At 68.3% G+C, this 198,197-nt stretch carries 203 protein-coding genes, 4 tRNA genes and 2 pseudogenes; 136 read left to right on the forward strand and 73 right to left on the reverse strand.

All coding sequences use genetic code 11. From position 1 onward, the window contains the following. Nucleotides 1-104 precede the first annotated feature (104 nt). Genes uraD through NVU01S_RS32415 form a run of 4 tightly spaced genes read left to right on the forward strand, consistent with a single transcriptional unit; the run spans nt 105 to nt 3,181 of the window. The gene (gene uraD / locus NVU01S_RS32400; protein ID WP_043668398.1) at nt 105-608 is read left to right on the forward strand and encodes a 2-oxo-4-hydroxy-4-carboxy-5-ureidoimidazoline decarboxylase; all 504 of its coding nucleotides are present in this window, start codon (nt 105-107) and stop codon (nt 606-608) included. After that, nucleotides 605-922, forward strand: a complete 318-nt coding sequence (gene uraH / locus NVU01S_RS32405) for a hydroxyisourate hydrolase (RefSeq protein WP_043668402.1) — start codon at nt 605-607, stop codon at nt 920-922. The genes uraD and uraH overlap by 4 nt, the downstream gene beginning before the upstream one ends. Nucleotides 923-929: 7 nt before the next feature. Then, the gene (pucL, locus tag NVU01S_RS32410; RefSeq protein WP_043668403.1) at nt 930-1,832 is read left to right on the forward strand and encodes a factor-independent urate hydroxylase; all 903 of its coding nucleotides are present in this window, start codon (nt 930-932) and stop codon (nt 1,830-1,832) included. Then, nucleotides 1,820-3,181 carry an 8-oxoguanine deaminase gene (locus tag NVU01S_RS32415; RefSeq protein WP_043668406.1) on the forward strand — a complete coding sequence of 454 codons (1,362 nt, stop codon included), beginning with the start codon at nt 1,820-1,822 and terminating at the stop codon, nt 3,179-3,181. Before pucL ends, NVU01S_RS32415 begins: the two co-directional genes overlap by 13 nt. Nucleotides 3,182-3,277: 96 nt before the next feature. On the opposite strand, the gene NVU01S_RS32420 is transcribed toward NVU01S_RS32415, so the two are convergent. Together NVU01S_RS32420 and NVU01S_RS32425 are read right to left on the reverse strand one after the other, a co-directional pair. Then, complete coding sequence (locus NVU01S_RS32420; RefSeq protein ID WP_043668409.1) at nt 3,278-4,138, reverse strand: M20/M25/M40 family metallo-hydrolase; 861 nt, start codon at nt 4,136-4,138, stop codon at nt 3,278-3,280. Continuing rightward, on the reverse strand, nt 4,131-4,814 hold the full coding sequence (locus NVU01S_RS32425) for a 2OG-Fe dioxygenase family protein (protein ID WP_052280457.1): 684 nt from the start codon (nt 4,812-4,814) through the stop codon (nt 4,131-4,133). Before NVU01S_RS32425 ends, NVU01S_RS32420 begins: the two co-directional genes overlap by 8 nt. Nucleotides 4,815-5,332: 518 nt before the next feature. Between NVU01S_RS32425 and NVU01S_RS32430 the strand changes: the two genes are divergently transcribed. The 6 genes from NVU01S_RS32430 (at nt 5,333) to NVU01S_RS32455 (ending at nt 12,713) form a co-directional block, all read left to right on the forward strand. After that, nucleotides 5,333-6,187 (forward strand): FAD binding domain-containing protein, encoded by an 855-nt coding sequence (locus NVU01S_RS32430; protein ID WP_043668412.1) that lies wholly within the window; start codon nt 5,333-5,335, stop codon nt 6,185-6,187. Next, entirely contained in the window at nt 6,184-9,237 is a 3,054-nt protein-coding gene (locus NVU01S_RS32435; protein WP_043668415.1) for a molybdopterin-dependent oxidoreductase, read from the forward strand. The genes NVU01S_RS32430 and NVU01S_RS32435 overlap by 4 nt, the downstream gene beginning before the upstream one ends. A 113-nt stretch (nt 9,238-9,350) precedes the next feature. Beyond that, nucleotides 9,351-10,538, forward strand: a complete 1,188-nt coding sequence (locus tag NVU01S_RS32440) for a DUF6986 family protein (protein WP_052280458.1) — start codon at nt 9,351-9,353, stop codon at nt 10,536-10,538. Next, nucleotides 10,535-11,500: an allantoicase gene (gene alc / locus NVU01S_RS32445; RefSeq protein WP_042255812.1), complete on the forward strand. Its 966-nt coding sequence runs from the start codon at nt 10,535-10,537 to the stop codon at nt 11,498-11,500. Before NVU01S_RS32440 ends, alc begins: the two co-directional genes overlap by 4 nt. After that, a complete protein-coding gene (gene puuE, locus NVU01S_RS32450) occupies nt 11,497-12,399 on the forward strand; it encodes an allantoinase PuuE (RefSeq protein WP_043668418.1) in 903 nt (300 codons plus the stop codon). Before alc ends, puuE begins: the two co-directional genes overlap by 4 nt. 95 nt (nt 12,400-12,494) lie before the next feature. Continuing rightward, nucleotides 12,495-12,713, forward strand: coding sequence for a hypothetical protein (locus NVU01S_RS32455; RefSeq protein ID WP_043668420.1), 219 nt, complete (start codon nt 12,495-12,497; stop codon nt 12,711-12,713). Between the two features lie 43 nt (nt 12,714-12,756). Here NVU01S_RS32455 and NVU01S_RS32460 read toward each other — a convergent pair whose 3' ends face one another. Continuing rightward, complete coding sequence (locus NVU01S_RS32460; RefSeq protein ID WP_043668423.1) at nt 12,757-13,890, reverse strand: alpha/beta hydrolase family protein; 1,134 nt, start codon at nt 13,888-13,890, stop codon at nt 12,757-12,759. Nucleotides 13,891-14,368: 478 nt separating this feature from the next. On the opposite strand from NVU01S_RS32460, the gene aceA reads away from it, so the two are divergent. From aceA to metE, 3 genes are all read left to right on the forward strand, one after another. Further along, entirely contained in the window at nt 14,369-15,658 is a 1,290-nt protein-coding gene (aceA, locus tag NVU01S_RS32465) for an isocitrate lyase (protein WP_029899715.1), read from the forward strand. A gap of 442 nt (nt 15,659-16,100) precedes the next feature. After that, the gene (locus NVU01S_RS32470; RefSeq protein WP_014988627.1) at nt 16,101-16,973 is read left to right on the forward strand and encodes a 3-hydroxybutyryl-CoA dehydrogenase; all 873 of its coding nucleotides are present in this window, start codon (nt 16,101-16,103) and stop codon (nt 16,971-16,973) included. Nucleotides 16,974-17,065: 92 nt separating this feature from the next. Beyond that, nucleotides 17,066-19,369, forward strand: a complete 2,304-nt coding sequence (gene metE / locus NVU01S_RS32475) for a 5-methyltetrahydropteroyltriglutamate--homocysteine S-methyltransferase (RefSeq protein ID WP_043668427.1) — start codon at nt 17,066-17,068, stop codon at nt 19,367-19,369. A 90-nt stretch (nt 19,370-19,459) separates the two neighbouring features. Here metE and NVU01S_RS32480 read toward each other — a convergent pair whose 3' ends face one another. The 3 genes from NVU01S_RS32480 to NVU01S_RS32490 form a co-directional block, all read right to left on the reverse strand. Then, complete coding sequence (locus NVU01S_RS32480; protein ID WP_043668579.1) at nt 19,460-20,191, reverse strand: ZIP family metal transporter; 732 nt, start codon at nt 20,189-20,191, stop codon at nt 19,460-19,462. A 136-nt stretch (nt 20,192-20,327) separates the two neighbouring features. Beyond that, entirely contained in the window at nt 20,328-21,557 is a 1,230-nt protein-coding gene (locus tag NVU01S_RS32485) for an AI-2E family transporter (RefSeq protein WP_043668430.1), read from the reverse strand. 63 nt (nt 21,558-21,620) lie between these two features. After that, nucleotides 21,621-22,673 carry an NAD(P)-dependent alcohol dehydrogenase gene (locus NVU01S_RS32490; protein WP_043668433.1) on the reverse strand — a complete coding sequence of 351 codons (1,053 nt, stop codon included), beginning with the start codon at nt 22,671-22,673 and terminating at the stop codon, nt 21,621-21,623. 148 nt (nt 22,674-22,821) lie between these two features. On the opposite strand from NVU01S_RS32490, the gene NVU01S_RS32495 reads away from it, so the two are divergent. Beyond that, entirely contained in the window at nt 22,822-23,910 is a 1,089-nt protein-coding gene (locus tag NVU01S_RS32495; protein WP_043668436.1) for a S1C family serine protease, read from the forward strand. Here NVU01S_RS32495 and NVU01S_RS32500 read toward each other — a convergent pair. Continuing rightward, a complete protein-coding gene (locus NVU01S_RS32500; RefSeq protein WP_052280459.1) occupies nt 23,907-24,473 on the reverse strand; it encodes a vitamin K epoxide reductase family protein in 567 nt (188 codons plus the stop codon). The genes NVU01S_RS32495 and NVU01S_RS32500 overlap by 4 nt on opposite strands. Then, complete coding sequence (locus NVU01S_RS32505; protein ID WP_042265520.1) at nt 24,470-25,246, reverse strand: DsbA family protein; 777 nt, start codon at nt 25,244-25,246, stop codon at nt 24,470-24,472. Before NVU01S_RS32505 ends, NVU01S_RS32500 begins: the two co-directional genes overlap by 4 nt. A gap of 210 nt (nt 25,247-25,456) precedes the next feature. Here NVU01S_RS32505 and NVU01S_RS32510 point away from each other — a divergent pair, with 210 nt between their 5' ends. Continuing rightward, the gene (locus NVU01S_RS32510) at nt 25,457-26,299 is read left to right on the forward strand and encodes an LLM class flavin-dependent oxidoreductase (RefSeq protein WP_307684157.1); all 843 of its coding nucleotides are present in this window, start codon (nt 25,457-25,459) and stop codon (nt 26,297-26,299) included. Nucleotides 26,300-26,306: 7 nt separating this feature from the next. Here the strand turns inward: NVU01S_RS32510 and NVU01S_RS32515 are convergent, their stop codons facing one another. From NVU01S_RS32515 to NVU01S_RS32530, 4 genes are read right to left on the reverse strand one after another with little or no spacing between them, the layout of a single operon-like run. After that, entirely contained in the window at nt 26,307-27,155 is an 849-nt protein-coding gene (locus tag NVU01S_RS32515; RefSeq protein WP_043668442.1) for a polyphosphate kinase 2 family protein, read from the reverse strand. 54 nt (nt 27,156-27,209) lie between these two features. Then, on the reverse strand, nt 27,210-27,947 hold the full coding sequence (locus NVU01S_RS32520; RefSeq protein ID WP_043668445.1) for an ESX secretion-associated protein EspG: 738 nt from the start codon (nt 27,945-27,947) through the stop codon (nt 27,210-27,212). Then, nucleotides 27,944-28,582, reverse strand: a complete 639-nt coding sequence (locus NVU01S_RS32525) for a hypothetical protein (RefSeq protein WP_043668449.1) — start codon at nt 28,580-28,582, stop codon at nt 27,944-27,946. The genes NVU01S_RS32520 and NVU01S_RS32525 overlap by 4 nt, the downstream gene beginning before the upstream one ends. 21 nt (nt 28,583-28,603) lie before the next feature. Beyond that, nucleotides 28,604-28,993 carry a hypothetical protein gene (locus tag NVU01S_RS32530; RefSeq protein ID WP_043668453.1) on the reverse strand — a complete coding sequence of 130 codons (390 nt, stop codon included), beginning with the start codon at nt 28,991-28,993 and terminating at the stop codon, nt 28,604-28,606. A gap of 140 nt (nt 28,994-29,133) precedes the next feature. Here NVU01S_RS32530 and NVU01S_RS32535 point away from each other — a divergent pair, with 140 nt between their 5' ends. Both NVU01S_RS32535 and NVU01S_RS32540 read left to right on the forward strand, forming a co-directional pair. Next, nucleotides 29,134-30,363, forward strand: coding sequence for a serine hydrolase (locus NVU01S_RS32535; RefSeq protein ID WP_043668456.1), 1,230 nt, complete (start codon nt 29,134-29,136; stop codon nt 30,361-30,363). 152 nt (nt 30,364-30,515) lie between these two features. After that, nucleotides 30,516-31,130: a hypothetical protein gene (locus NVU01S_RS32540; RefSeq protein ID WP_063048202.1), complete on the forward strand. Its 615-nt coding sequence runs from the start codon at nt 30,516-30,518 to the stop codon at nt 31,128-31,130. 58 nt (nt 31,131-31,188) lie between these two features. Here the strand turns inward: NVU01S_RS32540 and NVU01S_RS32545 are convergent, their stop codons facing one another. The 4 genes from NVU01S_RS32545 to NVU01S_RS32560 all read right to left on the reverse strand — a co-directional run bounded on the left by NVU01S_RS32545 (nt 31,189) and on the right by NVU01S_RS32560 (nt 36,003). Next, nucleotides 31,189-32,322 (reverse strand): serine hydrolase domain-containing protein, encoded by a 1,134-nt coding sequence (locus tag NVU01S_RS32545; RefSeq protein ID WP_052280461.1) that lies wholly within the window; start codon nt 32,320-32,322, stop codon nt 31,189-31,191. Between the two features lie 93 nt (nt 32,323-32,415). Further along, on the reverse strand, nt 32,416-33,666 hold the full coding sequence (locus tag NVU01S_RS32550) for a saccharopine dehydrogenase family protein (RefSeq protein WP_043668462.1): 1,251 nt from the start codon (nt 33,664-33,666) through the stop codon (nt 32,416-32,418). 19 nt (nt 33,667-33,685) lie between these two features. After that, the gene (locus NVU01S_RS32555) at nt 33,686-35,125 is read right to left on the reverse strand and encodes an ABC1 kinase family protein (RefSeq protein ID WP_043668591.1); all 1,440 of its coding nucleotides are present in this window, start codon (nt 35,123-35,125) and stop codon (nt 33,686-33,688) included. Nucleotides 35,126-35,322: 197 nt separating this feature from the next. After that, nucleotides 35,323-36,003, reverse strand: coding sequence for a TetR/AcrR family transcriptional regulator (locus NVU01S_RS32560; RefSeq protein WP_014988606.1), 681 nt, complete (start codon nt 36,001-36,003; stop codon nt 35,323-35,325). Nucleotides 36,004-36,206: 203 nt separating this feature from the next. Between NVU01S_RS32560 and NVU01S_RS32565 the strand changes: the two genes are divergently transcribed. The 5 genes from NVU01S_RS32565 (at nt 36,207) to NVU01S_RS32585 (ending at nt 40,411) form a co-directional block, all read left to right on the forward strand. Further along, nucleotides 36,207-37,544 (forward strand): DUF445 domain-containing protein, encoded by a 1,338-nt coding sequence (locus tag NVU01S_RS32565; protein ID WP_156161523.1) that lies wholly within the window; start codon nt 36,207-36,209, stop codon nt 37,542-37,544. Between the two features lie 104 nt (nt 37,545-37,648). After that, nucleotides 37,649-38,152: a helix-turn-helix domain-containing protein gene (locus tag NVU01S_RS32570; protein ID WP_014988604.1), complete on the forward strand. Its 504-nt coding sequence runs from the start codon at nt 37,649-37,651 to the stop codon at nt 38,150-38,152. Further along, nucleotides 38,149-38,817, forward strand: a complete 669-nt coding sequence (locus NVU01S_RS32575; RefSeq protein WP_043668468.1) for a heparin-binding hemagglutinin — start codon at nt 38,149-38,151, stop codon at nt 38,815-38,817. Before NVU01S_RS32570 ends, NVU01S_RS32575 begins: the two co-directional genes overlap by 4 nt. A 129-nt stretch (nt 38,818-38,946) precedes the next feature. Continuing rightward, a complete protein-coding gene (locus NVU01S_RS32580) occupies nt 38,947-39,237 on the forward strand; it encodes a DUF2516 family protein (protein ID WP_029899737.1) in 291 nt (96 codons plus the stop codon). A 136-nt stretch (nt 39,238-39,373) separates the two neighbouring features. Continuing rightward, on the forward strand, nt 39,374-40,411 hold the full coding sequence (locus NVU01S_RS32585; protein ID WP_043668470.1) for an alpha/beta fold hydrolase: 1,038 nt from the start codon (nt 39,374-39,376) through the stop codon (nt 40,409-40,411). 13 nt (nt 40,412-40,424) lie between these two features. On the opposite strand, the gene purU is transcribed toward NVU01S_RS32585, so the two are convergent. Continuing rightward, nucleotides 40,425-41,315 carry a formyltetrahydrofolate deformylase gene (purU, locus tag NVU01S_RS32590; RefSeq protein ID WP_043668473.1) on the reverse strand — a complete coding sequence of 297 codons (891 nt, stop codon included), beginning with the start codon at nt 41,313-41,315 and terminating at the stop codon, nt 40,425-40,427. A 193-nt stretch (nt 41,316-41,508) separates the two neighbouring features. Continuing rightward, nucleotides 41,509-42,048 (reverse strand): GNAT family N-acetyltransferase, encoded by a 540-nt coding sequence (locus tag NVU01S_RS32595; protein ID WP_043668476.1) that lies wholly within the window; start codon nt 42,046-42,048, stop codon nt 41,509-41,511. Nucleotides 42,049-42,205: 157 nt separating this feature from the next. On the opposite strand from NVU01S_RS32595, the gene deoC reads away from it, so the two are divergent. Next, nucleotides 42,206-42,874: a deoxyribose-phosphate aldolase gene (gene deoC / locus NVU01S_RS32600; protein WP_029899741.1), complete on the forward strand. Its 669-nt coding sequence runs from the start codon at nt 42,206-42,208 to the stop codon at nt 42,872-42,874. An 81-nt stretch (nt 42,875-42,955) separates the two neighbouring features. Here the strand turns inward: deoC and NVU01S_RS32605 are convergent, their stop codons facing one another. Continuing rightward, the gene (locus NVU01S_RS32605) at nt 42,956-43,687 is read right to left on the reverse strand and encodes an LmeA family phospholipid-binding protein (RefSeq protein WP_043668478.1); all 732 of its coding nucleotides are present in this window, start codon (nt 43,685-43,687) and stop codon (nt 42,956-42,958) included. A 99-nt stretch (nt 43,688-43,786) separates the two neighbouring features. Between NVU01S_RS32605 and NVU01S_RS32610 the strand changes: the two genes are divergently transcribed. Beyond that, a complete protein-coding gene (locus tag NVU01S_RS32610; RefSeq protein ID WP_043668480.1) occupies nt 43,787-44,395 on the forward strand; it encodes a hypothetical protein in 609 nt (202 codons plus the stop codon). Nucleotides 44,396-44,419: 24 nt separating this feature from the next. Here the strand turns inward: NVU01S_RS32610 and NVU01S_RS32615 are convergent, their stop codons facing one another. The 3 genes from NVU01S_RS32615 to NVU01S_RS32625 form a co-directional block, all read right to left on the reverse strand. Next, on the reverse strand, nt 44,420-45,229 hold the full coding sequence (locus NVU01S_RS32615; RefSeq protein ID WP_244467203.1) for a class I SAM-dependent methyltransferase: 810 nt from the start codon (nt 45,227-45,229) through the stop codon (nt 44,420-44,422). After that, nucleotides 45,199-45,720, reverse strand: a complete 522-nt coding sequence (locus NVU01S_RS32620; RefSeq protein WP_043668483.1) for a DUF2505 domain-containing protein — start codon at nt 45,718-45,720, stop codon at nt 45,199-45,201. Before NVU01S_RS32620 ends, NVU01S_RS32615 begins: the two co-directional genes overlap by 31 nt. Before the next feature lie 378 nt (nt 45,721-46,098). After that, on the reverse strand, nt 46,099-46,584 hold the full coding sequence (locus tag NVU01S_RS32625; protein WP_043668486.1) for a DUF2505 domain-containing protein: 486 nt from the start codon (nt 46,582-46,584) through the stop codon (nt 46,099-46,101). A gap of 24 nt (nt 46,585-46,608) precedes the next feature. On the opposite strand from NVU01S_RS32625, the gene NVU01S_RS32630 reads away from it, so the two are divergent. Continuing rightward, complete coding sequence (locus NVU01S_RS32630) at nt 46,609-47,703, forward strand: UDP-N-acetylmuramate dehydrogenase (protein ID WP_373864229.1); 1,095 nt, start codon at nt 46,609-46,611, stop codon at nt 47,701-47,703. A 68-nt stretch (nt 47,704-47,771) separates the two neighbouring features. Beyond that, nucleotides 47,772-49,004 (forward strand): L,D-transpeptidase, encoded by a 1,233-nt coding sequence (locus NVU01S_RS32635; RefSeq protein ID WP_244467204.1) that lies wholly within the window; start codon nt 47,772-47,774, stop codon nt 49,002-49,004. Between the two features lie 10 nt (nt 49,005-49,014). Here NVU01S_RS32635 and mscL read toward each other — a convergent pair whose 3' ends face one another. Together mscL and NVU01S_RS32645 are read right to left on the reverse strand one after the other, a co-directional pair. Beyond that, on the reverse strand, nt 49,015-49,470 hold the full coding sequence (mscL, locus tag NVU01S_RS32640; RefSeq protein ID WP_043668490.1) for a large conductance mechanosensitive channel protein MscL: 456 nt from the start codon (nt 49,468-49,470) through the stop codon (nt 49,015-49,017). 135 nt (nt 49,471-49,605) lie between these two features. After that, nucleotides 49,606-50,340, reverse strand: a complete 735-nt coding sequence (locus NVU01S_RS32645) for an SDR family NAD(P)-dependent oxidoreductase (protein WP_043668493.1) — start codon at nt 50,338-50,340, stop codon at nt 49,606-49,608. 74 nt (nt 50,341-50,414) lie between these two features. Here NVU01S_RS32645 and NVU01S_RS32650 point away from each other — a divergent pair, with 74 nt between their 5' ends. The 7 genes from NVU01S_RS32650 to NVU01S_RS32680 all read left to right on the forward strand — a co-directional run bounded on the left by NVU01S_RS32650 (nt 50,415) and on the right by NVU01S_RS32680 (nt 59,917). Further along, nucleotides 50,415-51,236 carry an alpha/beta fold hydrolase gene (locus tag NVU01S_RS32650; RefSeq protein WP_043668496.1) on the forward strand — a complete coding sequence of 274 codons (822 nt, stop codon included), beginning with the start codon at nt 50,415-50,417 and terminating at the stop codon, nt 51,234-51,236. Nucleotides 51,237-51,402: 166 nt separating this feature from the next. Further along, entirely contained in the window at nt 51,403-52,809 is a 1,407-nt protein-coding gene (gene mshA / locus NVU01S_RS32655; protein WP_052280463.1) for a D-inositol-3-phosphate glycosyltransferase, read from the forward strand. 23 nt (nt 52,810-52,832) lie between these two features. Beyond that, nucleotides 52,833-53,327, forward strand: coding sequence for a type III secretion system chaperone family protein (locus tag NVU01S_RS32660; protein WP_043668603.1), 495 nt, complete (start codon nt 52,833-52,835; stop codon nt 53,325-53,327). Nucleotides 53,328-53,520: 193 nt separating this feature from the next. Then, a complete protein-coding gene (locus tag NVU01S_RS32665) occupies nt 53,521-54,426 on the forward strand; it encodes an ROK family protein (protein WP_043668499.1) in 906 nt (301 codons plus the stop codon). 69 nt (nt 54,427-54,495) lie between these two features. Then, a complete protein-coding gene (locus NVU01S_RS32670) occupies nt 54,496-55,233 on the forward strand; it encodes a phosphoglyceromutase (RefSeq protein WP_029899755.1) in 738 nt (245 codons plus the stop codon). Between the two features lie 387 nt (nt 55,234-55,620). Then, nucleotides 55,621-57,684 (forward strand): CocE/NonD family hydrolase, encoded by a 2,064-nt coding sequence (locus NVU01S_RS32675; protein WP_043668503.1) that lies wholly within the window; start codon nt 55,621-55,623, stop codon nt 57,682-57,684. 202 nt (nt 57,685-57,886) lie between these two features. Next, the gene (locus tag NVU01S_RS32680) at nt 57,887-59,917 is read left to right on the forward strand and encodes a CocE/NonD family hydrolase (RefSeq protein WP_043668506.1); all 2,031 of its coding nucleotides are present in this window, start codon (nt 57,887-57,889) and stop codon (nt 59,915-59,917) included. Nucleotides 59,918-60,012: 95 nt separating this feature from the next. Here NVU01S_RS32680 and NVU01S_RS32685 read toward each other — a convergent pair whose 3' ends face one another. Next, nucleotides 60,013-60,672 carry an NADPH-dependent F420 reductase gene (locus NVU01S_RS32685; protein ID WP_043668509.1) on the reverse strand — a complete coding sequence of 220 codons (660 nt, stop codon included), beginning with the start codon at nt 60,670-60,672 and terminating at the stop codon, nt 60,013-60,015. Between the two features lie 91 nt (nt 60,673-60,763). Between NVU01S_RS32685 and NVU01S_RS32690 the strand changes: the two genes are divergently transcribed. The 3 genes from NVU01S_RS32690 (at nt 60,764) to NVU01S_RS32700 (ending at nt 63,214) form a co-directional block, all read left to right on the forward strand. Next, nucleotides 60,764-61,162, forward strand: coding sequence for a winged helix-turn-helix transcriptional regulator (locus NVU01S_RS32690; protein WP_052280464.1), 399 nt, complete (start codon nt 60,764-60,766; stop codon nt 61,160-61,162). A 130-nt stretch (nt 61,163-61,292) separates the two neighbouring features. Next, a complete protein-coding gene (locus NVU01S_RS32695; RefSeq protein WP_029899760.1) occupies nt 61,293-62,528 on the forward strand; it encodes a sensor histidine kinase in 1,236 nt (411 codons plus the stop codon). Further along, a complete protein-coding gene (locus tag NVU01S_RS32700; RefSeq protein ID WP_014988578.1) occupies nt 62,525-63,214 on the forward strand; it encodes a winged helix-turn-helix domain-containing protein in 690 nt (229 codons plus the stop codon). Before NVU01S_RS32695 ends, NVU01S_RS32700 begins: the two co-directional genes overlap by 4 nt. 63 nt (nt 63,215-63,277) lie before the next feature. Here NVU01S_RS32700 and NVU01S_RS32705 read toward each other — a convergent pair whose 3' ends face one another. Both NVU01S_RS32705 and NVU01S_RS32710 read right to left on the reverse strand, forming a co-directional pair. After that, nucleotides 63,278-63,628 (reverse strand): hypothetical protein, encoded by a 351-nt coding sequence (locus NVU01S_RS32705; RefSeq protein WP_042265372.1) that lies wholly within the window; start codon nt 63,626-63,628, stop codon nt 63,278-63,280. Nucleotides 63,629-63,774: 146 nt separating this feature from the next. Next, complete coding sequence (locus tag NVU01S_RS32710; protein ID WP_063048203.1) at nt 63,775-64,641, reverse strand: DUF3109 family protein; 867 nt, start codon at nt 64,639-64,641, stop codon at nt 63,775-63,777. 66 nt (nt 64,642-64,707) lie between these two features. Between NVU01S_RS32710 and NVU01S_RS32715 the strand changes: the two genes are divergently transcribed. From NVU01S_RS32715 to NVU01S_RS32750, 9 genes are all read left to right on the forward strand, one after another. Further along, entirely contained in the window at nt 64,708-65,742 is a 1,035-nt protein-coding gene (locus NVU01S_RS32715) for a Ppx/GppA family phosphatase (RefSeq protein WP_029899763.1), read from the forward strand. Continuing rightward, complete coding sequence (locus NVU01S_RS44485) at nt 65,739-67,286, forward strand: Rv0497 family membrane protein (protein ID WP_052280465.1); 1,548 nt, start codon at nt 65,739-65,741, stop codon at nt 67,284-67,286. The genes NVU01S_RS32715 and NVU01S_RS44485 overlap by 4 nt, the downstream gene beginning before the upstream one ends. Nucleotides 67,287-67,301: 15 nt before the next feature. Next, the gene (locus NVU01S_RS32725) at nt 67,302-68,204 is read left to right on the forward strand and encodes a sugar phosphate isomerase/epimerase family protein (RefSeq protein ID WP_244467205.1); all 903 of its coding nucleotides are present in this window, start codon (nt 67,302-67,304) and stop codon (nt 68,202-68,204) included. A 270-nt stretch (nt 68,205-68,474) separates the two neighbouring features. Next, complete coding sequence (locus tag NVU01S_RS32730; RefSeq protein ID WP_082031982.1) at nt 68,475-69,359, forward strand: thioesterase family protein; 885 nt, start codon at nt 68,475-68,477, stop codon at nt 69,357-69,359. Nucleotides 69,360-69,386: 27 nt separating this feature from the next. Continuing rightward, a complete protein-coding gene (gene proC, locus NVU01S_RS32735; protein WP_043668514.1) occupies nt 69,387-70,262 on the forward strand; it encodes a pyrroline-5-carboxylate reductase in 876 nt (291 codons plus the stop codon). A 296-nt stretch (nt 70,263-70,558) separates the two neighbouring features. Next, entirely contained in the window at nt 70,559-70,843 is a 285-nt protein-coding gene (locus NVU01S_RS32740) for a helix-turn-helix domain-containing protein (RefSeq protein WP_370627833.1), read from the forward strand. Nucleotides 70,844-71,098: 255 nt separating this feature from the next. Then, nucleotides 71,099-71,200 (forward strand): 30S ribosomal protein bS22, encoded by a 102-nt coding sequence (locus tag NVU01S_RS42745; protein WP_003402602.1) that lies wholly within the window; start codon nt 71,099-71,101, stop codon nt 71,198-71,200. A gap of 210 nt (nt 71,201-71,410) precedes the next feature. Further along, a complete protein-coding gene (locus NVU01S_RS32745) occupies nt 71,411-72,490 on the forward strand; it encodes an NAD-dependent epimerase/dehydratase family protein (RefSeq protein ID WP_052280466.1) in 1,080 nt (359 codons plus the stop codon). Next, nucleotides 72,487-73,512, forward strand: a complete 1,026-nt coding sequence (locus NVU01S_RS32750; RefSeq protein WP_043668517.1) for a lysophospholipid acyltransferase family protein — start codon at nt 72,487-72,489, stop codon at nt 73,510-73,512. The genes NVU01S_RS32745 and NVU01S_RS32750 overlap by 4 nt, the downstream gene beginning before the upstream one ends. Before the next feature lie 124 nt (nt 73,513-73,636). On the opposite strand, the gene NVU01S_RS32755 is transcribed toward NVU01S_RS32750, so the two are convergent. After that, the gene (locus NVU01S_RS32755) at nt 73,637-74,590 is read right to left on the reverse strand and encodes an HAD family hydrolase (protein WP_042265541.1); all 954 of its coding nucleotides are present in this window, start codon (nt 74,588-74,590) and stop codon (nt 73,637-73,639) included. Nucleotides 74,591-74,776: 186 nt separating this feature from the next. On the opposite strand from NVU01S_RS32755, the gene NVU01S_RS32760 reads away from it, so the two are divergent. The 5 genes from NVU01S_RS32760 (at nt 74,777) to NVU01S_RS32780 (ending at nt 80,314) form a co-directional block, all read left to right on the forward strand. Then, nucleotides 74,777-75,037: a glutaredoxin family protein gene (locus NVU01S_RS32760; protein ID WP_029899445.1), complete on the forward strand. Its 261-nt coding sequence runs from the start codon at nt 74,777-74,779 to the stop codon at nt 75,035-75,037. Between the two features lie 251 nt (nt 75,038-75,288). Continuing rightward, nucleotides 75,289-76,146, forward strand: coding sequence for a redox-sensing transcriptional repressor Rex (locus tag NVU01S_RS32765; RefSeq protein ID WP_043668520.1), 858 nt, complete (start codon nt 75,289-75,291; stop codon nt 76,144-76,146). 73 nt (nt 76,147-76,219) lie between these two features. Continuing rightward, nucleotides 76,220-77,659: a glutamyl-tRNA reductase gene (locus NVU01S_RS32770; RefSeq protein ID WP_029899443.1), complete on the forward strand. Its 1,440-nt coding sequence runs from the start codon at nt 76,220-76,222 to the stop codon at nt 77,657-77,659. Between the two features lie 34 nt (nt 77,660-77,693). Further along, nucleotides 77,694-78,752 (forward strand): hydroxymethylbilane synthase, encoded by a 1,059-nt coding sequence (gene hemC / locus NVU01S_RS32775; protein ID WP_052280467.1) that lies wholly within the window; start codon nt 77,694-77,696, stop codon nt 78,750-78,752. Continuing rightward, nucleotides 78,749-80,314: a bifunctional uroporphyrinogen-III C-methyltransferase/uroporphyrinogen-III synthase gene (locus tag NVU01S_RS32780; protein WP_014988562.1), complete on the forward strand. Its 1,566-nt coding sequence runs from the start codon at nt 78,749-78,751 to the stop codon at nt 80,312-80,314. The genes hemC and NVU01S_RS32780 overlap by 4 nt, the downstream gene beginning before the upstream one ends. 413 nt (nt 80,315-80,727) lie before the next feature. On the opposite strand, the gene NVU01S_RS32785 is transcribed toward NVU01S_RS32780, so the two are convergent. From NVU01S_RS32785 to NVU01S_RS32795, 3 genes are all read right to left on the reverse strand, one after another. Then, complete coding sequence (locus NVU01S_RS32785) at nt 80,728-81,000, reverse strand: hypothetical protein (RefSeq protein ID WP_014988561.1); 273 nt, start codon at nt 80,998-81,000, stop codon at nt 80,728-80,730. Nucleotides 81,001-81,202: 202 nt separating this feature from the next. After that, nucleotides 81,203-82,306 carry a tetratricopeptide repeat protein gene (locus NVU01S_RS32790; protein ID WP_052280861.1) on the reverse strand — a complete coding sequence of 368 codons (1,104 nt, stop codon included), beginning with the start codon at nt 82,304-82,306 and terminating at the stop codon, nt 81,203-81,205. Nucleotides 82,307-82,316: 10 nt separating this feature from the next. Beyond that, nucleotides 82,317-83,102: a hypothetical protein gene (locus NVU01S_RS32795; RefSeq protein WP_043674619.1), complete on the reverse strand. Its 786-nt coding sequence runs from the start codon at nt 83,100-83,102 to the stop codon at nt 82,317-82,319. A 210-nt stretch (nt 83,103-83,312) separates the two neighbouring features. Here NVU01S_RS32795 and hemB point away from each other — a divergent pair, with 210 nt between their 5' ends. The 6 genes and pseudogenes from hemB (at nt 83,313) to NVU01S_RS32825 (ending at nt 86,788) form a co-directional block, all read left to right on the forward strand. Beyond that, nucleotides 83,313-84,290, forward strand: coding sequence for a porphobilinogen synthase (gene hemB / locus NVU01S_RS32800; RefSeq protein WP_043674616.1), 978 nt, complete (start codon nt 83,313-83,315; stop codon nt 84,288-84,290). Beyond that, nucleotides 84,287-84,826 carry a hypothetical protein gene (locus tag NVU01S_RS32805; protein ID WP_043674614.1) on the forward strand — a complete coding sequence of 180 codons (540 nt, stop codon included), beginning with the start codon at nt 84,287-84,289 and terminating at the stop codon, nt 84,824-84,826. The genes hemB and NVU01S_RS32805 overlap by 4 nt, the downstream gene beginning before the upstream one ends. Nucleotides 84,827-85,144: 318 nt before the next feature. Further along, a pseudogene (mce1N, locus tag NVU01S_RS32810) lies at nt 85,145-85,615 on the forward strand (transport-regulating membrane protein Mce1N); the annotation flags it as partial. Nucleotides 85,616-85,866: 251 nt separating this feature from the next. Continuing rightward, a complete protein-coding gene (locus NVU01S_RS32815; protein WP_052280860.1) occupies nt 85,867-86,115 on the forward strand; it encodes a hypothetical protein in 249 nt (82 codons plus the stop codon). 51 nt (nt 86,116-86,166) lie between these two features. Further along, entirely contained in the window at nt 86,167-86,406 is a 240-nt protein-coding gene (locus tag NVU01S_RS32820; protein ID WP_043674608.1) for a hypothetical protein, read from the forward strand. A gap of 148 nt (nt 86,407-86,554) precedes the next feature. After that, a complete protein-coding gene (locus NVU01S_RS32825) occupies nt 86,555-86,788 on the forward strand; it encodes a hypothetical protein (protein WP_014988553.1) in 234 nt (77 codons plus the stop codon). A gap of 21 nt (nt 86,789-86,809) precedes the next feature. Here NVU01S_RS32825 and NVU01S_RS32830 read toward each other — a convergent pair whose 3' ends face one another. Continuing rightward, nucleotides 86,810-87,166 (reverse strand): hypothetical protein, encoded by a 357-nt coding sequence (locus NVU01S_RS32830; protein ID WP_244467347.1) that lies wholly within the window; start codon nt 87,164-87,166, stop codon nt 86,810-86,812. A gap of 190 nt (nt 87,167-87,356) precedes the next feature. Here NVU01S_RS32830 and hemL point away from each other — a divergent pair, with 190 nt between their 5' ends. From hemL to ccsB, 7 genes are all read left to right on the forward strand, one after another. Continuing rightward, entirely contained in the window at nt 87,357-88,694 is a 1,338-nt protein-coding gene (gene hemL / locus NVU01S_RS32835; RefSeq protein ID WP_043674602.1) for a glutamate-1-semialdehyde 2,1-aminomutase, read from the forward strand. 248 nt (nt 88,695-88,942) lie between these two features. Continuing rightward, the gene (locus tag NVU01S_RS32840) at nt 88,943-89,602 is read left to right on the forward strand and encodes a histidine phosphatase family protein (RefSeq protein WP_373864230.1); all 660 of its coding nucleotides are present in this window, start codon (nt 88,943-88,945) and stop codon (nt 89,600-89,602) included. Beyond that, nucleotides 89,599-90,240, forward strand: coding sequence for a TlpA disulfide reductase family protein (locus tag NVU01S_RS32845; RefSeq protein ID WP_052280859.1), 642 nt, complete (start codon nt 89,599-89,601; stop codon nt 90,238-90,240). The genes NVU01S_RS32840 and NVU01S_RS32845 overlap by 4 nt, the downstream gene beginning before the upstream one ends. Continuing rightward, a complete protein-coding gene (locus tag NVU01S_RS43695) occupies nt 90,237-90,488 on the forward strand; it encodes a hypothetical protein (RefSeq protein WP_042265394.1) in 252 nt (83 codons plus the stop codon). Before NVU01S_RS32845 ends, NVU01S_RS43695 begins: the two co-directional genes overlap by 4 nt. A gap of 28 nt (nt 90,489-90,516) precedes the next feature. Further along, the gene (locus tag NVU01S_RS32850) at nt 90,517-91,350 is read left to right on the forward strand and encodes a cytochrome c biogenesis CcdA family protein (RefSeq protein WP_029899428.1); all 834 of its coding nucleotides are present in this window, start codon (nt 90,517-90,519) and stop codon (nt 91,348-91,350) included. A 20-nt stretch (nt 91,351-91,370) separates the two neighbouring features. Further along, nucleotides 91,371-93,029, forward strand: a complete 1,659-nt coding sequence (resB, locus tag NVU01S_RS32855; protein ID WP_043674674.1) for a cytochrome c biogenesis protein ResB — start codon at nt 91,371-91,373, stop codon at nt 93,027-93,029. Nucleotides 93,030-93,031: 2 nt separating this feature from the next. Beyond that, nucleotides 93,032-94,000, forward strand: coding sequence for a c-type cytochrome biogenesis protein CcsB (gene ccsB / locus NVU01S_RS32860; protein ID WP_043674598.1), 969 nt, complete (start codon nt 93,032-93,034; stop codon nt 93,998-94,000). A 230-nt stretch (nt 94,001-94,230) separates the two neighbouring features. Here the strand turns inward: ccsB and NVU01S_RS42750 are convergent, their stop codons facing one another. Further along, entirely contained in the window at nt 94,231-95,994 is a 1,764-nt protein-coding gene (locus NVU01S_RS42750) for an ATP-binding protein (RefSeq protein WP_082032164.1), read from the reverse strand. A 656-nt stretch (nt 95,995-96,650) separates the two neighbouring features. On the opposite strand from NVU01S_RS42750, the gene NVU01S_RS32870 reads away from it, so the two are divergent. Together NVU01S_RS32870 and NVU01S_RS32875 are read left to right on the forward strand one after the other, a co-directional pair. Then, on the forward strand, nt 96,651-97,454 hold the full coding sequence (locus NVU01S_RS32870; RefSeq protein ID WP_043674589.1) for an LLM class flavin-dependent oxidoreductase: 804 nt from the start codon (nt 96,651-96,653) through the stop codon (nt 97,452-97,454). Nucleotides 97,455-97,649: 195 nt separating this feature from the next. Next, nucleotides 97,650-98,078, forward strand: a complete 429-nt coding sequence (locus NVU01S_RS32875) for a hypothetical protein (RefSeq protein ID WP_156161701.1) — start codon at nt 97,650-97,652, stop codon at nt 98,076-98,078. A 5-nt stretch (nt 98,079-98,083) separates the two neighbouring features. On the opposite strand, the gene NVU01S_RS44350 is transcribed toward NVU01S_RS32875, so the two are convergent. Beyond that, on the reverse strand, nt 98,084-98,260 hold the full coding sequence (locus NVU01S_RS44350) for a hypothetical protein (protein ID WP_167829409.1): 177 nt from the start codon (nt 98,258-98,260) through the stop codon (nt 98,084-98,086). 100 nt (nt 98,261-98,360) lie between these two features. Between NVU01S_RS44350 and NVU01S_RS32880 the strand changes: the two genes are divergently transcribed. Beyond that, on the forward strand, nt 98,361-98,621 hold the full coding sequence (locus NVU01S_RS32880) for a hypothetical protein (RefSeq protein ID WP_156161700.1): 261 nt from the start codon (nt 98,361-98,363) through the stop codon (nt 98,619-98,621). A gap of 35 nt (nt 98,622-98,656) precedes the next feature. Here the strand turns inward: NVU01S_RS32880 and NVU01S_RS32885 are convergent, their stop codons facing one another. Further along, complete coding sequence (locus tag NVU01S_RS32885; RefSeq protein WP_042265553.1) at nt 98,657-98,866, reverse strand: hypothetical protein; 210 nt, start codon at nt 98,864-98,866, stop codon at nt 98,657-98,659. A gap of 118 nt (nt 98,867-98,984) precedes the next feature. After that, a complete protein-coding gene (locus tag NVU01S_RS32890) occupies nt 98,985-99,194 on the reverse strand; it encodes a BldC family transcriptional regulator (protein WP_014988539.1) in 210 nt (69 codons plus the stop codon). Nucleotides 99,195-99,377: 183 nt separating this feature from the next. Between NVU01S_RS32890 and NVU01S_RS32895 the strand changes: the two genes are divergently transcribed. From NVU01S_RS32895 to NVU01S_RS32915, 5 genes are all read left to right on the forward strand, one after another. Next, nucleotides 99,378-99,734 (forward strand): DUF4229 domain-containing protein, encoded by a 357-nt coding sequence (locus tag NVU01S_RS32895; RefSeq protein WP_043674580.1) that lies wholly within the window; start codon nt 99,378-99,380, stop codon nt 99,732-99,734. Next, nucleotides 99,731-100,816, forward strand: a complete 1,086-nt coding sequence (gene cds1 / locus NVU01S_RS32900) for an L-cysteine desulfhydrase Cds1 (RefSeq protein ID WP_043674576.1) — start codon at nt 99,731-99,733, stop codon at nt 100,814-100,816. Before NVU01S_RS32895 ends, cds1 begins: the two co-directional genes overlap by 4 nt. Nucleotides 100,817-100,963: 147 nt before the next feature. After that, entirely contained in the window at nt 100,964-101,185 is a 222-nt protein-coding gene (locus tag NVU01S_RS32905) for a hypothetical protein (protein ID WP_043674573.1), read from the forward strand. Continuing rightward, nucleotides 101,185-101,760, forward strand: a complete 576-nt coding sequence (locus NVU01S_RS32910) for a Clp protease N-terminal domain-containing protein (RefSeq protein WP_043674570.1) — start codon at nt 101,185-101,187, stop codon at nt 101,758-101,760. Before NVU01S_RS32905 ends, NVU01S_RS32910 begins: the two co-directional genes overlap by 1 nt. Nucleotides 101,761-101,908: 148 nt before the next feature. Continuing rightward, nucleotides 101,909-102,292 carry a phage holin family protein gene (locus NVU01S_RS32915; RefSeq protein WP_014988534.1) on the forward strand — a complete coding sequence of 128 codons (384 nt, stop codon included), beginning with the start codon at nt 101,909-101,911 and terminating at the stop codon, nt 102,290-102,292. A gap of 59 nt (nt 102,293-102,351) precedes the next feature. Here NVU01S_RS32915 and NVU01S_RS32920 read toward each other — a convergent pair whose 3' ends face one another. After that, on the reverse strand, nt 102,352-103,221 hold the full coding sequence (locus NVU01S_RS32920; protein ID WP_043674566.1) for a 1,4-dihydroxy-2-naphthoate polyprenyltransferase: 870 nt from the start codon (nt 103,219-103,221) through the stop codon (nt 102,352-102,354). A gap of 55 nt (nt 103,222-103,276) precedes the next feature. Then, nucleotides 103,277-103,744, reverse strand: a complete 468-nt coding sequence (locus NVU01S_RS32925; RefSeq protein WP_029899416.1) for an SRPBCC family protein — start codon at nt 103,742-103,744, stop codon at nt 103,277-103,279. A gap of 86 nt (nt 103,745-103,830) precedes the next feature. Here NVU01S_RS32925 and NVU01S_RS32930 point away from each other — a divergent pair, with 86 nt between their 5' ends. Continuing rightward, complete coding sequence (locus tag NVU01S_RS32930) at nt 103,831-107,172, forward strand: AfsR/SARP family transcriptional regulator (RefSeq protein WP_052280858.1); 3,342 nt, start codon at nt 103,831-103,833, stop codon at nt 107,170-107,172. Between the two features lie 82 nt (nt 107,173-107,254). Here the strand turns inward: NVU01S_RS32930 and NVU01S_RS32935 are convergent, their stop codons facing one another. The 5 genes from NVU01S_RS32935 to NVU01S_RS32955 form a co-directional block, all read right to left on the reverse strand. After that, nucleotides 107,255-108,091, reverse strand: a complete 837-nt coding sequence (locus tag NVU01S_RS32935; RefSeq protein WP_043674561.1) for an ABC transporter permease — start codon at nt 108,089-108,091, stop codon at nt 107,255-107,257. Further along, the gene (locus NVU01S_RS32940; protein WP_043674559.1) at nt 108,088-109,068 is read right to left on the reverse strand and encodes a daunorubicin resistance protein DrrA family ABC transporter ATP-binding protein; all 981 of its coding nucleotides are present in this window, start codon (nt 109,066-109,068) and stop codon (nt 108,088-108,090) included. Before NVU01S_RS32940 ends, NVU01S_RS32935 begins: the two co-directional genes overlap by 4 nt. 73 nt (nt 109,069-109,141) lie before the next feature. Continuing rightward, on the reverse strand, nt 109,142-110,275 hold the full coding sequence (gene menE, locus NVU01S_RS32945) for an o-succinylbenzoate--CoA ligase (RefSeq protein ID WP_043674556.1): 1,134 nt from the start codon (nt 110,273-110,275) through the stop codon (nt 109,142-109,144). Between the two features lie 385 nt (nt 110,276-110,660). Next, on the reverse strand, nt 110,661-111,053 hold the full coding sequence (locus tag NVU01S_RS32950) for a VOC family protein (RefSeq protein ID WP_043674553.1): 393 nt from the start codon (nt 111,051-111,053) through the stop codon (nt 110,661-110,663). A 1-nt stretch (nt 111,054) separates the two neighbouring features. Continuing rightward, nucleotides 111,055-111,948: a 1,4-dihydroxy-2-naphthoyl-CoA synthase gene (locus tag NVU01S_RS32955; RefSeq protein ID WP_014988526.1), complete on the reverse strand. Its 894-nt coding sequence runs from the start codon at nt 111,946-111,948 to the stop codon at nt 111,055-111,057. A gap of 84 nt (nt 111,949-112,032) precedes the next feature. Between NVU01S_RS32955 and NVU01S_RS32960 the strand changes: the two genes are divergently transcribed. The 3 genes from NVU01S_RS32960 (at nt 112,033) to menD (ending at nt 115,240) form a co-directional block, all read left to right on the forward strand. Beyond that, nucleotides 112,033-112,689 (forward strand): PaaI family thioesterase, encoded by a 657-nt coding sequence (locus NVU01S_RS32960; protein ID WP_052280857.1) that lies wholly within the window; start codon nt 112,033-112,035, stop codon nt 112,687-112,689. Between the two features lie 144 nt (nt 112,690-112,833). Next, nucleotides 112,834-113,280 (forward strand): DUF6918 family protein, encoded by a 447-nt coding sequence (locus tag NVU01S_RS32965; RefSeq protein ID WP_043674547.1) that lies wholly within the window; start codon nt 112,834-112,836, stop codon nt 113,278-113,280. A gap of 316 nt (nt 113,281-113,596) precedes the next feature. Next, nucleotides 113,597-115,240, forward strand: coding sequence for a 2-succinyl-5-enolpyruvyl-6-hydroxy-3-cyclohexene-1-carboxylic-acid synthase (menD, locus tag NVU01S_RS32970; protein ID WP_043674545.1), 1,644 nt, complete (start codon nt 113,597-113,599; stop codon nt 115,238-115,240). Nucleotides 115,241-115,300: 60 nt separating this feature from the next. Here menD and NVU01S_RS32975 read toward each other — a convergent pair whose 3' ends face one another. Both NVU01S_RS32975 and NVU01S_RS32980 read right to left on the reverse strand, forming a co-directional pair. Beyond that, a complete protein-coding gene (locus tag NVU01S_RS32975) occupies nt 115,301-115,540 on the reverse strand; it encodes an Rv3202a family protein (protein WP_043674541.1) in 240 nt (79 codons plus the stop codon). A 142-nt stretch (nt 115,541-115,682) separates the two neighbouring features. After that, on the reverse strand, nt 115,683-115,919 hold the full coding sequence (locus NVU01S_RS32980; RefSeq protein ID WP_014988520.1) for a DUF8836 family protein: 237 nt from the start codon (nt 115,917-115,919) through the stop codon (nt 115,683-115,685). A 172-nt stretch (nt 115,920-116,091) separates the two neighbouring features. Here NVU01S_RS32980 and NVU01S_RS32985 point away from each other — a divergent pair, with 172 nt between their 5' ends. Continuing rightward, the gene (locus tag NVU01S_RS32985) at nt 116,092-116,670 is read left to right on the forward strand and encodes a TIGR03086 family metal-binding protein (protein ID WP_043674538.1); all 579 of its coding nucleotides are present in this window, start codon (nt 116,092-116,094) and stop codon (nt 116,668-116,670) included. Nucleotides 116,671-116,729: 59 nt separating this feature from the next. Here NVU01S_RS32985 and NVU01S_RS32990 read toward each other — a convergent pair whose 3' ends face one another. Continuing rightward, nucleotides 116,730-117,350 carry a TetR-like C-terminal domain-containing protein gene (locus tag NVU01S_RS32990; RefSeq protein ID WP_043674535.1) on the reverse strand — a complete coding sequence of 207 codons (621 nt, stop codon included), beginning with the start codon at nt 117,348-117,350 and terminating at the stop codon, nt 116,730-116,732. Between the two features lie 113 nt (nt 117,351-117,463). Between NVU01S_RS32990 and NVU01S_RS32995 the strand changes: the two genes are divergently transcribed. Beyond that, nucleotides 117,464-118,498 (forward strand): aldo/keto reductase, encoded by a 1,035-nt coding sequence (locus NVU01S_RS32995; protein ID WP_043674528.1) that lies wholly within the window; start codon nt 117,464-117,466, stop codon nt 118,496-118,498. A gap of 15 nt (nt 118,499-118,513) precedes the next feature. Here NVU01S_RS32995 and NVU01S_RS33000 read toward each other — a convergent pair whose 3' ends face one another. From NVU01S_RS33000 to NVU01S_RS33015, 4 genes are all read right to left on the reverse strand, one after another. Beyond that, on the reverse strand, nt 118,514-122,677 hold the full coding sequence (locus NVU01S_RS33000) for a bifunctional nitrate reductase/sulfite reductase flavoprotein subunit alpha (RefSeq protein ID WP_043674667.1): 4,164 nt from the start codon (nt 122,675-122,677) through the stop codon (nt 118,514-118,516). A 113-nt stretch (nt 122,678-122,790) separates the two neighbouring features. After that, nucleotides 122,791-123,501, reverse strand: a complete 711-nt coding sequence (locus NVU01S_RS33005; RefSeq protein ID WP_014988514.1) for a demethylmenaquinone methyltransferase — start codon at nt 123,499-123,501, stop codon at nt 122,791-122,793. 167 nt (nt 123,502-123,668) lie between these two features. Continuing rightward, nucleotides 123,669-124,811 carry a glycosyltransferase family 4 protein gene (locus NVU01S_RS33010; protein WP_043674664.1) on the reverse strand — a complete coding sequence of 381 codons (1,143 nt, stop codon included), beginning with the start codon at nt 124,809-124,811 and terminating at the stop codon, nt 123,669-123,671. Between the two features lie 74 nt (nt 124,812-124,885). Further along, nucleotides 124,886-125,347, reverse strand: a complete 462-nt coding sequence (locus tag NVU01S_RS33015; RefSeq protein ID WP_043674525.1) for a DUF3592 domain-containing protein — start codon at nt 125,345-125,347, stop codon at nt 124,886-124,888. Between the two features lie 39 nt (nt 125,348-125,386). Here NVU01S_RS33015 and NVU01S_RS33020 point away from each other — a divergent pair, with 39 nt between their 5' ends. Then, a complete protein-coding gene (locus NVU01S_RS33020; RefSeq protein ID WP_014988511.1) occupies nt 125,387-125,893 on the forward strand; it encodes a DUF2505 domain-containing protein in 507 nt (168 codons plus the stop codon). Between the two features lie 63 nt (nt 125,894-125,956). Here the strand turns inward: NVU01S_RS33020 and NVU01S_RS33025 are convergent, their stop codons facing one another. Further along, nucleotides 125,957-126,394 (reverse strand): VOC family protein, encoded by a 438-nt coding sequence (locus NVU01S_RS33025; protein WP_043674523.1) that lies wholly within the window; start codon nt 126,392-126,394, stop codon nt 125,957-125,959. A gap of 100 nt (nt 126,395-126,494) precedes the next feature. Between NVU01S_RS33025 and NVU01S_RS33030 the strand changes: the two genes are divergently transcribed. Both NVU01S_RS33030 and NVU01S_RS33035 read left to right on the forward strand, forming a co-directional pair. Next, entirely contained in the window at nt 126,495-127,067 is a 573-nt protein-coding gene (locus tag NVU01S_RS33030; RefSeq protein WP_043674520.1) for a PadR family transcriptional regulator, read from the forward strand. 11 nt (nt 127,068-127,078) lie between these two features. After that, nucleotides 127,079-127,528 carry a hypothetical protein gene (locus tag NVU01S_RS33035; RefSeq protein ID WP_043674661.1) on the forward strand — a complete coding sequence of 150 codons (450 nt, stop codon included), beginning with the start codon at nt 127,079-127,081 and terminating at the stop codon, nt 127,526-127,528. On the opposite strand, the gene NVU01S_RS33040 is transcribed toward NVU01S_RS33035, so the two are convergent. Next, entirely contained in the window at nt 127,515-127,949 is a 435-nt protein-coding gene (locus tag NVU01S_RS33040) for a helix-turn-helix transcriptional regulator (RefSeq protein WP_052280856.1), read from the reverse strand. The two genes, NVU01S_RS33035 and NVU01S_RS33040, sit on opposite strands and share 14 nt — an antisense overlap. Before the next feature lie 25 nt (nt 127,950-127,974). Next, nucleotides 127,975-129,240, reverse strand: coding sequence for a geranylgeranyl reductase family protein (locus tag NVU01S_RS33045; RefSeq protein ID WP_043674516.1), 1,266 nt, complete (start codon nt 129,238-129,240; stop codon nt 127,975-127,977). A gap of 166 nt (nt 129,241-129,406) precedes the next feature. Between NVU01S_RS33045 and NVU01S_RS33050 the strand changes: the two genes are divergently transcribed. Together NVU01S_RS33050 and htpX are read left to right on the forward strand one after the other, a co-directional pair. Then, entirely contained in the window at nt 129,407-130,429 is a 1,023-nt protein-coding gene (locus NVU01S_RS33050; protein WP_029899394.1) for a polyprenyl synthetase family protein, read from the forward strand. A gap of 115 nt (nt 130,430-130,544) precedes the next feature. Continuing rightward, the gene (gene htpX / locus NVU01S_RS33055) at nt 130,545-131,426 is read left to right on the forward strand and encodes a zinc metalloprotease HtpX (protein WP_014988504.1); all 882 of its coding nucleotides are present in this window, start codon (nt 130,545-130,547) and stop codon (nt 131,424-131,426) included. Nucleotides 131,427-131,440: 14 nt separating this feature from the next. Here htpX and NVU01S_RS33060 read toward each other — a convergent pair whose 3' ends face one another. Both NVU01S_RS33060 and NVU01S_RS33065 read right to left on the reverse strand, forming a co-directional pair. Continuing rightward, complete coding sequence (locus tag NVU01S_RS33060) at nt 131,441-131,914, reverse strand: MarR family winged helix-turn-helix transcriptional regulator (RefSeq protein ID WP_244467346.1); 474 nt, start codon at nt 131,912-131,914, stop codon at nt 131,441-131,443. Between the two features lie 133 nt (nt 131,915-132,047). Next, nucleotides 132,048-132,130, reverse strand: a tRNA-Tyr gene (locus NVU01S_RS33065). Nucleotides 132,131-132,300: 170 nt separating this feature from the next. Here NVU01S_RS33065 and NVU01S_RS33070 point away from each other — a divergent pair. The 11 genes from NVU01S_RS33070 to NVU01S_RS33120 all read left to right on the forward strand — a co-directional run bounded on the left by NVU01S_RS33070 (nt 132,301) and on the right by NVU01S_RS33120 (nt 138,415). Continuing rightward, a complete protein-coding gene (locus tag NVU01S_RS33070) occupies nt 132,301-132,792 on the forward strand; it encodes a YajQ family cyclic di-GMP-binding protein (RefSeq protein WP_043674514.1) in 492 nt (163 codons plus the stop codon). A 141-nt stretch (nt 132,793-132,933) separates the two neighbouring features. Next, nucleotides 132,934-133,006, forward strand: a tRNA-Thr gene (locus NVU01S_RS33075). 71 nt (nt 133,007-133,077) lie between these two features. Beyond that, nucleotides 133,078-133,153, forward strand: a tRNA-Met gene (locus NVU01S_RS33080). A 43-nt stretch (nt 133,154-133,196) separates the two neighbouring features. Beyond that, nucleotides 133,197-133,367 carry a 50S ribosomal protein L33 gene (gene rpmG / locus NVU01S_RS33085; protein ID WP_014988500.1) on the forward strand — a complete coding sequence of 57 codons (171 nt, stop codon included), beginning with the start codon at nt 133,197-133,199 and terminating at the stop codon, nt 133,365-133,367. 262 nt (nt 133,368-133,629) lie between these two features. Continuing rightward, the gene (locus NVU01S_RS33090; protein WP_043674653.1) at nt 133,630-134,694 is read left to right on the forward strand and encodes a fused (3R)-hydroxyacyl-ACP dehydratase subunits HadA/HadB; all 1,065 of its coding nucleotides are present in this window, start codon (nt 133,630-133,632) and stop codon (nt 134,692-134,694) included. Between the two features lie 270 nt (nt 134,695-134,964). Next, nucleotides 134,965-135,037: transfer RNA gene (locus NVU01S_RS33095), tRNA-Trp, on the forward strand. Between the two features lie 21 nt (nt 135,038-135,058). Next, entirely contained in the window at nt 135,059-135,493 is a 435-nt protein-coding gene (secE, locus tag NVU01S_RS33100; protein WP_228833088.1) for a preprotein translocase subunit SecE, read from the forward strand. 118 nt (nt 135,494-135,611) lie between these two features. Next, entirely contained in the window at nt 135,612-136,391 is a 780-nt protein-coding gene (nusG, locus tag NVU01S_RS33105; RefSeq protein ID WP_043674511.1) for a transcription termination/antitermination protein NusG, read from the forward strand. A 96-nt stretch (nt 136,392-136,487) separates the two neighbouring features. Next, entirely contained in the window at nt 136,488-136,922 is a 435-nt protein-coding gene (gene rplK / locus NVU01S_RS33110; protein ID WP_014988496.1) for a 50S ribosomal protein L11, read from the forward strand. Between the two features lie 151 nt (nt 136,923-137,073). Next, nucleotides 137,074-137,787, forward strand: a complete 714-nt coding sequence (gene rplA, locus NVU01S_RS33115) for a 50S ribosomal protein L1 (RefSeq protein WP_014988495.1) — start codon at nt 137,074-137,076, stop codon at nt 137,785-137,787. Nucleotides 137,788-137,887: 100 nt separating this feature from the next. Next, complete coding sequence (locus tag NVU01S_RS33120) at nt 137,888-138,415, forward strand: NADPH-dependent FMN reductase (protein ID WP_043674508.1); 528 nt, start codon at nt 137,888-137,890, stop codon at nt 138,413-138,415. Nucleotides 138,416-138,466: 51 nt separating this feature from the next. Here the strand turns inward: NVU01S_RS33120 and NVU01S_RS33125 are convergent, their stop codons facing one another. Beyond that, complete coding sequence (locus NVU01S_RS33125; RefSeq protein WP_052280855.1) at nt 138,467-140,074, reverse strand: MFS transporter; 1,608 nt, start codon at nt 140,072-140,074, stop codon at nt 138,467-138,469. Between the two features lie 466 nt (nt 140,075-140,540). Between NVU01S_RS33125 and rplJ the strand changes: the two genes are divergently transcribed. From rplJ to NVU01S_RS33225, 21 genes are all read left to right on the forward strand, one after another. Beyond that, the gene (gene rplJ / locus NVU01S_RS33130; RefSeq protein ID WP_014988492.1) at nt 140,541-141,086 is read left to right on the forward strand and encodes a 50S ribosomal protein L10; all 546 of its coding nucleotides are present in this window, start codon (nt 140,541-140,543) and stop codon (nt 141,084-141,086) included. A 140-nt stretch (nt 141,087-141,226) separates the two neighbouring features. Next, a complete protein-coding gene (rplL, locus tag NVU01S_RS33135; RefSeq protein ID WP_014988491.1) occupies nt 141,227-141,607 on the forward strand; it encodes a 50S ribosomal protein L7/L12 in 381 nt (126 codons plus the stop codon). A gap of 242 nt (nt 141,608-141,849) precedes the next feature. Then, nucleotides 141,850-142,926 (forward strand): ABC transporter ATP-binding protein, encoded by a 1,077-nt coding sequence (locus NVU01S_RS33140; protein WP_014988490.1) that lies wholly within the window; start codon nt 141,850-141,852, stop codon nt 142,924-142,926. A gap of 11 nt (nt 142,927-142,937) precedes the next feature. Beyond that, nucleotides 142,938-143,732 carry an MlaE family ABC transporter permease gene (locus NVU01S_RS33145; protein WP_014988489.1) on the forward strand — a complete coding sequence of 265 codons (795 nt, stop codon included), beginning with the start codon at nt 142,938-142,940 and terminating at the stop codon, nt 143,730-143,732. 105 nt (nt 143,733-143,837) lie between these two features. Next, nucleotides 143,838-144,602 (forward strand): ABC transporter permease, encoded by a 765-nt coding sequence (locus NVU01S_RS33150; protein ID WP_226887528.1) that lies wholly within the window; start codon nt 143,838-143,840, stop codon nt 144,600-144,602. Beyond that, complete coding sequence (locus NVU01S_RS33155; protein ID WP_043674503.1) at nt 144,599-145,951, forward strand: MCE family protein; 1,353 nt, start codon at nt 144,599-144,601, stop codon at nt 145,949-145,951. Before NVU01S_RS33150 ends, NVU01S_RS33155 begins: the two co-directional genes overlap by 4 nt. A 17-nt stretch (nt 145,952-145,968) precedes the next feature. Next, nucleotides 145,969-147,033 (forward strand): MCE family protein, encoded by a 1,065-nt coding sequence (locus tag NVU01S_RS33160; RefSeq protein ID WP_043674650.1) that lies wholly within the window; start codon nt 145,969-145,971, stop codon nt 147,031-147,033. Continuing rightward, nucleotides 147,033-148,043 carry an MCE family protein gene (locus NVU01S_RS33165; protein WP_043674500.1) on the forward strand — a complete coding sequence of 337 codons (1,011 nt, stop codon included), beginning with the start codon at nt 147,033-147,035 and terminating at the stop codon, nt 148,041-148,043. Before NVU01S_RS33160 ends, NVU01S_RS33165 begins: the two co-directional genes overlap by 1 nt. Nucleotide 148,044: 1 nt before the next feature. Further along, a complete protein-coding gene (locus NVU01S_RS33170) occupies nt 148,045-149,298 on the forward strand; it encodes an MCE family protein (RefSeq protein WP_043674497.1) in 1,254 nt (417 codons plus the stop codon). Beyond that, a complete protein-coding gene (locus NVU01S_RS33175) occupies nt 149,295-150,533 on the forward strand; it encodes an MCE family protein (protein ID WP_082032163.1) in 1,239 nt (412 codons plus the stop codon). Before NVU01S_RS33170 ends, NVU01S_RS33175 begins: the two co-directional genes overlap by 4 nt. After that, nucleotides 150,530-151,771 carry an MCE family protein gene (locus NVU01S_RS33180; protein ID WP_014988482.1) on the forward strand — a complete coding sequence of 414 codons (1,242 nt, stop codon included), beginning with the start codon at nt 150,530-150,532 and terminating at the stop codon, nt 151,769-151,771. The genes NVU01S_RS33175 and NVU01S_RS33180 overlap by 4 nt, the downstream gene beginning before the upstream one ends. Nucleotides 151,772-151,833: 62 nt before the next feature. Continuing rightward, nucleotides 151,834-152,544 (forward strand): hypothetical protein, encoded by a 711-nt coding sequence (locus tag NVU01S_RS33185; RefSeq protein WP_082032162.1) that lies wholly within the window; start codon nt 151,834-151,836, stop codon nt 152,542-152,544. Between the two features lie 10 nt (nt 152,545-152,554). Further along, nucleotides 152,555-153,280, forward strand: coding sequence for a hypothetical protein (locus NVU01S_RS33190; protein ID WP_043674495.1), 726 nt, complete (start codon nt 152,555-152,557; stop codon nt 153,278-153,280). Nucleotides 153,281-153,638: 358 nt separating this feature from the next. Further along, complete coding sequence (rpoB, locus tag NVU01S_RS33195) at nt 153,639-157,145, forward strand: DNA-directed RNA polymerase subunit beta (RefSeq protein ID WP_014988479.1); 3,507 nt, start codon at nt 153,639-153,641, stop codon at nt 157,143-157,145. A gap of 107 nt (nt 157,146-157,252) precedes the next feature. Next, complete coding sequence (locus tag NVU01S_RS33200) at nt 157,253-161,206, forward strand: DNA-directed RNA polymerase subunit beta' (RefSeq protein WP_014988478.1); 3,954 nt, start codon at nt 157,253-157,255, stop codon at nt 161,204-161,206. 69 nt (nt 161,207-161,275) lie between these two features. Then, nucleotides 161,276-161,476 carry a hypothetical protein gene (locus NVU01S_RS33205; RefSeq protein WP_043674492.1) on the forward strand — a complete coding sequence of 67 codons (201 nt, stop codon included), beginning with the start codon at nt 161,276-161,278 and terminating at the stop codon, nt 161,474-161,476. Between the two features lie 208 nt (nt 161,477-161,684). Continuing rightward, entirely contained in the window at nt 161,685-162,209 is a 525-nt protein-coding gene (locus NVU01S_RS33210) for a hypothetical protein (RefSeq protein ID WP_156161698.1), read from the forward strand. A gap of 371 nt (nt 162,210-162,580) precedes the next feature. Continuing rightward, complete coding sequence (locus NVU01S_RS45295) at nt 162,581-162,712, forward strand: hypothetical protein (protein WP_280140789.1); 132 nt, start codon at nt 162,581-162,583, stop codon at nt 162,710-162,712. A 77-nt stretch (nt 162,713-162,789) separates the two neighbouring features. Next, the gene (locus NVU01S_RS33215) at nt 162,790-163,755 is read left to right on the forward strand and encodes a zinc-binding dehydrogenase (RefSeq protein WP_043674486.1); all 966 of its coding nucleotides are present in this window, start codon (nt 162,790-162,792) and stop codon (nt 163,753-163,755) included. 60 nt (nt 163,756-163,815) lie between these two features. Continuing rightward, complete coding sequence (locus tag NVU01S_RS33220) at nt 163,816-164,877, forward strand: glycerophosphodiester phosphodiesterase family protein (protein ID WP_043674483.1); 1,062 nt, start codon at nt 163,816-163,818, stop codon at nt 164,875-164,877. A gap of 115 nt (nt 164,878-164,992) precedes the next feature. After that, nucleotides 164,993-165,463 carry a PaaI family thioesterase gene (locus NVU01S_RS33225; protein WP_043674481.1) on the forward strand — a complete coding sequence of 157 codons (471 nt, stop codon included), beginning with the start codon at nt 164,993-164,995 and terminating at the stop codon, nt 165,461-165,463. 13 nt (nt 165,464-165,476) lie between these two features. On the opposite strand, the gene NVU01S_RS33230 is transcribed toward NVU01S_RS33225, so the two are convergent. Next, the gene (locus NVU01S_RS33230; protein WP_043674477.1) at nt 165,477-166,487 is read right to left on the reverse strand and encodes an aldo/keto reductase; all 1,011 of its coding nucleotides are present in this window, start codon (nt 166,485-166,487) and stop codon (nt 165,477-165,479) included. Nucleotides 166,488-166,587: 100 nt separating this feature from the next. On the opposite strand from NVU01S_RS33230, the gene NVU01S_RS33235 reads away from it, so the two are divergent. Further along, on the forward strand, nt 166,588-167,445 hold the full coding sequence (locus tag NVU01S_RS33235; RefSeq protein WP_043674475.1) for a helix-turn-helix transcriptional regulator: 858 nt from the start codon (nt 166,588-166,590) through the stop codon (nt 167,443-167,445). A gap of 16 nt (nt 167,446-167,461) precedes the next feature. Here the strand turns inward: NVU01S_RS33235 and NVU01S_RS33240 are convergent, their stop codons facing one another. Next, nucleotides 167,462-168,103: a DUF8020 domain-containing protein gene (locus NVU01S_RS33240; protein WP_043674471.1), complete on the reverse strand. Its 642-nt coding sequence runs from the start codon at nt 168,101-168,103 to the stop codon at nt 167,462-167,464. Between the two features lie 100 nt (nt 168,104-168,203). Beyond that, entirely contained in the window at nt 168,204-168,674 is a 471-nt protein-coding gene (locus tag NVU01S_RS33245) for a MarR family winged helix-turn-helix transcriptional regulator (RefSeq protein WP_052280854.1), read from the reverse strand. 84 nt (nt 168,675-168,758) lie between these two features. Between NVU01S_RS33245 and NVU01S_RS33250 the strand changes: the two genes are divergently transcribed. Beyond that, on the forward strand, nt 168,759-169,130 hold the full coding sequence (locus NVU01S_RS33250) for a VOC family protein (protein WP_043674640.1): 372 nt from the start codon (nt 168,759-168,761) through the stop codon (nt 169,128-169,130). Between the two features lie 18 nt (nt 169,131-169,148). Here NVU01S_RS33250 and NVU01S_RS33255 read toward each other — a convergent pair whose 3' ends face one another. The 3 genes and pseudogenes from NVU01S_RS33255 to NVU01S_RS45065 all read right to left on the reverse strand — a co-directional run. Further along, entirely contained in the window at nt 169,149-170,138 is a 990-nt protein-coding gene (locus NVU01S_RS33255) for a pirin family protein (RefSeq protein WP_043674468.1), read from the reverse strand. Between the two features lie 73 nt (nt 170,139-170,211). Next, nucleotides 170,212-170,523, reverse strand: coding sequence for a GNAT family N-acetyltransferase (locus NVU01S_RS45060; protein ID WP_244467348.1), 312 nt, complete (start codon nt 170,521-170,523; stop codon nt 170,212-170,214). 21 nt (nt 170,524-170,544) lie between these two features. Beyond that, a pseudogene (locus NVU01S_RS45065) lies at nt 170,545-171,012 on the reverse strand (carboxymuconolactone decarboxylase family protein); the annotation flags it as partial. Between the two features lie 167 nt (nt 171,013-171,179). Between NVU01S_RS45065 and NVU01S_RS44355 the strand changes: the two are divergent. Further along, entirely contained in the window at nt 171,180-171,350 is a 171-nt protein-coding gene (locus NVU01S_RS44355; RefSeq protein WP_167829408.1) for a hypothetical protein, read from the forward strand. Nucleotides 171,351-171,417: 67 nt separating this feature from the next. On the opposite strand, the gene NVU01S_RS44360 is transcribed toward NVU01S_RS44355, so the two are convergent. From NVU01S_RS44360 to NVU01S_RS33275, 3 genes are read right to left on the reverse strand one after another with little or no spacing between them, the layout of a single operon-like run. Further along, entirely contained in the window at nt 171,418-171,708 is a 291-nt protein-coding gene (locus NVU01S_RS44360) for a putative quinol monooxygenase (RefSeq protein WP_042265474.1), read from the reverse strand. Between the two features lie 29 nt (nt 171,709-171,737). Continuing rightward, nucleotides 171,738-172,754, reverse strand: a complete 1,017-nt coding sequence (locus NVU01S_RS33270; RefSeq protein WP_043674461.1) for an aldo/keto reductase — start codon at nt 172,752-172,754, stop codon at nt 171,738-171,740. Next, on the reverse strand, nt 172,751-173,197 hold the full coding sequence (locus NVU01S_RS33275; protein ID WP_042265571.1) for a MerR family transcriptional regulator: 447 nt from the start codon (nt 173,195-173,197) through the stop codon (nt 172,751-172,753). The genes NVU01S_RS33270 and NVU01S_RS33275 overlap by 4 nt, the downstream gene beginning before the upstream one ends. Nucleotides 173,198-173,363: 166 nt before the next feature. Here NVU01S_RS33275 and NVU01S_RS33280 point away from each other — a divergent pair, with 166 nt between their 5' ends. Then, a complete protein-coding gene (locus tag NVU01S_RS33280; RefSeq protein ID WP_043674455.1) occupies nt 173,364-173,939 on the forward strand; it encodes a Uma2 family endonuclease in 576 nt (191 codons plus the stop codon). A gap of 16 nt (nt 173,940-173,955) precedes the next feature. Here the strand turns inward: NVU01S_RS33280 and NVU01S_RS33285 are convergent, their stop codons facing one another. Continuing rightward, nucleotides 173,956-174,324: a glyoxalase superfamily protein gene (locus NVU01S_RS33285; RefSeq protein WP_014988456.1), complete on the reverse strand. Its 369-nt coding sequence runs from the start codon at nt 174,322-174,324 to the stop codon at nt 173,956-173,958. Nucleotides 174,325-174,382: 58 nt separating this feature from the next. On the opposite strand from NVU01S_RS33285, the gene NVU01S_RS33290 reads away from it, so the two are divergent. Beyond that, nucleotides 174,383-174,586, forward strand: a complete 204-nt coding sequence (locus tag NVU01S_RS33290) for a hypothetical protein (protein WP_014988455.1) — start codon at nt 174,383-174,385, stop codon at nt 174,584-174,586. Between the two features lie 11 nt (nt 174,587-174,597). Here the strand turns inward: NVU01S_RS33290 and NVU01S_RS33295 are convergent, their stop codons facing one another. Next, nucleotides 174,598-175,089: a SixA phosphatase family protein gene (locus NVU01S_RS33295; RefSeq protein ID WP_043674450.1), complete on the reverse strand. Its 492-nt coding sequence runs from the start codon at nt 175,087-175,089 to the stop codon at nt 174,598-174,600. Nucleotides 175,090-175,246: 157 nt separating this feature from the next. On the opposite strand from NVU01S_RS33295, the gene NVU01S_RS33300 reads away from it, so the two are divergent. Then, on the forward strand, nt 175,247-176,917 hold the full coding sequence (locus NVU01S_RS33300; RefSeq protein WP_043674447.1) for an FAD-dependent oxidoreductase: 1,671 nt from the start codon (nt 175,247-175,249) through the stop codon (nt 176,915-176,917). Nucleotides 176,918-176,974: 57 nt separating this feature from the next. On the opposite strand, the gene NVU01S_RS33305 is transcribed toward NVU01S_RS33300, so the two are convergent. Further along, nucleotides 176,975-177,751, reverse strand: coding sequence for an acyl-[acyl-carrier-protein] thioesterase (locus tag NVU01S_RS33305; RefSeq protein ID WP_043674446.1), 777 nt, complete (start codon nt 177,749-177,751; stop codon nt 176,975-176,977). 250 nt (nt 177,752-178,001) lie between these two features. On the opposite strand from NVU01S_RS33305, the gene NVU01S_RS33310 reads away from it, so the two are divergent. The 3 genes from NVU01S_RS33310 to NVU01S_RS33320 are packed head-to-tail and all read left to right on the forward strand — an operon-like array spanning nt 178,002 to nt 183,003. After that, complete coding sequence (locus NVU01S_RS33310) at nt 178,002-179,855, forward strand: serine/threonine-protein kinase (RefSeq protein WP_052280853.1); 1,854 nt, start codon at nt 178,002-178,004, stop codon at nt 179,853-179,855. Continuing rightward, nucleotides 179,855-181,798, forward strand: coding sequence for a serine/threonine-protein kinase (locus tag NVU01S_RS33315; RefSeq protein ID WP_052280852.1), 1,944 nt, complete (start codon nt 179,855-179,857; stop codon nt 181,796-181,798). Before NVU01S_RS33310 ends, NVU01S_RS33315 begins: the two co-directional genes overlap by 1 nt. Then, a complete protein-coding gene (locus NVU01S_RS33320) occupies nt 181,798-183,003 on the forward strand; it encodes a DUF7373 family lipoprotein (protein ID WP_043674443.1) in 1,206 nt (401 codons plus the stop codon). The genes NVU01S_RS33315 and NVU01S_RS33320 overlap by 1 nt, the downstream gene beginning before the upstream one ends. A 9-nt stretch (nt 183,004-183,012) precedes the next feature. On the opposite strand, the gene NVU01S_RS33325 is transcribed toward NVU01S_RS33320, so the two are convergent. Both NVU01S_RS33325 and NVU01S_RS33330 read right to left on the reverse strand, forming a co-directional pair. Continuing rightward, nucleotides 183,013-184,143 carry a transglycosylase SLT domain-containing protein gene (locus NVU01S_RS33325; RefSeq protein ID WP_043674440.1) on the reverse strand — a complete coding sequence of 377 codons (1,131 nt, stop codon included), beginning with the start codon at nt 184,141-184,143 and terminating at the stop codon, nt 183,013-183,015. Continuing rightward, entirely contained in the window at nt 184,140-184,463 is a 324-nt protein-coding gene (locus tag NVU01S_RS33330; protein WP_042265493.1) for a type VII secretion target, read from the reverse strand. The genes NVU01S_RS33325 and NVU01S_RS33330 overlap by 4 nt, the downstream gene beginning before the upstream one ends. Nucleotides 184,464-184,663: 200 nt before the next feature. Between NVU01S_RS33330 and NVU01S_RS33335 the strand changes: the two genes are divergently transcribed. Both NVU01S_RS33335 and NVU01S_RS33340 read left to right on the forward strand, forming a co-directional pair. Beyond that, a complete protein-coding gene (locus tag NVU01S_RS33335) occupies nt 184,664-185,638 on the forward strand; it encodes an NADPH:quinone oxidoreductase family protein (RefSeq protein WP_043674438.1) in 975 nt (324 codons plus the stop codon). 53 nt (nt 185,639-185,691) lie between these two features. Beyond that, nucleotides 185,692-186,801 carry a winged helix DNA-binding domain-containing protein gene (locus NVU01S_RS33340; protein WP_052280851.1) on the forward strand — a complete coding sequence of 370 codons (1,110 nt, stop codon included), beginning with the start codon at nt 185,692-185,694 and terminating at the stop codon, nt 186,799-186,801. A 10-nt stretch (nt 186,802-186,811) separates the two neighbouring features. Here the strand turns inward: NVU01S_RS33340 and NVU01S_RS33345 are convergent, their stop codons facing one another. Next, complete coding sequence (locus NVU01S_RS33345; RefSeq protein ID WP_043674435.1) at nt 186,812-187,336, reverse strand: Lrp/AsnC family transcriptional regulator; 525 nt, start codon at nt 187,334-187,336, stop codon at nt 186,812-186,814. A 171-nt stretch (nt 187,337-187,507) separates the two neighbouring features. Here NVU01S_RS33345 and hppD point away from each other — a divergent pair, with 171 nt between their 5' ends. The 11 genes from hppD (at nt 187,508) to NVU01S_RS33400 (ending at nt 196,086) form a co-directional block, all read left to right on the forward strand. After that, a complete protein-coding gene (gene hppD, locus NVU01S_RS33350; protein WP_244467345.1) occupies nt 187,508-188,734 on the forward strand; it encodes a 4-hydroxyphenylpyruvate dioxygenase in 1,227 nt (408 codons plus the stop codon). 67 nt (nt 188,735-188,801) lie between these two features. Beyond that, a complete protein-coding gene (locus NVU01S_RS33355; RefSeq protein WP_043674434.1) occupies nt 188,802-189,011 on the forward strand; it encodes a hypothetical protein in 210 nt (69 codons plus the stop codon). Nucleotides 189,012-189,061: 50 nt separating this feature from the next. Beyond that, nucleotides 189,062-189,589, forward strand: coding sequence for a DUF3558 domain-containing protein (locus NVU01S_RS33360; RefSeq protein WP_043674433.1), 528 nt, complete (start codon nt 189,062-189,064; stop codon nt 189,587-189,589). 29 nt (nt 189,590-189,618) lie between these two features. Continuing rightward, nucleotides 189,619-190,167 carry a DUF3558 domain-containing protein gene (locus tag NVU01S_RS33365; protein WP_043674625.1) on the forward strand — a complete coding sequence of 183 codons (549 nt, stop codon included), beginning with the start codon at nt 189,619-189,621 and terminating at the stop codon, nt 190,165-190,167. A 269-nt stretch (nt 190,168-190,436) separates the two neighbouring features. After that, nucleotides 190,437-190,811: a 30S ribosomal protein S12 gene (gene rpsL / locus NVU01S_RS33370; RefSeq protein ID WP_014353064.1), complete on the forward strand. Its 375-nt coding sequence runs from the start codon at nt 190,437-190,439 to the stop codon at nt 190,809-190,811. A 1-nt stretch (nt 190,812) separates the two neighbouring features. Beyond that, on the forward strand, nt 190,813-191,283 hold the full coding sequence (rpsG, locus tag NVU01S_RS33375; RefSeq protein WP_014988439.1) for a 30S ribosomal protein S7: 471 nt from the start codon (nt 190,813-190,815) through the stop codon (nt 191,281-191,283). A gap of 138 nt (nt 191,284-191,421) precedes the next feature. After that, on the forward strand, nt 191,422-193,524 hold the full coding sequence (fusA, locus tag NVU01S_RS33380; RefSeq protein ID WP_014988438.1) for an elongation factor G: 2,103 nt from the start codon (nt 191,422-191,424) through the stop codon (nt 193,522-193,524). A gap of 115 nt (nt 193,525-193,639) precedes the next feature. Continuing rightward, entirely contained in the window at nt 193,640-194,830 is a 1,191-nt protein-coding gene (tuf, locus tag NVU01S_RS33385) for an elongation factor Tu (protein WP_029901625.1), read from the forward strand. A gap of 130 nt (nt 194,831-194,960) precedes the next feature. Then, complete coding sequence (locus NVU01S_RS33390) at nt 194,961-195,179, forward strand: DUF433 domain-containing protein (RefSeq protein WP_043674430.1); 219 nt, start codon at nt 194,961-194,963, stop codon at nt 195,177-195,179. Between the two features lie 32 nt (nt 195,180-195,211). Continuing rightward, nucleotides 195,212-195,511, forward strand: a complete 300-nt coding sequence (locus NVU01S_RS33395; protein ID WP_052280849.1) for a DUF5615 family PIN-like protein — start codon at nt 195,212-195,214, stop codon at nt 195,509-195,511. A gap of 92 nt (nt 195,512-195,603) precedes the next feature. Continuing rightward, nucleotides 195,604-196,086 (forward strand): hypothetical protein, encoded by a 483-nt coding sequence (locus NVU01S_RS33400; protein ID WP_043674429.1) that lies wholly within the window; start codon nt 195,604-195,606, stop codon nt 196,084-196,086. Between the two features lie 657 nt (nt 196,087-196,743). On the opposite strand, the gene NVU01S_RS42765 is transcribed toward NVU01S_RS33400, so the two are convergent. Both NVU01S_RS42765 and NVU01S_RS33410 read right to left on the reverse strand, forming a co-directional pair. After that, nucleotides 196,744-197,334, reverse strand: a complete 591-nt coding sequence (locus tag NVU01S_RS42765; RefSeq protein ID WP_082032158.1) for a DUF4232 domain-containing protein — start codon at nt 197,332-197,334, stop codon at nt 196,744-196,746. Nucleotides 197,335-197,412: 78 nt separating this feature from the next. Then, nucleotides 197,413-198,197 (reverse strand): hypothetical protein (locus NVU01S_RS33410; protein WP_218023640.1); only part of this gene is annotated, 785 nt, incomplete at its 5' end.

Raw genomic sequence — 198,197 nt, forward strand, 5'->3', positions numbered from 1 at the left:
CGCTGCTCGGAGGCGGGAACGCCCGGTTTCCGCGCGGCGACACGCCGGTCGTCCGCTGGCGCTTTCCGGTGGCGCCCGGGCGGGTCGTATTCGATGCTGGTCCGATGACAGACGACGCGGACGGCCTCGCCCGATTCGACGCGCTGCCGCGGGACGCGGCCATCGAGGCGTTGCTTGCCTGTTGCTCGTCGCCGCAGTGGGCGCGCGCGTTGGCCGCCGGACGGCCATACTCGAGTATCGGTGCTGTGCTCGATACCGCCGACACTGTGCTCGCCGGACTGCCCGAAGCCGAGATCGATCGGGCGCTCGCCGGGCATCCGCGGATCGGTGCGCGGCCGCATTCGGCGGCTTCGGCGCGCGAGCAGGCCGGGGTGGCCGACGCACCGGAGGAGGTGCACGCGGCGCTCGCGGCGGGTAACCGGGCCTACGAGCAGCGGTTCGGTTACCGGTACCTGGTGTACGCGAGCGGTAGCACCGGCAGCGAGCTGCTCGCGCTGCTGCAAGACCGGCTGCACCACGATGCCGAAACCGAAAGGCGGGTCATGCGAACAGAATTGGCGAAGATCAATCGGCTCCGGTTGCGCGGGCTGCTCACGGCGGCGGCATGAGCACACTGAGTACCCACGTCCTGGACGCGGTGCGCGGCGCGCCCGCGACCGATATCGCGGTGACCCTGTACGACGATGTCCGGGAACTGGATTCGGGCAGCACCGATGCCGACGGCCGGATCGCCGGACTGGGTGGCGAGTTGGCGGCGGGGACCTATCGGCTGGTCTTCGACACCGGCGCCTACTTCGCCGCACAGCAGGTCGAAACGTTCTATCCCGAGGTCTGCGTGCGCTTCGCCGTCACCGTGCCGCGGCACTATCACGTCCCGTTGTTGTTGTCGCCGTTCGCCTTTTCCACCTATCGAGGGAGCTGAATCCAGCATGGAGTTGACCGGGCCGATCACGCTCACCGACCACCGATACGGCAAGGCCGAGAACCGCGTGGTGCGGATCCGGCGGGAGACGGCGCGGCACGAGATCCGCGATGTGAACGTGTCCACCGTGCTGCGCGGTGACTTCGCCGACGCCTACGCCGGTGACCAGCGCAAGGTGCTGCCCACCGACACGCAGAAGCAGACCGCGTTCGCCTACGCGAAACAGCCTGGGCTACAGACGATCGAGGACTACGGGCTGGCTCTGGCCGGGCACTTCGTCGACGATATCGAGCCGGTATCCAGCGCCCGGATCGAGATCGACGAGTACGCCTGGCAGCGGGTGACGGTCGACGGTCGTGAACACGAGCACACCTGGGTACGGCAGGGCCCGGAGGTGCGCACTGCGGCGATCACGGTGGCGGGCACTGGCGCCGACCGGCAGGCGTGGGTGATCGGCGGGGTGAAGGACCTGACCATCCTCAAGTCGACCGGGTCCGAGTTCGCCGATTTCCTCAGCGACGAATTCACCGTGCTGGCCCCGACCCACGATCGGATGCTGGCCACCACCCTCGTCGTCGCGTGGCGTTTCGCGGGGACCACCGGCATCGCCTGGGACGACGTGTACGCGGGCATTCGCGCGCGACTGGTCGAAACCTTCGCCACCCATCACTCGAAGGCGTTGCAGCAGACCCTGTTCGAGATGGGCAAGGCCGCGCTACAGGCCTATCCGGTGCTCGCCGAGATCCGCCTCGCCGCGCCGAACAAGCACCACTTCGACTATGACCTGGCGCGTTTCGGCATCGAGAACAACGGCGAGGTCTACTACGCGGCGGACCGGCCGTACGGCTTGATCCACGCGACCCTGCAGCGCGCCGACGCACCGGAGGCAGGTCCCGCATGGCTGCCGTGACCGTCATCGAGAACTGTGCCGTCGCCACCGTCGACTCGGCGGGCACCGAATACCGCCACGGTCATGTGGTGTTGCGCGGCAACCGGATCGCGGCGGTCGGGCCGGGAGCGGCGCCGCCGGTGGACGATTCGGCACACCGCATCGACGGCCGCGGCTGCCTGCTCACCCCCGGCCTGGTGAATACCCACCACCATCTCTATCAGTGGATCACCCGCGGTCTGGCCGCGGACAACACGCTGTTCGAATGGCTCACCACGCTTTACCCCATCTGGGCCGGCATCGACGAGGACGCGGTGCGGGTGGCGGCGACCGGCGGGCTGGCCGCGCTGGCGCGCACCGGATGCACCACCAGCACCGACCATCACTACGTCTTCCCGCGCGAGGGCGGCGATGTGCTCGGCGCGGAGATCGCGGCCGCCGCCGACGTCGGCCTGCGGTTCCACCCGTGCCGCGGGTCGATGGATCTGGGGCAGCGCGCGGGCGGGCTGCCGCCGGATCACGTGGTGCAGCCGCTCGACACCATCCTGACCGACAGCGCGGACGCTGTTGCCCGCCATCATGATCCGTCGTTCGACTCGATGCTGCGCATCGCGCTCGCTCCCTGCTCGCCGTTCTCGGTGAGCTCCGAGCTGCTCCGGGAATCGGCCGTGCTGGCACGCGAACTGGGTGTGCGGCTGCACACGCACGTCGCCGAGACGATCGACGAACAGGACTACTGCGCGCAGACCTTCGGCTGTACTCCCGCCGAGTACATGGCCCAGCTCGGCTGGGTCGGCTCGGACGTGTGGTGGGCGCACGCCATCCATCTGGACGACACCGCCATCGCCACCATGGCGAAAACCGGTACCGGCGTGGCCCATTGCCCGACCTCCAACGCGCGCATCGGTGCGGGCGTGGCGCGCACCGCCGATCTGGTGCGGGCGGGTGTGCCGGTCGGCCTCGGCGTGGACGGCGCGGCGAGCAACGAGGCGAGCTCGATGGTCGAGGAACCGCGCAACGCACTCTTCTACGCGCGCAACCGCGGCGGCCCCCGCGCCATGACGACCCGAACAGCGTTGGCACTGGCCACGATCGGCGGCGCCCGCGTGCTCGGCCGGGCCGCCGAGATCGGCTCGATCGAGCCCGGCAAACTCGCCGATCTCGCCCTGTGGCGGCTCGACACCCCCGCCCACGCGGGCATCGACGACCCGGTGACCGCCCTCGTGCTCGGCGCGGCGCCACCCCTCGCGGCGCTGCTGGTGAACGGCCGCGAGGTCGTGCGTGACGGCAGACTGGTCACGGTCGACGAAGACGCCGTCGGCTCGGCGGTCGCCGCCGCACAGGCCGCGCTGGTCGCGAAGGCGGGGTAGGCGGCGAACGAGGTGGCGCCGTGCGCCGGCGCCGAAGCGGAGCTGTGCCGATCGGCGAACGCGCGGTCCGAGTTGCGCACCGGCGGGCGGTGACCGTCAGCCGCAGCGGCGGGCCGCAAGCAACGCCAAAGTGTCGGCGCAGGCTCGCATTTCGCTGATCAGTACGTGGTGCTCGGGGTCCGGGGCCGCGCCGCGCGGTCCGAACAGACAGCATTCGATGCCCGCGCGACTGAGGTGGGTGGTGTCGTTGCCGCAGTAGGAGTAGGGCAGCGCGAGGCCACACTCCTCGACCCGGAAATCCGAGACCTGGGGGAGCAGTTCGGCGATATCGCGGACCACGGCGCAGTCGGCGGGCCGGTCCATCGGCGGCATATCGACGGCGAATTTGTGCACCCCGGCGGTCCGGGTGATCACCCGGCGCACCGAAGAGGGTTCGGGCACCACGGCGGCGTCGGCGGTGAGGCCGCTGCGCAGTGCGTGCCTGGTGCCGGTGCCGCCTTGTAACTCGCCCACGACGAACTCGAGCAGCAGCGGGCGGTACAGGGCAATGCCGCTGCGGCGCACCATGATCACGGCGCCGAGGATCGCGGCGAGGCCGCTCTTCATATGGTGCAGGCCCGCGCCGTACAGCCGGTCGCCGTCGCGGCGCGCGGTGAACGGTGTCCGCGGTTGGTCGTGACCGAGCGGATCCATGTCGAGGTGTCCGTTGAGCAGCAGCGCGGGTGTCCCGGTTTCCGGGCCGAGCCGGGCGATCGTCTGCAACCGACCGGGCTGCACTTCTTGATGGTAAGCGTGAATATCGTTTCGAAGCAGGGTGTTACGGACGTGCACCGCCAGCGGCGTTTCCTGCCCGGTGAACGAGGGAATGGCGGTGAGCTCGGCGGCCAGCCGCACGAGCTCGGCCTCGGGGAGCAGGCGGGACAGCTGGTCGGGGAAGGTCGTCGTCGAACTAGGCACGCTGCCGGAATCCGATCAGCAGGACGTCGCGTAATCCGGCGCCGGCGGCGGGATCGGTCACGGTGATCGGCGAGGTGTAGTGCAGCACCCGCTCATCGTCGAAAACGTAAGAGTCGAGCGGATCTTCGAGCACGAAGCTGCGCAACCCACGGTCCGGGTCGTAGCGGTCGTAGATGGCGGAGACGCCGCCGCTGATATTGGTGCGCTGGATCAGATGCGCGGAACCCGCGATCAGGCCGTCGCGGTGCTTGCCCTCCGGCGCCGGATCTCCCGGTGCGATCAGCCGCAGGTAGTGGGCGTCGACCAGGCAGTCCGGGGTGGCTGCGGCGGAAAGTACCCCGTGTGCGGTGAGCAGACGGGCCACCGCCGCCGCGATCTGCTTGGTCGGCTCGGTCGCCGGATGCTCCGGCGGAATCAGCTTGAAGCGGCGGGCTATGCCGCCCGCCACCGGATCGACCTGTTCGGATTGCACATCCGGCGGCGGCTGATCGATCGCGGTGAGGGCAGCGGGGCCGTCCGCGCCCAGCCGCGTCAGGTCGAGCCGGAAGCACTGGTAGGCGCGCCGCCCATACTGCTCGCCGGCGGGCAGCCAGTGGTCGAGTTCGGTGTAGTCCCGGAACGTGCGCCGCAGGACGTGCAGATCGGGGGCGGCAAGCGAGAAATCGGCCGCGGTCATCAGCCAGGAGGACGGCGGGTCCGCGTCGGGCGCGGGCGGCAGCTCACGGTCGGCAGACGCCGTCCGCTGATCGGTGTTTATCGGTGGCCCTTCCGCGTCAGGACATGGCGGGCCACAGCAGGGCCGCGGGCCGCGCATATCGGTGAGGGATGGCTCGCCGCCGGCGTGGGAAATATCACATCGAGCGAGCCGCGATGGACATTAATCACGCGGCTGCCCGGTGTCGAGTGTGCGCCGGGCACGAACTTGCGTGTCGAGGCCGCCGGTACCGTGGCGTACTGAGTAAGTCCTGTTCAGGGTGTATGCGGGATACTGGAACAGTACCGCCTCTGACTGGTCGGAGGCGGTCCGGGTGGCGGCCGGACGGTGTGGGGGCCGGTCGGGTGAGCGGTGGCCGGTCACCGGCCGCCGCGGATCGGCGGGGTAACGGCCGCGCAATCCGGCGCGGAGATTGCGCAACATCGTGGCAACTCCGCGCTTCTAGGGTTGGCGGCAGTGGCAGTGGAGCGAGGTGAGACGTGGACCTGGACACGATCCGGGAGGTGCTGATGGCGCGGAAGCGGGCGGATCTGGGGGCGCTGAGTGCTTCGTGCGCGGTGCTGGCGGGCGGGACGTTCCTGTTCGCCGAGCCACAGGACCGGCTGGACCGGCTGGTCGACATCACCGCCCTCGGCTGGCCGGCGGTGACCGTGGTGCCGGCGGGGCTGGAGATCGCGGCGACCTGCACGCTGGCGGAACTGGCCGGTGCGGGACCGGGGCGTGAGCTCGGCGCGCCGGTGTTTCGCGAGGACTGGCCGGGGACAAGGCTTTTCGCGCAAGGGTGCCGGGCTTTGCTGGCATCGCACAAGATCTGGCGGACCGCGACCGTCGGGGGAAATATCTGTTTGTCGCTGCCCGCCGGTGGCGTGCTCGCGGCCCTGACCGCGCTCGACGGCGTGGCATTGCTGTGGGGGCCGGACGGGGTGGACCGGCGGATTTCCTTGCGGGAGTTCGTGCTCGGCCCCGAGCGCAACGTGCTGTCGCCCGGTGAGGTATTGCGGTCGGTAACCGTTCCGATGGCAAGTTTGCGGGCGCACACCAGTTTCCGGAAGATCGCGCTCGCGCCGCTGGGGCGTTCCGGTGCGGTAGTGATGGGGCGGCGTGATCCGGACGGCCGGTGCGCGATCACCCTGAGCGCGGCCACCGTCCGGCCGATCGTGCTGGACTTCGGTGCTGTGCCCAGCACGGCCGAGGTCGGCGCACTCGTCGCGGGAATCGATCCGCAGCTCTGGTTCGACGACCCGCACGGTGCGCCTGATTGGCGAGCGCACGTCACCGGCCTGCTCGCCCGCGAGGTCGCCGCCGAGTTGCAACTCGCGCAGGACCCGCTATGAGACTCGAAATCGACGGCAGGGCGGTCGAAGTCGACCCACGCCCGGGTCAATGCCTGCGCACCCTGCTTCGCGAACAAGGCACCTTCGCTGTCAAAAAAGGATGCGACACAGGCGATTGCGGCGCCTGCACGGTTCAGCTCGACGGTCTGCCCGTGCACTCCTGCCTCATCCCGGCCCACCGCGCCGCCGACCGCACGGTCACCACCGCCGCCGGTCTCGGCACCGCGGCCGACCCCCACCCGGTCCAGCGCCGCTTCGTCGAGCACGCCGCCTTCCAATGCGGATTCTGCACCGCGGGCATGGTCGTGACAGCCGCGGGCCTCGGGCTCGCCGGAGCCGCACCGTGCGGCCGGACCGGCGCCGACGGGGGCCCCACTGCCCTTCCGAGTGCGCGGTCTGCCGCGGTCGATGCCGAGCCGGCCGGCAACGAGTGGCCGGAAGCGGGCTCCTCCACCACGACCGAACCCGCCGCCGACCCGGACCGTCCCGCACGCACCAGTGCCGAGATCGCCGAGCTGATGAAGGGAAACCTGTGCCGCTGCACGGGTTACCGCGCCATCGCAGACGCACTCGGTGGTGTCGCGACAGTCGAAGCCGACATCGCCGCCGCGCAACCGGGCATCGCTGATGGTGCAGACCAGGTGCGCACCGCCGGCGAGCAGCAGCCGGCGGAAGGGGGCCACGCCGGGGCGGCCGGCGAGCCGACGCGTGGTGCGTTGCCCGGAGGCGGGTGGGTGGGGCGTGGGGTCGGTGCGCCCGCCGGCCCGCGGATCGTGCGCGGGGGCGAGCCGTTCACGTTCGATATCGCGCCCGGTGCCGAGGGGCGCGCACCCGCCGGTTCGAGCACGAATTCGACTGGTGTGGAGGGGGCTTCGCCGCCGAGTGTGCCGTTGCACCTCGCGGTATTGCCGAGTCCGCATGCGCACGCGCGCATCCTGTCGATCGAGACGGCGGCTGCTGAGGCAGTGCCCGGGGTGCGGGCGGTGCTCACCTATGCGGACGCACCGGAGGTGGCGTTCTCCACGGCCCGGCACGAGTTGCGGGCCGACGATCCGGACGACACGTATGTGCTGGACCGGACGGTGCGGTTCGTGGGGCAGCGGGTGGCGGCGGTGGTCGCGGACAGTCTCGCGGCCGCACGCGCGGGCTGCCGGGCACTGGACGTGACGTACGAGGTGCTGCCCGCGGTGTTCGATCCGGCGGCGGCACTGCTGCCCGAGGCACCGAAACTGCATGCGGAGAAACCGGATTCGGCACGCATCGCGGACTCGCGACGCAATCTGATCGCCGAGGTGCACGGCGAGGTCGGCGATACCGCGGCGGGGCTCGCGGCGGCGGCGAAAGTGGTCAGCGGCGTATGGCAATCGCCGCGCGGGCAGCACGTGCACCTGGAAACCCACGGCGGCGTCGGCTGGCTCGACGCCGACGGCAGGCTGGTCGTCCGGTGTAGCACCCAGGTGCCGTTTCTGGTGCGCGACGAACTGTGCCAGATCTTCGGCCTGCGTAAGGATCGGGTACGGGTGTTCGCCACCCGGGTCGGCGGCGGCTTCGGCGCGAAGCAGGAGATGCTGGCCGAGGACCTCATCGCGTTGGCGGTGCTGCGCACCGGCCGCCCGGTGCAGTACGAGTTCACCCGTGGCGACGAGTTCACCGCCGCCACCTGCCGCCACCCGATGCGGGTCGCGGTCACCGCGGGCGCCGGCGCCGACGGCGTGCTCACCGCGCTGGTGGTGGACGTGCTCGCCGACGGCGGCGCGTACGGCAATCACAGTGCGGGCGTGATGTTCCACGGCGTCGGCGAATCGATCGGCGTCTACCGCTGCGCCAACAAGCGGGTGGACGCACAAGCCGTGTACACCAACAACATTCCGTCCGGCGCCTTCCGCGGCTACGGGCTCGGCCAGGTGATCTTCGGGATCGAGTCCGCGCTCGACGACCTGGCGCGTGCTCTCGGCATCGACCCGTTCGAGTTCCGCCGGCGCAACGTGGTGCGCCCGGGCGATGCGTTCGTCGGCGCCGAGGTGGACGAGAGCGACCTGACCTTCGGCAGTTACGGTCTCGATCAGTGCATCGAGCTGACCGAGCGAGCATTGTTGCGCGGCAACGGCGTTGCCGCGCCGGATCCGAGCTGGCGGGTCGGCACCGGCATGGCGGTGTCCATGATCGCGACCATTCCGCCGCGCGGCCACCGCTCCGACGCGACGGCCACCCTGCTGCCGGACGGCCGCTACGAGATCCGGGTCGGCACCGCGGAATTCGGTAACGGCACCAGCACGGTGCACGCACAGCTCGCGGCGACTGCGCTGGCCACCGCGATATCGCGCATCGTGCTCCGCCAATCCGACACCGACCTGATCGGCCACGACACCGGCGCGTTCGGCTCCACCGGCATCGTGGTCGCGGGCAAGGCGACCTACGCCGCGGCATCGGAGCTGCGCAGGCTGCTGCTCGGGCGGGCGGCGAAACTGGCCGGGCTGCCCGAACACGACTGCGTGCTGGAGTCCGCGGGTGTCCGGTGCGGCGACCAGTTCTTCGACGCGGCGGCACTGCTGGCCGACGGCCCGTTGACCGCGCACGGCGAGCACGCGGGCAGTCCCCGTTCGGTGAGTTTCAACGTGCACGCCTTCCGGGTCGCGGTGCGGCCGGACACGGGTGCGATCCGCATCCTGCAGTCCGTCCAGGCCGCCGACGCGGGGACCGTGCTCAATCCGGTGCAGTGCCGCGGTCAGGTGGAGGGCGGCGTCGCGCAGGCGCTCGGCACTGCGCTGTACGAGGACATGCGCAGCGCGCGGGGACTGGTCACCACGCAGTCGCTGCGGCACTATCACATCCCGCAGTTCGCGGACGTGCCGCGGACCGAGGTGTATTTCGCCGATACCGCCGATGCGCTGGGCCCGCTGGGCGCGAAGTCGATGAGCGAGTCCCCGTACAACCCGGTCGCCCCTGCGCTGGCGAACGCGATACGCGATGCTGTCGGGGTGCGGCCGGACCGGCTGCCGATGACCGCCGACCGTATCTGGCGGGCTATGCAGGAAGGAGGACCACGGTGACACGCGGCGCGAGTATCAGGCCCGGAGGCGGCAGCGAGCGTAACCACGGAGGGACAGCGAGGGCCGCAGGTCGAGCGCAGCTGCCGGAAAGTGTCCGAGCGCGGGTCGATGCGATGCTCGACACCGTCGATACCGAGTTGCGCACGCGCTATCCGGGACCGGACGGGCGGGCGCAGCCGATCCATGTCGCGTATGTCCCCGCGGACCGGATCGCCGAGGACACGCCTGTCGCGTGGGGCGCGGCGGCCGTCGAACTGCTGGACGAGCACGCCGCCCTGCTGACCGAGCTGGACGCGACCGGCTCGTTGCCCGACGTGCGCCTGCGGCTCGCGCAGGACCCGATCCAGGATCTGCGCATCGATTTCGAGGACGGCTACGGGTTCCGCGCCGACGACGAAGAGGACAAGGCGGCACACGAGGTGGGCTCGGTGCTGGCCGCCTGGGCGCAGCGGGCGGATCGCCCGCGCAGCTTCGGGATCCGGACGAAGGGCCTCGCCGCGGCGGAGCGCGGTCGCACGCTGCGCACGCTCGAGCTGGTGCTGGCCGGGATGGGCGAGGTGCCCCCGGGATTCGTGTTCACCGTGCCCAAGATCCGTGCGGCGGAACAGGTTCGGGCGCTGGTCGCGCTGTGCGAGGGCCTGGAGAGCGGTTACGGCCTCGCCCCGGGGGCGCTGCGGTTCGAATTGCAGATCGAGAGCCCGCAGGCGATCATCGCCGCCGACGGCACCGCGCCCATCGCCCGGATGCTCGGCCTGGCCGACGGACGGTGCAGCGCACTGCATTTCGGTACCTACGACTACACCGCCGCGTGCGGCGTCGCGGCCCCCGATCAGGCGCTCGACCACCCCGCCGCCGACTACGCGAAGGCCGTCATGCAGGTGGCCGCCGCGCAGACCGGGGTCTGGGTGTGCGACGGCTCCACCCAGATCGTGCCCGATGTCGCGCCGGAAGCCGCGCTGCGCAACCATCACCGCCTGGTCGGCCGGGCGCTGCAACGCGGCTACTACCAGGGCTGGGACATGCATCCGGGCCATCTGGTCACCCGCTGGCTGGCGACCTACGACTTCTTCCGGCAGGCGATAGCGGTGGCCGTGCCACGGTTGCAGGCCTACCTGGACCGGCGCTCGGGCGGCGTCATGGACGAACCGGCCACCGCGGAAGCTTTGGCCGCCACCGTGTTACGCGGACTCGACTGCGGGGCACGCACCCCGGCGGAACTGGCCACCCACGCACCCGAGCTGACCACGGCGGTGCTGCGCGCCCTGGTCACGCGCGCACCGCTGCCGGAGGGGGCCCGATGACCGACGCGGACTTCACCCTGCTGCCCGACCTGGCGGTGCGCCCGCTCGGCGGCTCGGTGATCTGGGCGAACGACGAATTCTTCGCGGAGAAGGAGAATTTGATCAATCCAGGCCCGCCCGACTATCAGACATCGACGTTCGGGCACAAGGGCCAGGTCTACGACGGTTGGGAAACCCGTAGGCACCGGGGCCGGCCCGGCGACGATTCGGCCATCGTGCGACTCGGCGTGCCCGGTGTGATCCGCGGCGTCGTGGTGGACACCGCCTGGTTCAAGGGCAACTACCCGCCCGCGGTGTCGGTGTCCGCGCTGGAGGTACAGGACTATCCGACCGCGGAAAGCATTGCCGCCCGCGAGGATTGGGTGACGCTGGTCGATCGCGCCCCCGTCGCGGGGGACAGTCGCAACCCGTTCGCCGTCGCGAGCGAACGACGGTGGACGCACGTGAAGCTCACCATGCACCCAGACGGCGGGGTGGCCCGGCTCCGGGTGCACGGCGAAGGCAGTCCCGATCCCCGCTTGCTCGGCCTCGGCCCGCTCGATCTGGCGGCACTGGAAAACGGTGCGCTGGTGCTGGATTGCTCCAACCGCTTCTACAGCTCGCCGAATCAGCTGCTGTATCCCGGCCTGGCCCGGCGGATGGGGGACGGCTGGGAGACCGCGCGGCGTCGCGACGACGGCAACGACTGGGTGCGGATCCGGCTGGCCGGTCCCGGACTGATCCGGTTGGCCGAGATCGACACCTCGTATTTCCTCGGCAACAGTCCGGGCGCGGCCCGGCTCACCGGGCGCACCAACGACGGCACCGAGCTCGAATTGCTGCCGCGCACCGACCTTTTGCCCGACACCAGGCATCAGTTCGCGATCGCGCCGATGGCGGCGTCGGTGGAGGAGGTCCGCCTCGACATCTACCCCGACGGCGGCCTGGCCCGGCTCCGCCTCTACGGGGAGCTGGGCGGGTGAGCCGGGAATTCGTCGGTTACGGCCGGACGCCGCCGGACCCGCAGTGGCCCGGCGGCGCGCGGCTGGCCGTCCAGTTCGTGCTGAACTACGAGGAGGGCGGGGAGAACAACGTCCTCGACGGCGACCCGCACTCGGAGACCTTTCTCTCGGAAATGACTCCGGCGCAGGCGTTTCCGAATCGGCACATGAGCATGGAGTCGCTCTACGAGTACGGGTCGCGGGCCGGGCTGTGGCGGGTGTTGCGCGCGTTCGAACGGCGTGGACTGCCGTTGACCATCTTCGCGGTCGCGCGGGCGATGCAGCGAAATCCGGAGGCGGTGGCCGCTTTTCGCGAACTCGGGCACGAGATCGCCGGGCACGGCCTGCGCTGGCAGTCCTATCAACTGGTCGACCGGGACACCGAGCGGGCGCATCTGGCCGAAGCGGTGCGCGTCCTCACCGAACTCACCGGGGCCGCCCCGCTCGGCTGGTACACCGGGCGTGATTCGCCGAACACCCGTGAGCTGGTGGTCGAGCACGGCGGTTTCGTCTACGACTCCGATTCCTACGCCGACGACCTGCCCTACTGGGTCACCGTGCAGGGGACGGACCAGTTGGTGGTGCCGTACACGCTGGACACCAACGACATGCGGTTTGCCTCACCCGCCGGGTTCCCCACCGGCGAGCAGTTCTTCGCGCACCTGCGCGATGCCTTCGACGTGCTGTATCGCGAAGGCGCGGAAGGCAACCCGAAGATGCTCTCGGTGGGCCTGCACTGCCGCATCGTCGGCCGTCCCGCGCGCATGGCCGCCCTGGAACGCTTCCTCGATCACGTGCAGTCCCACGACAAGGTCTGGATCGCCCGCCGCATCGAGATCGCTGAGCACTGGCGCCGGGTGCACCCCGCGCGGGTCCACTGAGCGCCGACTCGCTGCGAGGACGGCACAATTCGGGTCATGTGCGCCGCGGGCTCGCCGATTAATTTCGGTGGTCGACCAATGCACAAGGAGCTCGAATGATCGCAGTCCGTGGGTTCGCAGGCGCCGCCCTGATCGCCGCCGCCGCACTGGCCGGAACCGGTGCGGCCGGTGCGGCCCCCGTGCCGCTCGAACCGCATACGCCGGTGGCGACCGAGTCGGTCGCGGGCAGTTGCGGTGGGATCACCGAGCCGTTCGCGGCGCTGGTCTGCGCGCTCAGCAGCCTGTCCGGCAATCAGGGGCCCGGCTTTCCGTGATCGGGTGACCGCGGCCGCTCGACGGGCGGCCGCGGCACGCAGCTCAGCCGAACAGCCCGGCGACGAACGGCAGGGAATCCGGCAGTGAGGCGTTCACGGTGCCGCTGTGATCCTCGGGGTAGGTGTGCAACTGGACCGGCTGCCCGTTCGCCTGCAGGACGGCGGCGAAGCGCAGGGTCTCCGGCGTGATCACATCGGTGTCGCGCAGGCCCTGGCCGAGGAAGATCGGCTTGTCGTAACCGGATTCGGGCAGGCCGAGGTAGCGGCTCAGTAGCCCGTGCAGGTCGGGGATCTGCGCGAGCGGCTTGCTGAACAGATCGCCCACGATCACGCGATTCGCGCCCAATTCGTCGCCGAGCGGCAGCAGGCACTCGGTCCGGGCCGTAGCCAGCCACGCGCGGCCCGCATCGGTCAGGTAGGACTCGATGTCCAGCTCGGGGAACGTGGTGCGCAATCCGTTGAGGATGTAGAGCACGTACGCGGTGGTGTGCGGGCTGAGTTTCACCGGCGGCACATGCGGGCCGAGCGGCAGCAGAATGTCTTCGATATAGGCGGGCGTGCCGGTGCCCACCGCGCCGCGATAATCGAGGTCCGGCCCGCCGAATTCGGTGGCATAGCGCGCGGTGAAGATCGCGGCCCCCGCACCCTGGGATTGGCCGACCACCGCCCATTTCTTCGACAGCGACGAATAGTGTCCCGTGGCGGCTTTGACCGCGTCCACGACGTTGTGCGCCTCGACCACCCCATTGAGATACGGGTGTTCGCCCGGTGTGCCGAGCCCGGCGTAGTCGGCGGCAACTATCGCGTAACCCTGGTTCAGCCAGGTGCCCAGGTAGGCCCAGTCGCGTTCGACGGCGCTCGGCCCCGCGAGGCTGTACGCGCAGTCGTCGCCGATCCCGACGGTGCCGTGCGCCCAGGCGATGACCGGCCAGCCGCCCGCGGGCGGTGCGCCCGGCGGGAAGTAGACGGCCGCGCTCGCGGTGGTCGGCACGTCGTTCGCGGTGGTCGAGCTGTACAGGATGCGACTCGACTGAGCCGCGCCCGGCGGCGTCGCGGCCGGGGCCAGCGCGCCGGCCGATTCGACGGTGCCGACCGGCGTCGCCGCCGCGGTCGGCAGGTGTAGCAGGCTGAAGGCGCAGGCGAGGGTGACCGCCGCGGCGATGACCGGTTTCCGCATGGGGGCTCCTGGGTCCGAGGTGCGGGCTGCCTTCCGCGGGCAGCCGGACGTACGTCCAGGCCGAGTCTGCCCGACCGCACGCGCGCGGCGCAGGCTCGGGTGGCGTGGGCCACACCGGCGGCACCCGCCCCGCCTTGTGAACGTCCTCACAAACCGGAATGCGAGCGGGGGTCGATGACCGGCAACCGGGCGAGCCCAAACAGTACGGGCGTTACGCTGAAACCGCACGTCAGGGCTACCGGCGGGTAGGTTCCACCTTTGCAATTCACAGGCAAATTTTGCAAAGTTAGCAAACCAGTGTGGAAACCTAGCTGAGATTCACATTAGCAACAGGTAGACGGCCATTTCGCATTGTGCAATCGTGTGGAAGTACACCCCATGGGCCTAGCAAGCCTGCAAATTGCCGCTCCAGCAGTTCGAGTCGTTTATCCGCTCGGCCGTGGGGCACATCGACCTAAACGAGGAAGTGGAGTCAGAGATGTCGAACGCCGGCACCCCGAAGACCGCTGCGGAAATCCAGCAGGATTGGGACACCAACCCGCGCTGGAAGGGCGTCACCCGTAACTACACCGCGGAGCAGGTGTCGAAGCTCCAGGGCACCGTCGTCGAAGAGGCCACTCTCGCCCGCCGCGGTTCGGAGATCCTCTGGGATCTGGTGAACAACGAGGACTACATCAACTCGCTGGGTGCCCTCACCGGCAACCAGGCGGTCCAGCAGGTCCGCGCCGGCCTGAAGGCCATCTACCTGTCCGGTTGGCAGGTCGCCGGTGACGCGAACCTGTCCGGCCACACCTACCCGGACCAGTCGCTGTACCCGGCCAACTCGGTGCCGTCGGTGGTGCGTCGCATCAACAACGCGCTGCTGCGCGCCGACGAGATCGCCAAGGTCGAGGGTGACGACTCGGTCAAGAACTGGCTGGCCCCGATCGTCGCCGACGCCGAAGCCGGCTTCGGTGGCGCGCTGAACGCCTACGAGCTGCAGAAGGCCATGATCGCCGCCGGCGCCGCCGGTGTGCACTGGGAAGACCAGCTGGCCTCGGAGAAGAAGTGCGGCCACCTCGGTGGCAAGGTGCTGATCCCCACCCAGCAGCACATCCGCACCCTGACCTCCGCGCGCCTGGCCGCCGACGTCGCCGACGTCCCCTCGGTGATCATCGCCCGCACCGACGCCGAGGCCGCCACGCTGATCACCTCGGACGTGGACGAGCGCGACCGGGAGTTCCTGGACGGCACCCGCACCGCCGAGGGCTTCTTCGGCGTGAAGAACGGCATCGAGCCCTGCATCGCGCGGGCCAAGGCCTACGCCCCCTACGCCGACCTCATCTGGATGGAGACCGGTGTGCCGGACCTCGAGGTCGCGCGCAAGTTCGCCGAGGCCGTCCGTGGCGAGTTCCCGGACCAGCTGCTGGCCTACAACTGCTCGCCGTCCTTCAACTGGAAGGCGCACCTGGACGACGCGACCATCGCGAAGTTCCAGCGTGAGCTCGGCGCGATGGGCTTCAAGTTCCAGTTCATCACCCTGGCCGGCTTCCACTCGCTCAACTACGGCATGTTCGACCTGGCCTACGGCTACGCCCGCGAGGGCATGACCGCCTTCGTCGACCTGCAGGAGCGCGAGTTCAAGGCCGCTTCCGAGCGTGGCTTCACCGCCATCAAGCACCAGCGTGAGGTCGGTGCCGGCTACTTCGACACCATCGCCACCACCGTCGACCCGAACACCAGCACCGCTGCGCTGAAGGGCTCGACCGAAGAAGGTCAGTTCCACTGAGTTGTTCGGCGTCGCCTGCGGCGCCGCGTGTTCGCGGCCCCCAAGGTTCGCCGCCGAGCACTCGAGACTCGCGCCTGCGGCGCATGCGCTTCGAGCGCTCGGCAGCGAACCGGCCGCGAACGGGCTCGTCGGGCTCGCCCCGGACGGGGTTGCGTGAGCACCGACGTCCCGATCGAGGTTTTCGCCAAGGGAGGTTGCCCGACGTGAATACCGCCAGACCTCTACTCCAGTAGGGGTGTACCGCCCTCCCCGCCGAACAGCCCCGGCAGGGAGGGCATCCCTATAACTTGGACGATCGAGGGGCCGCTCGCACCAGAGCAAACCCCTTCCGCGGTGCGACCGTCAGGCCCGGAGGAGGAAGCTTGCGTAACCACGCAGGGCCCGGCCGCGCCGCACATCCAACACAGCCACCGACTAGCCAGACCAACAGCAGGAGCGGGACGTGAGCAGCGAGAAGATTCAGCGCGTCGGCATCATCGGCGCCGGACAGATGGGTGCCGGAATCGCGGAGGTGTGCGCCCGGGCGCACGTCGACGTGCTCGTCTACGAGCAGACCCGGGAGCTGGCCGCCGCCGGCCGCGCCCGCATTCTGCGCTCCCTCGACCGCGGCGTCAGCAGCGGCAAGATCACCGAGCGCGAACGCGAACAGGCCGCCTGGCGCCTGCGGTTCACCTCCGACCTCAACGACTTCGCCGACCGCCAGCTGGTGGTCGAGGCGGTGCTCGAGGACGAGAAGGTGAAGACCGCCATCTTCGCCGAGCTCGACAAGGTCGTCACCGACCCGTCGGCCGTGCTGGCCTCCAACACCTCCTCCATCCCGATCATGAAGATCGCGGTCGCCACCACCCAGCCCGAGCGGGTCGTCGGCATGCACTTCTTCAACCCGGTCCCGGTGCTGCCGCTGGTCGAGCTGGTCACCACGCTGAAGACCAGCGAGGCCGTGTCCAAGCGGGCCGAGGCGTTCGCCGGCGAGGTGCTGGACAAGCAGGTCGTGCGCTCCGCCGACCGCTCCGGCTTCGTGGTGAACGCGCTGCTGGTGCCGTACCTGCTCTCGGCCATCCGGATGGTCGAGTCCGGTTTCGCCACCAAGGACGACGTGGACAAGGCCATGGTGCTCGGTTGTGCGCACCCCATGGGTCCGCTCGCGCTGACCGACCTGGTCGGCCTGGACACCGTGAAGTCGATCGCCGACTCGATGTACGAAGAATTCAAGGAGCCGCTGTACTCCGCTCCGCCGCTGCTCATGCGTATGGTCGAAGCTGGGTTGCTCGGCAAGAAGACCGGCGCGGGCTTCTACCAGTACAACCGAGCCTGAGCTCTTTCGATCCAACCCCCCAGGCGCATTAGCGTGCGGCGTCCATGCCAGGCAATGGGCGCCGCGCAGCCATCGAAGGGAGCAGCGCGCTCATGGTGAACGTGACCGACGGCTACGGGTCGAGCATCCTCGGCTATCCGCGGATCGGGCCGCATCGAGAACTCAAGCGGGCACTCGAGGCCTATTGGCGCGGTGCGCTCGACCGCGACGGACTGCTCGCGGTCGGCCGCGACATCCAGGAACGGCAGTTCAACGAGCTGGCCGCGACCGGACTGACCCAGGTGCCGGGCAATACTTTCTCCTTCTACGACCACGTGCTGGACAACGCCCTGTTGTTCGGCGCGGTGCCCAAGCGGTTCGAACCGTTCCAGGACGAGATGGACCCGCTGGACTTCTATTTCCTGATGGCGCGCGGTCGTCCCGACCTGCCGCCGCTGGAACTGGTCCGGTTCTTCGGCACGAATTACCACTACCGGCAGCCGGAATTGGCGGCGGAGACCGAGTTCTCGCTGCATCCCGAGGCGCTGCTCGACGAGTTCGACCGGGCCAAGGCTCAGCACATCGAGCTGCGCCCGGTGGTGCTCGGCCCGCTGTCGCTGCTGCTGCTGTCCAAGGCGGGGCAGACCCCGGGCCAGGACGAATTCGACACGGTCAGCCTGCTGGACAAGCTGCTGCCGGTGTACGAGCAGCTCTTCGAGATCCTCGCCAAACGCGGCGCGACCTGCGTGCAGCTCGACGAGCCCGCGTTCACCAGTGAGCGCACCCCCGCCGAGCTGGCCGCGTTCGAGCGGGCCTACCAACGGCTGTCGAAGGCGCCGCTGCGCCCGCGGATGCTGGTGACCGGGCAGTACGGCGATTTCGGTGCGGCGCTGCGCATCCTGGCCGCCAGCAATGTGGAGGCGATCGGGCTCGACCTGGCCAGCTACCGCATCCGGCCCGACGATCTGGCGGCGATCCCGGGTATTCGCCGGAAGCGGTTGTACGCCGGTGTGATCAGCGGCCGCAACGTGTGGCGGGCCGATCGCTACGTGACGCTGGAGTACCTGAACCAGCTCGCGCAGGTGTGCCCCGACCTGGTGGTCTCGACCGGCACGACGCTGCTGCACGTGCCCTACGACCTGCTCATCGAATACGACATCCCGGGCAACGTGGCCGATCGGCTCGCCTTCGCGAAACAGAAAGTGGGCGAGGTGGTTTCGCTCGCCAAGGCGCTCACCGAGGGCCCGTCGGACAAATGGCGCAAGCGGCCTACCGAGGTGCACTTCAAGCAGAAGCACGCGGTGCGGCAACGGGTTTACGCGGTGACGCCGGAAATGCGTTCGCGGGAACCGTACGAGGTGCGCAAGCAAGCACAGCAGGCCAGGCTGAACCTGCCGCCGGTGCCCGCGACGACGCTGGGTTCCTTCCCGCAGACCACCGCGGTCCGGCAGGCGCGCCACGAACTCGGTCAGGGCCGGCTGTCCTACGACGACTACCGCAAGCGGATCGAAGCCGAGATCGAGTCGACCATCCGGTTGCAGGAAGACATCGGGCTCGATGTGCTGGTGCACGGCGAGCACGAGCGCAACGACATGATCCAGTACTTCGCCGAGCTGCTCGACGGCTTCGCCACCACCCACTACGGCTGGGTGCAGGTGTACGGATCCCGTTGTGTGCGACCGCCGATCATCTACGGTGACGTGTCGCGGCCCGCGCCGATGTCGGTGGAGTGGATCAGCTACGCGCAGTCGCTGACCGACAAGCCGGTCAAGGGCATGGTGACCGGACCGGTCACCATGATCGCGCGCTCGTTCGTCCGGCAGGATCAGCCGCTGCACGAGACCGCGGACCAGGTGGCGCTCGCCATCCGGGACGAGCTTGCGGACCTGGAGAAGGCGGGCATCGCGATCATCCAGGTCGACGAGCCCGCGATCCGGGAGATGCTGCCGCTGCGTCCGGAGGGTCGCGCGGAGTACCTGCGCTGGGCGGTCGGCGCGTTCCGGCTGGCCACCTCCGGGGTCAAGCCGGACACCCAGATCCACACGCACATCGGCTATTCCGGCCGGGCCGAGGTGGTCGACGCGATCGAGGAGCTCGACGCCGATGTCACCGCGATCGTCGCGACCCGGTCGATCGAATGGGTGGTCACCGCGCTCGAGGCGGACAGCGGCACCGACCACGGCCTGAGCCACGGTGTCGGTCCCGGTGTCTACGAGAGCCGTTCGGCCCGCATCCCGGACATCGACGAGCTCGACGAATTGCTCACCGCCGCAGCACAAGCCATCACGCCCGAACGACTATGGGCGAATCCGGACGGTGGTTTGAAGACCCGGCACTACTGGCAATTGGAGCCGTCGCTGCGCAACCTGGTCGCGGCGGCCCGTCGAGTCCGCCGCCGCGCACTCGCCGCCGAATAACCGAAACGTGGTGCCGCCCCCTGTTTCGACAGGGGGCGGCCTGCGTTCGCCGACCTCGGGTTCGACTCGGGACGCGCCGCGATCCGAACCTCAGTGGTTCAGGGCGGCGACGACGAACATCAGGGCGGCGCCGAGAACGGTGCAGGCCAGGGTGAGGCGGGAGGGGTGTTCGGCGTGGGCCTCGGGGAGGATGTCGGCGGTGGCGAGGTAGAGCAGGAAACCGCCGAAGTAGCCGAGATAGAGGCCGACCATGCCCTCGGGCACATGGATGAGCGTGCCGACCACGGCGCCGATCACCGGTGCGACGGCGTCCAGCCCGAGCAGGGTGAGGGCGCGTTTGCGGGCGTTGCCGTAGAGCGTCGAGATGGTGAAAGTGTTGAAACCGTCCGCGAAATCGTGCGAGATGACGGCGATGGCCACGGCCGCGCCGACGGTGGCGCCCGCCTGGAAGCCGAGCCCGATCCCGAGCCCGTCCAAGAAGCTGTGGAAGATCAGGCCGGCCGCGGCGAGCACGCCGACCGACTCGAAACCGTGTGTGTGCGTGCCGAATTCCTGTTCGTGGCCGGTATGGATGGCCACGGCGCGTTCGATGACGTGGATGGTGAGGAAGCCGCCGACGGCGGCGATCAGCACGGCGGGCACGCCGAGCACATCCTGCGCGGATTGTTCCAGGGCCTCGGGGATCAGATCGAAGAACACCACGCCGAGCATCACGCCCGCGGCGAGTCCGAGCACCAGGTGCCTGCGGTCGCCGATGCGGACCGCAACGAATCCGCCGACCAGCGTGGAGCACATGGACACCAGCGCCAGCAGAATCGCCATCGCACCAGCATGGGTGATCGGTCGCGGCGCGCCCGGCATCTCCGATCGGCGAGTTCGTCACCCGGACCGACCAGCACGTTCGGTGGCGGCGCGGACCGCCGACCCGCCTGCTCGGGCCCCCGGGTTCGGCGCGTGACTACGCGCCTTTCGCGCGATCGGTGCCGGTGAAACGGATGGTCAACTGCCGAGCCCACTTTCGGTGCGGCTTGGGCGGCGGCGGTGGCAGCGGCGCGTCCAGGTCGACATCGGTCTGCACTTCGTAGCGCCGGATGTAGGCCCCGGCGAAAGCCTGGACGGTGGCGGTGACCGGAATGGCGAGCAGCGCACCGGTCGCGCCGAGCAGGGCGGCGCCCGCCAGCACCGCGCCGAAGGCGACGGCCGGATGCATGTCCAGCGTGGTCGCGGTGATTCTCGGTTGCAGCACATAATTCTCGAACTGCTGATACAGGACGATGAAGCCGAGGATCCACAGCGCGTCCGACGGTCCGTGCACCAGCGCCACGATGACCGGTAACGCGCCCGCGAGGTAGGTGCCGACGGTCGGGATGAACTGCGACACCACGCCCACCCACAGCGCGAGCGCGAACGCCGAGGGCACGTCGAGCACCCGCAACGCCACGTAGTGCGCCAAAGTCGAAGCGAGCGCGAGCAATCCGCGCGAATAGATGTAGCCGCCGGTCTTCTGCACGGCGATATCCCAGGCGCGCAGCACATGCAGCTGCTTGCGCGGCGGCAGCAGTGAGCACACGGCATTGCGGAACCGGGGGCCGTCGGCGGCGAAGTAGTACGTGAACAGCAGCACCCCGAGCGACTGGAACACCACGCTGACCGCTTTCGTGCTGATGTCCCAGGCGTTTCCGGCCGCGCCCTCTAGGTACTTGCTCCAGTTGCTGGTGTACTTCTCGAGGTCGGTGCCGGATATGTGCGTGTTGAAGGTGCGGTTGACCCAGTCGATGCCTTGATCGGCGTATTCCGGCGCGTTGTTGACCAGGGTGGTGATCTGGTCGATCAGCAGCGAGCCGAGCGTCCAGAAGAACGCGACGACCACCGAGATCAGGACGAGAAAGACCACTCCGGTGGCGAGCCCGCGTTTCATGCCGCGGCGCGCGAGCCAGTTCACCGCGGGCTCGATGGCGAAGGCGAGGAACAGCGAGACCAGCACGATGGTGAGCAACCCTTGCAGCCGGGTCAGCGCCCAGAACCCCGCGAAGAGTCCGGCGACCGTGGCCGCGGCGAGCAGGAACGCGCGCAGCAGCCACGGCGGCGGCGCGGACGTCATCTCCGCGGTGACCACGGCCTCGCCGGGCGCTACCGGTACCGGCGCGTCCGTGGGCGCTGGCGCGTTGTCGTCTTCTTCCGAGGCCACATCGCAAACGTACCCATATCGGCCCGTCTCACCGCGTTATCGCCGGGGTGGATACCTGGCGGCTCACATGGTCGAGACGTCGATGACGAAGCGGTACCGGACGTCGCTGGCCACCACCCGGTCGTAGGCCCCGTCGATCTCGTCGGCGGAGATCACCTCGATCTCCGCGCCGATGCCGTGCGAGGCGCAGAAGTCCAGCATCTCCTGGGTCTGCGCGATACCGCCGATCATCGAGCCGGCCAGCGAACGGCGCAGTCCGGTGATGGTGAACGGCTTGATGCTCATCGGGTTTTCCGGCAGGCCGAGGATCACCAGCGTGCCGTCGAGCTTCAGCATCTTCAGGTAGGAGTCGATCGGCAGGTCCGCCGAGACGGTGTTGAGGATCAGGTCGAACTGGTTGCGCAGGTCGCGGAAGGTCTGCTTGTCGCTGGTGGCGTAGTAGTGGCTCGCGCCGAACAGCTTGCCGTCCTCCTGCTTGCTCAGCGAGTGGCTGAGCACAGTGACCTCGGCGCCGAGCGCCGCGGCGAGCTTCACCCCGACATGCCCGATCCCGCCCATGCCGATGATGGCCACCTTCTTGCCAGGCCCGGCGTTCCAGTGCCGCAGCGGCGCGAACAGGGTGACGCCCGCGCAGAGCAGCGGGGCCGCCGCGTCGAGCCCGATGCCCTCGGGAATGCGGACGACGAAGTTCTCGGTCACCACGATCTGAGTGGAGTAGCCCCCGAGGGTGTAACCGCCGGGCTGCACCGACTCCTCGACAGGCGTGTTGTAGGTCATGGTGGCGCCGCGGACGCAGTACTGCTCCTCGTCGGCCAGGCAGGGTCCGCAGACTCCGCACGAGTCGACCATGCAGCCGACCCCCACGCGATCGCCCACCTGGTATTTGTGCACCGCGGAGCCGACCGCGGCGACCAGGCCCGCGATCTCGTGGCCGGGCACGCAGGGATACTTCGCGCCGCCCCACTCGTCGCGCGCGGTGTGGATATCGGAGTGGCAGATGCCCGCGTATTTGATGTCGATCAGCACATCGTGCGGGCCCAGCTCCCGGCGTTCGATGGTCTTCTTCTCGAACGAGCCATCGGGTGCGGATATCGCGTATGCGGCTGCTGTCGTCATGCATACATGCCTACCGTCGCATGCGCCCGGTTGCCAACCATGACAGGTAAACAGTTCGGTACACGGCGGCTCGCAGAGTCGTCGATAGCCCCCGGACATGATCATCGCCAGCCACAATGGAATGCGCAGGTGGACCGAGCGGAGAGCGATGAGCGAACAACGGTATGGGGGCCGCGCGCTGGTGACGATCGTCGCCGCGCTGCTCGCCGTGGCCGGATTCCTCGGCTATCGAGGCGAACTGCCCGGCTGGCCGCCGGGAACGGCCGAGATCGCCGCGCCGGTCGAGCTACCACCGCCCCCACCGCTCGATCCGGTCGCGGTCGCCGCCGCCGTCGACCCGGCGCTGGTCGACATCAGCGCGTCGATGCGGCCGTTCGGGCTCGGCGCGGCCGGGTCGGGCATCGTGCTCACCGCCGACGGCCAGGTGCTGACCAGTCATCACGTGGTCAAGGGCGCCGACACGGTGACGGCGACCGTTGTCGGCAACGGCCGCACCTACGACGCGGTGGTGCTCGGTTACGACGCCGCCGCCGATATCGCGCTGCTCGCGCTGTCCGGCGCCGCCGACCTGGCGACGGCCCGCATCGGCAACTCGGCCGAATTGCACGTGCGCGACGAGGTATTGGCGATCGGCAACGCGGGCGGCATCGGTGGCACGCCGACCGCGATCCAGGGGTCGCTCACCGATCTGGACAGCACCATCGTCGCGCTCAACTCCGCCGACCTGTCCCGCAAGCCGCTCACCGGCATGCTCGAGGTGGCCGCCGCGGTGAGTTCCGGGCAATCCGGCGGCGCGCTGGCCGACCGTCAGGGTGCGGTGGTCGGGGTGATCGCGGCCGCCTCGGGTGATCCGGCGCGGGCCGGGGGCCGGCCGCCGAACGGGTACGCGGTGCCGATCGACACCGCGATGCAGGTGGTGCGGCAGATCCGGTCCGGCGTGCCCACCGACACCGTGCACATCGGGCCGACCGCGACCCTCGGCGTGCTGACCTCCGACGCGAAACCCGTTGGGGCACGGATCGATCTGGCCATCTACGGGCTGCCCGCCTACGCGGCCGGACTGACCCACGGCGAGGTGATCACCTCGGTGGACGGTCGCGCGATCACCTCGGCCCGCGCCCTGCACTCGGCGATCAACGTGCGCAAACCCGACGACGCGATCCAGCTCGACGTGACCGACACCGGCGGCAACCGCCGCACGGTGACCGTCGTGCTCGCCCGCGGCACGCCCAACTAGAACAGCGACAGCCAGTAGTCCTGGAAGCGCAGGAAGATCAGCAGCAGCACCACCGCGTAGAACAGCGCGACGATGGTCCACCGCCACTCCGCGAGCACCCGCAGCGGACCACGCGACCCGCCCCAGAGCTGATCGGTGACCACCGCGAGCAGCGGGGTGATGATCGCCCACACCACCATGCAGTACGGGCAGAGCGCGTTGATCCGGTACAGGCTCTGGAAGATCAGCCAGCAGATGAAGCCGACGCCGAGCAGCGTGCCCAGCCACAGCCCGCCCCAGATCCAGCGCGGCAACCCCACCCCGGCCACCGACAGCACCCCGAAGGTGACCACCACCGAGAAGGCCGCGATGCCGATGATCGGGTTGGGGAACCCGAACACCGCGGCCTGGTCGGTCACCATCACCGAGCCACAGGACAGGATCGGGTTGATGCTGCACGACGGGGTGTAACCCGGTTCGGTGAACAGCTTGAACCGTTCGATGGTCAGTGCCATCGAGGCCAGCCAGCCGGCCAGCCCGCCGAGCAGCAGTACCCAGGCGGCCCGGGGCGGGGCGGTGATCACTGCGCCGCGGCGGCGGCGATCACAGGACCGAGACCGCCGGGCCCGAAGATCTCCTGGCTCGACTCGACCTGCTTGCCGTTGACGAACACCGACGGCGTCGACTTGATGCCGCTCTTCAGCACGTCATCGGTGCGGGCCTGGATGTACTTGTCGTACTTCACATCCGTAATGCAGTTCGCCACCGCGTCGGGGTAGCCCGCGTCCTTGGCGATCTGGACCAGCTTGTCGTTGGGCAGGCCCGCGCCACCCTCCGGCGGCTGCTGGGCGAACATCGAGGACACCCAGGCCTGGTACTTGGTCGGGTCCGCCTCGGCCACGCAGTACGAGGCGTTCGCCGCGCGGGTCGAGTACCGGGTGGTCGACGCCTTGTCCAGGAACGCGATCACGTCGTATTCGACCGCGGCCGTGCCGTTGTTCACCGCGTCGGCGAGCACCTGGGCGTTCGCGCCCTCGAAGCCCTTGCACGCGGGGCACTGCAGGTCGGCGACGACCCGCACGGTGACCTTCGCGTTCGGCTTGCCGATGCGCACCGCCCCGTTGTCGGTGATGGTGCCGGTGACCCCGTCCGGGGAGGTGTTGGCGGCCGCCGGAATCGAGGGGGTGGGGCCGGGATCGTCCTTGCGGGCCTTCTTCACCGCGACACCGATGCCGATCGCGGCGATCAGGCCGATCAGCACGGCGGCCACGGCCACCTGGATGAAGATCTTGCGGTTGCGGTCGGCGCGATTCGCCGCCAGCAACGGATTCTTCTTCCCACCCGGGTTCTTGCTCACCGTGCGTTCACCACGCCTTTCGCTCGACTGCCGGTACCTGCCGCCACGATGGTAGAGCGCGAACTCGTCCCCGTGTGGTCGGGCCACGGCCCACATCATCGTGAACGAACCTGAGAGATTCCGAAATATCGGGCACTGGCGACGCCGAAAAATCCGTGTGGGTATTCCGGAGTTCCGGTCGAGAATGGTGGGATGACTGCTCTCGGTGCTGTGTTTCGACCGCAAAATCCGCCGGAACGGCTGCGTGCCGTCACCCGGGTCGCCGAGGAATCGGGGCTCGAACAACTGTGGCTGTGGGAGGACTGTTTCTTCGAGAGCGGTATCGCCAGTGCGGCGGCCGCCCTCGCGTGGACCGAGCGGCTGCACGTCGGCATCGGGCTGCTGCCGGTGCCGCTGCGCAATGTCGCGTTGACCGCGATGGAAGCCGCGACGCTGCACCGGCTGTTTCCCGATCGGGTGCTGCTCGGCGTCGGGCACGGCGTGCTGGACTGGATGGGGCAGGTGGGCGCGCGGGTCGAGTCGCCGGTGACGTTGCTGGCCGAGTACCTGGACGCGCTGCGCGCCCTGCTCGCGGGCAAGCGGGTCACCACCTCGGGACGTTATGTCCAGCTCGAGGATGTGGCCCTGGACTGGCCGCCCCTGGCACCGCCGCGCATCTACGCGGGGGCCAGGGGCCCGCGCTCGATCCGGCTGTGCGGGTCGCATGCCGATGGGACGCTGCTGGATTCGATCGCGGGCCCGGACAGCGTGCGGGCCGCGCGCGCGTTGATCGAGGAGGGCCGGGCCGCGGCGGGCCGCACCGACCGGCATGTGGTGGTGGCGAATCTGCTCGCGGTGACCGGCCCGGACGCGGCGGCCCGGCTCGCGCACGTCCACGCCACCACGACACCGCCGCTGGCCGGTGTCGCCGGTGACGCGCAGGCGGTCGCGGACGCGGTCCGCGCGCTGGCCGCGGCGGGCGCCGACACCGTGGTGATCCAGCCGACCGGGGACGAGCCGGATCCCGAAGGCTTCGTTCGCTTTGTCGCCGAACAGGTTCGGCCGCTCATCTAGCCGGCGGTCAGGCTTTGTCGAGTCGCCGCTTCTGCTCCTCGACGTCGAACTGCGCGGCAGGCCACTCGAGCTCGAGTCGCTCCAGGGCGTCGATGAGCAGTTCGGTGACGGCGAGCCGGGAGAACCATTTGCGATCGGCCGGCACCACGTGCCACGGCGCGTACTCGGTGGACGTGCGATCCAGCATGGCCTGGTACGCCTCCTGATAGGCGGGCCAGTAGCCGCGCTCATCGATATCGGAGGGGTTGAACTTCCAGTACTTGTCCGGCCGGTCCAGCCGTTCGCGCAGCCGCTTCTTCTGCTCGTCCAAGGAGACGAACATCGCCACCTTGACCACCGTGGTGCCTTCGTCGACGAGTTCCCGCTCGAAGGCGTTGATCTCGTCGTAGCGCGGTTCCCACTCCTTTTTCGGCACCAGGTTGTGCACGCGGACCACCAGCACGTCCTCGTAGTGCGAGCGGTCGAACACCCCGAGCTGGCCGCCGCGCGGCAGTGCGTTGCGGATCCGCCACAGGTAGTGGTGGCGCTTCTCCTCCTCGGTCGGGACGCCGAACGCGTGGTGGTCCACGCCCTGCGGATCGACCGAGCCGATCACGTGCCGGACGATGCCGCCCTTGCCCGCGGTGTCCATGCCCTGCAGCACCAGCAGCACACTGCGCAGGTCGCCGGAGCGCCCGTTGGCGTAGAGCCGCTCCTGCAGCGCGGACAGCACCGTGGTGCGTTCGGCCAGCAGGTCCAGGCCCGCGGCCTTGTCACCGGTGAAGCCCGGTGTCGCGGAGGTGTCCAGCTCGGTGATCTGCAACCCGTCGGCCTGCAGCGCTGCGGTAGCCGGGACGGACCAGCCCTTCTTAGCCATGCACTACAGCTAACCAGGTGCGCGCCGCGTGGGTCGGTGCGACGGCGCAGCGTGTCACCCCCGGATGTGGGCGAGCGCGACGAGTTGCGCGGCGAAATCCTCGTCCGAGACCGGGGTGAGGATGAGGTCCTGCGAGGTGGTCAGCAGGTAGCGGCCGTCGCCGGTGAAATCGAGCCAGGTGCGGTGGCGGGTGGGCGGCGACATCGGATTGTCGGGTTCGACGGTGACGGTCAGGAAGCCCCGCCCGTCGACGGGCTTGCGTAGCGTGTGCCGGAAGCGGGCGGCGCCGCGCTGGCCGTTGGTGCCGAACGGTTCGGTGCGCTCCGGGCCGAGCACCGCGTCCTGGGGTTCGCGCATGGTGCCGAGTTTTCCGGGGCGGGCCGGGCCGATGATCTGCACCAGGCGCTCGCCCACCGCACGCGCGTGGCACATCAGCACCGTGACCTTCTCCGGGGCGGCGACCAGGATGCCCGCATGATTGTGCACCACCGCGGCGTAGACCAGGATGCGTTCGGTGTCGGTGTCGGTGCCGGAACCGTTGCGCGGCAGCGTGTTCCGTTCCCCGGACAGGGTGATGGTGGTGGCGTCACCGCGGCCGCACAGCATGAGCGCGGCGGCCAGGTCCGGGTCGGCCTGCCGGGCGAAGCGTTGCGGCAAACGCAGTGCGGCGTATTCGGATTCGGTGCGCACGGTGGCCGCGGGCACCATGTTGACCGGGTACGGCCTGCGATCCAGGCCCGTCTCGTTTTCCCAGACATGTGAGAACTCGTCCGGGGTCAGCACCCATTTCACCGCGTGCCGCCCCCGTCGCCGGCCGGTCGCGCGCCGTCGGACGGGGCGAGGAATTGGGGCACGCAGTCGCCGGAGGCGGGCATGGTCGGCGCGTAGACGTAGGTCATCGTGTCCCGGACATCGGCCTCGACATCGGCGGCGGCGCTGTCGTGCGCCATCCGTCGCTTGCCGCCGTAGACCGCCTCGGCGGCCGGATCGTCCAGCGGCCGATACGGTTCGGGCGGCGGGATCGCACTCCGAATGGTTTGCGCGGCATCACCGTTCAGTTCCATCAGCCGCGCCACCGCACGGCAGACGTCCTGCGCCTCGATCCCGGTGCGGACGAACTCGCGGGTGGCGCGCAGTGCGGCGTCGGCGGTGTGGCCCGACCAGCGGGCGAATTCGCGGTTGGCGGCATCGGAAAAGGCCTGGAACGCCTCGGCCAGCGCGCCGGCGTGCGCCAGCCAGGCCGCGGCGACCTGGCCGAGCGCGGCCGGGTTCAGCGGCTCGCGGACCAGCTCCCAGATCTCCTGGTGGGTATAGGAACCGAACAGCTCCCGGTCGGCCGCGTAGGCGGGATCGGTTGCGCCGGTGCGTAACCCGGCGAGCTCCTGTCGGATGTGCTCGGCGGCGGCGCGGGCTGCGGAGTCTGCCATCGGTTCAGTTCCCTACTGCTCTCATCGCGACTCCAGATGCGCGGTGACCACCGCGAGCGCGGCCCGGTGTGCCGCCTCGGCGTCGGCGAAGCGTTTGCCCGCGGCCAGATACGCGGCCTTGAACAGCAGCGCCGTCTCCTGAAAGGCCGCGAGCGTGTCCAGGTACTGCCTGCCCTTGTCGCGGAAACCGCGGGTGAGGCCGTGGCCGGTGGGTAGGTTCGGGAAGCCCGTCACTTCGGTCACCAGATGGCCGGTGGTCATGGCGCGGCGTAGGTCCTCGACGAGCTTGTCGCATGCGGCAGCGAGGTTTTCGGCGACCTCGGCGTCCAATTCGAAGGGCTTGCCCGTGCTGCCGGTGGCCGCCGCGTACAGCTGCCGTGCCGTCCCCTGCCCGGTATCCGGTACCGCCATGTGGGAACCCCCTCTGTTCGGTCCACTGCCTGGCGCGGTATTGGATGGGCACTCTACCGGTCGGTAAGGCGCGACGGGCGTGGCTTCGGCGGCTGTGACCAGGGGCACGATTGCCCGCGACAGGTCCGTATGCTGGCTGGATGGGCGCGCTGGCGGGCACTTTGGTGACGATCGCCGAGGATCTGGACTCGGTGACGACGGTGGGTCACGAGGACGACCCGGCCGCGGCGGGCTCGACCCGCGCGGCGGTCGACGCGGTGTGGGAGTCCGTGCGCGACTGGTATCGGATGGGCACCACCCCGGCGATTCAGCTCTGTCTGCGGCGCGACGGCAAGATCGTGCTGAATCGCGCCATCGGGCACGGCTGGGGGAACGCGCCGGGCGATGCGCCCGACGCGGCGCGGGTGCTCGCCACGCCGGACAGCCCGTTCTGCGGGTTCTCGACCGCGAAGGGGGTCGCGGCGGCGGTGATGTGCATGCTGGCCGAACAGGGCGCGTTCGGCCTGGACGAGCCGGTGTGCGCCTACATTCCGGAGTTCGCGGCCCACGGCAAGGACCGGATCACCATCGGTGACGTGCTGTCGCATTCGGCGGGCGTGCCGTTCATCACCCCGCCCTACAAAGGTTTTCAGCTCATCGTCGACGAGGAACTGGCGGTGCGCGCGCTGGCCGATCTGGTGCCCAGCTGGCCGACCGGCCGCTTCCGGATCTATCACGCGATGACCGGCGGGCTCATCCAGCGGCTGCTGGTGCAGCGGGCGACCGGGAAACGGATGCGCGAGCACCTGGCCGAGCAGGTACTGGACCCGCTCGGGTTCCGGTGGACCAACTTCGGCGTCGACGCCGAAGAGGTCGACCAGGTCGTGCCGAGTGTGCAGACCGGTCCCGGACCCTCGCGGGTGTCGAAATTCCTGGCGCGCAAGGCTCTCGGCGGCGGCATGGGCAAGGCGGTCTCGGATGCGGGCACGCGGGCGCTGCTCACCGCGGAGCTGCCCTCCGGCAATCTGGTCACCACGGCGGCCGAGCTGTCGCGGTTCTACGAAATCCTCGCGCGCGGCGGCGAATTGGACGGGATCCGGATCATGCGACCCGAGACCGTGCGCGCCGCGGTGCAACCGGCGAAGTGGCTGCCCGGCCTCGCCGGGCGGGTGAGCCGGGCCGGGTACGAACTCGGCGGCCGCAGATCGAAATTCGGCCGTGACACCCGCGCCCACTTCGGCCGCAGCGGCCTCACCACCCAGTACGGCTGGGCCGACCCGGCGCGTGGACTCGCCGGAGCCGTGCTCACCAGCGGCAAGGCGACCACCGACACCGACCGCCCGTGGCGGCTGGTGGCCCAGATCTCCGATACCTTCCCGCCCGGGCGCTGAGGCCGGTCCCGCGGCGTTCGCCGCATCAGAGCGAAGGGGTATCGGCCGAGGCAACGGCGTGAAAGTAACTGGTGTGTATCGAATTTGGGTGTTCGGCCGATAGGAGAGCGGGGGTGCGGTATGCGCGCCTGTGCTCGAAATGGAGGTCGAACATGGTGAATCCGGGTAGAAGTAGCCGCACGTACCGGCGACTGGTCCTGCTGACAGCCGTCATCGGAGCCTCGGCACTCGCGCCGGTGGCGGCCTTCGCGGCCCCGGACCCGACCGCGCCCGCTGCGCCCACCACGGCCGCGCCGGTCACCCCGGCCCCGCCGGTGACACCCCCACCGACCAACCCGCCCGCGCCGACGACCCCGCCGGTGACCACCCCGCCGCCCACCACGGCGCCCAAGCCGCCGGCCGATCCGTACGGTCCCGACGGCTACGACTCCTCCGGTTACGACCGGTTCGGTTATGACCGATTCGGTTACGACCGCGACGGATACGACCGCTCCGGACTGGACCGCCGGGGTAACGACCGCTCCGGCTACGGCCGCGACGGTTACAACGACGAGGGTTTCGACCGTTCCGGCTTCGACCGCTCGGGTTATGACCGGTGGGGTTACGACCACTCCGGCTACAACCACAATGGTTTCGACCGTTGGGGTTATGACCGCTGGGGCTACACCGCGCAGGGTTGCGCCAGGTCCGGGGAAGACAAGCCGGACGCCGATCACGCCGCCTGCGAAGCGCGACGGCAGCGGCCGCCCACCGGCAGTGCTTCCTGAGTTTCGTTGACCCGGATGGCCTTTCGCAGCCGAGCCGAGTGCGGGAGATCGTCCGGGTTCAGTGCGCGCAGAGGGCCGCGTCGAGCACGCTGTTCATGGCCGCCTGATACATCACGGTGGTGAGCGGATCGGGCAGCAGGTTCATGCTGAGCGTGACGGCGCGGGTCGGCGTGGCGGCATTGACGACCAGGAAACCGTTCATCGCGCCGCCGTGGCTCCAGATCTCGATCCCGCAGGCGTTGATCCGGCGGAACAGTCCGAGGCCGAAATCGGCGTCGCGGAGCGGGTCGCCCGAGGGTACGGTGCGCTGCATCTCGGCCAGCTGGGCGGGCGGCAACAGCTCACCGGACAGCAGGGCCATGAAGAACCGGCCGAGGTCGGCGCCGGTGGCGACCATCGCGCCGTCGGCCAGCCCCCAGCCCGGATCGATATCGGTGATGTCCACCAGCGCGCCGTCGAAGGCGTGGTATCCGCGCGGATGCGGCGCGCGAATCACGTGCTCCAGCGGGAACAGTGGCCAGTAGGTGTCACGCAAACCGAGCGGGATGATGATCCGCCGGGTGACCTCGACCCCGACCGGCACCCCCGTGACGCGTTCGATCAACTCGCCCGCCAGCAGGAAATCCGTATTGGAGTAGCCGGAACTGGTGCGCGGTGCGAAGACCGCGGGCTGATCGAGACCCAGCCGGATCAGCTCCGCGGCCGGTCGCGGACGCTGCAATCGGTCGACCGAGGCCAGATCCAGGTAGGCCAGGTAGTCGGGGATTCCGCTGGTGTGCTGCAACAGATCTCGCACGGTGATCTGGTGCCCGTCGCCGCCGGGACCGTGGACCACGCCCGGCAGGTACTGCTCGATCGGCGCGTCCAGCTCGACCCGGTGCTCCGCGGCGAGCTGCAACACCACCGTCGCCACGAAGGTCTTGGTATTGCTGGCGATCCGCACCTGCGCGTTGTCCGGGAACGGCGCGCCGGTGGCGAGATCGCCTACACCGCTGTCGATCTGTGCGTTCGCGCCGGCACCGCGCACCACCAGTTGCGCGCCGGGCACACCGATGGACCGGATCAGCAGATCGAGGTCGGTCTGCAAGCCCACCGGGGCGGGGCCGGGTTCCGCAACCGCGACCCCCGCCCCGGCGAACGCCGAAATCGTCACCGCCGCAACCACGGCGGCCGTCAGCCAGGAATACCGCACCAGATCTCCACTTCGTCGCCCGTGATCCCTTACCGGTATCTCGTCCGACGGGGCAACCGTTTACGCCCCAGGAGATTTGGTGCGGCCTGCGGCTCAGGCGGTTTCGACCTCGATGGTCATGCCCGCGCCGCGCAGGCGCTCGGTGAGCGCGTCGCCCATGGCCGCGCCCGGGGTGAGGATGCCCGCGAGCTCCGGCTGGTTTGCGGTGTCGAAGGCCAGGCACAGCCCGCTCTCGCCGAGCAGCACCGCGGTCGCCTTGTAGCCGGGATCACCCTGGCCGGCGAAGGTCGCGACGTACTTCGCGCCGGAGGAGGTGCGGGTGAACGTCTTCATGGTGAACCAGCCGCTGTCCCTGGCCTTTTCGCTGGGGCCGGTGCCCGGCTTGGGCAGCACCCGGTCGAGCAGCTTGCGGCCCACCGACACCCGCGACAGCACCGCGCCCGCGGCCATACCCGCGACGATGCCGCCCGCCATGCCTGCCGCGACCAGCGGTGCCGCGGGCGACTTGCCCGCGCTCATCACCTCGCGGTAGCGGAAGTTCTTGCCGTATACCCAGCCGAGCAGGCCGTTGGTGCGCCGGACGATCTTGGTGTTGTGCGACGCCATGACGAAGGTGCTCACCCAGCCGTCCAGGCTCGGGTCGATGGCGCTGGCGCGCGAGAGCGCCTGGTCGCTCTGGCGGCCGACATCGGGATCCATCGACTTGTCGGGGCTGAGCGAATACGGGTGGCTCAGCACGGCCCCCTTCTTCGGGTCGGCGGCGACCGCCTCCATCATCGCCCGGCCGGAATCGATGGTGCCGCCGCTGACCCCGCCCTTGAGCCAGGCGACCAGCGTCGTCTCTTCCAGCTCGCCGGTGTTGTCCGCGACCGAGCGCCGGTACAGCTGGTAGACGCTCAGGTCCGACGGAATCGAGTCGTAGCCACAGGAATTCACGATCTTCGCGCCGGTCTGCGCGGCCTGCTCGTGGTACTGGTCGATCGCGTCGCGAATGAACAGCGGCTCGCCGGTGAGGTCGGCGTAGTGCGTGCCCGCCTTCGCGCAGGCGGCGACCAGCGGCAGGCCGTAGCGCAGGTACGGGCCGACCGTGGTGACGACGACCTTGGTCTGCGCGGCGAGTGTGTCGAGCGCGGCCTGATCGCCGGAATCGGCCACCACCAGACCCCAGCCCGCGGCGGGCGGGCCGAGTTCGTCGCGCACCTTGGTCAGCTTGTCCAGCGAGCGACCGGCGAGCGCGATCCGCGCGGATTCCGGTGCGGCGGTGAGCAGGTACTGCGCGGTGAGCTTGCCGACGAAGCCGGTCGCGCCGAACAGGACCAGGTCGAATTCTCGAGTGTCTGCCATTGTCTTCCGTTCTGCGGGTTCAGGCCTGGGGACGGGCGGCCTTGGTGGGCTTGGTGGCCTTGGTGCGCGACTTCTTCGGCGCGACCGGCGGATGATCGGCCAGCCAGACATGGTGTGCCTGACCGAGTTCGGTGACCGGCGGCTCGTTGTAGAGCCATTCCCGGGAAATGCGATGCCAATTCGCGGTGCAGCCGAGCTGGCCGAGCATGCCGAAGGTGAGGAAATCGGCCCGGCGGGAGAACAGGTGCTCCGGCGGCAGGTTCTGCTGCTTCATCCCGGCGAACTCGCTGGCCCGCGGGTCGACCGCGAGCAGGAAAGCGCCGCTGGCCAATTCGGGGGTGATCGTCAGATCCTCGTCGATCAAACACCATTCGGAGGCGGCCAGCACGTATTCCAGGCACTCCTCGGCGCCGATCTCGTCCGGCGAATCGATCACGCCGCGCTCGATCATCAACTGGCGCAGGTCTTCCGCGCGATCCTCGGCGGCCGCGCGCAGGCAGGTCAGCTCGAACTGCACGTGGTCGGCGTCCATCCGATTGAACAAGCCGAAGTCGAGGAAGCCCACCCGGCCGTCCGCGGCGAGCAGCACATTGCCCGGGTGCGGGTCGCCGCAGAACTCGTTGAAGGTGAACAGCGAACCGACGTAGAAGCGGTAGATGATCTCGCCGATCCGGTCGCGTTCGGCATCGGGCAGCTGGCGGATCTCCTCGAAGCCCTTGCCTGCCACGTATTCGCTGACGAGCACGCGGGTGGTGCTGAGCTCCGGCATCGAGCGGGGCACCACGATGAACGGGTGCCCGGCGTAGAGCTCGGCGATCTGCAACTGGGTGTTCGCCTCGGCCTGGTAGTCGAGCTCGCTTTCCATGTTGAGCCGCAGCTCGTCGAGCACGGCCGGGGTCACCCACGGCATCGCCGATTGCAGCACCCGGCGGAACATGGCCAGGTTCTTCAGGTCCGCGCGCACCGCGGCGTCGATCCCGGGGTACTGCACCTTCACCGCGACCTGGCGACCGTCGCGCAACCGGGCGCGATAGACCTGGCCGATCGAGGCGGCGGCGATCGGCTCGGCCTCGAACTCGGCGAAGATCGCGTCCAGCGGCTGACCGAAATCGTCCTCGATCACCTGGCGCATCGATTCGAAGGACACCGAGGGCGCCGCGTTGCGCAGCACGGCCAATCGCTTCTGGAAGCGCTCGCGATGGTCCTCCGGCACCAGATCGAGATCGAGCACCGACATCATCTGCCCGAGCTTCATCGCGACGCCCTTCATGGTGCCGAGCACCATGACCACCTGCTCGGTGGTGCGAATCATCGACTCCTCGGCCATCTTCGCGCGCACGGCCTCGGATCTGCCACGCATCGACAGCCGCGCGCGTTGCGTGCGGATCACCGAGCTGGCTGCGACGGCACCGAGCTTGGTGCCACGAGCAAGCCGCGAGGTCGGTACTTGCTTCGCCATCGAGGTACCTCCATTGGTGCCGGCGCGCGGGGCGGTGACGCAGCGCACTCGGCGCACCGCTCGGGTTCAGAGTAGCCAACCGCACGGCATTGTCGAGCCCTGTGTCACACTTTTGCTAGCACCCCAGCTAGCGCCGTGCCCAGGAACTTCCGCGCTCGTTCGGGCATGCCGCTAGCACCCGGAAGTCGGACGTGCGATCAGTTTTCCGAGTCGGCGCCCGGCGTGGGCAGCACATGCGGCTGCGCGTTGAAGATCTCCCGCGAACCGTTGGCGCGCGCCATCCCGTCGATGGCGCTCCAGGTCATCATGGTGAGGTAGTCGATCACTTCCTCGCGCGACATCGACTTGTTCGTGGTCCACCAGTGCGTGGCCAGCTGGATGCCGCCGACCAGCACGTAGGACCACAGCATCGCGCCGTCGGTCTGGATGCCCTTGGCCGACGCGCGGTCGAAGATGACCGCGGCGACCACCTCGGCGAACAGCTTCTCGAACTCGGCGAGCGAGGACGGATCCGAGCCGTTGCCCATGATGAAGCGGTAGACCTCGGGGTCCTCGTCGACCGTGCCGACGTACTCCGCCAGCGCCGAGCGCACCAGCTGGTACTCGTCCGCGTCGAGGCTGATCGCGCCGTACACCCGCGGCATCAGCGTGGTCTCGATGAACCGCTGCATGGTCGCGTGGACCAGGTCGTTCTTATCGGAGAAGTAGCGGTAGAGCACGGTTTTGGAGACGCCGATCTCGGCGGCGATCTCGTCCATCCCCGCATTGCTGCCACGGGCTCGCACAGCGGCCAGGGTGCCGTCGACGAGTTCCTCGCGGCGGTCGATCTTGTGCTGGCGCCATCGGCGTTTGCGGCCGTCCGTTCGGCCGGTGCGCACCGCCGCCGGTCGGTCGGCGATCTCGCCGACGTCGACAAGGTCATCGGTGGACAGCGTGGGCTCCCTTGTTAGTCGGATTCTCCGTGCGCCTCAAGCTTAGGTCCCGGCAGGCAGTGATATGCGCGTTTGGGTCCCAGTGCGACGGGTTGCACAACTTCGGTGCGTGCGGCGCTGTGTCGGGTATGCACAGCAGAATGGAGGACATGGAGAAAGCTCCCGGCAACATCGCGGTGGTGCAGACGGCCCCGGCGCCGCCCGCGGCCGCGCCGCTCGGCTTCGCCGCCGTCCTCGACGAGGCGGGGAAACGGCGGGATCTGTGGCGGATGAAAGCGCTCGCCACCGGACTGCTCGCGACGGCGACGGTGATCTATCTGTTCTGTCGCTGGCTCGAATCGCGCGGTTCGGGCGGGGACTGGGTCGGCTACCTGCGGGCCGCGTCGGAGGCGGGCATGGTCGGCGCCTTGGCCGACTGGTTCGCCGTCACCGCGCTGTTCCGGCATCCGCTCGGCCTGCCCATCCCGCACACCGCGATCATCCGGAAGAAGAAGGATCAGCTCGGCGAGAGCCTCGGGGCGTTCGTCGGCACCAACTTCCTCTCCCCGGAAGTGGTGTCGGCGAAGGTCAATTCGGCGCAGATCTCCTGGCGGGTGGGGCGCTGGATGGCCGATCCCGGGCACGCCGCCCGGGTCGCGCAGGAGAGTTCCACCCTGCTGCGCGCGGTGGTCGGCGTGCTGCGCGACGAGGACGTGGAACAGATCATCGACCAGACCATCGTGAAGCGGATCGCCGAACCGCTCTGGGGTCCGCCGATCGGCCGGGTGCTGGCCGAACTGCTGGCCGACAACCGGCAGCTCGCGCTGCTCGATCTGCTCGCCGAGCGCGCGCACCAGTGGGCGCTCGGCTCACAGGAGACGATCGACCGGATCGTGCTGCGCGACGCCCCGCAGTGGGCGCCGAAGTTCGTCAATATCTTGCTGTCCGAGCGGATCTACCGGGAACTGGTCGAGTTCACCTGGAAGGTGCGCTCCAATCCGGAGCACGAGGTGCGGCTGGCGGCGAATCGTTTTCTCGAGGAATTCGCCGACGATCTCCAGCACGACGACGCCATGATCAAAAAGGCGGAGCGGATCAAGGCGCAGATCATGGGCCGCGAGGAAATCACCGGAATGGCCGAGGCGACCTGGCGCGCGGCCAAGCGATTGATCTTGGAATCGGCCGACGATCCGAACAGCACACTGCGGCGTAAGGTCGGCGAGAATGTGCGGCAACTCGGCGAGCGGTTGCGCGACGACGCCGACATGCGTGCCAAAGTGGACGGGTGGATCGACCGCGGGGCAAGGTATCTCGTGGAGAACTACGCCGGGGAGATCTCGACGCTGGTCACCGATACGGTTGCCAGGTGGGATGCCGATGAGGCGAGTAAGAAGATCGAATTGCAGGTCGGGCGTGACCTGCAATTCATTCGGATCAACGGAACGGTCGTGGGTTCGCTTGCGGGCCTGGCGATCTACACGATCTCGCAGCTGATGTTCGGCGGCTGAGCGACAGCGCGCCGAATGTTTGCCGAGAGGGTGCTAACAGACTGCTTGCAATAGTTAGCACCCTGCCCTAGAATTGAACTCGTACAACCGCCAGAAGGTGAGTGATGGCAGACCAGCCCGAGGTTTCCGCCGAGTACCCCGAAGGTGCGGCCGAGCAATCGGCCGGCGTCGGAGAAAAAGCGGCGCGCGTCGTCCATGCGGCGCATGACATCGGAGGCTTCATCAGGGCACAGCGAGAGGCCGCGCAAGTCTCGCTGCGCCAGCTCGCCACCCTTGCGGGAGTGAGCAATCCGTACCTCAGCCAGATCGAGCGCGGATTGCGCAATCCGTCCGCCGAGGTACTCGCGCAGATCGCCAAGGCCCTGCGGGTGTCTTCGGAGGTGTTGTACGTCCGGGCCGGCTATCTCGAACAACGGGCACACAGCCCGGTTCGCGATGCCCTGCTTGCCGATACGTCGATCAGCGAACGGCAGAAGCAGGTGCTGCTCGAGATCTATGAATCGTTTCGCCGGGAAAACGGAGGGAACGAGCCAGGGGGGGAAGGGGACAGCGCCGTTCCACGCACGAATACCGAAACTCCGCCACGCCAGGAGCACGAAACACCATGACAGACAAGACCAATCCCACTGTGACCAAGCCGCTGCTCGCCACCGTCGGCGCGGGCGACGCGCTCTACACCGCCGTCACCGATGTCGTCACCCAGGTGCGTGAGCGCGCCGCGGCCACCGACGTCTCGGCCCGGGTCGAGGAGGCGCGCGAGCGCTTCGCCAACGTGCCCGCCGACGTGCAGGCCCAGTTCGAGACCCTGCGCGAGCGCCTGGCCGGACTGCCCTCGGAGCTGCCGGAGGACCTCGCCGAACTGCGCGAGAAGTTCACCCCGGAGGAGCTGCGCGCGCTGGCCGACAAGTACTACCACCAGGTGCTCGACCTCTACGCCGATCTCGCCGTGCGCGGTGAGGAGACGGTCGAGCGGCTGCGCACGAACCACCTGGTCGAGGAGCAGATCGAGCGCGTCAAGCCGCTCTACACCGACGCCGTGACCCGCGCGGAGGACGTGCTGGGCCGGGTCAACGGCCTGCTCGGCCGCCCGGCCAAGGTCGAGGACGAGGTCGTCGCGCCGGTCGTCGACGCCGAGGTCGTCACGGTCACCACCGAGACCACCCCGGCCGCCGCCGAGGAGCCCGTCGCGCCGGTCGCCAAGGCGCCCGCCGCCAAGAAGGCCCCGGCCAAGAAGGCCGCGCCCGCCAAGAAGGCGGCGCCGAAGAAGGCGTGACAACGCCCCGTCACCTGCCGCGCCGAAGGTCGATTCGGTAGGGCCGCAAGGTGATCGAAGATCGATAAGGCAACGCCCCCGCACACCCTGAGGTGCGGGGGCGTTGCTCGTATGATGGGAGAGGTGAATATGGTGCACGGATTGACCGGGATGATCCTGCTCGTGCTGTGGCTTGCGGCACTAGGCGCGACGATCTTTGCGCTGATTCATGCCGTACGGCAGCGGCCCGACGCGTTCACCGCGGTAGACAAGCTGACCAAGCCGATCTGGCTGGCCATTCTCGGCGTCGCGGTACTGCTGCTCCTGCTCTCGCCCGCGGGCCTGGGCCTGCTCTCGTTCGCCGCGATCATCGCGACCGGCGTCTACCTGGCCGATGTGCGGCCGAAGGTGGACGAGATCCAGCGCGGCCCGCGCTGGTGAACTCGCGCGGCAGCGCCGCGATTATCGCCGGTCGAGCAGTTCCGGCCGCGAATAATCGATAACTTTTGCGTGCTTGCACTAGCAAGCGGCACGAATCGGAGTTACTGTATCGAGCAGTAACACAAAGGAGTGTCCGATGCGTGCAATGCTGCCGTCTGCGTTGGCGAACTTCCCGGGACAGATTCGGGGGGCGCTCGACGCACACCGTGCGAGCCTGCGTTCGCGTACCTACGCGACCGCGGCGTTCAACCCGCCGACCGTCCCGCACGAGCAGATCCCCGTCGTCACCCGCGACGGCGCCCGCCTGCGGGTGCTCGCCTACGGCGCCGCCGATCGCCCGGTCGTCGTGCTGGTGCACGGGTGGACCTGCAGCATCGAATACTGGAACGCCCAGATCAACGCCTTCGCCGGCGAGTACCGGGTGATCGCCTTCGACCTGCGCAGCCACGGCGAGAGCGAACCGGGCTCCAGCCCGCTGACCATGGACCTGCTCGCCGACGACCTGGCCGACGTGCTCGACGCGGCCCTGCGGCCGGGCCAGCGGGCCGTGCTGGTCGGCCACAGCCTCGGCGGTATGACCCTGCAGGCGTGGGCCGGGCGCTACCCCGAGCGCGTCGCCAAGCAGGCCCTGGCGGTGCTGCTGAACAACAGCGCGCCCGACCGGCTGGTCCTCGAGACCACGGTGGTGCCGCTGCTGAACCGTCCCATGCGACTGCTGCAGCTGAAGGTGCCGCTGCCGTTCCTGCTCGGCAGCCTCGGCCTCGGCACGCCGATCGTCTTCCCGCCCATCGCGCCGGTGCGCTGGTTGTTCGCGCGTCAGGTGATGAGCACCGCGGCCAAGGGCGACGTGCTCGACTACGGCATGAACATCGTGCGCGGCTGCCGGGCCTCGGTGCGGGCCGAGTTCGGCAAACTGCTCGCGCACATGGACGTCGGGGAAGCCGCGCGCAACCTGGTGGTGCCGACCACCGTGATCGCGGGCGAATTCGACGACCTGACCCCGGTGGTGCATTCGGAGCGAATCGCCGAAATGGTCCGGGAGACCGGCACACTGGCGCGGTACGTGGTGCTGCCCACCGGCCATCTGGGCAACGTCGAGGCGCACGAGAAGTTCAACGACGAACTGCGCCACATCCTCGAATCCGCGCGCCAGCGCGTCGAACTCGCGGGCTGAGCGGCAATCCCCGTCAGCTGAAGACGACGGTGCGCTTGCCGTGCACCAGGACTCGGCCCTCCAGGTGCCAGCGCAGTCCACGGGCCAGCACGACGCGTTCGATATCGCGCCCCTGCCGGACCATGTCGCGCACGTCGTCGGCGTGATCGATGCGGCTGACGTCCTGCTCGATGATCGGGCCCGCGTCCAATTCCGCCGTGACGTAGTGGCAGGTGGCGCCGATCAGCTTCACCCCGCGCGCGAACGCCTGGTGATAGGGGCGGGCGCCGACGAAAGACGGCAGGAAGCTGTGGTGGATGTTGATCGCTCTGCCCGCCCAGTGCGCGCACAGCTGCGGCGGCAACACCTGCATGAACCGGGCCAGCACCACCGCGTCCGGATCGTGCGCGTCGACCAGCGCGCGGACTTCCGCGAACGCCGGTCCGCGTTCGGCCGGGTCCTTCGGGAACGGCACGTGATGGAACTTCACGCCGTGCGCTTCGGTCAGTCCGGCCAGATCGGGATGGTTGCCGATCACCGCCTCGATCGTCGCGGGCAACTCGCCGCTCACCGCGCGCCCGAGCAGATCGTGCAGGCAGTGCCCGTCCTTGCTGACCAGCAGCACGGCCCGGCGGCGGGCGCCCGAATCGAGCAACTGCCACTCGGTCTCCGGACCGAGCTCCGCCGCCACCCCGGCGAACCGGTCCCGCAACTCCGCGAGCCCGAACGGCACCGTCGCGGCCTTGATCGCCTGCCGGGTGAAGAACCAGCCGGTGTCGGTATCCGAGTGGTATCCCGCCTCCACGATCGACCCGCCGAACCCGGCGATGAACGAGGTGATCCCGGCGATGATGCCCGGGCGGTCCGGGCATCCGAGGGTCAGCACGAACCGGCGGTCATCGGAGGTGGCGAGGGTGGAACTCATCCGTCGATATTATTGGCCGCGTGGCCGCGGCGGTGTTCGCGGCCCTTTTTGTCTCGCGTCTCAGCTGTCGAGACTTGCGCCTGCGGCGCGTGCGCTTCGACAGCTGAGACGCGAGACGGCCGCGAACGGTCGCTCGTCGGGCTCGCTCCGTGGTGTGGCGTCAGATGGTGATCTCGCCCCGCCGAAGGTGCGCTCAGAGCTCGTAGAAGGGTTCCGGGTAGCGGAATTCGCCGGTGATCTGCGAGTCGTAGGCGCTGAGCGGGCGGACCTGGAAATGCGAGACCCAGGACGGGTCGTCGGGGGTGATGCCGAGCCGGGCGGCGGGGACGAAGCCGAAGCGCGGGTAGTAGTCCAGGTGGCCGAGCAGACAGACCAGTGGTTCGTCGAGCGCGTCGGCGGCGCCGAGGACGGCGTGCATCAGCGCCGCGCCCACCCCGCTGCCCTGGTGCTCGGCTAGCACGCCGATCGGGCCCAGCGCCAGCGCCGGGAACGGGCCGACCGCGGCCCGGGTCAGGCAGACGTGACCGACCACGGTGTCGTACTCCACCGCGACCATCGAGAGGGTGGGTATCCAGCCCGCATCGCTGCGCAGCCGGGCGACCAGGTCGACCTCGGGCGGTTCGGCGTCCGGCGGTGCCGCCGGGTCGCGGTCCGCGGCCTGCGGTCCGAACGCACTGCGATGGACGGCCGCAATCGCCGCGATGTCGTCGGCGCGTTCGCGACGGATCAGCACGGTGTTGTCTCCTCCCGAACCAAGTAGAGCCCCATCCGCACACGTTAACCAGTCGGCCGCCGCGTCACTACCGTCGATCCGGCACCAGTACGAGTGTGCGGGAAGTGTCGCCAGGCGCGCAACGGAATTCGCCACCGGTGTGCCAGACTCTCGGGCCATGGCTAGTTCCGCGTCACCGACCAGGGCCGAAGTGGCCGCCATGATCGATCACACGCTGCTGGCGCCGGGGGCGACCCCCGCCGACGTCGCCGCGCTGATCGACGAAGCCCGTGAACTGGGGGTGCTGGCGATCTGCGTGTCGCCGTCGATGCTGCCGGTGCGGGCGCCCGGGCTGGTGCTGGCCACCGTCGCCGGATTCCCTTCGGGCAAACACCATTCGCTGGTCAAGGGCGCGGAGGCGCGGCTGGCCGTGGATCAGGGCGCGGCCGAGGTGGACATGGTGATCGACGTCGGTGCCGCCCTGGCGGGCGAATACAACGCGGTGCTCGCCGATATCGTCACGGTGCGCGAGGCGATCGGCGACCGGGCGGTGCTGAAGGTGATCATCGAGGCGGCCGCGCTGCCGGACGCCGCGATCGTCGAGGTGTGCCGGGCCGCCGAACGTGCCGGCGCGGATTTCGTGAAGACCTCCACCGGCTTTCATCCCGCGGGCGGCGCCAGTGTACACGCCGTCGAGTTGATGGCGGCGACCGTGGGCGGGCGGCTCGGCGTCAAGGCCAGCGGCGGTATCCGCACCGCCGAGGCCGCGGCGGAACTGATCGCGGCGGGTGCGACGCGACTCGGACTGTCGAAATCGCGTGAAGTGCTGGCAGGCTTTTCGGCCTGAGCAGACCGCGGGCGGCCGAGCGCCAGGCGATTTCGGCCCGTAGCGGGTAGAAGTCGTTGGCGCTCGGCCGCTTTCGTCCGGTTATGCGCAGGTGGCGTTGCTGTCACCGGTCGCGGCCGGCAGCTCGGCGCGGGTACCGGCGAGCTTGACCGCGATGCCGTTGTCGGTGACCTTCACCTCGGTCGGCCGCATGTTGTACGGGTAGCTCTGCAGGCTCTGGGTGAACACCTCGACGATGCCCTGCACCAGGTCGGTCGGCAGGCCCATGCCGAGCAGCTGGGCCGACATCGTCTCCACCTCGATGACACCGTTCTTGATCACCGGCTGCACCTGCAGCTGGGCCAGCCCGCCGAGCACGTCCAGCGACAGCATGTCCGAACTCGGCGTCGACCGGACGCCGCTGACCAGGTTGCCCAGCGTCTGCCGGATGCCGTCGTTGCTCCAGGTGACCTCGGCCGACGAACTGCCGATGGCGCCGCCGCCGCGCCCGTTGTCCACGACCTCGACATCGTGGAATTCGGCGTGCACCACCATGCCGACCGCGGGACCGAACTTGGTGTCGTCACTGTCCACTGTCACAGTGGGCACCTTGCCGTCGATCCAGGTGATCAGCATCGGTTTGAAGCCGAAGCCGACATCGATCTTCGACCCCATCTCCTTCTCGAATTGTGTACTGATGCAGCGGGACACGGTGTGCCGGGCGTACGCTTCGCCGCCGACCAGCACCGTGGCCAGCAGGATCGCCACCACGGTCAGGGCGATCAGCAGGGTCCGCCGGTTGATCGTCGAGCTGGACGGAGACTTGGTATTCATGCGGCCGATTCTTCCGCACATTTCTGTGCCGTCTCTGAGGGGTCTTTGAGGGCTTCGATTGTGACATCTGACACAAGAATCGGGCGTAGCCTGATGCACATGGCTGGCGATGCGGTGGGCCGCGCTCTCGGATCCGCGGAACACGGCTGGCGTGTGCTGCGGCGATTGGCCGGTCGGCATGCCGGTTTCTTCACCACCCGGCAGGTGTTGCGCACCGGATGCGAGGCACAGGTCCGCGCCGGTCTCGGGGCGGGCACGGTGACCAGGGCCGGGGTCGGCATGCTGCGGCTGGCGGAATGGCCGACCGGCCCGCTGGACGAATACGCCATGTGGGCGGCCTGGTTCGACGGGGCCGCCGCGGTCTCCCACCACAGCGCCGCCGACCTGCACGGCATCGGCCGGCTGCGGCCGCGATTCCTGCACCTGTCGGTGGGGGCCGGCCGGCCGCCGGTGACGCCGCGGCTGGTGGTGCTGCGCCGCTCGCTGATCGGCGCGGAGATCGAGTCCGCGGGGCCCTTCCTGGTCACCACGCCGCTGCGCACGGTGCTCGACCTCGCCGAAAGTGATATCGGCCAGACCGCCCTGGACGAGGTGATCGGCGACGCCGTCGCCATCAGCCGCTGCACCGCTGACGAAATACGTTCGGCCAGTGCGCAGTTGACACCCCGCGCGGTGGAAAGGGTGCGCCGGGCGCTGTCCGGGGCGTAGCGGATCGCGGTGACCCGCTGCCGGTCAGGCGGTTCCGGGCTTCGGCGCGACCGTTTCCCACGGGACGGAGAGCACACAATCGCGCATCCGCCGCCGGTAGACCCGCACCGGAAAGCCTTCTCGGCGTAGCGATTCGGCGGCGGCGCGCCAGCGCACCCGTGGACCGTACGGTGCCAGGGGCGCGGCGTGCGCCCACGCGCGGTCGGCCGCGGTGAGCAGAGCGTGGATCGGCTCGCCCGGAATATTGCGGTGGATCAACGCTTTCGGCAGGCGTTCGGCGATATCGGACGGCTGCTCGACGGTGAACGGATCCCACGCCAAGGTGAGCGAGCGCGGCCCGGAACGGTCCAGCAACACCCAGGCGCAGCGGCGGCCCAGCTCGTCACAGGTGCCGTCGACGAGCAGGCCGTCCGGCGCCAGACCGGAGCGGATGGTCGCCCACGCCTCGGGCACCGCCGCCTCCGGATACTGCCGCAGCACATTGAACGCCCGCACCAGAACCGGTCGCAGCCCGGCCAATTCGAACCCGCCGCGGGCGAAGGTGACGCCGTCGCGCCCGGGCACCACCCGCTCCGGATCGATCTCCAGCCCGACCACCCGGACATCCGGGCGCACCGTCCGCAACCGTGTCGCCAGCTCCAGCGTGGTCCACGGGCTCGCCCCGTAGCCGAGATCGACCACCAGCGGATCAGGCGCCGCCAGCAGCCGGGTGGTGACCAGTTCGTCGTGCACCAGCCAGCGGTCGCTGCGGCGCAGCCGATTCACCCCGGTGGTGCCGCGGGTGATGGTGCCGAGCGGTTTGCTCAGCTGGTCGGGTGATTTTCGTCGAGCCACTGCACCGTGAATTCGGCCTCGGCGCGGAACAGATCCACCAGGTTCACCAGCATCAGCTGCTCCAGGCGCGGACCGACCATCGGAATGAACACCTTCGCCTCCGAGGAGAAGCGCATGGTGCAGCCGGTATCGGTGGGAAACAGCCGGATGGTGCCGCCCAGGCTACCCGGCCCCGCCGGGATGCTGGCCGAGAACTTGCCGGTGATCTCCTCGTCGCCGAACGGACCCCAGCTCTCCTTGCGGGTGATCACCATGTCCTTGCGCATCACGGCCTGCGCGATCTCCGGCAGCATCTCGCGCGGCAGAATGTGGTGCAGCACGATGTCGATCCCGCTGTCACCGGCCTCGAGCGAGGCGACCTCGTTACCCGGCGAATACTTCAGCATCTCCGCCATCCGCGCGTCCCAATAGTCGCGGTTCGACAGCGCCGCATACAGCTCTTTGGTCGTGTGCAGCGGGTAGCGAGCGGAGTAATCCAGTCGACGGGCCATGAGGGGACAGATTACTGGGTTGGATTTGCGGCGCCTGCGGCGCCGCGTGGTTCGCGGCCCCTTGGTCGCGTATCTCAGCTGTCGAGACTCGCGCCTTCGGCGCATGCGCTTCGACAGCTGAGATACGCGACGGCCGCGAACGGTCGCTCGTAAGGCTCGCTCCGTGGTGGTGCTGTCCGGCGGTGAGGGGGCGGTCGCTCGTAAGACTCGTTCCGTGGAGTGTTGTCTGGCGGTGAGGGGGCGGTCGCTCGGAAGGCTCGCTCCGTGGTGGGAGCGTTGGGGGGTCGAGGTTGCGCCGTCGATCCCACGCTCTTGTTCGGCCTCTTGTTCGGTGCGGACGGCCGCCAATGATCTTGCGGCCGTTGCGAACCGTGTCGATCAGTGCGACGCGAGCCAGGTGTTGGTGAACTCTTCTTCGTTCTTCAGGACCTCGGTGAGGTGTTCGGCGATCGCGTTCTCGATCTTGCCGCCGAACAGCGGGATCTTGACCTCGATGGTGCCGTTGGCGGCGGCGGTGGCGCCCGCGCCGTCATCGACGAGGGTGATGGTGCCGCGCACCTCGGCGGGCGCGCCCTCGACGGTGGCCTGGAAGGTGGCGTTGTCACCGGTCCAGGTCTCGACGCGGGGGATGATCAGGTCGCCGGGGCGCACCGCGGTGATCGCGGCGGGCAGCAGTTCGGCGGCGATGGCCTGCACCAGGTGGATGCGGATCTGGTCGCCGTCGACGGTCACCGAGTCGAGCCGGGCGTTCGGCCCGCCGACCTCGGCGACGCGGTCTTTCCAGTACTGGTCGTTCGCGAAGGCTGCGCGCACGGCGGCAGCGGGGTGCGAGTAGCGGGCCGTGTACGCCAGCGGTGTAGCCATGGTCGGACACGCTACCGTCTGCCTGTGCGAACTTCACGTGTGGTGCCGTCGGATGTGCTGGCTGCCACGGGCGCTCGGATCCGCGCCGGGGTGCCGTTGGCGGAGCTGACCACGTTACGGGTCGGTGGTCCCGCCACGGTCGCCGAATGCCGCAGCACCGACGTGCTGGTCGCGACGGTGCGCGCGCTCGACGCGGCGGGTGTGCCGGTGCTGCTGCTCGCGGGCGGCTCGAACCTGCTGATCAGCGACGCGGGCTTCGACGGCGTGGTGGTGCGGGTCGCGACCGACGGCGTCGAACTGGGTGCGGACGGCGTGGTCGCCGAGGCGGGCGCGAACTGGGACGCGGTGGTGGCGGCGACGGTCGCGGCCGGCCTCGGCGGGCTCGAATGTCTGTCCGGCATCCCGGGTTCGGCGGGGGCGACCCCGGTGCAGAATGTCGGCGCCTACGGGGCCGAGGTGGCGCAGCTGCTGCGCCGGGTCCAGCTGCTGGATCGGGCGAGCGGCGCGATCCGCTGGGCCGCGCCCGGCGAACTCGGCTTCGGCTACCGCACCAGCGTGCTCAAACACCGTGACGACGCCGTGGTGCTCGCGGTCGATTTCGCGCTCGACCCGAAGGGTATGAGCGCGCCGCTGCGTTACGGCGAGCTGGCGACCCGGCTGGGCGCGGCCGACGGCGAGTCCCGCCCGGCGGCCGAGGTCCGCGACGCGGTGCTGGGTCTGCGTGCGGGGAAGGGCATGGTGCTCGATCCCGCGGATCACGACACCTGGAGTGCCGGTTCCTTCTTCACCAATCCGGTGGTCGCCGCCGACCGGGTGCCCGCGGTGCGGGCCGCGATCGCGGCACATGTGGGTGAGGTCACGGTGCCGACTTATCCGGCGCCCGACGGCGTCAAGTTCTCCGCGGGCTGGCTCATCGAGCGAGCCGGGTTCGCGAAGGGGTTCCCGGGCTCCGGCGCACCGGCCCGGCTGTCCACGAAACACACGCTCGCGCTGACGAATCGGGGCGCGGCGACCGCTACGGATCTGGTGGAGCTGGCCCGGACCGTGCGCGACGGTGTGGCCGAACGGTTCGGCATCCGCCTGGAGCCGGAGCCGGTCACGGTGGGCCTCGCCCTGTGACGCGATGAAACGGACACCACACGCTTCGCTGGACAGTCGACCGAATCGGCCCGCGTAAATTCGAAGAAGTGAACAACCGTCCAGTGATCCGCAGACCGGTCGCCGCCGTGTCGGCCGTGCTGTTCGTCGTGGTCGCCCTGGTGGCCGGATGCACCGGCGACAACGGCGGCAGCAAGAACGCGGCGCGCGACCCCGGCCCGGTCGCCACAGTCGCCTTGGCGCCGGAGAACGACGCCAAGAGCGTCAACCCGACCGCGCCGGTCTCGGTCACCATCACCGACGGAACGATTGATCAGGTCGCGCTCACGAATGCGAGCGGCAAACAGGTCGCGGGCGAATTCTCGCCGGACAAGCGCAGCTACAAGATCACCGAGCCGCTCGGCTACGACGCGACCTACACCTGGTCGGGCACCGCGATCGGCACCGACCGCAAGCCGATCCCGATCGACGGCAAGTTCAGCACGCTCGCGCCGAAGAACACGGTCCCGGCGACCATCAACATCGCCGACAACCAGGAGGTCGGCATCGCCGCGCCGATCATCCTGCAGTTCAAGGCACCGGTGCAGAACAAGGCCGCGGTGGAGAAGGCGCTGAGCATCACCACCGATCCGCCCACCGAGGGCGCGTGGGCCTGGTTCCCCGACGACAACGGTTCGCGCGTGCACTGGCGGCCGAAGGACTATTGGACGCCGGGCACCACGGTGCAGGTCTCGGCGAAGCTGTACGGGCTCGACCTCGGCGGCGGCAACTACGGCTACACCGACCTGACCACGGACTTCCGGATCGGTCGCAGCCAGATCGTGAAAGCCAACGCGCCGAGCCACCGCATGCAGGTGGTCCGCGACGGCAAGACCGTGTTCGATTTCGCGGTCAGCTACGGCGAGGGCAACGAGCCGCGCAACGTGACCCGTTCGGGTTTGCACGTGGTCACCGAGAAGTACGAAGACTTCATGATGTCGAATCCGCCGTTCTACACCAACGTGCGCGAACGCTGGGCGGTGCGCATCTCCAACAATGGCGAATTCATCCACGCCAACCCGGAATCGCTGTCCGCGCAGGGGTCTTCGAACGTCACCAACGGCTGTATCAATCTCTCACCGGCCGACGCGCAGGCCTACTTCCCGACGGCGCTCTACGGCGACCCGGTCGAGGTCACGGGCACCTCGATCCAGCTCTCCGCCGCCGACGGCGACCTCTACGACTGGACCATCGACTGGGCGACCTGGAAAACCATGTCCGCCCTGGACGGCTCCACCTCGGTCGTTTCGGCCACCCCGGTCGCGCCCGGCCCGCCCCGCTGACCGAACGCGGTCAGCGCCGCCCCGCGGTCTCGCCGTCGATCTCGGCCTCGACGGCGCGATCGGCCGCGCGCTGTTTGCGGACCTCGTCGTGGCGTTCGGCGAGCAGGTCGCGGATCTCGATGAGCAGCTCGGTCTCGGTGGGCTCGGCGGCCTTGGTGGTGCCGAACCGGTTCTTGATCGTCTTCATCGGCACCATCAGCACGAAGTAGAGCACCGCGGCGACGACGACGAAGTTGATGAAGGCCGTGATGATCGGGCCGATCTGAATGAACGTCGCGGGTTTGCTGGAGATCAACTGGACGCCTAGTCCCAGCTCATTCGTGCTGCCGAAAACGGCGAGCAGGGGGTTGATGACGCCCTTGGTCACCGAGGTGACCACCGTGGTGAACGCGGTGCCCATCACCACGGCGACGGCAAGGTCGATGACGTTCCCGCGCATCAGGAACTCTTTGAACCCCTTGAGCATGAGGCGAACAACTCCGATCTGAGTGAGCTGGCAGTCGAAGTCCCGATGCTAACGGCAGCGCCCGACCGGCGTCGGCTGGGCAATTCCCCAGCGAACGCCGAACGCGCAGTGAGTTATTCGAATCGGCTATCGCGCTCAGTCGCGACGGGCGAAGCGCCCGGCGTCGGCCTGATCGCGCGGCTTGACGATGATCTGATCGAGGTTCACGTGCGACGGACGCGACGCGACGAAGCCGATGATCTCCGCGATGTCCTGCGCGACCAACGGGTCGATGCCCTGGTAGACCTTGGCCGCGCGGTCCGCGTCGCCGTCGAAGCGGACCAGGGAGAACTCGGTTTCCACTGCGCCGGGCGCGATTTCGGTGAGCCGCACCGGCCGGCCGAGCAGCTCACCGCGCAACGTGCGGTGCAGCACCGCCTGCGCGTGCTTGGCCGAGGTGTAACCCGAGCCGTTGTCGTAGGCGACGAACGCGGCCACCGAGGTGATGGTGACGATGAGGCCGTCGCCGGAGGCGATCAGCTTGGGCAGCAGCGCCTTGGTCAGGCGCAGGGTGCCGAGCACGTTGGTCTCCCACATCCAGCGCCAGTCGTCGAGATCGGCGTCGGCGACGGTGGCCAGCCCTTTGGCGCCGCCGGCGTTGTTGACCAGTACGTCGGCCCGCTCGATCGCATCGGTGAACGCCCGCACCGACTCGTCCGAGGTGACGTCGAGTTCCAGTGCGGTGCCGCCGATCTCGTCGGCGACCCGCTGCAGCCGGTCGAGCCTGCGGGCGCCGACCACCACGTGGTAGCCCTGTTTCGCCAGTTCCCGGGCGGTGGCCTCGCCGATGCCCGAGCTGGCTCCGGTGACGACGGCGGTGCGGTTGCTCATGGGATCCGATCCTAGGGGCCGGGCCGGAGACCGGCGCTGGGGCTGTAGTGGGGATCACCGTTAGCCTGAGCCGCATGGCATTACGGGACGTGGTGAGCGCGGATGGCACGAATATCGTCTATCGGGTCAGCGGCCCCGCGGGCGCGCGGCCGCTGCTGCTCCTGCACGGCTGGTCGGCCAATCTGCTCTGCTGGGGCCGGGTCGCGGACGAGCTCGCGACGCGCTACCGGGTGATCGCCGTCGACCTGCGCGGGCACGGTTACTCCGACGCGCCGGCGGCCGGCTACGACGACCCGAAGAACTGGGCCGCCGATATCGCGGCCGTGCTGGCGGCCGAACACATCGACGCCGGCGCGATCCTGCTCGGCTGGTCCTACGGCGGCATCGTGCTCAGCGACTACCTCACCGCGTACGGCACCGGCGCGCTCGCGGGCGCGATCTTCACCGGGTCCACGGCGAACCTCGGTCGTGGTGTGCCCGGCGCGGCGGTCGGTTCGGCCTTGCAAGCTGCGATGCCCGGCGTCTTCGAGGAGAGTGCGGGGCGCGCGGTGAAGGCGTTCGGCGCGTTCGGCAACGCGAACACCGGTCCGGGCGCGGACAAGGGCGCCGATGCCCAGCGGTTGTTCGGCGCGAGCCTGGCCACCGCGCCCGCGGTGCGCAAAGCGCTGTTCTATCGCACCGTCGACAACACCGAAACCCTACGGGCACTTGATATTCCGGTGTTGGTCCTGCACGGCACCGCGGACCCGGTGGTGCCGATCGAGAACGGCCGCTACATCGCCGATACGGTGCCCGACGCGTGCACCTCGTACTGGGAGGGAGCCCAGCACGGCTTGTTCATCGAGGACCGGGCGCGCTTCGTGGCCGAGGTGAGTGGGTTCGTCGACGGGCTCTGAATTCGTCGTGGGCCCGCCGTTTCCCCAGTTGGATCCGGTTTGTCCGGACCGTCCGGAGTCGTCGCAGGTAGGCGCGGCGCGGCAGTGTGAGCCGGTTCACCGGAGGCTTGTGATAGCTCTCACTTGGCGGGCTGAGGGCTCTGAGCGGGGGAATGCAACGTGCACTATGGATAGTGTGAGTCAACGCCGCCTGGACCTACGGCCGAACCGTGTCGCCGTCTTGTCGGTGCATACCTCGCCGCTGGCGCAACCCGGTACCGGCGACGCGGGCGGCATGAACGTCTACGTGCTGCAGACCGCGTTGCAGCTGGCCCGGCGCGGCACCGAGGTGGAGATCTTCACCCGGGCCACCAGCTCCAATCTGCCACCCGTGCAAGAGGCCGGCCCCGGCGTGCTGGTGCGCAACGTGGTGGCGGGCCCGTTCGAGGGCCTCGACAAACGCGATCTGCCCACCCAGCTGTGCCCGTTCACCGCGGAGGTACTGCGGCAGGAGGCCAGGCATCAGCCCGGCTACTACGACCTCGTGCACTCGCACTACTGGCTGTCCGGCCAAGTCGGCTGGCTGGCCAGGGACCGCTGGCGGGTGCCGCTGGTGCACACCGCGCACACCCTCGCGGCGGTGAAGAACGCCGCCCTCGCGGAGGGTGACTGTCCGGAGCCGCTGACCCGGGAGATCGGCGAGAAGCAGGTGATCGCCGAGGCGGATCGGCTGGTCGCCAACACCGACGACGAGGCGCGTCAGCTGGTCGAGCTGTACAGCGCCGAACCCGAGCGCATCGATGTCGTGCCCCCGGGCGCGGACCTGTCCCGGTATCGGCCCGGCGACAAGGCGGCCGCCCGGGCCGCGCTCGGCCTGGCCGCCGACGAGCAGATCGTCGCGTTCGTCGGGCGCATCCAACCGTTGAAGGCGCCCGACGTGCTGGTCCGCGCAGCCGCCGCGGTGTTGCGCGCCGGGCGGGCGCGCAACCTGCGGGTGCTCATCGTCGGCGGGCCCTCGGGCAGCGGTCTGGAGCGACCCGACGCGCTGATCGAACTCGCCGCGGCGCTCGGCATCGCCGATCGCGTCACCTTCCTGCCGCCGCAGCCGCCGGACCGGCTGGTGCTGGTCTATCGGGCCGCGGATCTGGTCGCGGTGCCCAGCTACAACGAATCCTTCGGTCTGGTCGCGATCGAGGCGCAGGCCAGCGGTACCCCGGTGCTGGCCGCCGACGTCGGCGGGCTCGGCACCGCCGTCCGCCACGGCGAGTCCGGGCTGCTCGTGTCCGGCCACCGCACCCCGGACTGGGCCGGCGCGCTCGGTTATCTGCTCGACGATCCCGAGCGGCTGCGCCGGATGAGCGCTCGCGCGGTCGAGCACGCCGCCAACTTCTCCTGGGAGCACACCGCCGCGGGCCTGCTGACCAGCTACTCCGCCGCGCTGCACGATTTCCGTGCGGAACGGGCCGCGCTGGGCGCGGGACGTCTCGTGCGTGACGACACCCGGGAACGGGTATCCGGTGAACGCATTAGCCTCGACTCCGGTCAGGCCAGATCGCGGGCGCTGTGGCGGCGCCGGACAGGAGCACGTCAGTGAGTGCAGGTGAGCGAGCGAGCGAGGTGCAGGCCACCGCGCAGGTGATCGAGGAGACCCTGCGCGATCGGGACATCGAATACAGCCGCTCCGGCGCGGAGACCTTCGTCGTGGTCCTGCCCGGCGAGCGCAAACTGAAGACCACGGTCATGCTCACCGTCGGCAAGCACGGCGTGCGGATCGAGTCCTTCGTCTGCCGCAAGCCGGACGAGAACTTCGAGGGCGTCTACAAGTTCCTGCTGCGCCGCAACCGCCGGCTCTACGGCGTGGCCTACACCCTGGACCGGGTCGGCGACATCTACCTGGTCGGCCGGATCGCCACGCACGCGGTCACCGCCGACGAACTGGACCGGGTCTTCGGCCAGACGCTCGAGGCGGTCGACGCCGATTTCAACGTGCTGCTCGAACTCGGTTTCGCCGAATCCATCCGCAAGGAATGGAAGTGGCGCGTCTCGCGCGGGGAGTCCCTGAAGAACCTGCGCGCTTTCGAGCATCTGGTGGACGCCGCCGACCAGCCCTGAGTGCCGTCGCTGCGCGATATACGCGGCGGCACAGTGCGTTTCGGGTGCGCGACGCGCCCGCCCAGCCGTTCGGGCCGAAGTCCGCACGATCGGCCGATTCCGGTCCACCGGCCGAATCGGTACGGATACGGTGCGACTGTGCCGAGCGCGGGTGACAATCGCTTGTGGTTCCGATCATGAAGGTGGCAGCCCGATGACAGTTCTCGCTCTCGATATCGGCGCGACGAAGTTCGCGGCGGGTATCGCGCAGGCCGACCGGACGGTGGGCGGGGTGCGGCAGGTCCAGGTGCCGCCCGAGGCGGTGTGGGAGGCGTGCCGCGCGCTGCTGCTCGAGGTCGCGGGGGAGACGACGATCACCGCCGTCGGTATCGGCTCGGCCGGGCCGGTGGACACGCGCACCGGCGTCACCAGCCCGCTGAACATCCCGGAATGGAAGGCGGGCTTCCCGATCGTCGCCTCGGTGCAGGAGCTGTTCCCCGACGCCGCGGTCCACTTCGCCATCGACGGCGCCTGTCTCGCGTTGGCCGAGCATCACGTCGGCGCGCTGCGCGGGGTGCCGAACGGGTTGGCGCTCACCGTGTCCTCGGGGATCGGCGGCGGGATCATCGCGGACGGACGGGTGCTGCTCGGCCGCACCGGCAACGCCGGTCACATCGGTCATATCGTGGTCCCCGGCTGGGACGTGCCCTGCCTGTGCGGCGGCGTCGGTTGCGTGGAAGCGGTCGCCAGCGGGATGTCGTCGGTGCGCTGGGCGGTCGAACAGGGCTGGCCGGGCCGCACCGGCGTGCAATTGGCCGAGGACGCGCGCCGGGGCGAGCGGATCGCGCTCGCGGCGCTGCAGCGCGCGGGCACCGCACTCGGTCAGGCGATCGCCTCGGCGTGCGCGCTGCTCGACGTCGATCGGGTGGTGATCGGCGGCGGTTTCGCGCAATCCGGTGCGCCGCTGTGGGATCCGTTGCGCGCGGCGCTGCGCAAGCACGCGCGCCTCGATTTCACCCGCGAGATCAGTGTCGTGCTCTCCGAGGTGACCAACGGCGCCACGCTGGTCGGCGCGGGCGTGCTCGCGGCGGGCCACGCCACCGCCGACGTCGCGGGCTGATCCGGGCCGGGCTCGGACCAGCGGGGGAACGCTGCGACCGGCGCCTCGGCCCATGGGAGGATGGGCCCCATGACGTACACCCTCGTGCTGCTGCGCCACGGCGAGAGCGAATGGAATGCCCTGAACCTGTTCACCGGCTGGGTGGACGTGCATCTGACGGACAAGGGCATCGCCGAGGGCAAACGCGCGGGAGAACTGCTCGCCGAGCACGGCATCCTGCCCGATATCGTCTACACCTCGCTGCTGCGCCGCGCGATCAACACCGCGAACATCGCGCTGGACGCCGCCGACCGGCACTGGATTCCGGTGGTGCGTGACTGGCGGCTCAACGAGCGCCACTACGGCGCGCTGCAGGGCAAGAACAAGGCACAGGTCCGGGACAAGTACGGCGACGAGCAGTTCATGCTGTGGCGGCGCAGCTACGACACCCCGCCGCCGCCGATCGACCCGGACGACGAGTACAGCCAGGACGGCGACGCGCGCTACGCGGGCATCGAGGTGCCGAAGACCGAATGCCTGCTCGACGTGGTCAAGCGGATGATCCCGTACTGGGAGTCGACCATTTCGCAGGATGTGCGCGCGGGCAAGACCGTCCTGGTCGCCGCGCACGGCAACTCGCTGCGCGCGCTGGTCAAGCACCTCGATCAGATCTCGGACGCCGATATCGCGGGTGTGAACATCCCCACCGGCATTCCGCTGCGCTATGAACTGGACGAGAACCTGCGGCCCACCGGTCCCGGTGTCTACCTCGACCCCGAGGCGGCCGCCGCGGGCGCCGCCGCCGTCGCGAATCAGGGCGGGAAATAGCCGCCAGCTCTTGCACTTGCCACGCGCTGCGTCCGAATCGGGCGCAGCGCGTTGCTGTTTCACGGCGGCGGCAGGTCGCTACGGGCTTGCCGGAGTGCCACGGGATGTGCAACAGTCCGTGTCGGCCGAAAGTGTCTTGCGACACAGCTGCCCGTTGGCTGCCAGTGCGGACTGGCGAGGTGCACCCACTGGTCAGTGAGTGAGCGTTCTGGCTCGCGTGTTTCGCGCGAGGCGGTACTGAGCAGGGCTTTGGGCGCGACTCACCCCGGGGGATAGCTATATGTGAACCATTATTCGGAATTGGTTACCTGTTACCCCTTGTCATTACCGACAAGTAGGTATGTACACTTTGGGCGTTCGACCAGTCCGAGAGGTGGATCACGTCCGATGAAGCACGCGTTGCGGGTCACAGTCGCGGCAGTTGCCGCGGCGATGCTCGTTCCCTTCCTCAGCAGCGGCGCCGCCGCCGCGCCGACGCCGACCGGTCCCGACGGCGGAGCCGCGGGCGCGGCCTGGGCCGCGGCCCAGGATGGTCCGCAGCAGTACCCGAACATCAACATCCAGTGGGATGTCCCGATCACGATGAGTGACGGAACGGTGTTGAAGGGCAACGTCTATCGCCCCGCCGACGCCGCGGGCCGGCCCATCGACACCCCGACGCCCACGGTCGTGAACCTCACGCCGTACACCAAGCTGGTGTCGAACCTGGCCGACCACGCACAGGCCATCCCGGGCCTGTCCGACGCGCTGTTCGGCCTGCTCCGTTCGATCGATCTCACCGGCACCCCGCTATCCGGGATCACCGACCTGACAAAGGGTTTCGCCGGCGGCGAGCTGCGCAACTTCACCGTCGACCGGCAGCTGATCCGCAGCGGCTACTCACAGGTGGTCGTCGACGTGCGCGGCACCGGCTTCTCGCAGGGCACCTGGGACATGCTCCGCCAGCGCGAACAGCAGGACACCGTCGAGGTGATCGACTGGGCCGCGCGCCAGCCCTGGTCCAACGGCCGCATCGGCATGAACGGCATCTCCTACTCCGGCATCAATCAGGTGCAAGCCGCCGAGAAGCATCCGGCGGCGCTGCAGGCGATCTTCCCGGTGGTGCCGGGCAGCGACCTGGTGAACGACGTGCTCGCGCCGGGCGGCGGCTTCGGCTTCAACTTCATCCCGCTGTGGCTCATCGCCATCAACGGCCTCAAGCTGGTGCCCGACCTGGCGTCGGTGCTCAACGGGCAGTTCGACACCCGGTGGCTGGCCGATCGGGTGCAAGATCCGTTGACGTTCATGGACGTGCTGCTCAACGTCTACACCACGGCGAAGATCGACGACCTCGATCCGCGCGCCAAGGAGCTGCTGACCTCCGGTTCCCGGCCGCGCGAAGGCTGGCTGGGCGATCCGAGCCGGGTCGACATCCCGACCTTCGTCACCGGTGGCTGGCACGACCTGTTCACCTATTCGGAATCGAAGATCTACAACGAGATTCCGCTGCCCGCGGGCCAGAAGCAGTTGCTGATGGGCAATACGTACCACGTCAATTCCGGCAACGAGTACGCCAAGCCCGGTCTGCCGCCCCGACTGGATGTGCTGCAGCGCGCGTGGTTCGACAAGTGGCTCAAGGACATCGACAACGGCATCGATCAGTACGGCCCGATCACGCTGCGCCAGCAGGGCGGCGGCTGGATCACCACCGACACCTTCGCCGCGCCGACCGAGGCGGCGAACCCGAGCGCGCAGGAGCCGGCGTATCGGCGGATGTACCTGTCCGCCAACCCCAGTGGCACCGCGAGCAGCGCCTACGACGGTTCGCTGACCGCGGAGGCCAACGGTGACACCGCGCGGCTCACCGTCGGCCCGGGCCTGACTACCCTGTGCTCCAACGACGCGGCGCAGGGCAGTGCGGGCATTCTGTCGATCATCGATGGCTGCGCGAAGGACTCGCGGGTCGCGGAGACGAACGGGCTCACCTTCACCAGTGCCCCGGTCGCCGAGCCGACCGCCATCTCCGGCCGGATCGCGGTGCGGCTCAACACCGTTCAGGACGCCGCGGACGGCTACTGGGTGACCACGATCAACGATGTCGCGCCCGACGGGCAGTCCACCGTGCTGTCCTCGGGGCAGCTCATGGCCTCGCTGCGCGAGGTCGACGAGGCCAACAGCAGCCGCTCCGCCAACGGCGACTACACCGATCCGCGGGCGTTCACCTCGCTGGACCGGCGGCAGCCGACGGTGCCCGGTGAGGCGACCACCCTGGATATCGCGTTGCCTGCCACCGAAGCGATCCTGCAACCCGGCCACCGGCTGCGGATCGACGTCTTCGCGGGCAACTTCCCGAAGGGCCTGCCGATCCTGCCGATGCTGCTCGACACCGGTTTCAAGCCGCAGCACGTGCAGCTCGATCCGAATCGGCCCAGCTTCGTGAATGTTCCGGTGCGCGGCAACCCGCGCTGGTAATCGCGACCGAAGATCCGAAAGAGCGCCTCCGCTTCGAAAATTTCGAGCGGGGGCGCTCTTTCGTCGGTCGACACTGTGTCTGGTAGCCGGGCGCGCCTTTGTGACCATGCACGAAGTTTCGTGATTTCGCTCCGCAGACCGGTCGGTACCTGCTTCCCTCCCCTAGTTAGAGAGCATTCGTTCCCCTAAGAGAGTGGATTCAATGAGGTATGCGCTCCGAACCGCGGCGGTGACCGTCGCGGCGGTGGCCTTGGCCCCCTTCCTTTCGCCCTCGGCCACCGCGAGCCCGGTCGGCCCGGACGGCGGAGCGACCGGTGCGGCGTGGGCCGCGACCGAGGACGGCCCGCAGCAGTACCCGAATGTGTTCATCGAATGGGACGTCCCGATCACCATGAGCGACGGCACGGTGCTCAAGGGGAACGTCTACCACCCGGCCGACGCTGCCGGACAACCGATTTCGACACCGACGCCGACCATCGTCAACCTGACGCCCTACACCAAGCTCGGCTCGATGATCGCCGACAGCATGATCTCGATCCCGTGGCTGTCGGACGCGGTGATGCAGGTGGCGCGCGACGTCGACCTCTCCGGCACACCGTTTTCCGGCGTCACCGATCTGACCAAGGCGCTCGGCGGCGGTCTGCTGCGCAACTTCACGGTAGACCGGCAGCTGATCAAGAGCGGCTACACCCAGGTCGTGGTCGACGTCCGGGGAACCGGCTTCTCCCAGGGCATCTGGGATCTGCTGCGCGAACGCGAGCAGCAGGACAGCGTCGAGGTGATCGACTGGGCGGCGCGGCAACCGTGGTCGACCGGTGACATCGGGATGAACGGCGTCTCCTACTCGGGGCTCAACCAACTGCAAGCGGGCGCCAAGAACCCGCCCGCGCTGAAGGCGCTCTTCCCGGTGGTGCCGAGCCGGAACCCGTTCCGCGACTTGGTCGCACCCGGCGGCGGCATCGGCATCACCTTCATGCCCGCCTGGCTGCTCGCGGTGAACGGCGGCAAGCTGGTGCCCGATCTGGCCGCGGCACTGCGCGGGCAGTTCGACAACAAGTGGCTGATGGACCGGCTCGCGGATCCGTTCACCTTCATCGATGCGCTGGTGAACATCCTGATCACGCCGGAGATCGATCAGCTCGATCCGAAGGTGCAGACCCTGCTGCACTCCGACAGCCAGTTCCGGCAGGCCTGGGAGAACGACCCGAGCCGAATCACCGTGCCCACCTTCGTGACCGGCGGCTGGCACGACGTGTTCGTCAACTCGCAGGCCGACGTGTACCGGCGGCTCGAGCTGCCGCCGGGCCGCAAGCAACTGCTCGTCGGCGACGGCTACCACATCAGCAACGGCAACGAGTCCGGCAGACCCGGTCTGCCGCCGCGGATGGACGTGCTGCAGCGCGCCTGGTTCGACAAGTGGCTCAAGGGAATCGACAACGGGATCGACGAATTCGGCCCGGTGACCCTGAAGCAGCAGGGCGGCGGGTGGATCACGGCGCCCTCCTTCCCGCAGCCCGGTGCCGAGCATCGGCGGATGTATCTGTCCGCCGCGGCGAGCGGCGCCGGGGCGGGCGTACACGACGGTTCGCTCTACACCCAGCCGAGCCCGAGCGTCGATCGGCTCACCGTCGCACCGGGTTTGACGGGTGTGTGCTCGCGGGACATGGCGCAGGAGAGCGCGGGCGTCACCTCGATCATCGACGGGTGCAGCAAGGACGCGCGGATCCAGGAGCTCAACGCGCTGACCTTCACCAGCGCTCCGGTCGCCGAGCCGACCAGCATCTCCGGCCCGATCGCGGTCCGGCTCAACACGGTGCACGACGCGACCGACGGCTACTGGAACGTCACGGTGAACGATGTCGGCCCCGACGGTTATTCGTCGGTGCTGTCCTCGGGCCAGCTGGTGTCCTCGCTGCGCGCCATCGACGACGCGCGCAGCACCCGTTCGGCCAACGGCGACTACACCGACCCGGTGCCCGACCTGTCGCTGGACAGCAGGCAGCCGCTGGTACCGGGCGAGCCGACGGCACTGGACATTTCGGTGCCCGGCATCGAGGCGGTGCTGCAACCCGGACACCGGCTGCGCGTCGACGTCTACGCGGGCAACTTCCCACGTGGCCTGGCCCCGATGCCGCTCGTCGTGGACAGCGAACTGCGGCCGCAGCACCTGTTGCTCGATCCGAATCAGCCGAGTTTCGTGAATATCCCGGTGCGCGGAAATCCGGGCTGGTAAACCGTAACCCGGTCTGAGCGTGCACCTATCGCGCATCGAAGCTCGAACTCGCGGGGTATGAGTGGACGGTGCATGCTCAGGCCAGGTTTTCTCGGTCAGTCCACGACCGCGAATGCGGCCGCCAGCGGCGGGAAAGCCGCGCGCGCATCATGTCCCGCGAACCACAGGCCGACGGTGAAGACCGCGACGGCTTCCAGATAGCGCGCACGATGCAGGCCGCCCGCCGGAATCGGTTGCAGGGACAGGTCTTCGGCCAGGCCGGACACCTGGGCGAGCGCCCCGGGATCGTCGCCGCACAGCGGCACCGCCAGCCTCCGCTCGTCGAACACGCACGCCTCGGCGGCCCACACCTCGGCCGCGCACAGGTTGAACGCCTTCACCACGTGCGCGCCCGGGGCCCTCGCCGCAATGCGTTCGGCGACAGCCGCTTCCGAGAGCACGAAGCCCGTCGCGCCGGCGGGCGCGGCGAGGTCCGGCGCGAAGGCGTTCGTGCAGTCGACGAGCGTGCGCCCGGCAAGCAGCCCGGCGAGCGGGCCCAGCACCTCGTCCAGCGCGTCGACCGGCAGCGCGAGCAGTACCACCTCGCCGAATTCTGCGGCGGCACCGACATTTCCGGCCCGCGCCCCGATCGCCGCCGCCGATTCCCCTGCGGCCGCGGCCGATCGCGCGCCGACGAGCACGTCATGGCCCGCCGCGACCCAGCCGCCACCGAGCGCGCGCGCCATGGCCCCGGCTCCGATGATTCCGATTCGCATCTCAACTCCTAGTCAGCGATGTCTTCGGCACCGACGGTAGGAATTCCGATAGGCACCCGCGGGTGTGCAATGGCGGTGGCAAGCTGAAGACATGACCGCCGTGCCCGCCGAGCCGATCACCGCCGACCGGGTGGAGTTCGCGTCCTACGGCGATTTCGAGTCCGACTGCCCGGCCCGGATGGGCGTCGACGTCTTCGGCAACTCCTGGCTACCGGTGGTCGTCTACATGTTGCGCGACGGCCCGATGCGTCCCGGCGACCTGCGCGCCGCCATCGGCGGGATCAGCCAGAAGATGCTCACCCAGACCCTGCGCCGGATGGAACGGATGACCCTCGTCGCACGTCACCGCTACGCCGAGGCGCCGCCGCGGGTGGAGTACGAGTTGACCGCGGCGGGCCGCGACCTCCTCACGCCGATCTACGCGCTCGGCGACTGGGTGGACAAGCACGGCCGCGCGGTGAGCACGGCCATGGCCGGGGACGCGGACTGACACACCGGGCGCGGGCCGGATGAGAACGGCGCGTAAACGGGGGGCGAACAGGGCCGGAAGGCGCTATGACCTGCGCGAAACATCGCGCACCCAGCGATAGTTGAACCTTCCGCGACCGTACGATTCAAAGGTGAGTGTTCCGCAGGCGGTGCTATTGGCAGTCCTGGCGGCTGTCGTAGGGCTGGCAGTCGGCGGGCTACTGATTCCCTATATGAACGCCCGGCAGGCCGCCCGCAGGCAGGCCGACTCGGGATTGACCATGTCGCAGGTGCTCGACCTGATCGTGCTCGCCTCCGAGAGCGGCATCGCCGTCGTCGACGAGTACCGCGACGTGGTGCTGGTGAATCCGCGCGCCGAGGAACTCGGCCTGGTCCGCAACCGGCTGCTCGACGAGCGCGCCTGGACCGCGGTAGAGAAGGTGCTCGCCACCGGCGAGTCCGCCGAATTCGATCTCACCGCGAAGAATCCGGTGCCCGGCCGCGGCCGGATCGCCGTGCGCGGCGTCGCGCGCCAGCTCTCGCGCGAGGACACCAATTTCACCGTGCTGTTCGCCGACGACGACTCCGAACAGGCGCGGATGGAGGCGACCCGGCGCGACTTCGTGGCCAACGTCAGCCACGAGCTCAAGACCCCGGTCGGCGCGATGAGCCTGCTGGCCGAGGCCATGCTCGAGTCGGCGGACGACCCCGAGGCGGTCCGGCACTTCGGGCAGCGGGTGTTGGGTGAGTCACGGCGTCTCGGGAAAATGGTGACCGAACTCATTGCGCTGTCGCGGCTGCAGGGCGCGGAGAAGCTGCCCGAGCTCGAGGTGGTCGACGTGGACACCGTCGTTATGCAGGCGGTGGACCGCTCCCGGACCGCCGCGGAGGCCGCGGGCATCACCGTCAGCACCGACCGTCCGAGCGGGCTCGAGGTGCTCGGCGACGAAACGTTGCTGGTCACAGCCCTGTCCAATCTGGTCGAGAACGCGATAGCGTACTCACCGGCCGGTTCGCACGTGTCGGTCAGCCGCTCGTTGCGCGGCGATCATGTCGCGATGGCCGTGACCGATCGCGGCATCGGGATCGCCAAAGAAGACCAGGAGCGCGTGTTCGAGCGCTTCTTCCGATCGGACAAGGCGCGCTCGCGCGCCACCGGCGGGACCGGGCTGGGCCTGGCTATCGTCAAGCACGTGGCAGCCAACCACAACGGTGAGATCACCCTGTGGAGCAAGCTGGGCACGGGCTCGACGTTCACGCTGCGAATACCTGCCCACCATGAGACCGACGGAGAAGAGGATTCCGCCGGACCGACGGTGAGCACGAGAGAAACAAGCCCGCGCCCCACGGGGCCGGGCCGACCCAATGGTGTGGAGGCACGCAGATGACGAGTGTGTTGATCGTCGAGGATGAGGAGTCGCTGGCCGATCCGCTCGCGTTCCTGCTGCGCAAGGAGGGCTTCGAGGTCACCGTGGTCGGTGACGGCCCGTCCGCGCTCGCCGAGTTCGATCGGTCCGGCGCCGATATCGTGCTGCTCGATCTCATGCTGCCCGGCATGAGCGGCACCGATGTCTGCAAGCAGCTGCGCACCCGCAGCGGCGTGCCGGTGATCATGGTGACGGCGCGCGACAGCGAGATCGACAAGGTGGTCGGGCTCGAGCTCGGCGCCGACGACTATGTGACCAAGCCGTACTCTGCGCGTGAGCTCATCGCGCGCATCCGGGCCGTGCTGCGCCGCGGCGCGGGCGACGAACTGGACGGCGGCAATGAGAGCGGCGTGCTGGAGGCGGGCCCCGTCCGGATGGACGTGGACCGCCACACCGTGCTGGTGAACGGCAAGCCGGTCACCTTGCCGCTGAAGGAATTCGACCTGCTCGAATACCTGCTGCGCAATTCCGGCCGCGTGCTGACCCGTGGCCAGCTGATCGACCGCGTCTGGGGCGCCGACTACGTCGGTGACACCAAAACCCTCGACGTGCACGTCAAGCGGCTGCGGTCGAAGATCGAGGCCGACCCGGCGAAGCCGGAACACCTGGTCACCGTGCGTGGCCTGGGCTACAAGCTCGAGGCCTAGGACCGGACGAAAAGAACGAACCCCTGTGCACGGGTGCACAGGGGTTCGTGTCGTACGTGTGGTTCAGGCACCCTCGGCAGGCTGGCCGAGGTAGGTCCAGGTGGGGCCGACGCCGGGCACGTCGACCTTGCTCAACGTGATCCACCCGAAATCGTCTTCCTGCAGGCAGTCGTAGATGTCCGCGGTGCTCGTGCCGCGGCACGCGATGGTGCGCGCGGTGCCGTAGGGGCTCATGATCACGCTCTTGCCCGCGGCCGCCGCGCCGAGCGCCTCGGGGGTGTTGGCCGGCACGAAATTGGCGGTGACATCGAAGTACTTGGCGGGGTCGCCGTTCGGCTCCGCGTGGGCCACACCGGTGAGGCACAGCGTTGCGCCTGCGGCAACGGCCGCCATGGTCAGAACTTTCTTGGACATGACCGCACATCAAACCCTAAAGACGTGACGAGCGCACTCCCTCCGAATGAACGTAATGCACACCTTGATTCGAGTGACTCGCTTTTCGCGGTGCCTGCACCCGCCGGTCGTTTCAGCGTGCTCGGTCGTCTGCGCGTGGTGCCCGTTCAGGCCGTCGCGGAGTCCTGCATCCGGCTCGCGTGCACGGTCGCGGGGTGAATCGCGATGAGCCCCAGTCCTTCTCGGCGCCGGCAATGCCTGGACAGTTCCTCGTAGGCGGGCGCGCCGAGCAATTCTTTCAGCTCCGGGCCGTAGGACTGCCAGACCGGTCGGCTGCCGACGTGCGCGTCCGGCGAGCCCGAGCAGTACCAGTCGAGGTCGGCGCCGCCCGGGCCCCAGCCGCGGCGATCGTATTCGGTGATCGTGGTGCGCAGGATCTGCACGCCGTCGGGGCGGTCCACCCAATCCTGGGTGCGCCGGATGGGCAGTTGCCAGCACACGTCCGGCTTGACCTCCAGCGGCTCGATGCCGCGGCGCAGCGCCATGGTGTGCAGCGAGCAGCCCACCCCACCCTCGAAGCCGGGCCGGTTGAGGAAGATGCAGGCGCCGTCGAAGCGCCGGGTGCGCAACGCGGGCTCGTCCTCGAGTTCGTCGAGCTCCAGATAGCCCTTCTTGGTGACCTTGCCCGCGGCGTCGCTCGCCTCGCCCATCAGCTGCCAATCCGCGGGTGTGAGCATTTTCACAGCGTTCTGCAGCCGCTTGCGATCGTCCTTGTCGGAGAGGAACGCGCCGTGCGAGCAGCAGCCGTCGTCGGGCCGATCGCCCAGGATGCCCTGACATGCCGGGGTGCCGAAGACGCACGTCCAGCGCGACAGTAGCCAGGTCAGATCGGCGACGATGAGATGCTCATCGTTTGCTGGATCGACGAACTCGATCCACTCGCGCGGGAAATCGAGATCTACCTCGGGGCTCGGATCGATCTTTCCCGCAGGTCGGGGCCGGGCCGAGTCATTGGCTGATGCGCCTACCGTCACACTGCCAGACGCTAACAGTTCACCGGCTTGGCCTGAAGGGGTGGCCGACTCCAGTACCGTGTTCTTGTGCGGCTAGGGGTACTCGACGTCGGAAGCAATACCGTCCACCTGCTCGTGGTGGACGCGCACCGGGGCGGTCACCCCATGCCCATGAGCTCCACGAAAGCGACGCTACGGCTGTCGGAAAACATGGACGACGAGGGCCGGATCACCGAATCCGGCGCGCAGCGGCTGATCGCGACCGTCGCCGAATTCGCCAGCATCGCCGAGACTTCCAGGTGTGTCGAGCTGATGCCGTTCGCCACCTCGGCGCTGCGCGAAGCCACCAATTCCGAAGCGGTGCTCGGGCGTGTCCGCGCCGAGACCGGCGTCGATCTGCAGGTGCTCACCGGTGTCGACGAGGCCAGGCTGACCTTCCTCGCGGTGCGGCGCTGGTTCGGCTGGAGCGCGGGCCGCATTCTCAACCTCGACATCGGCGGCGGTTCGCTGGAGATGACGAACGGCGGCGACGAGGAACCCGATGTCGCGCTCTCGCTGCAACTCGGGGCCGGACGGTTGACCAGGGAGTGGCTGCGCGAGGACCCGCCGGGTAAGCGCCGGGTCAACGTGCTGCGCGACTGGCTCGACGCGGAGCTCGCCCTGCCCGCGAAACAGCTGATCGACGCCGGAAAACCGGACCTGGCGGTGGGCACGTCGAAGACCTTCCGCTCGCTGGCCCGGCTGACCGGCGCCGCACCCTCTGCCGCGGGGCCGCGGGTGCGTCGTACACTCACCAGCTCAGGTCTGCGCCAACTGATTGCGTTCATCTCGCGAATGACGGCCGCCGACCGTGCAGAATTGGAAGGCGTAAGTTCCGATCGGTCACAGCAATTGGTGGCTGGCGCATTGATCGCGGAGGCGAGTATGCGGGCACTATCGCTGGAGTCCCTCGAGATTTGTCCGTGGGCGCTGCGGGAAGGGCTGATCCTGCGCAAACTGGATACCGACATGAACGGCGGACCCCGAGCGACAGCCATACCGGGCCCGGCGACCGACAGCGGCCGCCCGGCGCCCGGCGATGGGGTGGCGCTATCCGGGCCGATAGGAACGGTTTCGTCATGAGTGAGGACTCCAAACAGCTATCGGTCGCCGAGCTGCTGGCCCGGAACGGGCAGCAGGGCGCGTCGTCCGCGGGCGGTGGCAGGCGCCGCCGCGGTGGCCGGGGCATCTCGGTGGCCGAGCTGACCGGTGACATGCCCGCCATCGGCAGCGGCCAGTCGTCGCATGCCGCACCGGACGACGCGGCCGACGAGCCGGTCTACGAGACGCCGTCGTACGAACCGCCCGCGCCGGAACCTGTCTCGTATGCGCCATCGCCGGAACCGTATTCGCCGATGTCGGGCCCGATCTCGATGTACGACCCGCTCGCCGCGTACGCCCAGCCGCAACCGCAGGACGATCCGCCGCCCGGTCACTCGAACCGGGTGATGCCCGGGCGGGAGATGCCGTCGTCGCGGCACACGCCCGCGGCCGATCCGCTCTCGCCGAGCACGCCGGTCGGGGATCTGTACGCGCCTTCGCCCAATCCGTATGCGCCCTCGCCCAACCCGTACGCGGCCCCGCCCGCCGAGGACGCCTCGACGCGGTCCGGTCGCCGGCGCAGGCATGCCGAGCCGGCCGAAGAGACCACCGAGGTGCGCCCGCCGCTGCGGGATCTCGGCAGGCCGGAGCCGGGTGCCGCGAGCACCGCGCTGCCGGATCGGGCGGGCTCGAACGGCCGACCGCCCCGGAACGAGCGCAACGGCGCGGGCAGCGGCCGAGCCGCGCGCCGGCGTGCCGCCGAAGCCGACGAGCTCGAGGCCGGGCCGTCGACCGCCGCGTGGAACGGTTTCGCGGCCGAGGCGCCCCCCGAGCCCAGGACCGCGGCGCCGTGGGCGCCGACCCCCGAACCCAAGCCGGAGCTGGAACGAAGATCCAACCAGCGCAACGGCGAGCGCGCGTTACCCGCCTGGTCGGCCCGAAGACACAAACCCGCCGCGGCGGAACCCGAGGACGTCGGGCCGGAGTCCGGTGGCCTGCCGACCGCCGCATGGTCGCTGGCCAGCCAGGACCAGCAGTTGCTCTCCGGCCAGACCGTCGCGGGCGATCTGCTCCGGGACGGGGTCGAGCGAGCCGAACGCGCGAATGCCGGTCGAGGCAAACGCGGTTCGAAGCGCGATGTCGCGCCGCACGAGGACGAACTCGACATCTACGACGGCAAGACCGATTTCTACGAGCCGGTCGAGCTGGCCGACGAGGACGACGACGACCTCGACGAACACGAGGAGCGCGCGGAGCGCGAGCCGGGCCGGGCCGCCGCGCGCCGCCGCTCGTCGCGCGTCGCGCGCAAGGCCGAGTTCGACGCCAACCGCCGGCAGTGGTTGATCCTGGGCGGGCAGAGCACCGGCGCGGCCGTGGCGGGCATGCTGCTGTTCAAGGGTTTCGAGCGCATGTGGGAGATGCTGCCGTGGGTGGCGCTGGCCCTGGCGATGATCGTGATCCTCGGTCTGGTCGCCCTGGTCCGGATTCTGCGCCGGACCGATGACGTGCTGAGCACGGTGATCGCGGTGGTCGTCGGCGTCTTCGTCACGCTGGGACCGCTAGCCTTTCTGCTCAGTACGAACTGAGGCAGGGGAGCGGCTGTGGGCAAGATCGGGCAGGCGAACGAGACCACGGGACGGCAGATCCTGGTCGGGCTGTCGACCGCGTCGGTCTATCCGCAGAACACCGAGGCTGCCTTTCGCTACGCGGCCGAAATCGGTTACGACGGCGTCGAATTGATGGTCTGGGCCGAGCCCGCCAGTCAGAGCATCGCGACCGTGCAGTCCTATGCGCGCAAGTACGACGTGCCGGTCATCGCGATTCACGCGCCGTGCCTGTTGATCTCGCAGCGGGTGTGGGGCGCGGACCCGGCCGCCAAGCTCGAACGCAGCGTGCGCACGGCGGAGGCCTTGGGCGCGCGCACCGTGGTGGTGCACCCGCCGTTCCGCTGGCAGCGCAGATACGCGGAGAATTTCGCGGATCAGGTGGCCGAGCTCGAGGCCGACAGCGAGGTCGTCGTCGCGGTGGAGAACATGTTTCCGATGCGCGCCGACACCCTGTTCGGGCGCGGGGCGCGGTCGGTGAAGCGCTTGGAACGTCGTGGCGGCCCCGGCATCGGGCTCACCGCGTTCAGCCCGTCCTACGATCCGACCGATACCGGTTTCGCGCACTACACCCTGGATCTCTCGCACACCGCGACCGCGGGCGCGGACCCGTTGGCGCTGGCCGCCCGGATGGGCCCGGGTCTGGCGCATCTGCATCTCGCCGACGGTCGCGGGGCCGCCCACGACGAGCACCTGATCCCCGGCGAGGGCACCCAGCCGTGCGTCGAGCTGTGCGAGACGCTGGTCCGCACCGGTTTCACGGGGCAGGCGGTCGCGGAGATCAATACCCAGAACGCGCGCACCACGCAGGCTCGCGCGGCGATGTTGCATCGCACGCTCGCGTTCGCGCGCCTGCATCTCAACGGCGTGACCGCACCGACGCCCGCAATTCACCCCTGAATCCTCGCGCCGCGACAAAATAGTCTGCGCCGCGACTAAATAGTCTGCGCCGCTACGAAATAATCTGTACCCCAACGAAATAGGCGTCGTTATTTCGCGCATCCGAAACAGTCGGCAAACGGTGGGTGTGCCGATCGTGAAGTGTGCGGCAGTGTGATGTAGGCGACTGAGGGCGAACGGGAAGCCCGATCCGGTTCGTTCTACGCTGTATGAATGTCGCGGAACGGTAACCCTGCCCGCCGACGCGGTGAGTCGACGACAGGAGTGACGATGACGGCCGACCTGGATCTCACGCAGGCCACGGCGACCGACGCCCCGTTCAGCCGGGTGCTCGCGCTGACCGAACTGCTCTCGACGACCCCCGACACCGGTCGCTACCTCGGCATGATCGACAAGGTCTGGACGATCGGCAAGAAGGTGCACGGCGGCACCATGGTCGCGGCCAGCGCCGCGGCGGGCCTGAAGTGGCTGCGCGCGGCCGACCCGGCGCTGGCCGATATGGCCCCGGTCGCCGCCAGCTCGGACTTCCTCGGCGCGCCCGACCCGGGCGAGGTCGAATACGAGGTGCATATCCGCAAGATCGGCCGGCAGATCTGCCTGGCCGACGCCAACCTGGTGCAGCACGGGCGGACCCTGGTGCGCACCGCGCTGACCTTCAGCCGCTTGGACGACGCCGAACCGCGCTACGCCCGCGAGCACGACGACATGCCGGTCGAACCGCCCGCCGACGCCATCGGCTACGGGCCGGAATCGCCGATGAGCAGCGTCGTGCACGTCGGTCAAGGCGCTGAGCTGTACATCGATCGGGACTGGGCCCGCTTCCTCGAAGGACAGCAGGGCGAGCCGCGGCTGCGGCTGTGGCTGCGCCCGCGTCCGGGTGACGAGCAGAACACCGAGACCGCCATGTTCATGGCGATGATGGGCGCGGACATGAGCCCGCCGGTGCCGGTGAACCTCGGTCATTTCGGCTGGGCTCCCACCGTGCAGATGGCCACCTACCTGCGGCGCAAGCCGGCTGCGGGCTGGCTGCGCATCATCGCGACCACGCACGAGGTGGGCGAGCGCATGTTCGACGAGGACCAGTTGGTGCTCGACTCGACCGGTGCCGTCGTAGCGCAGAGCAGGCAGCTGGCGCTCATCCCGCAACAGCGCTGAGTTCGCCCTCGCATAGCCTTGACTCCCATGACGAGAATTGCGGTTATCGGTGGCGGACGCATCGGGGAGGCGCTGATCGCGGGCTTACTCGAGTCCGGACGGCTGGCGAAGGACCTGGTTGTCGTCGAGCCGGTGACCGAGCGGGCCGCGCAGATCGCCGAGCAGTTCTCGGTGCGGGTGACCGATTCCGTCGCCGACGCCGCGGTCGGCGCGGACCTGTTGGTCGTCGCGGTGAAACCCGCCGATGTGGACGCCGTGATGACCGCGCTCGGTAAGGCCGCGCTCAGCGACAACGCCAGTGTCGGCAACGATAGGGACCAGATTCTGGTGTCGCTGGCGGCCGGGGTGCCGACCGCGCGCCTGGAGGCGAAGCTGCCCGCCGGTTTCCCGGTGGTCCGGGTGATGCCGAATACGCCGATGCTGGTCGGTCAGGGCATGAGCGTCATCGCACCGGGCCGGTATGCCCGGGCCCAGCAGCTGGAACTGGTGACCGACGTGCTCGGCGCGGTCGGCAAGGTGGTGACCGTCGCGGAATCCCAGATGGACGCGGTCACCGCGGTCTCCGGGTCGGGCCCCGCCTACTTCTTCCTGATCGTCGAGGCGATGGTGGACGCGGGTGTCGGCCTCGGCCTGACCCGCGAGGTGGCCACCGAACTGGTGGTGCAGACCATGATCGGTTCGGCGGCGCTGCTGCAGGAGTCCGAGCAGAGTGCGGCCGAGTTGCGGGCCGCGGTCACGTCTCCGGCGGGCACCACCGCGGCCGCGGTCCGCGAGCTGGAGCGCGGCGGCGTCCGTTCGGCGTTCCTGGAGGCGTTGCACGCCGCCAAGCAGCGCTCCGCCGAGCAAGGCGGCGTGAGCGACGGTCCGGCCGGCGTCGGGACCGGAGTCGGCGCCGGCGCGTGAACCGCCGTGCCCGCGGCGCGCGACACGACGAAGAACCGGACTCGCCGTGAGTTTGCTCCCACCGGGATCCGGACCGACGGGGCAAATCGGGCCCAGACGGCGGCGAGGCGAACACCGCACATCCGCGGGATGACCGGTCGGATTCCGATCGGAAAAGCTTATTTCTCACTCCCGTCGCAGTAACACCACTGGTCCCGCTAAGCTTCAAGGAGCACGTGCGTGTCTGTTCCGCCGGTGGGGAAGCCGGCGGCGCGGACGTGCCGGAGGTCAATGGTGCAATGATGTCTTCGAACAAGATGTCTGCAAGTAGCTCAGGGAGTTCGAGTGGCTCCGGTCCCTCGGGCAGCCGGAGCGGTTCCCGGGCACCGAGTGGTCCGGGCGCGCAGGGTCAACCCATGCTCGGCGGCACTCAGTTCCTCACGGTCGCCGAGGTGGCGAGCCTGATGCGAGTGTCCAAGATGACGGTGTACCGGCTGGTGCATTCCGGCGAGCTGCCCGCGGTGCGGGTGGGTCGGTCGTTCCGGGTGCACGCCAAGGCGGTGCACGACTATCTGGAAACGTCTTACTTCGACGCGGGCTGAGACGGCTGCGGTCACCCCGACGCAGGCGGTCGCCGGACGCGTTCCGGCGGCGAGAGATCAGGCGGTTTCGAAGGTCGCTGGACGTGCCGGTACGATAGATCCTCGGTTCGTGTTCGCCCGCCGGTGGCACCGCTTCTGGGTGCCCCGAGGTATCCGGCGGCGCGGGCACTGGGCGTGAGGCTTGCCGAGCGACCGGTCAGTTGGCGCACGTGAGTAGCGTGCGCGCCGAGTAGAGAGAACGCGAGGAACAACCCTATGGGTTCTGTGATCAAGAAGCGCCGCAAGCGCATGTCGAAGAAGAAGCACCGCAAGCTGCTTCGCCGCACACGTGTGCAGCGGCGCAAACTCGGCAAGTAAAGCCCGGCGTAGCGACTGCTTGCAGGTCGCTCGAAACGATCTGCGCGTCAACTGCGAGGCCCGTCACCGAAGCGGTGGCGGGCCTTTCGGTGTATTTCGGTGATTGAAGTCATCGTTAGAACCTGGTAAATCCCATCGGAACGCATAGACGCAGCGGCTACCCTGGGAGCGGGGCAAAAATGAAGTGGGGGCTTGTCAAGGTGGGATGCGGTGCCGGTTGGTTCTGACGTTCGGGACGGACACACACCGAAGGTGGTGTTGGTAACCGGTGCGAGCCGCTTTTTCGGCGGCAACGTGGTCGCTCGTCTCGTGCAGGATCCCGGTATCGAACGCATTCTCGCCGTCGACACCATGACCCCCAGCCGGGAATTGCAGCGCCGCATGGGCCGCGCCGAGTTCGTCCGCGCGGATATCCGAAATCCCTTGATCCGCAAGGTGGTCGACGGCAGCGCGGTGGACACCGTGGTGCACACCGCGGTGCTGGCCAAGCCGCCCGCCGGCGCGTCGCGTGCGGTGATGAAGGACCTCAACGTGCTCGGCGCCATGCAGCTGCTCGCGGTGTGCCAGAAGGCGCCGACGGTGCGCCGGGTGGTGGTGCGTTCCTCGTCCGCGGTGTACGGCTGCAGCGCGAAGGACCCCGCGAAATTCGCGGAGGAAATGAGCGCGCGCACGCCGCCGAGCGGTGGCTTCGCCCGCGACATGATCGAAATCGAAGGGTATGTGCGCGGATTGGCCCGGCGCCGGCCCGATATCGCGACGACAATTCTGCGTTTCGCACCGATCGTCGGGCCGCGCCTGGCCGGGCGGGGTGCGCACTATCTGCGATCCCCGCTCACGCCGACCGTGTTCGGCCGCGACGCCAGAATGCAACTGGTGCACGAGCAGGACGCGGTCGCCGCGCTGGCGCATGCCGCGCTCGCCGGGCGCGGCGGCACCGTCAACGTGGCCGGTGACGGCGCGCTGGCGCTGTCACAGGCGGTGCGGCGGGCCGGGCGGATCGAATTCCCGGTGCCGTTCGCGCTGTTCCGCAGCGCGGGGCGGATTCTGATGGGGCCGGTGATGCGCGAATTCTCCGGCGAGCAGCTCGACTATTTCCATTTCGGTTGTGGCCTGGACACCACCCGGATGCGGGCCGAACTCGGTTTCGTGCCGCGCTGGACAACGGTGCAGGCCTTCGACGACTTCATCGGGGGCGCAGCGTCGCGACCCGTCATCGACCCCAAGTGGATCGATGCCGCAGAATCCAGACTGCTCGGCCTGCTCGGGGCCGGTACGGGAGCACAGCAATGAACGACGTAGCGAAAGTCATCCAACTCCACGACATACAGGTCGAGGCCCGGCCGCGCCCGCCCGCCCGGCGCTGGCCCGAACACCCGCAGGGCGAGGCGCCCGGCCAGGTGACGTCGCTGACCGAGCGGCTCGCCGCCGCCGAACCGCCTGCCCCGCAATCGCTCTCGGATCTGGTGCGGGGCGCGATCGGCAAGCAGATCGGCAAGACCGCGGAGTTCGCCCGGCGCCGGCTCACCGGCGACTACCAGGTGGACGAGTTCGGTTTCGACGAGCATCTGCTGGAGTCGGTGTTGCTGCCCGCGCTGCGGCCGATGTCGGAGCTGTGGTTCCGGGCCGAGGTGAGCGGCATGGCCAACATTCCGGAGGCGGGTGGCGCGCTGATCGTGGCCAACCACGCCGGCACCGTGCCGCTGGACGGGCTGATGCTGCAATTGGCGATCCACGATCGGCATCCGAAGCAGCGGGCGCTGCGGCTGCTGGCCGCCGACCTGATCTTCGAGACGCCGGTGCTCGGCTCGCTGGCCAGGAAGGCCGGGCACACGCTGGCCTGCCGGGAGGACGCCGAAAGGCTGCTCCGCGCAGGCGAATTGACCGGCGTCTTCCCCGAGGGCTTCAAGGGCGTCGGCAAGCAATACGCCGACCGCTACAAGCTGCAGCGGTTCGGCCGTGGCGGTTTCGTGGCCGCGGCGGTGCGCACCGGTGTGCCGATCATCCCGTGCTCCATCGTCGGCTCCGAGGAGATCTACCCGAAGCTGGCCGACATCAAGCCGCTGGCCCGGCTGCTCGGTTTGCCGTATTTCCCGGTGACGCCGCTGTTTCCGCACCTCGGCCCGCTCGGCGCGCTACCGCTGCCGTCGAAGTGGTACATCGAATTCGGCACACCCATCCCGACCACCGGCTACGAGCCGGAGGCGGCCGACGACCCGATGACCATGTTCGAGGTCACCGACCAGGTGCGCGAGACCATCCAGTCGACGCTGTACAAACTGCTCACCAAGCGCCGCAACCCGTTCACCGGGTAGCGACGGGCGCCGGGTGCGCCGCGCGCTACCCGTCGTCCCGGCGAACGCCGTGCACCAGTCGGTAAACCCCTCGGCCGCACTGGTTTCCGGCGTTCGCCGGACCGCCGGGTGCGCGGGTGCCGGCTCAGTGATCGCGTTTGCGGGTGACCGCCGCGGCCACCGCGCCACCGGCCGCGCCGAGCGCCAAAGCGGTGGGCACGCCGATCTTCGCGGCCTTGCGGCCGGTGCGGAAATCGCGGATCTCCCAGCCCCGGTTCTTTGCGACCTCGCGTAAGTCGGAGTCCGGGTTGATCGCGACCGCGGTGCCGACCAGCGAGAGCATCGGCACGTCGTTGTGGCTGTCGGAGTAGGCGCTACAGCGCTTGAGGTTCAACCCTTCCCGGATCGCCAGCGTGCGTACCGCGTGCGCCTTGCCGAGTCCGTGCAGGATGTCGCCGACCAGGCGGCCGGTGAACTTGCCGTCCACGCTCTCGGCCACCGTGCCCAGCGCGCCGGTCAGCCCGAGCCGCTTGGCGATCACCTGGGCCAGCTCGACCGGCGTGGCGGTGACCAGCCACACCTGCTGGCCGGCGTCCAGATGCATCTGCGCGAGAGCCCTTGTGCCCGGCCAGATCTTGTCGGCGATGATCTCGTCGTAGATCTCCTCGCCCAGCTCGGCCAGCTCGGCGGTGGGGCGCCCGGCGATGAACGCCAGCGCCTTCTCCTTGCCGCTGGCCATGTCGGAGCTGTTCTCCCGCCCGGTGACCCGGAACTTGACCTGCTTCCACGCCACGTCGACCAGGTCGGAGGTCTTGAAGTACTTGCGCGCGGCCAGCCCGCGGGCGAAGTGCACGATGGACGCGCCCTGCACCATCGTGTTGTCCACGTCGAAGAACGCCGCCGCGGTCAGGTCGCGCGGCACCTCGGGGCTGGTCGGATCCGGCTCCGCCGCCGCCAATTCCGCGTCGTGCAGCGAGAGCGCGGCATCGGCGCTCGCCTCACCGGCCAGGTTGGCGCGCAGCTCCTCCTCGCTCGGACCGAACGGACTGCGCGGAATACGGGCCAGTTGATCCTGCAGACCCTGGCCGATCTCGCCCAGGTTCCAGCGCGCCGGAAACTCGCCGAATCGTCCCGCGATGAATCCGGCCCTTGCCACCCTCGATCGTTCCGGCACCAGTACCTCCGCCCGTCGCGCGAACCACGTCCACAGTAACCGGGGGAGGCGACAGTCAGCGCAGGACCTGGCAGACCGATTCGGGTGTGGCGAGGGGATTTAATATCCGCCATGACCAATCCCACACATTCGGTGACCCTGTTGACCAGATCCGGCTGTGGCCTGTGCGTCACCGCGCTCGACCAGCTGCGCGTGATCTGCGCCGATTTCGGGATCGAGCCGGCGACCGTCGACGTGGACGAGGCGGTGGCCACCGATCCCGGCCTGCGCGCGGAGTTCGGTGACCGGTTGCCGGTGGTGCTGCTCGACGGTCGTGAGCACAGCTATTTCGACGTCGACGAGGGCCGATTGCGCGCCGACCTGAGCCGCTGAGGAATAGCGATGACGGTCCTTTTCGGCCGCAGCGCTGGTCGCGGCCGAAAATGAGGCCAATTTCACCGACTTTGTGAAGGGCTGCACAAGCGGTTACGGTGGTGGCACGCGGACCCGCTCGCCGAGGCTGCGGGCCCACCGCGTACAGACACCCAGCATTGCGACACTTCGACCATGGCACCGGACCGTCCCGGGCCAGAGGTCCAGCGACGAACCGGAACCCGATCGGGCCGGAACGAGGAGCCGACGACGTGACAGAGCAGCATGAGGCGCCCGGCGGCGTCTCCGGCAGGGCTCTGCAGCGAGGCATCCCGCAAGCGACCGTGGCGCGGCTGGCGACCTATCTCCGAGTCCTTGCCACATTGGCCGACGAGGGTGTTGCCATCGTATCGAGTGAGGAACTGGCTGTCGCGGCGGGTGTCAATTCCGCCAAGCTGCGCAAGGACCTTTCCTTCCTCGGGCCCAACGGGGTACGGGGTGTCGGCTATGACGTAGCCAAGCTACGGGCCAGGATCGAGGATGTGCTCGGCCTGTCGCAGGGACACCGCGTGGTGCTCGTCGGCGCCGGGAATCTCGGCCGGGCCCTGGTCGGCTACGGCGGGTTCCAGCGGCGTGGCTTCACCGTGGTCGGCATCTTCGACAACGACATCGAGGTGATCGGTCTCTCGGTGGCGGGCCTGGTGGTGCGTGATGTCGCCGGGCTGGCCGACGCGGTCGCCGCGCTGGAACCGACCATCGCGGTCATCACCGTGCCCGACGACGCCGCCCAGGACGCCTGCGACCGGCTGGTCGCGGCCGGGCTGCAGTCCATTCTGAGCTTCGCGCCCTGCGAGTTGCTCGCGCCCGCCGCGGTCGAGGTGCGCCGGGTCGATCTGGCGGTCGAATTGCAGATGCTCTCGTTCGAACGGGTGCGCAACGCCGACAGCGCGGCCGTCCCGGCCGTCGCCGAACCCGAGGTGGCGCGGGCCGTCTCCGGCCGGATCGCGCACCGCTCGCCCACCCACACCTCGGCCGCTCACCCGGCACTCAAGCATTCGGCAGCCGCGCACACGGCGACCTCGCATACGGCAACGGAGCCAAAGAGCAAGGGATCGGTGGTTACTCCATGAGCGAGCGAAGCGAGCGAATCGTGATACAGCGTGCCATGCGCATGCCGAAGCCGAGCATCAGCGAGGCGCGGGCATGAGCGTCTTGTTGGTCGGTATTTCGCACCGGAGCGCGCCCGTTTCGGTGCTGGAGAAGGTGGCGATCACCGACACCGACCGACCCAAGCTGATCGACCGCCTGCTGGCCTCCAGCCACGTGTCCGAGGCGATGATCGTCTCCACCTGTAACCGCGTGGAGGTGTACGCGGTCGTCGACGCCTTCCACGGTGGTCTCGCCGAGGTCGGCGATCTGCTCACCAAGCATTCCGGGCTGCCGCTGCCCGATCTGACCAAGCACGCGTACGTCCGCTACAGCGAGGCCGCCGCCGAGCATCTGTTCGCGGTGGCCAGCGGGCTGGATTCGATGGTGATCGGCGAGCAGCAGGTGCTCAGCCAGATCCGCGGCGCCTACGCCTCCGCCGACGCCCAGCAGGCGGTCGGGCGGACCCTGCACGAGCTGGCTCAGCACGCGCTGCGGGTGGGCAAGCGGGTGCACTCCGAGACCGGAATCGACCGGGCCGGTGCGTCGGTGGTGTCGGTGGCGCTCGATCGCGCGCAGCAGGTGCTCGGCCCGCTGGCCGGGCGCACCGCGGTGGTCGTCGGCGCGGGCGCGATGGGCGGCCTTGCGGTGGCGCATCTCTCGCGGGCCGGCATCGGCCGGATCATCGTGGTGAACCGCACCATGGCGCGGGCGAAGCGGCTCGCCGAGACCGCGGGCACGCACGGGGTCGAGGCCGAGGCGCGCGAGCTGTCCCGGCTCACCGAGGCGATGGCGGTGGCCGACGTGGTCGTCACCTGCACCGGTGCGGTCGGCAACGTGGTGACGCTGGCCGATACCCATCGGGCCCTGGCCGATCGGGAACGCGCGGGCGAATTCGCCACGGCGGAACGGCCGTTGGTGTTCTGCGACCTGGGCCTGCCCCGCGACGTCGAGCACGCGGTGGCCGGGCTGCCCGGCGTCACGGTGATCGATATCGAGACGCTGCAACGTGATCCGGCCGCGGGCGCGGCCGCCGACGACACCGCCGCGGCGCGCTCGATCGTCGCCGACGAACTCGCCAAGTACCTGACCGGCCAGCGGATGGCCGAGGTGACCCCGACCGTCGCCGCGCTGCGCCAGCGCGCCGCCGAGGTGGTGGAAGCCGAACTGCTGCGGCTGGATTCGCGGCTGCCCAGCCTGGCCGACCCGGAGCGCGACGAGGTGGCCCGCACCGTGCGCCGCGTGGTGGACAAGCTGCTGCATGCCCCGACGGTGCGGGTCAAACAGCTCGCCTCGACCCCGGGCGGTGACAGCTACGCCGAGGCGCTGCGCGAGCTGTTCGAGCTGAAACCGGGTGCGGCGCAAGCGGTTGCCGCGCCGATGGAGATCACCGCGATCGGCGAGCACGCCGGCCTGCTGCGCGCCGACGCCGATATCGCGCTGGCGGACGACTTCACCGCGAGTCACCGCGCCGACGAACAGGGGCAGACGGCATGAGCCCGCGGCCCCCGGGCACCGACGAGGTGCGCCCATGACACTCGTGCAGGAAGAGGACACCGTGACGGCAGCAAACCTGCGCTCGCCGTGGCGGATCGGCACGCGCGGCAGCCTGCTCGCGCTGACGCAGGCGGGCACGATCCGCGATGCGCTGGTCGCCGCGGGGCATCCGGCCGAGCTGGTGGTGATCAAGACCGCGGGCGATCTGTCCGCCGAGCCGGTGCAGCAGATCGGGGTCGGCGTCTTCACCTCCGCGCTGCGCGACGAACTCGTCGCCGGCACCATCGACATCGCGGTGCACTCGTACAAGGATCTGCCGACCGCACAGGACGAGCGGTTCACCATCGCCGCCATCCCGGCGCGCGAGGACCCGCGCGACGCGCTGGTGGCGCGCGACGGTCTCGTGCTCGGTGAGCTCCCGCCCGGAGCGAAGATCGGCACGTCCGCGCCGCGGCGCGCGTCGCAGTTGCGCGCGCTCGGGCTCGGCCTGGACATCGTGGCGCTGCGCGGCAACCTGGACACCCGGCTGCGCAAGGTCAGCGAGGGACACCTGGACGCGGTCGTGGTGGCCAAGGCCGGGCTCGCCCGGATCGGCCGGCTCGACGCGGTCACCGAGGCGCTGGAGCCGGTGCAGATGCTGCCCGCGCCCGGTCAGGGCGCGCTGGCGATCGAATGCCGCAGCGACGCCGGCGAACTCATCGAGGCGCTGGCGGTCTTCGACGATGCCGCCACCCGAGCGGCGATCACCGCGGAGCGGGCGTTGCTCGCCGAGCTGGAGGCCGGATGCTCCGCGCCGTTCGGCGCACTGGCCGAGGTGGTCGAGTCGATCGACGACGACGGGCGCATCTTCGACGAGCTCTCGCTGCGCGGCTGCGCCGCCGCCGTCGACGGTTCCGACGTGCTCAGAGCGTCGGTGGTCGGCGCGCCGGAGCACGCGGAGCAGCTCGGCCGCGCGCTGGCCCGCGAACTACTGGAACTGGGCGCGCGTGAGCTGCTCAGTGTGCCCGAACCGGATGCCGGTTCATCCACCGCGGCGGTGAGTGCGCCCGCCACAGACTTCACCCAACCCAGCCCAATGGAGAACAGCCAATGAGCGCGCGAGCAACTAAGAAGCACCCCGGTCGGATCCTTTTCGTCGGGTCGGGTCCCGGTGACCCGGCGTTGCTGACGGTGCGTGCCCGCGAGGTGATCGGGCGCGCCACCCTCGCGTTCACCGACCCCGATGTGGACAAGGGCGTGCTCGCCCTGATCGGCACCGCGGTCGAGCCAGGTCCCGACGGCGAACGTCCGGTCGACGTGCGGCCCGCGCTCGGTGAACCCGCCGAGGTGGCCAAGACGCTGATCGCGGAGGCCCGCAACGGCTTCGACGTGGTCCGGGTGGTCGCCGGCGATCCGCTCACCACCGATTCGGTGATCGCCGAGGTGAACGCGGTGACCCGCTCGCACATGGTGTTCGAGGTGCTGCCCGGGCTGCCCAACGGCTCGGCCGTGCCCAGCTACGCCGGCATCGCGCTCGGCTCCGGGCACACCGAGGCCGATGTGCGCGGCGAAGTGGACTGGGCCGCGCTCGCCGCCGCGCCGGGACCGCTGGTGCTGCACGCGACCTCGGGTCACCTGGCCGAAACCGCCAGTGCCCTGGTGGAACACGGCATGGCGCCGCAGACCCCGGTCGCGGTGACCGTGCGCGGCACCACGCGCCAGCAGCGCACCATCGAGGCGACCCTGGCCACGCTGAACAGCGCGGCCTCCGAACTGGTCGGCCCGCTGGTGGTGACCATCGGCAAGGTGGTCGCGTCCCGGTCGAAGATGTCCTGGTGGGAGTCGCGCGCCCTGTACGGCTGGACCGTGCTGGTGCCGCGCACCAAGGACCAGGCGGGCGAGATGAGCGAGCGGCTCGTCACCCACGGCGCCATCCCGATGGAAGTGCCGACCATCGCGGTCGAGCCGCCGCGCAGCCCCGCCCAGATGGAGCGGGCGGTCAAGGGTCTGGTCGACGGCCGCTACCAGTGGGTGGTGTTCACCTCCACCAACGCGGTGCGCGCGGTGTGGGAGAAGTTCGCCGAATTCGGTTTGGACGCACGGGCTTTCTCCGGCGTGAAGATCGCCTGCGTCGGTGAGGCCACCGCGGACAAGGTGCGCTCGTTCGGCATCAATCCGGAACTGGTGCCCAGCGGGGAACAGTCCTCCGAGGGTCTGCTCGCCGACTTCCCGCCCTACGACGACGTTTTCGATCCGGTGAACCGGGTCCTGTTGCCGCGCGCCGATATCGCGACCGAGACGCTGGCCGAGGGGCTGCGCGACCGCGGCTGGGAAATCGACGACGTGACCGCCTACCGCACGGTGCGCGCCTCGCCGCCGCCCGCGGAGACCCGCGAGATGATCAAGACCGGTGGCTTCGACGCGGTCCTGTTCACCTCGTCCTCCACGGTCCGCAACCTGGTCGGCATCGCGGGCAAGCCGCACGCGCGCACCATCGTCGCGTGTATCGGCCCGAAGACCGCCGAGACCGCCATCGAGTTCGGCTTGCGCGTCGACGTGCAGCCCGAGGTCGCGCAGGTCGGTCCGCTGGTCGAGGCGCTCGCCGAGCACGCCGCCCGGCTGCGCGCCGAGGGTCTGCTGCCGCCGCCCCGCAAGAAGAGCCGGCGCAGCCGCTGACCCGAGCTGCTGGATCGTCACACCGCCCGAACCGAAGCCGGTTCGGGCGGTGCTGTTTTCGGACGACACAGCGTTACCCACGGCACCGCTTGTCCGTTGGCACGGTTCGACCGTTGGCACGGTTTGACCGTTGGCACGGTTTGACCGTTGGCACGGTTTGACCGCCGGTGCGGTTCAACCGTCGGCACGGTTTGACCGTCGGCACGGTTTGACCGTCGGCACGGTTTGTCCGCCGGTGCGGTTCGACCGCGGGCACGGTTCGACCGTCGGCACGATTCGACCGCCGGTGCGGTTTGACTGACGCCAGGGTTGACCGACGGCGCCGCTTCCTGACGCCGTTGTTTCCCGACCGGGTCGCATTCCCGCGACACGGCCGCGTGGCGTGCCGCGGGTCTGCGGGGTGGGCGAAAACCTCAGTGCCGCTTGCGGATCAGCGTGCGCACCATGGTGCAGGTGGTGTCCGACGGCGGGCGGATGCCGATCACGTCCGCGGTGTAGCGGATGCGTTTGTTGTTGGCTTCGCTCGCGTTGTAGACCCCGGAATCGAGCAGCGCGATGGTCAGTCGCATCGCCTTGAGCTTCCGGTTGTGCCGGACATACCAGGACCGCGGGCGCCCCGCGGGCAGTCTCTTCTTCTCCAGCGGTGTGTAGGGACTATCGATCAGAACGGTCTTCGTCGCGGGCACAGGCTTCCCTCCCGATGCGATCGGAGGCTCGGCGAGCCCCCTCGAACACTGTTTCGATTATATCGCCCCCCCACCGACAAAAACCCCTGGCCGCAACGTTTTTGGGCCCTGCCCAGCACACTTGCCGCGCCCGGGTCGACGCGCGTCGCGCGGGGCACAGCAGTCGTGCGGCAGCACGGCACAACGGTCGTGCGGCAGAGGGTCAGAGGTCGTGCAGGAGTTGCAGGGATTGGGGGTGGCCGAGGGCGGCGGCGCGTTCGAGCCAGCGCCGGGCTTCCTGCTGGGCCGGGGTGCGGCCGGTCGCGATCAGTGCGGCGGCGCGCAGTACGCCCGGTTCGGACAGGTCGCCCGGGAAGGGGGCCGATTCCTGCTCGCGCAGGTAGAGGGCGAGGCGGAACATCGAATCCGGATCGTCCGCGTCGGCGCCGCGGCGCAGCCAGTACTCGCCGCCCGCGGTGTCGCCCTGCTCGAGATACAGCCAGCCGAGGATGGCCATCGCGTCGGCACGACCGCGGCGGATGGCCTCGGTGAGCAGGGCGACGGCGCGCTCGAGCTCGCCCCGCCGCGCCAGATACAAGCCGAGGGTGCGCATGGCGGTGGGATGCCCGGCCGCCGCCGCGCGTTCGTACCACTGCTCGGCGGATTCGGCGTCGCCGCGCCGATTCGCGACGACGCCCATATTGCACAGGGCCTCCGGCGATCCGTCCTCGGCCGCGGGGCGCAGCCATCGCTCGGCCTCGTCGATCTGGCCGCGTTCCAGATGTACCAGCCCGAGCTGCACGTCCGCGCCCACGCACCCCGCCGCGACCGCGGCCTCCAGCCAGTGCACCGCCTCCGCGATCCGGCCGTGCGTGCCGCACAGCAACCCGAGATCGGCCATCGCGGTCCCGCTGCCGCGCTCGGCGGCGCGCCGGAACCACTGCTCGGCGCCCGCGAGATCGCTCGCCTCGCGCAGCAACTGCGCGAGCTGTTCCATCGCGCCGATATCGCCGCGTCCGGCGATCGCCCGCAACGCGTCGAGTCTGCGTTCCCGGGCGGTCGGCACCGGGTCCGGCCGCGGATCGAGGAACAGCGGGAGCGCCCCGGTATCCACGGGATACGCGTCGTCGGGGAGTTCGCCGCGTTCGCGCCGGGCGATGGATTCGCTCCATGCGGCGAACCGGTCGTCGTCGGGACCGATCTCGACCATCCCGTGCGCGATGGTCCCGTCCGGCTGCTTGCCCTGCCACGGAATCAGCAGCCGCCCGTCGGGCAGTCGCCGCGCTCCCGGCGGGGGCTGCTCCTGCGGGCCTGCGTCGGGAGTCATCGCGGACCTTTCAGGCCGAATCGGAGGTGCCGTGCCGGTAGCCGTTGGCTGCGGCGTAGCCGGCGAGTTGGGAGTCGTAGCTGCTGAGGCTGTCCAGTAGCCAGGTGTCTCCAGTGTCCTTCACTACCACTATCGGCCCTTTGACGCCGGGCGCGAGCACCGGTGCCGAACCGTCGGTGTACCAGGACGTAGTGGACCAGGGAAACACGAACGCCCAGCCCACATCCGAGACGTGTCCCTGCGGCGCCAGCTGGAACGGGTCGGCGGGCGTGGCGAAGCGCGCGCTGTGCTGGGCGAGCAGATGCCGGGCGCTGTTGCGCGCGACCCGGATGTCGAGCGGACCGGTCGCGGTGTTCGGGAACGGCAGGTTCGCGTCCGGCAGGGCGCTCAACTGCCGCCCGCCCGCCACCGAGACGTGACACGGCCTGCTCTGCAGGCGCAGGAAGATGGTGTGCGCGGTATCGGAGAAGCGCAGCTGCGCGGTGGCGTCCTCGGTGTGCCCGACCAGATGCCTGCCCTGACTCTGCGCCCATTCGCGCTCGTCCGGCCGCATGCCGAGTTCGACGAACGCGGCGCGGGCCACCGTCATGAGGTCGGCTTCGGCGGACTGCCGGGCGATCAGCTCGACCCGGAAGATCTGCCTGCTGCCGTCCACGGCCCGCCAGGCGCGCAGCGTCGTCCGGGGCGGCGCCAGTCCGCCGGTGAGCACCGGCCACCAGTCCGCGAGCAGTACCGCCACCCACGATTCGAAGTCGGCGGCTCGGGCCAGCGAGATTTCGGTGTGCGATTCGGTCATGAAGTCCCCCAGGGGGTCTCGCCCTCCTGTCGGAGTATGCGCCATCGATCCGCGGCAGCGGTGTGATTTCGAGCACCGTGGCAGCCGAAGACCAGCCGGGTTCCGGTTCGCCCGGTGCTCGCGGGAAACCGGCAGCTCCGGGGCGGCCGGACGGGCGGGCGCGCGCCGGGCGCTCGCGACACCGTCCGGCGCCGGGCGTATGGTGCGGATATGACCGGAATGGACCGCCCACGGCGGTTGCGCCGTACCCCCGCCCTGCGTCGGCTCGTGGCCGAAACCACACTGCAGCCACGGCAATTGGTGTTGCCGATGTTCGTGGCCGACGGCCTGGAGGAACCGCGGGAAATCAGTTCGATGCCGGGGGTCGTGCAGCATTCGATGGACTCGCTGCGCAAGGCCGCCGTCGAGGCGGTGACCGCGGGCGTCGGCGGGCTCATGCTGTTCGGTATCCCGCGCCCGGAGGACAAGGACGCCACCGGCAGTCAGGCCAGTGATCCGGACGGCATTCTGAACCGTGGTCTGCGGGCGCTGTCCGACGAGGTCGGCTCGGCCACCGTGCTGATGGCCGATACCTGTCTCGACGAGTTCACCGACCACGGGCACTGCGGTGTGGTCGCCGCCGACGGATCCGTGGACAACGACGCCACCCTGCACCGCTACGTCGAGATGGCGCTGGCCCAGGCCGCCGCCGGCGCTGACCTGCTCGGCACCAGCGGCATGATGGACGGCCAGGTCGGCGCGATCCGCCGCGGTCTGGACGCCGTGGGCCGCACCGATACCGGCATCCTGGCCTACGCCGCCAAGTACGCCTCGGCGTTCTACGGCCCGTTCCGCGAGGCCGTCGCCTCGTCGCTGGAAGGCGACCGGCGCACCTACCAGCAGGACCCGGCGAACCGCCGCGAGGCGATCCGGGAACTGGACCTCGACCTCGCCGAGGGCGCGGACCTGGTGATGGTGAAGCCGGCCATGTCGTATCTGGACATCCTGCGCGACGTCGCCGACCACTCGCCGGTGCCGGTCGCGGCCTACCAGATCTCCGGCGAGTACGCGATGATCACCGCCGCCGCCGAGCGGGGCTGGATCGATCGCCGCGGCGCCGTGCTCGAGTCGCTCATGGGCATCCGCCGGGCCGGGGCGGACATCGTGCTCACCTACTGGGCGACCGAGGCCGCACACTGGTTGTCGTGAACAACCTGCCGAGACCGATCGGCGCGCCGTACCCGCCCGCGCCGCCGCCGCCGATGCCGATGCCGACGGATGTGGGTACCGCCCGGCAATTGTGGTGGGGTGTGGTCGGATTCGGTGTCGTCCAGCTGGTCGCGATGGTGCTCGACGGGTTCGCGCAGCGGCACAGCTTCGCCAAACAGATCTTCGATCAGGCCAAGGAAAAGGACCCGCAGGTCACCATGGCCAGTGTCGAGCTGATGGTGGCGCTGGTCTTCGTGGTCCTGGTGGTGCTCGGGCTGGCGGTGGCCGGGGTGGCGTTGCTGATCGTGCACCAGTTCGCCCGGGGCAAGCTCTGGGCGCGCACGCTGCTGACCATCGCGGGAGTCTGGCTCATCGTGGTCGGGGTCGGCGCGCTGTTCGCGTTCAACTCGGTGACGGGGGCCGCCTCGCTGATCGCCGGCGGTGCCGCGATCGTGCAGGCGGTGCTCGCGAGTGGCGCCGTTTACCTGGCCCACCGGCCGGAAGCCACCGCGTATTTCCAGGTGAGCCGACGGTGAACGACGGGTACCCGAATTTGTCGGGGCCAGGTCGGCATGTATCGTGAGGGTTGTCACAGTGGACATGGGAACCGGTAGTTGGCTGTCAAGCGTTGTTGTGCGTTGCAGATGGCTCCGGGGAATCGGAGGCATCAATGCGAGTGGTGATCCAACAGCCGCAGAGCATTCGGCGCGAGCTGGCCGTGTTGAGCCTGCTGGTCCTGTTCGGGGTGGTCACCGTCGCCGTGCTGCTGCTGCCCGGCCTCACTCGCTGATTCTGTCTTCTCCCTTGCCCATTCGCGGTATCCGGCCGATTCGGCGCGCCCTGGTGGATATCGCATGACCGCCACACACGACGACGCGAATGTGCTGTTCGCCGAGCCGGGTGCGCGCTGGCGGACCACCGCCTACGGGCCGATTCTGTGTCTGATCATTCTGATCCTGGAGCTGGCGACCGGGAGCGCCGTGCACTGGTTCGCGCTGCTCTTCTGTGGCTCGCTGATCGCGGGTTTCGTTGTGCTGCAAGTGATCGCCGGACGCCGCCACGTCAGCGTCGAGCTCACCGACCGCACGCTGCGGCAGGGCACCGAAACGCTGCCGCTCAGCGCCGTCGCCGCGGTGCTGCCCGAACGCGACGAGGACGCGTGGGACGACGAGGACTGGGAATCCGCGCGGGCGCTCGGCGAGCTGAGCGGAGTACCGCGCCGGCGCACCGGCATCGGCCTGCGCCTGGCCGACGGTGGGTTCGTGCAAGCATGGGCGAAAGATCACCGGGCGCTGCGGGACGCGCTCGACACGGCCCTCGGCCGGCCGGCCGATACTGCCCCCGGCGAGCCGGCCGATACTGCCTCCGGCCAGTCGGCCGATACTGCTGCCGGCCAGCCGACCGACACTGCTGCCGGCCAGCCGACCGACACTGCTGCCGGCCAGCCGGCCGACACTGCTGCCGGCCAGCCGGCCGATAAGGCCTCCGGCTCGCCCGCCGGCGATGCCGCCGCGCCGGATCCCGGGCCCGACGCATCAGGCACCGAGAACGAGCCCAGCGAGAACGGAGCGGACCGATGAAGGGTTGGATCGCGGTGGTCGCCGGGGAGTTCGGCTTGGCCGTGCTCGCGCTCGTCGCCGGAGTGGGCAGCTGGCGCAACGGCATTCGGACCACCACCTTCGCCGCGCTCGATCCGGCGCCGGAATTCGTCGCGACGCGCTACGTGGGGCCGTGGCTGTTGCTCGCCGCGGTGCTCGGCGCCGTCGCGGGGCTGCTCGTCATCGACGCGGTCACCCGCACGGTGCGGCAGCGCCGCGCGCGCTGAACTCGGCCGCGCCGGCCGTTTCGTTTCCCGATTCGCGGGAACATCCGACGCATGAAACCCACAGTCCCCGTCAAGCGCACGCTCTTCGGTGTCGCGGCCGCCGGTCTGATCGGCACGGCAACCGTGGTCACGGCCGCGGCGGCGCCCGCCGAGGTTTCCGCCGCCGGGCCCGTCGTGTCGCCGCCTGCCCTCGTCCAATCCCCGCCCGCGCCACTGCTGCACGCGCTGCCCGCGCCGCTGGCCTGCCTCGCGACCACCGGTTCGGCGCTGTTCTGCCTCGGGATCACCTAGCGTCTGCCTCGGGATCACCTAGCGCGAGGCCAGGCACTAGAGTCGCGGCAACCGATATCCGGCGCTGTCCACGGTGGGCCACAATACCGCTGCGGCCGTTAGGATTTCGGCTGTCATTCGGACGTGCCAATCAAGAGGACAGGGTTTGATGAACCGGCTTGCTGTGAAAGTCTGTGCCGCACTGGCGTTTGCCACCGCGATCGGGATCGGCGCCGCGCCCGCGGGCGCGAACACCGGCCTGCCGCTGGAGCCCGCGGCGGTGACCGCGGGCGCGGTCGACGCACCGGTGCTCGTGCCGGACTCCGGTTCCGCGGGCCCGTACAACTCGTTCATGTGCTTCCTGCACACGATCGTGCCGCAGGCGCCGTGCATGTACGCCTGAGCCGGTCCGGCTAGCTCGGCGCTAGCCCCAGTTCTGGTAGATGTCGAGCACGCGGCCGTTGCGGGTGCCGGGCGCGTTCAGGAACAGGGTGATCGTCCCGTCGGGACGATCGGCCGCCTCCATGATCGCCTGCCGCAGCGACGCGTGCACGCCACCGTTCTCGTCCTTGTAGATCCCGGTGTCGGGCTTCAGGCCGACGCCGATCCGATTGAGCGGCACCACCATGCTGACCAGCGCCGGGATCGGGCCGCCCGCGACGGCCTGGGTTTCCGCATGACTCAGTTGCAGCCCCAGCCGATCGGGCTGCGCGACCGGCTCGGCCGCCTGCGCGGCACCCGCGCCGAGCACGATCCCCGCGCCCACGAGCGCCGTGGACACCGCAGCACTGAACATGGCAAACCGCATGAAAACCCTCTCGGCCGATGATTGTTGACGCCCGAGATTACGGGCCGGCAATCTGCTGGCCACCGAATACGGCGTAAATAGTGCTCCGGCGTGTTGCGGTGTGCATCACGAGCACCGCCCCCTGTCGTCGCCCCCGTCCGAGCGGGCTGCGACACTGGAGGTCGTGAGTTCTTCTCCGCGCGTGACCAGCGCATCGGTGCCGGTTTCCGCTCAGCTCTTCGACCGGGCTTGTTCGGTGATTCCGGGTGGGGTCAATTCCCCGGTGCGCGCCTTCAACTCGGTCGGCGGCACCCCGCGATTCATCGCGTCCGCCAACGGTTACACCCTGGTCGACGCCGACGGCAACGAGTACGTCGACCTGGTGTGTTCCTGGGGCCCGATGATTCTCGGCCACGCGCATCCCGAGGTGGTCGACGCGGTGCGCCGCGCAGCGGTCGGCGGCCTCTCGTTCGGCGCGCCCACCGAGGCGGAGATCGAGCTGGCCGAGGCCATCGCCGCGCGGGTGCAGCCAGTGGATCGGGTCCGCCTGGTGAACTCCGGTACCGAGGCGACGATGAGCGCGGTCCGGCTGGCGCGCGGCTACACCGGGCGCGCCAAGATCATCAAGTTCTCCGGTTGCTATCACGGGCATGTCGACGCGTTGCTCGCCGACGCGGGGTCCGGCGTCGCGACCCTCGGGCTACCGACCTCGCCCGGGGTCACCGGCGCCCAGGCGGCCGACACCCTCGTGCTGCCGTACAACGATCTCGAGGCCGTCGCCGCCGCCTTCGCCGCGCATCCGGACTCGATCGCCTGTGTGATCACCGAGGCCGCCGCGGGCAACATGGGCACCGTCGCGCCGCAGCCCGGTTTCAACGCGGGCCTGCGCCGGCTCACCGCCGAGCACGGCGCGCTGCTCATCATGGACGAGGTGATGACCGGCTTCCGGGTCAGCAAGGCGGGCTGGTTCGGACACGAGGGCGTCGTCGCCGACCTCTACACCTTCGGCAAGGTGATGAGCGGCGGCCTGCCCGCCGCCGCGTTCGGTGGCCGCGCCGAGATCATGAATCACCTGGCCCCGCTCGGCCCGGTCTATCAGGCGGGCACGCTGTCCGGGAACCCGGTCGCGGTCGCCGCCGGGCTTGCCACGCTGCGCGCGGCCGACGACGCGGTGTACGCGGCGCTGGACCGCAATGCCCAGCGGCTGGGCGCGCTCTTCGGCGAAGCGCTGGGTGCGGCCGGGGTCGAGCATCGGGTGCAGTTCGCGGGCAATATGGTGAGCGTGTTCTTCACCGAACGCCCGGTCACCGACTACGCCGCCGCCAAGGCGAGCCAGACCTGGCGCTACCCCGCGTTCTTCCACGCCCTGCTGGACGGTGGCGTGTACGCGCCGCCGAGCGCGTTCGAGACCTGGTTCGTCTCCGCGGCGCTCGACGAGGACGCGTTCGACCGTATCGCCGCAGCCCTGCCCGCCGCCGCACACGCGGCCGCGGCCGCCACTCCCGAAGGATCCCGCGCGTGAGCCCCGATCACGATCAGCCCGACGCCGACCAGCGCGAGCTAGAACAGCCCGCCGCAGCCGCAGGCCAGGCCGAGACGCCGGCCGCCGCCGCGAGCAGCGAGGTGGAACTCGCCGATTCCGGCGCCGCCGATGCGACGGTCATCGACGCGGGCGCGCAGTTCGCCGCCGCCGCGTCCGGCGGCCCGGAGCCGACTCCTCGGGTCGACGAAAACGACAGTGCGGCTTCGAGTTCCGAGGCCAAGAAGCCCTTGGCGGCCGGCTTGCAGCACGGCACCGAGCCGGTGGAGACGATCGTGCACGTGCTGCGCCACGGCGAGGTGCACAACCCGAACGGGATCCTCTACGGCCGCCTGCCCGGGTTCAGCCTCTCGGTGGCGGGCCGCTCGCAGGCCGCCGCCGTCGCGCGCACGCTGGCCGACCACGACATCGCGGTGGTCATCGCGTCCCCGCTGCAGCGCGCGCAGGAGACCGCGGAACCCATTGCCGCGCAACACCAGCTGATCGTGCGCACGGACGAGAACCTGATCGAGGCGGGCAACACGTTCGAGGGCCTGCGGGTCTCGGTCGGTGACGGCGCGCTGCGCAAGCCGCGGCACTGGTGGAAGCTGCGCGACCCGTTCACCCCGTCCTGGGGCGAGCCGTACCTGCAGATCGCGCACCGCATGCTGGCCGCGGTGAACAAGGCGCGGGTGGAGGCGGCCGGGCGCGAAGCCGTGCTCGTCTCGCACCAGCTGCCGGTCTGGACGTTGCGCCGCTTCCTGCAGGGCCAGCGGCTCTGGCACGACCCGCGGGTGCGGCAGTGCTCGCTCGCCTCGCTGACGTCGCTGGTCTACCAGGGCGACACGCTCGTCGATATCGTCTACTCCGAGCCCGCCGGTGGTTCGGATCCCGCGGTACACGGCGCATGATCTCCTCCGCCGCGTTCGCCACCCCGCCTGCCCGTTCGGTCCGGCGGGTGGTTCCCGCTCTCCTCGCGTGCCTGGCCTTGATCGCCGGGGTCGCGGGTTGTGCCGGCGGTACGGACGCGGTGGCCTCGGGCGGTACCTTCGAATTCGTCTCGCCGGGCGGCAAGACCGAGATCTTCTACGATCCGCCCGGCGCGCGCGGCACCATCGGCCCGCTGTCCGGGCCCGACCTGATGACCGCGGGCAAGACCGTCTCGGTCGCCGATTTCGCGGGCAAGGTCGTGGTGCTCAACCTGTGGGGGCAGTGGTGCGGACCCTGCCGGGCCGAGGCCCCCGCGCTCGAAAAGGTTTATGAGGCAACGAAAGACAGCGGCGTTGCCTTCCTCGGAATCAATGTCCGGGACCCGCAGCAGGACAAGGCGCAGGACTTCGTGGTCGACAACAAGGTCGGCTACCCGTCCATCTACGACCCGTCCATGCGTACGCTGCTCGCGCTCGGCGGGAACTTCCCGACCAGCGTCATCCCCACCACCCTCGTCTTGGATCGTCAGCACCGCGTCGCCGCGGTGTTCCTGCGCTCGTTGCTGGCCGACGATCTGCAACCGATCGTTCAAAAAATCGCCTCGGAGGAAGCACAGTGAATCGCGATCGCCGCACCCGTACCTTGCGTGCCTGTCGACCCCGGCAGGGGGCTCGCCGCATCGGCGGCGCCTGGGCCGTGGACGACCGGTGGAAGGGCATCGCCACCGTACCGCGCAGCGTAGCCGCGGACTCGTTGCTCGACTTCGGCGTGCTGTTCGGCGCGACCGAGGGACCGAGCGAACCGCGCATCGTGGTGCGCGGCGACGAAGAGCCGGTCGAGCAGACACCGGATGGTGAAAACGGGTGAATCGCGCGTCTAGCCCGGTGGCGCGGTGATGGTGCTGGCCGCCGTGGGTGATTCGTTCCAGCAGACCGCGGCGACCGGGCCGTTGCTGCTGGCACTCGGCGCCTGCCTGCTGGCCGGCCTGGTGTCGTTCGCGTCGCCGTGCGTCGTGCCGCTGGTGCCCGGGTACCTGTCCTACCTGGCCGGGCTGGTCGGCGCCGAGGCACCGCCCGCGACGGTCGCGCAAGCCCAAGGGGCGCAAGGCGGTTCGGTCGCGGTCGAAAACCCCGCGCGCAGCGGGCGGATGCGGGTCGCGGGCGCGGCCGGACTGTTCGTCGCGGGCTTCACCGTGGTGTTCGTGCTCGCCACCGCCACGGTTTTCGGCGTCATCCAGACGCTCAACGTCAATCGTGAACTGCTGCAACGGATCGGCGGTGTGGTCACCATCCTGATGGGGCTGGTCTTCATCGGCCTGATCCCCGCGCTGCAGCGCGACACCAGGATGCAACCGCGCCGGCTCACCAGCATCGCGGGCGCGCCACTGCTCGGCGGCGTCTTCGCGCTCGGCTGGACGCCGTGCCTGGGCCCCACGCTGTCCGGCGTGATGGCGGTGGCCGCGGGCACCGACGGCACCACCGCCGTGCGCGGGGTGGCGCTGATCGTGGCCTACTGCCTCGGCCTCGGGCTGCCGTTCGTGATCCTCGCCTTCGGTTCGGCCAGCGCGCTGCGCGGCGTCGGCTGGCTGCGGCGCAATTCGCGCACCATCCAGGTCATCGGCGGGCTGCTGCTGGTCGCGGTGGGCGCGGCCCTGGTCACCGGGATCTGGGATCAGTTCGTCGGCTGGGTGCGCGACGCCTTCGTCTCCGAGGTGACGCTGCCGATATGAGCACGAAAAGCATTGATTCGATGACGAACAGCGAGCAAGCGTCGGGCGAGCCGCCGACCGGACAGCTGCCGCCGCGGCAATCGCTGCCCGGGCGCGCGCTGGCGTTCGTGCGCAACACCTGGCGCGGTCTGACCAGCATGCGCACCGCGCTGGTGCTGCTGTTCCTGCTGGCGCTCGCCGCGATCCCCGGCGCCCTGCTGCCGCAGCGCAGCCTGAACGAGCAGAAGGTCGCCCAGTACATCGCCGACCGGCCGACGCTCGGCCCGTGGATGGACCGCTTCGAGTTGTTCGACGTGTTCGGCAGCTTCTGGTTCACGGCCATCTATGTGCTGCTGTTCATTTCGCTGGTCGGCTGCATCCTGCCGCGCTGCTTCGACCACTACCGCGCGCTGCGCACGCCGCCGGTGCGCGCGCCGCGCAACCTGACCCGGCTGCCGCACCACTACTCCGGTACCGCCGAGCAGACGCCCGACGAGGTGGTCGCGCAGGTTCGTGCCGGGTTGCGCGGTTGGCGCACCGAGGTCCGGCCCGGCACCAAGGACGGCGAGGTCACGCTGTCCGCGGAGAAGGGCTACACCCGCGAGCTCGGCAACCTGGTCTTCCACCTCGCGCTGGTCGGACTGCTCGTCGCCATCGCGGTCGGCAAATTGTTCGGCTACGAGGGCAACGTCATCGTCATCGCGAACGACGGGCCCGGCTTCTGCACCACCTCGCCCGCCGTGTTCGACTCGTTCAAAGCGGGCAACGTCAACGACGGCACCGGCATGACGCCGATCTGCGTGCGGGTCAAGGACTTCAAGGCCGACTACCTGACCAACGGCCAGGCGGAGATGTTCACCTCGAACATCGAATACCAGGCCGAGGGCGATCTGCAGACCAACACCTGGCGGTCCACGCGCATCCAGGTGAACCATCCGCTGCGGGTCGCGGGCGACCGGATCTATCTGCAGGGCCACGGCTACGCACCGAAATTCACCGTCACCTTCCCGAACGGGCAGACCCGCACCGAATCCATCCAGTGGCGTCCGGACGATGCGATGACCTTCCTGTCCAGCGGGGTGCTGCGGATCGACCCGCCGGGCGGCATGTACGCCACCGACGAGGAGCGCCGCAAGAACCAGATCGCCATCGAAGGGCTGTTCGCGCCGACCGCGCTGTTCCACGGCAGCCTGATGACCTCGTCGTTCCCCGCGATGAACGACCCGGCCGTCGCCGTCGACATCTACCGTGGCGACACCGGCCTGGACACCGGCAAGCCGCAGTCGCTGTTCGCGCTCGACACCGAACAGGTCAAGCAGGGCCGGTTGACCAAAGAAGCCAGGGTGAATCTGCGTCCCGGCGAGTCGACCAGCCTGCCCAACGGCACCAAGGTGACCTTCGACGGCGCGCAGGAGTTCGCGAACCTGCAGGTGTCGCATGATCCGGCGCAGCAGTGGGTGCTGGTGAGCGCGGTGATCATGATGCTCGGCCTGCTGGTCTCGCTGCTGGTGAAGCGGCGGCGGATCTGGGTCCGGGTCTACCCGGCCGAGAGCGCAGCCGGTACCTTGGACAAACGACGCACTGTAGTAGAGATGGGCGGGCTGGCTCGGACCGATCAAGCGGGCTGGGGTGGCGAGTTCGATCAACTGCGGGCGCGCCTGCTGGACGGTCCGTCCGCCGCGAAGACCACGGGAGACTAGAGATGCCGATCAACGAGACCATCGCGCGCTACAGCGATTTCTCGTTCAAGACCGCGATCGTGGTCTACGCGCTGGTGCTCGTGCTGCTCATCTGGCAGTACGCCACCGCGCGCAGCCGTCAGGTCGCCGAGCGCGAACTCGTGTCCGTCGGTGGTCCTGCCGTCGATCCCGCCGCGCCCGGCCGGATCGCCGCCCCGCCCGCGAAGACGCTGTCCGAGCGGCTCGGCAACACGGCGTTCTCCGTGCTCGTCGTCGCGATCGTGTTGCATATCGCCTCGATCGTGCTGCGCGGCTTCGCCACCCACCGTTTCCCGCTCGGCAACATGTACGAGTTCGTCACCATGGCGACGGCCGCCGCCATCGTCATGGGTGTGCTGTTCCTGCGCGAGCAGCGGTATCGGGCGATGTGGGTGTTCCTGCTCGTCCCGGTGCTGATCCTGCTGTTCCTCGCCGGCACCGTCCTCTACGCCGACGCCGCCCCCGTGGTGCCCGCGCTGAAATCGTTCTGGCTGCCCGTGCACGTCACCATCGTCAGCATCGGCAGCGGTGTCTTCCTGTTCGCCGGCGTCGCCAGCCTGCTGTTCCTGTTCCGCCTGCGCCAGCCCGACGGCGCGGAGTCCACCGGTGTCCTCGGCGCCATCGCCCGTCGCCTCCCCGACGCCCGCACCCTGGACCGGCTCGCCTACAAAACCACCATCATCGGCTTCCCCCTCTTCGGCGCCGGCGTCATCCTCGGCGCCATCTGGGCCGAAGCCGCCTGGGGCCGCTTCTGGGGCTGGGACCCCAAAGAAACCTGCTCCTTCATCGCCTGGGTCCTCTACGCCGCCTACCTGCACGCCCGCGCCACCTCGGGCTGGCGCGACACCAAAGCCGCCTGGATCAACGTAGCCGCCTTCGTAGCCATGCTCTTCAACCTCTTCATCATCAACATGGTGATCAGCGGCCTGCACAGCTACGCCGGACTGAACTGACCGTCCGCTACCTGCATGTTCGAGTCGCCTCCATCCTCATCCGGACCCGGCTCATCGGTCTGAGTACGCAGTGAGCACGCAGCGGAAACAGGCCAGCCTCGGAGGACGACACCGACCGCGAGACGGGTTGTCTAGTCCGCATTGGGCCACAGATCTGCGGATCGAGCCGGTCCGGTGCGTCCGGCGGGTCATGCGTCTACGTGGGAAGCGTTCTTTGGTTCAGGGATGAGTTATGAGGATGCCGCACGCCAAGTGGCATTCTTTGAGCGTGGCACGCCGATCATCGTCACGCGCCCTTTATCTCTGAGGCTTTGTAGCACCGAAATCGCTTGACTGTAGCTTAGGCCAGTTCGCTTCTCGATTTCGGATCGAGAAACCTCATCGTCACCGAGGGCATCTAGAACCTGTTGCTGCAAGGGGGTGAGGGGGGAACTGTTTTCTGTCGCTGTCTCGATGGAACCTTTTACTTCCATCTCAATTGGAAACTCATCTTGCGTCGGAAGTCGGCCAGTGAGGTGATATGTAGCAGTGCCCCGAGTCCCCTGTTGATCGATTAGTTGCCTATCGACCAATTCCTTCAACTCGCGACTGGCGGCGCGGCTATCTTGAATGCCGGTAGCTAAGCGGTATGCACTATTGGTCATAACCGCACCGTTTCGCATTGTGACGAGCGCAGTCATTTGCGAACGCGTCAAGGGGTGGTTGTCCAGGCTTTGGAGCCAAGCCAGTGCTTCTTCATCAAGCAGCGTATGGTTCGGAAATTCGGCGGTGAACGAAGCTATATCATCGAGAAAGCGCGGTGGTTCCATTCCGGCTTCAGTAAGGGCGACTCGCATTCTCGTAATACCACTACCGCGATTTTCGCAGACCATGTGGCCGTCAGCGTACGGCGTGTCTTCAAGAATCTTCAACAATGCTTTGTTGCGCGAAGATGAAACCGTATCAACTCCCAAGCTATTTACGGCCACTGGGCCATAGAGGCCCCCGGGATTGCGGATTACAAGCCTGTCGGGGTACATCTCGACCTGGACCTGCATACCTCTGGCATGCTCCGAATAGTCTCGGTGCACGAGGGCGTTGACCAGGGCTTCGCGGAGGACTTCCTCTGGGTACTCCCATTCATCCACGCGGTATATCCCAGTGACGATGCTACGGCGCTTCATATTTCTCTTGAGAAGTCGTATGCATTCGCTGACCATTACAGGAATAGGTCCGTCTATAGCTCGGTTTTCCGTGAATCGCTCGCCGACTCTACCAAGTATCCCTGGCTCGCTCGTGGGGTATGCGACGAATGTTAGATCAAGTTGTGGCTCGTAAGTCTGAGGATACTCGCCGAACGCGAGTAAACCAGCTAAAGTCGGTACGACAATTCCCTTGTGCTCTTTGACGACGTTGAGCATCGTAAGCGCCCGAATGTCATCCACGCGACGAAAGATATCGCCCTTTGTTTCTCGTACTCGACGCAAAAACGACGAGAGTATTTCTTCATTCAGATCGGATAGTGACGCCGATTCTATTGGCGTGGTGTCATATCTAGGTTCCGTTCGATTGGAAAGTAGAACCGAAACTTCATAGTCTGTGAACTTGCGATCGCCGTCGGCTACGCGAATTCGTGATCCAGAGTATGGTCCAAGATTCCTTTTGTAGCAAGGGCGTTGATCTCGTGGTGTGGGAGGAATGTAGCTGGTGATAACGGACTTGCCCTCGACTTGTACCGTGCAGATCTCGGATCGGACCGGTGGTTCCATCTCGGAACAAACAGCCGCCAATTGAGATTCAATTTGTGCGGGATCTTCAACTCCGACGATCCTGAAACTCCTCTTCTCGTCGACTCCTAGGACTATCCATCCGCCTTGGGCATTCGCGAGTGCGCTAATGCTTTCCCACATGGTATGCGGGAATCCGCGCTGGGATTTCTTGATCTCGCATGTGCTGTGATCGCCACCGAGGCTTCTGCAATCCTCCAGTAGCACCTCCAGCTCTATGACGTCCATGTGCCTCCTGCGCCGCGACCCTCCGATAGGGTCAAACGTTACCGTCTAGCTGTAATGATGCTATCTGTAGACACCATCGCTCGTCTGTAGAGTCTACAGACGAGCAACTGTCGGCTCTTACGGCCTTCTGTTGGTCTATAGATGTCGTCTATTGGCTTCCGTTGGCATCCAGCCTGTCGCCTCGGTACGCAGTGAGTGCGTACCGCGCCCAACTGACCCCGCATCGGCAACGATCCAAACCTGATTGGTCACGCCAAACCATCAGCGCCATCAGCGTCCCGATGATCCAAACGCCGAGAGCGGTGTTCACCGTCAACATGGTGATCTCGGGCCTGTGCTCCTACGCGGGTCTGAACTAGTCGTTCCAGCCTCCGGCTAGCCGATCCCCGGCTCAGCGACTTCGTCTGTCGCGGGGTCCTATCGAGGTTTTCGACGGGTCGCATAGCGACTTGCCGTGGGCGCGCCGGGATTCGGTGTGGGCGGTCTGTGATGACTGGGGTGGCCCCTCGGTGTGGGCGGGCAGATGGGGCGGGTGAGCGTTTGGGATATGGGGTTGAGGGCTTTGGGTATTGGGGCGCTCGGGGGTGGGGCATAGGTTGTTTCTGGTAACGGAAACAAGGGTGCTGGGTGGTGCTCGGTACTGGATGGGATGAGCTGTGGCGCTTGCGATTGGTGTTATTTTGCCGACTTCTACGCCGGATCCGGGGCGGCCGATTCTGGGGGATGTGCGGGCGAGTGCTCGGGCGGCGGAGCGGCTGGGGCTCGAATCTGTGTGGTCTACGGATCATTTGGTGGCGAGTGCGCCGATGTTGGACAGCACGGTGGTGCTGGCGACTGCGGCGGCGGTGACCGAGCGGATCAAGGTGGGCTACAACGTGATGCTGCTGGCGTTGCGGCCGACTGCGTGGGCGGCGAAGCAGGTCGGTAGTTTGCAGCATGTTTCAGGCGATCGGTTGCTGCTGGGCGTGGGGACCGGGAATCCGGCGCACGGCGATATCGGTTGGCGCGCTGCCGGTTTCGAGTTCGCCGATCGTGGGCGGCGGACGGACGAGGCGCTGCGGGTGCTGCCCGCGTTGATCGCCGGCGAGCCCACCGCGATCAACGGTGTCGAAGCAACGCTGTCGCCCGGCGCGACTGTTCCGCCGATTCTTGTGGCAGGCAACGGGTCTCGTGCTCGCCGCCGGGCGGCGGAATTCGCGGACGGCTGGATCACGCTGCGCCCCGACGTCGCCGATCTACCCCGGGAAATATCCGAGTTGGCCGCGCTCGCCGAAGAATTCGGCAAACCGGCACCGAAAGTCACTGTCGTGGCACCCGATCTGTCCACCGGCCTCGCCGCAGCCACCGACCACCTCGCCGCGCACGCCGCGGCAGGCGTCCACCGTGTCATCCTCGCCCCCACCGGCCCGGATTGGCAGCGAGACTACGAATTCGCCGCGAAACTCCACGCCGCTCTGTGAGGCGACGGCACCTGCCTGGCGGATGAGCTGACCCGTACCGCACCGGAATCATGGGATGGGTTGCCCTGCCGCGGATTACACTGGTGGGTGATGGACCGTGGCTCGGCGGGCACGATGCCGCCAGTGAAACGACCATCGAATCGATCGATGTGGTGGCGATCGGCGGTGGTCGCGGGGGCGGCTGTGCTTGCCGTGGTGGTCGCGACCCTGGTCGGTGGTCGGTCCGGCGACGAGGCCACCGACATCGGCGCCACCACGACCACCCGCTCGCGCGACACCACACCCGTTTCCGCGGTCTGGAACATTCCGCAAGCGTTCCTGGGCAACTGGCGGGGGACAGCCGAGGACGGGCAGCGGGTGTTCGATCTCGAGGTGACCATCAAACCGGGCAAGAATTCCGAGGAACTGGTTCTCCTCACGCAGACCGAGCGCATTTCCGGCAATCGGTGCGAAACCATCGATCGCGTCATCACCGTCGACGAGACCGAGCTGACGCTGGCGGCTCGTCCGGTCGGCGGCACGGACTGCGCGGCGGTCGAAGGCGCGTCGGTCGTCCGCCTCCAGCCGGACGGATCGCTCGCGTACGCCGGCTCTGTTCGCACGGCCACTCTTTACCGGGGATAGGAAATTCACGAGTAATCGCGAAAGGTCATCAGGAATCCGGCCAACGCGACCACGAGCAACGCGAGATACGCGACCACCCGCAGCGCGACCCACGGCAGGTCGGCCACCCAGAGCCCGCTGATCATGGCCGCGAGCATCATCACCATGCCGTAGAACGGCGTCCGCTGCGGATGATCGCCCATGTGCCGGGCATACCCGGCGAGGCGCGACCACACCCCTTGACGGGAGAACGTGGTGCACATCACGGTCTAAGCGCCGTGCCGTTCGGGAAAGGGGGGTGTCTTGTCTACATCCGAGGCGCTGATCCGGCGCTCGACGGCTCGATGGGACGGACTCTTGGAATCCGAATACTTCACCTATCTCCCGGCGGCGGTTGTGAATGCGGACGGGAGCTTGGTCAATCAATTGAACGACACGGCGCTGCGCAGGCTGGCTCGGACCGCGGCAGGGCTGTCGGTGGAGGCTCAGCAGTATCTGACGATGCTCGCGAACCAGCTCCGCGACAGCGAGGGGCTGCCGGGGCTGGACGTCATCGACGGGTGAGTTGTACAGGCGCGACGGGCATTCGACGCGAACGCTCAGCGTTCGTTGCTGCCGGAATCGCCGTCGCGATGCTGGCGGGAGAGCCGCCAGAGGAATTCCGGATCGTCGTCCGGGCCCATGATGCGTTTACGCGGTGAACGCGCGGGAGCGCTCGGAGTCGACCCGGCGGACTTCTCCGGGCCGAACGCTTTCCAGCACAACACCGCGACTGCCACGACCGCGATGAGTGCCAACAGGTACGTCACGTCGCTCACCTCCTGTTTACGAGGGTAGTCCCGCGCGTAGCTCCCGCACACCGCAGACGTGAAATCGTCTGCCCCGGGTGGGCGCGGGCCCCGGCACGATGGGCCCGCGCAGCCCGAGTCAGCGCGAGGTCGCCTCGGTGGTGAGCGACTTGAGCAGCTGCATCACTTCTGATTCACGGAACCGGCGATGCCCGCCCGGTGTGCGCAACGACCCGAGTCGACCGGCATGCGCCCAGCGCGTAACCGTCTTCGGATCGACGTGGAACATGGCAGCAACCTGCCCTGGTGTCAGCAGGGTGTCCTGGCCGCCGACGGTGATCGCACTCATAGCAAACCTCTCCGTTCTCGACAGTTCCCTCATCAGATGGCGACATCGTTGCACTGAAACCCCTAGGTACTCGAACCACCTACTGTTGGTAAAGGGGAAGTAATAGACAAAACGGATACGCGTTCGACCTCGGCGCGAGGCGCGGCCCGAGGGCGGGCAACAGCTTCGCATAGGCTGATCGACGTGAGTGACGCAACTCCACCGGATGGTGCTCCAGGACAGCAAACCGCTGGCGCGGGTCGTCGGCTCGCCCGCAACCTCGGCCTGTACACGCTGGCCCGGCTGGCGCTGGTCGTGGTGATCACGGTGCTGATCGTGCTGGTGGCCCAGCTGGTGTCGGTGGACATCCCGCTGGTCGTCGCCGCGCTGTTCGCCCTGATCATCGCGATGCCGCTGTCGCTGCTGCTGTTCAAGCGGCTGCGCGTGCGGGTGAACGAGGACATCGCCGTGGTGGACGAGCGTCGCCGCCACGACAAAGCCCAGTTGCGGGCCCGGCTGCGCGGGGAGGCGCCCGAGGACGGGCCGGGAGCCGCCTCGTGAAGGCCTGCGATCGCAGCACGCCGCGCGACTGGGTCGACAACGCGGTCCGGTTGATCGATGCCGACGCGCAGCGCAGCGCCGATACGCACCTGCTCCGCTATCCGCTGCCCGCGGAGTGGAACGTGCAGCTGTACCTGAAAGACGAATCCACGCACATCACCGGCAGTCTCAAGCATCGCCTGGCGCGCTCGCTGTTCCTGTACGCGATCTGCAACGGCTGGGTGCACGAGGGCACCACGGTGGTGGAGGCGTCGTCGGGTTCGACCGCGGTGAGCGAGGCGTATTTCGCGAAGCTGCTCGGCCTCGATTTCGTCGCGGTGATGCCGGCGAGCACCTCGCCGCAGAAGATCGCGTTGATCGAAGCACAAGGCGGCCGTTGCCATTTCGTGCAGCGCCCGCCGGACATGTACACCGAGGCGGCCCGGCTGGCCGCCGAATGCGGTGGCCACTACATGGATCAGTTCACCCATGCCGAGCGCGCCACCGACTGGCGGGGCAACAACAACATCGCCGAATCCATTTTCCAGCAAATGGCTTTGGAGTCGCATCCGGTGCCGGACTGGGTGGTGGTCGGTGCGGGCACCGGCGGCACCAGCGCGACCATCGGGCGCTACATCCGATACCGCAGGCACGCAACGAAATTGGCGGTCGTCGACCCGGAGAACTCCGCGTTCTACGGTGGCTACGAGACCGGTGACGCGGGCTACGAGACCGGAATGTCTTCGCGCATCGAGGGAATCGGCCGGCCGCGGGTGGAGCCCTCGTTCGTCGGTCAGGTGGTGGACCGGATGATCGAGGTGCCCGACGCGGGTTCGATCGCGGCCGCCCGCTACGCCAGCCGGGTGCTCGGTCGCCGCGTCGGCGGCTCGACCGGCACCAATCTGTGGGGCGTGTTCGCGATCATCGCCGAGATGCTCGCCGCGGGCCGCGGCGGCAGCGTGGTCACCCTGCTGTGTGACGGCGGAGATCGTTATGCCGGAACGTATTTCGATGACGGGTGGGTCGAATCGCAGGGCTTGAGCCTGGCCGAGCCGACCGCGATTCTGGACAAGTTCACCGCCACCGGCACCTGGGCGGGCTGAGCGCCGACACTGCGAGGCCACCTGTGCGCGGACACCGTGCACAGGTGGCCTTTGTCGTTCCGAACGAAGGGCGGGTCGTTCCGCTGTCGGCGAACCGTCGTCAATTTTTGTTGACATCGCCCGGCATCGTCAATCAAAATTGACGACATGACAGAAGCAACCACTCTGGCGGCCGCCGCGGGCAGCCCCGACCCCAAGGTCGGGTTGCGTGCGGTGCTCGCGCTGCGACGGCTGCTCGAACGGCTGGAAGCGATCCAGGTGACCAACGCCCGCGCACAGGGCTGGTCCTGGCAGGCGATCGCGGAGGCGCTCGAGGTCAGCAAGCAGGCAGTCCATCAGAAGCACAATCGGAGAGGCAGGAACCGCTGATGTTCGAACGGTTCAGCAGATCGGCACGGATGGCCATCGTCGTCGCCCAGGAAGACGCGCGGGAATTGCGTTCGCCCACCATCGAGGTGGAGCACGTGCTGCTCGGACTGCTGTCGCAGGGTGAAGCGGAGCTGCGCGGCGTGCTGGCCGCGTCCGGTCTCACCCACGCCGGCGTCACGCAGGCACTGGCCGACAACGGCAAGAGCGCGCCGCTGGGCGCGGACGACGCCGAGGCGCTGCGCTCGATCGGCATCGACCTCGACGCCGTCCGGGAATCACTGGAGGCGAACTTCGGCTCCGACGCGCTGGAGCGCGCGGTCCCCGAGGAACGCCGCGGCCCGTTCGGCCGCGGCCGGAACTTCGGGCACATCCCGTTCACCAAAGACGCGAAGAAGGTGCTCGAACTCTCGCTACGGGAAGCGCTGGCCCGCAAGGACAAGTCCATCGAATCCGGACATGTGCTGCTCGGCATCCTGCGCGCCCCCAACCCGACCACCGAGCGGCTGCTCGGCGGCTCCGGCCCGATCGACGAGCTGCGATCCAAGGTGCACACGCTGCTCGATCGCGCCGCCTAGCGAGTGGACATGGGTAGACCGAACGCGAACGCGGACACGGTCACCGAGCGCCGCGCGGCCGCTCCGCCCGCCCGCGCCGACCAGCCACCAGCCCGGAATTCGCGTTTCGAGTCGACACATGTCCACCTCGCCGTCTTAGCATGGGCGCATGCAGCTTCTGATTCGGTTGATCATCAACGCGGTGGCGATCTGGCTGGCCGCCGCCTGGGTCGACAAAATCGATATCGTCAGCCCGGCCGAGAACGGCAACGGCGGCAAGATCATCGTGCTGATCGCCGTCGCCCTGGTCTTCACGGTGGTGAACGCGCTGGTCAAGCCGATCGTGAAGCTGCTGTCACTGCCGCTGGTGATCGTCACGCTGGGCCTGTTCCTGCTGGTGATCAATGCGCTCATGCTGTGGCTGACCGCGAAGATCACCGAGACCACCGACTACGGTCTGCGGGTCGACGGGTTCTGGGCGGCCGTGATCGGCGGCATCATCGTCTCGCTGGTGAACTGGGTGCTCGGCATCCTGGTTCCCGACAACGACTGAACCCGGCGCCTCGCCACGCGTACGCGGATCGGATCCGGGTACGCGGGCGGGGCGCGGTATCAGGCGAAACCGAGCGCCAGCGCCGTCAGGATCGACCAGGCGAGCATCGCCAGGCCGGAATCCCGCAGCGCCGGAATGAGTTCCAGCCCACCCTTCCCGGCGCGGACCGGGGCGTTGGCGCGTACCGCGAGCGGGATGGCGAGCAGGCCGACCAGCGCGAACGGCGTGCGTGCCAGTAGCGCCAGCGTGCCGGCGAACGGCACGGCCAGCAGGGCGAGCTGCAACGTCCTGGTCCGGGGATCGCCGAGTTTGACTGCGAGCGTGACCTTCCCGGATTGCGAGTCGGTCGGGATATCGCGCAGGTTGTTCGCGACGAGCACCGCGCTGGAGAACGCGCCGACCGAGACCGCGAGCACCACACCCGCCCAGTCGATCCGCTCCGCCTGCACGAATTCGGTGCCGAGCACGCCGACCAGGCCGAAGAACACGAACACCGCGATCTCGCCGAATCCGCTGTACCCGTAGGGCTTACTGCCGCCGGTGTAGAACCAGGCGCCGGCCAGGCAGGCCGCGCCGATCAGCAGCAACCACCAGGCCGTGGTCGCGGCCAGGATCAGTCCGAGCACCGCGGCGAGGGCCAGACTGAGCATTGCGGCATTGCGCACCGCGGCGGCGGAGGCCAGTTTCTGGCCGACCAGCCGGACCGGGCCGACCCGGACGTCGTCGGTGCCGCGGATACCGTCGGAGTAGTCGTTGGCGAAATTGACGCCGATGATCAGGGCCAGCGAGACCAGCAGCGCGAGAACGGCTTTCCACCACACCGCGCCGTCGAGCGAGGCGGCGGCGCCGGTGCCGGCCAGCACCGGGGCGATTGCGTTCGGCAGGGTGCGTGGACGCGCGCCCTCGATCCATTGCGCTGCAGTAGCCATTCCCGCAGCATAGTGTCGCGGTCGCGCGGTGGCCGTGCGCAGGCGCGCGCGGCGCCTACTGTCCGTTGCCCTCGGCGACCGCCTTCAACCGGGCGAGGCCCTTCTCGAAATCCTTGCCGACGAACTTGTCGGTCGGCAGGATCTTCGAGAGCACCTTCATCAGGCCCTGCTGCTGCCCGCTCATCCGCCAGACCACCTCGGTGGCGCCGGATTCGGTCGGGTTCAGCTCGAACAGGACCTGGTTGGTGGCCTGCCACGGCTTCTCGAAGTCCAGCCGGATCGCGATCTCGCGCTCGGCGCTCGCGACGATCTCCATCCGACCCGCACCGGCCTTGCGGTTGCCGGTCCAGGCGTACTTGGCGCCGACGCCGGATTCCGCGCCCGTGTAGGTGCGCTGCAACTGCGGATCGAGGTCCTCCCACGGGGACCACTTGGTCCACTCCCGCAGGTCGTCGATCAGCCCGTGAATACGCGACGGCTCGGCCGAGATGACGGCCTGCCGGACCACTTCGAACTCAGCCATGCGCACAGCGTAGGGGACCGACCATAGGGAACGAGGGAAAAACCATGTCGGCTCGGTCAGTCCTGCTCGCATACGATGACCGCGGGATGTTGTCGGATCAGAGCGGCCCGGGTGGTCGCGGTCGAGTGTTGCGGGCGCCCGCAGGCGAACCGGTCGTGGTGGCTCTGCTGGGCGAGATCGCGCTGCGCCGCGACGGCGCGCTGACCGCGCTGCCGGGCGCCCGATCGCGCTTGTTGCTCGCGGCCCTGGCCCTGCGGCCGGGCCGTAGCCGCAGTGCGCAAACCCTCATCGATGACGTGTGGGGTGAGCAACCGCCGCGTGCCCCGATGAACGCGCTGCACACCCAGGTGTCGCGGCTGCGGGCCGCGCTGCCGGACGGCGCGCTGGAGATCGGCCCGGCCGGCTACCGGCTCACACTGCGCGCCGACGAGGTGGATCTGACCCGCACCGCCGAGCTGCTGCGCCGGGCGCGTGAATACCGCACCGCCGGCGAGCACGCGGCCTGCTTGGCGTCGATCGCCGAGGCCCGCGCGCTGTGGCGCGGTGAACCGGGCGGTGACCTGCCGCCGGGCGAGGTCGCCGACGCGCTGTGCGCCGCGGCGGCGACCCGGCTCACCGAATTGACCGTGCTGGAACTCGCGGCGCGCGAATCCGCGGGCGATATCGAGGGCGCGCTGCGCCTCGCGCGCTATCGGGCGGGCGCCGCACCGCTGGACGAATCGGCACAGCTCACGCTGATGCGGTTGCTCGCGTTCGCCGGTCACCAGAACGAGGCGCTGGAGTCGTTCGCCGCGTTCCGGACTCGGCTCGTCGAACAACTCGGCGCGGATCCCGGACCGGCCTTGATCGAGCTGAACACCGCGATTCTGCGCGGGGAAGCGCTGGGGCACAACGGCACCGCCGCGCCGCGACCGCCGGTCGACGCGGTGGCTCGCGATATCGATGTGCCGGAATTCGCCCTGCCCGCGGCGATCGGCCTGCGGGCCGCGCCGAACGCGCTGCTCGGCCGGGCGACGGACCTGAGCGCGCTGGCCGCGCTGCTGCACGTGTCCCGGGTGATCACGGTGCTCGGGCCGGGTGGCGCGGGCAAGACCCGCATCGCCAACGAGGTCGGCGCCCGCGCCGCGGCGGCCAACCGGGTGGTGCTGGTGGAGCTGGCCTCGGTCCGCGCGGAGGGCGCCGACGCCAGGGTCGAGATCGAGGCGGCGATCAGCGCGACGCTCGGACTGAGCGATGTCGGGTACAACACCACGACGCTGCGGCCGCGCATCGATGCCCGCCAGCGGCTGCGCGAGGCCGTGGCCGCCCGGCCGATGCTGCTGATCCTCGACAACTGCGAGCATTTGATCGAGGCGGTCGCCGTGGTGGTCGCCGACCTGATCGGGGTGGCCGATCGGCTGACCGTGCTGACCACGAGCCGGGCGCCGCTGATGATCACGGCCGAGACGGTGTATCCGTTGCCGCCCTTGGCCATCGACCCCACCGGGTCGCCCGCGACCGAGTTGTTCGCGGCGCGGGCCAGGGCGGTGCGGCCCGGGGTCCGGCTCGACCCCGATGTGGTCGCACAGCTGTGCCATACGCTGGACGGCCTGCCGCTGGCCATCGAGCTGGCGGCCGCGCGGGTGCGGGTGCTCAGCGTCGAAGAGATCACGTTGCGGCTGGCCGACCGGTTCGCCCTGCTCCGGCACGGGGATCGGAGTTCGCCGGAACGCCATCGCACGTTGCACGCGGTGATCGACTGGAGCTGGAATCTGCTCGACGCGCCGCAGCAGGCGGCCCTGCGCCGATTGTGCCGATTCCCGGCGGGTTTCACGCTCTCGGCGGCCGAACTGGTGGCCTCCGGTCCCGATGTCGACGATGCCGCCGCGGCGGTCGACGGCCTGGTGAACCAGTCGCTGCTGACGGTGCTCGACGACGAGATGCTCGGCACCCGCTACCGCATGCTGGAGACGGTGCGCGAGTACGGCGCGGAACAGCTGGCCGCCTGGCCCGGCGAGGCCGAACTGGTGACCGATCGAATGCTGCTGTGGGCCAGGACGTATGCCCTCGATGTCGCGGACCGGTATCGCACCGGCGACCAGGTGCGGCTGGCGTTGTCGGTGGCGGCGGAGCTGGACAATCTGCTCGCCGCGCTGCGCGCCGCGCTCGACCGGGAGGACGCGTACACCGCCTACATCGTCTTCCCGATCGTCTCCGCGCTGTGGATGCTGCGCGGTTCGCATGCGGAGGTGGTCGGCTGGGCATGGCGGATCGCGCGACTGTATCCCGACGAGAGCGGCCCGCAGGCGCCGCCGCCCGATCTGGTGCTGACCAGCTACCAGACCATGTTCCTGCACCTCGCCTACAGCAACGGCAGCGCGCGTGACCTGGCTGCCCTGCGCTTGCGGGTGCGCCGAATGCTGCGCAGCGGAGCCGAACTCACCCCGAGCAACAGTTTCGTCGCGGACATCGTGCTGACCAGAGCCGACGGCCGTGGCCTGGCCCGTCTGATCGCGCACGCCGTGCGCTCGCCCGATGCCGAGACCAAGGCCAGCGCGCTGCTGCTGCGCGCGAACCTGCGCGAGAACCTCGGCGACGTGCGCGGCTCGACGCTGGACGCGGTGCGCGCGCTCGAGATCTTCGACCACGACAACGTCTGGAGCACCGCCATGGTGTGCCGGCACCTCGGCCAGGTGTACGGGCAGATTGCCGAGTACGCGAAAGCCGTTCCGTACTACCGCCGATCGCTCGAGATGCTGGTGCGCCTCGGCGCCTACGAGGACACCATCGAAACGCGCAGCATGCTGGTGGCGGCGTTGCTCGGCGCGGGCGAGCAGGCCCGCGCCGAACAGGAGTTGGAGCTCGCCCTGCGCGCCGCCGACGTCGACAGCGGACTGGCGGGCCCGAACCGGCTGCTCGCCACGGTGATGCAGGGCGCGGCCGAGGTCTCGCTCAGCCGTGGTGATATCGCGGAGGGCCTGCAGCGGTATGACCGGGCGCTCGAACTGTACGGCTGGCCGTCCACCGACGTCAGCCCTGGTCCTGGTTCGCTGATGCTCGGCGCGGCCGCCCTGGACGCCCGGGTACTGCACGGTGCGTTCGACACCGCGGGCGCGTTCGTCGATCAGCTGATCGAGCAGACGGTGCCGATGCTGACCCAGTACGCCGATCTGCCGCAGATCGGCGGCATCGCCTGTGCGGTCGGCTCCTATCTGATCGCCACGGAGCAGGACTCCGCGCGTGGCACCGATCTGCTCGCGTTGGCGCCCAAAGTGTTCTGCCGCCAGGACTTTCCGTCGATGCGCTGGGCCACCCACGTCGAACTGGCGCGCGAGCGGCTCGGCGCGCAACCGTTCGACGAGGCCCGGGCCAGGGTGAGCCGCCTGCGGCGCCGGGATTCGGCCGAACGCATCATGGCCATCCTGCGTGAGCTGGCCAAAGCTCCCTGATCCGAAGACCGGAGCCGACGACGCAACGCCGAACGGCTCACTGCCGTCCGGCGTTGCGTTGTCCCACATGGGGTTTCCGTGCTCACGCCCGGCGCATGTACGCCTTGACCGCGAGCGGCGCGAAGATGGCGATCACCAGCGCCGAGCCGAGCAGCGACCAGGCCAAATTGCCGGTGTACTGGTTGCCGTTCATCAGCTCCCGGCAGGTGTTCACCATGTAGTAGATCGGGTTGGCGTGGTTGAGTCCCTGCAGCCAGCCCGGCATGGTGCTCACCATCGCGAACGCGCCGGACATGAAGGTCAGCGGGAACATCACCATCATCGAGATACCTTGCACGCCTGCGGCACTCTTACCGGTGACGCCGACCAGCGCCCAGATCCAGCTGACCGCGAACGAGCAGACGATGATCACCAGCGCGGCGACCAGGACACCGACGAAACCGCCGCCGGGACGGTAGCCGAGGCAGAGGCCCACGATCACGGTGAGCGCCGTGGCGATGGTGTAGCGCACCATGTCGGCGATCAATGCGCCCGCCAGTGCCGAAATGCGCGCGATCGGCAGGGATTTGAACCGGTCGAAGACGCCCTTGTCCATGTCCTCGCGCAGCTGGGTGCCGGTGACGACCGAGGTCAGGATCACCGTCTGGACCAGGATGCCGGGGATCAGGACGGGCAGATAGTCGTGCACGTTCCCGCCGATCGCCCCGCCGAAGATGAAGGCGAACAGCGCGGTGAACAGAATCGGCTGCACCGTCACGTCGAAGAGTTGTTCCGGGTTGTGCTTGATCTTCAGCAGGCCGCGGTAGGCCATGGTCAGCGAGGTCGACGCCGCTTGGCGCAGTCCGATGTGGTTGCTGACCTCGGGGATGCGCAGCGGCGCCGCATCGCGCGCAGGGGAGGGGGCGGTGAGCGTCGTCATGCCGCGCTCCTTTCGTCGTCGTCGGCCGGATGGCCGGTGATGGTGAGGAAGACCTCGTCGAGGCTCGGCTTGCTGACCGTGATCTCTTCGATCCCGATCTGCCACTCGCGCAGGCGGATCAGCAGATCGGCGGTCACGCCGGCGTCGCGCAGCGGGGCGGTGAGCCGCCCCGCCTCGGGCGTGATCGTGGCCTCGGCGCCGAGGAAGTCACCGACCACCCGGCGGGCTTCGTCGAGCTGGGTCCGATCGGCCAGCGTCAAGTGCAGCGAGGAACCACCGACCGAGGCCTTCAGTTCGTCGGCGGTGCCGTCGGCGATCACCCGGCCGTGATCGATCACCGCGATCCGGTCGGCCAGCTGGTCGGCCTCGTCCAGGTACTGCGTGGTGAGCAGCACCGTGGCGCCCTCGCGGACCAGTCTGCGGATGGTTTCCCACATCTGGGCGCGGGTGCGCGGGTCCAGGCCGGTGGTCGGCTCGTCGAGGAACAGCAGCGGCGGGGTCGCGATCAGGCTGGCCGCCAGATCCAGGCGCCGGCGCATGCCGCCGGAGAAGTTCTTGAGCGGTTTGGTCGCCGCTTCGACGAGATCGAACTCCTCGAGCAGCTCGACCGACTTGCGCCTGGCCGCGGCGCGGCTGAGGCCGAGCAGGCGGGAGAACAGGATCAGGTTTTCGGTGGCGGACAGATCCTCGTCGACCGAGGCGTACTGCCCGGTGACGCCGACCAACGACCGGACGGCCGTCGGTTCGGCGACCACATCGTGGCCGAAGATGCGGGCGCTGCCGCCGTCCAGGCGCAGCAGGGTGGCGAGCATCTTGATGGTCGTGGTCTTGCCCGCGCCGTTCGGTCCGAGCACGCCGTACACCGAGCCTTGCGGCACCGCCAGGCTCACGCCGTCGACGGCGCGCTGTTCCCCGAACACCTTGACCAGCCCGTCCGCCTCCACGGCGAGTGCTGCAGTGGGTGTGAAAGAAGTCATGGGTATGACTCTGCGACCCGCCTCTTGCACCGCCCTTGCGTCGCGATGGCGCGACCGCCGGCCGGCTGCCCGGCTAGTGCAAGGAGTCGGCGAGCAACTGCCTGCGCAGCGTGTTGCGGTCCGGCTTGCCGGGGCCGCGCAACGGGATCTCGTCGATGATGCCGAGTTCGCGCGGGGCGGCGATCGCATCCAGTTCGGCCACCACGTGCTCGCGCAGTTCGTCGAGCGTCGGCACCGCGCCCGCCGCGGGCACCACGACCACGGCGACCCGCTGGCCGAGCCGCTCGTCCGGCAGCCCGAGCACGACGCATTCGCGGACCGCCGGATGGGTCATCAGCACGGCCTCGACCACCTGCGGGATCACCAGCAGACCGCCGGTCATGATCGCCTCGTCGAGCCGGCCGGTGATCCGCAGCCTGCCGTCGTCGAAGACGCCCGCGTCCTCGGTGCGGAACCAGCCGGGTTCGTCGAACGCGGGATGGTCGGGCTGGCCGCGGTAGCCCGACGCGATCATCGTGCCGCCGAGCACGACCCGGCCGTCCTCGATGCGCACCTCGGTGCCGTCCAGCGGCACGCCGTCGTACACGCAGCCGCCGCACGTCTCGCTCATGCCGTAGGTGCGAACGACATTGATGCCCGCCGCTTTCGCACGCTCGTAGACGGGCAGCGGGGTGGCCGCGCCGCCGACCAGGACACCGTCGAGTGCGGCCAGCGCCGCCGCGGCGCCGGGCGCGTCCAGGGCCTTGATCAGCTGAGTCGGTACCAGTGCGGTGTAGCGGCGTTCGCCCCGCATGCTCGATACCGCGCCGGCCAGCGCCTCCGGCAGGAAGCCGCCGGACACATCGAGGATGGTCGGCTGGGTGCCCGCCAGGATGCTGCGCAACAGCACCTGGATGCCCGCGATGTGATGGGTCGGCAGCGCCAGCAGCCAGCTGCCCGGTCCGCCGAGGCGGTCGTGGGTGGCGGTGCCGCTGGCCCGCAGCGCGGCGGCGCTGAGCATCGCGCCCTTCGGTACGCCGGTGGTGCCGGAGGTGGTCACCACGAGGGCGACATCGTCATCGATCGTCTCGCCGGGGGAGAGCGCGTCGCTCAGCCGCCGGGCTTCTCTGCGGTCGCTGGTCGGGATCGGCAGCCACGCGGGCCCATTGCCCTCCAACGCTTCTCGCAGGTGCGGCAGGACGTCGCCCGCACCGGAACCGGTGGGCATCGGCAAAGTCCGGAGCGTCCTCACGACCCCACCTCACCTGCCTCGACGGCCCCCGGCACCTCGATGCTCGACCCCCTCGTGCCCAGAGGCGCTGTGCCCTCGGCCCGCTCACTGCGCTCGCTCACGGTAGGGATCGTGTCATGACCGCGTCGCCGAACGCGGAACGGGTGGTCGGTTTGCCGGGGCGGCGCGAGACGTGTTCGGCCGCCCCCAAGAAATGGGGCTCAGGTTCGCCAGGCATGCGGACTGCGATTCACTCGTCGGACGGGTTCACACGGCGGCCGGGCCAAACAACGGCGGTCGGGGGCCATCCGAGCGCTATCGTCCTCGCCGAGACACTCCTTGGCAACTCGATGTGCCCATTTGGAACAAAGCGGACCGGCGATCAGTCCGCTGACCAGCGGGCATCCCGGCGGATCGGATGTGCGGCCGGCACCTCGACGAGCACGATCGGCACCCCGTCCGGGTCGCGCAGCCACATTTCGATCAACCCCCAGGGCTGTTCGGCGGGGGCCTTGTCGATCGGGATGCCCTTGAGCGCGAGTTCGGCGGCGGCGTCCGACACGTCGCGCACCTGCAACCAGAGCGCGCCTTCGAACCGCGAGTCCTCGCCCGAGCCGCCGTGCGCGGCCACCTCGACCAGCGACTGGCCCGCGAAGAAGACCGTGCCGCCCGGATACTCCCGCGAGATCGCGAGACCGAGTCCGTCGCGGTAGAACCCGAGCGTGGTGTCGTAGTCGGCGGGGCGCAGCAGGATTCTGCTGTTCAGGATCTCCATGTCAGAAGTACCAGGGGTAGGGGGTCCAGTCGGGCTTGCGCTTCTCCAGGAACGAGTCGCGGCCCTCGACGGCCTCGTCGGTCATGTACGCCATCCGGGTCGCCTCGCCCGCGAACAGCTGCTGGCCCACCAGCCCGTCGTCGAGCAGGTTGAACGCGTACTTCAGCATGCGTTGCGCCTGAGGGGATTTGCCGTTGATGTCGGCGGTCCACTCCAGGGCGACGTCTTCCAGTTCGGCGTGGTCGACCACCTTGTTCACCGCACCCATCTGGTGCATCTCCTCGGCGGTGTACGGGCGGCCGAGGAAGAAGATCTCCCTGGCGAACTTCTGGCCGACCATCTTCGCGAGGTAGGCGCTGCCGTAGCCGCCGTCGAAGCTGCCGACATCGGCGTCGGTCTGCTTGAACCGGGCGTGCTCGCGGCTGGCCAGGGTGAGGTCGCAGACCACGTGCAGGCTGTGCCCGCCGCCCGCGGCCCAGCCGTTCACCAGGGCGATCACCACCTTCGGCATGAACCGGATCAGCCGCTGCACCTCGAGGATGTGCAACCGGCCCGCCCGCGCCTGGTCGACGGTGTCCGCGGTGTCGCCGCTGGCGTACTGGTAACCGTTGCGGCCCCGGATGCGCTGATCGCCGCCGGAGCAGAACGCCCAGCCGCCGTCCTTGGGACTGGGCCCGTTGCCGGTGAGCAGCACGGCGCCGACATCCGGGGTCATCCGCGCGTGATCGAGCGCCCGATAGAGTTCGTCGACCGTGTGCGGGCGAAACGCGTTGCGCACCTCCGGCCGATCGAAGGCGACCCGGACGGTGCCCTGCTCGACGTGCCGGTGATAGGTGATGTCGGTCAGATTCTCGAACCCGGGGACGGGCCGCCACAACTTCGGATTGAACGTCACGCCAGTGATTATTGCCCGCGCGCCGGACCGGCCTACGCCCCAGCTTCGACTTGACGGTGTAAAAAAGATGGTTATGGTGCGTATATGACTGAGGGAGTGAAACCGGTTATCGACCGCAGCGCGGTGGACGAATCCCGGTACGAGAAGCACGGGGGATTTCCCAAGGTCTCCCGCGCGAAGATCGGGCGCCATTTCGGCCCGTTCGTCGAGGCGATGCGGACGCTGCAGGACCTCGCCGTTTCCGTGGACGCGCCGGACGAGGTGTTCGGGGCCGCGCTCGCCCAGGCCGAAGAGCTCGTCGCGCTGCTGGAGCCCTACCGTGCCCCGGAATTGCAAGGCCCCGCCGGCCGGGCCGTCGAATTGCCCGGGCGCGGCAGCCTTTTGCTGCTGCCGTGGCGGGTGCTCGAGGCGGGACCGGACGGTATCCGGATGGCGGGCGAGTTCCGCCGCTTTCATCTCGGCGGCAACGGCGCGGCGCACGGCGGCGTGCTGCCGCTGCTGTTCGACGATCTGCTCGGCATGATCGTGCACTACGCCGGACGCCCGATCAGTCGCACCGCGTATCTCCATGTGAATTACCGCAAGATCACTCCGCTGGAGACGCCGCTGACCGTGCGCGGCCGGGTCGACCGGACCGAGGGGCGCAAGACGTTCATCACCGCCGAATTGCTCGATGAGCAGGGCAATGTGCTCGCCGACTGCGAAGGTTTGATGGTGCAATTGCTGCCGTGGCAGCCATGAGCGACCGCCCGGTCTGTATTTTCCGTGGCGCAGACCACGTTTGGGACGCGACTCGTTAGCGGGTGAGTGCCGCGACCAGCCGCGCGACGGTGCGTATAGTTGCGGTCGCTCGTTCATCGAAACCTATTCCGGAGGAACCTGAAAGTGGTTGCAGCACTGTCTGAATCCCTGCTCGACGACGCCAAGCGCCCGGCTTTCCTTGCCGATGCCGTCGAGGTTCTTGATGCCGAGGTCTCGGACAAGGGTGGTGCGTCCGGCCTGGCTGTGAAGGGTGGCTACGCGGCGGTCAAGAAGATCAGCCCGTCGATCGTGCCTGATGCGCTGGAGTCGTTGGCGCCCAAACTCGTTGCGCAGCTCGAGCCGTTCTGGCAGGAGTACACCGCGTCCGGCTCGGGCAAGTTCGGTGATCTGCTCGTCGCCAAGTCGGACGAGGTCGCCGAGGCCCTGCTGGCCGTCACCGACGCGCGTGCCGACGCGTCCACCCGGCCCGCGCTGAAGAAGGTCTACTCGTCGATGCGTTCCTCGGCCAAGAAGAACGTCATCGAGGCGCTGCCCCGGGTCGGCGACCTGGTGCAGAAGCACGCCAACTGAATCAGGCGCACTGATTCAGCCTGCTGAATTCATCTGCCGTGCACGTTGGACGCGTCGCACATCGAACGGCCGTCCGCGGCCGCGCTTTTCGATGTGCGGCGCGTTCTGCTGTGCGGGCTGATCCGCACGCCGGGGCCGATCGGCCGCGCGCGCCGGGGCGAGTGCGCGGATGGACAGCTGGCGCAACTGCGCCGGAGCCCTCCGGCGCGGCACGCCGTGCGATCTCGGCGACACCGCACGGTGCCATCCGGGCAAAGGAGCGCGGTGTGACCAGGGCGACGCAGACGGCGGGTGCACTGTCTGAGAGGCTGGAGGCGTGAACCCGTCTACAGCACAAGCGCAGGTCGTCGTGGACGAACTCGCGCGCGGGGGTGTACGGGATGTCGTCCTGTGCCCCGGATCGCGGAACGCGCCGCTGGCCTTCGCCTTGCAGGCCGCGGACGCCGCCGGTCGACTGCGGTTGCACATGCGCATCGACGAGCGGACCGCGGGCTTCCTCGCCATCGGCCTCTCGATCGCGAGCCGGCTGCCCGTGCCCGTCGTGATGACCTCGGGGACCGCCGTCGCGAACCTCGGCCCGGCCGTGCTCGAAGCGAACTACGCGCGCATTCCGCTGGTGGTGCTCAGCGCGAACCGGCCCTACGAGATGCTCGGCTCCGGTGCGAACCAGACCGTCGAGCAGTTCGGCCTGTTCGGCAGCCAGGTGCGGGCCGCGATCAGCCTCGGCCTCGCCGAGGAGGAGCACGCGACCGCGGACTGCGCGGAGTACGGACACCAGAACAGCCAGTGGCGCTCGGCGGTGTGCCGGGTGCTCGCCGCGGCTCGCGGCACCCGCTCCGGCAACGCGGGGCCGGTGCACTTCGACATCCCGCTGCGCGAGCCGCTGGTTCCCGATCTCGCGCCCGGTGAAACCGCCCCGCCCGGGCGCGACGCCGACGAAGCCTGGACCAAGACCCAGTACGCCACCCTGGACGTGCCCCTCGACCTCGACCTGACCCCGGACACCGTCGTCATCTCCGGGCACGGCGCGGGGCTGCGGCCGGAGCTGGCCCAGCTGCCCACGGTCGCCGAACCCACCGCGCCGATGCACGGACCCGCGCTGCATCCGCTCGCGCTGCCGCTGTTGCGGCCGCGCCAGGCGATCATCACCGGACGACCGACCCTGCACCGTCAGGTGTCCAAAGTTCTTGCCGATCCGGCGGTTCGGGTCTACGCGCTCACCACGGGGCCGCGCTGGCCCGATGTCTCCGGCAACGTGCTCGGCACCGGGACGCGCGCCGTGACGAGCGGAGCGCCGCGCCCGGAATGGCTGGCCTACTGCCGCGAACTCGACGAGAAGGCGAATCAGGTGGTGCGCGCCGAACTCGGCAGCCACCCCAAGCCGACCGGCCTGCACGTGGCCGCCGTGGTGATGAACGCGCTGCGCGAGGGTGACCAGCTGGTGCTCGGCGCGTCCAATCCGGTGCGCGACGCCGCGCTGGTATCGCATCCGCGCCCGGGCATCCGGGTGCTGTCCAATCGCGGCGTCGCGGGCATCGACGGCACGGTGTCCACCGCCGTCGGCGCGGCACTGCACCACGAGGGCCGCACCGTCGCGCTGATCGGCGACCTGACCTTCCTGCACGACGCCTCCGGCCTGCTGATCGGTCCGGGCGAACCGCGCCCCGCCGACCTGACCATCGTGGTCGCCAACGACGACGGCGGCGGCATCTTCGAACTGCTCGAACAGGGCGATCCGCAGTACGCGGGCGTGTTCGAGCGGGTGTTCGGCACCCCGCACGGGATGGATCTCGCCGCGCTGTGCGCCGCCTACCGCATTCCGCACCGGCAGGTCGATCCGGAGCAGCTGGCCGTGGAACTCACCGGGCACGCGCACGGTACCCGCGTGCTGGAGGTGGCCACCGAACGGTCCAGCCTGCGCGAGCTGCACGCCACCGTGCGCGCCAAGATCTGCCCCTGAGCCGGCAGCTGCCCTGAGCAGGGCCCATGGGCCGCACCGGCATTCGGGCGCGGCGCCGGGTCAGGCGATATCGGGTTCGTCGTCGAACGGCACCTCGATCGACTGCTCGACCACGTCCGCCGGATCGGCGTTCCACCGGTCGGGAGCCGCCTTCTCGGCCAGGTCGGGGGCGAGCCGGCCGTCCTGGTCCGGTCCGTCGTCGGGATAGCCGAGCTCGTCCGGGTAGGCGGGCATGGACTGCTCCGCGAGGTCGGCTTCCGGCACCGGATCGATGTCGCGGACAGGGCTGCGATCGGTCATCGTGCGCTCCTCTCGGCGTAGGCCTCGCGTGTCGGCATACCCGTGGGGGCACGCCGCAATCGAGGCGGGCGTCAGTCCCAGCACTGTCGAGGATGCGCCTCGTCCGGCCGCCGGGCAACCCGTGCGCACCTGTGTCGCGGGGTCACTCGTCGGCGCGCGCGCCGTTCCCGTCGGCGGGGTATTCGACCAGCGCCAGCGTGCGGCCCGCCATGAACCGGGCGGTGCGCACCGGATTACCGGTGCGCGTCACCTCGCTCACTTCCACCACACCGCGTGCGATCCGCACCTCGACCCGCCGCCCCGCCCGGGTCGCCGCCACTTCATAACTGCGAGACCCGTCCCCGAAATCGACGACGATCTCCACCCGATCACCCTTCATCTCCCAATTGTCCGCTTTTCCAGCGGTTTTCGCGGTCACGAGTTGGTCGCGGGGCAAATGCGCGGAGCACCGGCGAGATCAATCCGAGACCGGGTCGACATGGCCCGGCGATGAGTTCCGGGCGGCTGGTTCGTCTGCATTGCTGAGACCCACCGCTCGCCCAGGAGAATCCATGAACCAGGAATTCGATTTCGAACCGGCGGCCACCGCACTGGACACCGTGATCAACGGGATCGCCGACGATCAGCTCGCGGCCGCGACCCCGTGCGCCGACACCACCGTCCGGGATCTGCTCGCCCACGTGGTGGATCTGACCGAGGCGTTCCGGCAGGCGGCGACCAAGGAGGCGGTCGGCGGGTCGGTGGCGCCGGTCATCGCGCCCGAGAACGCGCTGCCCGCCGAGTGGCGTGCCTTGATCTCGGCGCAGCTGAAGGCATTGGTCGGGGCGTGGCGGGAGCCGGGCGCGTGGGACGGGATCACCGAGGCGGGCGGGGTGAGCGAGGCCGCGCCGGTGATGGCGATGATCGCGCTGGACGAACTGGTGGTGCACGGCTGGGACCTGGCCAAGGCAACCGGTCAGCCCTTCGACGCCACCGCGACCGATCTGGCCACCCTGCTCGACCTGCTGAGCGAAACTCCCGCCGAAGGCACACCCGGGCTGTTCGGCCCGGTGCTCCCGGTCCCCACCGAAGCTTCGGCGCTGGATCGGGTCCTCGCGCTCACCGGCCGCCGCGCGGACTGGTCCGCGTAGCCGAAAACCATACCGCGGCAACGCCTGACTCGCCCCCGTATCAGCGCCGATGCGAGCGGTCAGCTCGGCGCCGACACGAAAACACCTGCGGCGGCAGCGGTTACCGCGGCGTGGGCGGCGGCGACGGCTGCGTCGTCGTCGATCGGGTCGCCGCTGGCCAGCAGGCGGTAGTAGAGCGGTGCGGACACGGCCGAGAGGACGGCGCGGGCGTCCGTGCCGGGCGGCACTTCGCCGCGTTCGATCGCCCGGTGCACGCAGGGGGACCACTCGGTGAGCCGCACATCGTAGAACCGGCGCAGCGCGGTGGCGGCGGCTTCGTCGCAGGTGCCCGCGGCGATGACGGCTTGGAAGAGCTTGCCCTGGCGCGGGTCGGTCAAGGTCCGGGCGACCAGGCGGGCGTTCGCGGTGAGGTCGTCGAGCAGCGACCCGGTGTCGGTGTGGCCGACGGACTGCTCCGCCATGTCGATCAGCAGGTCGGTGATCAGGCCGGTGGGGGTACGCCAGCGGCGATACACCGTGGTCTTGCCGACCTCCGCCGCCGCCGCGACCTCGGCCAGATCCAACTGGCCGAAGCCGCGCTCGGCGAGCAGGTCACCGGCGACCTTCAGCACCGACTCGCGCACGCGAGCGGTGCGTCCACCTGGGCGAATCGAGCCGGGCGTGGCCTCGGCATCAGTCATAACGGAACTCCAGTTTCATTTGTGGCCGATCGGGTGTACTGTTCGACGCGTTAACGAAACTATAGACCCTTTAGGAGGGTGGACCGATGAATGATCGGGCGGTAGGCGCGGAGATGGAATACCGGCGGCTGGGCGCATCGGGTCTGCACGTTCCAGCGCTGAGTTTCGGTGCGGGCACCTTCGGCGGCCGGGGCGAGCTGTTCGGCGCCTGGGGCGACACCGACGCCGCGGCGGCGCGGCGGATGGTCGACATCAGCCTGGAGGCGGGTCTCACCATGTTCGACACGGCCGACGTCTACTCCGACGGCGCGTCGGAAGAGGTGCTCGGCGCGGCCATCAAGGGCAGACGCGACCAGGTGCTCATCTCCACCAAGGCGTCGCTGCCGACCGGTCCGGGCCCCGGGCAGGCCGGCTCGGGCCGGGCGCGGCTGATCGGCGCGGTGGAGGCGGCGCTGCGCCGGCTCGGCACCGACTACCTCGACCTGTTCCAGCTGCATGCCTTCGACGCGGGCACCCCGGTCGAGGAAGTCGTCGCGACCCTGGACGATCTGGTGCGCGCGGGCAAGATCCGCTACGTCGGCGCCTCCAACTTCGCAGGCTGGCAGCTGATGAAATCGCTGGCCGCGGCGGACGAGCACGGCCGGACCCGGTATGTCGCGCACCAGGTGTACTACTCGCTGATCGGTCGCGATTACGAGTGGGAGCTGATGCCACTCGGCCAGGACCAAGGCGTCGGCGCCGTGGTCTGGAGTCCGCTCGGCTGGGGTCGGCTGACCGGCAAGATCCGGCGCGGCCGGCCCCTTCCGGACGGCAGCCGCCTGCACCAGACCGCCGCCGCAGGCCCGCACGTGGACGACGAGAAGCTCTACGACGTCGTCGACGTGCTCGACGACCTGGCTGCCGAAACCGGCAAGACCGTCCCGCAGATCGCGCTCAACTGGCTGCTGCGCCGCCCCACCGTGGCCACGGTCATCGTCGGCGCCCGCAACGAGGAACAGTTGCGGCAGAACCTGGGCGCCATCGGCTGGGAGCTGGACGCCGAGCAGGTGGCCAGACTGGACAAGGCCGGCGCCACCACACCGCCGTACCCGTACTACCCGTACCACCGGCTCGGCGATTTCACCCGCCTGAATCCGCCCCTGGTCTGAGCGCCGAGGGGGCGGTCAGTAGACGTCGCGCACGTAGCGTTTCTGCGCGACGAGCTGTTTGCGGTACGCCAGCGCTGCGGCCTCGTCCACCTTGCCGTGCACCCGGATGATCCGCAGCAGCGCGTCGTCGACGTCCTTGGCCATCCGGGTGGCGTCGCCGCAGACGTACAGATGCGCGCCGTCGCGCAGCCAGGACCAGAGTTCGGCGCCGTGCTCGATCATCCGGTGCTGCACGTAGATCCGCTCGCGCTGGTCGCGGGAGAAGGCCAGATCCAGCCGGGTGAGGAAGCCCGAGCGGAACATGTCCTCCAGTTCGGTGCGGTAGTAGAAGTTGGTGGCCGCGTGCTGTTCGCCGAAGAACAGCCAGTTGCGGCCGGTGCAGCCGAGCTCCCGGCGTTCCTGGAGGAAGCCGCGGAACGGGGCGATGCCGGTGCCGGGACCCACCATGATCATCGGCGCCGCCGGGTCGGCGGGCGGGCGGAAGTGCGGCGCCCGCTGCAGGAAGATCGGCACCGTGCCCGCCTCGCCGCCCGCGCGGTCGGCGAGGAAGGTCGAGCACACGCCGCCGCGCCGGGCCATCGACCCGGTGGCGGCGGGGTCGCCGTAGCGGACTACGCCCACGGTCAGCTGCACCTCGCCGGGACTGACCAGCGGGCTCGACGAGATCGAATACTGGCGCGGCTGCAGCTTTTTCAACGTGCCCAGCCAGTCGACCAGATCGGCCCGCACGGGGAAATCGCGCAGCACGTCCACCGCCTGCCGGTCCCAGAGGTAGTTGTCCAGTTCATTGCGGTTGTCCCGGCGCAGCAGCTTGGCCAGCCGGATGTTCGGGTTGCGTTCGGCGACGAAGGCCAGCAGGTCGTTGCTCACCTTGCTGATGTCGTAGTGCGTGCGCAGCGCCTCGGCCAGGGTCAGTTCCCGATCGTCGACCTCGATGACCCGGCGGCCGTCCAGCCCGGTGGTGGCCAGCCACTCGCCGACCAGCGCGGCATCGTTGGCCGGCCAGATGCCGAGCGAATCGCCGACCTCGTAGCCGGCTTCCAGCCCGCGCAGGTCGAAGCCGAACTGGCGCACCTCTTTCGCCGATCCGGCGACGGTGAGGGTCTCGTTGCGGACCAGCGGCGCGGGCACCGGTGAGTTCCGGGTGAATTGGGGGACTTCGCGCCTGGTTCGTCCCGGTGCGGGCGCGGCGGCTCTGGTCAGCACCGAGGTCATCGTCCGGGTGTGCTGACGCACCTGCGGCACCGCGATTCCCGGCTGCCCGGCGGACGGACTCGAATCCTCCTGCGGCAGTTCGCCGTTCAGCTGATCGCCGAGCACGGCGAGCACCGCGTCCAGCCAGCGTTCGGCGGGCTCCTGGAAATCCGGTTCGCTCTCGACCCGGGGCAGCAGCCGGGTGGCCCCGTATTCGGCGAAGCGCTCGTCCAATTTCCGGCCGTGCCCGCAGAAGTCGTCGTAGGAGGAGTCGCCGAGCGCGAACACCGCATAGCGCATGCCGCCCAGTCGAATCGCCTTGTCGTCCAGCTGCTGCCAGAAGTCGGTCCCGTTGTCCGGCGGCCCGCCGTCGCCGAAGGTGCTCGTGACCACCAGCACGTCACCGGTCAGGGCCGCGACGGTGCACGAGTCCATATCGAGCAGCTGGGGCAGGAAACCGCATTCGGTCAGCCGGGCGGCGACGGTGGCGGCGAGTTCCTCGGCATTGCCGGTCTGCGAGGCCCACAGCACGGTCACCGGCCGGGTCGGCGCGGCCGCGGCATCGGCAGCGCGCGAATACATTCCCGCCAGCAGGCCATCGATCCAGGTGCGGCTCTGCGCGGCGATCGGCGCGGACGCGGGCAGCACCGGCTGGCCGGTCACCGGAACAGCTTGCAGCGCAGCCAGATATCCGCTGAGGTAGATCCGTTCGACCTCGGTGAGGGTCGGCGTGGTCGTCGCGTCCAGACCGAGCACCACCGCCAGCGGATGCGGCGCGACGGGGATCGGGATGGCAGGCGATTCGGGTTGTTCCGGCACCGCGACCCGGCGCAACGACACCGCGCACGCCTTGTACTCCGGCTGCAGCGAAGCGGGGTCGACGGCATCGTTGGTGACCGCGTTGATCGTCAGATACTCACCGTGCTCGTCGTTCCAGTGGAACGGCGCGAAGCAGTCACCCGGCCGCACCCGGTCGCCGATCTGCACCGGAAGCACGGCCCGCCCACGGCGGGACGCGATTTCGAGCTGATCGCCCGGCCGCACCCCGAGTCGTTCCGCGTCGTCTGGATGCACCTCGACGAACGGCTGCCCGTTCAGCTTGGTCAGCTTGTCGATCTTGCCGGTCTTGGTCATGGTGTGCCACTGGTGTTGCAGCCGACCGGTATTGAGCAGGAACGGATAGTCGTCGTCGGGCAGTTCCGCGGCGGGCAGATGCGGGCGCGGCCAGAACACCGCCCGGCGGCTCGGTGTCGCGAAGGCCAGCCGCGGCCGACGGCCGTGCTCGTCGACGTGCGGATGCTGGCTCACACCGTCGTTGACATAGCGGATCGGGTTGCGCGGGCGGGCACCGTCGGGGCACGGCCACTGCATCGGACCCTGCCGCAGCCGTTCGAAATCCATGCCGCGCAGGTCGTATCCGGTGGCCGGATTCGCGAACTGTTTGATCTCGTCGAAAACCGCCGCGCTGGACTCGAAGTCGAAGCCCGGGAAGCCCATCGCGGTGGCGACCTGGGCGATCAGCAACCAGTCCGGCCTGGCCTCGCCGACCGGCTCGACCGAGCGCTGCAGCAGCGTGACGTTGCGTTCCGAATTCACCATCAGCGCATCGGCTTCGGCCCACAGGGTGGCGGGCAGCAGCAGGTCGGCGTAGGCGTTGGTGGCGGTCTCGGCGTAGGCGTCCTGGGCGATCACCAGCTCGGCGGCTTCCAAGCCGTCCAGCACCGTCTTGCGATTGGCCACGGTGGCAACGGGATTCGTGCAGATGATCCAGGCCGCCCTGATCTGCCCGGCGGCCAGCTCGCGGAACATCTCGATGGTGCCCGGCCCCACCTCGTCCCGGATGGTGCCGGGCGCGACGCCCCAGACCGCCTCGACGAAGGCGCGATCGGCCGGGGCGAGCACACTGCGCTGCCCGGGCAGGCCGGGGCCCATATAACCCATTTCGCGCCCGCCCATGGCATTCGGCTGCCCGGTCAGCGAGAACGGACCGCTGCCCCGGCGGCTGATCGCGCCGGTGGCCAGGTGCAGGTTGCAGATCGCGTTGGTGTTCCAGGTGCCGTGCGTGGACTGGTTGAGCCCCATCGTCCACAGCGTCATCCATTCGCCCGCCGCGCCGATCCAGGTTGCGGCAGTACGGATATCGGCCTCGGCGAGCCCGGTGAGCGCGGCCACCCGCGCGGGCGGATAGTCGGCGAGGAACTCCGGCATCGCCGTCCAGCCCTCGGTGTGCTCGGCGATGAAATCCTCGTCGATATCCCCGTTTTCGACGAGCAGGTACAGCAGGCCGTTGAGCAGCGCGAGGTCGGTGCCCGGGGCGATCTGCAGGAAAAGGTCGGCCCGCGCGGCGGTTTCGGTGCGCCGCGGATCGACCACGATCAGCTTCGCGCCCGCCTTGAGCCGATCCACCATGCGCAGGTGCAGGATCGGGTGGCAGTCGGCCATGTTCGCGCCGATCACGAAGAACAGATCGGCGTGGTCGATATCGTCGTAGGAGCCGGGCGGACCGTCCGCGCCGAGCGACTGCTTGTAACCGGTGCCCGCGCTCGCCATGCACAGCCGCGAATTGGCTTCGATGTGCAAGGTCCGCAGATAGCCCTTGGCCAGCTTGGTCGCCAGGTACTGCGCCTCCAGCGACATCTGCCCGGAAACGTAGAGCGCGATCGCGTCCGGCCCGTGCTCGTCCAGGATCGACCGCAGCCGGGCGGCCGCCTCGCGCACCGCCTCGTCCACCGCGACCGGCACCGGCTCCTGCCCGCGCTCGGGCCGCCGGAACGCCGTCTCCATCCGGCCGGGCGTGCGCATGAGTTCCAGATGGGTGGCGCCCTTGGTGCACAGCCTGCCCGCGTTCGACGGATGCATTTTGTCGCCGCTCACCTTGACGAGCACCGGCTTACCGGCGGCGTCCGCCTTCGTCTGCACCGTGATTCCGCACCCGACGCCGCAGTACGAACATGCCGTCCTGGTGGTGCCGCCTGCGTCCAACATGCTCCCGATCATGGCCATCGCCGATTGCGCGGGGTTTACCGCGCGTTATCGGGAGGTCACAATCCACCTCACAAGCCGCATCCGCGCCGGTGAGGTGTGATGAAGATCGCAGGTCAGCCGAGTTTGTAGGCCCGGTGCAGCGCCACGATCCCGCCGGTCAGGTTGCGCCATTTCACAGATGCCCAGCCGTTGCCCGCGATCCGCATCGCCAGCTGCCGCTGGTTCGGCCAGGCCCGGATCGACTCGGCGAGGTACACGTAGGCGTCAGGATTGCTGCTGACCGCGCGAGCCACCTTCGGCAGCGCCTTCATCAGGTATTCCATGTACACCGTGCGGAAACCGGGGATGACCGGGGTGGAGAACTCGGCGATGACCAGCCGGCCGCCCGGCTTGGTGACGCGCAGCATCTCGCGCAGCGCCGCATCGGTGTCGGAGATGTTGCGCAGGCCGTAGGAGATGGTCACCGCGTCGAAGGAGTTGTCGGCGAAGGGCAGCGCCGTCGCGTCGGCCGCCACCATCGGCACCTTGCGGAACTTGCCCGCGGCGAGCATGCCCTGCGAGAAGTCGGCGGCCAGGCACCAGGCGCCGGACTTCGCGAGATCGAGGGTGGACACGCCGGTGCCCGCCGCGAGGTCGAGCACCCGTTCGCCCGGGCGCGGGGCCAGCGCCTTGCGGACCGCCCAGCGCCAGTAGCGATCCTGGCCGCCCGAGATCACCGTGTTGGTCAGGTCGTAGCGGCGGGCGACGCCGTCGAACATCGACGCGATCTCGTGCGGCTGCTTGTCCAGTGAGGCCCGAACCGATTCTGTTTTCGCCACGCTCATGCGCCTCTCCGCGTCTTCAGGCCGTACCAGTCGGATATCCGCCGAACCGTGTCCAGGGCCTGCGCCGGATACGTCGCGGGTCCGGGCGGGGCCCGGTGGGTTACCCATGGTCTCACGAGGCCGGTGGGCCCGATCCGGTCGGCCACCGGCGCCGCGGCCGCCCGCGGTCAGGCGCTATGCGGCAACCGCATCCGCATGCCGGTGACGTCCGCGTAGTGGCCCATCAGCTCGGTACAGATCGCGGGCCAGGTGCGGTGCAGCACCGATTTGCGCGCGGCACCGGCGAATCGGGCGCGCAGCGCCGGATCATGCAGTGCCGCAACGGCACTCGGCAGCAGTTCGGTGAACCGGTCGACCGGGAGCAGATATCCGTTGCGACAGTGCGCGATCAGGTCGCGCGGGCCGCCCGCGTCCGGGCCGATCACCGGCACACCGCACGCGAGGGCCTCCTGTACGCCCTGACAGAAGGTTTCGTGTTCGCCCGCGTGCACCATCACGTCCAGGCTCGCGTACGCCTGGGCCAGGGTGTCGCCGCCCAGTTCGCCGGTGAACACCGCGTTCGGCAGCAGCCGGGTGAGCCGGTCGCGTTCGGGCCCGCCGCCGACGATGACCAGTTGGATGTCCGGATCGTGTGCGAGCACCGCGAGCCGCTCGACGTGCTTTTCCGGCGCGAGCCTGCCGACGAAGCCGACCACCAGCCTGTCGGCACCGTCGAGCCACGCGGCGCGCAGCTCGGTGCGTCGCGCCGACGGGGTGAACCGGGCGATGTCCACGCCACGTCCCCACCGGTGCACCCGCGGAATGCCATGGCTCGCAAGGTCTTGCGCGGCGGCGCTGGACGGGGCCAGGGTGCGGGTCGCGCCCTCGTGGATGCGCCGGGTCCAGGCCCAGGCCGCCCGGCTGGCCAGCGACAGACCGTAGCTCTTGGCGAAACCGGCGACGTCGGTCTGATAGACCGCCACGGTCGGCAGATCCAGCCGGGTGGCCGCGCCGAGTCCGCCGGCGCCGAGCAGGAACGGCGAGGCCAGGTGCACCACGTCGGCGTCGAAATCGGCGATAGCCGAGACGATTCCCGGCTGCGGCAGGCCCACCGGCAGCGAACTGATCTTGGGCACCATCACCGCGGGCACCCGATGCACCCGGAACCGGTCGTGCCAGCGGGCCGCCGGTGGCAGGCCGCGCACCGTGTCCGGCGCGATGATCAGGGCGTCATGGCCGTGGCTGTCGAGGTGATCCAGCACCCGCAGCACGGAGTTCACGACGCCGTTCATGTTCGGCAGAAACGACTCCGCGACGATCGCTACACGCACCATCCCAGATTGACCCGCGCACCGCGCCACGGCCTCACGCCGGCGTGAAGGAAACGGAAAGATCCGGCGAACTCCTAGGTGGTCGCCGTGGCCCGCGGCCGCCGTCGGCCGGCCCGGTGCAGCAGCCACAGCGCGGGCAGCGCGACCAGCCACACCACCACGATCACCGACAGCGCGGGCGGAATGGCGACGCGCACGTCGCGGCCCTCCACCCGGACCAGATCGGGATCGGCGCGGTAGTACTCGACCCGGATGCGTTCACCCGCCGTGAGATTGGTCGGGTAGAGCACGCCGACCTTCGGATTGTGTGTTTCCCCGTCCGGTGTCACGTACATGACCGCCGAGCGCAGCCTGCCCGCGGAGAGCACCTCGGCGCTGGTGACACCCTTGTCCGAGTCGATCAGGAAGTCGTTGCGCCAGGCGGCCAGCACCAGCAGCACGATCAGCACGCTGATCACCGTGGCGGCCGTGATGACACCGATCCTGGCCCGCCGTAGGCGGACAGACCGCCGATCAGACTGGGTGGTTTCCAACACCGCAACAGGCTACCGACCGACTCGGCTACCGTGTCGCGCATGTCCCGAAAATTCAGCTTCACCGTGCCTTACACCGTCCCGGTCGAAGATCTTCACCGGGCACTCACCGACGACAAGGTCTGGCAGGCGCGTTTCGCCGACGCCGAGACCGCCACGCTCGACCTCTCCCATCCCGAGGGGGCGGACTCCATCCGCATCCATATGACCGAAAAGGCCGCGCAGGACAAGGTTCCCAGCGTGGTCAGCAAGGTGCTCAAGAGTGAACTGATGCTCTCGCGCACCGACCACTGGCAGGCGCTCGACGGCGATGTCGCCAAGGGCACCTTCGAGGGTTCGACCGGCGGCATCAGCACCGAGATGTCGGGCACCTACGAAATGCGTTCGACCGCAGAGGGTTCCGAGATCGAGGTGGTCGGCACCGTGCAGGTGCACGTGCCGCTGGTCGGCGGCGCCATCGAGCCGCTGGCCGAGCAGCTGCATCACCGCGTGCTGAACAGCGAGCGCAAGTTCATCGAGGAGTGGGTCGCCGCGCAGGCGACTGCCTGACCCCCGCACGGCCTCGTCGTCCCGGTACGCCCGGGACGACGAGCCACGTCCGCCGGGCACCGGCTAGGCGAAGTCCCCGGGCGAGTACTCCTTCTGCTCCACCAGCACCAGCCAGTTCCCGGAGTTGTCCCGGATGATGGCCTCGGTGCCGTAGGGCCGCTCGGCGGGCGGCTGGATGAACTCCACGCCCTTGGCGGTGAGTTCCTCGAAGGTCTTCTGACAGTTCTCGGTGCGCAGGCCGAGCGCCCCGTGCGTGCCGCTGCCGAGCGCGCGCCGGATGGCCTCGGCCAGGGCCTCGTCCAGCGGGGGACCGGGGATCATGAGCGCGATCTCGAGCTCGGGATGCGCCGGATGGGCCACGGTGACCCAGCGGAACCCGTTGTCGCCCATGGTGATATCGGTGACCTCGACGAAGCCCAGCTTGTCGATATACCACTGCTTCGATTCGGTCTGATCGGTGACGTACACCGTGACCAGCGAGACATTCGTAATTGTCGTCATGCGACGAGGCTATGGCCGCGCGGCCGCCGTGAGCTTCTCCGGAATTGCTGTGTTCAGCGTATAGTCGAGTTCGGTTATTCGAATTCGACTAAGGAGTCCGATGGCGGCCTCGCGAGCCCGCAGAACCCCGCTGGCGCTGGCGGTGCTGAGCCTGCTCAACGAGCGGCCCATGCATCCCTACGAGATGCAGGCGCTGATCCGGGACCGGCACGTCGGCCGGGTGGTGCGGATGCGCGGCGGGTCGGTCTACGACGCCGTCGCCCGGCTGGCCGCACACGATCTGATCGCGCCGACCGGCAGCAGCCGCGCCGGCGCGCGGCCCGAGCGCACCACGTTCACCATCACCGCCGCGGGCCGCGCCGAACTCGACTCGCTGCTCGACGAGTACCTCGCCGAACCGATCAACGAATACCCGCGGTTCGCAGCGGGTTTGGCGCACATCCTCAACCTGACCCCCGACCGCGCGGCCGAATTGCTCACGCGCCGGGCACAGGTTCTGCGCACCGACCTGGCCGAGCTGGATGCCGCACTGGCCGCGGCACATTCGACGGAGATTCCACCGATCGTGCTGGTGGAGACCGAACTCGACCGCGAACTGCGCGCCACCGAATTGCGCTGGGTGGAGCGCACCGCGAAACGCATCGCCGACGGCGAATTGCCGTGGGCGACCTGAAAGGAGTTGCCATGGTGACGAAACTGGGCCTGCCCGGCTGGCTCAAACCGATGAACCGCGTGGTGATCACGCTCAACCGACTGGGCGTACCGCTCGGCACGATGCGGGTGCTCTCGGTGCCCGGTCGCGCCTCCGGTGCGCTGCGCACCACGCCGGTCTCGCCACTGACCGTGCGCGGCGCGCGTTACGTCGTCGGGCACGGCCAGGCCGAGTGGGTGCGCAACGCCCGCAAGAGCCACTGGGGCATCCTGGCCGAGGGACGCCGGCGCAACCGGGTGGATCTCGTCGAGCTCCCGGCCGACGAGCGCCCCGCCGTGCTGCGCGAATTCCCGCGCGAGGTGCCGCACGGTGTGCCGTTCTTCGTCAAACTCGGTTTGGTGACCTCGGCCGATCCGGACGAATTCGCCGCCGCCGCACCGCGCAGCGCCGTGTTCCGCATCGAAAACCCTACGGCGGTCTAGGTTTCGCGCTGCGGTCGCTGAGGCCGTGCATGAACACGAAACAACCCGGAATACGGGGCGCCCCGTCGGCGAACTTCGCCTGGTACTCCGAGGGCGTCACCCCGACGAGCTTGCGGAACTTGCTGCTGAACGAGCCGAGGCTGCTGTAGCCGACCAGCATGCAGACCTCGGTGACCGTCAGGTTGGTCGCGCGCAGCAGATCCTGCGCGCGCTCGATCCGCCGCTCGGTCAGGTACGCGGCGGGCGTCAGTCCGTAGACCGCGGCGAACGCCCGCAGGAAGTGATATTTGGAAACCCCTGCGGCGGCGGCCAACTCGTCCAGATCGAGCGGGTCGGCATACCGTCGATCCGCGAGATCGCGGGCGCGCCGCAGATGTGGCAGCAGTGCCAGCGGCGGCGCGCTGTGCGGTCGTCCACTCATCACGCCACCGCCGTCCGTCTCGTGGCTAGGCGAACGGAGGGAGGTCGTCGACGCGCATCGACATCCGGCCCGCCGCCCGCCACGCGCGCGCGGTGAGGTCGACGTCCTCGTCGGTGACCAGGTTGCCCATCACCCGGACGGCGGTGCGCTGCAAGTACTTCGAGCGCATCACCGGCGGGCCGCCGATCGGCACCATCTTCGGATGGGTGGCCAGCCCGGCGATCCGGCGCGCCACCGAGAAGGTGCGGCCGTAGCGGGCCCGCAGCAGCTCGGGCCAGATCGTGGTGAGGTCCGGCTCGTCCAGCAGCCCGGCCAGCATGTGCCCGCCCTCCAGGCCGTAGTCGATGCCCTCGCCGTTCAGCGGGTTCACACAGCCCGCGGCGTCACCGACCAGCACCCAGTTGCGCCCGGCGACATGGGAGACCGCGCCGCCCATCGGCAGCAGCGCCGAGGCCACCGCGCGCAGTGAACCCTCGAACTGCCATTCCTCGAAGCGCTGCTTGGTGTAGTGCTCCAGCAGCGGCTTCAGCGCGATGTGCGAGGGCCGCTGTTCGGTGGCCAGCGAGCCGACGCCGATGTTCACCTCGCCGTTGCCGAGCGGGAACACCCAGCCGTAGCCGGGCACCAGGGCGCCCTCGGCATCGCGCAGCTCCAGATGCGAGGTGATCCACTGATCGTCGCTGCGGCCGGACTTGATGTAGGCACGGGCCGCGGTGCCGTAGGCGTACTGGCGATGCCAGGTGCGGCCGAGCAGCCGGCCGACCGGCGAACGCACCCCGTCGGCGACGATCAGCAGCGTGCACCCGATGGTGTGCGTACCGGTGGCCGTGCGCACCGTCACGCCGGTGACCCGGTCCCCGTCCCGCGTGACATCGATTACCTTCGTGCCGTCGATCATCCGCGCGCCGGACTTCATCGCGGTCTCGCGCAGTTTGTCGTCGAGTTCGGTTCGGGGAACCGCACTTCCGTAGGTGGGGAACGAACCGGCAGGCCAGTTCAGCAGCGCTTCGCGGCCGAAACCGGTCATCCGCAGGCCGTGATTGACGGTGTGCGCGCGCACCCATTCGCCCAGCCCGAGGTGCTCCAGTTCGGCCGTGGCGCGCGGCGTCAGCCCATCGCCGCAGGTCTTGTCCCTGGGAAAGACGGCGGAATCGAGCAGCACCACCTCGCGCCCGGCGCGCGCGGCCCAGGCCGCCGATGCCGAACCGGCCGGGCCCGCGCCCACGACCAGCACCTCGGCCTGTGCGGGCAGCGCGTCCCCGCTCGCGGGGGTGACTTCCGGTGAACCCATGACTTCAATACTTGCACGGGTCCCCGGCGGCGCGGGCGCGCGCGGCGCACCGAAAATGGTGTGCCAAAGTGTCTGATACACCGCATAGTGACGGTGTTCATGGGCCATCGGCTGAGGACACGCTAGGTTCTCTACCGTGGGGTCGGACGCATCGGCGGGAGAAGAAATGAGCACATCGGCTGTTACGGACGAGAGCACGGTGGTCGCCGGGGTCGATCTCGGTGACACCGAACTCGCCGCGACCGTGCGCGCCGGCCTGGAAGAGGTCGAGAAACTCTTGGTCGCCGAGCTGTCCGACGGCGAGGAGTTCCTGCAAGAGGCGGCCCTGCACCTGGCCAAGGCCGGCGGCAAGCGCTTCCGTCCGCTGTTCACCCTGCTGACCGGTCAGCTGGGCCCGCGTGCGAGCGACCCCGCGCTCGTCACCGCGGGCACCGTCGTGGAACTGGTGCACCTGGCCACGCTGTACCACGACGACGTGATGGACGAGGCCACCATGCGCCGCGGCGCCCCGAGCGTGAACTCGCGCTGGGGCAACAACATCGCCATCCTGGCCGGCGACTACCTGTTCGCGCACGCCTCGCGACTGACCTCCACCCTGGGTCCCGACGCCGTGCGGATCATCGCCGAAACCTTCGCCGAGCTGGTCACCGGCCAGATGCGGGAAACCATGGGGGCCCGCGAGACCCAGGATCCGGTCGAGCACTACCTGCGCGTGGTGTGGGAGAAGACCGGTTCGCTCATCGCGGCCGCGGGCCGGTTCGGCGGCACCTTCTCGGGGGCTTCGCTGGATCATGTCGAGCGGCTCGCCCGGCTCGGCGACGCGGTCGGCACCGCCTTCCAGATCTCCGACGACATCATCGACATCTCCTCGGCCACCGAGCAGTCCGGCAAGACCCCCGGCACCGACCTGCGCGAGGGCGTGCACACCCTGCCCGTGCTGTACGCGCTGCGCGACGAGGGCGCCGACGGCGACCGGCTGCGCAAGCTGCTCGCCCAGCCGCTCGGCACCGACGCGGAAGTCGAGGAGGCGCTCGAGCTGCTCGGCCGCTCGCACGGCATGGTGCTGGCCAAGGAGAAGCTGCACGGCTACGCCGACCTCGCGCACGCCGAACTCTCCGCACTGCCGCAGGGCCCGGCCAACGACGCGCTCGAGCGGCTGGTCCGCTACACCATCGAACGCGTCGGCTGAACGACCCGGCTTTCACCCGAATCCATCCGCCGGTTCCCGCTGGAACTCGGTGCGGAGTCCTATCGTTTGTCTGGTGTAAGACACACGACTCACGGGGGCGTGGGCAAGGAGACCTATGCACGGGCACGGGTATGCGAACGGGCTCAAGACGTTCGGATTGATGATCGGCCTTTCGGCGCTGATCGTGTTCGCCGGTGCGATGTTCCGCAGCCCGACGATCCTGATCATCGCCATCCTGCTGGCCGTCGGTATGAACGCGTACGCGTACTTCAACAGCGACAAGCTCGCGTTGAAGGCCATGCACGCGCAGCCGGTGAGCGAGCTGGAGGCGCCGGTGATCTATCGCATCGTGCGCGAACTGGCGACCACCGCCCGGCAGCCGATGCCGCGGCTCTACATCAGCCCCACCAACGCGCCCAATGCCTTCGCCACCGGCCGCAACCCGCGGCACGCGGCGGTCTGCTGTACCAGCGGCATCCTGCAGATCCTCGACGAACGCGAGCTGCGGGCCGTGCTCGGGCACGAACTCTCGCACGTCTACAACCGCGACATCCTCATCTCGTCGGTCGCGGGTGCGCTCGCCGCGGTCATTTCCGGCCTGGCCAACCTGGCCTTCTTCGCCTCGGCGTTCGGCGGCAACCGCAACGGCGAGGGCCCGAACATGCTCGGGGTGCTGCTCGTCTCGCTGCTCGGACCGATCGCGGCGAGCCTGATCAAGCTGGCCGTCTCCCGCTCCCGGGAATACCAGGCGGACCAGTCCGGCGCCGAGCTCACCGGTGACCCGCTCGCGCTCGCTTCGGCGCTGCGCAAGCTGGAGCGCGGCGTACAGGCCGCCCCCTTGCCGCCGGAGCCGCAATTGACCGCCCAGTCGCACCTCATGATCGCCAACCCCTTCCGGGTCGGTGAGCGAGCTGCTCGGTGGTTCTCCACCCATCCGCCGATGGCCGACCGGATCGCCCGGCTGGAGGATATGGCGGGGGGCCGGCGCGACTACTGAGCGCGCCACGCCGCTCACTCGTGTTCGGCCGCCAGCTCGTCCTCGTAGGCGCGCAGGGTGTCCACGAAGAGCCTGCGCTGTTCGGCGTCCAACGGCGCCAGCACCTTTCGCCACGCCCGCGCGCTGCCGCCGAGCCAGTCGTTGACCGACTTCTCGTGCGCCGCGGCGATCGCGACGATCGTGCGCCGGCGATCGGCCTCGTCCGAGCGCCGTTCCAGCACACCGTGTTTGCTCAGATCGCTCACCATGAGGCTCACCGTGGTGGGCGCGACCTCGAGCCGCGCGGCCAGATCGTTCACCGTCATCGGGCCCTCGAAAACCAGGTTCGCCAGTAGCGACAGATGCCGGGGCGCGAGCGAAAACGATTGCAGCTCTTCGGGAACGCGCATCTTCTTCGCCCGTCCGACCACCCGTGGCATGAGCAACAGCAGACTCCGGACGCTCTCCTCCACCGCCATGCCCGCGTCGCCCCGCCGCTCCGTTGACATCCGCGCCGCCTCTCGATGAACGGATCCGGCCACGCTGCGGGGTTGGTCACCGTCGCGGTGCGCCGGGATACCCTCGTGCCGGTTCTCGAAAACGAAATACCCCCGCCGATCCAGGATCGACGGGGGCATTCGGTGGCAGATGTAGGATTCGAACCTACGTAGGCTTTCGCCGACGGATTTACAGTCCGCTCCCATTGGCCGCTCGGGCAATCTGCCGTCGCGCTTTCGGCGCGCTGAGCAGAATACATCGAACCTCCACCCCTAATGCAAACCGCCTGGCTATCGGCCATGTGGGACGGGTGGGGCCGCGTCGTCGGGTAGAACTGACGTGACCGGTTCACCCGGTGAACGTGCCTCCATGGGAACCGTCAGGACAGGAGCGAAGTGTGGCCGATTCGTCTTTCGATGTTGTCAGCAAGGTCGACCGTCAGGAGGTCGACAATGCTCTGCATCAAGCGGAGAAGGAGCTGACCACCCGCTACGACTTCCGTGGCACCGGGGCCGGCATCGAATGGTCCGGTGAGGACAAGATCGTGCTGACCGCCGAGGCCGAGGAGCGGGTCAAGGCGGCGTTGGACGTGTTCAAGGAGAAGCTGATCCGCCGCGATATCTCGCTCAAGGCCTTCGACGCGGGCGACCCAGTCGCCTCGGGCAAGACGTACAAGATCACCGGGTCGCTGGTGCAGGGCATCGACACCGAGCATGCGAAGAAGATCACCAAGAAGATCCGCGACGAGGGACCCAAGGGGGTCAAGGCGCAGATCCAGGGTGAGGAACTGCGGGTGTCGAGCAAGAAGCGCGACGATCTGCAGGCCGTGATTGCTCTGCTCAAGGGTGAGGATTTCGGCATCGCCTTGCAGTTCGTCAACTACCGGTAAGTCGCCCGCGGCCGCTCGCCGGGCGGCCGCAAACCGGCTCTGACCACACGGTTTGGAGTCCGGACCCGAAGGTGTGTAATCTCGTTCAAGACTTCGCCGCGCCGGGGTCGAGTGTTCGGAGCTCGGTGCGGAAGTAGTCATGCCCCCTTAGCTCAGTCGGCAGAGCGTTTCCATGGTAAGGAAAAGGTCAACGGTTCGATTCCGTTAGGGGGCTCGCCGGATTGCCGGTGGTGACCGACTCGGCATCTCCAAGGTTGGGCGCGGCACCAGGCAATGCGACCCCGTGGCGGTGTAGCTCAGTCGGTAGAGCAAACGACTCATAATCGTTGTGTCGCCGGTTCAAGTCCGGCCATCGCTACCAAAGACCGATCAGACCATCTGGTTGACCCGAAAGAAGGAATATCGTGGCCGCGAAGTCCACCGATGTCCGGCCAAAGATCACCTTGGCCTGCGAGCAGTGCAAGCACCGCAACTACATCACCAAGAAGAACCGGCGCAACGACCCGGATCGGCTGGAGCTGAAGAAGTTCTGCCCGAACTGCGGCACGCACCGGGGACACAAAGAATCCCGCTAGTCCGCCACGCGTGAAGCTGCCGCGTGGATCGGCGCCGGGAGCGTGAGCCGCTCTCGGTAATCTCGGAACGTGCCAATGCGAGGGCCGGACACTATGTCCGGCCCTGACGCATTTCACGGTCCGGAGCGGTAAGTGAGTGAGCGCGACCAGAGTTACAGCCGCCAACGCGGTAACGACGGAGCCGAGCGCTTCTACGGCGTAGTCGTTCCCGCTCCGCCGACTCCGGGTGACGGGGTCAGATAGGTACAGTCCACCCGTGACAATCAACACCGGTACAGACGAAGCGGTTCAGGCGGACGAGACCTCGGACCCCGCCGCGCACGCGGCGGCCATGGTCGGTCACCACTATCGCGTCGACGACTACTACGAGGTCGGCCGCGAGAAGGTGCGCGAATACGCGCGCGCCGTGCAGGACTACCACCCGGTGCACTGGGACGAGGACCTCGCGCAGGAGTACGGCTACGACGGGCTGCTCGCGCCGCTCACCTTCATCTCCCTGGTCGGCATTCTGGCCCAGCGCAAGCTGTTCGAGCAGATCGTCACGGGCTACGACCTGAGCCAGATCATGCAGACCGATCAGATCCTGGAGTTCCACCGGCCGATCCGGGTCGGCGATCAGCTGGTCTGCGACGTGCACCTGCATTCGTTCCGGCAGGCCTTCGGCGGCGACATCATCGTCACCAAGAACATCGTCACCGCGCAGAACGACGAGCTGGTGCTCACCACCTACACCACGCTGATCGGGCGCAGTGGTGGCGATATCGATCCCAATCTGAACGACGCGGTGCGCAACGTGCTGATGCACGGCATCGGTGAGGACGCGCCGCAGCACCGGCCGCGCGCGATCCAGTCCGCCGCGACGCCGACGCCGATCGCCTCGGTGCCCGAGATCACCCCGAGCAAGCGCGCGTTGAGCTTCGACAGCATCGCGGTCGGCGACGAGCTGCCCGCCCGCACCGTCCGGCTCACCCGTGGCGATCTGGTGAACTACGCCGGCGTGTCCGGCGACGCCAACCCGATCCACTGGAGCGACGACGTCATCAAGCTCGTCGGCCTGGACAACGTGGTCGCGCACGGCATGCTCACCATGGGCCTGGGCGGCGGCTTCGTCACCTCGTGGCTCGGCGATCCCGGCGCGGTCAAGGAGTACAACGTCCGCTTCACCAGTCCGGTGTATGTGGGGACCGATGAGGCCGCCGAGATCGAATTCACCGGTAAGGTGAAGTCCGTGGATCCGGAGACGCGCACCGCGGTCGTCGCCATCGTGGCGAAGTCGGCGGGGCGCAAGATCTTCGGGCGCGCGACGGCTACCGTGCAGTTGTCGTGAGCCGGCGGGGTCGGCCGAACGGCGAACTGGGGAACCGGTTCTGACCTGGTCGACTGACCCTGATTAGCTAACGACGCGGCCGGTAACGTACACTGAGGTTTCTGGGGTCACCAGCCGCTGCGCGCTGCTCTGTAGGGCTGGTTCCAGGCGGGTCCGTGAGGATTCGCCGACGGGGCCGGCAACTGCCAAGGCAGCGCGCGTGTCATGTGGTGGCAACGGAGTACAACTGAATATCGAACAGTGGTTGGACAGCCAACACGGTCCAACCGAAGGGGCGTAGCTCAACTGGCAGAGCAGCGGTCTCCAAAACCGCAGGTTGCAGGTTCAAGTCCTGTCGCCCCTGCCTTCCGTAGCGACAGCTTGCATGGTCGCTCGAAAGAACCAGCATGCCAGCGACGAAAGGATCGACGTGGTCGACGAGCGGGATACTCGCCACGGCTCGCATGCCGACGATGGCGATGACACCGCCGCGGTGGCTCGGCCCAGCGGCAAGCGATCCGCCCGGCGGACCCGCGGGACCTCGTCGGACACGGGCTCGATCGCCACGCTCGATCGTCCTTCGTCGCGTAAGGCAGCCAAGACCGATCGGGCCGAACGCGGCAAGACGGGTAACCCGTTCAAGCGTTTGATCAAGTTCCTGCGCGAGGTCATCGCGGAACTGCGCAAGGTGATCTGGCCCAACCGGAAACAGATGGTCACCTATACGAGCGTTGTTCTGGTGTTCGTGATTTTCATGGTCGCGTTCATCAGTGGGTTGGATCTGGCGTTCATCAAGGGTGTCAACTGGCTGTTCGGCTAGTAGCTCTACGCCGACGCCGCCAGCCGATCCCGGGGCGGAGACGGGCGGAGTAGTTCCGCCGCGCGCCCGGCCCGGCACGCAGAGGATGTACGTGACGACACAGGAAGCGAGTGCCCCAGTGAGCACCCCGGAGAACGACACACACGACGAGTTCCCGGTCGACGACGCGGTGGCGGAGTCCACCGAGGCCGACGCGACCGTCGAAGACTCCGAGGACGTGGACTCCGAGGTCGCCGAGCCGGCCGCACCCGAAGCTCCTGTCGACGCCGAACCGGCCGACCCGGTCGCCGAGATGAAGGCCGCGCTGCGCCGCGCCCCCGGTGACTGGTACGTCATCCACTCCTACGCCGGCTACGAGAACAAGGTGAAGGCCAACCTCGAGACCCGCGTGCAGAACCTCGATCTCGAGGACTACATCTTCCAGGTCGAGGTGCCGACCGAAGAGGTCACCGAGATCAAGAACGGCCAGCGCAAGAACGTCAACCGCAAGGTGCTGCCCGGTTACATCCTGGTCCGGATGGAGCTCAACGACGAGTCGTGGGGCGCGGTGCGCAACACCCCCGGTGTCACCGGCTTCGTCGGCGCCACCTCGCGGCCGTCCCCGCTGACCCTCGACGACGTGGTGAAGTTCCTGGTCCCGGCCGCGCAGCAGAAGAAGGCGCCGGCCGCCGCGGCCGCGAGCGCCACCGAGTCCGCCGCCGAGTCGGTGGCCAAGCCCGCCATCGAGGTCGATTTCGAGGTCGGCGAGTCGGTGACCGTGATGGACGGCCCGTTCGCGACGCTGCCCGCCAGCATCTCCGAGGTCAACGCCGAGCAGCAGAAGCTCAAGGTGCTCGTCTCGATCTTCGGTCGCGAGACCCCGGTCGAGCTCGGCTTCACCCAGGTTGCGAAGATTTAGACCTGTTACGTCCGCGGCCGGATGACTCTGCCCGGCCGCGGATCGCAACGCCAGCACTTGCAAAGAGCAAGGAAAACAGACACCTAGGAAAGAAAGATGCCCCCCAAGAAGAAGAAGCTCGCCGGGATCATCAAGCTTCAGATCCAGGCCGGCCAGGCGAACCCCGCCCCTCCGGTGGGTCCGGCGCTCGGTCAGCATGGCGTCAACATCATGGAGTTCTGCAAGGCGTACAACGCCGCGACCGAGTCGCAGCGTGGCAACGTCATTCCGGTCGAGATCTCGGTGTACGAGGACCGGTCGTTCGACTTCAAGCTGAAGACCCCGCCCGCCGCCAAGCTGCTGCTCAAGGCCGCCGGTGTGCAGAAGGGCTCGGCTGAGCCGCACCGCAACAAGGTCGCGAAGGTCACCATGGACCAGGTCCGGGAGATCGCCAAGACCAAGCAGGAAGATCTGAACGCCAACGACATCGATCAGGCGGCGAAGATCATCGCGGGTACCGCTCGCTCGATGGGTATCACCGTCGAAGGCTGAGCGTCAGCGCCGGAGGAGGTAGCGCAGCGTAACCACGCAGGCGCAGCGAAGACTTCCATCAGACGCCGCAGGCTGAGCGAAACGCTCACGGTGGGAGGGCCGGCCAGGCCCGATAACCACGGCTGAACCAGACAATTAAGGACAGAGAATCATGGCAAAACGAAGCAAGGCGTATCTCGCCGCGGCCGAGAAGGTCGATCGCGACAAGCTGTACTCCCCGCTGGCCGCCGCGCGGCTGGCCAAGGAGACCGCCACCACCAAGACCGACGCGACCGTCGAGGTCGCCGTGCGTCTCGGTGTGGATCCCCGCAAGGCCGACCAGATGGTCCGCGGCACCGTCAACCTGCCGCACGGCACCGGTAAGACCGCCCGCGTCATCGTGTTCGCCGCCGGCGAGAAGGCCGCCGAGGCCGAGGCCGCCGGTGCCGACGCCGTGGGCGCCGAGGACCTGATCGAGCGGATCCAGGGCGGCTGGCTGGACTTCGACGCCGCGATCGCCACCCCGGACCAGATGGCCAAGGTCGGCCGGATCGCGCGTGTCCTGGGCCCGCGCGGCCTGATGCCGAACCCGAAGACGGGCACGGTCACCACCGATGTGACCAAGGCCGTCAACGACATCAAGGGCGGCAAGATCAACTTCCGCGTCGACAAGCAGGCCAACCTGCACTTCGTGATCGGCAAGGCGTCCTTCGACGACGCCAAGCTGGTGGAGAACTACGGCGCCGCGCTGGACGAGATCCTGCGTGTCAAGCCGTCGACCGCCAAGGGCCGCTACCTGAAGAAGGTGACGGTTTCGACGAACACCGGACCGGGCATCCCGGTGGACCCGAACCGCACCCGCAACCTCCTCGACGAGGACGCGTAAGTAGCACCCTAGTCAGACCGCAAAAGGCGGGAACGCGAATCGCGTTCCCGCCTTTCGCCTTTCGCGGACTATTTCGCCGACGGTCGTCGTTGGTCCTGAGGTGACCGTTGTCCTGCTGATCTCCGGAAGCACGCGCAGTGCCTCGACCAATTCCGCCGCCCTGCGCACGGTGCAGGCGATCGCCCCGGCCGATATCGAAACCCGCTGGTACGACCGACTCGCCGAGCTTCCGGCTTTCAATCCGGACGACGACGGCACCGGGCATCCGTCGGTTCTCGCGCTGCGTGAAGCGCTTTCCGCCGCCGACGCGGTGCTGTTCTGCACGCCGGAATACGCGGGCACCCTGCCCGGCAGCCTCAAGAACCTGCTGGACTGGACCGTCGGCACCGCCGACCTCTACGAAAAGCCCACCGCCTGGCTGACGGTCGCGGTACCCGGTCGCGGTGAAGGTGCGACGGCGACCCTCGCCGGCGTGCTCGGATATGTGGGTGCCACGGTGGATCCCGGTGTTCCGGCCCGGCTGCCGGTGCTGCGTGACGACCTCGGCACGGACGGTCTGGTCGCGACCGCCGAATTCCGCACCGGCGCAGGGGAGTTGCTCCGGCGATTGGTGGCGCAGACGCAGTGATTCCCGCCGGATCCGGCCGGGCGGATCAGGCGGGAATCGGAGACGGTACGGCTATTCGTCGTCGGCCGGCTTCCGCCAGCCCAGCAGCACCGATTCACCGTCCTGCACACCCCAGGGCAGGAAGATCGCCACGATGACGGCGGCGACCACCACCGCCCCGGCCGCCACCAGCGAGGCGGTGTGCGAACCCTCGAGTGCCGCGGATTTCATTGCGACGATGAGATTTTCGCGTTGGCTCTCGAAGAACGGCGCGAGCGGTCGTTTGCGGAGCTCCAGCACGCTCAACGGGCTGGCCTCGACCAAGCCCTTCTCCTTCGCGTTCATCAGGGTGTTCGGAATCGCCTCGAGCCGGGCACTGATCCGGGTCGTGTAGTACGAGGCCACGATCGAGCCGAGCACCGCGACACCGAGGGTGCCGCCGATCTCGCGGGTGGTGTCGTTGACCGCCGAACCCGCGCCCGCCTCATCCAAAGGCAAAGCGCCCATGATGGATTCGGTGGCGGGTCCCTGCGTGATGGCCAGCCCGAGCGCCATGAAGACCATCGAGGGCAGCACGTCGGTGACGTAGCTGCTGTCGACGTCCACCTGTCCGCCCAGGTACAGCCCGAGTCCGGTGATCAGCAGACCGGTCACGATGACCGGCGTGGTGCCGACCTTCTGCGCGAGCATCGTGGCAATGGGCGCGCCGAGGGCCACCGAGAAGGCGAAAGGCAATGAGGCGATACCGAATTCGAGCGGCGTGTATTCGCGCACGCCCTGGAAATACTGGGTGATCAGGAACAGGAAGCCGAACATCGAAAAGTAGCCGATGGCAATGGCCAGGGCGGGCATCGAGAAACGGCGATTGCGGAACAGGCGCATATCGAGAATTGGTGCGCGGGTGCGCAATTCCCACGCGATGAAGGCGGCGAGCAGGACGACGCCCAACGCGGCGGTACCGAGCGTGAGCGTCGAGAGCCAGCCGTTGCGCGGTCCCTCGATGATCGCCCACACGACCAGCGTGATGCCGGTGATGGACAAGACGATGCCGAGCAGGTCGAGCTTGCCGACCTGTGCCGCACGGGATTCCGGCACCCATTTGAGCGTCGCGGCCAGCGCGATCGCGGCCACCGGCACATTGATCCAGAACACCGAGTGCCAGGAGAACTGGGCGAGCAGCCAGCCGCCGGAGATCGGCCCGATGGCGATGGCGAATCCGGCGACCGCGGTCCAGGCCGCGATGGCGAGTGCGCGCTCGCGCTTCTCGGTGAAGATGTTGATGATCAGCGCGAGGGTGGCGGGAAAGACCGCGGCGGCGAAGATGCCCATGGCGGCGCGCGCGGCGATGACCTGGGTCATGGATTCCGACAGCGCGCCCGCGACCGACATGACGGCCACGCCGACCAGGCCGATCATCATCACGCGGCGGCGGCCATAGCGGTCGCCGAGATTGCCGAAGGCCAGCAGCAGGCCGGCGAAGGTCAGGGTGAACGCGTCGACAACCCACTGCAGGCTGCTGACACCGGCCGAGAGCTGCACTCCGATGGACGGTAGGGCCACGTTGACCAGGGTGTTGTCGAGCATGACCAACAGTTCGGCCATGCAGATCACGGCGAGGGCGAGATACCGCTGGGAACGTCGTTCCAGCAGCACCGGTGGATCGACTATGGAGGTTGCCATAGTTGTGCAGTCAAACAGGTTAATGTCACTCCGCGTAACACTTGTAAGGCGCGATTTCGCCCACATTCATGACTGAAATGTGAGCTGGGACACGCTGATTCGCCCGGTCGTGGTGAGTTGTCGCCCTGTGTCCATGCTGTTCTGGCGACAGGGCCCACCCCGTTTTGGCAGATGGCGGGTGGTCCGGGTACATTGGACGGCAGTCATCGACGAGTTCGATCACTACCCAATCCGTTCTACCGAAGACCGTTGGTCGTCGAGCCCGCATGGGTTCGATCGAAGGTCCGGCGACATTGCCGGCGGCCCACGCAGGGAGAACCGAGGCTGGGGAACCCGATCCGGGCCATCGCGCCGGGATCGATGATTCCTGTTGCGCCCCGGAACGCCTTGCGTCCGGGGCGTTTGTTTTGTCGCCGTCCCTGATCGGTAGTTCGACACGAACCGACCATCAGAGAGGAGGCGAAGTATGGCGAAACCCGAGAAGGTCACTGCGGTCGAGGAGATCGCGGAGCAGTTCAAGAGCTCGACGGCCACCGTTGTCACGGAATACCGTGGCCTGTCGGTCGGCAAGCTCACCGAGCTGCGGCGCGCGCTCGGCGCCGGAGCCACGTACTCCGTCGCCAAGAACACCCTGGTCAAGCGTGCCGCCGCCGAGGCGGGCGTGGAAGGTCTCGACGAGCTGTTCGTCGGCCCGACCGCGATCACGTTCATCAGCGGTGAGCCCGTCGACGCCGCGAAGGCCCTCAAGACCTTCGCGAAGGACAACAAGGCGCTCATCATCAAGGGCGGCTACATGGACGGCGCCGCGCTGTCCGTGGCCGAGGTCGAGAAGATCGCCGACCTGGAGTCCCGCGAGGTCCTGCTGGCCAAGCTGGCCGGTGCGATGAAGGGCAACATGGCCAAGGCCGCCGGTCTGTTCAACGCTCCCGCCTCGCAGGTGGCCCGCCTGGCCGCCGCGCTCGTGGAGAAGAAGCAGGCCGAATCCGGTGGCGAAACCGCTGCCGCTGAATAACCCCGGCGCGGCCTGGGCGTCAGGCCCGGAGGCGGCAGCCTGCGTAACTACGCAGGGCCCGCGCAGGTCGCAAATCGGACGCGGGGTGATTCGCGCGCGATTCGCCCTCGAAGACAACAACTACCGAAAGGAACAACATCATGGCCAACGTTGACGAACTGCTCGAGACCTTCGGCAACATGACCCTGCTCGAGCTGTCGGACTTCGTCAAGAAGTTCGAGGAGAAGTTCGAGGTCACCGCGGCTGCTCCGGTCGCCGTCGCCGCTGTGGGTGGCGCTGCCGCTCCGGCCGACGCCGCCGAAGAGCAGGACGAGTTCGACGTCATCCTCGAGGGTGCGGGCGACAAGAAGATCCAGGTCATCAAGGTGGTCCGCGAGATCGTCTCCGGCCTGGGCCTGAAGGAAGCCAAGGACCTGGTCGAGGGTGCCCCGAAGCCGATCCTGGAGAAGGTCGCCAAGGAGGCCGCCGAGGCTGCCAAGGCGAAGCTGGAAGAAGCCGGCGCCAAGGTCTCGGTCAAGTAATTCCGACCGATATCGCCGACGGGCGGTCCCCCTCTCGGGGGACCGCCCGTTTGCTATTTACGAAGTCCTTCGCCAACAATCCGGAAATTGCGAGTGAAACGAGGTTACTCTTCAGTCAGGTTGGGGTGTGCCCCGTCTCGGTCATGAGATACAGTGGCCGAACCCACTGTGACGTGACACACCGCGGAACCCAGCACGCGGTTCGCCGGTGGGCTGCTCGCTGAATAATTCTGGAGGTTGGCGTGGGCGTCGAGGTCAGGACCGAGGGTGTTACGAAGTCCTTCGGTTCGCAGCGAATTTGGCAGGACGTCTCCCTGACGCTGCCGTCCGGTGAGGTCAGCGCGCTGCTCGGCCCGTCGGGTACCGGTAAGTCGGTGTTCCTGAAGTCGCTGATCGGACTACTGCGCCCCGAGCGTGGCTCCATTTATATCGGCGATACGGACATCACCACGTGCTCCAACAAGGAGCTCTACGAGATCCGCAAACTTTTTGGCGTGCTGTTCCAGGACGGCGCGCTGTTCGGTTCGATGAACCTCTTCGACAATGTCGCCTTCCCGTTGCGCGAGCACACGAAGAAGTCCGAATCCGACATCAAGAAGATCGTCATGGAGAAGCTCGAGCTGACCGGTCTGCTCGGCGCCGAGGGCAAGCTGCCCGGCGAGATCTCCGGCGGTATGCGCAAGCGGGCCGGCCTCGCCCGCGCCCTGGTGCTCGACCCGCAGATCATCCTCGTCGACGAGCCGGACTCCGGCCTCGACCCGGTACGCACCTCGTACCTGAGCCAGCTGCTGATCGATATCAACGCACAGATCGACGCCACGATTCTGATCGTCACGCACAACATCAACCTGGCCCGCACCGTGCCGGACAACATCGGCATGCTGTTCCGGCGTCAGCTGGTCATGTTCGGTCCGCGCGAGGTGCTGCTCACCTCCGAGGAGCCGGTGGTCAAGCAGTTCCTCAACGGCCGCATGCAGGGTCCGATCGGCATGTCCGAGGAGAAGGACGAGGCCCAGATGGCGCGCGAGCAAGCGATGTTCGACGCCGGCCATCACCACGGCGGCGCCGAAGAGGTCGAGGGCATCATTCCGCAGATGCAGGCGACCCCCGGCATGCCGGTGCGCCAGGCCGTGCTGCGCCGCAAGGAGCGCGTCCGCGAGATCATGCACACCCTGCCGCACGCGGCTCAGGTTGCGATTCGGGAATCACTTGCGCAGAACGACGACACGCAGGTGATGGCCTATAACAACAGCGACCTCGGCAGTTACCAGAGCGGCGCGTACGACACCACGACTAGACCAAACCCAACTAACGGGTAACATCTGCGATCGTGAATTCCTCCCTGGCGCGATTGCGGACTCCACTGGAGTCGGGGTTCGGCCAGGCCGGCAACATTTTTGCGCTGTTCCTCGATGTGCTGCGCAAGACGTTCCGCCGGCCGTTCGAGTGGCGAGAGTTCATCGAGCAGTCGTGGTTCATCGCGAGTGTCTCGATCCTCCCCAGCGCACTGGTGGCTATCCCGTTCGGTGCCGTTGTCGCGTTGCAGACCGGTTCGTTGATCAAGCAGCTCGGCGCCGAATCGTTCACCGGCGCAACGAGCGTGCTCGCCACCGTGCAGCAGGCGGCGCCGGTCGTCACGTCGCTGATCATCGCGGGCGCGGCCGGTTCGGCGGTGGCCGCCGATCTCGGCTCGCGCACCATCCGTGAGGAGATCGACGCGCTCGAGGTGCTCGGCATCGATCCGATCCGCAAGCTGGTGGTGCCCCGAGTGCTCGGCATGGCCCTGGTCGCGCTGCTGTTGAACGGCCTGGTCTCGGTGGTGGGTATCGCCGGCGGTTACTTCTTCAACGTGCTGTTGCAGGGCGGTACCCCGGGCGCCTATCTGGCCTCGTTCTCCGCGCTGGCCCAGCTGCCCGACCTGTGGATCGGCGAGATCAAGGCGCTGATATTCGGCGTGATCGCCGGCGTGATCGCCGCGTACAAGGGGTTGCATCCGAAAGGGGGCCCGAAAGGAGTAGGTGAAGCGGTGAACCAATCCGTGGTGATCACGTTCTTGGTGCTGTTCTTCGTGAACCTCATCCTGACGCTGGTGTACCTGCAGGTCGTCCCCGCCAAGGGCGCCTGACCGGTGGCCACCCAGTACCGCAACCCTGCTCTCGCCAAATCGCTTCGCCGGGCGGGAAATATCGCACGGTCACCGCTGAAGGTGATCGACCGGGCGGGCGAGCAGATGTCGTTCTACTCGCGCGCCATCGCCTGGATTCCGCGCACCGCCGTGCACTACCGCAAGGAGGTCATGCGGCTGCTGGCCGAGGTGACCTTCGGCAGCGGCGCGCTCGCGGTGATCGGCGGCACCATCGGCGTCATCGTGTTCATGTCCGGGTCGGTCGGCGTCGTGGTCGGCCTGCAGGGTTTCAAGGCCCTCGACGCGCTCGGCAGCTCTGTGCTCACCGGCTTCCTCACCGCCTACATCAACACCCGCGAGATCGCGCCGCTGGTCGCGGCTTTGGCGCTCTCGGCGACGGTGGGCTGTGGTTTCACCGCGCAGCTCGGCGCCATGCGGATCTCCGAGGAGATCGACGCGCTCGAGGTGATGGCCGTGCCCGGTGTGCCGTTCCTGGTCACCACCCGCGTGATCGCCGGCTTCCTCGCGGTCATCCCGCTCTACATCGTCGGCCTGCTCGGCACCTTCCTGGCGTCCCGGATGATCAGCATCTGGTTCAACGGGCAGTCCAGCGGGTCCTACGACCACTACTTCAGCCTGTTCCTACCACCGGAAGACGTGCTCTATTCGTTCTTGAAGGTGCTGGTCTTCGCCTTCGTGATCATCATGGTGCACTGCTACTACGGCTTCCACGCCACCGGCGGACCCGCGGGCGTCGGCGTCGCGGTCGGTCGCGCGGTGCGCGCCGCGATCGTGCTGGTGAACGTGCTCGACTTCTTCCTGAGCCTGGCGATCTGGGGGACGACCACGACGGTGCGGGTGGCGGGATGAACCGCGTACAGGTGTGGCGCTCGACCGAGAAGCTTCGGGTGCGACTGCTCGGCATCGCCTTCTTCGTGGTGGTCGCGCTGTTCCTGGCGACCACCATCGCGATCTACAACAAGCAGTTCGTGAAGACCGTCGACGTCGACCTGGTGACCGACAGCGTGGGCAACGCGCTGACCAAGAACGCGGATGTGAAGGTCCGCGGCGTCACGGTCGGCGAGGTGCGCTCCAGCCGTTCGGACAACGGCAAGGTGACCTTGAACCTGGCCATCCAGCCGGACAAGGCCGACCAGATCCCGTCCAACGCGACCGCGCGCCTGCTGCCCAAGACCCTGTTCGGCGAGCGCTATGTGGATCTGATGATCCCGGCCGAGCGCAGCGCGACGCATCTGACCAACGGCGTGACGTTGCAACAGGACAAGAGCGGCAACGCGATCGAGCTGAGCAAGCTGCTCGACGATCTGATGCCGCTGCTGCAGGCGATTCCGCCGCAGGATCTCGCCGCCACCCTAGGCGCGCTTTCCCAGGCGCTGTCGGGTCAGGGTCTCGCGCTCGGCGAGAGCGTGGACAAGCTCGACACCATCTTCCGCGAGGTCAACGGCGTGCTGCCGGATCTGCAGGACGACCTGCGCAGCTTCGCCACGGTGGCGGCCACCTATTCCGACGCGGCGCCGCGGCTGGTGCAGGCGCTGGACAACCTGCGCACCACCAACGCGACCATCGTGCAGCGCCGCTGGGACATCGACTCGCTGTATGCCGTGCTGACGCCGACCTCGTCGGACACCGCCGATTTCTTGGTGGCCAACCGCGACAACATCATCGATCTGGCCGCGGACTCGCGCCCGCTGCTGGAGGACCTGGCCACCTACTCGCCGACCTTCCCGTGCGCGATGGCGAACTTCGCGCAGCTCAAGCCGCGCATCGACCGGATCCTCGGCAAGGGGGAGGCCCAGCCCGGGTCGCGGGTGACCATCGAGCTGACCAACAACCGCGGCAAGTACCTGCCCAACCAGGACGAGCCGCGGTGGCTGGACACCCGTGGGCCGTGGTGCATTCCGGAGAAGCCGCTCGGCGTCGATCCGGGGCAGTACACCACCGGCGGTCCGAGCAACGACGGCTCCTACGCCGTTCCCAGCCGCAACCCCGGCGATATCAACGCGGGGCAGATGTCGCCGCCGCAGTACGGCGTGTACCCCGCGGGCAATGTCGCGACCATCGCCGGTTCGCCCATGGAGCAGCAGTCGCTGGGCGCGATCTACGGTGCGGCCCAAGGCGTTTCGCCTGACCAGGTGCCGAGCTGGGTGACCAGGGCCGGTGCGCCCGCGTTCCGCGGCAGCGAGGTGAGCGTCCGATGAACGCGTTCAAGCAGCAGATGCGCGGCCTCGGCGGGCCGCTCACCAAATTGATCATCTTCGTCATCGTGACGCTGTTCGCGACGACGGTGCTCGCGCTGTCCATCGCGAACTACAGCGGCGGCGGTACCGCGTTCAAGGCCCGGTTCACCGACGTCACCTCGCTGAACCCGGGCGACGAGGTGCGCGTCGCGGGCGTGCGGGTCGGCAAGGTCACCGATGTCTCGATCGTGGACAAACGGCTGGCCGAGGTGAAATTCGAACTGGCCGACCGCGATTGGCTGCCGGCCTCGACCATCGCCACCATCCGGTACCGGAACCTGGTCGGTCAGCGCTACATCGCGCTCGAGCAGGGCACCGGAGAACAGGGCCGCAAGCTCAACAAGGGCGGCACCATTCCGCTGGAGCACACCCGTCCCGCGCTGAACCTCACCACGCTGTTCAACGGTTTCCGCCCGCTGTTCCGGACGCTGACCGCCGACGACGTGAACAAGCTCTCGTTCGAGATCATCCAGGTGTTCCAGGGAGAGCAGGGCACCATCCACGATCTGGTGACCACCACCGCGAGCCTGACCAACAAGATCGCGGACAAGGACGCCGTGATCGGTGAGCTGGTGCGCAACCTGACCGCGGTGCTCGACACCGTGAACCAGCGCGACGATCAGTTCGATCAGCTCATCGTCAATACCGAAGCCCTGGTCAGCGGGCTGTCCGCGGAACGCGACACCATCGGCCGCTCGGTCACCTCGCTCGGCAATCTGGCCTCGGCCACCGGCGATCTGCTGGTCCCGGTGCGGCCCACCCTGCAGGGCTCGATCGCCGGACTGAGCCAGCTCACCGGCACGCTCAACGAGCGCAAGGACGAGGTCAACGAGGCTTTGACGAACCTGCCGCTGAAGATGGAAAAGCTCGGGCGGGTGGGCAGTTACGGCTCCTGGTTCCAGTTCTACCTGTGCGGTATCGACATCGTGGTCGGGCCGGGCGCGGTGGACGCGCCGCAGCTCAACCTGCCCGCCGGGCTGCCCACGATCAACCAGCCGCTGTACACCAACGCCGCGCCGCGCTGCTCCGGGAAGGCCCGCTGATGGACGACCGCGTATTGCTCGGACGCCGCAGCCCCGCCTTCCTGGGCGTGCTCGGACTGGTGCTGGTGCTGCTGGTGACGATGTCGGCCTTCTTCTTGGACCGGCTGCCGATCATCGGCGCGGGCACCAAATACACCGCCGAGTTCTCCGAGGCGGCCGGCCTGAAGAAGGGCAACGAGGTCCGGATCGCGGGCGTCAAGGTCGGTGCGGTGGACGACGTCCGGCTCGACGGCGCCAAAGTGCTCGTCGATTTCCGGACCCAGAACGCCTGGATCGGCAGCGAGACCACCGCCTCGATCCAGATCAAGACGGTGCTCGGGCAGAAGTATCTGGCGCTGGACCCGAAGGGTTCCGGCACCGCCGACCCGAGTAAGCGAATCCCGTTGTCGCGCACCGTCGCTCCGTACGACGTGGTGGACGCGTTCACCGACGCCGCGAAGAACATCGACCAGATCGACACCGCTCAGCTGGCCACCAGCATGCGGGTGCTCTCCGACGCGTTCGCGACCACGCCGCCGGAGATCCGCGGTTCCATCGACGGCGTCGCCCGGCTCTCGGAGACGCTGGCCAAGCGGGACGAGCAGCTCAAGAAGCTGTTCGCGGCGACCAGGCAGACCACCCAGGTGCTGGCCGATCGCAACGCGGAATTCGAGCGCCTGCTCAGCTCGGGCGGGCAGTTGCTGACCGAGCTGAACATTCGGCAGCAGTCCATCGCGCAGCTGCTCGACGGCGCCAAGACCGTGTCTGCCGAGCTCACCGCCCTGGTGCACGACAACGAGGAGCAGATCGGCCCGGCGCTGAAGAACCTGCGCGGCTCGATCGATCTGCTGAATGCCAACCAGCAGAACATCTCCAAGACCTTGGAGCTCGCGGCGCCGTTCTACGGCATCTACGCCAACGTGCTCGGCACCGGCCGCTGGTTCGACGCGGTGATCGTGAACCTGATTCCGCCCGCACTGCCCGATATCCCCGGCAACCGTCCGCCGATCCGCACCATGGGAGGTAACTGACATGGCGGATCGGCTGACCGCGCTGCGGAATTCGGGCCGGGGGACCAAGGTCGCGATCGCGCTCGTTCTGGTGGCCGTGCTGATCGTGGTGGGGGTGCTGTGGTGGCTGTTCGATCGGATGACCACCACCAAGATCACCGCGTACTTCGATCGTTCGGTAGGCATCTACGAGGGTTCGGACGTGCGGATCCTCGGTGTCCCGGTCGGTTCGGTGGATTCGGTCGAACCGCAGGGTGATCAGGTCAAGATCGTGATGAGCGTCGATCGGCGCTTCGATGTGCCCGCCGACGCGCGGGCCGCGCAGATCACGCCCTCGATCGTGTCCGACCGCTACATCCAGCTCACCCCGGTGTACACCGGCGGGCCGAAAATGCCGCGCACGGCGACCATCGCGCGCGATCGTACGGTCACTCCGGTCGAGGTCGACCAGCTGTACAAGAGCATCACCGAACTCTCGGATGCGTTGGGCCCCAACGGTGCCAACAAAGAGGGTGCGGTCAACGACCTGGTCCGGACGGGCGCGGCGAACCTCGACGGCAACGGGGAAGCGCTGGCCAACAGCCTCACCCAGCTGTCCAAGGCGGCCAAGTACCTGTCCGACGCGCGCGGCGACATCTTCGACACGGTCAAGAATCTGCAGACCTTCGTCACCATGCTGGCCCGCAACGACGCGCAGGTGCGCCAGTTCAACGTCCAGCTCGCCGATCTGTCCAGCTTCCTCGCGAACGAGCGCGACGATCTCGGCGCCGCGCTGAACCTGCTGTCCGTCGCGCTCGGCGACGTCGCCCGGTTCATCGACAACAACCGTGAGCTGATCGCCAGCAATGCCGAGGGGCTGACCCAGCTCACCGAGACGCTGGCCAAACAGCGTGACGATCTGGCCGCGGCCCTGCCGGTGCTGCCGGTGGCGCTGAGCAACCTGATCAACATCCACAACGCCGAATCCGGCACCCTCGACATGCGGGCCAACTTCACCGATCTGCAGGATCCGTTCGGCGTGATGTGCAAGCTGGTCGACGTGTCCAAGCTGCGGCCGGGCGATCCGCAATTCGAGGCACTGGGCCGGCAGATGCGCCCGATCCTGGAGCACTGCCAGGAGATCTCCGATCAGATCACCGCGGGTGTGAAGACGCCGACGCTGATTTTGCCGTTCGGCATTCTCAGCAACGAGAACCAGCAGCGCGCTCCGGTGCCCGGCACCGTGCCCGGCACGCCGTCGGACCAGCTGCCGCCGTCCCAGGGAGGTGCGCGGTGAGTAGCCGAATCCGTTCCGTCACAAGGGGTTTCGGTATCGCGCTGGCGACCGGGCTGGCCGCCGCGCTGGTCACCTCGTGCGCGTCCGACGGCATCTACAGCGTCCCGCTGCCCGGCGGCGCGGATGTCGGCGACCATCCGATGCGCATCGACATCCAGTTCGACGACGTGCTCGATCTGGTGCCGCAGTCTGCGGTCAAGGTGGAGGGCGTGCCGGTCGGCCGGGTGGAAGAGATCACCATCGGCAAGGACCAGTGGACCGCGACGGTGCGCACCGTGGTGAACTCCGCGGTGGACCTGCCCGACAACGCGCACGCCGAAGTGCGGCAGTCGAACCTGCTGGGCGAGAAGTTCATCGAGCTGTCCAAGCCCGCCGATCCGGCTACCGCGAAGCTGCGCGACGGTGCGGTGATCACCGTCGATCGCACCCGGCACGCCACCGAGATCGAGCAGGTGCTCGGCGCGATGTCGTTGCTGCTCAACGGTGGTGGTGTCGCCCAGCTGCAACCGATCGTCACGGAACTGAACAAAACCCTCGGCGGACGGGAGGAGCGGGTGCGCTCGCTGCTCGATCAAGCCAACACGCTGATCAAGGGTCTCGACGATCAGGTCAACGACATCACGCGGGCGCTCGACGGCCTCGACGTGCTCAGCAGCCGGGTCAGTCAGCAGACCGAGCAGATCGGCAAGATCCTCGACGAACTGCCCGAGGGCGTGCAGATCCTGGAGCAGCAGCGACCCCAGCTCGTCGGTCTGCTGACCCAGCTGGATCGGGTGGGGCAGGCCGGTTTCGACGTGCTCGACCACTCGAAAGACGATCTGATCCGCGATCTCACCTCGTTGCGTCCGACGCTGCAGGAACTCGGCAAGTCCGCACCGGATCTGGTCACCGCGTTCCCGCTGATCCCGACCTATCCGTTCCCGGACTCCACGTTGGAATCCACCTTCGGCGGTTCGGTGAACACCTGGCTGTCGGTGGATCAGCAGATCGGCGTCACGCTGAGCAATCTCGGTGTGGGCAAACCGAATCCGGAGTACATCCCGCCCACCTTCGGTCCGCAGGTGCCGGTGAATCCGACCAACCCGTACTACAACGGCAACGGCCCGCGTGCGGGCTGGCCGACGATCTCGATCCTGCCGTTGCCGCCGAACATGGCCCAGCCGCCCGCGCCGGGCGTGCCGCCGAACCCGGTCGGGGCGATTCTGGAGCAACTGGGAGTGGGTGGTCCGCGATGACGAAGTTGGTGCGCTGGCAGCTGCTCGCGTTCGTGGTCGTCGCGGTGGTCGGCGTGGTGTTCGTCGGCGCCAAGTACATCCGGCTCGACCATATGCTCGGTTTCGGCCAATACGGCGTGAAAGTGCAGGCAGACCAGACCGGCGGCATCTACAAGGGCGCCGAGGTGACCTATCGCGGCGTGCCGGTCGGCCGGGTCGGCACCCTGGAGCTGACCGGCGACGGCGTGCTGATGAATCTGATCATCGACTCGGATTCGCCGGAGATCCCCGCGTCCGCGAAAGCCGTGGTCGCCAACCGGTCCGCGATCGGTGAGCAATACGTCGACCTGCAGCCGGACACCGATTCGGGGCCCTACCTGCGCGACGGCTCGGTGATCACCTCGGCCACCACGCCGGTGCCGGTGCAGCAGCTGGTCGCCAGCGTGGACACGTTCACCCGCTCGGTCGATCTCGCCGCGCTGAACACCACCGTGCGCGAACTCGGCAAGGCGTTCAACGGCAAGGGCGACGACCTGCAGGTCTTCGTCGATTCGCTGAACAAGTTCACCACCACGTTCAACGAGACGCTGCCGCAGACCATTCAGCTGATCCGGGACGGCAAGGTCGCGCTCGGCACCCAGGCCGAGCAGTCCGACGCGATCCGTCAGTTCAGCGACGGGTTGGACAAACTCACCGCGCAGCTGCGCTCCAGCGATCCGGATATCCGCAGGTTGATCGGTACCGGCAACGACGCGGGCCAGCAGATCGGCGCGCTGCTGCACGAGAGCGGCGGCGCGCTCACCCAGGACCTGGGTAACCTGCGTCAGCTGCTGCTGGCGATCTCGCCCAAATTCTTTGCGATCCGCCCGCTGCTGCAGATGATCCCGCAGCTCTCGATCGGCGGCTCGTCCACCGCGCCCGGCGACGGCACCACCCACTTCGGGCTCGTGCTGGAAACCAACAATCCGCCCGCCTGTACTGTCGGGTACGAGGGAACGCAGCGGATTCTCGAGCAGATGAAGGCGCAGAATCCCGATTTCGACGACACCCGCGACGAGTTCCCGTTCAACAAGGATGCGAAATGCCTTGTGCCGCAGGGTAACCCGACTGCGGTGCGCGGCGGCGAGCGGGCCGCGCTCGCCGATCCGAACATCGTGCAGCCCTGGGACAACACCCCCAAGACCGATCCGGAACGGCTCGACCTGAGCCCGATCGCCATCCAGATGGCCACCCTGATGGGCGTCACGGCGAAGCGGTGACCGGACCGACGACGTTAGGTGAATACGCGTGAGCGAAGCGAAGGAATTTTCGAGGCGTAGCAGTGAGTGATGTGGACACGGCGGACGCGGCGCAGGCCGAGGGGGCTGCTGCCGTGGACATGAAAAAGGACAAGAAGGACACAGCTCCGGATTCGGGTGCGCGGGCCGGGTCCGGGATCTGGCGCACTCTCGTGCTGGCCGGCTCCGCCGTGCTGCTGGTCGTCGCCCTGGTCGCCGCCGTCTGGTTCGGCGCGGGCTGGATCCGTGCCGCGGTCAGCGACGCCCCGCGCGCGGACGCCCGCGACAACGCCCTCGACGCCGCCCGCCAGGCCGCGCTCAACATGACCTCGATGAACCTCGACGACGTGCCGGGCTCGCTCGCACTGGCCCGCTCCTCGATGACCGGCGCGCTGCTCGAGTCGGCGGAGAAGAACAAGGATCAGGCCGAGCAGCTCGCGAAGCAGACGAACGTCGGCATGACCGCCAAGGTGCTCGGCGCCGCCGTGACCACGCTGAACAGCGAAAAGGACAAGGCTTCGGCGCTGGTGGTGCTGCAGGTGACCGAGCTCGGCAAGGACAAGCCGCCGGCCGAATACCGCTACACCTGGAACGTCGACGTCGCCAAGACGGGCGAGGTGTGGAAGGCCGAGCAGATCTCCTCGCTGAGCCAGCCGGTGCTGCTCAGCGGTGGACAGGGCCAGTCGCCGCAGCCGCCCGCCGGTGCTGCACCGCCGGCCGAGCAGCCGCCCGCCGCGCCGAAACCGGGATCGTAGGAGCGACATCATGACTTCTCGTAAACCGGTCAACCGGCTCACGCCCAAGCGGCAACCCGGCGCGGAACAGCAGTCGCGAACCAGTGCGTCGCGCACCGGCACGCCGCGCAACACGCCGGTCCGCAAGCCGCGCGTGACGGGTACCGCCCGTCCGGTCGGCAAGCGGCAGGCGCGTGCGGAACAACGCCCCGAGCCCGCCCGTGCTCGCACGGCACGGGTCCGCCCGCCGCGTACGCCGCGAGCAGGCCGTTCGTTCTGGACCCTGGTCGCGGGCTGCCTGATCGCCGCGGTGTTGCTCGGCGGATTCGCGGTGGTTGCCGCGCTGCGCCCGGGTGTGGACGACTCGAACCGGGCCTTCGTCGACAACAAGACCACCGAAGAGGTGCGGGCGGCCGCCGACCACGCGTTGCAGACCGTCTACGCCTACGACGTGAAGAACATCGACGGGTACCGGGACGCGGCCCGGCAGGTGCTCACCGGCAAGATGCTCGCCGATCTCGACAAGTACGCCGACACCACCATCTCGGCGGTGAAGCAGGCGCAGACGAGCGCGGATGCCAAGGCCGATCCGATCGGCGTGACCTTGCTCGCCGACGATCGGGCCGAACTGCTGGTCAACCTGGTGGTCAGCGCGACCAAGAACGGCGTGGCGCAGCAGAGTGTCGCAGGTCCGATCGTGCTGCACATGCAGAAGGTGGGCGATCGCTGGCTGGCCAGCGACATCGTCGACCAGTGATCGGTCCCTCTCGCGCCTACTTGACGAGTTTCGCCCGACCAGTCACGCTATTCACAACAGCGGCAGCTGTCACAGTGGGTTCCTAGCGCCCCGTCGTCCTCGACGCAGCCAGCGATTCGGACACGGCGCGCCAGCCACGTGAATGTGCGCACGGGTGGTAGGTTGACACCCCCGTGACGATTGGTGTACGGTTGGACGTTGCGCTGGCTGCCTCCTGTCCATACCTCGATTTGCACACGTAAGTTCCACCTTCCGGTGTTACTTCCGTTGTTGCCTGTTCGGGTTTTGTTTGGGTCGTAACCAGCGGAATTCGTAGCAGACAAGCGACGGTCGCGGACCACCACGCGACGCGCGTGAGGTGCTGGAAGGACGCATCTTGGCAGTCTCCACCCAGACCAAGGCAGTTGCCGGAATCCCCGGAGCCCCGTTGCGGGTGTCTTTCGCGAAGATCCGTGAACCCTTGGAGGTGCCCGGACTTCTCGATCTACAGACGGACTCATTTGCATGGTTGATCGGTTCGCCGTCATGGCGTGAAAAAGTTGCCGCGCGCGGCGACGTCGGGCTAGTCGGGGGACTCGAGGAGGTGCTCGAGGAGCTGTCGCCGATCGAGGACTTCTCCGGCTCGATGTCCCTGTCTTTCTCTGATCCTCGGTTCGAAGAGGTCAAGGCCTCGATCGACGAGTGCAAAGACAAGGACATGACCTACGCGGCGCCGCTGTTCGTCACCGCGGAGTTCATCAACAACAACACCGGTGAGATCAAGAGCCAGACGGTCTTCATGGGTGATTTCCCGATGATGACCGACAAGGGCACGTTCATCATCAACGGCACCGAGCGCGTCGTCGTCTCGCAGCTGGTCCGCTCGCCGGGCGTCTACTTCGACCACTCGGTCGACAAGGCCACCGAGAAGGACCTGCACAGCGTGCGCGTCATCCCGTCGCGTGGCGCGTGGCTGGAGTTCGACGTCGACAAGCGCGACACCGTCGGCGTCCGCATCGACCGCAAGCGCCGCCAGCCCGTCACGGTGCTGCTGAAGGCGCTCGGCTGGACGACCGAAGAGATCGTGGAGCGCTTCGGTTTCTCCGAGATCATGATGTCGACCCTGGAGAAGGACAACACCGCCGGTCAGGACGAGGCGCTGCTGGACATCTACCGCAAGCTGCGTCCGGGCGAACCGCCGACCAAGGAGTCCGCGCAGACCCTGCTGGAGAACCTGTTCTTCAAGGAGAAGCGCTACGACCTCGCCCGCGTGGGTCGCTACAAGATCAACAAGAAGCTCGGCATCCACCTCGGCGAGCAGGTCACCGGTTCGGTACTGACCAAGGAAGACATCGTCTCCACGATCGAGTACCTGGTCCGCCTGCACGCGGGTGACCGCGCGATGACCGCCCCCGGCGGCGAAGAGGTTCCGGTCGAGATCGACGATATCGACCACTTCGGCAACCGGCGCCTGCGTACCGTCGGCGAGCTGATCCAGAACCAGATCCGGGTCGGCCTGTCCCGGATGGAGCGCGTGGTCCGCGAGCGGATGACCACCCAGGACGTCGAGGCGATCACGCCGCAGACCCTGATCAACATCCGCCCGGTCGTCGCCGCGATCAAGGAGTTCTTCGGAACCTCCCAGCTGTCGCAGTTCATGGACCAGAACAACCCGCTGTCGGGTCTGACCCACAAGCGCCGCCTCTCGGCGCTGGGCCCGGGTGGTCTGTCCCGTGAGCGGGCCGGCCTGGAGGTGCGCGACGTGCACACCTCGCACTACGGCCGCATGTGCCCGATCGAGACCCCGGAAGGCCCGAACATCGGCCTGATCGGTTCGCTGTCGGTGTACGCGCGGGTCAACCCGTTCGGCTTCATCGAGACGCCGTACCGCCGGGTGATCGACGGCAAGGTCACCGACGAGGTCAAGTACCTCACCGCCGACGAGGAAGACCGGCACGTGCGCGCGCAGGCCAACTCGCCGGTCGACGCGGAGGGTCGCTTCCTCGAGGACCGGGTGCTCTGCCGCCGCGGCAACGAGGAGAACGAGCTCGTGCCCGCGTCCGAGGTCGACTACATGGACGTCTCGCCGCGCCAGATGGTGTCGGTCGCGACCGCGATGATCCCGTTCCTCGAGCACGACGACGCCAACCGCGCCCTGATGGGTGCGAACATGCAGCGTCAGGCCGTGCCGCTGATCCGTTCCGAGGCCCCCGTGGTGGGTACCGGCATGGAGCTGCGCGCCGCCGTCGACGCCGGTGATGTCGTGGTGAACGAGAAGGGCGGTGTGGTCGAGGAGGTTTCCGCCGACTACGTCACCGTGATGGCCGACGACGGCACGCGCAAGAGCTACCGGATGCGCAAGTTCGCCCGGTCCAACCAGGGCACCTGCGCGAACCAGCGGCCGATCGTGGACGAGGGGCAGCGGGTCGAGACCGGTCAGGTGCTCGCCGATGGGCCGTGCACCGAGAACGGTGAGATGGCGCTGGGCAAGAACCTGCTCGTGGCGATCATGCCGTGGGAGGGCCACAACTACGAGGACGCGATCATCCTGTCGCAGCGCCTCGTGGAAGAGGACGTGCTGACCTCGATCCACATCGAAGAGCACGAGATCGACGCCCGCGACACCAAACTCGGTGCCGAGGAGATCACCCGCGATATCCCCAACGTCTCCGACGAGGTCCTGGCCGACCTCGATGAGCGTGGCATCGTGCGCATCGGCGCCGAGGTCCGCGACGGCGACATCCTGGTCGGCAAGGTCACCCCCAAGGGCGAGACCGAGCTGACCCCGGAAGAGCGGTTGCTGCGCGCGATCTTCGGGGAGAAGGCCCGCGAGGTGCGCGACACCTCGCTCAAGGTGCCCCACGGTGAGTCCGGCAAGGTCATCGGCATCCGGGTGTTCTCCCGCGAGGACGACGACGACCTGCCTCCCGGTGTCAACGAGCTGGTGCGCGTCTACGTCGCGCAGAAGCGCAAGATCCAGGACGGTGACAAGCTCGCCGGCCGCCACGGCAACAAGGGCGTCATCGGCAAGATCCTGCCCACCGAGGACATGCCCTTCCTGCCCGACGGCACCCCGGTCGACATCATCCTCAACACCCACGGCGTGCCGCGGCGTATGAACATCGGCCAGATCCTGGAAACCCACCTCGGGTGGATCGGCAAGGCCGGCTGGAACGTCGACGTCGCCACGGACGGGACCCGTCCCGACTGGGCGAAGGCGCTGCCGGAGGAGATGCTCGGCGCACCGTCGAACTCCAACATCGCGACCCCCGTCTTCGACGGCGCCCGCGAGGAGGAGCTCACCGGTCTGCTGGCCTCGACCCTGCCGAACCGCGACGGCGAGCGCATGGTCGACGACAACGGCAAGGCGACGCTGCTCGACGGGCGTTCGGGTGAACCGTTCCCGTACCCGGTGGCGGTCGGCTACATGTACATCCTGAAGCTGCACCACCTGGTCGACGACAAGATCCACGCCCGCTCGACCGGTCCGTACTCGATGATCACCCAGCAGCCGCTCGGCGGTAAGGCCCAGTTCGGTGGCCAGCGCTTCGGTGAAATGGAGTGCTGGGCGATGCAGGCCTACGGCGCGGCTTACACGCTGCAGGAACTGCTCACCATCAAGTCCGACGACGTGGTCGGTCGCGTGAAGGTCTACGAGGCGATCGTCAAGGGCGAGAACATTCCGGAGCCGGGCATTCCGGAGTCGTTCAAGGTGCTCCTCAAGGAACTCCAGTCGCTGTGCCTCAACGTCGAGGTGCTGTCTTCGGACGGCGCCGCGATCGAGATGCGTGACGGCGACGACGAGGATCTGGAGCGCGCGGCGGCGAACCTGGGCATCAACCTGTCCAGGAACGAAGCTGCCACCGTCGACGACCTGGCGAACTAGGCGGTAAGTGCGAATGTCGTTTGTTTCTAACGACATTCGCACCCCGCGTTCCACCAACTAGTGAACTTTTTGCTCGAATTCGACCCTTACAGGGGAAAGGAAGTTACGTGCTAGACGTCAACTTCTTCGATGAACTCCGGATCGGCCTGGCCACCGCCGACGACATTCGCCAGTGGTCCTTCGGCGAGGTGAAGAAGCCGGAGACCATCAACTACCGCACGCTCAAGCCGGAGAAGGACGGCTTGTTCTGCGAGAAGATCTTCGGTCCCACCCGGGACTGGGAGTGCTACTGCGGCAAGTACAAGCGCGTGCGCTTCAAGGGCATCATCTGTGAGCGCTGTGGCGTCGAGGTGACCCGTGCGAAGGTGCGCCGTGAGCGGATGGGCCACATCGAGCTGGCCGCCCCGGTCACCCACATCTGGTACTTCAAGGGCGTGCCTTCGCGCCTCGGGTACCTGCTCGACCTGGCGCCGAAGGATCTGGAAAAGATCATCTACTTCGCCGCCTACGTCATCGTCGGGGTCGACGAGGAGCTGCGCCACAACGAGCTCAGCACCCTCGAAGCCGAGATGGAGGTCGAGAAGAAGGCCGTCGCCGATCAGCGTGACGCCGACCTGGAGGCCCGCGCCCAGAAGCTCGAGGCCGACCTGGCCGAGCTCGAGGCCGAGGGTGCCAAGTCCGACGTGCGCCGCAAGGTCAAGGACGGCGGCGAGCGCGAGATGCGTCAGCTGCGCGACCGGGCCCAGCGTGAGCTGGACCGGCTCGACGAGATCTGGACCACCTTCACCAAGCTGGCCCCGAAGCAGCTCATCGTCGACGAGGTGCTCTACCGCGAGCTGATCGACCGCTACGGCGAGTACTTCACCGGCGCCATGGGTGCGGAGTCCATCCAGAAGCTGATGGAGAACTTCGACATCGACGCCGAGGCCGAGAACCTGCGGGAGACCATCCGCAGCGGCAAGGGCCAGAAGAAGCTGCGTGCGCTCAAGCGGCTCAAGGTCGTCGCGGCGTTCCAGACCAACGGCAACTCGCCGATGGGCATGGTGCTCGACGCTGTTCCGGTGATCCCGCCGGAGCTGCGCCCGATGGTTCAGCTCGACGGTGGCCGCTTCGCCACCTCCGACCTGAACGACCTGTACCGCCGCGTGATCAACCGCAACAACCGCCTCAAGCGACTGATCGATCTGGGTGCGCCCGAGATCATCGTCAACAACGAGAAGCGGATGCTGCAGGAGTCCGTGGACGCGCTGTTCGACAACGGCCGCCGCGGCCGCCCGGTCACCGGACCGGGTAACCGCCCGCTGAAGTCGCTGAGCGATCTGCTCAAGGGCAAGCAGGGCCGGTTCCGCCAGAACCTGCTCGGCAAGCGCGTCGACTACTCGGGCCGTTCGGTCATCGTCGTCGGCCCGCAGCTGAAGCTGCACCAGTGCGGTCTGCCCAAGCTGATGGCGCTGGAGCTGTTCAAGCCGTTCGTGATGAAGCGCCTGGTCGACCTGAACCACGCGCAGAACATCAAGTCCGCCAAGCGGATGGTCGAGCGGCAGCGTCCCCAGGTGTGGGATGTCCTCGAAGAGGTCATCGCCGAGCACCCGGTGCTGCTGAACCGCGCGCCCACCCTGCACCGCCTCGGCATCCAGGCGTTCGAGCCGCAGCTCGTCGAGGGTAAGGCGATCCAGCTGCACCCGCTCGTCTGTGAAGCGTTCAACGCCGACTTCGACGGTGACCAGATGGCCGTGCACCTGCCGCTGTCCGCGGAGGCGCAGGCCGAGGCCCGCATCCTGATGCTGTCCTCGAACAACATCCTGTCGCCGGCCTCGGGTCGCCCGCTGGCCATGCCGCGTCTGGACATGGTGACCGGCCTGTTCTACCTGACCCGCCTCGAAGAGGGTGGCAAGGGCGAATACAAGCCGGCCGCAAAGGATTCCGCCGAGTTCGGCGTGTACTCCTCGCCCGCCGAGGCGCAGATGGCGGTGGACCGCGGTGAGCTCACCGTGCGTTCGCTGATCAAGGTGCGGCTCACCGAGCAGCGCCCGCCGAAGGACATCGAGACGGCGCTGTTCCCGCAGGGCTGGCAGCGCGGTGACGCGTGGATCGCGGAGACCACCCTCGGTCGCGTGCTCTTCAACGAGCTGCTCCCGGCGGACTACGCGTTCATCAACGAGCAGATGCCGAAGAAGCGTCAGGCCACGATCATCAACGATCTGGCCGAGCGCTACCCGATGATCGTGGTCGCGCAGACCGTCGACAAGCTGAAGGACGCGGGCTTCTACTGGGCCACCCGTTCCGGCGTGACGGTCTCCATGTCCGACGTGCTCGTGCCGCCGGAGAAGACCGAGATCATGGAGCGCTACGAGGCGCAGTCCGACCAGATCGAGAAGAAGTACCAGCGTGGTGCGCTCGATCACCAGGAGCGCAACAACGCCCTGGTGAAGATCTGGCAGGAAGCGACCGAAGAAGTCGGTCGCGCGCTGCGGGCGCACTACCCGGCCGACAACCCGATCATCACGATCGTCGACTCGGGCGCCACCGGTAACTTCACCCAGACTCGTACCCTCGCCGGTATGAAGGGCCTGGTGACGAACCCGAAGGGTGAGTTCATCCCGCGGCCGATCAAGTCCTCCTTCCGTGAGGGCCTGACGGTGCTGGAGTACTTCATCAACACCCACGGCGCGCGTAAGGGTCTGGCCGACACCGCGCTGCGTACCGCCGACTCGGGTTACCTGACCCGTCGTCTGGTGGACGTCTCGCAGGACGTGATCGTGCGCGAGCACGACTGCGCCACCGAGCGCGGCATCGTGGTGCCGATCGCGGAGAAGCAGCCGGACGGCACCATCATCCGCGACGCGCACGTCGAGACCAGTGCCTACGCCCGGACGCTCGCGTCCGACGCGGTCGACGCCAACGGCAACGTCGTCGTCGGCAAGGGTGCCGACCTCGGCGACCCGGCCATCGAGGCGCTGCTCGACGCGGGTATCACCGAGGTGAAGGTCCGCTCCGTGCTGACCTGCACCACCGGCACCGGCGTGTGTGCGACCTGCTACGGCCGCTCCATGGCGACCGGCAAGCTGGTCGACATCGGTGAGGCCGTCGGTATCGTCGCCGCACAGTCCATCGGTGAGCCCGGTACCCAGCTGACCATGCGTACCTTCCACCAGGGTGGTGTCGCGGGCGATGACATCACCGGCGGTCTGCCCCGGGTGCAGGAGCTCTTCGAGGCTCGTGTGCCGAAGGGCAAGGCGCCCATCGCGGAGGTCTCCGGCCGGGTGCGGCTCGAGGACGACGATCGCTTCTACAAGATCACCATCATCCCGGATGACGGTGGCGAAGAGGTTGTCTACGACAAGCTCTCGAAGCGGCAGCGGCTGCGTGTCTTCAAGCACGACGACGGCACCGAGCGTCTGCTCTCCGACGGCGACCACGTCGAGGTCGGCCAGCAGCTGCTGGAAGGCGCGGCGGATCCGCACGAGGTGCTGCGCATCATGGGTCCCCGTCAGGTGCAGATCCACCTGGTCCACGAGGTCCAGGAGGTCTACCGCTCGCAGGGTGTGTCGATCCACGACAAGCACATCGAGGTCATCGTGCGCCAGATGCTGCGTCGCGTGACGATCATCGATTCGGGTGCCACGGAGTTCCTGCCCGGTTCGCTCACCGAGCGTTCCGAGTTCGAGGCCTCCAACCGTCGCGTCGTCGCCGAGGGCAACGAGCCCGCGGCCGGCCGCCCGGTGCTGATGGGTATCACGAAGGCGTCGCTCGCGACCGATTCGTGGCTGTCGGCGGCGTCCTTCCAGGAGACCACTCGAGTTCTGACGGACGCGGCGATCAACTGCCGCTCCGACAAGCTCATCGGCCTCAAGGAGAACGTGATCATCGGTAAGCTGATCCCGGCCGGTACCGGCATCAACCGGTACCGCAACATCCAGGTGCAGCCGACCGAAGAAGCCCGCGCCGCCGCGTACGCGGTGCCGTCCTACGACGACACCTACTACAGCCCGGACAGCTTCGGTCAAACCACCGGCGCCGCAGTCCCGCTCGACGACTACGGTTTCAGCGACTACCGCTAGTCCGGTACATACGACCGGCCCGCTCCAGTCTGGAGCGGGCCGGTTCGCGTTCCACGGTATTCTTGCGGTATGAGCGTGGCCTACGATCATTACCCTGAGCTGCATCGACTGGTCGAACAATTACGGCCCGATGCTGCACCAGCGGCGCGCGAGGCACTGCTACGGCTGGTCAGCGGCGGGGCGAGCGATCGTCTCGCGGCCCTGCCGTCGTTCGACGGCCCGGAAGACCTCAGCGACAGGATGGACGACGAACTCTACGAGGCGCAGTGACGCTGATCGTCGATGCCAACGTTCTCGTCGCAGAACGACTCGGCGTCCAGGACATAGCCACCGCCGATAACCACTTTCGCGCAGTACACACAGCAGGGCTCGACTTCATCAATGTTTTGCCATAAGGCACCCTGACCTTTTCGCCGTAATCCAGGTGGTCGGCGAGATCGGGTACTTCGGCACCTGATCTGGTGGCATGATCTGCGGGATGACGGCTCCGGTGGCCGACGATGTCGTTCGCGAGGTCGTGCGGGACGCGATTCGGTCGGTGTGGAAGAACTGTCCTGATCTGATCGAGAACGGGGCGCACGCGCGAACGGTGGTGGCGCACATCGCCACAGCGCTCAACCTACGGCTGGAGACGTGGCCCGGGTTGTGGCGGGCCGACGTCGACTACAACCTCTTCCACGAGCGCGGGTTGCAGGTCATCCGGGAGCGCTACCTGCGCGTGCCGGATGCCCGCGCCGAACACGTCTACCCGAACCTGATCGTGCACGACCCGCGCGGCGGCGGCCCCGACCACCGCCTGCTCGTCCTGGAAGCCGAAAAGAGCGGCGGCACAACGCCGCACCGTGCATCCGCCTACCGCAAACTCCAGGGCTTCCTCGAACAATTCGACTACCACCAGGCCGTCTACCTCGAATACGACGCCTCCACCCGCCCCCGCCTCGAATGGCTCGTCCCCTTCATCTCCCACCCCGACCCCACCCTCCCGCCCGGCGAAGAGCTCTGAATCAGTCCCACCAGGACGTCGGGCATGGGGAGATGAAGGGATTGCGCAGCCCGTCCGGCGGGACTCGGTAGTGGCTGAAGCGTGACCAGAAGTTTACTTCGGGGGGAATAGTTTCTGTGAGAATATTTTCAGCTGATGGGGTTTGGCTGTGGGTGGGCGGGTACTGCGGCTGGTGTCCTCAGCCGAAATGTGTTCCCTCCGTTGCTGAAAGCGAGCCGCTTCATGACCGACCACCAGATCTTCGATCTCGGTGACCTCACCACGCAGCACCTCGCGATCGCGCGGGGTTACGGTCGGAAGGGGGCGAGCTCTGCTGCCGCCCTACCGGAGCTATCGAGAAGGCCTGGCGGACCGTCCTGAGCGGGCGGGTCATGGAATGCATTGTCGCGGCGGTGCTCGGCCCGCTGCTGTTGGCGGGCATCGTGGTGCTCGCGGTCTGGGACGACGTGCGCGACCGGGGCGACGACTATCCGGAGCGCGCGGCGGATCGGGATCGGGACTGATCCCGCGTCATTGACATTAACTAATGTTCAGGTTGCACGCTGTCCTCGGAGAATAGTCGAACTGCCGAGGAGGCATCGTGCACGCCGTAGTCCTACACGCTTTCGGTCCCGCGGAGAATCTGCGCTATGAGACGGTCCCGGACCCGATTCCCGGCCCGGGACAGGTGCGTATCGAGGTGCGCGCGGCCGGCGTGCATCTGATCGAAACGGTGATGCGCGAGGGTCTTCCGATCGGCCCGCCGCTGCCGCAATTGCCCGCAGTCTTCGGTGGCGAGGTGGCCGGGGTCGTCGAATCCGTCGGCCCGGGCGTCGCCGCCGACTGGGTCGGCGTCGCGGTGGTGACGTCGCGGAGCGCGTCGGGCGGGTACGCCGAGCTGACAGTCGCGGAAGTGGCGATGCTGCACCGGATTCCGGCCGCGCTCGATTTCGCGGCGGCGGTCGCCATGATCGTCACCGGTACCACCACGGTCGAAGTGCTCGATATCGCCGAACTCACCGCTGATGATGTGGTGCTGGTGCATTCGGCGGCGGGCGGGATCGGCAGGCTGCTCGTGCAGCATGCGCGCACTGTCGGCGCCCGAGTCGTCGGCGCGGCGGGCGGTGCGGCGAAGGTCGCCGCGGTAGCCGCACTCGGCGCCGATCTGGCGGTGGACTACAACGAGCCGGGCTGGCTCGACGAAGTCCGGCGGGTGGTCGGCGGCGTGACGGTCGTCCTCGACGGCGTGCAAGGTGAAAAAGGCCGGGCGGCAATAGATCTGCTCAGTACCGGCGGTCGCTACCTGACCTACGGCAATGCGTCCCGCGGGGACTTCGCGCCCGACGTGGAAAAGCTTCGGGAACAGGGCATTTCCTACATCGATGCGTTGGCGTCGATGCTGGCCGAGCCTCGGCCGGTCCGCGCCGAGGAGGAACGCGCCCTGGCCGCCGCGGTGCAAGGACGCATGGTGCCTGCGGTGCAAGCCTTCCCGCTGGCCCGAGCCGCCGCCGCGCATGCCGCGCTCGAGCAGCGGGCGACGACCGGCAAGGTGGTACTCGAGCCCTGACCGGCCAGAGATTCATCCCGTTGTCACCGCGGTGTGGCCGGCGACGGCCATGATGGACGGATGCGGCATGTGTGTGCGGTATCGGTGGTGCTGGCCCTGTGCACCGGCGTGTCGGCGGCAGGCCCGGCCGCCGCCGACGGCCCCGGTCGCCAGTTCGACCTGCAGGCGCACCGGGGTGGTGCGGCCCTGGTCGTGGAGAACACCCTGCCCGCTTTCGCGAACGCGCTGGAACTCGGCGTCAGCACCCTGGAACTGGATGTGCAGATCACCGCGGACGGTTACCCGGTGGTGACCCACGATCGAGATCCCAACCCGGACAAATGCATCGACACTTTCCCCGCCTTTCTCGGTGACCCGAAGTTCCCGTATGTGCCCGGCACCAGATACATCCGTGACCTGACCTTGGCGCAGGTACGGACGATCGACTGCGGCACACAGCGTTCGGCCGCTTTCCCGGAGCAGCGCACCGCGCCGGGCGCGCGCATGCCTTTGCTTTCCGAGGTTTTCGACCTGGTGCGCAGCTATCACGCCGACGATGTGCGGTTGAACATCGAGACGAAGGTGGAGGCGGGCGCGCCGGAGCAGACCGCTCCGCGTGAGCAGTTCGTTCAGGTCGTCGCGGCGGAGGTGCACCGCGCGCACATCGAAAGCCAGGTCACCATCCAGAGTTTCGACTGGGGCGCGCTGATGCGCATGCGCGAGGTGGCCCCCGAGCTGCCGCTCGTCGCCCTGACGAACGGTCAGCAGTTCCTGCAGGCGGGGCAGCCGGGCGCCTCGCCGTGGTTGGGCGGCCTGGATATCGACGACTTCCCGGGCTCGCTGCAGCAGCAGTATGTCGCCGCCGCAGCATCTTTCGGCGCCGATGCGGTGTCACCGGTGCACGGCGACCCGCAGAACGGCAGTATCGATGATCCGGCCTACCGGCCGTTCACCACCGCCGACCTGGTCGACGCCGCACACCGGCACGGCATGCGTGTCATTCCGTGGACGGTGGACGACCGGCCGACCATGACGGCCCTGCTGGACCTCGGCACAGACGGCCTGATCACCAACCGCCCGGACCTGTTGCGCACCATCCTCGCCGAACGCGGTTGCGAACTGCCGACGCCGCGGCACCGGTAACCGGTACGCGGCGAAACTACGTCGTAGACAATCCCGCTACACCGTAGACAACGCCCACCCCGCCGGAGTATGTAAATAGAACACGTTTCAGTTCTGGAGTTCGGCGGGAGATGCGATGGACAGCGCGGCCATGGGGGAGTTGGTGATGGCGGGATTCCAGAAGCTGGGGTTCATCCAGTTCACGGGGATCGAAGGCGTCGAGTTCGATGCCGGTCGCAACGTGGTGCGGATGGTGCCGCGGGCGGAGCATCTGAACCACAACGGGGACTTGCATGCCGCGGTGCTGTTCGGGCTGGCCGAGACCGCGGCGATGGGCGCGTCGGTGTCCGGGATCGTCGACCTGATGGGCGAGACCTTCATCGTGGCCAGGGATGGGCGGATCGAATACCGGGCCCGCGCCAAAGGCGATGCGGGACCGTTTCTCGCCACCTCCGAAGTCTCCGGCGATACCTTGCAGCGGGTGCGCGCGGAGATCGCCGCCAAGGTGGCGATCGAGCTGGAGGTGCCGGTGAACATCACCGACACCTCCGGAAAGTCCGTCGCCACAGCGGCATTCACCGCGGTGATCCGGCCGCGCCGCCAGTAGTCGGCGGGCGCACTCACCGCTCGCTGTCCAGCATGGCCATCTGTTCCGGCGCATAACGGGTACCCGCGATCCGATCGCCGGGCACGGCGGCCTCGATGGTGGCCAGCTCGTCCGCCGTGAGCGAGATCTCGAGTGCGCCGACGGCCTCGGTCCAGCGTTCACGACGCCGCGCGCCGATGATCGGCACGATGTCCGCGCCGCGGGTCAGCACCCAGGCGATGGCCAGCTGAGCCACCGAAACCTTTTTGGCTGTGGCGATCTCGGCGAGCGCGGCCACCAGTTCCAGGTTCCGGTCGAGGTTTTCGCCCTGGAACCGCGGGCTGTGCGCTCGGAAATCGTTGGCCGCGAAGGTGGTTCCGGCCTGTACCGAGTTGCTCAGCAGCCCGCGCGACAGCACACCGTAGGCGGTGACGCCGATGCCCAATTCCCGGCAGACCGGCAGGATCTCCGCTTCGATGCCCCGCGAGATCAGCGAGTACTCGATTTGCAGGTCGGCGATCGGGTGTACGGCGGCGGCCCGGCGGATGGTGTCCGCGCCGACCTCGGACAGTCCCACCTGCCGGACATAGCCGGCCTCGATGAGTTCGCCGATCGCACCGACCGTGTCCTCGATCGGTACGTTCGGGTCCAGGCGAGCGGGACGATAGATGTCGACGTAGTCGACGCCGAGTCGCTGCAGACTGTAGGTCAGGAAGTTGCGCAGGGCCGCGGGCCGGGTGTCCACCCCGCCCCAGGTGCCGCCCGGTCCGCGCAGCCCGCCGAACTTCACGCTGAGCACGATGTCCTCGCGCGGCCGCGCCGCGATAGCCTTGCCGATCAGTAGCTCGTTGTGGCCCGCGCCGTAGAAGTCGCCGGTGTCGATCAGGTTCGCGCCCGCATCGAGCGCGGCGTGGATGGTGGCGGTGGACTCGGCGTCGTCGGTGGCGCCGTACATACCGGACATGCCCATCGCGCCGAGCCCGATCCGGCTCACGGTGGGGCCGGTCGCACCGAGCTGAACTGTGGGAATCTTCGTTGCCGTCATGGCACCAGCCTGAACCTACCGCCCGATGCGCACCAGAGACGGGCGATCGGGGGATCGCCGATCCCTGGCTGCGCCCGCCGTTTCGGGGGACAGTGGTGGCATGGACCGCACCGAGCTCGCCGACTTTTTGCGCCGCCGCCGTGAGCAGCTGACGCCCGCGGAGGTGGGTTTGCCACCCGGTGTCCGGCGGCGCACACCCGGCCTGCGCCGGGACGAAGTCGCGATGCTTGCTGGCATGTCCACGGACTACTACACCCGGTTGGAGCAAGCGCGGGGGCCGCGGCCGTCCACCCAGGTGCTGGCGGCGCTGGCTCGCGCCCTGCGCTACAGCAGCGACGAACGCGACCACCTCTACCACCTGTGCGGTCACGCCGCGCCGTCGCGCGAGCAGCACGACAGGCATGTCGGTCCCGGCCTGATGCATCTGCTGGCGAAACTGGACGACACGGCCGCCACCGTGGTGACCGATCTCGGCGAGGTGCTGGTGCAGAACCGTATGCACACCCTGCTGGTCGGCGACCACGGCACGCGCAAGGGGTGGGATCGGTACTACGCCTACCGCTGGTTCACCGATCCCGATTCGCGCTCCGTGTTCCCGGCGCAGGACTGGGATCGGCTGAGTCGTAAACATGTCGCCGATCTGCGCGCGACCGCCGCCCGCCGGGCGGGCGACGCCGATGTCGCCGAGTTCATCGCCGTCTTACGTTCGGCGAGCACAGAATTCGATCGGCTGTGGGACGAACACGAAGTGGCGGTCCGTCTTTCGGATACCAAGCGCATCCTGCATCCGCAGGTGGGTCTGATCGAAACGGTCTGCGAAACACTGCTCACGCCCAATGCCGCGCAACGGCTCCTGGTCTACCTGCCGTGTCCCGGTACCGACGCCGCCGACAAACTGGACCTGCTGCGGGTCATCGGCACCCAGCAACTCGCCGAACTCCCGGATACCGCGCTCTGACGGTGCTTGCGGTGGTTCAGGGTGCGCCGGAGACGTAGTCCATCGCCGCGTCGATCGCGGGCTGGCCGCCTGCCATGGCCAGGCCCGCCGCCGCGCCGATCGCGGCGCCGAGCACCGTCGTGATCGGCACCGTGATGAAGTCGAGCACGAAGAGGCCGAGCGGGAAGCCGAGCACGAAGCCGACCGCGGCGCCGATTCCCGCGCCCGCCAACACGATCGGCATGTTCTTCTCGACCTCGGCGAAGAACCGCTCCTGGGCGCTGACATCGCGCAGCGGCACGTCCGACAGGCCGACCGGGTCGATCACGAGGCGGTGCCCGGCGTCCTCGACCACCGGCCGCAGTTCGACCCGCCGGTCGCCGACGCGCAGCGCCATCGGCAGCGCGGCAACGACATTGCCGTCGCGATCGCTGAGTGTGACCACCCGTCCGTCGTGGATCACGTCGAAACGGCCGTCCGCGATGGTCGTGACGGCGGCCCGCCGGTCCGGGGACGCCGCGACCTGGTAGGCGATGTCGTGGAAGGTGCCGCGCACATCGAGCGGTCCGTCGGGTGCGTCGGCGGGAAGTGCGTGGACGGTGCCCGCGGTGAGGACGGTGGCCACCATGGCCGACAGTGTCGTCGCGGAGATTGTCGCGGAGATTCTGGAGATGCTCATCGTGCTCTTTTCTGGCGCTGCCCCCTGCGCGGTGTTCGATCGGGCACGATACCCGCTGCGGTCCCGTAGCTGAAGGGCCTCGAGCGCAACGTAACTCGGTTCAGCGCGGTAGCTGCTCGCTGAGCCTGCGCAGATAGCCGGCGAATCGCTTGCGGTCGGCGTCGTCCCAGTCCGCGGTGAGGTCGGCGAAGACCTGGCGTTGCCAGGCGTGGGCTTCGGTGAGCAACTGCTCGCCGTCGCCGGTCAGCGCAAGGGAGGTCTTGCGGCGGTCGTGCGCGGCGGCGGTGCGGGAGAGGTAGCCCGCCGCGGTGGCATCGCGCACCATCCGGCTCGCGCCCGAATGGTCAAGGCCGAGTTGATGTGCCACGGTGCCGATGGTGGCCTCACCGCCCTGTTCGACGGTCGCCGCGACCGCCTCGACCACCTGTACGTGCTGGGCGCTGCGCAATTCTTCGGGCAGGTCCGCCGAGGTCCGGTTGATCCAGCGCCGGGACCAGAATCGCACCAGCCGGAACAGCGCGGGCCCGCCGTCGATGGTGCTTCCGGTGCGTTCGATCGCCCTTCTGCTCATGCCCCCAGCCTAGCTCGCAGCTATCAGTCGCATGCGTATCGCATGTATATTCATATGCATATCGCATACTTCTCGGAGGTAGCCGTGACCATAGTCCTCAACCACACGATCATCCCCGCTGCCGACCGGCACGCCGCCGCAACGTTTTTCGCCGATCTTCTCGGTCTGACGGTAGGCGGGCAGGGCGGTCCCTTCGCGCCGGTGCGGGTCAACGACGACCTCACCCTCGATTTCGACGACCGCGGCGCCGTCGTGCCCGGCCACTACGGTTTCCTGGTCGACGACGACACCTTCGACGCGGTGCTGCGGCGGCTCGCGCGGCAGCCCGAGGTCGATTTCGGATCCGGCGTCGAGCACGGCTGGGACCGGGCGGTCAACCGGCTCGCGGGCGGCCGGGGCGTCTATGTGCTCGCCCCGGACGGCCACAGCTACGAATTCTTCACCGCCGCACCGTGACCGGTGCCCGCGCCGGAATCAGCCGCGGTCCGAGCCGATCCGGCGCTTGCGCGGCTTCAAATGCAGCGCGGGCAGCGGCGGGGCCGGAATGCGCTGGTCCGGAGGGTGGCCCGCGATATCGGCGAACCGCCCGAGATCGTGGTTCTCCCAATCGTTTCGGGCGGCGACGATCTCGTCGTGACTGCGCGCGACGAAGTTCCACCACATCACGAGTTCCTCGCCGAACGGTTCGCCGCCGATCAGCGCGAAATGTGCGCCCGCCGTGCTGGACAGCGTCAGTTCGGTCCGTTCGGTGCCGAGGTACAGCAGTGGTCCTGCCGTCAACGGGCTGCCGTCGATCGTCACCTCGCCTTCGATCACCAGCACCGCGTGCTCGAAGGCGGCCTCGACGGGCAGGGTGACCTCGGCGCCCGCGGTCAGCCGGACATCCGCGCCGACGATCGGCGTGTACGCGGTCGCCGGTGAGGTGAGTCCCGCCAGCGTGCCGATCAGCACCACCGCCTCGATGCCGTCCGACCGATAGCTCGGTAGCGCACGATGCTGCTCGAAATGCGGAGCGATCCCGGTTCGATTGCCGGGCAAGGCGATCCACAACTGCAGACCGTGTCCGGTGGGCGCGCCCGGGACACCGTACTCGGAGTGCGCGATGCCGCGCCCGGAGGTCATCAGGTTCAGCTGCCCCGGCTCGATCTCGACATCGGAGCCCACCGAGTCGCGGTGCCGGATCCTCCCGTCGAACGGCCAGGTCACGGTTTGCAGGCCGATGTGCGGGTGCGGATCGATATCCGGGGACGCACCCGTCGTGGTGACCGTGGGCGAGCCGAAATGATCGAGAAAACACCACGCGCCCACGGTCGGCAGATCCCGTTGCGGCAGTACGCGTTCCACGAATACGCCGCGCACGCCGCCGAGCGGCACCTCGCGCGCGGGATAGAACTCCGCGACCGGGCCCGGGCCGGGCTCCGGTTCGCAGAGCGCTTCCGCTGGATGAGCTTCCAGATCGCTCACGGCCGCGCCTCGCGGACGCTGGGCTGCGCCGTTCCCGACGACATTGCGTCCTCGGTCCGTGCGTCGCGCCTACTCACCGGGTGATCCCTTTGCCGACGACATGCGCGTCGTACTGCGGGTGCTTGTCCAGGTAGGCCTTGATGAACGGGCACAGCGGCCGGATCGTCCGCTTCCGCTCGACGGTGTCCTCGATGGCATGCTCGGCCAGGACGCTGCCGAGCCCTTTGCCGGAGAACGCGCCGTCGATCTCGGTGTGGGTGAACACCGTCTCGTCGCCGCGCTCCTCGTACTCGGCGAACCCGGCGAGCTCGCCGCCGTAGGTCACCTCGTAGCGGTGCTTCTCGTCGTTGCGGACAACCTTCGCTTCGGGAGTGGCTGTGGTCATGGTCGACTTCTCCTTCGATGCGCGTACCGGGTGCTTGCTGAGAATCGACACGCGATTGAACGCGCCGATCGTGGTGGCCGTCCAGACGACGACGGACAGCTGGTCGTCGGTCAGGACCTCGCGGGCCGCGGCGTACGCCCGGTCCACGGTGTCCTCGTCCGGCAGCGTCGTGGTGACCTCGGCCAGCCGGAGGACGGCCCGTTCGAGCGGTGAATACAGATCCGTGCGGTCCCACGCGGGCAGAACCGCGAGTTCCTGTGCGGTATTCCCCGCGGCGAGCGCGGCACGCTGATGCACGTCCAGGCAGACGGCGCAGCCGTTGAGCTGGGAGACGCGCATATTGATCAGCTCGACGAGCTTGCGGTCCAAGCCGGCCGCGGCGGCCGCGCCGCGCACTTCGTTGGCGACCTTCACGAGGGTGCGATACACACCGGGCGTCTGCTTGTCGATCCAGACGCGGTCATGCGGTTGATCGGGCTTCACCTTCATGGATGCTAGCCCCCTTCGGGGTCGGACGTGCCGTGGGGTGATGCTCAAGCGGACCGGGGTCCGCACATATTTACGGCGCTGTACAGAACTCGTAGAGATCGTCGCGCGGACCTCCCGCGGGTCGGTGCCCGACACAAGAATGGGGAGTTCGTCGAAGGAGAAAAGCCATGAGGTTCCGCAACCGCACCGCACCCACGCTGGTCGCCGCCTGCCGCCGCAGCGCGCATCGCCTGTGGGCCCGGCAGGATCTCACCCCGCAGGAGCGGGCGAATCTCCTCGCGGGCTGGACGCCGCCCGCGGTGATCAGCGCGTCGCTCGGTGGGCGCAGCTTCCACTGAGCCCGGGTACGACAACGGCCCGGCGACACCGCGATCGGTGCCGCCGGGCCGCCGGTTGGGCGTGGACCTAGATCTCGGTGAACCGCCGCAACTGGAACGGTTCGACCAGGATGTCGTCCAGTGCGGCCGCGCCCTGCTTCAGGTGCGGGGTCTCGAAATGCGCCGCCAACGCGTCGGCGTCGACCCACTCCTCCAGCAGCACGGCCTTGGCCGGGTCGGTGGGATGCAGGTACAACTCGTAGCGCAGGCAGCCCGGCTCTGCGACGGTCGGCCCGACCAGGTTCTCCAGCACCGCGCGCAGGTCGGCCTCCCGGCCCGGCTTGGCGGTGAAGCGGACATTGAGTGTCAGGGTGGACACGTCGTACTCCTGATCTGTTGTGGTTGTTGCTATTCCCGGCCCGCGGAACTGAAAGACATGTCCGCGTAACGATTTCCGGCTACCCGGTCGGCGATGGGGTCCAGCGTGGCCAATTCGTCCTCGCTCAAGGCCAGGGTAGCGGCGGCCACGTTCTCGGCCAGCCGAGTCCGCTTGCGGGTCCCCGGGATCGGGACCACCGGCACGCCGTGCACCGCCGCCCTGCTGTGCACCCACGCCAGCGCGACCTGCGCCAGCGTCACCCCGCGCGCGTCGGCGATCCGGCGCAGCGGTGCCAGCAACTCGACGTTGTGCGCCGCGTTGTCGCCGGTGAATCGGGGCATGGTGTGCCGGAAGTCTTTCTCGTCCGGCAATTCCGTTGCGGAGGAGAACGATCCGGCCAGGAAGCCGCGGCCCAGCGGTGAGTACGGGACGAAGGTAACGCCCAGTTCCGCCGCCGCGGGCACCGCCGTCCGCTCGACATCGCGGGAGAACACCGACCATTCGGACTGGATCGCCGCGATCGGGTGCACGGCGTGCGCCGCGCGCAGTTCCGGCCCGGTCACCTCGGACAGGCCCAGCGCCCGGACCTTGCCTTGCGTGACCAGTTCGGCCAGCACGCCGACGGTCTCCTCGATCGGTACGGCGGGATCGCGGCGATGCATGTAGTAGAGGTCGATGGTGTCGATGCCGAGCCGGCGCAGGCTGGCCTCCACCGCGCGCCGAATGTAGGCGGGGGAGTTGTCGATTCCGCGGAAGGCCGGGTCGTCGGGTTTGGTGTAGATCGCGAATTTCGTTGCCAGTACCACTCGTTCGCGGTTGCGCCGGACGAACTCGCTGAGGAATTCCTCGTTGCGGCCGGCGCCGTACACGTCCGCCGTGTCGAAGAGCGTGACGCCGAGCTCGAGCGCGTGGTCCAGCATCGCCCGTGCCTCCACGGTGTCGGTGCTGCCGTAGAAGGCGCTGATCCCCATGCAGCCGAGCCCTTGCCCGCCGACCTCGATCCCGCTGGCGCCCAACGTGGTGGTGGGCAGCGTGTTGCCGGTCATACCCTGATCCCTTCGCTCTCCTGTGCGGTGACCGGGGCCGGGCGCACGGGCTGTGCTTTGCCCTCGTACACGTCGATCTTGTAGTCCAGTACGGCCACGGTCTGGTGGAGTTCATCGATCTTGGCGAGTACTTCGGCGCGCGTTTTCCGGAACATCGCCAGTCGCTCGGGGAACGTGGATTCCCCCTCGCGCACCAGCTCCGCGTACCGGACCATGTCCGCCACCGACATGCCGGTGGTGCGCAGCCGCCCGATCAGGGTCAGCCACTCCAGGTCGCGGTTGCTGAACCGCCGCTTGCCGGTGTGATCGCGGCCGATGTAGTCCATCAGCCCGATCCGCTCGTACCAGCGCAGCGTGTCCCGGGTCAGTCCCGACCGCTCGGACACCTCCCCGATCGAATACCGCGGCGTTTCCCAGTCGCTGTCCCGTTCGCTGCGCGCCATTTCACTCACGACACTCGCCTTCCCGTCTGAACCCCGTCGACGCTAGTCACCTGGAGTGCACTCCAAGCAACCCCCATTCTGCCGAAGCCCCCGACAGCCTCCGGTCGATCCGGTACTTTGCGTGGGACACTGGAGCCGACCGGGTGGGGCGAGCTGAGGAGCGAGGGTGACGGCACTTCCGGAACCGTGGCGGCTGCTGACGATTGCCGACTATTTGGCACTCGATGAGGACGAGCTGGTTCGCCACGAGTTGCAAGAGGGGGTTCTCGCCATTTCGCCGTCGCCGAAACCGCGCCACAACTTCGCGGGCTTGCGGCTATCCAGCCAGGTAGATGCGCAGCTTCCGGCGCACCTGGTCGCCGTGCCCGATGTCGATGTCGATTTGCAGCTCGTTCCGGAGGACGGACCGGCCACGGTCCGCCGACCGGATCTGGTTGTGGTGGACCGGGAGGAGTTCGACCGGGTCGATGCCGAGAACGGGGTTCTGCGCGCCTCGGGCGTCCGCCTCGTCGTCGAAATCATCTCGCCGGGCTCCCGGCGCACCGACTTCGTCATGAAAAAGAGCGAGTACGCCGACGCCGGCATCCCGCAGTACTGGATCATCGACCTGAGCGAGCCGCTGAGCTTGGTCGCCTTCCGGCTCACCGAGGAACTCGGCTACGTCGACGACGGTGAGGTGACCGGCACCTTCACCACGTCGTCGCCGTGCCCGTTGACCATCGACCTGAAGCAGCTCGGCTGAACGCCGGCCCGGGGCTTCAGCCGTAGTTCGGGAGTTCCTGGATGGCCCATTTGTTGCCGTCGGGGTCGGCGAAGTAGGTGAACTTGCCCCAGGCGAGTTCTTCGACCGGGGTGGCGGCGACGCCCGCGGCGGTCAGTTGTTTGTAGGCGTCCTCGGCATCGGCGACGACGATCTGCATGCCGACGACGCTGCCGGGGGCCGCGTCGGTGACCCCTTCGCCGATGCAGATGGAACAGCCCGAGCCGGGTGGGGTGAGCTGGACGAAACGCACGTTCTCGTCCACCCGGTGATCATGGTCGGCGTTGAAGCCGATGCTGGTGTAGAAGTCCTTCGCGCGATCCACGTCGGTGACCGGGATCGCGATGAGCTCGATTTTCCAATCCATTGCCAGAGCATGGCACCGCTGTCCGACAAAGTCCTGGAATCGGGCCTACCCTGGTCACATGCCAGGTAAGGACATCGACCGGATCCGGGCCCGTTCGGCCTGGGCGACGGTCAAGGAAAGCCCCGTGATCACCGCGATCGCGGTCGCGCCGGTGGTGCTCGCGGTCGCGCTCGTGTGGTGGCTGGTCGGTGGCTTCGCCGCCTTCGTGCTGCTGGTCGTGCTCGGCGCGGTCGTGGTGGTCGGCGGCAAGCTGCTCCGCTGAGCCCGCGCCGCTCAGCGCGGGATGTGGAAGCGCACCAGTTCGCCTACTCCCGGGTCGATCTGTGCCCACGGCCGGTCGAACTCGAGCACCGCGAGCGCCGACGTGGGGAACTTCCGGCTGAGTTCGATCGCCGGGGCCGAGCCGCGGTTGCCCGCCAACTCCCATGCCGTCCACGGCATTCCGGGCGCATGCCCGATCACCAGCAGGGTCGCGACCGCCTCGTCGCTGAGCTGGACCAATTCGATCAGGCTCTGCGGCGAGGCCTCGTAGATGCCCGCCTCGTAGACGACCGGCGCGGTGACGCCGGTGGCCGTCAGCGTCTGCCTGGTCCGGGTCGCGGTGGAACAGCGCACCGCGTCGATCGGCGGCTGGGTCCGGCGCAACCAATCGCCGGCCAATCCCGCTTCGCGTTGCCCGCGCGGCGCGAGCGGGCGTTCGTGGTCGCCGACACCGTCGGGATACGCCGACTTTCCGTGCCGCATGAGGATCAGAGTCCGCACCATGGAGATACCGTAAGGCCTCCGGTCGCATGGCCTCGACCACACTCGAGGCAAACTGAAAGCGGCGTCACATCGCGACGGTTCCGCGACGTGCCGTTTTTGTCCACCTCTGCCCACCGGGTGGCCTACAGCCCACGTACATTTCGAGGATCTTGACAATATGGCCTACGTCATCACGCAGCGTTGTTGCAACGACGCCAGCTGCGTTTCCGAGTGCCCAGTCGATTGCATCCGTCCGACCCCGGACCAACCGGAGTTCGCGACCACCGAGATGCTCTACATCGACCCCGACACCTGTATCGACTGTGGGGCGTGTGTAGACGCGTGCCCGGTGGAGGCCATCTTCTCCGAGGACGATCTGACCGCGTCGCTGGCCCGATACCGCGATATCAATGCCGCGTACTTCGAACGGCATCCGCTCGAATCCAACTTCGACCCGATCGTCACGCCGCCGCGTCCGCCGAAGGATCTCGGCACGTTGCGGGTCGCGATCGTCGGCGCCGGTCCCGCCGCCTGCTACGCGGCCGACGAGCTGCTGCGCCGGGCCGACGTGGAGATCGAGATGTTCGACCGGGTGCCGACCCCGTGGGGGCTGGTCCGCAGTGGCGTCGCGCCCGATCATCCGGGCACCAAGACGGTGTCGGGGCTGTTCGAGTCCGCGTTCCGGCGCGAGACGCTGCAGTACTACCTCAATGTCGAGGTCGGCACGCATGTCACGCACGAGGAGCTGCTGCGCCACCACCACGCGGTGATCTACGCGGTGGGCGCCTCGACCGATCGCCGCCTCGACGTGCCCGGCGAGGAACTGCCGGGCAGCCACTCGGCCACCGAGTTCGTCGCCTGGTACAACGGCCATCCCGATTACGCCGAGCGGCAGTTCGACCTGTCCGGCGAGCGGGCGGTGATCGTCGGCAACGGCAACGTCGCACTCGACGTGGCCCGGGTGCTGACCGTGTCCCCGGACGAGCTGGCCAAGACCGATATCGCCGATCACGCCCTGGACGCGCTGCGGCGCAGCACTATTCGCGAGGTCGTGGTGCTCGGCCGGCGCGGCCCGCTGCAGGCGGCCTACACGTCCTCGGAGTTTCTCGCGCTGGCCCACCTCAACGGCATCGACGTCGTCGTCGACGCGGCCGATCTGGAGCTCGATCACGCGAGCCAGGCGGTGCTGGACGACCCGGACATCGAACCGTCGCTGAAGCTCAAGTACACCCTCGCCGAGGAGTACGCGGGCGGTGCGCGCGAGGAGGGCAACAAGCGGATCGTCTTCCGCTACCTGGCCTCGCCGACGGCGTTGCACGGCACCGGCAAGGTCGAATCGATCGAGTTCGTGCACAACGAATTGTTCGCCGACAGCGGCGAATTGATGGCCCGGGCCACCGATCGCACCGAGACCATCGAGACCGGTCTGGTGCTGCGCTCGATCGGCTATCGTGGCGCCCCGGTGGCGGACCTGCCCTTCGACGAGCGGCGCGGCATCGTGCCGAACGAGCACGGCCGGGTGCTCGAGGCGGACGGCAGCCCGGTGCCGGGGGTGTACGTCAGCGGCTGGATCAAGCGGGGTCCACGCGGCGTGATCGGCTCGAACCGGGTCGACGCCGAGGAAACCGTCGAACATCTCATCGCCGATTTCACCGCGGGCAAGCTCGGTGCGCCCGAAGCGGATCGGGCGGCGCTGAAATCGCTGCTGCGCGAGCGGCAGGCCGATCTGGTGGACCGGGAAGGCTGGCGGGCGATCGATCAGGCCGAACGGGCCGCGGGCAAGTCGGCGGGCCGGCCGCGGGTCAAGTTCACCACGCGGGCGGATCTGCTGAAGGCCGCGCGCGGCTGAGCCTCGGGGAGGCCGATCGGGCGCCCGGCGCTCGGTCGGCTTCCGCTGTCGCGCGGGCTATTCCGGCGGCAGCGGCATGATGCGCACGACCGTGGTGGTGGTGCCGCCGACCACGAACCACAGCCGCAGCACCGGCCGTCCGGTCCGGTCGCCGGGCTCGTAGCGGCTGCGCACGGTGACGTGCTGGCGGGCGAGCACCGGCGCGACGTACTCGATCACCGCGCGATGCGGGCCTGCCAGCAGCTTCGGGTACTCGACCAGGAACTGCTCCACCGCCTGCCAGTAACAGGCGTTGTTGACGTGGTTGTACTGGTCGATATCGGTGGCCCGCACCGGAAACGGCATATCGGTGTCGGATTCGATCGGGGTGGTGTCGGTGAGGTACGGCCGCCAGCGCAGCCGATGTTCCTGGGTGCTCTGGGCCAGGTAAGCGAGGCCCTCATCGCTGATCCGGGCGGGTCGCTGGGTCAGTTCGCTGATGTTGATCCAGAAGCCCTCGGTCTCGATCAGCCCGCCGTTGCCGCTGGTCACCCGGACGCGCATATTCGCCCAGCGGGTCGACATCGCCGAGCACCAGCGCAGCAGCTGTACTTCCTCCGGCCACAGGATCGGCCGGATGACGTCGATCACCGTGCGCCGCACGATCCAGTTCGGATCGGAGTGGTGCAGAAATGTCTTGTGCAGGTTCTCCCAGGCGATGTCCTGCAGATAGCGGGCGATGGCGTCGAACCGCAGCCGGTCGTAGGGGTCCACATCGCCCGCCCGGATGGGCCACGCCGAGGCAAAGCCGATGCCCTCCTGGGGAAGCGGGGCGAGTGGCTGATCGAGTGACACTGGTGCTCCTCGCGCTGCACGGGGTGCCGCGTTCTTCGTGTGGTGCTGTTCTGAGACGACTTTACGGGGGTGTAGGTCACACCAGCGCGCCGAGTGCGTCAGTGCTGTGGCGAGTACCGGGGAAAACGGGTCCTACCAGGTCGCTTCGCCGCGATCGGCGACACGGATCGCGGCCGGATTCCGCTCGTGGGGACGCCTCGCACCGGCGCCGGTACGATCCCGGGGCAAGCATTTCAGGGGAGGACGCACGGTGAGACCGCTCGGCCCGCACGACCCGCGCACGGCGGGGCGGCACCAGTTGATCGCCGTCATCGGCCAGGGTGCGATGGGTCGGGTACTGCTCGGGCGCGCCCCCGACGGACGCCTGGTCGCGGTCAAGATGATCCACCGCCACCTCGCCAGGAATGCCGAGTTCCGCGCCCGCTTCCGCTTGGAAGTCCAAGCGTCCCAACGGGTCACCGGGGCCTACACCGCGGCCGTCATGGACGCCGACCCCGACGCCGAGGATCCTTGGCTGGCCTCGGTTTTCGTGCCGGGTCCGGCCTTGCGCGAGGCCGTGGATCAGCACGGCCCGTTGCCCCTGGGTGGATTGCGCCTGCTCGCCGCCGGACTCGGATCCGCGCTCCTCGAGATCCATCGCGCGGGCATGATCCACCGCGACCTCAAACCCACGAATGTGCTGCTGGCCGAGGACGGTCCGCGGGTGATCGACTTCGGCATCGCCCGGGCGCTGGCGGCCGATGTCCAGCTCACCACCACCGGCACGCTCGTCGGCTCGCCGGCGTACATGTCGCCGGAACAGGCCTCCGGCCTCGAACTCAGCACCGCCAGTGACGTTTTCTCGGTGGGCGCGATGCTGTACCTGGCTGCGACCGGGGACAGCCCGTTCCTCGGCGCGTCGGCTCCGCAGACGCTGTACAACGTGGTGCACGACCGGCCGGACACCAGCCGGATCCCGCCGGTGCTGCGCCCGGTCGTCGAGGCATGCCTGGACAAGAATCCGCTGCACCGGCCGACGCCGCGCCAGCTGATCGACGCGGTGGCGACGATGCCCGCCCGGTCCGGTTGGCCTGGCGCAGTGCGGCAGCAGATCACCCGGGACCGCGCCGAAGCCGACCGCTGGGCGGCTGCGGGTGGGGATCCGGCGGCCGAGCCGCCCCGGCGTGGCCGCACCTGGCTTGCGGCCGTGGCTGTCCTGGTCTTGGCGGCCGCGGGCGCGGTCACCGGCGTACTGCTCAGCCGGGAGGACCCGCCGAGCACGCCCGATCCACTGGCGCATCGCACGCTGGACCTTTCCGACGCGCAGCTGCGGCTCATCGACACGTGTGCGCTACTCGGTCCCGACGTGGTCGGCGGCCTGGGGCAGCCGGTCGAAGCCGAGCCGACCGAATCAGCGGTCTGCGAAACCAGATTCATCGAGTTGGACGGCAGGCAGACCAGGATGCGCGTGCGGGTCGGCACCCCGGTGACGTCCGGCAAACCGCTGTCCGAACAGGTCGCGGGCCGGACCGTGCTGGACACCACGGCGGAGACCGGCTCGTGCGGCCGCGCGCTCGCCGCGCGCGACGGGGCCCCGGTCGGGGTCGAGGTGACGATCAGTGCGGCCGAACGTGATTCGTGCGGGTCGGCGACCGAAGTCCTGAAAGCCGTTGCCACCCGGCTCGTCCTGGATCCGCCGCAGGCGAAACTGCCCGATCCCTCGGTGGTCCGGATGGATCCGTGCGCCGCCGTGGCGCCCGGCATCCTCGACGCGCAACTCGGCTCCGGCGTCCGTGCCACGCCGGGAGACGTGCACACCTGCACCTGGGCCGGAGCGACCACCGAACTCACGGTGCGGCTCACCGAGGCGAAGCGCGTCGATACCGACCCGAAATACACCACACTGTTCGTCGATGGTGGCAAACTCGGCGACTTCGACTCGGCCCGCCGCATCGATCAGGACGGCACCTGCGTGACGGTTCACCTGGTGCGGTCCACCGTCGGGGGCCGCGGCGACCTGATCGTCGTCTCGGCGCGTCCGTCCGCGGGCACGCCGGCCGATACCGCCTGTGCCACTACCGAAGCCGTCCTGACCGGAGTTGTCGACGCAGTGAGGAGGTCCTGATGGTGACGCGCCTGGAGCCCGCAGACCCGACGCAGATCGGCCGGTACCGGCTGCTCGGCGAGCTCGGAGCCGGGGCGATGGGCCGGGTGCTGCTCGGCGTCGGACCCGACGGCCGCCTGGTCGCCATCAAGCAGGTGCATGCGCACCTGGTGGACGAGGCGGATTTCCTGCCGCGTTTCCGGCGCGAGGTGCAGACCTCGACGCGGGTGTCGGGCGCGTTCACCGCCGCCGTCGTGGATTTCGACGTCGATTCCGAAATGCCCTGGCTGGCCTCGGTATTCGTGCCGGGCGTGCCGCTCGACAAGGCGGTGAAGGAGTACGGCCCGCTCGATACCGACCAGATCCGGACCCTGGCTGTCGGGTTGGCCTCGGCCTTGCACGCGATTCACGGAGTCGGGCTGATCCACCGGGATCTCAAGCCCGCCAACGTCATTCTGGCCGAGGACGGGCCGCGCGTGATCGATTTCGGTATCGCGCGTGCGGCCGAGGGCCGTTCGGAGCTGACCGGGACCGGATCGATCATCGGTTCGCCCGCGTTCATGTCGCCGGAGCAGGCCGAATCACTGCCGTTGACCCCCGCCAGCGATATCTTCTCCCTCGGCGCGGTGCTCGCCATGGCGGCGGGCGGGGCGAGCCCGTTCGCGGGCTCGTCGTTGCCGACCACGCTGTACAACATCGTGCACGTCGATCCCGATCTGACCGGCCTGCCCGCCGAGGTCCGCGCGCTGGTCGAACCGTGCCTGGCCAAGGATCCGCAGGCACGGCCGACGCCCGGCCAGATGCTGGACTTCCTCGGTGGCGTGCGGACCGGCGGCGCGCTGTGGCCTGCCGCCGTGCACGACGCGATCCGGCGACAGGACGCGGAACTGTCGGCATTGCGGTCCGATCCCGAGGCGACACAGTTCACCACCGTCGGTGCGGCCGCCCCGCCCACCCAGCCGGGCGGTGACTTCGATACGCGCCTGGGCCAACTCGTCGCCGCGGCCAGGATCACCGACGAGCGACGACGCCGGGCCCGGCTGCGGATCGGCGCGCTGGCCGGTGCCGCGCTGCTGGTCGTCGCCGTGGTGGCCGGCGCGATCACCTGGGGCGGTGACGAGGAACCGACTGCGCCGCAGGCGAATTCGCTGGGTGCGCTCAACCTGACCAAGTTGCGCGCGGTCGATCTCTGCGCGGCGATGAAGGAACCGCTGGTGCCCGCGCTGGGCGATTGGACGCAGAAGCCGCTCTCCACCCGGTGGGGCACGTGCGGTGCGGCGGCCGGTGGCTATCAATTCAGCCTCGATATCGCGCGAACCGAAGGTTTCGTGGAAACCGGCGCAACGGTGGACGGCGCACCGGTGCTGCGGGATACCGCAGCGCCGGACGGCAGCTGCGGGCGCGCGCTGCTGCCCGCCGCGACCGAACCGCAGTTCGCCGTCGTCGCCAGGGTGCAGGGCGCCGGTTCCGCGGACACACTGTGCTCGGTGGCCGACGAAGCCGTGACGCGGTTCGCGCCGCGCCTCGCAGGCGGCGGACCGAAACTGCCCGACGTGCGCCGGTCGCTGGCCCGGCTCGATCCGTGCGCACTGGTGGACGTCGACGTCGCGAAACTCAGCATCGGCCGTCAGTTGCGTGGCGATGCCGACACGTTGCACTCCTGCAAGTGGGCCGGGGGAAACACGGTGGCGGTCCGGCTGGAGCGGACCGCGCCGCCCGCGGAGACGCCCAAACCGATCGTGATCGACCTCGGTGGTGGCAACATCGTGAACATCGACGAGCAGGAGCAGAGCGCACCCGCCTGTGTTCGGCAGGCGGTGTACCGGCCCGGTCGGGAGGGAACAGCGGAAGTGGTGACGGTGCAGGTGGAGAATCCGGCCATGGCGGCGCATCCGGAGTTCAAATGTCTTGCCGCGCAGGAGATTCTGCGCAACATCATGGGCAATCTGCCGGTGGTGCGCTGATGCGGGGCGCCTCGATCTCGCGCGGGCTGGCGCTGGCGTGTGTCGCCCTGTTCGCGCTCTGCGGCTGCGGCGACGTGCACGGGACCGCGTTGCCCGGTGAGGCGGACACCCGCAAATTCGATGTCGGCGGCTATCCGACGGCGGTGCCGAGGATCGCGCCGAGCCTGGATCCCGTCGGCTATGCCCGGCTGGAAGGCGTGCGGCTGGCCGACGCCGTGATGAGCCCGCACGAGGTGGACGACAAGTACTCGGCGGGCGCCTCGGCGCAGGTGCACACCGGCCCCGAGACCTTGACCAGCTATCTCGCCGAGCCGGTCCTGCCGGTGCTGCAGAATCACGGCTTCGTCGTCGGGTTCTCCACGGGTTCGGCCGATGCGGTGCTCCCGTTGACGCGTGCGACGGAGGGCAGTCGCGAACGCGAAGGGCTCACCGTCACCGTGCTGCGATTCCGGGACAAGGACGCGGCGAAAGCCGCCGCGGCGGAGATGAACGCGGTCGACTTCGCACTCAGTCCGGAGAACGCCGCCGTTCAGCTGCCGAAATACCCGGACTCCGGCGCACATTGGCGGCCCGCGGTCCCCACCCTCGGCAGCACGACCGCGCACGGGGTATTCGTGATCAGCACGCTGGCCGATGCGCGTACCACGGATCTGACCCGGCTGATCGGCATCACCCAGAAATATCTGGACGCGGAACTGCCTGCGCTGGACCGGTTCACGCCGACGCCGACCACCCAGTTCGGCACGCTGCAGCAGGATCCGGATCGCGTGCTGACCCGTGCGCTGCATCCCGGCGGGACGGTGCCGCAACCCGACGGCCAGGGCGAGGTCGTGCTGACCTTGCGCGGATATCTCAATTACATTCTCGATCAGTCCGGGCGCTATCCGGTGTTGCGGCGGGCCGGTGTCGATCGCGTCGCGATGACGCCGAGCGTTTTCGTCTTCCGTACCCGCGACGCGGCCGCGGCCAAGCAATTCGTCACGGAATCAGTGGAATTGGACAGCCCGGCCGACCGGCGCGCGTTCGATCCGCCGGAAGACGTTCCCGACGCGCTGTGCCTGCAGAGCTACAACGTGACCAAGAGCGCGCAGTTCAGGTGTTTCGTCGCCTACCACGAATACGCCGCACTGATCATCGGCCAGCAGCTGTTGGACACTCAGCAGCGCGCGGCGGCCCAGTACGCGCTATTCGCGAATACCCGCTGAGCGCCGGTATCAGTAACCGCGGTAGGCACTTCCGGAGTTGACCGCCACCACGCCGGGGACATTCGTGACCGAGCCGTAGGTGTCGATGGAATAGCGGACGCCGGCGATGATGTTGTCCACCGGATTCCAGATATCGCCGTGCCCGGGTGCTTTGTACGCGTTGAACGTGCTGTCGATCGTTTGCATGAGCCCCTTCGACGGGTGCCCGTTGATCCAGTTGATATCGGTGCGATTCTCCGCGTACGGATTACCGCTGGACTCGTGCTGGATGATCAGCGCGATCGCGCGCTCATCGATATCCTCGGGCTTGTAACCCATTTCGATGAGTTTCTGCTTGGCTTCGGCGATCCATTTCGCGACATCGCCGCTCGGCATCGGGCCGGTCGGCGCGCTCGAACTCGGACCGCCGGAATAGCTGCCGGTGTAAGGACTCCCCGAGGAAGATCCGCTGCCATTGTTGTGCGTGCCGCTGGTCAGGTAGCTCGACCCGTTCGAGGACGGCTTGCTGGTCACCGGCGCCGCGACGCTCGCGGGCGCGGTGTCGACCGGCGGTGCGGCGACGTTCGCACCCGGATCGCCGAGGCCCGTGAAGGCCTGTTCCAGCTTGCCGACGGCCGTGTCCACCTGCGTCTTCGCTTGTCCCGCCACGGTTTCGGCGGATTTCAGCGCGTTGGTCAGGTCCCAGGTGCGGGTCGCGGCGGCGAGGGTTTCGTCGAGGACGAGGTTCTCGACGTTCGCCTTGTCGGCGTGTTCGCGCAGTGCCGCGATGCGAGTGTCCGCGGTGACGGTGCCGTTGGCCTGGACATCGAAGGGCGGCTGCTGGTTCACGGCGTCGTCGCGCAGCCGCAGGACCTTGGTTTTCGCTTCGGTCAGGTTGGTCACCTGAGCGGTGAAGGCCGTTTTCAGCTCCAGCAGGGCGGCGCTCACCGCGGAGGCCCGGGTCTTCTCGGTGTCCATGCGCGTATTCGCCGCGGCGCCTGCGTTACCCGACCACTTCTTCGTCTCCGCGAGGGCGGCGGTGGCCGAGGAACCCTTGCCGACCGCGGTGTCGAGACCCGACGAGATCGTGCCCGCGTGGTCGCCCGCGACGGTGAGCTGGTCCGGCTGCCAGCTCTCGATATCGGTGATGCTGAGCGTCATGACAGTCCGATCGCGCGGAGTTTCGCGGCGAAATCGTCTTCGGCCAGTTCGTATTTGCCCGCGGCGTTGTGCATGGTGTCCGCGAGGGTGGTGAGCCTGCTGCCGATCCGCTGCAGACAGCGGTTGACGACATCGTTGGCCTGGTTGGCCGCGGCGCCGAACTCGGTGCCGGGCAGCGCGGCGGCCGCGCCGGTGAACGCGCTGCCCGCATTGAGACCGCCGACTTCGGTCGACTCGGTGCCGAGGGTTTGCGCGAACGAGCGCAGCGCCTCCGGATCGACCTGCATGTTCGTCGCAGGTGGCTGATTACGTTCGACCATGAGTCCCCCTTCCCGCCCGACCGTAGGTCGCGGTCAGCATAGCAAAATCGACTGGTCCGCACGGCTGCCGAACAGCAGGTCGGCAGTCCTGCCATCGGTCGGGTGGTCGCGAAAAAGGACTACCTACCGCGGCGTCAGTTATGTTGATCACGGCGGCGTCGGCGCCGGACGAGCCGATGCCAGGACAGAGAGGTCGGCAGATGCGCGCAGCCCAGGTCAGCAAGCTCGAGGGACCGGAGTCCATCGAGATCGTGGACATTCCGGAGCCCGCGGCCTATCCGGGCGGCGTGGTGATCGACGTGCACGCGGCCGGTGTCGCGTTTCCCGATGTGCTGATGACCCGCGGGCTCTATCAGATGAAGCCCGAACTGCCCTTCGTGGTCGGCGGCGAGGTGGCGGGCATCGTGCGCGAGGCCCCCGCGGACGCGCACGTGCGGGCCGGTGACCGGGTGGTCGCGCTGACATTGCTCGGCAATGCCATGGGCGAGGTCGCCGTGGCGCCCGCGCAGATGGTGTTCCGCCTGCCGGACAACGTTTCGCTCGAAGCGGGCGCCGGCATCCTGTTCAACGATCTCACCGTGCACTTCTGCCTGCGCAACCGCGGCAGGCTGGCCGCGGGCGAGACGGTGCTGGTGCACGGCGCCGCGGGCGGCATCGGCACCTCGACCCTGCGGATGGCGGCCGCGCTCGGCGCGGGCCGGGTGATCGCGGTGGTCAGCACCGAGGCCAAGGCCGAGGTGGCGCGCGCGAACGGCGCGACCGACGTCGTGCTCACCGACGGCTGGCTCGCCGCGGTCAAGGAGCTGACGGGCGGGCGCGGGGTGGACATCGTGCTCGACCCGGTGGGTGGTGACCGGTTCACCGACAGCATCCGCTCGCTCGCCTCCGCGGGCCGGTTGCTGGTGGTCGGCTTCACCGCGGGCGAGATCCCCACCGTGAAGGTGAATCGTTTGCTGCTCAAGAACGTCGAGGTGACCGGTGCCGCCTGGGGCGAATGGGTGATGACCCATCCCGGCTATCTGGCCGAGCAGTGGGCCGAGGTGGAGCCGTTGCTGGCGACCGGCAAGATCGCGCCGCCGCAGCCGGTGCTGTACCCGCTGGCGCGCGCGGCCGAGGCGGTGGCCTCGCTGGACAACCGCACCGCGACCGGCAAGGTCGTGGTCACGCTGCGCTGATCCGCGCGACGAAGCACGCCGTTGCCTCCCACGCACCTCCTGGAATGCCGAGAATGCTGTCCAACCGGACCTTGAACCGAACGCTGCTGGCCCGGCAGCACCTGCTGGCGCGCTCGTCGCTGTCGGTGCCCGAGATGTGCGACCACCTCGTCGGCCTGCAGGCGCAGGATTCGCCGCCGCCGTTCGTCGCGCTGTGGAGTCGCATCGCGGATTTCGATCCGGCGACGGTGTCCACCGGGCTGGAGGACCGCTCGCTGGTCCGAATCACGTTGATGCGCGGCACCATTCACCTGGTGACGCCGCCCGACGCGCTGCGGATCGCGCCGCATATCCAGCCCGAGCTCGAAAAGGTGCCGTTCCGAAAGGGTTTCAACTACGGCGCGATGGTCGGCCTGGATCCCGACGAGGTCCGCGCGCACGGCGAACGGGTGCTCGGTGACGAGCCGATGTCGGCCGCCGCCCTGCGCGCGGCGGCCGAAAAGATCTATCCCGACCGCAATCCCGGCATGGTCGTGCAGACCTGGCTCTATCAGTTGCCGGTGCTGCAGACTCCGCCGCGCGGCAAGTGGAAGGACAGCAGCAGGCCGATCTGGTCGCGGGTCGAGCCATGGCTGGGCAAGCCGCTCGATCCGGCTTATCCGTTGGCGGAGTTGCTGTTCCGCTATCTGCGCGCATTCGGCCCGGCCAGCACCATGGACATGCAGACCTGGTCGAAGATGCTCGGCATGAAGCAGGCGATCGAGCAGCTCGGCGATCGGGTGCGGACCTACACCGACGAGCGCGGCCGCACGCTCTACGATGTCGCCGACGGTGTCCTGGCCGATCCGGACCTGCCCGCCCCCGTGCGCCTGCTCGGCTGGTACGACAACGCCGTGCTCTCGCACCAGGACCGGACCAGGATCGTGCCCGACGGCGACGCGCCGCATCTGCGCCGCTTCGCCGCCGCGGTGGCGCCGGTGCTGGTCGACGGTTACCTCGCCGGGCTGTACAAGATCTTCGTGGAGTCCGGCGCGGCCCGCCTGCGCATCAGCCCCACCCGCAAGTGGACCAAGGCCGAGCGGACCGCCGTGGACGCGGAAAGCCATGCGCTGCTGGGCTTCATGGAGGCGGACAAGGAGCCCCGGGTGGAAATCCTGGACGTGGACGCCGATCTGCGGCCCTGAGCACCGGCCGCTACTTCTCCGGTGTCACGCGATAGGCGGGCGCCTTCGTCGTCCCTGCCGGGTCGAGGGTGCGCAGCAGCGGCAGCGTGCGCATCGGCACCACTGTGGACAACACGATGACGCTGTGCGAGCGCACCACCGAGGAGGTCCGGTCGATGCTCAGCAACACCGTTTGCAGGCCCGCGTGCGAATCCGCGCCGATCCGGCACCACACGTCGCCCGAGCCGGTGGTCGCGTAGGCCTCCAGCACCCCCGGTATCGCGTCGAGTTCGGCCGCGACGGCGTCCAGCGCACCCTGCGCGATCTCCAGCGTGACGAACGCCTGCACGTCGAAACCCGCTGCGGTGACATCGATCTGCGGGTCGTAGGAGGCGATGATGCCCGCCTCCTCCATCCGCCCGATCCTGGACTGCACGGTCGCCCGGGCCACCCGCGTCCGGCGGGACAATTCGAGAATCCCCGCCTTCTGGTATTCATGCATCGCGGTGAGGATCGCGAGATCGAGTTCGTCCAGTTTCGCCGGCGTGCGCGACATGTCGGCCTCCGTTCCGAGCACGGGCTGGGCTTCCAGCCGGGATGAGCACCAGCGTCTTGGTGCTATTCAAATTGTCCAGCATTCAGGGGTACTTCCTAGCCGAATTCGCCACAGTGTCTATCGAAATTGGCCGCTGTTGCCTATCGAGCAGGCCTGACGATTACTTGTGGCATGACCATCGAGCACCTGCCGAACGCCCGGTCCAGCACGCCCGCCGATGACCTGACCAGCACGGCCCCCACCGACAGCGAGCTGCGCAAGCTCGTCGGCCTCGTCGATCACGACAGCAGCGCCGATCCGTTCCCCGTGATCGGCTGGGACGCCCTCGTCTGGGTTGTCGGCAACGCGACGCAGACCGCGCACTATCTGGAATCCGCCTTCGGCATGCGCCTGGAGGCCTACTCCGGTCCCGAGACCGGCAACCGTGATCACAAGGCCTATGTCCTGCGCAGCGGCAGCGCGCGCTTCGTGGTCAAGGGCGCGGTCGACCCGGACAGCCCGCTGGTCGGTCACCACGATCGGCACGGCGACGGCGTCGTCGACATCGCGCTCGAGGTGCCCGATGTGGACCGCTGCGTCGAATGGGCGCGCACCCACGGCGCCACCGTCCTCGTCGAACCCCATGACGACACAGACGAATTCGGCACCGTCCGCAGCGCGGCGCTGGCCACCTACGGCGAGACCCGGCACACCCTGGTCGACCGTTCCGGCTACACCGGCCCGTATCTGCCGGGCTACGTCACTCGCAAGGCCGGCTACCAGCCGCGCGAGGGCGCCCCGAAGCGGCTGTTCCAGGCCGTCGACCACGTCGTCGGCAATGTCGAGCTCGGCCAGATGGACGAGTGGGTCGAGTTCTACCGCCGCGTCATGGGTTTCACGAACATGGCCGAATTCGTCGGCGACGATATCGCCACCGAGTACTCGGCGCTGATGAGCAAGGTCGTCGCCAACGGCAATCACCGGGTGAAGTTCCCGCTGAACGAGCCCGCGGTCGCCAAGAAGCGTTCGCAGATCGACGAGTACCTCGAGTTCTATCGCGGCCCCGGCGTGCAGCACATCGCGCTCGCCACCGGCGACATCCTCGCCTGCGTCGACGCGCTGCGCCGGGAAGGCGTCGAATTCCTCGACGCCCCCGACAGTTACTACGACGACCCGGAGTTGCGGGCCCGGATCGGCCGCGTCCGCGTCCCGGTCGAAGAACTCAAGAGCCGGGGCATCCTGGTCGACCGTGACGAGGACGGCTACCTGCTGCAGATCTTCACCAAGCCGATCACCGACCGGCCCACCGTCTTCTTCGAACTGATCGAACGGCACGGCTCGCTCGGCTTCGGCAAGGGCAACTTCAAGGCGCTGTTCGAGGCGATCGAGAAGGAGCAGGAGGCGCGCGGCAATCTGTGATCGGTTGTGGCCCTGAGTATCCGGCAGTACGCTCCGTGGATTCGCCGGATGTTGGGGGAGGGCCGCAGTGCTCGAACGATCTGCCGCAGCGGTCGCGCTGGCCGTCCTGCTCGCCCTCGGGGCGGGCACGACGGCCCAGGCCGAACCGGCGCCGACGTACTACCCGACCCTCGACGACTGCCTGTCCGCCATGTCGCGCTACAAGTCGGGTCCGGCCCAGTGCGTCTATATCGACTCGCGGCACGCCTACGAGTTGCGCGTCCCCGACGGCGGATAGCGAATTCGCGCGTCCCCGGTCCAGACGGTCGGTCTAGGTAGAGTGCAGGCATGCGGATAGGGGCGTTGGCGGGCTGCGCGGCAGTGCTGTCTCTGGTGCTGACGGCGTGTGGTTCCGGCGGCGACTCGGACGACAGCAGCACCCCGTTGCGTCCGCCGCCGAAGGTGGCCACGCTCGGTCCGTTCGTCGGCGAATGCGGCAGTGTCACCGACGACGAGGTGCGCGATATCGCGGGACTCGGCCAGATCTCGCAGGCGATGAAGAATTCGGTCGGCTGCAATTGGCAGTCCGCGGGGAGCGGTTCGACGAGCGTCACGTTCGCCTCCTACCGCGGCAGCCCGATCGCCCGGGAGAAAGCCTGGGTGTCGACCCAGGGCCGCAATCCCCAGACGATCGACGTCGGCGGCCGCCCCGGTTGGCAGGCCCTCGAGCCGAGCGGCGCGGTCTGCGATCTCGCCGTGCAACTCGACGACGACTTCTTCGAATGGTCCATGTCGTTCGGGGTCTTCGCGCCCACCGGCAATCCGTGCGATCGGATGCACAAACTCGCCGAGCTGACCGTGCAGCGGCTGAAGTGACGGGGAGGACGGCAATGCAGCGTCGTGACGTGACGCGGGGAATACTCACCGCCGCCACCGTGTTGACCATCGCGGCCACCGCCACCGGCTGCGGGCAGACGATCAGCGGGGAGGCTTTCCCGGCCGGTTCAGGTACCGGCGACCCCGTGAACACCAAGTTCGACAAGCTGCTTCGCGAATGCGAGGTGGTGCGGCTGGATCAGATCGCCGACGCCGTCGGCGCCAAGGAAGCGTTCCCGCAGCCCTCCTTCTACGGGGCGGTCTGCATGTGGGACGTGCAGGGCGCACCGGGCGGCAATGCCATGGTCACGCTGAACTGGTACGAGATCGGTTCGCTGAACAACGAGAAGACGACCAACGACAAACTCGGCTACACCACTACCAACGCCACCATCGACGGCCGGCGCGCGCTGGAGATCCGGCGGCCCAACGATCCGGACTCCTGCGGCGTCAGCGCGGGCGCGGCGGATCAGGGTGTGATCGGCTTCTGGATCAACTACCGCCCGGGATCCGCCCACCCGGATCCGTGCGCGGGCGCGAAGAAACTCGTAGAGTTGACCCTGAACTTGGCCAGGTGACGGGGTCTCCAGACACCCCGCTTTGACCCTGTGTCGCGGCCACGAGTATCGTGGATCGCTGTGCCCGGAAGCATGCGGGCAAGTTCGTGCGTGACCGTAGGCCAGCGAAAGCGGCTGACACCTCCAGCGTGCCCGTAATTCGGGCCCTGCGCCGCGCGCGACACGCCCGACCTCGGGACGCGAGAAACGTGGTTGGACGTGCGGGTGAAAGCTCGATTAACAGACATGAAGTTCCAGACACCGCGTTAACTAATAAGGAAAGCCGGTCTATGCCAACGATCAACCAGCTGGTCCGCAAGGGTCGCCGCGACAAGGTCGCGAAGACGAAGACCGCGGCCCTCAAGGGGAGCCCGCAGCGTCGTGGCGTGTGCACCCGCGTGTACACCACGACCCCGAAGAAGCCGAACTCCGCGCTGCGTAAGGTCGCGCGTGTTCGCCTGACCAGCGCGGTCGAGGTCACGGCCTACATCCCCGGCGAGGGTCACAACCTGCAGGAGCACTCGATGGTGCTCGTGCGCGGCGGTCGTGTGAAGGACCTCCCCGGTGTGCGCTACAAGATCATCCGCGGCTCCCTCGACACCCAGGGTGTGAAGAACCGCAAGCAGGCCCGCAGCCGTTACGGCGCCAAGAAGGAGAAGAGCTGATATGCCACGCAAGGGCCCCGCACCCAAGCGTCCGCTGATCAACGACCCGGTTTACGGTTCGCCGCTGGTCACTCAGCTGGTCAACAAGATCCTGCTGGACGGCAAGAAGTCCACCGCCGAGCGCATCGTCTACGGCGCGCTGGAGCAGGCACGCGACAAGACCGGCACCGATCCGGTCGTCACCCTCAAGCGCGCGCTCGACAACGTCAAGCCGTCGCTCGAGGTGAAGCCGCGCCGCGTCGGTGGCGCCACCTACCAGGTGCCGGTCGAGGTTCGTCCCGGCCGCGCCAACACCCTTGCGCTGCGCTGGCTCGTGAACTTCTCGCGGGCGCGTCGCGAGAAGACCATGGTCGAGCGTCTCGCCAACGAGCTGCTCGATGCCAGCAATGGTCTCGGTGCCTCCGTGAAGCGTCGCGAAGACACCCACAAGATGGCCGAGTCGAACCGGGCCTTCGCGCACTACCGCTGGTGACGTCTGCCCGGCCCGTTGTTATTGGGTCGGGAGGCACAGCCGGCCGCGGCACTCACCTGCCGCTGCCGGCGTTGACATAGTGACGACCACAGGGTCGTCCCCGAAAATCCCAACTAGCTACGAGCGGGGAAGATTTCCGTGGCACAGGACGTGCTCACCGACCTGAACAAGGTCCGCAACATCGGCATCATGGCCCACATTGATGCGGGCAAGACGACCACAACTGAACGCATCCTCTTCTACACCGGTATCACCTACAAGATCGGTGAGGTCCACGACGGCGCAGCCACGATGGACTGGATGGAGCAGGAGCAGGAGCGTGGTATCACCATCACCTCCGCGGCTACCACGTGCTTCTGGAACGACAACCAGATCAACATCATCGACACCCCCGGGCACGTCGACTTCACCGTCGAGGTGGAGCGGTCGCTGCGCGTGCTCGACGGCGCCGTTGCGGTGTTCGACGGCAAGGAAGGCGTCGAGCCGCAGTCCGAGCAGGTGTGGCGTCAGGCCGACAAGTACGACGTGCCGCGAATCTGCTTCGTCAACAAGATGGACAAGCTCGGTGCGGACTTCTACTTCACCGTGCAGACCATCAAGGACCGCCTCGGTGCCAAGCCGCTGGTCATCCAGCTGCCGATCGGCGCGGAGGACACCTTCGAGGGCATCGTCGACCTGGTCGAGATGAACGCCAAGGTCTGGAAGGGCGAGACCAAGCTCGGCGAGAAGTACGAGGTCGAGGAGATCCCGGCCGATCTCAAGGAGAAGGCCGAGCAGTACCGTCAGGAACTGCTGGAGACCGTCGCCGAGTCCGACGAGGCGCTGCTCGAGAAGTTCTTCGGCGGCGAGGAGCTCACGATCGAGGAGATCAAGGGCGCCATCCGCAAGATGACGGTCAACTCCGAGCTGTACCCGATCCTGTGCGGCTCCGCGTTCAAGAACAAGGGCGTGCAGCCCATGCTCGACGCGGTGATCGACTACCTGCCGACTCCGCTGGACGACGGCGGCACCGACGGTCATGTGCCGAACAAGGAAGACGAGGTCATCCACCGCGACGCGAACACCTCGGAGCCGTTCGCGGCGCTGGCGTTCAAGATCGCCGTGCACCCCTTCTTCGGCAAGCTGACCTACGTCCGCGTGTACTCCGGCAAGGTCGACTCCGGTGCCCAGGTCATCAACTCGACCAAGGGCAAGAAGGAGCGCCTGGGCAAGCTGTTCCAGATGCACTCCAACAAGGAGAACCCGGTCGGCGAGGCCATGGCCGGCCACATCTACGCGGTCATCGGCCTGAAGGACACCACCACCGGTGACACCCTCTGCGATCCGCAGAACCAGATCGTGCTCGAGTCCATGACCTTCCCGGACCCGGTCATCGAGGTCTCCATCGAGCCGAAGACCAAGTCCGACCAGGAGAAGCTGGGCACCGCGATCCAGCGTCTCTCGGAAGAGGACCCGACCTTCTCGGTCAAGCTCGACCAGGAGACCGGCCAGACCGTCATCGGCGGTATGGGCGAGCTCCACCTCGACATCCTCGTCGACCGCATGCGTCGCGAGTTCAAGGTCGAGGCGAACGTCGGCAAGCCGCAGGTGGCCTACCGCGAGACGATCACCAAGAAGGTCGAGAAGCTCGAGTTCACCCACAAGAAGCAGACGGGTGGCTCCGGCCAGTTCGCGAAGGTCATCATCGCCCTCGAGCCGTTCGTCGGCGAGGACGGCGCGACCTACGAGTTCGAGAACAAGGTCTCGGGTGGTCGCGTTCCGCGCGAGTACATCCCTTCGGTGGACGCCGGTGCGCAGGACGCCATGCAGTACGGTGTGCTCGCGGGCTACCCGCTGGTGAACCTGAAGGTCATCCTGCTCGACGGCGCTTACCACGACGTCGACTCTTCGGAAATGGCGTTCAAGATCGCCGGCTCGCAGGCCCTGAAGGAAGCGGCTCGTAAAGCCGGTCCGGTGATTCTCGAACCGCTGATGGCGGTCGAGGTCATCACGCCCGAGGACTACATGGGCGAAGTGATCGGCGACCTGAACTCCCGCCGTGGCCAGATCCAGGCCATGGAGGAACGCAGTGGTGCCCGTGTCGTCAAGGCGCTGGTTCCGCTCTCGGAGATGTTCGGTTACATCGGTGACCTGCGGTCGAAGACCCAGGGCCGGGCGAACTACTCCATGGTGTTCAACTCGTACGCGGAGGTTCCGGCCAACGTGTCGAAGGAGATCATCGCCAAGGCGACCGGCGAGTAGTACCCAGTCGGGGGCAGGTGCAAGACTTGCCCCCGATGCCGGGAGTCAGCACGACCCCAAGTAATAACCGCACTGCTGCAACTGCACGCACCAACAAGTCCAGGAGGACACCACAGTGGCGAAGGCGAAGTTCGAGCGGACGAAGCCGCACGTCAACATCGGCACCATCGGTCACGTCGACCACGGCAAGACCACGCTGACCGCAGCGATCACGAAGGTGCTGGCTGACAAGTACCCGGATCTGAACGAGAGCTTTGCCTTCGATCAGATCGACAAGGCGCCGGAGGAGAAGGCTCGTGGTATCACGATCAACATCTCCCACGTCGAATACCAGACGGAGAAGCGCCACTACGCGCACGTCGACGCGCCGGGTCACGCCGACTACATCAAGAACATGATCACCGGTGCGGCGCAGATGGACGGTGCCATCCTCGTGGTCGCCGCCACCGACGGCCCGATGCCCCAGACGCGTGAGCACGTGCTGCTCGCCCGTCAGGTCGGCGTGCCCTACATCCTGGTCGCGCTGAACAAGTCGGACATGGTCGACGACGAGGAAATCCTCGAGCTCGTCGAGATGGAGGTCCGCGAACTGCTGGCCGCCCAGGAATTCGACGAGGATGCGCCGGTCGTGCGCGTCTCCGGTCTGAAGGCGCTCGAGGGCGACCCGAAGTGGACCGAGTCGGTTCTGGAACTGATGAACGCCGTCGACGAGTCGATCCCGGACCCGGTCCGTGAGACCGAGAAGCCGTTCCTCATGCCCGTCGAGGACGTGTTCACCATCACCGGTCGTGGCACCGTCGTCACCGGTCGTGTCGAGCGCGGCATCATCAACGTGAACGAGGAAGTCGAGATCGTCGGCATCCGCGAGAAGAGCACCAAGACCACCGTCACCGGTATCGAGATGTTCCGCAAGCTGCTCGATCAGGGCCAGGCGGGCGACAACGTCGGTCTGCTCGTTCGTGGTATCAAGCGCGAAGATGTCGAGCGTGGCCAGGTCGTCGTGAAGCCGGGCACCACCACCCCGCACACCGAGTTCGAGGGCCAGGCGTACATCCTGTCGAAGGACGAGGGCGGCCGCCACACCCCGTTCTTCAACAACTACCGTCCGCAGTTCTACTTCCGTACGACTGACGTGACGGGCGTTGTGACCCTGCCCGAGGGCACCGAGATGGTCATGCCCGGTGACAACACCGAGATGTCCGTCAAGCTGATCCAGCCGGTCGCTATGGACGAGGGTCTGCGCTTCGCGATCCGCGAGGGTGGCCGCACCGTCGGCGCCGGTCGCGTCACGAAGATCATCAAGTGATTCCCTGAATCACTGACCCGAACGGCGTCGCTCCTCCGGAGCGGCGCCGTTCGGCGTTTCCGGGGGTGGAGCGCTTCCGTGCCTTGAAAACCAGCGGAACACGGTCCTACCTCGTAGGTATGCTCTATCCGTGTCCAGGATTACGTTCGACACGAACCAGTGTGGCGGGCGGCCCTGTATTCGCGGTATGCGGATCAGGGTGAAGGATGTGCTCGAAATGCTTGCCGCAGGAGAGAGCGAGGAAACAATCCTCGCTGACTATCCGTACCTGGAACTAGAGGACATTCGCGCCTGCCTGGCGTTCGCGGCTGCGGAGATCGATCATCCGATCCTGCGGTCAGCCTGTTGAGTTTCCTCATCGACGCATAACCGCCCCCTGCATTGGCCCGCGCTATCACGAACGAAGGGCACGATGCCGTACATGTCTGCGACATCGACAAGTTGTCCGCCTCGGACCATGCGGTGTGGGGTGAGGCGCTGCGCCGTGCGGCCGTCATCGTCACCAAAGACGAAGACTTCATCGTGATCGGTCAGTCCAAACCCGATACTCCGGCCCCCGCGGTGGTGTGGCTCAGGATCGGAACTGTTCGAGAAAAGTACTGCTGGATGCGCGCCTCGGCATCCTCCCCCGCGGTTGTAGAGATGCTCGAAGCCGGCGAAGAGATCATCGAGGTGCGCTGACCCGAGCGGCGTCGCTCCTCCGGAGGTGCGCCGTTCGGCGTTTTCGGATGGGTCGGCATGCGTTCGTGAACATCCGAGGTAGTGTTGATGTTATGAGTGCGGCGTATGACGTGGTCCCATTCAGCGAACTGCTACACAAGCCTGCCGTGACGGCTGGGCTGCTGGATCAGGTCCGCGCTGTGCGTCTGCGCCGGCGGGATGCGGGCGACCTCGCACTGATGCGGGTAGAGCAGCTCGATGCCGAGGGCGCCGTCGTCGATTTCACCGCGCGTCTGCTGGCCGGATTGATCCGCCGGGTCGGTGCGGAGGCAGTGCGTGACGTGCTGCCGGACGCCGTTCCCTGGGTGACGTTCCTGCCCGATGCGGACATGGACCAGTTTTTACGGGAACTCGTTGCGGTAGCGCAGGGCGCCGCAGCTCTGGAAAACCTCGCCCCCATCGCGTCTTTGCTGACGCAGTGGCGGCACACCGCGGAGATCTATGCTGATCCCGCGCTGCTCGAACTGGTCGTCAAGGAGCCGGAAGGGGACTTCGGTCCGGCCCCGGTCCCCGACGAGTCCGAGCCCGACCTGTGAGCCCAAAACGCGGTGACCGCGCCGCGCCCCCGGCAATCGGCGGTGAATTCGAAATCCGTTTGGCGACAAGCGAATCCTGCACGGGGTGGGAACAGCTGGCTGCCCAGGCGCCAGGCAATCTGCGCCGAGCCTACGACGTGATCAGAGCCGATCCGCGAGCGAAAGCCAACCCGGATCGACAGCATCGGCTCAAAGGCGCGCTCGGCTCTGCGACCTGGAAAGGTGTGCCGTTGGAGCGATGGCAATACGAGGTCACGGGCAGCGGCCGAATTTGGTACCTCGTAGATGACGACCAACGCACCGTGTGGATCGTCTATGCGGGCACCGGACACCCGAAAGCCACCGACTGACTTCTCGGACCGTATGCCCAGTCGCGTTGTCGACTAGCGCCGTTGGCGCTCGATCAGGTCGCTTATCGAGCCGTGACACTTGATCGGTTCCGGAGCGGGGCGTTTGGGTGTTCGCGCAGGTCGGATGCGCGCTTCAGGGCGCGGCTGGTCCGAGTTGGCGTTGGGGTGAACCGGGACTATGTGGGCAATCGGGTGCTCGTCGTCGGTGACGGTGAGCGTTTGCCCAGCGCTGACTTTCGCGAGATAGCGGTGTAAATCATTCTGAAGTGTGCGTATGTCGACGTTGATGGTCGTCTCCCCGGGTCGGTTAGGGGGCGGGGGTGAGGTGGGTCAGGTGGAGGAGGAGGTAGGCGGGGTTGGTGCAGGCGGTGGCGGTGAAGGGGAGAGGGTGGGGGACGGGGGCGTTGGGTGGGGCGACGAGTAGGTGGGTGGTGGGGGATCGGTCGCATTCGAAGTTGCCCGCTTGGGTGTAGCGGAGGGTGGAGGCGGCGGCCGAGCCGGGGGCGAGGGTGAGTGGTTGAGGGAGAGTGCTTTCGGTGTCTGGTTCGGCTGGGGGACCGACAGGGGTCGGGGGTGTGCCTGCGGCCAGTGAGACCGTGGGATAGCCGGTGAGGGAGCAGGGGACGGTGCCGGTGTTGGTGAAGCGCAGGGGGAGGTAGACGTGGCCTGCGGCGCCGTCCGGTGTGCCCGCGGTGACAGTGAGATCTTTTGCGGCGCAGGACGATATGCCTTCGGGGGCGGTCGTGAGCGGCGGGGCGGGGCTGCTGGCCGGCGGTGGGGGCAGCGTCGTGGACGAGGCGGGCGGCGTGGTGGCAGCGCCGGTTCGGTCCGGCGTATCGGCTCCGCACGCGGTCAGGGGCAGAGCCACAGCGAGGAGGGCCAATGCGGTGCCACGCATGCCGCCACCCTAACCCCGCTGGGCCGGGGCCAGCGGGGGAATGGGCAGGGTGGTTCGGTCAGCGGACCGTGGCGTGGTTCAGCAGCCGAAGGCTTGGCCGACCGAGCTTTCGCGTTGAGCTGCGGGGACTTCCCGCAGGCAGCCCAGCGCGACGATGCCGTCGTCGCTCATCTGCACGCCGCTGCGGTCGGCCGGGTTGACGCAGGTGAGGCCGCTCGTCGCGATGCGGCAGGTGTAGTTGTCGAAGGTGAGGGTGCTGTCGTAGGGCAGCGTCTGGCCGTTACCGTTGATGAAAAGCCCAGGGTCGCCACGGAATTGGCCGACTGTCAGTTTCGTGCCGGTGTAGTTGACGTAGCCGCCGTCCCAGTTGCCGAAACCTTCGCCGGGCTTCGGTATCGGGCTCTTCAGTTTGACGACACAGTTGAGTCCGTCGATCCCGTAGGCGGTCCCGGTGATGCAACTGATCTTGCCGGACGGACTGGTGAAGGCGATATCGCCGTTCAGTGCGGTGGCGGGCCTGCCCTCGGTGGTGACGGAGTGATACTGACCGACGTCGGCGGCGCTGCCCGCCCGCACCCAGGCGATGCGCTCCTTCAACTGCCCTTCGCGACTGGGCGCTGTCGAGGAAGGCGCGGCAGTCGTCGTCTTCGCCGGCGGATGGTCATCGGCCGCCTGAGGACGCCCGGTGGTGGACTGGGAGCAGGCGCTGAGCGCCAAGACAAGGGCAACCAGTGCCGCAATACGCATGCCCGCCACCCTAATGCGGCCTCGCACATCCGTGACTCGCAAGCGCTCCCAGCGGCCTCGCACATACGTGATTCGCGAGCGGTCTGGGCGGCTTCGCGCGTTCGTGATTCGCGAGC

This window comes from Nocardia vulneris (genome assembly GCF_001613425.1).
Taxonomy (GTDB): Bacteria; Actinomycetota; Actinomycetes; order Mycobacteriales; family Mycobacteriaceae; genus Nocardia; species Nocardia vulneris.

Coding starts and splice junctions, on each gene's coding strand:
- NVU01S_RS32650 (WP_043668496.1), top strand. CDS start 50,415: ATGGCATTACGGGACGTGGTGAGCGCGGATGGCACGAATATCGTCTAT.
- deoC (WP_029899741.1), top strand. CDS start 42,206: ATGGCTAGTTCCGCGTCACCGACCAGGGCCGAAGTGGCCGCCATGATC.
- NVU01S_RS33005 (WP_014988514.1), bottom strand. CDS start 123,501: ATGAGCGTGGCGAAAACAGAATCGGTTCGGGCCTCACTGGACAAGCAG.
- NVU01S_RS33000 (WP_043674667.1), bottom strand. CDS start 122,677: ATGTTGGACGCAGGCGGCACCACCAGGACGGCATGTTCGTACTGCGGC.
- NVU01S_RS32975 (WP_043674541.1), bottom strand. CDS start 115,540: ATGACCGATCGCAGCCCTGTCCGCGACATCGATCCGGTGCCGGAAGCC.
- NVU01S_RS33245 (WP_052280854.1), bottom strand. CDS start 168,674: ATGAGCAGAAGGGCGATCGAACGCACCGGAAGCACCATCGACGGCGGG.
- NVU01S_RS33035 (WP_043674661.1), top strand. CDS start 127,079: ATGGTGACGAAACTGGGCCTGCCCGGCTGGCTCAAACCGATGAACCGC.
- NVU01S_RS33125 (WP_052280855.1), bottom strand. CDS start 140,074: ATGGCAACCTCCATAGTCGATCCACCGGTGCTGCTGGAACGACGTTCC.
- NVU01S_RS33330 (WP_042265493.1), bottom strand. CDS start 184,463: ATGGTCGAACGTAATCAGCCACCTGCGACGAACATGCAGGTCGATCCG.
- NVU01S_RS33270 (WP_043674461.1), bottom strand. CDS start 172,754: ATGACCGGCAACACGCTGCCCACCACCACGTTGGGCGCCAGCGGGATC.
- NVU01S_RS33345 (WP_043674435.1), bottom strand. CDS start 187,336: ATGTCGCGCACGCCGGCGAAACTGGACGAACTCGATCTCGCGATCCTC.
- NVU01S_RS33335 (WP_043674438.1), top strand. CDS start 184,664: ATGCGCGCAGCCCAGGTCAGCAAGCTCGAGGGACCGGAGTCCATCGAG.
- NVU01S_RS32480 (WP_043668579.1), bottom strand. CDS start 20,191: ATGGCGATTCTGCTGGCGCTGGTGTCCATGTGCTCCACGCTGGTCGGC.
- NVU01S_RS32690 (WP_052280464.1), top strand. CDS start 60,764: ATGACCGCCGTGCCCGCCGAGCCGATCACCGCCGACCGGGTGGAGTTC.
- NVU01S_RS32490 (WP_043668433.1), bottom strand. CDS start 22,673: ATGACGACAGCAGCCGCATACGCGATATCCGCACCCGATGGCTCGTTC.
- NVU01S_RS32605 (WP_043668478.1), bottom strand. CDS start 43,687: ATGAATACCAAGTCTCCGTCCAGCTCGACGATCAACCGGCGGACCCTG.
- NVU01S_RS32920 (WP_043674566.1), bottom strand. CDS start 103,221: ATGGCTACTGCAGCGCAATGGATCGAGGGCGCGCGTCCACGCACCCTG.
- secE (WP_228833088.1), top strand. CDS start 135,059: ATGGTCGCTCGAAAGAACCAGCATGCCAGCGACGAAAGGATCGACGTG.
- NVU01S_RS45295 (WP_280140789.1), top strand. CDS start 162,581: ATGGAATGCATTGTCGCGGCGGTGCTCGGCCCGCTGCTGTTGGCGGGC.
- NVU01S_RS45060 (WP_244467348.1), bottom strand. CDS start 170,523: ATGACCACAGCCACTCCCGAAGCGAAGGTTGTCCGCAACGACGAGAAG.
- NVU01S_RS32495 (WP_043668436.1), top strand. CDS start 22,822: ATGAGCGAACAACGGTATGGGGGCCGCGCGCTGGTGACGATCGTCGCC.
- NVU01S_RS32705 (WP_042265372.1), bottom strand. CDS start 63,628: ATGTCCAAGAAAGTTCTGACCATGGCGGCCGTTGCCGCAGGCGCAACG.
- NVU01S_RS32760 (WP_029899445.1), top strand. CDS start 74,777: ATGACCAATCCCACACATTCGGTGACCCTGTTGACCAGATCCGGCTGT.
- NVU01S_RS32825 (WP_014988553.1), top strand. CDS start 86,555: ATGAACCGGCTTGCTGTGAAAGTCTGTGCCGCACTGGCGTTTGCCACC.
- NVU01S_RS44485 (WP_052280465.1), top strand. CDS start 65,739: ATGAGTGAGGACTCCAAACAGCTATCGGTCGCCGAGCTGCTGGCCCGG.
- NVU01S_RS33190 (WP_043674495.1), top strand. CDS start 152,555: ATGACTTCTCGTAAACCGGTCAACCGGCTCACGCCCAAGCGGCAACCC.
- NVU01S_RS32750 (WP_043668517.1), top strand. CDS start 72,487: ATGAACGACGTAGCGAAAGTCATCCAACTCCACGACATACAGGTCGAG.
- NVU01S_RS42745 (WP_003402602.1), top strand. CDS start 71,099: ATGGGTTCTGTGATCAAGAAGCGCCGCAAGCGCATGTCGAAGAAGAAG.
- NVU01S_RS32540 (WP_063048202.1), top strand. CDS start 30,516: ATGGTGAATCCGGGTAGAAGTAGCCGCACGTACCGGCGACTGGTCCTG.
- NVU01S_RS44350 (WP_167829409.1), bottom strand. CDS start 98,260: ATGGGCGATCATCCGCAGCGGACGCCGTTCTACGGCATGGTGATGATG.
- NVU01S_RS32780 (WP_014988562.1), top strand. CDS start 78,749: ATGAGCGCGCGAGCAACTAAGAAGCACCCCGGTCGGATCCTTTTCGTC.
- NVU01S_RS32415 (WP_043668406.1), top strand. CDS start 1,820: ATGGCTGCCGTGACCGTCATCGAGAACTGTGCCGTCGCCACCGTCGAC.
- NVU01S_RS33060 (WP_244467346.1), bottom strand. CDS start 131,914: ATGTCAACGGAGCGGCGGGGCGACGCGGGCATGGCGGTGGAGGAGAGC.
- NVU01S_RS33315 (WP_052280852.1), top strand. CDS start 179,855: ATGGTGACGCGCCTGGAGCCCGCAGACCCGACGCAGATCGGCCGGTAC.
- NVU01S_RS33040 (WP_052280856.1), bottom strand. CDS start 127,949: ATGAGTGGACGACCGCACAGCGCGCCGCCGCTGGCACTGCTGCCACAT.
- NVU01S_RS32455 (WP_043668420.1), top strand. CDS start 12,495: ATGATCGCAGTCCGTGGGTTCGCAGGCGCCGCCCTGATCGCCGCCGCC.
- NVU01S_RS33205 (WP_043674492.1), top strand. CDS start 161,276: ATGAGCGTGGCCTACGATCATTACCCTGAGCTGCATCGACTGGTCGAA.
- NVU01S_RS33235 (WP_043674475.1), top strand. CDS start 166,588: ATGGACCGCACCGAGCTCGCCGACTTTTTGCGCCGCCGCCGTGAGCAG.
- menE (WP_043674556.1), bottom strand. CDS start 110,275: ATGCCCACCGGTTCCGGTGCGGGCGACGTCCTGCCGCACCTGCGAGAA.
- NVU01S_RS33360 (WP_043674433.1), top strand. CDS start 189,062: ATGCGGATAGGGGCGTTGGCGGGCTGCGCGGCAGTGCTGTCTCTGGTG.
- NVU01S_RS33275 (WP_042265571.1), bottom strand. CDS start 173,197: ATGGCGCGCAGCGAACGGGACAGCGACTGGGAAACGCCGCGGTATTCG.
- NVU01S_RS32790 (WP_052280861.1), bottom strand. CDS start 82,306: ATGACTCCCGACGCAGGCCCGCAGGAGCAGCCCCCGCCGGGAGCGCGG.
- NVU01S_RS32440 (WP_052280458.1), top strand. CDS start 9,351: ATGCTCGACACCGTCGATACCGAGTTGCGCACGCGCTATCCGGGACCG.
- NVU01S_RS33225 (WP_043674481.1), top strand. CDS start 164,993: ATGGACAGCGCGGCCATGGGGGAGTTGGTGATGGCGGGATTCCAGAAG.
- NVU01S_RS33400 (WP_043674429.1), top strand. CDS start 195,604: ATGAGTGCGGCGTATGACGTGGTCCCATTCAGCGAACTGCTACACAAG.
- rpsL (WP_014353064.1), top strand. CDS start 190,437: ATGCCAACGATCAACCAGCTGGTCCGCAAGGGTCGCCGCGACAAGGTC.
- NVU01S_RS33180 (WP_014988482.1), top strand. CDS start 150,530: ATGACGAAGTTGGTGCGCTGGCAGCTGCTCGCGTTCGTGGTCGTCGCG.
- NVU01S_RS32555 (WP_043668591.1), bottom strand. CDS start 35,125: ATGGCGAAGCAAGTACCGACCTCGCGGCTTGCTCGTGGCACCAAGCTC.
- NVU01S_RS32940 (WP_043674559.1), bottom strand. CDS start 109,068: ATGACTTCTTTCACACCCACTGCAGCACTCGCCGTGGAGGCGGACGGG.
- NVU01S_RS33155 (WP_043674503.1), top strand. CDS start 144,599: ATGAACCGCGTACAGGTGTGGCGCTCGACCGAGAAGCTTCGGGTGCGA.
- NVU01S_RS33340 (WP_052280851.1), top strand. CDS start 185,692: ATGCTGTCCAACCGGACCTTGAACCGAACGCTGCTGGCCCGGCAGCAC.
- NVU01S_RS32820 (WP_043674608.1), top strand. CDS start 86,167: ATGAAACCCACAGTCCCCGTCAAGCGCACGCTCTTCGGTGTCGCGGCC.
- NVU01S_RS32925 (WP_029899416.1), bottom strand. CDS start 103,744: ATGGCTGAGTTCGAAGTGGTCCGGCAGGCCGTCATCTCGGCCGAGCCG.
- NVU01S_RS32435 (WP_043668415.1), top strand. CDS start 6,184: ATGAGACTCGAAATCGACGGCAGGGCGGTCGAAGTCGACCCACGCCCG.
- rpsG (WP_014988439.1), top strand. CDS start 190,813: ATGCCACGCAAGGGCCCCGCACCCAAGCGTCCGCTGATCAACGACCCG.
- hemB (WP_043674616.1), top strand. CDS start 83,313: ATGACCGGAATGGACCGCCCACGGCGGTTGCGCCGTACCCCCGCCCTG.
- NVU01S_RS32585 (WP_043668470.1), top strand. CDS start 39,374: ATGCGTGCAATGCTGCCGTCTGCGTTGGCGAACTTCCCGGGACAGATT.
- resB (WP_043674674.1), top strand. CDS start 91,371: ATGACGAACAGCGAGCAAGCGTCGGGCGAGCCGCCGACCGGACAGCTG.
- NVU01S_RS33150 (WP_226887528.1), top strand. CDS start 143,838: ATGTCGTTCTACTCGCGCGCCATCGCCTGGATTCCGCGCACCGCCGTG.
- rplK (WP_014988496.1), top strand. CDS start 136,488: ATGCCCCCCAAGAAGAAGAAGCTCGCCGGGATCATCAAGCTTCAGATC.
- NVU01S_RS32665 (WP_043668499.1), top strand. CDS start 53,521: ATGACAGTTCTCGCTCTCGATATCGGCGCGACGAAGTTCGCGGCGGGT.
- NVU01S_RS32460 (WP_043668423.1), bottom strand. CDS start 13,890: ATGCGGAAACCGGTCATCGCCGCGGCGGTCACCCTCGCCTGCGCCTTC.
- NVU01S_RS32815 (WP_052280860.1), top strand. CDS start 85,867: ATGAAGGGTTGGATCGCGGTGGTCGCCGGGGAGTTCGGCTTGGCCGTG.
- mshA (WP_052280463.1), top strand. CDS start 51,403: ATGGATAGTGTGAGTCAACGCCGCCTGGACCTACGGCCGAACCGTGTC.
- NVU01S_RS33170 (WP_043674497.1), top strand. CDS start 148,045: ATGGCGGATCGGCTGACCGCGCTGCGGAATTCGGGCCGGGGGACCAAG.
- NVU01S_RS33290 (WP_014988455.1), top strand. CDS start 174,383: ATGCCAGGTAAGGACATCGACCGGATCCGGGCCCGTTCGGCCTGGGCG.
- rplL (WP_014988491.1), top strand. CDS start 141,227: ATGGCCAACGTTGACGAACTGCTCGAGACCTTCGGCAACATGACCCTG.
- NVU01S_RS32530 (WP_043668453.1), bottom strand. CDS start 28,993: ATGGCGGTACCGGATACCGGGCAGGGGACGGCACGGCAGCTGTACGCG.
- NVU01S_RS32730 (WP_082031982.1), top strand. CDS start 68,475: ATGACGGCCGACCTGGATCTCACGCAGGCCACGGCGACCGACGCCCCG.
- NVU01S_RS32905 (WP_043674573.1), top strand. CDS start 100,964: ATGACAGAAGCAACCACTCTGGCGGCCGCCGCGGGCAGCCCCGACCCC.
- hemC (WP_052280467.1), top strand. CDS start 77,694: ATGACACTCGTGCAGGAAGAGGACACCGTGACGGCAGCAAACCTGCGC.
- NVU01S_RS32550 (WP_043668462.1), bottom strand. CDS start 33,666: ATGGCAGACACTCGAGAATTCGACCTGGTCCTGTTCGGCGCGACCGGC.
- NVU01S_RS32515 (WP_043668442.1), bottom strand. CDS start 27,155: ATGGCTAAGAAGGGCTGGTCCGTCCCGGCTACCGCAGCGCTGCAGGCC.
- NVU01S_RS33050 (WP_029899394.1), top strand. CDS start 129,407: ATGAGCACATCGGCTGTTACGGACGAGAGCACGGTGGTCGCCGGGGTC.
- NVU01S_RS32950 (WP_043674553.1), bottom strand. CDS start 111,053: ATGGAGATCCTGAACAGCAGAATCCTGCTGCGCCCCGCCGACTACGAC.
- ccsB (WP_043674598.1), top strand. CDS start 93,032: ATGCCGATCAACGAGACCATCGCGCGCTACAGCGATTTCTCGTTCAAG.
- NVU01S_RS32525 (WP_043668449.1), bottom strand. CDS start 28,582: ATGGCAGACTCCGCAGCCCGCGCCGCCGCCGAGCACATCCGACAGGAG.
- NVU01S_RS32685 (WP_043668509.1), bottom strand. CDS start 60,672: ATGCGAATCGGAATCATCGGAGCCGGGGCCATGGCGCGCGCGCTCGGT.
- NVU01S_RS33325 (WP_043674440.1), bottom strand. CDS start 184,143: ATGACGCTCAGCATCACCGATATCGAGAGCTGGCAGCCGGACCAGCTC.
- NVU01S_RS44355 (WP_167829408.1), top strand. CDS start 171,180: ATGAGGTTCCGCAACCGCACCGCACCCACGCTGGTCGCCGCCTGCCGC.
- NVU01S_RS32620 (WP_043668483.1), bottom strand. CDS start 45,720: ATGGCCCGTCGACTGGATTACTCCGCTCGCTACCCGCTGCACACGACC.
- NVU01S_RS33230 (WP_043674477.1), bottom strand. CDS start 166,487: ATGACGGCAACGAAGATTCCCACAGTTCAGCTCGGTGCGACCGGCCCC.
- NVU01S_RS33045 (WP_043674516.1), bottom strand. CDS start 129,240: ATGGGTTCACCGGAAGTCACCCCCGCGAGCGGGGACGCGCTGCCCGCA.
- NVU01S_RS32910 (WP_043674570.1), top strand. CDS start 101,185: ATGTTCGAACGGTTCAGCAGATCGGCACGGATGGCCATCGTCGTCGCC.
- NVU01S_RS32740 (WP_370627833.1), top strand. CDS start 70,559: ATGTCTGCAAGTAGCTCAGGGAGTTCGAGTGGCTCCGGTCCCTCGGGC.
- metE (WP_043668427.1), top strand. CDS start 17,066: ATGGTGAACGTGACCGACGGCTACGGGTCGAGCATCCTCGGCTATCCG.
- NVU01S_RS42765 (WP_082032158.1), bottom strand. CDS start 197,334: ATGCGTGGCACCGCATTGGCCCTCCTCGCTGTGGCTCTGCCCCTGACC.
- NVU01S_RS32995 (WP_043674528.1), top strand. CDS start 117,464: ATGGAATACCGGCGGCTGGGCGCATCGGGTCTGCACGTTCCAGCGCTG.
- NVU01S_RS32610 (WP_043668480.1), top strand. CDS start 43,787: ATGGCTGGCGATGCGGTGGGCCGCGCTCTCGGATCCGCGGAACACGGC.
- NVU01S_RS32935 (WP_043674561.1), bottom strand. CDS start 108,091: ATGACGACGCTCACCGCCCCCTCCCCTGCGCGCGATGCGGCGCCGCTG.
- rplA (WP_014988495.1), top strand. CDS start 137,074: ATGGCAAAACGAAGCAAGGCGTATCTCGCCGCGGCCGAGAAGGTCGAT.
- proC (WP_043668514.1), top strand. CDS start 69,387: ATGACGAGAATTGCGGTTATCGGTGGCGGACGCATCGGGGAGGCGCTG.
- NVU01S_RS32960 (WP_052280857.1), top strand. CDS start 112,033: ATGACTGAGGGAGTGAAACCGGTTATCGACCGCAGCGCGGTGGACGAA.
- NVU01S_RS32985 (WP_043674538.1), top strand. CDS start 116,092: ATGAACCAGGAATTCGATTTCGAACCGGCGGCCACCGCACTGGACACC.
- purU (WP_043668473.1), bottom strand. CDS start 41,315: ATGAGTTCCACCCTCGCCACCTCCGATGACCGCCGGTTCGTGCTGACC.
- NVU01S_RS33320 (WP_043674443.1), top strand. CDS start 181,798: ATGCGGGGCGCCTCGATCTCGCGCGGGCTGGCGCTGGCGTGTGTCGCC.
- NVU01S_RS33165 (WP_043674500.1), top strand. CDS start 147,033: ATGGACGACCGCGTATTGCTCGGACGCCGCAGCCCCGCCTTCCTGGGC.
- NVU01S_RS32845 (WP_052280859.1), top strand. CDS start 89,599: ATGATCTCCTCCGCCGCGTTCGCCACCCCGCCTGCCCGTTCGGTCCGG.
- NVU01S_RS33030 (WP_043674520.1), top strand. CDS start 126,495: ATGGCGGCCTCGCGAGCCCGCAGAACCCCGCTGGCGCTGGCGGTGCTG.
- NVU01S_RS32645 (WP_043668493.1), bottom strand. CDS start 50,340: ATGAGCAACCGCACCGCCGTCGTCACCGGAGCCAGCTCGGGCATCGGC.
- NVU01S_RS32570 (WP_014988604.1), top strand. CDS start 37,649: ATGGCAGACCAGCCCGAGGTTTCCGCCGAGTACCCCGAAGGTGCGGCC.
- NVU01S_RS33300 (WP_043674447.1), top strand. CDS start 175,247: ATGGCCTACGTCATCACGCAGCGTTGTTGCAACGACGCCAGCTGCGTT.
- NVU01S_RS33025 (WP_043674523.1), bottom strand. CDS start 126,394: ATGACGACAATTACGAATGTCTCGCTGGTCACGGTGTACGTCACCGAT.
- NVU01S_RS32700 (WP_014988578.1), top strand. CDS start 62,525: ATGACGAGTGTGTTGATCGTCGAGGATGAGGAGTCGCTGGCCGATCCG.
- NVU01S_RS32915 (WP_014988534.1), top strand. CDS start 101,909: ATGCAGCTTCTGATTCGGTTGATCATCAACGCGGTGGCGATCTGGCTG.
- NVU01S_RS32930 (WP_052280858.1), top strand. CDS start 103,831: ATGTTGTCGGATCAGAGCGGCCCGGGTGGTCGCGGTCGAGTGTTGCGG.
- rplJ (WP_014988492.1), top strand. CDS start 140,541: ATGGCGAAACCCGAGAAGGTCACTGCGGTCGAGGAGATCGCGGAGCAG.
- NVU01S_RS42750 (WP_082032164.1), bottom strand. CDS start 95,994: ATGGACGTCATAGAGCTGGAGGTGCTACTGGAGGATTGCAGAAGCCTC.
- NVU01S_RS33295 (WP_043674450.1), bottom strand. CDS start 175,089: ATGGTGCGGACTCTGATCCTCATGCGGCACGGAAAGTCGGCGTATCCC.
- NVU01S_RS32675 (WP_043668503.1), top strand. CDS start 55,621: ATGAAGCACGCGTTGCGGGTCACAGTCGCGGCAGTTGCCGCGGCGATG.
- NVU01S_RS33160 (WP_043674650.1), top strand. CDS start 145,969: ATGCGCGGCCTCGGCGGGCCGCTCACCAAATTGATCATCTTCGTCATC.
- NVU01S_RS32535 (WP_043668456.1), top strand. CDS start 29,134: ATGGGCGCGCTGGCGGGCACTTTGGTGACGATCGCCGAGGATCTGGAC.
- pucL (WP_043668403.1), top strand. CDS start 930: ATGGAGTTGACCGGGCCGATCACGCTCACCGACCACCGATACGGCAAG.
- NVU01S_RS32890 (WP_014988539.1), bottom strand. CDS start 99,194: ATGAGTGCGATCACCGTCGGCGGCCAGGACACCCTGCTGACACCAGGG.
- NVU01S_RS33220 (WP_043674483.1), top strand. CDS start 163,816: ATGCGGCATGTGTGTGCGGTATCGGTGGTGCTGGCCCTGTGCACCGGC.
- uraD (WP_043668398.1), top strand. CDS start 105: ATGACAGACGACGCGGACGGCCTCGCCCGATTCGACGCGCTGCCGCGG.
- NVU01S_RS32980 (WP_014988520.1), bottom strand. CDS start 115,919: ATGAAGGGTGATCGGGTGGAGATCGTCGTCGATTTCGGGGACGGGTCT.
- NVU01S_RS32565 (WP_156161523.1), top strand. CDS start 36,207: ATGGAGAAAGCTCCCGGCAACATCGCGGTGGTGCAGACGGCCCCGGCG.
- NVU01S_RS33210 (WP_156161698.1), top strand. CDS start 161,685: ATGACGGCTCCGGTGGCCGACGATGTCGTTCGCGAGGTCGTGCGGGAC.
- NVU01S_RS33285 (WP_014988456.1), bottom strand. CDS start 174,324: ATGGATTGGAAAATCGAGCTCATCGCGATCCCGGTCACCGACGTGGAT.
- aceA (WP_029899715.1), top strand. CDS start 14,369: ATGTCGAACGCCGGCACCCCGAAGACCGCTGCGGAAATCCAGCAGGAT.
- uraH (WP_043668402.1), top strand. CDS start 605: ATGAGCACACTGAGTACCCACGTCCTGGACGCGGTGCGCGGCGCGCCC.
- NVU01S_RS33020 (WP_014988511.1), top strand. CDS start 125,387: ATGTCCCGAAAATTCAGCTTCACCGTGCCTTACACCGTCCCGGTCGAA.
- mscL (WP_043668490.1), bottom strand. CDS start 49,470: ATGCTCAAGGGGTTCAAAGAGTTCCTGATGCGCGGGAACGTCATCGAC.
- alc (WP_042255812.1), top strand. CDS start 10,535: ATGACCGACGCGGACTTCACCCTGCTGCCCGACCTGGCGGTGCGCCCG.
- NVU01S_RS32795 (WP_043674619.1), bottom strand. CDS start 83,102: ATGACCGAATCGCACACCGAAATCTCGCTGGCCCGAGCCGCCGACTTC.
- NVU01S_RS32770 (WP_029899443.1), top strand. CDS start 76,220: ATGAGCGTCTTGTTGGTCGGTATTTCGCACCGGAGCGCGCCCGTTTCG.
- NVU01S_RS32670 (WP_029899755.1), top strand. CDS start 54,496: ATGACGTACACCCTCGTGCTGCTGCGCCACGGCGAGAGCGAATGGAAT.
- NVU01S_RS32990 (WP_043674535.1), bottom strand. CDS start 117,350: ATGACTGATGCCGAGGCCACGCCCGGCTCGATTCGCCCAGGTGGACGC.
- NVU01S_RS32580 (WP_029899737.1), top strand. CDS start 38,947: ATGGTGCACGGATTGACCGGGATGATCCTGCTCGTGCTGTGGCTTGCG.
- NVU01S_RS32575 (WP_043668468.1), top strand. CDS start 38,149: ATGACAGACAAGACCAATCCCACTGTGACCAAGCCGCTGCTCGCCACC.
- NVU01S_RS32425 (WP_052280457.1), bottom strand. CDS start 4,814: ATGACCGCGGCCGATTTCTCGCTTGCCGCCCCCGATCTGCACGTCCTG.
- htpX (WP_014988504.1), top strand. CDS start 130,545: ATGCACGGGCACGGGTATGCGAACGGGCTCAAGACGTTCGGATTGATG.
- NVU01S_RS32625 (WP_043668486.1), bottom strand. CDS start 46,584: ATGGCTACACCGCTGGCGTACACGGCCCGCTACTCGCACCCCGCTGCC.
- NVU01S_RS32850 (WP_029899428.1), top strand. CDS start 90,517: ATGGTGCTGGCCGCCGTGGGTGATTCGTTCCAGCAGACCGCGGCGACC.
- NVU01S_RS33240 (WP_043674471.1), bottom strand. CDS start 168,103: ATGAGCATCTCCAGAATCTCCGCGACAATCTCCGCGACGACACTGTCG.
- NVU01S_RS32680 (WP_043668506.1), top strand. CDS start 57,887: ATGAGGTATGCGCTCCGAACCGCGGCGGTGACCGTCGCGGCGGTGGCC.
- hppD (WP_244467345.1), top strand. CDS start 187,508: ATGACCATCGAGCACCTGCCGAACGCCCGGTCCAGCACGCCCGCCGAT.